Origin of the sequence: Streptomyces sp. NPDC002742 (genome assembly GCF_042888885.1) — a bacterium.
In the GTDB taxonomy this organism is placed as follows: Bacteria; Actinomycetota; Actinomycetes; order Streptomycetales; family Streptomycetaceae; genus Streptomyces.
Genome location: NZ_JBIAQF010000002.1, coordinates 399,575 through 574,969, shown reverse-complemented (window position 1 = coordinate 574,969; position 175,395 = coordinate 399,575). Strand labels below are relative to the sequence as shown.

The window sequence follows — 175,395 nt, the reverse complement described above, 5'->3', positions numbered from 1 at the left end:
TGCACTGGACCCGCCGCATGATCGAGATCCGCAAACAGAACAAGGCCTTCGGACTCGGCTCCTACACCGAACTCCAGTCCTCCAACCCCGCCGTCATCGCCTTCCTGCGGGAATACCGGGACGACCTCGTGCTGTGCGTGCACAACTTCTCCCGCTTCGCCCAGCCCACCGAACTCGACCTGCGCGAGTTCAACGGCAGACACCCGGTCGAACTCATCGGCGGCGTGCGATTCCCGGCCATCGGCGAACTGCCGTACCTGCTGACCCTCGCCGGTCACGGCTTCTACTGGTTCAGGTTGCGCCCCGCGGTCGGGCCCGGCACCACGAGGCGATCGTGACCTCGTGCCCCTCGACAGCCCGCCCGCCTCTGAAAGGACGTGTCGTCATGGCGAACACCGCTCTGCAGCGTCCGAGCGGCCTCGGCACCGCTCCGCTGCTGACCTCGCTGGCCGAGCTGCTGCGCGCCTGGCTGCCGCGGCAGCGCTGGTTCGCGGGCAAGGGCAGGCCGGTGACGGATCTGACGCTGCTCTCGACGACCGAGCTGTACCCGGGGTGTCTTCATCTACTGGTCCGCACCGAGCACCTCGGCCCGCCTGCCCACGGCAAGACCGGCACGCCCGTGGCCGAGGACTGCTACCAACTGCTCCTCGGTGTACGGGAAGTCCTGCCGCCGCGGCTCGCCCACGCCTTCATCGGCCGGGCGAGTGCCGGCCCGCTGGCCGAGCTGACCGTGTACGACGCCTTTCACGACCCGAAGGCGACGGGACTGCTCCTGGAACGGCTGCGCCGTTCGGGCAAGGCGGGACCGCTGCGTTTCGAGCGCGATCCGCGCTTCACCGTGCCGCCCGGTCTCACGCCGCGTCTCCTCGACGCCGAGCAGTCCAACTCCTCCCTGGTGTATGGCGACGCGTTCATACTGAAGGTCTTCCGGCGCGTCCAGCCCGGCATCAACCCGGACCTGGAGGTGCCGCGCGCGCTGGCCCGGCAGGGCTGCACCCGCGTCCCCGCGCCGGCCGCCTGGTTCCACACCTCGGAACCGCAGGAGGCGACCCTCGGCGTCCTTCAGCCGTATCTGCGGGACGCCGCCGACGGCTGGACCCTCGCACTCGAATCCCTCGGCTCGCGGAAGGACTTCACCGGCGAGGCGTACGAACTGGGCCGGGCCACCGCCGAGGTGCATCTGGCCCTGGCCACGGCCTTCCCCCTGGACGCGCCGAGTCCGTACCGGAACAAGCGGCTCGCGGACGCGATGCATGAGCGGCTCGACGCCGCGGTCCGGTCCGTTCCCGAACTGCACCCGCACGCGACCGGGTTGCGGTCTGCGTTCGACGCGCTCGCCGCCCTGGACTCGGCCGTCCGCCCCGCCCAGCGCATCCACGGCGATCTCCACCTCGGCCAGGTCCTGCGGGCCGGGCAGCGGTGGTCGGTGATCGACTTCGAGGGTGAACCGGCCCGCCCGATCAGTGAACGTCGGCGTGTCCAGTCGCCCGTGCGTGATGTAGCGGGCATGCTGCGGTCCTTCGACTACGCGGCCCGCTCCCGGCAGCCCTGGCGTCCGGAGTGGGCGGAACGCTGCCGCGAGGCCTTCTGCGCGGGTTACGCCGTCGCGGCGGCCTGGGACCCGCGCGAGGAACCAGAACTGCTGCGCGCGTACGAGACGGACCGCGCCGTGTACGAGGTGCTCTACGAAGCACGGCACCGTCCGGACTGGCTGCCCGTGCCCATGGCGGCGGTCGGACGACTCGCCGACCACCCCTGACCTCCAACCACCAGCCCCCGACCATCAACCCCCAACCCGCTGTCAGCACCCCCACCGACCACCCTCAACACCCCCACTTCGAGAGGCCCAAGCCGTGACCCGCACCGCATCCACCCGCGTACGACGGGCCAAGCCCGCCGCCACGTCCGCGCAGCACGCCGCGCTGGACCCCACGGATCGGGGGCGTCTGCTGTCCGGCGCCCATCACGATCCGCACGCGCTGCTGGGTGCCCATCCGGTCCCGGGCGGGGTCGTGTTCCGGGCGCTGCGGCCGTACGCCCAGGGTGTCGCGGTGATGGTGGACGGGCGGCGTACCGAGCTGGACGATCTGGGCGACGGGCTCTTCGGGGCCGTGATGCCGCTCGACGCGATTCCCGCGTACACGCTGCTGGTGACGTACGACGGCACCGAGTCCGAGGCCCAGGACCCGTACCGCTTCCTGCCCGCGCTCGGCGAGCTGGACCTGCATCTGATCGGTGAGGGCCGGCACGAGGAGCTGTGGCGGGCGCTCGGCGCCGAGCCGATGACCCACGAGGGTGTCGAGGGAACGCGCTTCACCGTGTGGGCACCGAACGCTCAAGGGGTGCGGGTCTGCGGGGACTTCTGCCATTGGGACGGCGCCGCCGGATATCCGATGCGCTCACTCGGATCGTCCGGCGTGTGGGAGGTGTTCCTGCCCGGCATGGGTGAGGGGGCGCTCTACAAGTTCGACATCACGCGCCCCGACGGATCCCGCACCCTGCGCGCCGACCCGATGGCCCGCCGCACCGAGGTGCCCCCGGCGACCTCCTCGGTCGTGACACGGTCGTCGTACACGTGGCAGGACACGAAGTGGATGAAGGAGCGGGCGAAGCGCCGCCCGCTGCACGAGGCGCCGTTCTCGGTGTACGAGGTGCATCTGCCGTCGTGGCGACCGGGACTGACCTACCGTCAGCTGGCGGATCAGCTCCCGGCCTACGTCACCGGCCTCGGCTTCACCCACGTCCAGCTCATGCCTGTCGCCGAGCACCCCTTCGGCGGTTCCTGGGGCTACCAGATCACCGGGTTCTACGCCCCCACAGCACGTCTGGGCACCCCCGACGACTTCAAACACCTCGTCGACGCCCTCCACCGCGCCGGCGTCGGCGTCCTCATGGACTGGGTCCCCGCCCACTTCCCCCGCGACGACTGGGCCCTGGCCCAGTTCGACGGACGCCCCCTCTACGAACACGCCGACCCCCGGCGCGCCGACCACCCCGACTGGGGCACCCTGGAGTTCGACTACGGCCGCCGCGAGGTCCGCAACTTCCTCGTCGCCAACGCCACCTACTGGTGCGAGGAGTTCCACATCGACGGCCTGCGCGTCGACGCCGTCGCCTCCATGCTCTACCTCGACTACTCCCGCGAAGAGGGCCAGTGGGCCCCCAACGAACACGGCGGGCGGGACAATCCCGACGCGGTGGCGTTCCTCCAGGAGATGAACGCCACGGTCTACCGCCGCAACCCCGGTGTCGTCACGATCGCCGAGGAGTCCACGGCCTGGGACGGCGTGACCCGTCCGACCTCCGACGGGGGACTCGGCTTCGGGCTCAAGTGGAACATGGGCTGGATGCACGACTCGCTGGAGTACGTGCAGCACGAGCCGGTCCACCGCAAGTACCACCACGACGAGATGACCTTCTCGATGGTGTACGCCTACAGCGAGAACTACGTCCTGCCGATCTCCCACGACGAGGTCGTGCACGGCAAGCAGTCACTCGTCTCCAAGATGCCCGGCGACTGGTGGCAGCGGCGCGCCAACGCCCGCGCCTACCTCGGCTTCATGTGGGCCCACCCCGGCAAGCAACTCCTCTTCATGGGGCAGGAGTTCGCGCAGGGCGGGGAGTGGAAGGAGGCCGAGGGTCCCGAGTGGTGGCTCCTCGAACCCGGCTACTGCGCCGAGGCCGACCACCGCGGTGTCCAGGATCTCGTCCGCGACCTCAACACCCTCTACCGGGGCGAACCCGCGCTGTGGGAACGCGACACGGACCCGTCCGGCTTCACCTGGGTCGTCGGCGACGCCGCCGACGACAACGTGTTCGCCTTCCTGCGCCACGCCGCCGACGGCACCCCGCTGCTCGCCGTCTCGCACTTCTCCCCCGCCGTCCGCCACGGCTACCGCCTCGGTGTCCCCGAGGACATCCCCGCCTGGCGCGAAGTCCTGAACACCGACTCGCTTCGCTACGGCGGCAGCGATGTCATCAACCCCGAGCCGGTGAAGGCCGAGGCGATCGGCATGCACGGCCGTCCGACGAGCATCGAGCTGACGCTGCCGCCCCTCGCGACGGTGTGGCTGCGGCCGGCCTGAGCCGACCCGCAGCCACACCGGGGCAGGCCCGTCTCAGGGAGAGGCGGGCTTGCCCGACGTGAAGAGCCAGGTGTGGAAGAGGCCGGAGAGGTCCTTGCCGGACTCCCGCTCGGAGAGCTTGATGAACTGGGCCGTCGTGGCGTGCCCGTAGCGGGGGCCGGCGGCCCAGGCGCGCAGGATGCGGAAGAACGCGGTATCGCCGACGGCCGTGCGCAGCTTGTGCAGGACCATGGCCCCGCGGGCGTAGACCGGCGTCTCGAAGATGTGCTCGCCGCTGCCGGGATCGCCGGGCGGGAACGCCCAGAGGTCCTTGCCCGCGGGGGTGGCGTACAGCGCGTCGAAGGTCTTCTGCGCGCTCTTGCCGCCGTGCTGCTCGGTGTAGAGCCACTCGGCGTAGGTGGCGAAGCCCTCGTTGAGCCAGATGTCCTTCCATCCGGTCAGGGAGACGGAGTCGCCGAACCACTGGTGGGCGCTTTCGTGCACGAGGGTGCCCAGGTCGGGCGCGGAGTCGTACACGGGCCGGGTCTGGGTCTCCAGGGCGTAGCCGACCTGCGGCGCCCGGTCGACGATGGCTCCGGCCGCCCGGAAGGGGTAGGGGCCGAAGACCTTGCTCTCCCAGGCCAGTACGGACGGCAGCTTCTTCACGACCGGGGCGGCGGCGGCCGCCTCGCGGGGGTCGATCGCGTTGTAGACCTTGAGTCCGTCGCGGGTGGTGAACTGCTCGACCTTGAACGTGCCGACGGTGGCCGTGGCGAGGTAGGCCGCCATCGGTTCGGACTGCCGCCAGCGGAAGGTGGTCAGGCCGTGCGCGGTCCGCTGCCCGAGCAGGACTCCGTTCGCGACGGCGGTACGCCCCTTGGGGACGGTCAGCGTGAAGTCGTACGACGCCTTGTCCGCGGGGTGGCTGTTGGCGGGGAACCACGTCATCGCACCCTGGGGCTCACCGGCCACGAACGCGCCGTCGTCGGTGGGAATCCACCCGTCGAGGGAACCGTCGGGGTCGGTGACGGGCTTCGGGGTGCCCGAGTAGGTGACGGTGACGCGGAACTCCTGGCCCTTGCGCAGGGCGTCCCGTGGGGTGACGACGAGCTCCTGGCCGTCGCGCCGGAAGGCCGCCTTGGCGTGGTCGACGGTGACGCCGGTGACCTTCAGTCCGCTGAGGTCCAGGTCGAAGCGGGTCAGCCGCTGCGTGGCTCTGGCGGTGATGACCGCCTTGCCGTCGAGGTGACGGCCGTGCGGGTCGTAGCCGAGCGTCAGACCGTAGTGGTGGACGTCGTAGCCGCCGTTGCCCGAGAAAGGGAAGTACGGGTCTCCCGCACCCGCGGAGCCCACGCTCCCGGCCGCCGTGGCCGGTCCGGCCACGGTGAGCAGCGCGGCGAGCGCGACCGGGACGGCCGCGACAACGGCTTCGCGGCGAAGGACGGTTGTGCGTCGTGCGGCCTCTTGCGGGCGTGGTGTCACGTTCGCTCCTCCGGTTCGACGGTGATCACTCGCGCACAGCCTATGAGTCCGTCCCGGCGCCGACCCTCACGATCAGGTCAAGTCGCCGCCGGTGCGGTGTGCGCCCGAGTGAGGCTCCGTCCGTGGGTGGCCGCTTCGAGGACGGGCCCGGTTCGACCCGGCCGCCGTGCCGGCCCCGTCCTGCTCCGCGTGTCCGGGCCCGAGCCGATCCGCGCGTCCGGGCCCGTCCTGGGCCCTGCGTACCAGCCCGTACCGGCAGGGTGACCTGGTCGTGCTCACACCCAGGGCGGTGGGCCGTCGGGGATGAGCTGGTGGACGTCGAAGAGCACGGCGGACTCGACGCCGAGCGCCGGTCCGCCCATGCCGGCCGCCCAGGTGAGGAACGGCCGCGGTTCGAAGGCGCCGGCGCCCAGGGCCTTGGTGTACTCGGCGTGCGCCTCCAGCGAGGCGATGCCGCGTTCGAGGGGCTCGCCGGTGACGTCCACGCCGTGGGTGGGCTGTTCAGGTCCGGCGAAGCACACCATCCGGATGCCGTTCCAGGGCTCCAGTCCTTCGTCGGCGAGTTCGGGGAAGATCCAGCGGTTTCCCGCGTCGCGGGCCGCGTCGAGGACGGCCAGGCCAACCGCCCGGTGGTCCGCCTGGTTGGTGATACCGCCGATCATCCGCACCGTGAACGCGCCGGACACCACCACCTCGGGCCGGTGGCGGCGCATCGCGCGCACGATCTCCCGGCGCAGTCCGAGCCCGTACTCGACGACGCCGTCGCGGTGATCGAGGAACTCGACGCTCTCGACGCCGACCTGCCGGGCACCGGCCCGTTCCTCGGCCTCGCGCAGCGGTGCCGCCCGATCCGGGTGCAGGCCGTCGATGCCGGCCTCTCCCCTGGTCACCAGCAGATAGCTCACCTGCTTGCCCTGTGCCGTCCAGCGCGCGACCGCGCAGGCGGGGCCGTACTCGATGTCGTCCGGGTGAGCTGCCACGGCGAGACATCGCTCCCAGTCCTCCGGCAGCACGGGCAGGCCCGAACCGCCCGCGAAGCCTGCTTTGTCCTGTGTTGGGTTCATGTCCGCATGATGGCCCGTGGCAGGTCAGGACGGACAGAGGCGCGCTTCCCGGCGTCCGTGCGCCGGGTTCCGGCGCTCTCCGTGCGCCCGCCGGCCACGCCCCGGGTGCCGGGCGGGCCGGGAGGCACATCCACGGGATCCACTCCCTGGCCGAACACCGCCTCACCATGGTGAAGTCTGTCGACACGTCCGAAGATCCGACGCCCGCCCGCCGCCACCGCTCCCTCGTCGGCGCCGCCGCCGGTCCGACGGCACGTCAGGTCCCGTAGAGCGCAGAGGAGATGCCCGTGACCACCACCTCACCGACCTGGACTCATGCCCCCGTCAGGGTGGGGCTCGTCGGCGCGGGGCCCTGGGCGCGGGCCGTGCACGCGCGGGTGCTCGCCGCCGGACCCGAGACGCGGCTGACGTCGGTGTGGGCGCGCCGGCCGGAGGCCGCCCGCGAAACGGCGGCCCCGCACGGTGCCGCCGTCGCCGCGACGTTCGAGGAACTGCTCGACGACTGCGAGGCGGTCGCCTTCTCGGTGCCGCCATCGGTGCAGGCGACACTCGCCGTACGGGCCGCCGAGGCGGGCAAGGCCCTGCTTCTGGAGAAACCGCTCGCGCTCGGTCTGCCCTCGGCGCGGCGGCTCGTGGACGCGATCGACACGTCCGGCGTGGTCTCCCAGCTCGTGCTGACGAACCGCTATCACCCGGTCACCCGGCAGTTCCTCGCCGAGGCACGGGAACTGGACGTCTCGGGCGCGCGCGCCTGCTGTCTCAGCGGAGCCTTCCTGGGCGGTGACTTCGCGACCCCGTGGCGTCTTGAGCACGGGGCACTGCTGGACCTCGGACCGCACCTCCTCGATCTGCTGGACGCGGCCCTCGGGCCGATCGTCCGGGTGCGCGGCGCCGGGGACCCGCGCCGCTGGCTCGAACTCACCTGCGAGCACGACAGCGGCGCGGTGAGCCAGGCCTCCCTGTCGGGCTCGGTCGACGTCGAGCGCGGGATCACCCGCATCGAGCTCTTCGGCCGTCACCCCGAGCTGGTCCTCGACGGCGGAGCCCTCGACCACGAGGAGTCCTGGCCCGTACTGCGCCGCGAGTTCGCCACGGCCGTCCGGTCGGGCCGACCCGGAGAACTCGACGCCCACCGCGGACTGCACCTGCAGACGCTCATGGCCCAGGCGCTGGGAGACTAGGAGCCGGGGCTGGGAGGCCGGGGCTGGAAAAGCTGCGGGTTGCGGCTGGACCGCCCCGCAGCCTCGGACGGCCCGGCGCGGCCGTTCAGGGGAAACGCGCGCCGGTGAAGCGTGTGCCGTCGGTGGCGTGTCGAGAGAACAGCCGTGAACCTGCCGAACCTTCCGCTGATCGCGCCCATGCTCGCCACCCCCGGAACCCTGCCGGCCACCGCGCAGGACCTGCGCTGGGCGTACGAGACGAAGCACGACGGTCAGCGTGCCGTGGTCTACCTGCCCGGGGACGGCAGCGTGCTGCTGCGGGCCCGCTCCGGCGAGGACATCACCGCCGCCTACCCGGAACTGCGCGCTCTCGGCGGCGTTCTCGGCACGACCGCCGCGGTCCTGGACGGCGAGGTGCTGGTTCTGGACGAGCGGGGCCGGGGCGACTTCCAGCTGCTGCAGTCCCGGATGGGGCTCGCCCGGTCGCCGGACAAGGCCGCTCGGCGCGCGCTTCAGGCACCCGCTCATCTCGTCCTGTTCGACGTGATGCGTCTGGGGGACGACCTCACGGGCCTGCGCTATGCGCGGCGGCGGCAGACACTGGACAGCCTCGCGCTCGACGGCCCGTTCTGGTCGACGCCGGCGGCGCGCGTGGGGCACGGAGAGGAGGCCCTCCGGGCGACGCGGGAGAACGGTCTTGAGGGGCTGGTCTGCGAACGTCTGGACTCCGTGTACGAGCCCGGCGTGCGCTCACGGTCCTGGGTCAAGATCCGCAACATGAGGACCGCCGACGTCCTCGTCGGCGGCTGGGTCCCCGGGAAGGGGCGCCTGTCGGGACTGCCCGGCGCCGTGCTCCTGGGACAGCGTGACGCCGGGAGGCTGCGCTATGCCGGAAGCGTGGGCACCGGCTGGGACGCGGCCGGCCGAACGCGCCGAACCCGCCCGGCTGCTGCGGGCCGCCGAGACCGGCCGCTGCCCCTTCGACACTCTCCCGCGCGGGAGAGGCGCACTGGGTGCTGCCCCGGCTGGTGGGCGAGGTCCGCCACAGCACCCGTACCCGGGCCGGACTGCTGCGCCAGCCGTCCTGGCTGCGACTGCGTCCCGAACTCGCTCCCGAGGACTCGGCGGCCGACCTCCCGGAGGCGTGACGCGTGGTGCGCACATGAAGGAGCCGGCCGCTCGCGGCGGTCGGCTCCTTCGCGTCCCGGTCAGGTTCTGCCGGGTCCGCCGCTGCCGAAGGACCCGCTGGATCCCGGTTGCCAGCGCTTGCGATGCTGGTCATCGGCGTGTTTGGTACTCGCGGAGTGCATGTTGTACGGCATCAGCCGCTCGCTCTCGTCCGCGGCGTGCGGGACCTCGTCGGGTTCTCGCATCTCACGCTCCTCGTGCACCGCCCCGCCGTCGGGCAACCTGGGCTGCTCCTCTGCGGTGGGTGGGCGCGATTCCAGGTTCCGCACCCTGATGCCCATCCGGACGGCCCAGACGAGCGCGCCGGCGATGATGAGGCCGCCGATGAAGGCGGCACCCGCGTTCAGCGTCGAACTTGCTGCGATCAGATCTTGGCTCGCGGTGTACATGGTGTTCGCGTACCCCCAATACCAGGGGAAATCTGCGTACTAGTCCGTCAGCGACGGCCATCCCATTGTATTCCGGATCATTCCGGACGGTGCGCCGCGAACCCGGAACTGATCATTTCGGACGGTACGCCACGGCCCGGGACCTGATCACTCGGGTCGGTGTGCCACGGCCCCGAACATCGTCACGGACATGTGCAGGCCGCCCTGTCGCGCGGCCTCCGTGAGGTCCTCGTACAGGCGGTCGCGCTGCGTCTCGCCGATGAGTCCGCGGCGCAGCGCCGAATCGCCGAGCATGCGGATGAGGGGCCAGGCGACCGACGTGTGGTCCTGGAGCAGGGCCTGCGACCCGCGGTCGTCGACCACCAGCCCGGCGGCCGAGAGCCGTCCCACCAGTTTGCGTCCGGAGTACGGGTCGGCGGCCGCGGACAGCGCGCCGGTGGTGACCGCGGCGATCGTCTCGGGGTCTCCGGGGTGCAGGATCGTGGTCGCCCAGTCGGTGTCCAGCAGGGCGACCCGCCCGCCGGGGCGCAGCACGCGCGCTATCTCGAAGACGGCCTTCTCCGGCTCGACCAGGTGCTGGAGCACGCGCTCGCACCACACCACGTCGACCGTCGCGTCGGGCAGCGGCAGGGCGAGGGCGTCACCGTCGGCGAAGCGGGCGGCGCTGCGCTCCTCGGTCCCCCGCTGTTCGGCCACGGCGCGCAGTCCGGGGTTCGGTTCGATGCCGAGCACCCTGCCCCGGGGACCCACGGCGGCGGCGAGACGCCGGGTCTGCGAGCCGGTGCCCGCGCCGATGTCGAGCGCCCGCTCTCCGGGCCGCACCGCCAGTGCCGCGTGCGCCCAGGAACGCAGGCGTTGTACGCCGTCGTTGACGTCCTGAGCATCCAGGGCGCCCACGAGACGGGCGGTGCTGTCCGCGCTGATGTTCTGCGCGTGGAATTCCGACGTAGGTCGCGTGTCCCCCATGGCGTCACTCTAGAACCACCAAGGTCCATTCCCTATTCGGATCACTATTCAGATTGTGTAACGCCTCAGAGCCGGTGTGACAAATGCGAGCGCAAGCACCGCAATGATCACCAGAAGGCCGCCACCGGTGACCGCGGCGGGTGCCCCGAACGCCGAACCGGCCGTGCCGTGCAGGACGTCGGCGACGCGTGGGCCGCCCACGACGACGACCGTGAACACGCCCTGGAGCCGTCCGCGCATCTCGTCGGTGGCCGCGGACAGCAGGATCGCGCCGCGGAAGACCATGGAGACCATGTCGGCCACCCCGGCCACGGCCAGGAAGGCGACGGCGACCCACAGGCTGTCGCTGAGCCCGAATCCGGAGATGGCCGCACCCCAGGCCGCGACGGCGACGATGACCATCAGTCCGTGTCGGCGGGCGCGGGAGAAGGTGCCCGACATCAGGCCCCCGACGACCGCGCCGACGGGGATCGCCGCGAACAGCAGTCCGAGCGCGAGTCCCTCGCCGTAAGGGGCGTACGTCTCGGCGGCGAGCTGCGGGAACAGGGCGCGCGGCATGCCGAAGACCATGGCGATGATGTCGGCGAGGAAGGACAGCAGCAGCACCTTGTGCAGGGCGATGTAGCGGAAGCCGGCCACCACTTCGCGCAGGCCCGCCCGCTGTGCGGCCGCGCTCGTGAGCGGTGGCAGCGCAGGCAGCCGCAGGACGGCCCACACGGTGACGCACAGGGCGACGGCGTCGATCAGATAGAGCTCCGGCAGCCCGATGAGGGGAATGAGCGCACCGGCGAGCATCGGCCCGGCCACCGAGCCGGTCTGCATGACGGTCGCGCCGAGCGCGTTGGCGGCGGGCAGTTCGTCCGCCGGGACGAGCCGGGCGATGGACGCGCTGCGGGCCGGGGAGTTGAGGCCGAAGAACGCCTGCTGGACGGCGAGCAGGACCATCAGGACGAGCACCGACTCCAGCCCGGTGGCGGCCTGGACCCAGAAGAGCAGGGAGGTGACGGCAATGCCGGTGTTGGTGAGGAGGAGCAGCTTGCGGCGGTCCATGCTGTCGGCGATCGCGCCGCCCCACAGGGCGAAGACCACCAGGGGCAACAGGCCGGCGAGGCTCGCGTAGCCGACCCAGGCCGAGGAGCCGGTGATGTCGTAGATCTGCTTGGGCACGGCGACCGCGGTGAGCTGGCTGCCCACGGAGGTGACGGCGGTCGAGGTCCACAGCCGGCGGTAGGCGGGGCGGCGCAGCGGCCGGGTGTCCATGGCCCAGCGGCGCCACCCGGAACGGCTGGGCCGCTCGGCCTCCGCACTCCCCTCGGGCGAAGCGGTGCCGTTGTCCGTACTGCTCTGGCTCGTGTCCACGCTCATCCTGATTGCTCGATACATCTTTCGATTCGGGGATCACTATGTCCGAGCGTGAGCGGCTGGTGTCCCCCGGGGGACGGGATCGGTACGCCGGGGCGCCCCGCGCTGAGCCCGCTCGGCCCGGACGTACGACCGATGCACGGCGGAGCAGGAGGGTGTTCGGGGATGCGAGGCTGTGTTGCGGTGTGCTGCGACTCGGGGCGGTGTACGGCGGCTCAGGCGCCCGCGATCAGCGTGGCGCCCATCGCGAGCATCGTCGCGGCGACGAGGCCGTCCAGCACGCGCCAGGACGCGGGCCGGGCCAGGAGGCGGCCGAGCAGCCGGGCGCCGAACCCGAGGGCCGCGAACCAGCACAGACTGGCGAGCGCCGCGCCCAGCCCGAACGTCCAGCACAGCGATCCGCGGTCGGCCGCGAGCGAGCCGAGCAGGAACACGGTGTCGAGATAGACATGCGGATTGAGCCAGGTCAGGGCGAGGCAGGTGAGGACGGCGCGGCGCCAGGAGCCGGGGGCCACGGTCGCCGCCCGCAGGGCCGAGGGCTTCAGCACCCGCCGGGCGGCGAGGGCTCCGTAGACGATGAGGAAACAGCCTCCGATCAGCCCGACCGCGGTGAGCGCCGCGGGCCAGGCCACCACCGCCGCGCCGACCCCGCCGACCCCGAGCGCGATGAGCAGCGCGTCGGACAGGGCGCAGATCCCCACCACGGCGAGGACCGCGTCCCGGCGGACGCCCTGACGCAGCACGAAGGCGTTCTGGGCGCCGATGGCGACGATGAGGGAGAGTCCGGCGCCGAATCCGGCGACCGCGGCGGTGAGGGCGTCTGTCATGCCTTCGACGCTAGAAAGCGGATCGTCAGAAGTACAGCTAAAGATTCTTACGTATCATTAGCGCTCGTGATGGCGGAACTTCCCCTCGACCAGGTGCGCACCCTGCTCGCCGTGGTGGACGAGGGCACCTTCGACGCTGCGGCCACGGCGCTCCATGTGACGCCGTCGGCGGTGAGCCAGCGGGTCAAATCACTCGAACAGCGCACCGGCCGGGTCCTGCTGACGCGGACGAAGCCGGTGCGGCCGACCGAGTCCGGCGAGATCGTGGTGCGTTTCGCGCGCAGGCTCGCCCGCCTGGAGCGCGACGCTCACGCCGAACTCGGCATGTCCGGATCCGGTGAGCCCACCCGGCTGTCCGTCGCGGTGAACGCCGACTCGCTGGCGACCTGGTTCCTGCCGGCACTCGCCCGCGTGCCGCCCGAGCTCCGGCTCTGTTTCGAACTGCGCCGCGAGGACGAGGACCACACCGCCGCGCTGCTGCGCGAGGGAACGGTGATGGCGGCGGTGACGTCGTCGCCCGACCCGGTGGCCGGCTGCTCCGTCCGGGCTCTGGGACGGATGCGCTATCTGCCGGTGGCGAGTCCCGGCTGCGCCGAACAGTGGCTCGGAGCCTCGACCGGCACACCCCTGCGCGAGGTGATCGGCTCGGCCCCGGTGGTGGCCTTCGACCGCGATGACGACTTCCAGGACGATTTCGTCCGCGCCCTCGGCGTCGGGCCGGGAGCGAGCGCCCTGCGCCACTTCGTCCCCACCTCGGAAGGGTTCGTCGATGCCGTCGTGGCGGGAATGGGCTGGGGCATGGTGCCCGAGGTCCAGGCCGAACCGCTGCTGCGCGCCGGGACGCTGGTCCATCTCGTACCCGGCCGGGGCGTCGACGTTCCGCTGTTCTGGCAGCAGTGGAAGCTCGACTTCCCCGCGCTCGGCGCGATGGCGAAGGCCGTGGCGGCCGTCGCCGCCGAGACCCTCCTGCGTGGCCCGGCTTCCTGAATCGCTTGCTTCCGGACAGCTCCTGAACCACGCCCCGCCCGGTATGTTCACGCTGGGCGCATCCGGGCACGGCCGGGAAGAATGGCCTCGTGTCGTGGTGCCGCGGAGGACTTCGAGGTGCGGTCAGTGACCTGAGAGGCGCATTCTTGCTGTGTTACCCCCCTGGTGGCGGGCGGACGAGGGCAGATCGATGACAGGGAGCGCCGAGGGTGAGGGCCAGGCGCTGGACAGCCTGGTCGCTCTGCTCAGTGACGCGGTCACGGACGCGATCCGGGCCGCCCGCGGCTTCGCGGGAGGCGTCTACCTGCGCTCCGGCACTCCTGGCCTGCTGCGTCTCGCGGTGCTCGCGGGACTGCCGGGCCCCCTCTTCCGCCCCTGGTGGCGTATGCACGTGGACCGGCCGTTTCCGGTCGCGGACGCCCATCGGCTCGGTGTGGAGGTGCTGCTCGCCGATCCGGCGGAGACGATGCGCCGCTATCCGCAGCTCGCGGCGGGGCTGCCGTTCCAGTTCGGTTCGCTCTACGTGCCGGTCGTGGGCGGCTCCACCCGGTACGGCGTCCTCACGGTGCTGCGCCCGCCGGCCTCGGACGCCACCGAGGTCCTGCCCGACCGCGACCGGATGACAGCGGTGGCGCAGGAGCTCGGAGCCCGCCTGGCGCTGCTGAACAAGAACGGGGCCTCGGTCCTGTGGGACGCGGAACCTCTCGGAACGCGGCCACCGGCCGACGGACCCTCCACGCGCTGCGTCGGGGGCTTCACCTGGGATCCGGGCGACGGCACGCTGATCGCGGACGACGCCCTGTGGGCCCTGCTCGGGATCCCGCAGGAGGACTTCGCGGGGACGCCCGAGGCCTTCGCGGACGCACTGGCCCACGACGAGCCCCGGCTGCTGCTGGCCGCCCTGCGCGAGACCGCCGCCGGCCGGCCGCCGCCCCATCCCATGCCGGTACGCACCGGCGGTGGCGGACTGCGGCTCCTCGAACTGTGGACGTCGGGAGGGGCGGGCGTCCCGCCGTACCGTGTCAGCGGCGCGCTCGTCGACCCGGGACCGGGCCCGGCGGCGGACGGAGCGGCGGACCAGCTCCCGGAGGGCGTCTTCGCGATCGACCGGCTCGGGCTGATCACCTACGCCAATCCCCGCGCCGCCGCACTGCTCGGCCGCCCGCGCGGCGAACTGCTGGGGCGCTTGCTGTGGGACGTGGTGCCCTGGATGGACCACCCCGCGTACGAGGACCATCTGCGCAGTGCGCTGCTCTCGCCGGACCCGGTGCACTTCCGGGCCCGGAGCCCGCTGGGGAGCGGCACCGAAACGTCTCCGGGGCACCTCACGGGAACCTGGCTCAGTTTTTCCGTGTATCCCGGCCCCCGCGGTGTCACCTGCAAGATCACGCCGCTGGGACGGGCCGCGGAGGCGACCGGGAACGCTCCCTTCGAAGCGGAGGCGACGCAGGCCGTGAGGGCTGACCTCGAGGAGCCCGACACCGGTGTCTCGGGCGCGGCACCGCAGTACCGGCCCATCGTCCTCGCGATAGCGCTGACCGAGGCCGTGACGGCGCGGCAGGTGTCCGAGGTGGTGATGCGCGAGCTGCTGCCCGCGTTCGGCAGCCGCCGCCTCGCCATCTACCTGCTCCAGGACCGCCGGCTCTACCTGGCCTGGGAGACCGGCTTCCCGCAGGGGTTCCTCGCCCCCTTCGACGGGGTGGGCCTGGACGCCAAACTGCCCGGGGTCGAAACCCTCACCAGCGGCCGGCCGCTCTTCTTCGAGTCGATGCAGCAGCTCGCCGCCGCCTATCCGGGCATCGACCTGGACGCCACGGTCGGGGCCCGTGCCTTCCTCCCGCTGATCGCCTCCGGACGCCCGGTGGGCTCCTGCATCCTCGGGTTCGACCGGCCCCGTACCTTCAGCACCGAGGAGCGAACGGTCCTCACCGCGCTCGCCGGGCTGATCGCGCAGTCCCTGGAACGGGCGCGGCGCTACGACAACGAGTCCGCGCTCGCCCGCGGGCTCCAGGAGGCCCTGCTTCCGCACCGACTGTCCGCGCACCCGCTGGTGCAGACGGCGGGCCGCTATCTGCCCGGCACCGTCGGCATGGACGTGGGCGGCGACTGGTACGACGTCGTCGAGGCCGGCGACGGCCTCGCCCTGGTCATCGGAGACGTACAGGGACACGGCGTCCAGGCCGCCGCCACGATGGGGCAACTGCGCAGCGCTGTCCGGGCGTTCGCGCTCGGGGACCATCCTCCGGACGAGGTGATGAGCGGCACCAACCGGCTGCTCATCGACCTCGACCCGGGCCAGTTCGCGAGTTGCTGCTATGTCCGGGTGAACCCGCTGACCGGTGTCGCGCAGGCCGCACGGGCCGGGCATCCGCAGCCGCTGCTGCGCCATCCCGACGGCCGCACCGAGGTCCTGAACCTGCCCGGCGGTGTGGTGCTCGGCGTCGACCCGCGGGCCGACTACCCCGTGACGGATCTGATGCTGGAGCCGGAGGCAGTGCTGGCCCTCTACACGGACGGACTGGTCGAGCGGCCCGGCACGGACATCGACGAAGGCGTCGAGGCCCTTCGCGCGACCCTGGCCCGGGCGGAACCCCCGCAGCACCTCGGATCCGGCGGCCCCTCCTTGTCCAGCGCCGCCGATCTGCTCACCGCCGAGGCCCGGCGGGCCAACGAGCGCCCCGACGACATCGCCCTGCTGCTCACCACCCGCCGGACGCCCTGACCCACCCCGAACAGCCCGCGTGACGAACGCCTGCGGCGGGTTCCAGTCGGATCGCCGGCGGTGCCCGGTCGGATCGGCGACCACGCTCACCGCACGGCGGGTCCTCGGGTCCGTGCCGATCGTGCGGTAACGCATGGTGTCCCTCCCGTTCCGGCCCGAAGTGTCCGGGCCCGAACGGGAGTCCGGAACCTGAAGTGCTCTCCAGGTCAAGCCTTCTTGAACGGGCCCTCCAGAGCGGCCCACTGCAACAGCATGATGGTCTTGGCGTCGGCGATCTCCCCGGTGCGGACCATCGCCAGGGCGTCGCGGAAGGGAAGTTCGACCATTTCGATGTCCTCGCCCTCCTCGTCGAGCCCGCCGCCCTCATGGGTGCGGGTGGACGGGCCGTAGGAGGCGGCGTAGAAGCTCACCCGCTCGGTGACCGAACCCGGACTCATGTACACGTCGAAGACGTGCTCGACCTCGCCGACGGTGTGCCCGGTCTCCTCGATCACCTCGCGCCGTACGGCGACCTCGGGGTGCTCGTCCGCCTCGTCCAGGAGCCCGCCCGGCGTCTCGATCAGCATGCCGTCCGGATGCCCGTTGACATACACGGGATAGCGGAACTGCCTGGTCAGCAGCACGGTTTCACGGTCGGCGTCGTACAGCAGGAGGGTCGCTCCGTTGCCGCGGTCGTGGGTCTCGCGCTCCTGGGTGCTCCAGGTTCCGTCGGCGAGCTGGAGGTCGAAGGTGGTGGTGCGCTCCACGTACCAGTGGCAGGACAGGAGTCGTACGTCGCGGATCTTGACCCGTGGGTTGCCGGTGAGGTCACGGCCCGCCCGATCGAGTCCGGTGCGGCCCCGGCGGTCGGGGGTGTCGATGCCCGCGGTCATCGCGCGGCGGCCCGGCGGGCGCGGGAGATGTCGTTCATGGGCCCTGTCTACCATCCCGAGACCAACATCCTGGTCACAGCGGGGCTTCGCCCGTTTAGGCTCACGGCATGGAACAGACGGAGATCATCCTGCGCGCCATCGGCGTGCTCACCGAGACCAACGCCATGGTGCGCAGGATCGCCCAGGACGAGGAGGCCGGGGTCGAGTCGGCCGAGAACAACCTGGGCGCGCTCGTCACCGAGGTGTTCCCGCGCGTCGAGGTGCCCGGCGACGCGGGCCCCGCGGAGGCCGGACAGGCGGTCGCCGACGCCTATCTGCCCGCCGCCATCTCGTTGGTGGGCGCCTTCGCGTTCCTCTTCTCCGAACTCGCCGACCTGCACGACTCCGGTCGGACCGACGTCACGACGGCCGATCTGCTCCAGGATCTCGCCTTGCGGATGTCCCGGGCCGACAACGCGTAGGCGCCGCGGCGGGCCCTGGCGAGGGAGTACCAGATTGCTCGCGCCCGACCTCGACGCCGGGCCTGCCTTCGGGAATCGAGCACGGCCGGCGGCGAACCGGCCGCGTTCCGACGGGCCTTCAGGAGTGCGGAACCACCGCGACCGGGCAGGGCGCGTGGTGCATCACGGCGTGGGCCACCGAACCGATCCGCGTGCCCACCGCGGAGCGGTCGGCACGGCGCCCGACGACCATCAACTGGGCCCGCTCCGAGAGGGACAGCAGGACCTGGCCGGCGCTGCCCATCTCGATGTGCTGGGTGAGGGGCACCTCGGGAAAGCGTTCGCGCCACGGCTGGAGAGCCTCGGCCAGCGCCTTCCTCTCGTACGGCTCCAGCCCGCCGGCCTCGTCCAGCATCTTGAGCGAGCCGGGGCTGTACGCGAACACCGGCGGCAGACTCCAGGCCCGTACCGCCCGCACCGCTGCTCCACGGGCCGCCGCGGTCTCGAACGCGAACCGGAGAGCGGACTCACCGTCCTGCGGACCGCCCTGGTGCCCCACGACGATCTCCCGGCCGCCCGCTTCCGCTTCGGGGCGGTCCTCCGAACGCACCAGCACGACCGGACAGGGCGCCTCGGAGATCACCCGCTGCCCCACGGAACCGAGCAGGAAGCCGACGAACGCGCCGTACCCCCGCGACCCGAGAACCAGTGTCCCCGTCTCGGCCGCGACACCCAACAGCGCTTCGACCACGTCGCCGCCGACGGAATCGATCACGTCCACCGTCAGCGGCAGGTCACGGTGCCGGTCGGTGACGGTGCGGGCCGCGTCCTCGATCATGCCGCGCGCCCAGCGTGCCTGGTCCTCCCGGTCACCACCGCCGACCATGTCGTGCGGCGGCCAGTGCCAGGCGTACGCCACCCGCAGGGGCACACCCCGGCGGACGGCCTCCCGGCCCGCCCAGGCCAGCGCCGCCCTGCTCTCGGGTGATCCGTCCACGCCCACGGTGATCGGGTGGGTCATGCGCCTGCCTTCCGTCGCCGGCCGGCCTGTCCGGCCGGATGCTCGTCCATCCTGACCCGTCCAGTGTCCGCCACCCGCACCGGCGAACCCGCGGACCGGACGGCGCGTGGTGCGCGGCCGCACGCGCCGCGCACCACGGCAGGGGCCGGGAGCCGAGTGACGCGGTCGGCCGGACGAGGTGCCATGCCCAACAGTCGGCGCTCCGCTATGCCGACGCTCGGACCACGAGTTCCGGGTCGAAGATCAACGACGTGGGTTCGGTGCGTACGCCCCGGATGTGCTCGTCGAGGAGAGCGGCCATCGCCGCGGCCATCTCCTCCACCGGCTGACGCACGGTGGTCAGGGGAGGCCGGCATGTCACCGCCACGCTTGAGTCGTCGAAGCCGACGACCGCGACATCGTCCGGCACCTGTCTGCCCCGCTCCCGCAGTACCTGGCACACGCCCTGGGCCATCAGGTCGTTGGCGGCGAACACCCCGTCCACGTCGGGGTGTTCGGACAGCAGGCCCGACATCGCCGCCATGCCGCTGTCCAGCGTGAACCCGCCCTCGGCGACAGGGACGTACGGATGTCCCCTGCGGGCCATCGTGTCGCGGAAGCCGGCGAGCCGGTCCTGGCTCGCGGCCACGCCGAGCGGCCCGGTGACGGTGACGATCCGCCGGCACCCGCGGTTCAACAGGTGCTCCGCCGCCAGCCGCGCCCCCTCACGGTGGGCGAGATCGACATAGCTGAGCCGCACGGGGCGGGAGGGCCGGGCGAAGAGGACGGCGGGCACACCCGCGTCGGCGAGCAGCGCGGGCAGTGGGTCGTCGGCATGGGTGGACACGACGAGAGCGCCGTCCGCGCTGCCCTGCCGGAGGTCGGCGAGCACCTGGCTCCGCGTCTCCGCGGACTCGGCGAACATCAGGAGCGGATGCATCGAGCGGGGCCGAAGGTAGCCCACCACGCCGCTGACGACCCGTCCGAAGAAGGGATCCGCGAACACCCGTGCGGTGAAGGCGTTCTGCTCCTCCCCCGGGGTGTCGCCCGCGCCGGAGACGATGAGCGCCACCGTCTGGGTGCGCCGGGTCACCAGCGATCTGGCGGCCCGGTTGGGGGCGTATCCGGTCCGCTCGATGGCCTGGCGCACCGATTCCTGAATCCCGGGGTCGACGTTGCGGACACCGTTGATGACCCGGGACACGGTCGCGCGGGAGACTCCGGCCACCCGCGCGACATCCTCCAGCGTGGGAGCCTGTCTGCTCATGGCGGCACCCTAACGGCACGGCACCGCCTCGGGATAGAGCGCTCTCCCGAGCCTCCGACGCTCATCCGGGGGCCCGGACCAGCACGGTGGCCGTCAGCGGCAGAGCGCCCGCGGAGCGACCGGCGAGCACGCGGTAGGGGCCGGGCGGTCGGTCGGTCTCCGAGTCGTCGGCCACGTAGTGCCTGGCGGTGGCGGCCACTCCCTGCGCCTGGACACCCCGGACGAGCGCGGCGCCGGTGCGGCCGGGGAGAGCGCTCTCGCCGGTTTCGCGATTCAGTTGTAGACCCCGAACTCGTACAGCGAGTAGCCCCATCCGGTTCCTCGGACCGTGCCGTTGACCCGCACGTAGCGGCCGGTGCCGGACACGTCGAGGTCGTCGACGCCGCCGTTGCCGTCGGTGACCGTGCGGACGGTGGTCCAGTTCTGCCCGTCGTCCGAGGTCTGCAAGGTGTAGCCCTTGGCGTACGAGGTCTCCCAGACCAGTTGCACATGGCGGAACGAGGTGCGGGTGCCGAGGTCGACCCGCAGCCACTGGGGGTCGCTCCAGTCGCTGGCCCAGCGGGTGGTGAGGTTGCCGTCGACGGCGCCCGCCGCGGTGCAGGGGCAGTCCCCGCCGCCCGTCTGGTACGAGGAGGCGGTGGCCGGCTTGCCGAGGGCGACGTTCGTGCCGCTCGGGGTGGGCGGCACCACTCGCACGGAGCGGGTCTCGACACCGACGTTGCCCTTGCCGTCCTTGGCCTTGACGTAGAACTTCCAGACACCGGGCCGGTCCGGCGCGGTCACCCGGAGCCGGCCGCCGCCGAGGTCGGTGAAGGGCAGCGAGTTCAGCTGTTTTCCCTGGTCGATGTACGTGCTGTTGTCCAGCACCTCGTACGTGATCGGATCGCCGTTGGGGTCCGTGGCCTTGACGGCGAGGGTGAGGTCGCGTCCGGCGGGCACCTTGCCCGCGTCCCCCTCGACCGCCAGGTCGGTGATGACCGGCGGGGTGTTGTCCCGGGAGGTGTCCGCGCCGTACGCCTTCTTCACCGCGTAGTACGACAGGCGCTTCTCGCCCGCGGGCAGCAGGTTGAACCAGATGCCGCCGAAGTCGTACTCGGTGCCGTAGTGGAACATCGTCGCGCCGAGGGCGACGCCCTTGTGCCCGGTGACGCAGTTCCACGCCCGGGTGTAGCCGTCGGCCTTCGCCCGGTCGGTGGGTTCCGCGGGGACGCCGTTGGCGTCGTCCGGGACCTCCCACTCGCCCGCCGGACCGGTCTCGGTGACGATGTAGGGCTTGGTGTAACCACCTTGCTCCCAGGCCGATTTGACGTCACAGATCGCGTTGTAGGCGTTCACCGCGTACAGGTCCAGGTCGGGCGCGTTCCGTTTGTAGTAGGGCCAGGCGCCGGTCCACGCGTCGGTGGAGGTGACCGGGTGGTTGGGGTCGACGGCGTGGATCTTCTTGGTGATGTCGTCGACGAGCGTGGTGTAGGCGTCGCGCTGGCGCTCCAACTCGTCGCCGCTGTAGCAGTTCTGGAGCCCGAGCACGGATTCGTTCCCCACATTCCACATCAGGACACCGGGGTTGTCCTTGTAGGTGGCGGCCCATTGGGGGAATTCGGTGAGCACCTGGTTCTTGTAGGCGGTGTCCGTCAGGTAGTTCACACAGCCGCCGCTGCCGGGACCGCCGCCGGGTTGCAGCCAGAAGCCGGCGATCACTCTGATGCCCTGGGCCGCCGCGGCGTCGAAGAGGGGCTTGCTGGAGGCGTCGGTGCCCCAGGTGCGGACGGTGTTGACGCCCATCGACTTCAGGTCGGGCATGTAACGCCCGGCGTCGGCGACGGCAGGCCCCCAGGTGAGGCCCTTGACCTGGTACGGGCTTCCGTCGACGGTCAGTTGCCAGTTGCCCTGCGAGCCGGTGACCTTGACGACGCCGCCGGCCGCCTGGGCGGGCTGGGACGGCAGGACGAGTGCTCCCGCGGCGAGCAGGCCCGCGGTGAGGGGCGCCGCGATACGGCACCGGGTGGTACGGGATCCGGTCATGGGTGTCCGTCCGGTGTACGGGTGAGGGGTGCGGGTGAGGGGTGCGGGTGAGGGGTGCGGGTGAGGGGTGCGGGTGAGGGGTGCGGGTGGAGGCGCGCATGTGAAGGCGCGCGAGTGTGGGGGTGCGCGCACGTGGCGGCGCGCGGATGTGGGGACGCGGGTGTGGGTGCGGTGGAGGGACGGGCGGTCCCGCCGGTCCGGGGTGCGCGCCGGGCCGGCGGGACGCGTCCGCGTCAGGGAAGCCGGTAGTTCTCGTCGAGTGCCGCGCCCGCTTCGGGGTGCGTCTGGTCGTAGCCGCGGGCGTCGCACTGGAGTCCGCCGACGACGCAGTGGTCGACGAGCGCCTTGAGTGTCGGCGGGTCCCACACGTTGAAGAAGTCGTAGTGGAAGGAGTAGCCCGCGCCGCTCGCGAGCCGGACCTGGGACATGTCACCGTTGACCGGGAAGGCCATCTTGAACTCGATCATCGGCAGGGCGACCGGGTGGTCGTCCGGGCAGATGTTGTTGTTGGTGCCGGGGTTGACGACCGGATACGCCATGTGGCTCTGGTGGTTGGGTGTGTCGAGGTACTTGCCGTCCCAGCAACTGGGCGCCTGGAAGCGGATGTTGAGCTGGACGTCGGCGGTGTTCGGGCACTGCTGCGGGAAGTCCACGTTGAAGTAGCTGTTGCCGCACTCCCATCCCTCGACGAACCCCCGGTGGTTGCGGAAGTCGGCGGCGGACTGCATCGGGCTGCCGACGACGAACCGCAGCCCCTTCGGGAAGGGCCGCACACTCGTGTAGTCGGTGACGCCGGCCTTGTAGTAGATGACCTGCGGCCCCACCGGCAGGACGGGCGTGTTGCCCTTGAGCAGGGTCGGCATCCAGTACGCCGACTTGTCGCCGGGGGCCTTGCAGCTGGTCGATCCGGCGTCGAGCGAGGCGGTGGTGCTGGCCGCCTCGGTGGTGGTGTTGCCCAGGAAGGTGTGGTCGTGGGACTTGCCCGGCTGACCGGGATAGACGATCGGGTCGTCCGGCCTGGTGCGGGTCACCGAACAGTTCGCCTGGAACTCGTGGAAGTAGCGGTGCGTCGGATCCGCCTTGGACGGGACGACCCCGGTCACCTGCGGATTCGCCGGGATGTAGCCGTCGCCGTCGGGGTCCTCGGGCGAGGCGAGCGTCGAGGCGGCCATCGCGTGAGCCGCGTGCACGGCCGCCGAACCGGATACGGACGACGCCGGACCGGACGCGGGGTCGGCGCTCATCGCCACTCCGGTCAGGCCGAGCGAGGTCAGCACCAGCGCGCTGGACATCAGTAATCCTGAGACGATCTTCGATCTCCGTGCCATGGAGACCTCCTGCCACGTCGATGGGGACGGTGGGGGTCGGGCGACCGGGGGCGGAGATGAGCACGGTGCCGCCGGGCCGCCCGCGTGACGGTCCATCACATGTGCCGAGGGAAACGGGAGAGCGCTCTCCCGTCGAGGAGTGTTGTGGCGGCTGCGCGAGGGTGTCAAGGGAGTTGACTAAGGATCACAGCGGCCGCGATGTGCGCACCTCTTGAACACAATCCCAGAGCCCTCGCCGATCTCCGTTTGAGCCCATAGAGACATGAACTGCCGCAAATCCGTGCCGAGTTGACACCCTCTCGGACAACAACATCCGGGACTCCGGTCACAACTCTTGACGTGTCGTTCACCTGGATGAAGCATGCAACGGCGAGAGAGCGCTCCCCCGTACCTCCCACCGTTCACTTCCTGAACCAGGAGAGTCGCCCCCCATGTCTCGAACCCCCACAGACGTCCCGGAGCCCGGCCGTTCCACCGTCGCGCGGCGCACCGTCCTCGGCGCGATGGCTGCCGGCGCGGCGGCGCCCGGACTGCTCGCGCTGTCCTCACCGGCGTCCGCCTCGCCCGCTGTCCCCGCCGCGTCCGCTGTCCCCGCCCGGCAGCCGTCGGCCCTTCCCGGCGGCGGCGATCTCGGCCCGAACGTCATCGTCTTCGACCCTTCGACGCCGGGCATCCAGGCCAGGCTCGACCAGGTCTTCCACCAGCAGGAGTCGGCGCAGTTCGGCACGGGCCGCTACGCGTTCCTGTTCAAGCCGGGTACGTACAGCGGCCTCAACGCCCAGCTCGGCTTCTACACCTCGATCGCGGGCCTCGGTCTGTCACCGGACGACACGGCGATCAACGGTGACGTGACCGTCGACGCCGGCTGGTTCAACGGCAACGCCACCCAGAACTTCTGGCGTTCGGCGGAGAACCTCGCCCTCACTCCGGTCAGCGGCACCAACCGGTGGGCCGTCGCCCAGGCCGCCCCGTTCCGTCGTATGCACATCAAGGGCGGCCTCAACCTCGCCCCCAACGGCTACGGCTGGGCCAGCGGCGGCTACATCGCCGACAGCCGGATCGACGGATCGGTCGGACCGTACTCTCAGCAGCAGTGGTACACCCGCGACAGTTCGGTGGGCGGCTGGGTCAACGCCGTCTGGAACATGGTGTTCTCGGGCGTCCAGGGCGCACCCGCGCAGTCGTTCCCGAACCCGCCGTACACCACGCTCGACACCACACCGGTCTCCCGCGAGAAGCCGTTCCTGTACCTCAACGGCAGCGAGTACCGGGTGTTCCTGCCCGAGAAGCGCACCAACGCGCGCGGCGTCACCTGGGGCAACGGAACCCCGCGCGGCTCGTCGCTGCCGCTCAGCCAGTTCTACGTGGCCAAGCCCGGTGTCACCGCCGCCACCCTGAACGCCGCGCTCACGCAAGGTCTCCACCTGCTGCTGACCCCGGGGATCTACCACCTCGACCAGCCGATCCAGGTGAACCGCGCGGGCACGGTGGTCCTCGGTCTCGGCTACGCCACGCTGGTCCCGGACAACGGCGTCAGCGTACTCAGGACGGCCGACGTCGACGGGGTCCGGCTCGCCGGCTTCCTGATCGACGCCGGGCCCGTCAACTCCGCGACCCTCCTGGAGGTCGGTCCGGCCGGGGCCTCGGCGGACCACTCGGCCAACCCGACGACCGTGCAGGACGTCTTCGTCCGCATCGGCGGGGCGGGCGCCGGCAAGGCGACGACCAGCATGGTCATCAACAGCCGTCACACGATCGTCGACCACACCTGGATCTGGCGGGCCGACCACGGCACGGGCGTCGGCTGGGAGACCAACCGGGCCGACTACGGCATCCGCGTCAACGGCGACGACGTGCTGGCCACCGGGCTGTTCGTCGAGCACTTCAACAAGTACGACGTGCAGTGGTACGGCCAGCGGGGCCGCACGATCTTCTTCCAGAACGAGAAGGCGTACGACGCGCCGAACCAGGCCGCGATCCAGAACGGCAGCGTCAAGGGGTACGCGGCCTACAAGGTCGCCGACTCCGTGACCACGCACGAGGGATGGGGCCTGGGCAGCTACTGCTACTACAACGTCGATCCGACGATCGTCCAGCACAACGGATTCGCGGCGCCGAACAAGCCGGGCGTGAAGTTCCACGATCTGCTGGTCGTCTCGCTGGGCGGCCAGGGTCAGTACGAGCACGTCGTCAACGAGACCGGCGCGCCCACGTCGGGCACCTCGACGGTGCCGTCCACCGTGGTCTCGTACCCGTGACCGCCCCGCGCGGAGCCTGAGTTCAGCAGGACGCCAGGCTCTTGAGGTCCACCGCGTCGGCCATCGCCTGCATCCCCTTGTCGTTGGGGTGCAGGTGATCGCCGCCGTCGAAGAACGGCAGGATCAGCCGCGGGTCGTACGGACTGCGCGTGATCCTGTCGAAATCCGTCACGGCGTCGAGCGCGCCGCTGTTCCTGATCCAGTCGTTGACGCCCTGGCGCACGGCCTCGGAGGCGGCGTCGTACTCCGACCAGCCCTTGAACGGCATGACGGTCGCGCCGACGACGCATTTGCCCGCCGCGTGGGCCCGGTCGATGACCTGCCGATAGCCGGCGATCATGTCGTCCACCGTGACACCGGAACGGGCCTTGATGTCGTTGATGCCTTCGAAGAGGAAGACCGTGCGGACGCCGGGCTGGGAGAGGACGTCACGCTGGAGTCTGTTCAGAGCGGCCTGCCCGGCGCCGTCCGCGAGCACCTTGTTGCCCGAGATCCCCTCGTTCGCCACTCCCTTCACGGTGAGCCCGGACGCGGCCTGGAGCCGCCGCGACAGATAGTCGGGCCAGCGGCGGTTCTGGTCGGTGGTCGAGGCCCATCCGTCGGTGATGGAGTCGCCGAGGGTCACCACCGAGCCGACCGCCGCGGACGTTTCGACGTCGACGGCGTCCAGCCAGTACCAGGAGCCCACCGGATCGGTCCAGTCGGCCGCGCCCTCTTCGGCCGCGTGGTCGCCCGCGGTCGCGTAGTTGGTCTGCATGGCCATGCCGTGGCCGGTCGTCGGTCCCTGGGCGCCGGTCACGTACAGGCTGATGACCAAGTCGCTCTGGGCAGCGAGATTTCCGGGCAGCGGGTCGCTGAGCACGGTCTCGCCGGCCGGGACGGTGACGGACGCGGCCCCGCCGAACGACAGCCGCCGGTTGGAGCCGTGGACCAGCTCCGCACCCTGCTTCCGCAGCCCGGCGTACGCGCTCGCGAAGGTCACCGGGTGCTCGCCGAAGGCGTTGGACAGCCGGATCCGCATGTTCGTGCCGCCGACGCTGGTGCGCACGATCAGCCGGTAGCTGCGGTCGGCGGGTCCCGCGCCCTGCCGGTCGGCACTGGCGCCCCAGGTGACCACGGAGTGCTGCGCCCGCGACACGGCGACGGGCGTCGACGGCATGCCCGACGAGGCCCCCGGCTGCGCCGCCGCCGCGGCGGTCAGGGGTCCGCAGACCGCCAGGAGAAGCACCGATAGGACGCCCACGGCGCGGCGGCGGAACCGGGCGCCGCTCATCCGAGGCCCCGCAGGGTGACGGACTCGCCGGGCTTGAGGCTGACCTTGCGCGAGGCACCGCCCGCGACGACGGTCGTCTCGCGGCCGCCGACGCTCTTCAGCGTGGCCGCGGTCACCTTGCCGTTCTTCCAGCCGATGTCGGCGACGAAGCCGCCGCGGACGCCCACGCCGGACACCGAGCCGGATGCGGCCCAGGCGGCGGGCAGGGCGGGCAGCAGCTCGATGTGTCCGGGCCGTGAGTAGACCAGCATCTCGACGATCGCCGCGGGGGTGCCGAAGTTCGCCTCGATCTGGAAGATGCCGCGGCCCGTCTCCACCTCGTAGATGTCGAAGAGGTTCATCGCACTGCCGTTGCTGCCGTTGACCGACGGCTTCAGGTTGTTGACGACCAGCTGGTAGGCGTTCTCGGCGTTCTTCAGTCGCGCCCAGCACAGGCTGCGCCAGGCGTTGGCCCAGCCGAAGCTGTTCATGCCGCGCGCGGTGAGCAGGGCGGTCGCGCCGTCGAGGATGTCCTTCGGCGTGGAGTCGTCCGGACGGATCCGGTCGCCGGGGAAGAGACCGATGAGCGGGGAGAGGTGCCGGTGGGTGGTCTCGCCGAGGTTGTCGGGAGACATCCACTCCTCCAGCCAGCCGGTCTTGGGGCTGACCACGGGCAGATAGAGGCGCGTCCGCAGACCGTCGATGGTCTTGCGGTAGGCGGCGTCCTTGGCGAGCACCTCGGTCGCGGTGCGGTAGTTGCCGAAGAGGTTCCACACCAGTTCCTGGGCGTACGTGATGCCCTTGGCGTCGAGCGGGCCCTGTTCGGGCGACCAGTCGCTGTCGGCGATCAGGACCTCGCGCTCGGTCCCGGACGCGTCGGTGACGGTCGTGGTGATGAGGCGGGCCTCCCAGAACTGCACGGCGCCCTTGAGGAGGGGGTAGATCTTCTTGAGGTAGGCGCGGTCCTGTGTGTACTCGTAGTGCTCGAACAGGCTCTGGCAGATCCAGGCGTTGCCGGCCGGATGCCACCACCAGCCGCCCCCGCCATAGGGGTTGGTGGAGATCGCCACGGTCCAGCCGGCGATCTTTCCGCTGGAGTTGCGGTACCGGTTGCTGGAGTCGTTGAACAGCCGCTGGGTGACCTCCGTCCAGTCGGGCAGCTGTACGAGGCAGTAGTCGGCGAAGGCGTCGAAGCAGTCGGACAGACCCGCCCGGTCGGCCATCCAGTAGTTCATCTGGAGGTTGACGTCGGTGTGGAAGTCGGCCATCCAGTCCGGGTCGTTGCCGTCCAGCCAGGGGCCCTGGAGGCCCATCGGCAGGCTCCCCCGGGATCCGGAGATCATGAGGTAGCGGCCGAACTGCAGGTAGGCGGCCTCCAGTTCCGGGTCGGGGATGTCGTCCCGGTGGCGCGCCCGCAGCCGCTCCAAGGTGTCCAGTTCGCGCTGCGCGGCGGAGGACCTGCCGAGGTCGATGTCCAGCTGTCCGAACACGGCCCGGAAGTCGGCGACATGCGTGTGCACCAGCGTGGTCGCCGAATGACCGGCCGCGTTCAGGACCTTGGTCCTGGCGAGGCGCTCCGGGGCCAGGGACGGGTCGCGGAACTTCGTCGCCGCGTCGGGCACGTAGTTGGTACCGCCGCTGACGACGACGGTGAGGTCCTTGCAGCCGCTGAACGCGATCGACGTGCCGTCGACGCGGACCCTGCCCGTGCCGCTGTACGCGGTGACGGCGGCGCCGTACTTCAGGCCGTTGGCCAAGGAGGCGCCGAACGACGCGTAGCGGCCCGCGCTGTCGGCGGTGGTGGACTCGCCGTGGGTGCCCGCGAGGGAGACGGTACCGGTGTAGGAACCGCCGCCCTGCTGGGAGAAGTACAGGACGATGGCGTCGTCGGGTCGGCTGGCGAGGATCTGCCGCCGGTAGGTGACGCCGGAGACGTCGTACGAGGTGCTGATCAGGCCCTGGGCCAGGTCGAGGGTGCGCCGGTAGTTGTCGACGTTGCCCAGGTCGTGGGCGGGGAGGGCGACGGTGAGTTCGGCCAGCATCGTCAGGGAGCCGAAGTCGTCGCGGCCGTACGGGAACTGACCGTCGCTCTGCAGCTTGTCGTTGAGACCTCCGGTCCACAGGGTGGCGTCGGTGATCATCAGGAGTTCGTCGGCGGGGTCGTTGCTCGCGAGCGCCGCGAGGCGCCCGTTCCCCACCGGCAGCCCCTGCTCGATCATCGACGTGGCGGAGCCGGGAGCCCCCCACCACAGCTGGTTCTTCGCGGCGTCGGCCGCGGACAGCATGGGCGATGCGGTGGGGCGCAGGGGGGCCGCCGAGGCGGTGAAGGCGGGCAGACCGCCCAGTGCGGTGGCCGCGCCGGCTGCGGCGGCGAGGGCGAGGAAGCCTCTGCGGCTGGGGGTCTTGTCGCATGCTGCGGTGTGCTGAACGTCCACGGTGTTGCACTCCATATCCGGGAGCTGCTCATGCTGGAACGACGGCTGCGGACCGTCGGCGTGCTGCGGGTCCCCGCGGGGCCCGGGTCGGGTCACCGGGCCCCGCGGGAAGCGGGTCGGACGGGCTGCTGAACTGGGAACCGACCCCTGAACCGAGAACCGGCTGCTGAGACTGAGAACCGGCTGCCCGACCAGGAATGCGACTACGTGACTCAGACCGACTGCGGAACGACGATCCTGTCGATGTCGGGGGCGTATCCGCTGCCGCTGTCGAAGGTGATCGTGTTGGAGCCCGCCTTCAGCGCCAGCTGGACGCTGACCGTCTCGGCCGTGTTCCAGTCGCCCGTGGAGGGGAACTTCTCGCTGGTGCCGTTGCCGCTGTCGGCGGAGACGGTCACCGAGCGGGGGTCGCCGCTGACGTAGGCGACCTGGACGGTGTAGATGCCGTCCTTCTTCACCGTGACGTCGTTGAACCGCAGCTTGCCGCCGGTGTAGAGGTTGCCGACCTTCTTGCCGCCGGAGCAGGCGTCGCAGCCGGCGACCGAGGCGTTGCCCGACAGGGTGTTGGCGGCGGACTCGGCCTCGTAGCCCGTGGTGGTCGGCGTGCCGACGCCGGGCTTGACGGTGAACAGCCGCGAGCCGTGGGCGGGCAGCGCCTCGGTGATCTTGTTCTTGTAGGTCCCGAGGTTCGCCTTGTTCCACAGGTCGCGCACGGAGGCGCTTCCGGTGAATCCGAGGGAGGCCCACTGGGCGGTGACGGAGGCCGGGGAGTCGGCGAGGTTGAACAGGGCGACGGTGTAGGTGCCGTCGGCGTTCTCGGCGCCCCAGACCTGCTGGTCGCCGACGGTGGTGACCGGACGCGCGACGGGCGAGTCGTTCTGGTCGACGGCGATGACTTCCTTGTCGGTCAGCAGGGAGACGCCGTAGCTGTCCAGCTTGGTGAGGTCGTCACCCGTGAACAGCGGCGACTTGTTGATGGCCCACAGGGTCATGTAGCTCTGCCGCTCGGCCTTGGTGAGGCCGTCCATCTCGCCGTTGCCGACGTCGAGGCTGTCCAGGTCGTTCCAGCCGCCCGGGCCCGCCTTGCGGCTCCACGCGGGGGCGTCGTCCCACCGGTCGTCGACCGAGTTCTCCCAGGTGACGAGGGTGTTGCAGTAGCACTCGACGTCGGTGTCGATGCGCCAGCCGTTGGAGTACTTCTTCCAGTCGGCGGCGTGGCCGATGTCGAGCGACCAGGAGAGTTCGAGGTGGATCGGGCGCCCGGTGGCGGAGATGGCCTGCTGCCAGGCGGCGACGTCGGGGACGTTGTCGTAGTTGTCACCGGACTTGAAGGAGCCAGGACCCACACCGTCCAGCTTGAGGAAGTCGTAGCCCCAGTCGGCGAACTGCCGCGCCTGTGAGTCTATGTACTTCTGCGCGCAGGGGTTGTCGAAGTTCAGCTTGTACGCGTTGTCCCAGCCGTTGGTGGTGCGCAGGTCCGGGTAGGCGACGTCGGCGGTGGTGCAGCCGGGGGCGTTCCAGATCGGCGTCCTGCCGTCGCCGTACGCGCCCTTCTCCAGGCCGACGGGCAGGTAGATGCCGGCCTTGAGGCCCTTGGAGTGGATGTGCTCGGCGACCGACTTCATGCCGTGCGGGAATCGGCCCGGGTCGGGCTTCTGGCGTCCGTACTGGTCGAAGCCCGTCTTCCAGGTCTTGTCCATCCACCAGCCGGCGTCGATGTTGACATGGTCGTAGCCGTAGTTCTTCAGCTTGGCGGCGAGGGCGTCCGTCTGCTTCAGGACGTTCGCCTCGGTGAGGTAGCTGTAGTCGCCGTCCGGGTTGAGGCCCGGGTACTTCGACGACTGCATGCTCCAACTCGACCAGCCCATGTACGGCTTGGCTGCGACAGAGGTGGTGACGGGGGCGGTGGCGGGGGTCTCGCGCGGCACCGGGGTCTTGGCCTGTGCCGCCGGGACGGTCGCCGCGAGGCCTGCCGTGAGGGCTAACACCACCACGGTTCTCAGGGTGCGTGCGGGCAGGACGGAATACGAGGATGACCGCATGGGTCGCGCCTCCTGTGGGGGGGTTCAGGGTTGGGGCGGCTCAGCCCTTGCCGGAGCCGATGGTGAGTCCGCTGATGAACTGGCGCTGGAGCGCGAAGTACACCAGGAGGGTGGGGATCGCGGTCATCAGGGCACCGGCCGCGATGAGGTTGGGATTGGTGAAGTACGCGCCCTGGAGGTTGGCCAGGGCGGAGGTGACCGGGCGTTTGTCGCCGCTCTCGATCAGCGCGAGCGGCCAGAAGAAGTCGTTGTAGATCCAGATCGATTCGAGGGTCGCGAGGGCCGCGAACGCGGGGCGGCACAGCGGCAGGATGATCTGGAAGAACTGGCGCCAGACGGGGGCGCCGTCCACGAGCGCCGCCTCGGAGATCTCTTTCGGGATCGTCTTCATGTAGTTGCTGAGGACGAAGGTGCAGAACCCGGACTGGTAGGCGATGTGGATCGCGATGATGCCCCAGGCCGAGTTGTAGAGGAGGAGGGAGTCGCTCATCCACTGCGGCAGCGGGATGAGGAGGTAGAGGCGGTACAGCGGGGTGATGAGGACCTGTGCCGGGAGCAGGTTGCCCGCGGTGAACAGCATCAGCAAGGCGATGTTCCAGCGGAAGTCGAAGCGGGACACGAAGAAGGCGACCGCGGCCGAGAACAGCAGGGTGCACAGGACGGACGGCACCGTGATGAGGACGGAGTTCCAGAAGAAGTGCGGCATCCCGGACTGGCTCCAGGCATCGCTGAAGTTGCCGAGGCCGATGCTGTGGGGCCAGGAGAGATAGCCGTGCTTCGCGGTGTCCGAGTAGGGCCGCAGCGAGGTGTACACGGCCCACAGCAGCGGTACGAGCCACAGCAGGGCGATGCCGCCCAGCATCAGATGGCGGCCGGTCTGGCGCCGCGGCCCGGACGGGGTCTTCGGCGGCGGCTGCGCGCGCCGGGTCCGCGGTCGGGAGGCCGGGCGCGGCACGGTCGTGGTCACTGGTCCTCCTTGCGGAAGTTCTGGACGAGGAAGGTCCCGATGGCCGCGAGGGAGACCACGAGCAGGACGACCGCGAGGGCGGACCCGTAACCGATGTGACTGGACTCGCCGATGATGTTGTCGGTGATGAGGAGGGACAGGAGCTCCATGCCCGGCTTGCTTCCGACGCCGCCGCCCAGGACGTAGACGACGTCGAAGGAACGCAGGGACTCCATGACCGTGATGACCAGGATGATGACGTTGACCGGTTTCAGGGCCGGGAAGACCACCCGCAGGAAGGTCTGGCGTCCGTTGGCGCCGTCGAGCGCGGCGGCCTCCTTGAGCGCCGGGTCGAAGCCCTTCAGGCCGGCCAGGTAGAGGATCATGATGTATCCGGTGTGCCGCCAGCTGGAGGCGACCAGGACGGCCCACAGGTTGAGGTCGGGGTTGCCGAGCCAGTCGATGTGGTGGCTGGATCCGGCGGCGCCCAGGATGCCGTCGAGGAGCCCGGTGTCGGGGTTGTAGATGATCTCCCAGATGAAGCCGACGACGGCCAGGGAGAGCACCATCGGCAGGAATATGGCTGTCTGGTAGATCCTCGTGAAGCGGATCTTCCGGTCGAGCTGGTAGGCGAGGAAGATGCCGAACGGTGTCGGCAGCAGGGCCGTGAACAGCAGCCAGATCACGTTGTGCCGCACCGCGGGCCAGAACGGCGGGTAGTTGGTGAAGATCTCCTTGTAGTTGTCCAGGCCGGTCCAGTGGATGTCGGCCAGGTCGATGCCGTCCCAGGTGGTGAAGGACAGCCCCAGGGAGGCCAGCGCGGGCAGCCAGACGAAGAGGAGCAGGGCCGCCAGCGGGATGCCGATGATGACGGTGAGGAAGATCCGGTCGCCGGTGCCGAGGCGGCGCGGGCGGGCGCCCCGCGGGGCGGGGGGTGTGGTGGGCGCGGAGGACACGGTGCGTGCGACCTTTCCGGTCCTGGTCAGGCGGTGAAGAAGCGCGAGCGCTGGGACTCGATCTTCGTCAGTGTTCCCGAGCCGTCGTCGGGGTGACTGAGCCACTGCGTCAGGCCGGGGAGTACGACGGTCGAGATGAAGCCGGGGTCGCTGTCGCGGTCCGCGAACTGGCTGATCTGCTTGGCGGAGGCGATGAGCTCGGCGGACTTCTTCTGGAGCGCGCTGTACGAGCCGGTGCTCACCTTCTCGTCGACGGCGAGGTTGCTCGGGTCGACGCCCATGTACAGCTCCTCGGCGTGGGCGCCGCCGAGGAACTCCAGGAACTTCTTGGCACCGGCCTCGTTCTTGGGCCGGCGGCTGAGCATGAAGCCGTCGGTGGGGGCCTCGACGGCTTCCTGACCGTGCGCGGCGTCGATCTCGGGGAAGGGGAAGAAGTCGATGTCGGCGCGTATCTTCTCGTCGGTGATCTGCTGTCCGAGGAAGAGGCCGATGACGGCCATCCCGGACTTCTTGTCGAGCAGCGACTGGGCGGCGTCCTGCCAGGAACGGCCGGCGGCGCCCTGCTGGTAGTAGGGGGCGAGTTCGCGCCAGTGGTCGAGGGTGGCGAGGGCGCGCTTGTCGGTCCAGGAGACCTTGCCGCGCATCAGCGACATGTGGAAGTCGTAGCCGTTGGTCCGCAGGTTCACGTAGTCGAAGGCGCCGAGGATGCTCCAGCTGTCGCCGCCGCCGTAGCCGGAGGCGATCGGGGAGAGCCCGTCCTTCTTCATCCGCTTGGCGAGCGCGATGAACTCGCTCCACTTCTGCGGGACTTGGTAACCGCGCTCCTTGAACAGGCTCTTGCGGTAGAAGACGGCCCACGGGTAGTTGTACAGCGGCACGAAGTAGTACTTGCCGTCCTCGCCGCGGGAGAGCTGCTTGGTGGCGTCGCTGAAGCCGGCGCCTATCTTGTCCCACACGTCGTCGAGGGGGCTGCAGAGCTCCTTCTTGGCGAAGTACTGCATGCGGTAGCCGGCGAACCAGGTGAAGACGTCGTCGGGGGTGCCCTGCAGATAGGTGGAGATGCTCTTCTGGAAGGTGTCGTGGTCGACGGTGTTCGTCCTCACCGTCAGACCGCTGTCCTTGGCGAACGCGTCGGTGACGGAGGCGTAGGCCTTCTTGGGGGTGGCGTCGGCGCCGTTGGATCCGAAGGTGACCGTCTTCGGGTCGGCCCCCGCTCCCCCGCCGCAGGCGGTCAGGACGGGCGCGGCCAGCGCGGCGGCGCCGAGTCCGAACAGTCCGCCGACCACTCGGCGACGGCCCGGGTCACGCGCAGCCAGGGGATTGCGGCTCTGCTGCGTCATTGTTGCTCCTCACGCGTGTCCGTACATGTCTGATCTTCAGTACGTGGCTGGTCTTCAGTACGTGCTGGTCCGTGCGTGTGCGCTGTTCGGCGCGCGCCCGCCCCTCAGGGCGTGGTGCTCCTCAGCGCGCGTCCGAGGTGATGAAGGACTGGATGGCGGTGGCCGCCGCCCCGCGCGCCCACTCCTCGAAGGGCAGCGGCCGGGTCTGTACGTCGCAGTCCGCGGCCGAGCCGAAGGCGGCCGCGGCGAACGCGTCACGGATCTGCTCGGCGAACAGGTCGTAGGCGGCCAGGCCCTCGCCGGAGATGATCACTCGCTCGGGGCCGAGGAGGTTGGCCACGGTCGCGATGCCCCGGCCGATCGCCGCTCCCGCCCGGGCGTACACCTCCCGGGCGCCGGGGTCGCCGTCGTGGGCGAGGGCCAGGGCCTCGGTGGCGTCGGCGACGTTCGCGCCGGTGACCTCCCGGATCCGGCCGACGATCGCGGGGTCCGAGGCGATCGCCTCGACGCAGCCCCGGTTGCCGCAGTGGCAGCGGGGACCGGCCGGGTCGATCGTCACGTGCCCGATCTCACCGGCCACGCCGTGCGCTCCCGCCACCACCTGTCCGTGCACCACCAGACCGCAGCCGATGCCCGCGCCGACGGTCACCAGCGCGAAGTCGGACAGCCCCACCCCGGCCCCGAACCACTGCTCGGCCACCGTCAGCGCCCGGACGTCGTTGTCGAGGGTGACCGGCAGTCCGGTCGTGGTCGCGGCCAGTTCGGCGAGGGGAACGTCGTGCCACTCCAGGAACGGCGAGTAGCGCACCACCCCGGCCGCCCGGTCCACGTCACCCGAGACGGCGATGCCGAGCCCTCGGACCTGCACCCCGAAGCCGTCCGCCTCCGTCAGCAGTTCCTGTACGAGCCCCGCGACCGAGGTCAGTACCGCCTTGGGTTCGCGGGAGGTGAGGGGAACGCGGCGGGCGACCCGGATGCGGCAGCACAGATCGGTGAGTACGGCGATGAGCTCGTCGCCCGTCACCTTGATCCCCAGGAACAGGGCCCTCCCGCCGTCGACCCGCACCGGGTTGGCGGGCCGCCCGAGGACGGGCTGCGGTGCGTCCTCGGCGGTGTCCTCCACGAGGTAGCCGGCTTCGATCAGCGGCCGGACCGCCTTGGTGACCGCCGCCGCCGACAGGTGGGTCCGCCCCGCTATCTCCGACCGTGTGAGCGGGCCGTGGGACAGCACGGTGGTGAAGATCTGGGAAGCGGCCGGCGTGTGGGCCGGGAACGCCTCGGTGAGAGAGGTCGAGCGCATGGCCGGAACCTATGGCCCTTATTTTCTGCTGTCAATGAAAGAAACAGGATTCCGTTGAGGATGCTCCATGAGGCATCTGTGACCTGTGAATTCAGGAGTGCGAGCACCCATTGACACACGATCCAAGGTCAGGGTTGGCTTTCCCCTGTCTCGTACGTGAGCACCACCCGAACGCGAGGACCCATGTCGCCGATCTCCTTCGCCCCGGACACCGGGGTCTGGCTGCTGTCCACACCGCGCACCTCGTACGCGCTGCGGATCGACGGGACCGGAGCGCCCTGCCATGTCGCGTGGGGCCCACGGCTGACGCCGGCGGAGGCCGGGGAGCTCGCCGTGCCACCCGCGCCCGAGGCCAGCAGCTTCGAGGGCAGACCGCCCGTCGGGGAGGAGTTGCCCGTCGACGGCGGCACGCGCTACGGGCCGCCGTCACTGCAGGTGCGGTTCGCGGACGGCTCCCGCGCCTTCGAGTGGCAGCCGACCGGCCACCATGCCGACGAGGGCGAGCTGGCCCTGTCGTTCCGCGACCGCCGCTACCCGTTGCGGGTGGCGCTCCACTACCGGGTGCGCGAGGACACGGACGTCATCGAGCGCTGGACCGTCGTCCGCAACGACGGCGACGAGCCCGTCACCCTGCTCCGTGCCGACTCCGCCGCCTGGACCCTGCCGCCGCTGCGGGACTACCGGCTCAGCCGTGCCACGGGCCAGTGGTCCGCCGAGAGCCAGTTGCGCCGCGACCGACTGCCGTACGGCGAGACCGTGTTGACCAGCCGTCGCGGGATCACCAGCCACCACGCGAACCCGTGGCTGATGCTCGACGCGGGTGAGGCGACGGAGGACCACGGGCGGGTGTGGAGCGCCGCCCTCGCGTGGAGCGGGAGTTGGCGCGTCACCGTGCAGCGCACCCCCGACGGGCGGGCCGGATTCACCGGCGGCCCCGGCCAGGACGGCACGACCGTGCCGCTCGCGCCGGGCGAGGAGTTCGCCACTCCCCCGTTCGCGGGACTGTGCACCGACGGCGGCTTCGGCGCGGCCAGTCGCGCCTGGCACGCGTACGTCCTGGCCCATGTCCTGCCCCATGCCGACGAGTTCGCCCCGGTGCTCTACAACTCCTGGGAGGCGACCGGCTTCGACGTCGACGAGGCCGGGCAGAAGGCGCTCGCCGAGCGGGCGGCGGCGCTCGGGGTGGAGCTCTACGTCGTCGACGACGGCTGGTTCGGGGCGCGCCGCAGCGACCGGGCGGGCCTCGGCGACTGGACACCGGCGTCCGACCGCTTCCCGGACGGGCTGGCCCCGCTGGTCCGCGCGGTGCACGGGCTCGGGATGCGCTTCGGCCTCTGGGTGGAGCCCGAGATGGTGAACCCGGACAGCGACCTGTACCGCGAACACCCCGACTGGGTACTGCACTTCCCCGGCCGCCCCCGCTCCGAGCTGCGCAGCCAGCTGGTCCTCAACTTCGCCCGTCGCGAGGTCGCCGACTGGGCCCACGGCTGGCTGACCCGGCTGGTCGGCGACCACGGCATCGACTTCCTCAAATGGGACATGAACCGCGCGTTCAGCGAGGCCGGCTGGCCCGGCCGGCAGGACGGCGCCGACCGTCTCGGCCCCGCGTACGTGCGCAATCTCTACGGCGTCCTCGACCGGCTGCGGGCGGACCATCCAGGGCTGCGGATCGAGACGTGCAGCGGTGGCGGCGGCCGGGTCGACCTGGGCATCCTGGCCCGCACGGACCAGGCGTGGGCGTCGGACAACACCGACGCCGCCGACCGGATGGGGATCCAGCACGGCTACGGCCAGATCTACCCCGCCCGCACGATGGGCGCCTGGGTGACCGACGTACCCAACCAGCTCACCGGCCGTACGGTCCCGCTGCGCTTCCGCTTCCATGTCGCGATGGCCGGGGCGCTCGGCATCGGGGGCGATCTCACCCGCTGGTCCGAGGAGGAACGACGCGAGGGGGCCGACCTCGTCGCCACGTACAAGAAGGTCCGCCATCTCGTCCAGCACGGCTGGCTGGACCGGCTGTCACCGCCCTCCGAGGACTCGGTCTGCGTGGTGCAGTACACCGCCGCGGACGCCTCGGAGACCCTGCTGCTCGCCTACCGGCGCGTCTCCCGCCACGGCGCGCCGAGGCTGCCGGTCCGGCCGCGCGGCCTGACCCCCGGGGGCCGCTACCGCGACGCCCGCACCGGCGCCGAGCACCACTCCACGGTGCTCGGCGAGTACGGGCTCGACCTCGACCTGCCGGCGGGCGACTGGTCCAGCACGGCGGTGCACCTTGTCCGGGAGGACTGACACCCCGTCAGCGCGCTGGCGGGCGCCCGATGTCGCTCTCGCCCGCCGGGGGCTCGTCAGTACCGCTGGGCCTTCGCCAGGACCGGGGTCAGCTGGGGCTCCGCGGGCTGCCTGCTGATCACGACCGGCTGCGCCTTCTTCCCCGGCTCGAGGTTCTCCTTCCCGACGAACGACGTCTGCACGACCTTGCCGTCGGGGTTCTTGAAGTCGACCTGCACGGCGTACGACGCGGTCTTGCCGGAGTTGTTGGTGATGGTGACGACCACGGCACGCAGTCCGCCCGTCTGCGACGTGGGCAGGCCCGTCATGCTCACGTCGGACGTGGCGTTGCCGCTGCCCTGGACGTTCTTCAGCTGCTTCTCGGCCGTGGCCGAGGCGCGGGCGGTGTCGGCGGAGACCGACGCCGCGAACTCGGACGCCCGGGCCGAGACGGAGGCGGCCGCCGACGACGCCCGCCCGGTCGCGGACTCGATGATCGAGGAGGCGGCCGAGGCGATGGCGGACGGCGGTGTCCCGGTGAAATTGGACGCGTTCGGCGGCGTGGGCCGGGGGGTGATGGAGGCCGTGCTGCCGTCGCCGCCGTTGTCCGAGCCGCACGAGACGAGAACGGAGCCGCACGCGATCGCGGACAGCAGGGCAGCGATACGCCGTGATCCGCTCCGGCCGTGGGGAACGCGTCTGCTCATGGGGGCTCGCCTCTTCCTGCCGTACGGGGCACGGGGGCTCGTCCTTTTCCTGCCGTACGGACTCCCTCATGCTCCGTGCCGCGCCGGGCGACGGCGAACTGCGGGGGCCCATTGGGGTGGCGCACGCGACGTCAGCGCCCGTGCCGTGCGCCGTCGAGCCACGCGTCCGAGATCGCCAGGGCCGCCGCCATGATGCTCAGCTGCGGATTGACCTCCGGGCAGCCCGGCAGGACCGAGCCGTCCACGACGAGGACTCCGCGCACTCCGCGCAGCCTGCCTTCGGGGTCGGCGGGTGCCCGCTGCGGATCGGCGCCGGCCGCCACCGTGCCGGTCGGGTGGAACGCCGACACGTGCAGGTCGCGGGCGCGCACGGAGGCGAGCAGTCCGTCGAGCGCGTCGAGCGACCTGGCCCGCGGCGCGCCCGGGACTCCCGTGAGGACCTCCTCCGCCCCGGCGGCGAAGAGGAGGCGGCCCATGGCGCGTACGGCGGTCATCAGGCGGTCGCCGTCACGGGGGTCGAGGTCGTAGCGGACGAGTGTCCTCTCCCGGCCCCGGACCTGTCCGGAGGGGCGGTCCGCGATCATGGCGCCGAGGGTCGCCAGATGGTCGGCGCCCTCCAGTTCGCGCCGCAGTTCCCGGCCGAGGCCGGGCAGGACGAAGCCGCTCATGCCGGGTGGACTCGCGGTCGCCTCGACGAGGATCCCGCGCGCGTGCAGTTCTTCGACGCCGACGCTCTGCAGCACGCCCCGCCAGGCCGTCACCGGCTCGGCGAAGCGTCCGGCGACGCTGGTGGCGGGGTGCACGCTGAGGTTGCGGCCCAGTCGGGGATGCCCGCCGAGACCCGAGCGGCGCAGCAGGGGCGGTGTCCGCAGTGTCCCCGCGGCGGTCACGACGAGGGGGCCGAGGATCTCCAGTTCGCTGCCGTCGAAGCGGCGGACCCGGACTCCGGCGGCGCGGGGCGGGCCCGGTACGTCGTGGTCCAGCAGGATGCGGCGGACCCGCGCGCCGGTGACGATCCGGGCGCCCGCGGCGCAGGCGGCGGGCAGGACGGACAGCTGCACGCTCTGTTTGGCGCCGGTGGGGCAGCCCACCACGCACTGGCACGAGCCCTTGCAGCCCGGGGCGTTGCGGCGCAGCGGGGCGGCCCGCCAGCCGAGCCGTTCGGCGCCGGTGAGGGTGAGCAGCCCGTTGTTTCCGAGGACGTCGAGGGGTTGCGTGGCCACGCGCAGGGTTCGCTCGACCTCGTCGAGGCAGGGTCCGAAAGCGTCGGCGAGCCCGAAGCCGAACGTGTCGCTCCAGCGCGTCAGGACATGGTCCGGAGTGCGGTAGCAGGTGCCGGAGTTGACCACGGTGGTGCCGCCTACCGCACGGCCGACCGGCAGCAGGATCGGTGGGTTGCCGACGGCCACGGTGGCGCCGCCGTCCCGGTACAGCTCGGTGAACCGGTCGAGGGGTGCCCGGCGGCCGAAGGACGCGGTCGAGTGGTGCCGGCCCTCCTCCAGGACGATCACGTTCAGTCCGGCGAGCGCGAAGGTCCGTGCGGCCATCGCGCCGCCCGCGCCGGAGCCGACGACGATGACGTCGGCGGTGCTGCGGGCCGGCCATTCCTCCGCCGGGGTGCAGTCGAGGGGCGGATCCACCGGCGCCGTGCCGGGTGCGGGCGCGACCGGCATCCGTTCGGTGCCCGCGGCCAGCAGCACGGGAACCTTGAGGAGGTCCAGCAGCGGGGCGAGCCGGGGTCGTGCCGCCAGCGAGCGGAGCACGTTCTCGCGTTCGTCGGGGCCGAGTGCCGCCAGGCGCCTGCCGGTGCGCGCCACGGTGTACGTCTCCAGGGCGGCTACGGCGGTGCGCACCCCGGCGCGGGCGGGCCGGGGCAGAGCGGCGAGCACCGCGTCGAGGCGGTGCGGCACGCGGGCGAGCCACTCGGCGTCGCCCGTGTCGGCGAGCAGCGCGGCGACGAGCCCGTCGGCGGTCATCGGTCGCCCGACTCTGCGTGCGCGGTGGCGTCCAGTACCCAGGAGGCTTCCGGGCGCCAGTGACCCCACCAGCGTTCCAGGACGATCCGGGCGTCGGCGGACTCGCTGTTGCGGCATACCGCGCGGGCGCCATCCGGGTCGCGGTATTCGAGGGTGAGGGTCCGCTCCGCGGGCTGGTTCACCGCTACGCGGATGCGGCGCAGCGCCGTCCGGCCGGTGACCGTCCATTCGGGCAGGCCGAAGGCGGCCCGGAAGCGTCCGAGTCCCAGCCGGCCGATCGCCGAGCGTTCCGGCCGCCGCGGCCAGGTTCGGCCGCCGCGGCGCAGGCGCAGGAAGACGAGCGGGGGCAGGCGTCGCAGCGCGGGCCGGGTGGAGACGGCGGCGACGATCTCCAGGACGTCGCCGTCGCCGAGGTCCGCGTGCAGCCAGGTCCACCGGTGCGCGTTGCCGTGTCCGTAGATCCGGGCCGAGGCGCCTGGTGCGCCGCGCAGGTTCAAGGTGGTTCCCCCGTACGAGATCTCGCCCTCGTACGTGGCTCGGTCGGCCGGGAGCATCTGGGCGGCGGGCAGCACGGGGCGGCGCCATGACCAGCGGGGGAAGGTGAACAGCGGTGGCCCCTGCGGCTGTTCGGTGAGTCTCCAGTGGAAGTCACCCGCCGCGCCGGTCAGTTGTCCGGCTCGATGTGTCACACCCTCGGCTGCGAATCCGTCCGTCGGCCGGGTCCAGGGGACGGGTCCGAAGCGGGCGTGCCGTACCTCGCCCTCGCGGGGGAACACCGCGGCCCAGCCATGGGCGAAGGGCTCGGATCCGTCTGCGGGTGCGGTGAGTTCGTGGTGCAGCCAGATTCCGGTGCCGCTCGCCGGGTCGGTGAGGGTGGTGTACCAGACCTCGGTGCGGCCCGGGGAGCCGTTCCATCGCGGGGTCAGGTGTTCCGCGGGGTTCTCCCGGCGCGGGAAGCGGAAGCTGAGCAGGAAGGGGGCGAGGCCGGTGGCCACGGGGAAGCGCAGGACTCCCTCGCCCACCCGTTCGTCGCCCTCGTACACGCTGAACGGCAGCACGGTCATCGACGCGACGGGACGGCGCGGGGTCACCGACTTCCAGCCGTCCAGGGTGAGGCGGCGTCCGTCGGCGGTGAACGTGAGCCGGTAGCGGATGCGCCGCCCGGCGATCGGCGACACCTCCAACTCGCCCTCGACGCGGCGGTCGTCGGCGCGTCCGGCGATCCGCACCCGGCCGGTCAGGCGGGCCCGCGTCGTGCGGTGCGGGAGCAGAACCCGGTCGGCGGCGGCGCACAGGTCGAGCCGGATGCGCCGCTCCCCGGCCTCGGCGTCGAGGCGGACCGTGCCGAGCATCGACTCGGTGAAGACCGTGCCCCTCACGCCAGGCCTTCCAGCATGATGCGCTCGGTGTCCCGCAGATAGGTGTCGGCCGCCGCGTGCGCTCGCCGGGCGTCCCCCGCGGTCACGGCCTCCACCACCGGCTCCAGCCTCTCGTGGGCGGACTCCGGGTCGGTGAAGGGTGCCTTCAGCAGCGAGCGGACGGGCAGGTAGGCGTTGAAGAGGGTGTTCGTCAGCAGCACGTAGACGCGGTTGCCGGTGGCGCGGGCCAGCGCGCGGTGGACCTCCACATCGGCCAGCTGCACCGCGTCCGCGCCGTCGGCGTGCCGTACGGCCGCGAGCAGCGCGCTCAACTCGGCCCGCTGCACGCGGGTGCCGCGCTCCGCGGCCCGCTCGGCGATCAACGCGCCCACCCCGCGCCGCACTTCGAACACCTCGCGCACCCAGCCGGCGTCGTGCCGCACGAGCATGGGCAGGAGATCCGCTCCACCGAGCCGGGCGTAGTCCCGCACCCGGGTTCCGACTCCGTGCCGCGTCTCCAGCAGCCCGGCCTGCACGAGCCGCCCGAAGGCGTGCTTGAGCGTGGTCCGCGTGACGCCGTACCCGTCGGCCAGCCGTCGCTCCGGGGGAAGGTAACTCCCCGCCGGATGACGGCCGTCGAGTATGTCCGTACGCAGCCGGTCCTCCAGGACGTCCACGATGGTCTCGCGGGGCAGAGCCTCCACGTTTCCCCCTCCGGGCAAGTAGTTGAGTGGCTGAGTGGATGAGCCACTGAACCAGTGGAGACTTTTCGCGGTCAACCCCTTTGACGGCAAAGGGTCATGGGCGATGGCCGTGACCGAACCGGCTGCGCCGCGTTCACGAAGCCGAGCCGAGCCGAGCCGAGCCGAGCCGAGCCGAGCCGAGCCGAGCCGAAACGAGCCGAAACAGGGGTCAGGCCGGACTGCCGGACACGACAAAGGGCCGCCCGGACCCGCTCCTCACCCGAACGCACTGTCCGCACAGGCAAGTTGGACCAGACCAACTTTGCGTGAATCGTTGACATGTACGCCACGCGGGCGTAATCCTGAGAGCGCTCTCAAGAGGAAGCGGACCATTCCCGTCCGCCGGATTCCACCTCACTGAACCCCACATCAAGGAGGCAGAGAGTGCGCGTACACACCAGATGGCCGGCTTGGGCGTTGGCCTCGGCCACGCTCTCGGCGGCGTTGCTCACCTTCGGCGCGCCCTCCCGCGCCGAAGCCGCGGTCCCGGCGACCATCCCCCTCACGTTCACGAACAACTCCGGCCGCGGCGAGCAGGTCTACGTATACGACCTCGGCACCCAGCTGTCGACGGGACAGCAGGGCTGGGCCGACGCGAACGGCACCTTCCACGCGTGGCCGGTGGGCGGCAACCCGCCGACGCCCGCGCCCGACGCGTCGATCACGGGGCCGGCCAACGGCCAGTCGAAGACGATCCGGCTCCCCAAGTTCTCCGGACGGCTCTACTTCTCGTTCGGGCAGAAGCTCGACTTCCGGGTGACGACCGGCGGTCTGGTGCAGCCCGCCGTGCAGAATCCGAGCGACCCGAACCACAACATCCTCTTCAACTGGTCCGAGTACACGCTCAACGACTCCGGTCTGTGGATCAACAGCACCCAGGTCGACATGTTCTCCGCCCCGTACGCCGTCGGTGTCAAGCTCGCCGACGGGACCACGAAGAGCACCGGCCATCTCAAGGCCGGTGGCTACAACGGCTTCCTCAACGCGCTGCGGAGCCAGCCGGGCGGCTGGGCGAACCTCATCCAGACCCGGTCCGACGGCACGGTCCTGCGTGCGCTCGCCCCGGGGCACGGTATCGAGGCGGGCGCGCTTCCGGCCACCGTCATGGACGACTACATCAACCGCGTCTGGACGAAGTACAGTTCGTCGACCCTGACGGTGACGCCGTTCGGCGACCAGCCGAACACCAAGTACTTCGGCCGGGTGTCCGGTGGCGTCATGAACTTCACGAACAGCTCGGGAGCGGTCGTCACCAGCTTCCAGAAGCCCGACTCGGACAGCGTCTTCGGCTGCTACAAGCGGCTCGACGCGCCCAACGACCTGGTGCGCGGCCCCATTTCACGCACCCTGTGCGCGGGCTTCAACCGCACCACGCTCCTGACCAACCCCAGTCAGCCGGACACCACCTCCGCGAACTTCTACGCGGACGCGGTGACCAACCAGTACGCCCGCAACCTCCACGCGCAGATGGCCGACGGCAGGGCCTACGCGTTCGCGTTCGACGATGTCGGCAACCACGAGTCCCTCGTCAACGACGGCAATCCGCAGCAGGCCTTCGTCACGCTGGATCCGTTCAACTGACGGGAATCGCGCCGAAGGCCGGACGGGGGCAGGTTCCGAGCGGGACCTGCCCCCGTTCCCGTGGCGTCACACATCGTGATCGGCGTGTTCGGCGTGGTCGCAGGTCCTTGTCCGCGTGACAGGCCGTCATCGGTGTCCCGTGCCGTCGTCGGACTCCAGGCAGAGCACGGGGACCCGTTGGACCAGGTTGTTCTCGAAGCCGCCCCGGTTCCAGGGCTGTTCGAGCGGCTGGGTGTGCCCTTCGGCGTCGGTGGCGCGGGCGCTGAGGACATGGCGGCCGGGGGTCGCCGTCCAGGTGAAGCGCCACGCGCGCCAGGCCCAGCGGTGATCGTTCGTCCGGTCCAGTTCGGCCGGGCACCAGGAGCGCCCCTCGTCCGTGCTGACCTCGACGCCGGTCACCGGCGCACGCCCCGACCAGGCCCGTCCTGTCACGGTGACCGTGCCCGGCCGGACCGCCCGCGCCCGCGACATGAAGTCGGGGAAGCCCGGCGGGACCAGCAGGGCGCGAGGGGCGATCCGGGTGACCGGTTCGCCCTCCTCACCGGCGTCCTGCCGCAGCCGGTACGCCTCGGTCTGCTGGAACCCCCGGAACGGCGTGTCCGTCACCATGATCTCCCGGAGCCACTTCACATGCGCCATGCCGTACCAGCCCGGCACCACGAGCCGCAGGGGATGCCCGTGCTGCGGCGGCAGCGGGGAGCCGTTCATCGCGTACGCCACCAGGACCTCGGGGTCGTCGCCCCGCGCCACGTCCAGCGGAAGGGCGCGCCGGTAGTCCTGCTCGACACCGCGCTCGACACCGTGATCCGCGCCGGTGAACACCACGTCCACCGCGCCCTGTTCGACGCCCGCCTCGGCGAGCAGCACCCGCAGCGGCACGCCCGTCCATTCCGCGGTCCCGACCGCCTCGACCAGCCACGGCTGACTCACCGGCCGAGGTGTCAGCAGGGCGCGCCCGTTGCCGGCGCACTCCATGGTCACCCGCTGTCTGACCGCGGGATACGCCTTCAGCTCGTCGAGTCCGAGCAGCAGCGGGCGCCGGACCCACCCGCCGAGAACGAGCTGCCAGGAAGCCTCTTCGGCGTACGGGATGTCGTAGTGCGTCAGGACATAGTGCAGCCCCGGCGGTGTGAGGTCGTACCGCAGTGCCTCCAGCGGCAGTCCGTGGTTCCGGGCGGCGAGAGCCAGTTCCTCGGCGCTGATGGCCTCGCCCGGGCCGGCCAGCCGGGCGGGTGCGCTCATGTCCTCAAGACGATGCCCCATGACCGCATTGTCCGCCCGCTCGGGGAGGCGGCGCCAGACGGGTGTCAGGCAGGGCGCGGGGCGACGCTCCGGTCCACCAGGTCGCGCCAGCCGGTTTCCAGGCGCTCCGGCGACATTCCGCGCTGGCGGGTCAGATGACCGATCAGGGCGGGGTCCAGGTATCCCATGAGCGTCTGGGCGACGAGCTCGGTGTCCGCGCCCGAACCGGAGCCCGTCTGCCGCAGCAGCATGCACACATGCATGAAGCGGACCCGGTACGGCGCCGAGGTGAAGCGGCGAGTGGCCTCGGGCTCGGCGGCGAGATACAGATCGAGCTGATCGGAGGTCTGGCGCAGGGCGTGGCATCCGAAGGCGTACAGGCGCTCCACCGGGGGCGCGCCGGGGCCGAGCGGGGCCGGACCGCCGATGAAGGCGGCCTGGAATCGCTGCTCGGTGTGGTCGAGCAACGCCATCAGCAGGCCGGTGCGATCGCCGAAGCGCCGGAAGACGGTCCCCTTGCCCACCGCCGCCGCGCAGGCGACGGCCTCCATCGTGAGCCTGGCCACTCCCTGCTCCTCGACCAGCCGGGCGGCCGCCTCCAGCAGCCGCGCGCGATTGCGGGCGGCGTCGGCGCGCAGCGGGGCGTCCTCAACGGCTGTGACCTGCATGAGGACGGGCTCGTCGGCGGATTCCGGTCGCTTCGGAAACGGCGGAAGTGGATGGGACATGAAGCCAGCGTAACGGCAACAGCCTCAACTGGACTGCGGTCCGCTTCGGTGGTACACCTTTAAGCGGACTTCGGTCCGTTTTGTTGCGGCAGTGTTTCATCGGTTCACTGTTTCCAGTTTCGGGAGATATCCATGTCCGTACGCATCCTCGCGCTCGTCGGCAGCCTGCGCGCCGGTTCCCACAACCGTCAGCTCGCCGAGGCGGCGGTCAAGCTCGCCCCGGAGGGTGCCGAGGTCGAGCTCTACGAGGGCCTCGCCGAGATCCCCTTCTACAACGAGGACATCGACGTCGAGGGCAGCGTGCCCGCCCCCGCCGCCAAGCTGCGCGCCGCGGCAGGCGCGGCCGACGCCTTCCTGCTCTTCTCGCCCGAGTACAACGGCACGATTCCGGCCGTCCTGAAGAACGCCATCGACTGGCTGTCCCGTCCGTTCGGCGCCGGCGCCTTCGGCGGCAAGCCGGTCGTCGTGGCCGGCACCGCGTACGGCCAGTTCGGCGGCGTCTGGGCGCAGGACGAGACCCGCAAGGCCGTGGGCATCGCCGGCGGCACCGTGCTGGAGGACGTCAAGCTCTCCGTCCCCGGCTCCGTGGTCCGCTTCGCGGAGACGCACCCGGTCGACGACGCCGAGGTCGCCGCTCAGCTCGCCGAGGTCCTGAACCGGCTGCACGGCCACGTCGGCGCGTCCGAAGTCGCCTGACAACTCCCTTGTGGGCCGGTCCGGTCGACCCGGGCCGGCCTTCGGCATGTCGCGACTCGGTCACCGCCTGTCGCAAGATCGCCACGCCTCTGGCGGAGCCTCACCCTCCGCGACAGGATGCCCACATGCAGAGCGATCTCTTCTCCAGTGACCACTTGGTGCAGCCCGCCGTGGCGGCGGGCATGACCGTCCAGAACGCCAAGTCCATCAAGTACGCCGTCCAGGGCGAGATGTTCGCGCGCCAGGGCGCGATGGTCGCCTACCGGGGCAGTCTCCAGTTCGAGCGCAAGGGCCAGGGCGTAGGCGGGATGCTCAAGCGGGCGGTCACCGGTGAGGGACTTCCGCTGATGAGCGTCCGGGGGCAGGGCGAGGCCTGGTTCGCGCACGAGGCGCAGAACTGTTTCATCGTGGGCATCGAGCCGGGCGATGTCTTCACCGTCAACGGCCGCAACGTCCTGTGCTTCGACGCCTCGTTGTCGTACGAGATAAAGACCGTGAAGGGCGCGGGCATCACCGGCGGTGGTCTGTTCAACAGCGTCTTCACCGGCCACGGCAGCCTGGGCCTGATATGCGAGGGCAACCCCCTGGTCATTCCCGTGTCGCAGCAGCAGCCGGTGTTCGTCGACACCGACGCGGTCGTCGGCTGGACAGCGCATCTGCGCACCTCGCTGCACCGCTCGCAGTCGATCGGCTCGATGATCCGAGGGGGTTCGGGCGAGGCCGTACAGCTGAAGCTGGAGGGTGAGGGCTACGTGGTCGTACGTCCCAGTGAGGCGACACCGCAGAAGACGCAGCAGCACTGATCCGGGGAACGGCGAAGGGTGCCCCGCCGCACGGCGGGGCACCCTCGTGTCATCCGTCAGGGTGTCCGTCAGCGGCCCGCGGCCGGGGTGTTGGCGACCGTGACGTCGACGGCGGCCCACGCCGCGTCCACCGCCTTGTACTCGGTGCCGTTCGCCCCGTACATGTCGGCGGCGGCCTTGAGCGTGGCCGTGCGCGCGTCATGGAAGTCGGTCGTGGAGACCATGTAACGGGTGAGTGCCCGGTAGAAGATGGCGGTGGCCTTGGTGCGGCCGATCCCGGTCACCCGCGAACCGTCGTACGTCGGCGAGTCGTACGTCACGCCGCCGACCGTCTTGCGGCCGCTGCCCTCGGCGAGCAGGTAGTACGCGTGCGAGGAGACGCCGGAGCCGGCGTGCACCTCGGTGTCGTACGCGGCGGGCGACCAGTAGTCGATCGTCTCCTCGAGCCGGTCGAGGGACGGGTGGTCGAGGCGGCGCAGGAACTTCTGGGCGAGGCCCAGCTTCTCCCCCACGAGGTAGTTCGGCGGGTTCTTCGGGTTGTTCGCCGAGAACTCGACGTTCGATCCGAAGATATCGGCGAGCGACTCGTTGAGGGCGCCCGGCTCGCCGTACTGGTTTCCGTCCTCGTCGACGCGGGTGGGTTCGAGGGCGGCCGTCGCGTCGACGACGCCATGGGTCAGCTCGTGACCGGTGACGTCGAGGACGACGAGCGGCTTCTTGAACAGGTCGCCGTCGCCGTCGCCGTACAGCATGCAGCCGCACGTCGAGTCCCAGAAGGCGTTGCCGACCTTGTTGCCGAAGTGGACCATTCCCCGGGCACCGGCGCTGTTGTTCTTGATGCCCTTGCGGCCGAAGGCCTTCTTGTAGAAGTCCAGGGTCTGGGTGATGCCGTACTGGGCGTCGACCGCGGCGGTGGTCCGGGCGGCCGTGGTGCCCGTGCCCCACTTGTTGTCGGCGTCGGTGAACGTCCTGCCGCGCGCGAAGGACTCCAGCTCCTGGCCCTTGGCGTCCCGGGTCTCGGTGTTCCACCGGGTCGGGTCCTTCAGGAGATAGCTGGTCCGTGCTGTCCGGGTGGTGGTCAGCGCCACCTTGCCGGCGAAGAGGGAGGCCCCGCTTCCGGTGGCCTTGACCGGGTAGTGACCCGCCGCGGCCGCGCTCGTGAGACCGGAGAGGACGGGGGCCGTACCGGTGCGCGGGGTCGCGCTCTCACCCCGCTTGCGCAGGGTGTCCGCCAAGGACGGCGATATGAACTCGTCGGCGTTCGGGGTGTTGCTGCGGATCCCGCCGGTGCGGGCGTCCACGACGACCGTGCTGGACCCGCCGGTCCGCGTGGTGTCGCTGTCCACGACGAGCACCTGGTAGGCGAGCGCGGCGGCGCCGTCCCGGGCGTCCACGACGAGCCGGGCGCTGCCCGCGTCGCCCTTCGCGACGGCCTCGGCCTTCCGCTCCGCCTGCTCGGGCGTCAGCTTCGCCTCGACGGTGGACGGCTTCACCACGTGGTCGGCGGCCCGGGTCACGCCCAGGTACTGCCCCCGCTCGCCGAGGTGGACGACCATGTCGCCGCCGAGGACAGGAAGGCCCCGGTGGGTGCGGAGGAAGCGGACGTGCTGCTTTCCGTCCGGGTCCGTCATCACGTCCTTGACCTGAAGGGTGTCACCCGGGGTGACGCCGGTGGCCGAGGCGTGCGCGAACGCCGCCGCCCTGGCGGCGGCCACCGGCGACGGGACCGAAGTCGCCACGCGGGCGGGCGCGTCGGGGGCCGACGCGAACGCGGGGCCGGGAAGCGTGGCGGCCGTCGTCACCGCAACGGCGATCGCCACGCGGCGTATGTGGGGTCTACGCACTGGGTTCCTTTGCACAGGGGCGGCTGGGATCACCAACCGCCTTACGGCGCGGCGCTGTTGGGCGCCGCGGGGGCTGTCGGGCCCCGATTCGCCACCCTCACCGATCCTTCATGCACATGTAAAGAAGAAAGATCCCTTTTCTTGCTTTTGAGGGCATCTCTTTACAAATGTTTGCTTCTCGGCGATCAATGAGTGACCAACAGTGCACCGACCGGACAGATGTGAGGGGGAATGAGGCGGTTGCCCCATGAGGCCGATCGGCCCGCGTATGTGACCCATGTCGCACGCGTGGCGGGCTTCAGACCGTGCGGTCGGCGAGGGCGGACAGCACCGTGCGCAGTTCCGCCGCGGGCCCCTGGGCGAGGGGAACGCCCGCCAGGAGCGTGTCCGCCGCGGCCAGATGACGGCGCGCCTCGCGCACGGCCGCCGCGCGACCGCCGGCCCGCTCGACGAGGGCCGCCGCGCGACGGGCGCCCGCGCCGTCGAGAGAGCGGGAGGCTCCGAGGAGTTCGGCCAGTTCCGCGCACCCGGGCGCGGCGAGCGCGGCGAGGACCGGCAGGGTCTTCTTCCCCTGCCGCAGGTCGCCGTGGACCGGCTTGCCGGTGACCGACGGATCGCCCCAGATGCCGAGCACGTCGTCGGCGACCTGGAAGGCGACGCCGAGATGGCGTCCGGCGCGGTCCAGCACGGTCACGGTCGGACCCGGCGCTCCCGCCAGCCGGGCGCCGAGCGCCAGCGCGCAGCCGAGCAGCGCACCGGTCTTGCCCTCGGCCATCGTCTCGTACTCCCCCGCGCCCACCGCCCCGGACCCGGTCCAAGGCCGGTCGGCGAACAGCAGGTCGTCAGCCTGGCCGCGGACCAGGTCACCGAGGGCCGTGGTCAACTGCCGTACGGCGAGACCGGCTTGGGAAGTCGTCGCCACGGTCTCGACGGCCAGCGCGAACAACGCGTCGCCCGCCAGGACGGCGGGACCGGTGCCGTACGCCTTCCACACGGCGGGGCGCCCCCGGCGCAGCGCGTCACCGTCCATGATGTCGTCGTGGAGGAGCGAGAAGACGTGGACGAGCTCCACCGCGACAGCCCCCGGCACACCCGCTTCGGACGGGCCCGAGACGACCTCCGCCCCGAGGACGGCCAGCGCCTGCCGTACGCCCTTGCCCTGGCCGTGATCGGCGGGGGCGCCGCCGACCTCGCAGCGGCCGAGCGCGTACCGGGCCATCTCGGCGACCCAGGGGTGCAGCGTGTCGATCGCCTCCGACAGGGCGGGGGCGGCGAGTTCGCGGCAGCGGCGCAGCACCTGCGGGGCGGTGGGCGGCAACTGGGCGGCCGCGGCCGTCAAACCGGCCGAACCTGAGGGGACTTTCGAGCGGTGCAGGGCGGTCGAGGCCATCACGCGGCCTCCGTCTCGCCGGTCCCGGACGTCAACCCGAGTTCCGTCCGCGCCTGTTCGACCATCCGGCGGGCGTGCCGCAGCCCGATGCCCTCCAGCGCCACCGCCAACTCGTCGAGTTCGGCGGCGGTTTCGGCGCGGTCGCGGCCGAGACGGGCCAGGGACTTGACCAGTCCCAGCCGGGACAGGGCCCGGCCGCGCGGCTCGCTCATCGCCTCGAACTCGGCGAGGGCGCCCGCGTAGACCTCGCGGGCCTGCTCGTAACGCCCGGCGCGGTAGAGGACGTTGCCGCGCATCTTGTGGTTGTAGGCGAGCGCGCCGGACAGTTTCATCGCGCGGCAGGACACCTCCGCCTCGCTCAGCAGCTCCAGCGCGCGGTCCACGTCCCCGTCCCGTACCGAGACGATGTCGGCGAGGCCCCGCAGCGCCCAGGCGTGGCCACGCCGGTCCTCGGCTCGGGCGGCTATCCCGGCCGCCTCCTCGAACATGGCGTAAGCACTCTCGTACGCACCGGTGTTGCGGTGGATCTGGGCGATACCCTCCAGGGCCCACACGGTGTGCCGGGCCTCGCCGCGCTTGCGGGCCTCTGCCAGCAGTTGCTCGTGCAGGGCGGTCACGGCCGCGTAGTCCCCCTGGATGCGGCCGGTCTCCGCCATTCCGGCCAGCGAGTAGCCGCGCACGACCACATCCCCCGACCGTCCGCCGAGTTCGGCGGCGAGCCGCAGCAGCCGCCACGCCAGCGGGAACGCTCCGCGCTGGCGGGCCAGTGTTCCGCCGCTCCACAGGGCCCACGCCATCGCGGCACCGTCACCGGCCTCCCGGGCGGTGCGGTAGCTCGCCTTCCAGGCCCGGTCTGCGTCCGCCACCTGCCCGAGCCGCCGGTGCGCCTCGGCGACGGCGAGGCCCGACCGGGCGGCCTCGGCGCGCGCGCCGGTGCGTTCGGCGGCGCGCAGTTGCTCGGTGCCCGCCGCGAGGACGTCGGTCAGCGAGGAGTTCACCGACAGGGTGGTCAAAGCGCCCTGGTACTCCGGGGCGAAGGCCTTGCCGTACATGAATGCCTTTCCGTCCGCCACCGTCCGTCCGTATACGGTCACGGACCGATGGTGATGCTGTAACTGACTCCTTCGAGGCGGTGACGTGCGACGACCTTGCTATGCACTTGATGTATACACAACATGTATACACAATGGGTATAATGCGCCCGAATTCCATCCGCGAATTGCTGCTTCATGGAGGTCGACGCGCCACCCGCCCGTTGCCGATCAAGACGACGATCGCGTCCGCGAGGTTGCCCGGCCGCCCGAAACACGTTGCGAGGCGGCCCGAACGGGACGCAGGATGACGGAATCCGACCCCCTCCCCGCGGAAAGCAGGCCGCCGTGTCAGCAGCCCCGATGCACGTCGGCGAGGCGCGGATCGATGGTTCACTCGTACGACGCCTGCTGGCCGAGCAGTTCCCGGAGTGGGCCGAACTGCCCCTGAAGCGCGTGGAGTCGGCCGGAACCGTCAACGCCCTCTATCGTCTCGGCGACCATCTGGCCGTCCGGCTCCCGCGGATCGCGGCCGCAGCCGACGACGTGACCAAGGAGCACGCGTGGCTGCCGCGCCTCGCCCCCGCGCTCCCGTTCCCGGTTCCCGAGATCCTCGGCCTCGGCATCCCCACGGCCGACTATTCGTGGCACTGGGCGGTACTGCGCTGGCTCGACGGCGACCTTCCGGTGCCCGGCACCCTCACCGACCCGTACGCGCTGGCCGCCGACCTCGGCGCGTTCGTCGCCGCTCTGCGCGGCGTCGACCTGCCCGGCGGGCCGACCGCCTACCGCGGCACCCCGCTCGCCACGGTGGACTGCGAGACGAGAGCGGCGATCGCCGACCTGCGCGGCGTGATCGATACGCGGGCCGCGACGGCGGCCTGGGAGGAGGCGCTCGCGGCGCCGTCGTGGACGGGCTCGCCGCGGTGGCTCCACTCGGACCTGATGCCGATGAACCTCCTGATCAGCGGAGGGCGCCTCGCGGCCGTCCTCGACTTCGGCACCCTCGGCACCGGTGATCCGGCCTGCGACTTCATCCCGGCCTGGAATCTCCTGCCGGCCGCGGCGAGGTCCGTCTTCCGGGACACGGCGGGCGCCGACGACGCCGGCTGGGCGCGCGGCCGCGGCTGGGCCCTGTCCATGGCCCTGGTCCAACTCCCGTACTACCGCACCACGAACCCGCTGATCGCGACCAACGCCGAGCTGGTGATCCGCGAGGTGCTGGCCGACCGGCGTGCCGCGTAGCCGGACGTCACTCCACCAGGGCCTGTGTGCCGAGAACACCGAGGAGGGCGACGCGTTCGGCGTCCTGCGTGCCCGGCTCGGCCGTGTACACCATGATCCGCAGATCGCTGCCCGCGACGCTGAGCACGTCGCAGTCCAGCGTCACGGTGCCGACCTGGGGGTGGTCGATGGTCTTGCGGGACGCGTCGTGGCGGGCGACGGCTCCGGACTCCCAAAGTTCCGCGAACCGGATGCTGTTCGCGCACAGGTCGTCGATCAGCTGGGTCAGGTGCCGGTCCGTCGGGTACCTGCTCGCGGTCGCGCGCAGGTCGGCGGCGAGCGTCGCCTCGAAGGCGCGCCGCTCCCGGGGCGTGTGCCGCACCCGGCCGGCGGGGCCGACGAAGTTGCGCCAGACGCCGTTGCGCTCGTTGCCGCGCCACCCGGAGGGATCCCCCAGCAGGGCCGCGTACAGCGGGTTGGCCAGCAGCAGGGTCCATGCCGCGTCGTAGACCGCCACGGGCGTCCCGTTCAGCCGGTCGAGCAGCCGGTGGACGCCGGGAGTGATGTGGGCGGGCACCATGCCCCGGCCCGGCGGCACCAGCCCGGCCACCTGGAAGAGGTGCTCGCGCTCGGCCCCGGACAGCCGCAGCGCCCGGCCCAGGGCCTCGACGACCTGCTCCGAGGGATGGGCCGCCCGGCCCTGTTCGAGGCGGGTGACGTAGTCGACCGAGATGCCGGCGAGCAGGGCCAGCTCCTCGCGGCGCAGTCCGGCCGCGCGCCGGTTCCCGCCGCCGGGCAGCCCGGCCGCCTCCGGTGTGACCCGGTCGCGCCAGCGTCGCACCGTACGCCCGAACTCCGTGTTCGTCATGCCACCAACTGTGCACCTCCGCGCGCGGACCTGCCTGGTACCGGCAGTCCCAGGAAGACCGGACTCCTGGCTGTCCGCGCCGCACGGCCCGACTCTGGGCACATGACCACAACACTGATCACCGGAGCGAACAAGGGGCTCGGCTTCGAGACCGCCCGTCGGCTCGTCGCGGCCGGCCACACCGTCTACGTGGGCAGCAGGGACCCGGAGCGCGGCCGGCGCGCGGCCGAGGCGCTCGGGGCACGCGCGGTCGTCCTCGACGTCACCGACGAGGCGTCCGTCGCCGCAGCGGCGAAGACCATCGGGGCCGAGGGAGGTCTGGACGTCCTGGTCAACAACGCCGGCATCGAGGGGCGCGGCGAGGGAAACGGCGTGATCGGCGCGGCGGAGGTGACCGCAGGGATGATGCGCGAGCTCTTCGAGACGAACGTCTTCGGTCTCGTGCGGGTCACCCACGCCTTCCTGCCCCTGCTCCAGCGGTCCGCCGCCCCGGTCGTGGTGAACCTGAGCAGCGGTCTGGCCTCGCTGACCCGGGTCAGCGACCCCGCGAGCCCGGCCCACGCCTACCCGGGCATCGCCTATCCGGCGTCCAAGACCACCGTCAACATGATCACCGTGCAGTACGCGAAGGCGTTCCCCGGTATCCGCGTCAACGCGGTGGAGCCGGGCTACACCGCCACCGACCTGAACGGCAACACCGGAACGCAGACCGTGGAGGAGGGCGCCGAGATCATCGTGCGCATGGCGCGGATCGGCCCGGACGGACCGACCGGCGGCTACTTCGACGCGGCGGGCCCCATCCCCTGGTGACCGCGACACCCACCCACTCCCCAATGGAACACATTTTCGATTCCGGGAGTACGCTGACCAGATGGCCACGCACCTCCAGGGCTCCCTCTTCGACCAGACCGACGAACTCCGACTCGGTCCGCTGGACGGGCCGCACCGCACCACACTGGGGGACGGGGCCTGGATCGACCTGCTGCCCGGCTGGCTGAGCGGGGCCGACGAGCTCTTCACCCGGCTCGCCGCCGAGGTGCCGTGGCGGGCCGAGCGGCGGCAGATGTACGAGCAGGTGGTGGACGTACCCCGGCTGCTCGCCTATTTCCGCGCGGACGATCCGCTGCCGCATCCCATCCTGGACGAGGCCCGGGACGCGCTGTCCGCGCACTACGCCGAGGAACTGGGCGAGCCGTTCAGCACGGCCGGGCTCTGCTACTACCGGGACGGCCGGGACAGTGTGGCCTGGCACGGGGACAGGACCGGCCGCGGTGCCCGCGAGGACACGATGGTCGCCATCGTGTCCGTGGGCGCCCCGCGGGATCTGCTGCTGCGCCCCCGTGGCGGCGGGGACACCGTACGGCGCCCGCTGGGCCACGGCGACCTCATCGTGATGGGCGGATCCTGCCAGCGCACCTGGGAGCACGCGATCCCCAAGACGGCGCGGGCGGCGGGGCCCCGGATCAGTGTCCAGTTCCGCCCCGACGGGGTGAACTGACCCTCGCGGCCGTTCGCACGGGGGCCGACCGGCTCACGGCGCGAGCTGGGCCTGCACCGCCGGCGCGTACCGGTCGACGATGTCGTCGATCGTGGTGGCGCGCAGGTGCGGCCCCCGCGCGATGCCGTACATCACGCCGAGGCCGAGCAGCGTGCTCACGGCGAGTTCGGCGCGCAGGCCCGCGTCCTGTCCGCTCAGCCTCCGGGCGAGACGGTCGCTGACCTGGGCACGGAAGTTGGCGCGCAGTATGTCGCCCTGTTCCCCCTGCAGCGGCGCGAAGACGATCCGCAGCACGGGGTCGGCGCCGCGCTGGGTCTGGCCTTCGAGGAGGTGGCGGACCATGTGCCGGCCGAGCTCCTCCAGCGGGGCGTCCAGCAGGGCGTCGGCGTCGGACTCGAAGGACATGACACGGGCGAACAGCGCGTCCTTGTTGCCGAAGTACTTGAGGATCAGCGGCGCGCTCACCCCCGCCCGGTCGGCGACGGCCTTGAGAGTGATGTCGGCGTGGGCGTGCCGGGCCAGCAGGTACCGGGCCGCGCGCAGGATCGCCGCCTTGCTCGCCTCGGCGTCACGGCGGGGTACGGCGGGTGCGGCCTCCCGCTCCCGGTGCGGTGGAGCGGCGGCGGCCGGCCGCTCACCGGGCCCCGGGACGTTCGGGGACGCCGTGAGACCGGAGTGCGGGGTGGTCACGGTGTCAAGCTCCTTCGAGGGCCTCGTCGCGGGGTGCACCGGTACGGCGCCCGGTGCGCGGGGTCGCGCGGGAGGCGGGGTCGGTGGGTATCGACAGTGCGGCGGCACAGGCCACCAGTGCGACGGTACCCGCCATGACGAAGGCCAGCAGATAGCCGTGCAGGGTCGGCACCGGGGCGCCTGTCACGAGACTCGTGTGGTGCACCAGGACGGCGGCCACGGCGGCGCTGCACACGGCCTGCCCGATGGTGCGCATCAGGACGTTGACGCCGTTGGCGGACGCGGTCTGCCCGGCGGGCACCGCGCGCAGGATCAGGGTGGGCAGGGCGGAGTAGGCGAAGGTGGTGCCGATCGAGCAGACCGTGGCGCCAACGATGATCATCCACAGGTCGCGGCTGTCGGCGATCCGCAGGACATAGCCGGAGGCGATGATCGCCGTGCCGAGGGCCAGCGTCACCCGGGGACCACGGGCCGCCGATATACGCGCCGAGACCGGCGAGAGCAACAGCATGGTCACTCCGCCGGGCAGCAGGCACAGGCCGGTCGCCACGATGGACAGGCCGAGTCCGTAGCCGGTGGCCTTCGGCGCCTGCACGAGCTGCGCCGTGACCAGCGAGTTGCCGTAGAAGGCGAAGCCGGTCAGCAGCGCGGCGATGTGCGGCAGGGCGACCCCCGGACGGGCGGCCAGCTTCAGGTCGACGAGAGGACGTTCGGTGCGCAGCTGCTGTCGCCACCACAGCGTGAGGACAACGGCGCAGGCGGCGAACAGGCCGAGGATACGGGGACTGGTCCAGCCCCAGGTGCCGCCCTGGGACACGGCGAGCAGCAGACACGCCAGTCCGGCGGCCAGGCCCAGCGCGCCCAGCGTGTCGAAGCGGCCCGGCTCCCGGACGGGCGACTCGCGCACCGCCCACCAGGCCAGCGCCAGCCCGAAGGCGCCGAGCGCGGTCGTCGCCCAGAACATGACGTGCCAGTTGGCGTACTGCACCACGAGGGCGGCGAGCGGGAGGCCGAGGGCGGCGCCGATGCCCACGGTGGAGCTCATCAGCGCGACGGCGGAACCCGTGCGCTCGGGCGGGAGTTCGTCGCGCAGGATGCTGATCGACAGCGGCACCACGGCGGCCGCCGCGCCCTGCAGCGCACGCGCCACGATCAGGACGCCGATGTCGGAGGTGAGCGCGCACATCAGCGAGCCGACCGTCATCATCCCGAGTGCCATGAGCAGCACGCGCCGCTTGCCGTACATGTCTCCCGCGCGGCCCAGGACCGGGGTCAGCACCGCTCCGGCGAGGAGGGTCGCCGTGACCATCCAGGAGACCGCGCCCGCCGAGGCGCCGGTCAGCCGGGGCAGGTCGGGCAGCAACGGGACGACCACCGTCTGCATGACGGCCATGAGAATCCCGCCGAACGCCAGGACGGGGATCGTGAGCCGCTCGCGCAGAGCCGCCATCGGCACTCCAGAAGTAGACGCGACAAAGGGGTGAATGACAATTCACCTTACCGGTGAATTGTCATTCACCCCAAGCGGGGTCCGCTTCTCCCGAGGGCGCCCGGGGGCGCCTCGGAGCACCGCGACGGGAAACCTAGCGCCGGGCGCGGGCCTGTACGCCGCGGGCCACCTTCGGTCCGAGCCAGCGCTTGAAGCGGCGCAGCGCCTCCAGCCGCCCGGCCGCGCGGTCGATCCGGTAGTAGAGCTGCGGCGGGACGTACGGCAGCAGCGGCGAGTGCCGCTGCCCGAGGAGGGCGAACATCTGCGCCGGCGGAAGGCGGATGTAGCGCGGCAGGTTCTCGTACCACTGCGCGCTGTGGCGGGCGGCGCTCTGCACCGACAGGAGTTCCGCCTGGCGCTGCCGCTCGTAGCTGGTGAGCGCGGTTTCGAGGTCCGCGTGCTCCCGCAGCGCTCCCGACAGGGAGATGGCGTCCTCCAGGGCGAGCGTGGTGCCGGCGCCGATCGAGTAGTGGGTGGTGTGGGCGGCGTCGCCGAGCAGGACGAGGTTGCCGCGGTGCCACGTCCGGTTGGTCAGGGTGCGGAAGGTGAGCCACTGGGCGGTGCCGTCGGACTGCGCCCGGCCGATCAGTCCGTGCCCGTTCAGCAGGCCCGCGAAGAGCTTCTCCAGCAGTGCGAGACCGTCGGCCTCGCTTGCCTCGTCGAGCCCGAGGCCGGTCCAGGTCCGCGGGGAGCACTCGATGACGAGGGTGCTCCGGTCGTCGCTGAACCGGTAGGCGTAGCACCAGATCCAGCCGTGGTCCGTCTCCACGAAGGAGAAGGTGAAGGAGTCGAAGACCTTGGTGGTGCCGAGCCAGACGTAGTAGTTGCGCCCGACGCTGATCTCGCTGCCGAAGTGGGCGGCGTGACGCTCGCGCAACGCGCTGTTGACACCGTCCCCGGCGACGACGAGGTCGGCGTCGGGCAGCCGGTCGGCCGCGATCTCGCTCTCGTACTCGACGCGGACGCCGAGGGAGCGGGCCCGCTCGGCGAGCAGTTCGAGCATCCGGCGGCGGCCGATGCCGAATCCCTCGTCGCCCGGGTGCACTGTCGTACGGCCGCCGACATGGGCGACGCCGTCGCTCCAGCTCACCGAGTCCTCGCTGACGGCGAGCGCGGACGCCGGGTCGCCCTCACGCAGTTTGTCGAGCAGGCCCGCCCAGTAGGTCACTCCCCAGCCGTACGTCGATCCGGCCGGGTTCCGCTCATGGACGGTGATGTCATGGGACGGATCCTGGAGCTTCATCAGGATCGAGAAGTACAGGCTTGCGGGTCCGCCACCGACGCACGCGATCTTCACGCGCACTCCCCTATGTTGCACAATGCGGTCAATTGATCACGAAGGGTAGCAGGGGTGCCCCTCCCACAGTTCGCGCCAGATCGCGGGCGTGAGCCGCGCCACGAGTCCGGGGCCGCGACCGCAAGATCATCGACGCGAGACCTCCCCACCGGAGGATTTCCGCCCACCGGCGCACCGCGAGCACCCCGGACAGCAAGATCATCTTCGTTCAATCCTGCACGACATGTGCGCGATTGTCCGGATCGGAGCCAACCGACATTCGCCGATTTCTCCCGCTGTTTGACGAACCGATAGGCATATCAGGTCATCAACACAGCTGATCACAGGAGGTCTCCGCATGCCGGAGCTCACTCGTCGCCGCGCCCTCGGGACCGCCGCCGCGCTCGCCGCGGGCGCAGGTGCTGCCCAGATCCTCGCCGCGCCTTCCGCGTCCGCGTCACCCAACGGGCTTACCGATTCCGGCCGTTCGATGGCCGAGCACCACCACGGCGGCCCGGAAGCCTTCGACGAGGTCTTCCAGGGGCGCCGCATAGAAGGCCGCCCGGTCACCGGGGGCGGTCACCATCACGGCGCCGGATACGCCGTCTTCATCGACGGCGCGGAGCTGCACGTGATGAGCAACGCCGACGGCAGCTGGATCAGCGTCGTCAGCCACTACGCCCCCGTAGCCACCCCGCGCGCCGCCGCCCGCGCCGCCGTCGTGGAGCTCCAAGGGGCGCCGCTCGTGCCCCTCGCCGTCAACTGAACCACCCAGCAAGCAGATCGTGGAGTCCCGCACATGACCGTACGCAAGAACCAGGCGAGCCTGACCGCCGACGAGAAGCGGCGATTCGTCGCCGCGTTGCTGCAGCTCAAGCGCAGTGGAAAGTACGACGCCCTGGTCACGACGCACAACGCCTTCATCATGGGCGACACCGACAACGGCGAGCGCACGGGCCACCGTTCACCGTCGTTCCTGCCCTGGCACCGCAGGTTCCTTCTCGAGTTCGAGCGGGCCCTGCAGTCCGTGGACTCCTCGGTGGCGCTGCCCTATTGGGACTGGAGCAGCGACCGCACGGCGCGCTCGTCCCTGTGGGCGCCCGACTTCCTCGGCGGCACCGGACGCAGCCTGGACGGCCGGGTGATGGACGGGCCGTTCGCCGCCGCGTCGGGCAACTGGCCGATCAACGTCCGCGTCGACAGCCGGACTTATCTGCGCAGATCGCTCGGCGACGGGGTCCGGGAACTGCCGACCCGCGCCGAGGTGGAGTCCGTGCTCGCCATGGCGACGTACGACATGGCGCCCTGGAACAGCGCCTCGGACGGTTTCCGCAATCACCTCGAAGGCTGGCGGGGCGTCAATCTGCACAACCGGGTGCATGTCTGGGTGGGCGGCCAGATGGGCACCGGCGTATCCCCCAACGACCCGGTGTTCTGGCTCCACCACGCTTTCATAGACAAGCTGTGGGCCGAGTGGCAGCGCCGTCACCCCGGCTCCGGCTACCTGCCGCTCGCGGGCACCCCGGACGTCGTCGACCTCGACGAGACGATGAAGCCGTGGAACGACACCCGGCCGGCCGATCTGCTCGACCACACCGCGTTCTACACGTTCGACACTGCCTGATCCCGGCCGCGCCCGTGACCGGCGGGCCCTCTCGCGAGGGCCGACCGGTCATCGGCAGCCCGGCAGGTCGGGACCACCCGCGGCACAGGACCACCCGCGGCACGGGACCACCGTGTCAAGGGGACGCCCCCGGCACGGGAACGCCCCGGCACGGGGACGCCGGAGCGTCAGGCGCCGCCCGGTTCCTCGGTTCGGCACTCCGGGTGGCCCCAGCCCTGGGCGTTCTTGGCGATGAGCTCACCGGCGGCGTACGAACGGCCGCACACGCAACGGCCGTTGAACTTGGCCTTGATGGTGCGGCTCGACGTGCCCTGACGACTCGCCGTGCCCTGCCCGGCCTTGGCCGCGGGGCGGCGGCGGGCCGCTCCGGAGGAGGCCGGGGTATCGGGCGACGCCGGCGGCTCCGGGGACCCGAGGTCGCTGCCCGCGGGCTGCTGCACGATCGCGGCCTGGCTGGCGGCGCGGTCGGCGAAGTCGTTCAGCCGGTCGCCGTCGACCTGGTGGGCCGGGACGTAGCGGAACTCCACCGTGCGGCCGGTGAGGAGTTCGTCGATGCGGGCGACCAGTTCCTGGTTGGCGACGGGCTTGCCCGCGGCCGTCTTCCAGCCCTTGCGCTTCCAGCCCGGCAGCCAGGTCGTGACGGCCTTCATCGCGTACTGGGAGTCCATCCGGATCTCCAGCGGCACGTCCGGCGCGATCGCCGTCAACAGGCGTTCCAGCGCTGTCAGTTCGGCGACGTTGTTGGTCGCCGTGCCCAGCGGTCCCGCCTCCCAGCGGGTCGGGGTCTCGTCTCCGTCGGCAACGACCCAGGCCCATCCGGCGGGTCCCGGGTTTCCCTTCGAAGCCCCGTCACAGGCGGCCACAACGCGTTCAGGCATGACCCCGATCATGCCACGCCCCGGAGAGGGTGACGCGCACGGGGCGCGGGCCCGGCGCAGCCCGAAGCCCGCAGCGGCGGCCGGAAGGCGCAGGCCGTGGCGCGGGTGGAACCCGCTCTCCGTGCAGGCCGTGGCGAGGTGGCTACCTGGCGAGTGCCCGGCACGGACGCCAGCCGACCACCGGCGTGGACCCGGTCCGTGAGCGACCCGCGCGCACCCACCCCACCGCTGACCGGCGTGCAGCTACCCCGCCGGTGACCCCCGGCGGGGCGGAAGTCCGGGGCGGCGCGACCGCCCACCGGGGATCGGCGCCGGCTGCGGGTCCGGCGCGCATCCCGCGACCGTGTCCTCGGCGGGACCCCCGCGGCCGCGGACCTCCGGTGCCCGACGCCCGCCGGCATGTGTCGCCCGTGCCCGGGAAGGCGTCAGGAGACGTCCGTCATCTCGGGCATCTCGCCCTGGGTCGCCTTCATGTCGATCACGGAGAACGAAGCGCCCTGCGGGTCGCTCAGCGCGGCGAACCGGCCGAAGGGGCTGTCCATCGGCCCGAAGCGCAGGACCGCACCGCGCGCGGTCGCCTTGGACACCGCCTCGTCGCAGTTCTCGACGGCGAAGTAGACGTTGACGTACGACGGGACCTCGGGTGGGAAGTCGTCCGTCATCTTCATCCGGCCGAGCACCGGGTTCCCGCCGATGTTGAAGACGCGGAAGTCGACGGCGTCGTCGCGGACCTGCTGGGCGGTGAAGGGGAAGACGGCCGGGAAGAACGTGTCGGACTTCTCCGGTTCACGGGTGAAGACCTCGGCCCAGGCGTACGAGCCGGGCTCGCCGATCGACTCGAAGCCCTCGTGGACGCCCGCCTGCCAGACTCCGAAGACGGCCCCGCCGGGGTCCCTCGCCAGCGCCATCGTGCCGAACTCGCCGACCTGCATCGGCTCCATCAGCACCTCGCCGCCCTTGTCCTTGATCTTCGCGGCCGTCGCGGCGGCGTCGGGCGAGGCGAGGTACAGACACCAGGCGGACTGGCCCTCCTGCCCCGGCATCGGCGGTACGACGGCGGCCACCGCCTTGCCACCCGAGTAGGCCTGCGTGTAGTTCCCGTACTCCGAGGACGCCTCGCCGAACGTCCAGCCGAGGACGTCCCCGTAGAAACTCTTGGCCCCTTCGACATCGCTGAACATCGCGTCCGCCCAGCAGGGCGTTCCTTCAGGCTGTACGGCCATGACCCGACCTTCTCCTGTTCGGTGAACGATTGCGCTGTTCACGCTAGCCAGCCATCGCGCGGGCCGCTCGCCGAAGCGCGGGCGCTGCACGACATCGGAGAACGGGCCGCCCTGGCCGTCGAGGGGACGGGGGCACGGGATGACGGAGCCCCTGGCCTTCGCCCACCGCCCGGCCGACATGGACGGCATCGCCCGGGCGCCGCTGCCGTGCGTGGGCATCATCGGCTACCCGGCGCCGCGCAGGGCCTCGCCGCGCCGCTGCGGGACGCGAGGCGGCCGCTTCGGCGGAGCGGCGGTCCCGGTGGAGGACGGCCCGCCGACGAGCTGAGCATGCGGGCCCGCCGCCCCCGTGCGTGGATGGACCCAGACGGGTGCTGCGGTGGAGGTGCGATGGCGGGCCGGGGCGTTGACGACACGGGGGGTACAAGGGTTCCGTCCGACGCCTTGGAGGACGCCATCGAGTCGATCGGCACGACGCTCGACGAGCGCACCACCTGCGAGGAACTCGTGGCGTTCGTGTGCCGGCACTTCTGCGAGACCGCCGCTGTGGACCTGCTGCCCACGGACATGCCGGCCGACCGTCACTCCCCGGCCCCACGACTCAGCCGCGCGGCCACCGCCGGCCGCACCGGGCTGCTCACCCCGTCGGACGGTCCGCGCCCCCTGTCCGTCCGGGCGCTCGACGAGGGGCATCCGATCGCCGCCTCGATCGACCTGTCCGGCCGGACACCCCGGCAGGTCATGACCGTGCCGCTGCTCGCGCACGGACGCCTGTACGGGGTACTCCTCGCCGTCCGGCAGGGGGCGCCGTTCACCGACGCGGACACGTCGGGCACGCACTACGCGGCACGCCTCGCGGCCGTGCACCTCGGCCACTCCCGCCGGCACGACGTCGTCCGCAGCACGGTCCTGGACCTCCAGCGGGCGCTGCTGGCCGAACCGGGCCGGCCGCATCCGAACCTCGACCTCGCCACCCGCTATCTGCCGGCCGGGGGCGGCACCCTGGTGGGCGGGGACTGGTTCGAGACGGTACGGCTGCACTTCGGGCGGACCCTGCTGGTGGTGGGCGACGTGATGGGCCACGGCCTGGACGCGGCGGTGGACATGAACGCGTACCGCTCGATGCTGCGCTATGTCGCCTCCACGGATCTGCCGCCCCACCGCGTGCTGCGCCGTCTGGACGCGGCGGTCGCCGAGGACGGCACCCGGCGTCCGGCCACCTGCCTGCTCGTCCGCGTCGATCCGGCGCGCGGCATCGCGGTGATCGCGGGCGCCGGGCATCTGCCTCCGGTCGTGTTCGCCGGGGACGGATCGGGCGAGCTGCTGGCACTGCCGGTCGGTCCGCCGCTGGGCACGGGGGTGGGGGGCTACCAGCAGGTGATCCGCAGACTCTCCCCCGATGACACCCTGGTGATGTTCACCGACGGTCTCGTGGAGCGCCGCGACGAGGACATCGACGAGTCGCTGGCACGGCTGGCCGCGCTGCGCCTGCCGCCGGGTGCGGGGGTCGACGACCTGCTCGACGAGGTGCTCGTCAAGCTCGACGCCCGGCACGCGGAGGACGACGTGGCGGTACTGGCGGCCCGGATCCGCCCCCGGAACCAACCGGCCTGAGGCGAACTCGGCACCCGGTCTCCCGTCCAGGGCACCCGGCGTGCGTTACGCGCTGCCGCACGGTGCCGGCCGTTCGGCTACTCCCCCGCGAACACCTTCTCCAGGGCCGCGATGTCCAGCTTGGACATCTGGAGCATCGCCTGGAACGTGCGGGCCGCCTTCTCCTGGTCCGGGTCGCTGATCAGTTCGATGAGCCGAGTGGGGACGACCTGCCAGGAGAGTCCGTACTTGTCCTTGAGCCAGCCGCAGGGGGCCGCCGCGCCGCCGTCGTCGATGAACCTGTTCCAGTAGTGGTCCACCTCTTCCTGGTCGGCGCAGTCGATCTGGAAGGAGATCGCCTCGTCGAACGTGAACTGCGGGCCTCCGTTGAGCGCGACGAACTTCTGGCCGTTGGCCACGAACTCGGCGGCCAGCACGGAACCGGCGGGGCCGGGCCCGGCCTCGGTGTAGCGGCCGATCCTGCCGAGCCTGGAGTTCTTGAAGACCGAGACGTAGTAGTTGGCGGCCTCCTCGGCCTGACCGTCGAACCACAGACAGGTGGTGAAACCGTCGGCTGGCATGTGTACCTCCTCGGGCGCGGACATCGTCACTGCTATCGACTGATCCTCGTCCGAAAACTCATCTGCCGCGCGCGCACGAACTCACCTCACGACGGCCCGGTACAGCCCCCACTCCAGTCCCTGCGGAACAAGTCCAACGGGCCGGTAGCACCCGGTCGGCACGGCTGCCGGAGCCGCCGACCGCCGGGGAACTCGCCGCGCTGACCCCGGACGAACACGGGCGCACCCTCGACTCCTGGCGGCGGGGCCAGGAATGGAACCGCGAGGAAGCCGGCTGCGCCGCGATGCCGCGCTTCGACGGTGACACCCGCCGGTGTCCCGTCGGACATCGCACCGGCTTCTGCCCGCTCCGCCCACTCTGCCGGCAGCGAATCTGCCGCGGGCCGAGAAATCGCTTCCGGCACCGCCACCGGGCCGAGAGTGGAGTCGGCGGCGACGCCCGCCGGGTCACGACCAGCGAGTCACGACCAGCGAATTACGACCAGGAGGAACCATGACTCCCCTCATCACCGGCCGGGATGCCCGCGTACCGCGGGCCGAGGAGGGCGACACGCCCGCGACCCGCTTCGACGACCATCTGGCCGCGCAGTTGCTCGCCCAGCGGATCGTCCTCCTCGGCACCCAGGTCGACGAGGTCTCCGCGAACCGGGTGTGCGCCCAACTGCTCCTGCTGTCCGCCGAGGACGCGCGCACCGACATCAGCCTGTACATCAACAGTCCGGGCGGATCGGTGACCGCGGGCCTCGCCATCTACGACACCATGCGGCTGATCCCCAACGACGTCTCCACCCTCGCGATGGGATTCGCCGCGAGCATGGGGCAGTTCCTGCTCAGTGTGGGTTCGCGCGGCAAGCGCCTCGCGCTGCCGAACGCGCGGATCATGATGCACCAGCCCTCCGCGGGCATCGGCGGCAGCACCGCCGACATCGAGATCCAGGCGCAGAACCTCGAGTTCACCAAGCAGGCCATCGAACGGATCACCGCGGAACACACCGGCCAGAGCGAGGAGACGATCTCCAGGGACGGGGACCGCGACCGCTGGTTCACGGCCGAACAGGCCAAGGAATACGGCATGGTGGACCGGGTCGTGGAGTCGCTCGACGATGTCCGCCCGGCCGCGTCACGGCGACGGATGGGACTCTGACATGGGTACGTACACGATTCCGAACGTCGTCGAGCGGACTCCGCAGGGCGAGCGGTCGTACGACGTCTTCAGCCGGCTGCTCTCCGAGCGGATCATCTTTCTCGGGACGGAGATCGACGACGGCGTCGCCAACGTCGTCATCGCGCAGCTCCTCCACCTGGAGTCGTCGAGCCCGGAGAGCGAGATCGCGATCTACATCAACTCGCCCGGCGGCTCGTTCACTTCGCTGATGGCGATCTACGACACGATGACCTTCGTGCAGGCACCCATCTCGACGTTCTGCGTCGGGCAGGCCGCCTCCACGGCCGCGGTGCTGCTGGCCGGGGGCGATCCAGGACGGCGGTTCGTCCTGGAGCACGCGCGCGTGCTCCTCGGCCAGCCCGCGAGCGGCGGACGTCAGGGCACGGTGTCGGACCTCAGTCTCCAGGCCAAGGAGATGCTGCGGATCCGCTCGCAGGTCGAGGAGGTGCTGTCCCGGCACACCCACCACGACGTCACCACGCTGCGCGCGGACATGGACCGCGACAAGATCTTCACCGCGCGGGAGGCGGTGGAGTACGGGCTCGCGGACGAGATCCTGAGCCGACGGCTCGCCGTGCTCTGACCCCCGGGTCGCCCCGGGGGCCGGCCGGAGTCAGGCGGCGAGACACATGCCGTCGTACCGCGAGGCCGAGGTCGAGGCCGGGGTGGAGCGGCTCCGGTGCGACTCGGCCCGGGTGTGCCGGGTCAGCTCCCGCTGGGCCAGGAAGAGCAGTTCGGCGAGGCCGAGACCGAGGGCGCGCGCGGCGGCCGCGAGGACCTCGGAGGATGCCTCCTTGCGGCCGCGCTCCACCTCGGACAGGTAGGGCATGGAGATGCGGGCCGCGTCGGCCACGTCCTTGAGCGTGCGCTCCTGGGCCAGCCGCTCGCGCCGCAGGACGTCCCCGACCAGGTCGCGCCACAACGGCTCCTTGCCCGTGGGAGCGGGAGCCGCGGGGGCCGTCGGTCCCCGGTGCGGCGCGAGGACCGGTGGCCGCGGTGGCCGGGCCGGACCGTCGGCCACCGCCGGGGTCCGGGACGGCTCCCGTGCTGTCGCCGGGCGCAGGGGGATGACGCGGGCTTGGTTCGGCGCGTGGTTGCTCACCCCTTCAGCCTAGAAGCGCCGGGCCGTACGGGAAGGGAGCGGCGTTCCGCTCTCGGTGAATCGGCGGAACACCGTCAGCCTGTGCGGAGGAGGATTCGGCGGAGGAGGCCGCTGACTGCGTCGTCAGATCCGTGGACGCCGAACCGGACGCCGGAGCCGACTCCGTCGCCGGAGGCTCGCTCGACGGGGTCTCCGGTTGCGCCGAGGACGGCGAGGAGGACGACGGTGTGGAGGAGGACGAGGACGGTGACGAGCTCTCGGACGACGGCGTGGCCGAGGTCGAGGGGCACGGACTTCCGGATTCCGGCTTCTTGTCGCCGGGCGAGGAGCACGGCGAAGCGGAGCCCGAGACGCTGACCGACGGGGAGGGGTTCACCGGCGGGTGCGTCTTCTTGTCCTTGTGCACGTTGTCACCCCGGTGCCGGGCGATCCACTCGTTGTTGTCCGGGTCGAAGATGACGAACACGTTGATGATCGTCGTCGAGGGCGCGACGACCACGACGTTCTGCGAGCGGTACGACGGCCACGAGTCGCCCGTCGGCTTGGGCGTGCCGTTCTGCGGGACCGGCGTGAGCAGCGGGTTGCCGCACGCGCAGCGCACCCGGGGCACACCGCGGGCGTCCACCAGGACGGCGGTGCCGGCCTGGAGGACCGCCTGGTAGCTGGTGGGGGCGCCGTTGCGGTAGCCGTGGTTGGTGACGCGGGTGTCCATGCGCAGTTGTACGGGGGTCAGGGAGCGCAGATACGCGGGGACCGCGTCCGGCTGGATGCCCTCCACCGAGGCGAACGCCTTGTTCTTCGCCGGCTCCGCCTGGAGCGCGCTGATCTGCTGTCCCACATCGCAGCTGGCGACGTCGCGGGTGCCGCCGTAGAGGCCGGGCGCGTTGCCGCTCACGGCGCGGGTGGCGTTGGCCGGCGCCGACTGGGCCGGCGTCGCGGGGGTCTGCGGCACGGTGGAACTGTCGTTGGCGGTCGACTCGGTGAACGGGTCGGGCCCCGTCTTGTCCGCCGACTGCAGGAAGACCTCGCTGTTCGCGTTCTTGGTCCCACCTCCGCTGTTGGTGAAGACAAGACCCAGGATCACGGCCGCCGCCACGACGCCCGTGATCAGCGCGACCCGCGGCGCAGACCTCCACCAGGGCCGCTCGGGTCCGCCGCCCGGTCGGCCCGGCCCGGCGGCTCCACCGCCGGGCCCGGAGGGGCCACCCGCACCACCGCCCGCCGCACCACCGCCCGCCGCACCACCGCCGCCCGTACCGCCGCCTCCGGCGCCACCGGCTCCGCCTCCGGCGCCGGACGCGCCGCTGGGCGGTCCGGCGGGCGGGCGGCTGACGGGCTGGGTCGGGCTCGGCTGCGAGGGGCCCGACAGCGGGCCCGAAGGCGGTCCGGTGGGGCGGCCGGAGGACGGCGGTTCGACGCTCACGAGCTCTTCTTCCCGATGGAGGGATGCTGCGGCGCATGGGTGCTTTGATCCGCTTTATTCCGCAACGAAGCCATTGTGTGCCCCGGTCCGCCGGTGCCCGCAAGCCGACGCGGTCGGCCCTCCCGAGGGGCGGTCGGTGACGGCGCTGCTTAGCGTGGCAGCGTGAGTCCCCAGACACCGTCCGCCCAGCCGGCCGACATCAGCGGTGCGCGAACGTCCGCCCGCCACGGCTGGATCCAGGCCCTGGTGGCGGTACTGGCCGGGCTGGTGGTCATGGGGGTGGTCGCCGCGCTCGGTCTGTGGGCGTCCGGCGCCACAGACCTTCCCGACAACGCCTATCCGCGGGTGGTCGCGGCCACCGTCGTCACGGCGGTCGGCGGCACCATCGAGTTCACCGGCGACGCGGGGGCCATCGCCGAGACCAAGGCGGGCCTGACGGTGATTCCGCTGTCGGTGACCCTGGCCGGAGCGCTGATGCTCGGGGCGGGATTCCTGCGGCCTCTGCGGCACCGCGCCGTCGCCGGGGCGACGGAACTGGCCGGCTGGGCCGGACGGCTCGTCGTCCTGTGGCTGCTCGTCCTGATCGGGCTGGCGCTCGCGGCCCGCCAGAACTTCACCGTCGACCTCGGGAACGGCACCATCGGCGCCATCGGCGACCTGTTCGGCGCAACGCCCGAGGTGGGATTCAAGGCCGCCGTGGCACAGACACTCGTCTTCGGAGTGCTGTGGCTCGCGGGTGTGTTCGTGATCGCCCTGCTGGTCTCGCGGGGCGCGCCGCTTCCCGCACGCTTGCTGCGCTTCCAGGAATCGGTGCGCCCGGCCGCGTACGCCATGGTGGTCCTGCTGCTCACCTGCGTCGGCCTCGGCGTGATCATCGGACTGGTGGTGGCGGCGACCCGCGGGCATGCGGCCGAGACGTTCGCCGTGATGCTCCTCGGTCTCCCGAACGTCGTCTGGCTCGCTTTCACCATCGGGCTGGGCGCCACCTGGAACGGCCGGGTGGACGGGCCGTTCGGGCTGCCCATGCCGCATCTGCTCGACGAGGTGCTGCGCACTCCGGACATCTCCGCGGTCAATCTCGGCACGCTCGCCGACCACGACGGCAGGATCTGGTGGCTGGTGGTCGCCGACGCCGTTCTGCTGCTCGGGGCGGCGTTCCTGATGGCGGCCCGTTCACCGGCCCGGGTGCGCGCCTGGCAGCACGCCGTGCACATGGCGGTCGCGCTGGCGCTGACCGTGCTCATGATCTGTCTGCTCGGCCGGATCTCGGCGCACTACGGCCTGTCGATCCTCGGTCTCGGCGACATCGGCGGCGGTCTGAAGGGGGAGCTCTTCCTGAAGCCCCAGGTGTGGGGCGCCCTCGGCTTCGCCGTGCTGTGGGGGCTGGTCGCCGGTTTCCTGGGCGCGCTGCTCGCGAAGGGCGTCCGGCGCAGGGGTGAGGTCAAGTCCTCCGGCTGAGACCGGCCGCGTGCGGAGCGCCACGGTGGGAGACAGCCCGACGCACCGGGCCCGGCGGACACGGTGCGTGTCCGCCGGCGTCGACGGACATGGTGCGCTCGCGTCAGTGCCGGAACACCGGCCGGGCCCAGGCGGGCGGCTCCGGAGGCGGTCCGGGGGGACCCGGTCCGGGGGGACCCGGTGCGAGCTCGTCGTCCGTCCGCGACCCGCCGCCGCCCGTCACCGGACCGCGTGCGGCGATCCGCAGCGCGCCGACGAAGGCCAGGCACGAGTCGTAGCGGTCGTCGGGGCTCTTGGACAGCGCCTTCGCGAGGACGGCGTCGACCGCGTCCGGGATGTCGGGGCGCTTGGCCGTCAGGGCCGGTGGCTGGTCGTACTGGTGGGCCCACAGCAGCGCCATGTCGTCGTCGCGCTGGAAGGGCGGCTTGCCGGCCATCGTCTCGTAGACGACACAGGCCAGGCTGTAGACGTCGCAGCGGCCGTCGACCGGTTTGCCGGAGATCTGCTCCGGCGCCACGTAGTCCAGGGTGCCGACGAACTGTCCGACGCTGGTGAACCCGGTCAGCGACAGGGACTTCTTGGTCAGTCCGAAGTCCGTGAGATAGACGTGTTCGGGATGGTCGCTGTCGGTGCCCTGGGCGACCAGGATGTTGCCGGGTTTCACGTCCCGGTGCACCAGGCCGTGGTCATGTGCCGCGTCGAGCGCCGAGGCGACCTGGAGGGCGATCCGGGTGGCCGCCGTGACCTGCAACGGCCCCTCGCGGTCGAGGAGATGACGAAGGTCGCGCCCGGCGACATAGCGCATGGCGATGTACAGGACACCGTCCGTCTCGCCCGCCTCGAAGACGGGCACGATGTGCGGGTGGTCGATCGCGGCGGCCACCCGCGACTCGTGGGTGAAGCGGCCGCGGAAGGTGTCGTTGCGGGCGAGTTCCGGGGCGAGCAGCTTGAGGGCGACCGTGCGGTCCAGGCGCAGGTCCTTGGCCTGGTAGACGACGGCCATCCCGCCGCGCCCGATCTCCCGCTCGATCCGGTAGCCGGCGATCTGCCGTCCGATGAGATCGGAGGGTCGCCCCGAGAACACGCTCATGTCGTGCCGGGGGTCCTCGCCCATCAGCCGTCACCCCGGTCGCGCCCGGCGCGGCCCATCAGTCCTCGCCCCGGTCGTCACCGTCGAAGGTGACCAGGCGGGTGGGTTCGTGTCCGCCGGGAGGTCCGCCGGGAGGTGCGCCGGGAGCGGCTTCCCGCACGATCCGCGTCGGGTCCGCCGCGTGCTCGTGCGCCTTCCCCGGCCCCGGCGCCGGCTCCCTGTCCCGGTCACGATCCCTGTCCCGGTCACGCCGCGGGCCCCGGTCCCGCTCCGGTTCCTGTTCCTGGGGCTGCCCCGCCGTCCGGGGTCGCGCGGTCCCGGGGGTGCGCTCGGCGGCGAAGGTGCTCAGCCGCGTCCCGTCGCAGTACACCCAGCGCTCGTGCTCGCCGTCGTACAGCCACAGCGACTCGCCGTCGACGACCACCCCGATCCGGTTGCCCTGTGTCCGGACCCGGAAGGTCTCGGCCTCCAGCTGCCCGGACGCCAGTTCCTCGGTGGCCTTCCTGTACTCGGAGAGTGCCTCCTCGACACGGGCCAGCAGCGGGCGCGGATCGGCCGTGCGGGCGAGTGGTCGCGTCGCCGCGGGCGGTACCTGCGGTACGGCGATCAGCAGGCGCCCGTCGACCCAGGCCGACCAGCCGTTCACGCAGACGACCCGCCCCCAGTCCCCGAGCCGGTCGACGAGCTCGACCGGCAGCAGCGCGTCGAGGGGGGCGGTGGGCCGGGACGGGTCCGGCGACTCCCAGGCGGGCAGCCCGTCCTGGGGAACGACATGTGTCGGGCGGAAGTCGGGGCTCGTCATCGGCTCCTACTTCCGCATGACCGCGGGCTCGTGCCGCCGCAGCAGCCGGGCCACCAGCCAGCCGAAGACGACGGAGAGCACGATCAGCATCCCCATGTTGAGGAGCCAGACGCCGGTCGAGTGCCGGAACAGCGGGTCACCGGTCAGCTCGCCGGGGAGGATCCGGGCGAGGCCGATGGTCCCGGCCATCGCGCCCAGGGCCCACCGCGAGGGCACCAGCCAGGACAGCTGCTCGATGCCGGGCACGCCGTGCAGCTTCAGCAGGGCGCCGCAGAACACCACCTGAACGATCGCCAGCAGCACCAGCAGCGGCATCGTCACCTCCTCCTTGCGCACCAGGGCGGAGACGAGGAGGCCGAGCATCATCGCCGTGAAGGCGAGCAGGGCCACCGCGAGCGTGATCTCCAAGAGCGGTGGCATCAGGACGCCTTTGCCGCCGGGTGCGTTGAGATCGACGCCGAACAGGGCCACGAGGGTGAGCACGACGGCCTGGAGCACGGTGATGGCGCCGAGGACGACGACCTTGGACATCAGGTACGCCGATCTGGACAGACCCACGGCCCGTTCTCGCTGGTAGATCGTCCGTTCCTTGACGAGTTCCCGCACCGCGTTGGCCGCTCCGGTCAGCACACCGCCGACGCACAGGATGAGCAGCGCGTTCATCGCCGTGTCCCGGGTCAGCTTGCCTCCGGCCAGCGCCCGCGCCATCGCGCCCATCACGAACGGCAGGGCGATCATGATCGCGAGGAAGGTCCGGTCCGCGCCCAGCGCGGCGGCGTAGCGGCGGACCAGGGTGCGCAGCTGGGAGCCCCAGCTCTGGGCCTTGGGCGGCGGTCCGACGAGCGCCCCGGTGGCCGCGTCCGGCATCCTCGGCTGTGCGGTGGACTTGTCGATGTACTGGCGATGAAACGGCGAGTCCCGGTACTCCTCCGCCCACTCTCGGTCCGTGTCCCGCTCGAAGGCTTCGAACGCCTCGGGCCACTGCCGGTAGCCGAAGAAGGCCAGGGTGTCGTCCGGCGGCCCGTAGTAGGCGACCTTGCCGCCGGGCGCGAGGACCAGGAGCCGGTCGCAGACGTCCAGGCTGAGCACGCTGTGGGTGACCACGATGACGGTACGGCCGTCGTCGGCGAGGCCGCGCAGCATGTGCATCACCGAGCGGTCCATGCCGGGGTCGAGACCGGAGGTCGGTTCGTCGAGGAAGAGCAGCGACGGCTTGGTCAGCAGTTCCAGGGCCACGCTGACGCGCTTGCGCTGCCCGCCCGACAGGCTGTGGATGGGCTGGTCCGCGCGCTGTTCCAGGCCCAGCTCGCCGATCACCTCGTCGACCCGCGCCAGGCGCTCCTCCTTGGCCGTGTCCTGCGGAAAACGCAGTTCGGCGGCGTAGGTGAGCGCGCGGCGGACGGTCAACTGGGCGTGCAGGATGTCGTCCTGCGGGACGAGGCCGATGCGCTGGCGCAGCTCCGCGTAGTCGCGGTAGAGGTCACGGCCGTCGTAGAGCACCGTGCCGTGGTCGGCGGGCCGCTGTCCGGTGAGCGCGTTCAGGAGCGTGGACTTGCCGGCGCCGCTCGGGCCGACGACGGCGAGCAGACATTTCTCGCCGACGGGAAACGACACCCGGTCCAGAAGCGTCTTGCGGCCCTTGTCCACCTCGACGGTGAGGTCCTGCACGTCGAGGGAGACCTCGCCGCTGTCGACGTACTCCTGCAACTGGTCGCCGACGAGGCAGAACGCGGAGTGCCCGATGCCGACGATGTCACCGGGTGTGACCGGGGCGCTCTCGACCGGCTGGCCGTTGAGGAACGTGCCGTTGTGGCTGCCGAGGTCGACGATCTCGTACGTCCCGTCGGGCCGGGCCCGCAGTTCGGCGTGGTTCCGGGAGACGATCAGGTCGTCGATGACCAGGTCGTTGTCGGCGCCGCGGCCGATGCGGACGGTGCGGGAGGGCAGCGGCCGTACCGTGGTGGGCGCTCTGAAGGTGCCGGTGGCGGCCGGCACGGAGACGGCCGAGGGGCGCTCCGCGGCAGGTGGCGGACGGCGGACGAGGACGGCGCGCGGGCCGTCGGCGGGACTGCCGAAGCGGATGACGCTGCCGGGTCCGACGCCCCACTCGTGGACGCGCCGGCCGTCGGCGTACGTGCCGTTCGTACTGTTCTCGTCCTCCAGCGTCCAGTGATCGGCGTGGGGCCGCAGCACCGCGTGGTGCCACGAGACCCGGACGTCGTCGATCACGACCTCGCACAGGGGATCGCGCCCGACGTGGTAGTCGTGGTGCGGACTCATCACCGTCGAGCCCGTCTCGGTTTCGAGGACGAGCTCGGGTGCAGTCGCCGCGATCTGCCTCTCTGCCATGCCAGAATTCTAACGATTCGCCCACATATGCGCCTGGTCGGCGTTCGCCGGCCGGAGCGCGAGAACGGTCAGGCCGCGGAGATGCCGAGCACGGCGGCGGTGCGGTGCATGCGCAGCGCGTCCACCGATTCCGCGAGGAGTTCGTATTCGGTGGTGTCGTCGTTGGTGGACACGCGCACGAGTTTTCCCGCGGCCAACTCCTCGGCGACCAACTCCTGTTGCTCGGAGTCACCGCACCAGGCGCGCAACATCGTGGGTACGTCGGGGACGCTCTCCCCCACCGGCGCGATCGAGTTGGGCGGAAAGGTGGGGTCCTCCGGCTGCGGATCGAGCCGTTCGGCCATCCAGGCCGCTCGGTCCCGCATCCACCACAGGGCCAGGGCGAGGGTCGGCGCGCGATAGGTGCCCAAGGGAACGCCGACCCGCTGACCGCCGCAGATGCCGTACGCGGTGACATGGCACAGGAATTCGTCGTGCACGATCTTCCCCCATTGGCGTCGCTCGTCGCCGGTCCGGCCTCACTTTCCCTGCGGCTCATATGCAGTGCACCGTGCTGGTGCACGGGCTTGGCTGAATTGCCCTACTGATTGAGTATCGTCACTACTGACACACTGTCACCATGTGATTCCAGCCAGTCTCTTGGCATAGTCACCGCCGGGTTTGGCCGAAACGGCCCCGCCCGTGTCCCGGGCCTGCCGGGCCCGCGGCGTTACCCCGCAGGTAATCGACGCTTCGGGGAGCGCCCGCCAGGGTGGTCGTATCGCATCCCGGAGCGGCAGGACCGGCTCCGGACAAGGACCTTGACCGTGAATACGTTCCCTGATGGAGGCTGGTTCATCATGTCCGCGAACACCGACCGCTACGAGACCGCCGTCACCCGCTACTTCGAGGCCTGGAACGCGGGCGGGCTGGACACCCTGCCGAAAGCGGTGGCCGCCGCCTGGACCGCGGACGGCACCTACACCGACCCGCTCGCCGACGCCCGCGGGCACGAGCGGATCGCCGCCGTGATCACAGCCGCGCACGAGCGGTTCCCCGGCTTCGCCTTCCGCCTGCTGGGCGCGGTGGACGGGCACCACGACACGGCCCGCTTCGGCTGGGAGCTGGTCGACGGGACGGACGGCTCGGCGCCCGTCGCCGGATTCGACGTGATCGTCCTGGACGGCGCGGGCAGGATCCGGAGCGTGCAGGGATTCCTGGACCGCGTTCCGGCCTGAGCCGGGAGAACCCCGGGCGCTCGCGATGAGTTTTCCGCCTTCCGGTGGTCTCTTGAAGGGGACGACCACCGGACCGGGAGGACCACATGAGCACGATGGGCAAACTCGACGCGGAATTCACCGCGGTGCTGCGCAAGAGCCCCGAGACAGGCGGCTGGACGTACGTGGTCTGGCCCGAGTCCGCCGCCTTCTTCGGGACCCGGGGGCTGGTCAAGGTCAGCGGCACGATCGACGGCCGCCCCTTCCGCAGCTCGTTCATGGCCCTCGGCGACGGCACCCACAAACTGCCGGTCAAGGCCGACGTGCGCAAGGCGATAGGGAAGGAGGAGGGCGACACCGTGACCGTACGCCTGGAGGAACGGATCACCACGTAGGGGCCGCTTCCGGCAGCGACGCCCCCGACCACGACCGCGCACACGGCCGTGCGGTCGCCGCGCCACAGGTCCGCGCCGGTGACTGGCGGGGCCGGTGACCACCGGGGGCGCGCCGACGGCCGTCGCCCACGAGCGCCCTGACGCGGACGGGTACCGCGTCAGAGACCCCGCGACCCCGCGACCCCGTTGAACGTCCGACGGCCCCGCCGGCCGCCGGCCGCCGGGAACCCTACGCCTTGACGACCGCGTCGATCCGGGCGAGCTCGTCCTCGGTGAACTCCAGGTCGCCGATGGCCGCGACGCTGTCCTCCAACTGCCGCGGGCTGCTCGCGCCGATCAGCGCGGAGGTGACCCGGCCGCCGCGCAGCACCCAGGCCAGCGCCAGCTGGGCCAGCGACTGGCCACGGGACTCGGCGATCTCGTCGAGGGTCCGCAGTCGGCCCACGAGGTCCTCGGTGACCTTGTCCGCGCTCAGGAACGGGCTGTCGCTCGCGGCCCGCGAGTCCTCGGGGATGCCGTCGAGGTAGCGGCCGGTGAGCAGGCCCTGCTCCAGCGGCGAGTACGCGATGGAACCGACCTGGAGCTCGTCGAGCGTGTCCAGCAGGCCCTCGTCCTCGGGACGGCGGTCGAGCATCGAGTAGCGCGGCTGGTGGATGAGCAGCGGGGTGCCCAGCTCGGCCAGGATCCGCGCGGCTTCGCGGGTCTGCTCCGCCGAGTAGTTCGAGACGCCGACGTACAGCGCCTTGCCCTGCTGGACCGCCGAGTGCAGGGCGCCCATCGTCTCCTCCAGGGGAGTCTCCGGGTCGGGGCGGTGCGAGTAGAAGATGTCGACGTAGTCGAGGCCCATCCGGCCGAGGCTCTGGTCGAGCGAGGACAGCAGGTACTTGCGCGAGCCCCATTCGCCGTAGGGGCCCGGCCACATCAGGTATCCGGCCTTGGTGGAGACGATCAGCTCGTCGCGGTGGTGCGCGAAGTCGGCCTTCAGCGCGTCGCCGAGGGCGGACTCGGCGGCGCCGGGCGGCGGGCCGTAGTTGTTCGCCAGGTCGAAGTGCGTGACACCGAGGTCGAAGGCGCGGCGCAGAATCGCGCGCTGTATGTCCACGGGCCGGTCGGGGCCGAAGTTGTGCCACAGACCGAGCGACAGCGCGGGGAGCTTCAGGCCGCTGCGTCCGGTGCGCCGGTAGGGCATGTCCGCGTAACGGTCGGGGTGCGGGGTGTACAACGCGTACTCCTGGGAGGCCGGGGAATCAGGCTTCCACTCTCGCGCGCCCCGTGGGCGGCGGTCCAACGGAAGGATCGGATGGCATTGAGCGATCGGGCTTCTCAATGGGTGCGGGGTCCGCGTCCCGGCGTCTACGCTTCCCGTCATGGAACTGCGCCACCTTCAGCACTTCGTCGCCGTCGCCGAGGACCGGCATTTCACCCGGGCGGCGGAGCGGCTGATGGTGTCGCAGTCGGGCCTGTCGTCGTCGATCCGCGCGCTGGAGCGGGAGCTTCAGGCGCCGCTGTTCGTCCGGACGACCCGCCGGGTCACGCTCACGGAGGCCGGTCGCGCCCTGCTCGTCGAGGCGGAACGGATCCTCGCCCAGGTGCGTTCGGCGCACGACGCCGTGGCCGCGGTGCAGGGCGTGCTCCGCGGCACTCTGTCCCTCGGCACCGAACAGTGCATCGCGGGTGTGCACTGCGCGAAGCTGCTCGCCGCGTTCCGGCGGCGTCATCCGGACGTGGAGATCCGGCTGCGGCAGGCGGGATCCGAAGCCCTGGCGGAGGAGGTCGCGGCGGGCCGTCTCGACCTGGCCTTCGCCGTGCGGACCCGGGCCGACTCCGAGCACCTGAGGTCGGTCCCGCTGACCCGTGAGCCTATGACCGTGCTCTGCCACCCCGATCACCGTCTCGCGACCGCGGCCGTGGTGACGCCCGAGGAACTGGGCGAGGAGGCCTTCGTCGACTTCCACCCCGACTGGGGTCCGCGCCGCACCACCGACACGGCGTTCGCGGCGGCGGGCGTGCAGCGGACGGTGACCCTGGAGGTCAACGACGTGCACAGCCTTCTGGAGCTCGTCCACGAAGGCCTCGGAATCGCCGTCGTACCACGTCACTTCGGCCTCAAGCGCGAGGCCCGCGCCCTCACCTCGCTCCCCTTCAAGGGGCCCGTCGAAGGATCGTACGAGACGGTCGCCATGCTCCCGCCGACGGAGGCGACGAGCCCGGCCGCACGCGCCCTGATGCTGCTTCTCGACACCTCCGGGGAAGGCGACTGAGCCCACCGGGCCCACCGGACCCACCGGGCCGGCCGCCGCGGACGTCCGCCTGCGGGAGCGACAGGTGTCGTGGACGCGTCAGTGGGCCCAACACCCGGAGTTCCGGACGCAGCGACGGGCTCGATGCGCGATGGTGGATCCATGCTCGCAAAGGACATCCTCATCGACGGATTCGGCCGCATCCGGGAAGAAGTCCGTGCCGCCGTCGACGGCCTCCCGCCGGACGACCTCAACGCCCGCCCCAGCGAGACCGCCAACTCGATCTCCTGGCTGGTCTGGCATCTGACCCGCGTCCAGGACGACCATGTCGCCGACGCCGCCGGGACCGATCAGGTCTGGCTCAACGACGACTGGGCCAAGCGCTTCGGGCTGGACCTGCCGCTCCGCGACACCGGGTACGGCCACACGTCGGCGAAGGTCGCCCGGGTACGCGTGGAGTCGGGTGACCTGTTGCTCGGCTACTACGACGCCGTTCACGAGCGGACCCTCGCGTTCGTCCGCGGGCTGACCGCCCAGGACTTCGAGCGGATCGTGGACGAACGCTGGGACCCGCCGGTCACCCTGGGCGTACGCCTGGTCAGCGTCCTGTCCGACGATCTCCAGCACGTCGGACAGGCCGCCTACGTACGCGGACTCGTTCAACGGGCGTAGCCACGAAGCACGTGTCCTCGGACCGGTTCAGCAGGCGTAGCCGGGAAGCACGACGTCCTCGATGAGAGCCTTGCGCTCGTCGAAGGGGATGAACGCGCTCTTGACCGCGTTCACCGTGACGGTCCGCAGATCCTCGATGCCCCAGCCCGCCTCCTCGACGAGCAGCGACATCTCCCGGGTCATCGTCGTACCCGACACCAGACGGTTGTCGGTGTTGAGGGTGACCCGGAAGCCCAGGTCGCGCAGGGCGGTGATGGGGTGCTCGGCGATGGAGGTCGCCGCGCCGGTCTGGAGGTTGGAGGTCGGGCACATCTCCAGGGCGATACGGCGGTCGCGGACCCAGCCGGCGAGGCGGCCGAGCTTGCCGTCCACGATGTCCTCCGTGATGCGGACGCCGTGGCCGATGCGCTGGGCGCCGCAGACCTGGAGGGCCTGGTGGATGCTCGGCAGACCGTGCGCCTCACCGGCGTGGATGGTGAACGGGACGCTCTCGCCCCGCAGGTGCTCGAACGCGGCGAGGTGGTCGGCGGGCGGGAAGCCGTCCTCGGCGCCCGCGATGTCGAAGCCGACGACTCCGGCGTCCCGGAACGCCACCGCGAGGTCGGCGATCTCCCGGGTCCGGTCGAACATCCGCATGCCGCACAGCAGGGTGCCGACGCGCACCGGGGTGCCCGCGGCGGCCGCCTTGGCCATGCCGGCCGCGAGGCCCTCCTGCACGGCCTCGACGACCTCGGGCAGGGCCAGCCCGCCGTTCACCATCAGCTCGGGCGCGTACCGCACCTCGCCGTAGACGACACCGTCCTCGGCGAGGTCGAGGACGTACTCCTCGGCCGTGCGCAGCAGGCCCTCACGGGACTGCATCACGGCGAGGGTGTGCTCGAAGGTGGCTATGTAGCGCACCAGGTCACCGGAGTTGGCGGCCTCGTAGTACCAGTCGGCGAGCGCCTGCGGGTCGGTGGTGGGCAGGGTGTGGCCGACCGTCTCCGCGAGCTCGACCAGGGTGGCCGGGCGCAGACCGCCGTCGAGGTGGTCGTGCAGGACCGCCTTGGGCAGGCGGCGGATCGTGTCGATGTCGATGCGGGGCGCGGTCATGTGCGGTGTTCCTCGGCTGGTCGGTTTCGGGTCGGGAAAGTACTGAAGATGCGAAAGGAGCGGGGTACGGCGGGGCCCGGTCAGCCGGCGGGCTGGAGGAGGTCCCAGCGGTTGCCGTACAGATCCTGGAAGACGACGACCGAGCCGTACGGCTCGTGCCGCGGCTCCTCCAGGAAGGTCACGCCCGCGGCGCGCATCCGGGCGTGGTCGCGGGCGAAGTCGTCGGTGTGCAGGAAGAAGCCGACGCGTCCGCCGGTCTGGTCGCCGACCCGGCCGCGCTGTGCCTCGTCCTTGGCCCGGGCCAGCAGCAGTCCGCTCCCGCCGCCTTCGGCACCCGGCTCGACCACGACCCAGCGGGAGCCGTCGGGCCTCGGGGTGTCCTCGACGAGGCGGAAGCCGAGGGCTTCGGTGTAGTGGCGGACGGCCTCGTCGTAGTCGTCGACGACGAGGGTGACCAGGGCGATGCGTCTCATCGGACCTCTCCAGGGTTATACGTAACACGCAGGGTACGTCATCCCGTCGAGCGGCCCAGCGGCGATCTCCGCCCAGGAGTACGGCGGGGTCCCCCGCCGGGGAGTGCGGCGGCGTTCCCGCCCGGGAGTACCGCGGCGTTCCCCGGCAGCCGCCCACAGCGGTGATTCCCGTCGGGCGGCACGACAGCGATCTCCGTCGGACACCATGGCGGCGATCCTCGCCGCGGCACGACGGCGGGATCCGACGACACGACAGCGGGACCCGCCGGCCGCAGGACGGCGATCTTCTTCGGGCGATACGGGAACGATCCCGGCCCCCGATCGTCTACAGTTGTGTAGACGTTTACAGCAGCGCAGTCGGCGCGGGCGAGGTGTCCTGCCGCCTGCCCGCCTGCCACCGAAAGGGGCCACACCCATGTCCGCCGCCCCGGGCGCCGCGCGCGAGGCCGATGCCTCTCGGACTCGGCCGTGAAGCGCGACGACACCGGCGAGATCGCCGGTTCGACGGCGGTGGGAAGCCTGGTCGCGTTCGTACTGCTGACGCTGATCGTGACCGGCCACGACGGTGCCCCCTTGCTCGGCGACCAGGCGATCACCTCCTGGTCGCTCGCGCACCGCCCGGACGTGGCGCTCGCCCTGGCCCGCGGCGTGACGTACACAGGCACGGGAGTCGTCGCGTACGCGCTGGTCGTCGTGGCCGGCCTCCTCCTCGGACGGACCGCCCGGCAGCGCGTCGGCACCGTCGCCGCCTGCGTGGCCTGTCTGGCCGCCGCGCAGGCCGTGCGCTTCACCGTGATGTCGCTGGTCGCCCGCCCCCGGCCCCCCATGGCCGACTGGGCCACCCACGCCTCGGGCTGGTCCTTCCCCTCCGGTCACACCACCACGTCCGCCGTCACCGGCGGACTGCTCATCCTCGCGGTCCTCGCCCGCGCCCCGCTGTGCAAGAAGACCCTCGTCGCGCTCATCGGCAGCTGGGCCGTGCTGGTCGGCCTCTCCCGCGTCTACCTGGGCGTGCACTGGTTCTCCGACGTCGTCGGCGGCTGGCTGTTCGCCATCTGCTGGCTCAGCCTGCTCCTCTACGTCCTCACGCGGTTCCTCCCCCGTGCCCGCTCCGCGATATCGGCGCCCCGTCTCCGCCCAGGCCCCACGACGGAAGAGCGCCACGATGCACCCCACGACCAGCGCGACGTCCCCCCTCGATCTGCTCCGTAGTCATCTCGGCTGGGCGGTGGGCATCGTCTATCTGGCCGCCGCGACAGCGCCCGCCCCGGGTCTGTGGCTACGCCGCACTCACTGGCTCGCCCCGGCCGGAATGCTCCAGTTCCCTTTCAGAACCGCACCGTTCCTGTTGTCCCTCGTTCTGTTCACTGCCGGCCTGCAAGTGCCGCTGAGTGAACTGCGCGCGCTCATGGCCCGTCCCACCGCGCTGCTGACCGGCCTCGCTCTGCATCTCGTCGCCCCCCTCGTGATCATCCCGGGGGTCGCGTTCGCACTGCGGCAGTCCCCCGACAGCGACGGGGGCAGCGGGCTGATCACGGCGATGATCCTGATCGTGGCCATGCCGGTGGCGGCGGGGGCAACGGTGTGGACCGGCAAGGGGGAGGGCTGCCAGCCGACGGCGGTGGGCCTCGTCCTGGCGTCCACGATCGTCAGTCCGCTCACCGTCCCGGTGACTCTGGCGACCCTGTGCCCACTGCTGCAGGGCGAGTACGCGGGCTCGCTGGCGGACGCAGCCCGGACCGCGGGCAGCGGTTTCGCCCTCACGGGGGTACTGCTGCCGTGCGGCGCCGGAATCCTGTGCCGACTGGCACTGCCCGGCCGCCCGACGGCCCTCCTGCTCGGTGCGGCGGCTCCCGCGGCGATACTCGCCTCGCTGCTCCTGACCTACGTCAACGCGAGCGGAGCCCTCGGCCCCTTCCTCGCCCACCCCGAGCCGGTCCTGTTCACCGCCGCGGTGGCCGTCGCCGCCACCGTCTGCGGGCTGTCGTTCGCCCTGGGCCTGGTCACCACCCGCGCCCTGCGCCTCGACGCGCCCGCGGGCGCGTCGGTCACCCTGGCCTGCGGCATGAACAACAGCAGCGCGAGCGCCGTCCTGATCACGACGACGCTGCCCGACCGCCCGCACGTATTGCTGCCGGTATTGGCCTACAGCCTGCTGCAGAAGGTGGCCGCCGGGCGGGTCGTACGAGCCGGGACCCGACGTCGTGTCCGCGCCTGAGCGGCGCACCGGACCCCGGTCGTCGGGCGGAGCGGGTCCGGACTTCCCGCAGGTCGGCAGCAGATCTTAAACCCCCAGGGAAGCTGCTCGCCGTCCCCGGGCACTGGGACGCCGGGCCACCGTTCCGCAGTCCCCCAGCCGGGATCCAGCGGTGCAGTACCGCGACCGCGGCAAGCCGATCCGGCCGATACCGCCGCTCCCGAGCGGGGAAGGAATGCGGGTTCGTACCGCAACCCCAGCGACCGACCCCGCCCGGCACCGTCCCTTGAAGGCTTCGTGGCGGACGGTACGGCTGTCGCCGACCGATCCGGCCGGAGCTGCGGATCGGACCCTCGTCGCCCCGGCCTTCGACCGGAGGACGAGGGGGCTCTTGCCACCACGTCCAGGTCGGCTCGCGGTGGCTCGCGCCTCAACCGAGCCCGCAATGTGTTCACGGCGCACGGGTGCGGCGTGTCCGTCGTCGAGGCAGGCTCCGGCGCTGTTTGAATCGCCGTATGACTAAGCGCGACGACGCGGCTCTGTTCGGTAACCGGTTCCTGACCGCGCCCGCCCCCTCGACGACATTTCCCGAGGAGGGCATGGCCGCGACAGACGCAATGAGGCTGCTGGACGCGGACCTCGCCATGGAGGGTGACCCGCAGCGCAACCTCGCCACGTTCGTCACCACCTGGATGGAACCGGAAGCTCAGCGGATCATCGCCGAGAACCTCCACCGCAACTTCATCGACCACGCGGAATATCCCATCTCCGCCGAGATCGAGCAGCGTTGCGTGCGCATGCTCGCCGATCTCTTCCACGCACCGGGCGGCACGACCGGATGCCGGACCCAGGGCTCGTCCGAGGCGATCATGCTCGGCGCGCTGTCGCTGAAGTGGAAGTGGCGGGAGCGCCGTCAGGCGGCCAACCTGTCGGTCGACCGGCCCAACCTGGTCTTCGGCGGGGACGTCCACGTCGTGTGGGAGAAGTTCTGCCGCTACTTCGACGTCGAGCCGCGGATCGTGCCGCTCGCCGAGGACAAGTACACGATCGGCCCGGAGGACGTGGAGCCCCACCTCGACGAGAACACGATCGGCGTCGTCGCGGTCCTCGGCACCACGTTCACCGGCCACAAGGACGACGTCGTCGGGATCGACAAGCTCCTGCGCGACATCCGTGAGAAGCGGGACCTCGACATCCCTATTCACGTCGACGGCGCCAGCGGCGCGTTCGTGTGGCCCTTCCTCTACCCGGACTCGAAATGGGACTTCCGGCTGGAGCAGGTGCGTTCGATCAACGTATCGGGACACAAGTACGGCCTGGTGTACCCCGGCATCGGCTGGCTGGTCTTCCGCGAAGAGTCAGACCTGGCCAAACACCTCGTGTTCCACGAGAACTACCTGGGCAAGACCGACGCGACGTTCACGCTGAACTTCTCCACCGGCGCGTCGATGGTGCTCGCGCAGTACTACAACTTCGTCCGGCTCGGCCGCCAAGGCTACACCTACGTCATGAAGATGATGCAGGAGAACGCCCAGGCGCTCGCGGAGAACCTGCGCAGCGGCGGTCGTTTCGAGGTGATCGGCGGCAACCTCGAGCAACTGCCGCTGGTCGCTTTCCGCCTCGCCGGCCGGCACGCCTACGACGAGTCCGACGTCGCCTGGCAGCTCTCGGCCGAGCGCGGCTGGATGGTGCCGGCGTACACGCTCCCGCCCAACGCGGAACGGGTGAAGATTCTGCGCGCCCTGGTCAAGGAGACCCTGAGCCGCGAGCAGATCGACCGCCTGAGCCAGGACATCGCCGACGCGTGTCGCACTCTGGACAACAAGGGTGCGACCCATGGCATCGAGCGGGCCCAGGTCAAGCGCGGCACCGGCTACTGAGGCGACGCCGCCACCCGCGCGAGCATCACCGTCGACAGCCGTCACAGGCCGACCGGCCCGCCCACAAGGCCCCGCTCCAGGCCCTGGCACAGGCCGTGTGCCAGGCCGCGTGTCTGGCCGCGTGTCTGGCCGCGTGTCTGGCCGCGTGTCTGGGTACATCTCCACCTGAATGGGCCGAGATGCGTGCAGGCGGCAGGGAAGGCCCCATCCCCCGGCAGGCATGGGGGTGGAACCGGGCGTCGAGGCCGGGCAAGGCGCGGTCCGTGAGAGAGACCGGTCCGCGCGTGCGAAGCAGCCTACGGGGAAGTCACTGTTGACGTGACGACCGTCCCGACCCATCTGTCGCACTCGGTACCCACCACGACGCGCCATGGATCGGGGTCCGGCTCGTCGGTTCCGCGAGTCTCGCGTCGGCGGCTCCCCCCGGGTGGGGCGCCCTCCGAGACTCGCGGTCGCGGGCGGCCTACGGGTAGACGTACGTGTTCAGCGTGTTCACCGCTGAGGCTGGATCGCCCAGGTCGTAGCGGTCCACGGCGAGGTAGTTGGGCTTCTTGCGGGCGGCCGGCCGGCAGAAGCGGCGGGCCCGGTCGGCGAGCTTGGTGTTGTCCGTGCCCGCGGTTCCGGCGATGGTGGCGTCGCGGAAGTGGTTCATGACGAACAGCGGGCGGAAACCCGGCTCGGTGCGGGTGAGCGGTACGTTCGTGCCCGCGTCGTACCAGCGGCTGTAGCAGGACCAGTCGGAGGAGCCGAGGCCCGAGCCCATGGACCAGTAGTTCTCGACGGTCCACTCACGCTGGTACATGACGCCGAAGCTGTCGCGCGTGAGCCCCGCGGACTCGTCGGCGGAACGGCTGTGGTCGGTGAAGATGAGCAGGCGGTGGCCGGCGGCGGTCAGCTCGGCGAGCTTCGGCCAGCCCTTGTCACGCACGCCGGTCAGGTCCGGACGGTAGAGGACGTCGGACAGACCGTTCACCCGGGCGAGTTCGGCGCGCAGGACGCCCGGGTCGACGTAGTCCTCCATGAACACGGTGACGAACTGGTCGGGGTGCTGCTTGAGGAAGTCGACCATGCGCTGGAGGTCGACCCAGAGCGCGACCGGCTTGCTGACGAGGGTGCAGCTGTCGTGGCAGAGGATGGCGCCGTCGGGGGTCTGGTGCAGGTCGAGCATGAACCCGCGGACGCCGTCGGTAAGTTGCCGGCTGATACCGCGGGTCTGATTGGGCACCAGGTTGACGAAGGGCGGGGCGAATCCGCCGTCCACGCCGTTGGCGTAGGCATTGTGGGCGGTGAGGAACGTGACCTGGTCCAGGGTGCGTTGGTCCTGCGGCGGCATGGGGCGGGTCGCGGGCTCGACCGGGGTGAGATACCAGGACGCGAGTCCTCCCGGCGGGCCGATCACCAGCTGGGCCGGGTAGTTGGCGCCGTTGGACCTGTCGGCGAGTGTCAAGTACCGGTCCGTTCCCGGGGCCTTGAGCGTGTACTGGTCGGCGCCGTTCGGGGCGACCTCCCACGAGGCGTCGGCGCTCGTACAGGCGACCGTCCGGGCCTGGTCGCCCGAGCGGCCCAGACAACTGCCCGCGGTGTCGGCGCTTTCGAGCACCGAAGAGGAGCCGTTCCGGCGCAGAGTCCACTGCTGGTGGTCCTCGTTGCCCCTGGGATTGTGCTGGACGACCGCGCCCGCGCTGTCGGCGGCGTTCAGTCCCGTGGTGGCGCTCTGGACGTAGTAGGCGCCCCCGACGGGGATCTCGGCGGCGCCGGCCGGAGCGGGAACGGCGAAAACGGTGCTCAGTACGGCGGTGGCGGCGAGCAGGGAGCGTCGGCTCGGTCTCATGGCACGTGATCCCTTCCTATGGGGACCATGAGCATGCCATGTTGCGGGGAGTCATCAGAGGCTCAGGCCAACGCGGTTTCGGCGCGCGGCCGTTCATCCTCGGGGCGAGGTCAGGCGGTGCCGTACGCGGTACCGGGGTGCTCGATCCGCGTGGCGAACGCGGCGATGTCGGCGACCACGCGTTCGGGCTGTTCCCAGTGGACGACATGGCCGGCGCCCTCGTAGGCGACGAAGGCCGCGCCGTGGACGGCGTCCAGGATGGTCTGCTGGTCCTCACGGGGCAGGAACTCGTCCTGTTCGCCCCAGATGACGAGGGTGGGCACCAGGATGCCCGCGAGGGTGCCACCGAGGTCGGCGTCGAGGAGACCGCGCGCGGTCTCCTTCCAGACGTACGCGGGGAGTTTGAGGTTCTCCTCCACCATCGTCTCGATGAAGCCCCGGGCGATCGGGCGGGTCGCCGTGCCCGCCAGGAAGTCCTCGACGAACGCGCGGGGCACGGGGTCGGAGAGATCTTCCAGGGACTTCCCCAGCGCGGCCGCCGCCGGCTTGTCCGCGAGGGTGCCGGGGACGCCGAGCAGAACCAGACCCGCGATGCGGTCGGGGTGACTGCCCGCGACGATCCGGGCCGGTACGCCGCCGCTGGACGCCCCGACCAGGATGGCGCGGGGGATGTCGACCGCGTCCAGGAAGGACACCAGGTCGGCGGCGAAGTCGTCGGGATCGTAGCCCTCCGCGGGCCGGTCGGCATCGCCGTGTCCGCGCTGCGTGGGCGCATAGCCGTGCAGGGACGCCGGCAGGCGCCTGAGAAGGGGCTCGAAGGACCACCAGGAGTCGGCCAGACCGTGCACGAGGACGACCGGTGTACCACTGGGGTAGCCGGCTTCGGCGTACGGGAGGGTGGGCCCTTCCCGCAGTTGCGCGGACTTCAGGGAGATCACGGTCACGGCACTCTGCCTCCTTCCGCCCGGCCACCGGGGTCCGGGAACCCTGGAACGGAGAGCGAGCGGCGATCACTTCCGACAGTACCGAGGGGCGACGCGCGGCGCCCCGCGAAAGGCCCGGTCGGGGCGCTCGGACGAAGCCGACTGTGCCGGCGGGCACTGGCCCGGGTGGGTGACTCCAGCACCGCGGACGGCCATCTCGGCCGTGCGCAGGGGCCGCCCTGCACAGGAGCCGCCCTACGCAGGGACCGCCGAGCACGACAGCCGTCGTGCTCGGGAGCCGTCCTGCTCGGGAGCCGTCGCGCACGGGAGCCGTCGTACCCACGACCTGGGGGATGGGGTTAATGTGTCCGTCGTAGTACCGGACACGGGGTGCCCCGTCCGAGGGCTGAGATCACACCCGTCGAACCTGAACCAGTTCGTACTGGCGGAGGGATGTCTTCCATGCCATTGGCGCATGTTTCCGACGGGCTGCCCGTCGACGGCCGGCCCGCCGTCTTCGACGGACGGATGCCCGCCGCTCCCGGCGACCTGCGGGTGGAGGGACACGGCATCGAGCCGGTCCCCGAGAACAACCGGTACGGCGGGGCCGGGCGCCTGTTCACGGTGTGGTTCGCTCCGAACCTGACGATGACGGGCGTGTTCACCGGCACCATCGGTATCGCGCTCGGTCTGGACTTCGCCACCGCGCTGGCGGCTGTCGTCCTCGGGACCGTGCTCGGCGCGCTGCCCACCGCCTACCTCAGCACCTGGGGCGGCCTCACCGGCACTGGCCAACTACCGCTCGCACGGCTCGCGTTCGGCCGCGCCGTGGTGCTGCCGGGGATGCTCCAGTGGCTGTCCTCGGTCGCCTGGGACGCGCTGATCGGCCTGTTCGGCGGGGACGCGCTGGCGCGGCTGTGCGGCTGGCCGTTCTGGCTCGGCGTGCTCGTGATGATGCTTGCCCAGGGGGCGCTCGGCGTCCTCGGCTACGAGGCCATCCACCGCCTGCAGATCGTGATGACGTTCGCGCTAGCCATCGCCTTCGCGGTGATCGCCTGGCGCATGCTCGACGGCGTCCACCCGGCCGCGACAGGGACGGCGACCGGCGCCGATCGCGCGGGCGCGTTCGTGCTCACCAGCACCATCGCGCTCAGCCTCTCGCTGTCCTGGGCGCCGTACGCCGGTGACTTCAGCCGCTATCTGCCGCGTACGACGTCCCGACCGCGGATGTTCTGGTGCACCCTGCTCGGCCTCGTCGCGTCCTTCGTCGCCGTGCAGGTCCTCGGGCTGTGGGGCGCGTCGGTGCTGACCGACCAGACGGCGGCGGGCGTGGACGCGCTGCTGGGCGGCGGGGCCGCGGGCGCGTTCGGGTTGCTGGCCGTGGCACTGGCGGCGGTGTGCAGCAACGCGATGAACGACTACAGCGGTTCACTCGCCCTGCAGACCCTGGGCGTGCGGATACCGCGCCCGGTGGCCGCCGCCCTGGCCGCCGGGCTCGGTTTCCCGCTGGTGCTGTGGATGCACGCCGCCGACACCACGGCCCGCTTCCAGAACGTGCTGCTGTTCGTGGGGTATTGGATCCCCGGGTTCGTCGCGATCGTCGTCGTCGACTGGATCGCCCGCGGGCGGGAGCGTGGGGGCGTCCCGTTCGACGTCGCCGCCGAGATCTCCCTTCCGCGCCCGGTATGGCCGTCACTGGTTGCCTTCGTCGCGGCGTTCGGCGCGGCCGTGCCGTTCATGGACACCGGCCTGTACGTCGGTCCGGTGGCCGAGGCGCTGCACGGCGCGGACCTCTCCTACTACGTGGCGTTCCTCGTCGCCCTCGCCCTCTACGCCCCGCTCCGGCTGCGCCGCCGCGCCTGAGGGCCCTTCGTCGCTCCGCCGGTCGAGGGCCCCACGCCCGAAGCCGTATCCGAGAGGAACAACTCCTGTGACCACGCCGCCCCGCGTCCTGACGATCGCCGGATCCGACTCCGGCGGTGGCGCCGGGATCCAGGCCGACCTGAAGACGATGCTCGCGCTGGGCGCCCACGGCATGAGCGTGCTCACCGCGGTGACCGCGCAGAACTCCGTCGGTGTGCAGGGTGCTTGGGAGCTGTCCGAGGAGGCTGTGCGCGCCCAGTACCGCAGCGTGGTCGACGACATCGGCGTACAGGCCGTGAAGACCGGGATGCTCTCGTCGCCCGGCCTGGTCACGACTGTCGCCGAGTTGCTGTCCGACGTGGGCGCCCCCGTCGTCGTGGACCCGGTGAGCGTCTCGAAGCACGGGGACCGGCTGTTGGCCGACGACGCGCTGGACGCCGTACGGACCCGGTTGCTGCCGCGGGCGACGGTGGCCACCCCGAACCTCGACGAGGTCGCGCAGCTCACCGGGGTGAAGGTGAAGGACGAGGAGGGCATGCGCGGGGCCGCCGACCGGCTGCTCGCGTTCGGTCCCCGTTGGGTGCTGGTGAAGGGGGGCCATCTGCCGGGTCAGGCCGTCGATCTGCTCACCGACGGAACGGCGGAGCACTGGTTGCGCGCGCCGCGGCACGACAACCGGCACACGCACGGCACCGGTTGCACGCTCGCCTCGGCGATCGCGGTGGGCCTGGCCGAGGGCCTTTCGGTACCGGAGGGGGTACGGCGGGCCAAGGCGTACGTGACCGCCGCGATAGAGGCCGGTTTCGCGCTCGGCGCCGGCATCGGGCCGGTGGACCACGGGTGGCGACAGCGCCGGAACGGCTGACCGCCGGACCGCCGGCCGGGGTTCCGGGGTTCCGGGGTTCCGGAATGCCGAAGTCCCGGAACCGCCGGGTCCGTCCGGGCCTTCCGGAGTACCCGCCTCCGCACGTCGTCCGGAGACCCTGGCACGCGATCCGGCGCACCACCTGCCCCGGAAGGTGAACACCTCACCCCCTGTCGTGCGTACTGATCGACACAGCGACAGTCGTCTGTTCGCCCGTCAGGTACGCGGGCAGGCAGATCCGGATCCAAGGAGCACACCATGAAGGCGACCGCGCAGATCGGCGTCACAGGGCTCGCGGTGATGGGCCGCAACCTGGCCCGCAACTTCGCCCGGAACGGCTACACCGTCGCCGTCCACAACCGCACCCCCGCACGCACCAAGGCACTGGTCGAGGAGTTCGGGCACGAGGGCGCCTTCGTGGCGGCCGAGTCGGCCGAGGAGTTCGTGGCCGCGCTGGAGCGCCCCCGCCGCCTGATGATCATGGTGCAGGCAGGTGCGGCCACCGACGCCGTCATAGAGGAGTTCGCCCCGCTCCTCGAAACCGGCGACATGATCATCGACGGCGGCAACGCCCACTTCACCGACACCCGGCGTCGTGAACAGTCGCTGCGCGAACGGGGCATCCACTTCGTCGGCGCGGGTGTGTCCGGCGGCGAGGAGGGCGCCCTGCACGGGCCGAGCATCATGCCCGGCGGCTCCCCGGAGTCGTACGCCTCTCTCGGCCCGATGTTCGAGTCGATCAGCGCCAAGGTGGACGGCGAGCCCTGTGCCACGCACATCGGCACGGACGGCGCCGGACACTTCGTCAAGATGGTGCACAACGGCATCGAGTACGCCGACATGCAGCTCATCGGCGAGGCCTACGACCTGCTCCGCCGCGTCGGCGGCTACACGCCGCCGCAGATCGCGGAGATCTTCCGGCGCTGGAACAAGGGCCGCCTCGACTCCTACCTGATCGAGATCACCGCCGAGGTCCTCGCGCACACCGACGCCTCCACCGGGGAACCGTTCGTGGACGTCGTGGTCGACGCCGCGGGGCAGAAGGGCACCGGGCGCTGGACCGTGCAGACCGCCCTCGACCTCGGCTCGCCGGTCACCGCCATCGCGCAGGCGACCTTCGCCCGCGCCGCCTCCAGTCAGGGCGAACTGCGCGCCGCGTACCGCGGCCTGCCCGGCGGCACCCACTGGGACCTGTCGGGAACGGAGGCCGAGCGGTTCACCAGCCAGGTCGAACACGCCCTGTACGCATCGAAGTTGATCGCCTACGACCAGGGCTGGAAGATGATCCTGGACGCCGCCGCGGAGTACGGCTGGGACATCGACCTCGGCGAGGTGGCGAAGATCTGGCGCGGCGGCTGCATCGTCCGCGCGGCGTTCCTGGACCGTATCCGCGCCGCGTACGCCGTCGATCCGGGCCTGGTCAGCCTGCTCTCGGACGCGGGGTTCGCCACCGAGATCAAGGACGCCCAGGTCCCCTGGCGCGAGGTCATCTCCACGGCCACCCGCAGAGGCGTCCCGGTGCCCGCGTTCTCGGCCGCCCTGTCCTACTACGACACCCTGCGCGCCGACCGGCTGCCCGCCGCCCTCACCCAGGGCCAGCGCGACTTCTTCGGCGCCCACACCTACCGGCGCACCGACCGCGAGGGCAGCTTCCACACGCTGTGGGGCGAGACCACCCGCGATGAGACCGAGGTCCTGTGACCCCCTCCCGGTCCTGAGCCGGAGCGGAGCAGGCCGCGCGTCCGTGGCGACGGATGCGCGGCCTGCCGCGCGAAGACGCGGCAGGGCGCGTCGAGGGGCTCGGAGGCCTTCGTGACCGCCGAGCCGGGCGCCCCGGCCGCGGGCGTGACCATGGTGTCGAACGGGTTCGCGGGCAACCTGTCCGGCGGCCGGCGCCGCCGGTCCGCCGACCGGGTGATCACGTCACGGGTCGGCCCGCCAGGAGATCTCCGGGTCAGGAAGGCAGGTCCACCCCGTACAGAGTGCGGCCGCCGACGAGCTCCCGTCCGGTGACCAGTTCGGACGCGATGCGGATGAAGACGTCGTGGGGCGAGGCCACCCAGGAACGGGGTCCTGTCCGGGTGAGGCGATCATGCTCGGCGGGATCGCTCACCACCATCGCGCGCCCCGTCACGACGACGCTCCAGCCGGAGTGCGCGGCCGCGTCCACCGCGTCGGCCTCGAACGCCACCACCACTCCGTCGATGGAGCGGGCCAGTTCGGAGTCCGCCGCCGTCCGCAGCACGACGGCGGACTCGGCGTCGAGACAGAAATTGACCGGCAGGACCGCGGGCAGGGCGTCCCGTGTGTGGACGACCCTGCCTATGGACACGTCACCGAGCCGGTCCAGACATTCCTGCCGGCCGAGTTCTCGAAAGCCGTCGTTGGGATTCATCACCGGAGCCAACTCCCACGTGTCGAGGCGACACAGCGATACAGCGACATACGGTCAGACTGCGGCGGCACCTGCGGGGAGGCCAGGGCCCATTGGTCCCAGGCGAACGGAGAGTGGCCGCTTCCTGTCGCCCCTGCGTCGCCGGGCCCGGAGTCCGGATCAGCGCACGGCGATCCGGCACACGGCGATCCGGCACACGGCGATCCTTTCCTCGTCGACGCGTACCCGGTCGCCGCGTACCCACAGGTCTCGCGTTCGGCCGCCGGCCCAGGGACGGCTGCGGGCGAGGACGTCGAGCCGCCGTACGGCGTCGGGATCGGTCCCGGCCCGTGTACGCCCCTGACCGTGGTCCCCCGCCACTGCATCTCCTCGGCCGTCTCCCCGGCTCCTGGGTCCCCGCCCCACGTCCCACGGGGCGGGTGCTCGTCCCGCGGTGTCCGGCCGTTCACGGCCTCTCGCGCTCCTTCGGACATGACACTTCGTGTCTGCTCGGACATGACCCGTCAATGCCTTCCGTACGGGCGTCCCGGCCGCCGGAGGGTCCCGCCGATCAAGCCGGCCAGTGTCTTCATGACGGGCCCTTCAGCTCGCGACATGACCCCGCATATCCGCCCTGACCGGGGCGGATGCCTCGCGCACGGGCCGGTCGGTCCCCACCGGCGGACCCGGCGGCCCCCGCCACCGCTCGCGCGCGCCGCGATCCCCTTGCACTGTTGGGGTGTAACGAGGAGGTGCGGTGCCATGCGCGGAGCACAGGGTGCGAGGCAGTGGTGCTGGCGCTGGCGGAGGAATCCGCTGCGTCGCCGTGACGACGTCTTCGAGGCGTGGATCGTGCTGACCGTCTGGACGGTGATGGTGCTGGGCGGCATCCTCGCCGGCCTGGTGACGGCCCATGCCGCCGACACGTCCTTCACGCGGCTGCGCCACGACCGGAACGCCGTCCCGGCCGTGCTGGTCGTCAGTACGGGGGCGGCGGCACCGGCAGGAGACGGCGGTGTCTACGACCATGTCCGGGCGACGGTCCGGTGGACCGCGCCGGACGGGTCCCCCCGGGTCGGCAGCGCCCTGGTGGAATCCGGGCAGAAGGCCGGATCGCACGTGGTGATCTGGATGGACGCGCGGGGCCGGCCCACCACGGCGCCGCCGTCGCCGAGCGCGGCGGCCACCGAGTCGAGCCTGCTGGGCGTCGGCGCCGCCGTGGCCCTCGGCGGGCTGGTCTTCGGCGTCGGCGGCCTGGCGCGGTGGAGGCTCGACCAACGGCGCTACGACCGCTGGGAACGCGAGTGGGAGCGCCTCGGACCGCAGTGGGGACACAAGACGCCCTGACCTCTGGGAAACGACCCGGCGCCCGGCCGCGAAGGGCCCCGGAGGAGATCCCCTGAGACCCTTCGTCGCGTATCGGCGACCCGAGCGGTCAGTCGTGCGGGATGACCGCGACCGGTGCGGTGGAATGGTGGAGGACCGCTTGTGTCACCGGTCCGATGTGGGCGCCGACCGGGGACTGCCGGTTGCGGCGGCCGACCACGACCAGCGCGGCATTCCGCGAGGCCTCGACGAGGTGGGGGCCCGCGCCGCCGATCACGGCCTGCTCGCGCACCTCGACGCCGGGGAATTTCTCCCGCCAGGGGCTCAGGACCTCGGTCAACCGCTGCTGCGCCTCGGCGAGCATCTCCGCGTCGACCCCCGCGTCGGTGGCTCCGCTGTAGCCGTAGTAGGGCGGCAGACTCCAGCCGTGGACAACGCGCAGGTCCGTCGCCCTGCGGGCCGCCGCACGGAAGGCGAAGGCGATCACGGAGGCGTCCGGGTGCTCCGGGACGAGACCGAGGACGACCTCCTCGTGCCCGTGCGCTTCCGCAGGCCTCGCGTCGGCTCGTACGAGGACGACCGGCATCCGGCTCCGGGACACTACGGCCTGCGCGACGGACCCCGTCAGGAAACCGGCGACTCCACTCAGCCCCCGGGACCCGAGCACCAGCAGCTCCGCGTTCTCCGCGGCGGCCAGCAGGGCGGTGACGGGCTGCTCCGCGACGCGTTCGGCGGCGATGGACAGACCGGGGTGGTCCGCGGCGAGCTTGGCCGCGGTCTCGCGCGGCAGTCGTTCGGCCCATTCACGCTCCGGGTCCTCCGAGGACGGTGGGACCAAGACGCCGGTCAGCGGGCCGTACACATAGGGATGCCACAACCAGGCGTGCACGAGACGCAGTTGTGCATCCGTGCGCCGGGCTTCGCAGGCTGCCCACTCGGCTGCGGCGAGGCTCTCGGGCGAGCCGTCCAGACCGACGACGATTGTGCGGGACATCTGGGGACCTCCTTGGGGGATGCGTGATCAGTCTTGCCTTCGCACGGACTCCGGAGGAGGGGCCGCTGGTCCTCGGCGAGGGCCGACCGGCCCATACGGCAGGGGACTTCACGCACCCTCAGACCCGGCTGCTGTCCCCGTACGCCCCCTACGGCAGTGGCGGCGCACGCTGACCGCTGGAGCCGCGTGGCCCGAACGTCCTTCACCGGCTCGGCACTCATGTCCGGAGCCGGGCCGGTGACAGGGCCGGGGCCGCGATGGGGGATGATCCCGCCCATGCGCTTACGACGAGAGGCCCGGTGGGTTCTGTGGGGACTTTGGCTTGCGTGTCTGGTGTTCTGCGTCTGGTTCTTCGCGGAGGTGATCACGCTGTTCCTGCGAGCCGAGTCCTGGTGACAGGGGTGGGGTGAGGTGTGAGCACGCGACGATGGAAGGGCATTGCCCAGCAGAGCCGTTGGCCGAGGAAGGCCGTTGGCCGGGGAAGGCCGTTGGCCGGGGAAGGCCGTTGGCCGGGGAACGCTCTGGATCATCGGCGGTGCCGGCGATACCTTTCCACCGTCATCGTCGAGTTGATCCGTCATCGACCTCGCCGCCACAGAGGCTGTGTTCTGTCATCAGCCCGAGAAGGGAAGATCCACCATTCCTACCGAGTCACTGCAGATTCCCACCGCGGACGGCCGGGCCGACGCACTGGCCGCCTTCCCCGACGATGGTGAACGGCACCCGGGGGTCCTGCTGTACATGGACGCCTTCGGCCTGCGGCCCGCGCTGGAGGAGATGGCCCTCGAACTGGCCGGGCACGGGTACTACGTGCTCGTCCCCAACGTCTTCTACCGGCACGGCCCGGCACCGGTGATCGAGCTTCCCGAGCACATCGGAAAGGAGATCCGGCCCGCGATCATCGCCCAGCTGATGCCCTTGATCCAGGCGCACACCGCCGAACGTGTCCTGGGCGACGCCGACGCCTACCTCAGGTTCCTCACCACCCGGCCCGGGGTCAGCCCCGGGCCTGTCGCCGTGATCGGCTACTGCATGGGCGTCAACGTGGCGCTGCGCACCGCCGCGGCCCACCCCGACCAGGTGGCCGCCCTCGCCGGATTCCATCCCAGTCCCCTCGTGAGCGACGCGCCCGACAGCCCGCACCGCCTCGTTTCCAAACTGACCGCCCGGGTCCACCTCGGCCTCGCCGAGAACGACATGACGTCCGAGGCCATCGACGAACTCGGTCAGGCGCTGGATACCGCGGGGGTCGATCACACCTGCGAGATCTACCCCGGCACCGTCCACGGCTTCACCATGCCCGACACCGACGCCTTCGACGCCTCCGCGCAGCGGCGCCACTGGGACCGCCTGCTCAGCCTCCTCGGCCGCACCCTGTCCGGAAGCCCGTAAACCGGTCGCTCGGGGTCCGTCCGGCCCCTGTGCACGGCGGCCGGTTCGGGTGGACGGTGAAGGTGTCGCCTCCCGGACGGACATGGAAGGGTGAACTGCCATGGCGCAGCGGAACGTTGCCGGTCACGTCCCGGGGCCCGAACGACTCCGGGCGGTGGTGCTGGGCATCGACGCCCGGAGTCCGTGCGACGTCGTCACCGGCTTCGCGTTCGAGGCAGCGCTGCGGCGCGGCGCGCTGCTGCACGCCGTCCACGCCTGGGGGCTGCCCACCCCTGACAGACCGTCGCCGCCGTTCGCGCCCCCCGAGGAGGACCGGGGAGCCCGGGAGGACGAGGAGGTGCAGTTGCTGGCGGACGCCCTGCGCCCTTGGCGGGAGAAGTACCCGCAGGTGCGCGTCTACGAGGACGTCCGGCTCCAGAGTCCGCGGACGGCTCTCGTCCACGCCTCGGACTCGGCCGGGCTCCTGGTCCTCGGCCGTGGCGGCACGGCTCTGGGGCCCACGCTCCAGGCCGTACTGAGCCGCACCATGTGCCCGGTGACGGTGGTCCCGCACTGACCCCGCGGGCTGCGGCCGCAGCTGCGGCCGCGGCCCGGTCACCACTCATTCCTCACCGCTCACCGCTCACCGCTCACCGCTCACCGCTCACCGCTCCGGCAGCGTCAGCGCGCAGGTCTCACCAGGAGCCACCGAGACGGTGCGGTCGGCCAGGGTGATGTCGATCGGAGGTTCGTCCGAGGCCGGCACGCTGACGGTCAGCCTTCCGGCGCTCAGGCGCAGTTGTACGCCCCGATGGCCCCGGTAGCGGATCGCGAAGCCGTACTCGGACAGCTCCCGCAGCGGGACCGGGTCGAGCCGCAGTGCTCCGCCGCGGGTCTCGAGACCGGTCAGCCCGCGCTGGACGAGATCGAGGGTGCCTGCCATGGCGCCCAGATGGACGCCCTCCCCCGTGGTGCCGCCCTGCAGATCGGCGATGTCGCTCCGCAGGGCTTCGTGAATGTACGTCCAGGCCTCGGCGCGCCGTGCCCGGCCCAGCACCCAGCCGTGCACGAGGCTGCTCAGTGTCGAACCGTGGCTCGTACGGCTCAGGTAGTGGTCGACGGTGTGCCGCCAGAGGGTGTCGTCGAGCTCGTGTCCGAGCCGGCGGAAGAGGCCGCCGAGTTCCGCGGGCGAGAAGAGGTAGCCCAGCATCAGTACGTCCGCCTGCTTCGACGCCTGGTAGCGGTTGACGCTGTCGCCCTCGGCCTCCAGGATCCGGTCGAGCCGCCGGATGTCGCCGTACCGCTCGCGGTAGCCCGCCCAGTCGAGTTCCGCGAGCTCGCCGTAGCCCTCGAACTGGCTGATGACACCGGCATGGAAGGGGATGTGCAGGCCGCTCGACACGTCGTGCCAGAGGTCGAGTTCGGCGGAGTCCAGGCCGGTGCGTTCCACCAGATCCCGGCGGACGAGTTCGGGCAGTTCGTTCAGCACGTCGAGGGTGCGGGCCAGCACCCAGGCGGCCGTGACATTGGTGTACGCGTTGTCGTCGAGCCCGGGGCGGTCGGCGTTGGGGTAGGCGTCGTGGTACTCGTCGGGTCCGACTACACCGCGGATCCGGTAGCGCCCGAGCGTGCCGTCGTGCTCGGCGGAGGCGGCCCAGAAACGGGCGATCTGCACGAGCATCTCTACGCCCTTGGTGTGCAGGAACTCGGTGTCGCCGCTGGCCTCGCAGTACTGCCACACGTTGTACGCGATGGCCGATCCGACGTGGTGCTGGAGCCGTGAGTGGTCGGGGAGCCAGCGCCCGGAGCGCGGGTTGAGGTGCAGCTCCTGGGTCTCCTCGCGTCCGTCGCTGCCGCTCTGCCACGGGTACATCGCGCCGGTGCGGCCGGCGTCCTGGGCCGCCCGGCGGGCCCGCTCCAGACGACGGTGGCGGTAGGTGAGCAGGGCGCGGGAGACCTCGGGGAAATGGAGGTTCAGATACGGCAGCACGAAAAGCTCGTCCCAGAACACGTGCCCCCGGTAGGCCTCGCCGTGCAGCCCGCGGGCCGGGACCCCGACGTCCAGCTCCGCGGTGTGCGGGGAGAGTGTCTGGAGCACATGGAACAGGTGCAGACGCAGGATCGGTCCCGCGCTGTTCGGCACCTCCAGGTCGGTGTTGCGCCACAGCTGCTGCCAGGCCGTGCGGTGGATGTCCAGCAGCGTCTCGAAGTCCGCGGCCCGGCCGACCCGGTCGACGGCCGCGTCCAGCGGGTCCTTGATCGCCGGATCCTGGGAGGTGTGCAGGGCGACCGTCTTGTCCACGGTCACCGTCCGGCCGTCGGTCAGCGCGATCCGGAGCAACTGGGCGGCGCGTCCGGGGGTGTGCGCGTCCGTGGTCACGGCGGGCGCGTCGGTGACGGTCCGGGCGGCCAGCGCGATGCGGATCTCCGAGGTGGTGGTGCGACAGCGCAGCCAGACCGTGTCCGGTCCGCGGGTACCGGTCCGGGCGTCCGTGAGGTGGCTGGAGGCGAGGGAGCGGTAGCGCTCGACTCCGCCGTTGGTGACCGTCCCGTCGAGCGCCGACTCGATCTCGACCGGGCCGGACCAGCCCTCGGCCGTCACCTCCGTGCGCAGCAGGGCGAGATGCGGATCGGCCATGTGGACCAGGCGCAGCTGCCGCACGGCGAGACACCGGCCCTCCTCGTCCTCGTAGCGCGCGGCGCGTTCCAGGGTGCCCGCGTCCAGGTCGAGGCTCAGCCGGTGGTCGAGCAGCCGGTGCGAGTCGGGGGTGAGCCAGGTCCCGGTGGCGGTCCGCACCCGGAACGGCAGCCAGTTGGGGAGGTTGACCATGTCCTCGTTCTCGACCCGGTGCCCGGCCACCTCCGAGGTGAGACGGTTGTAGCAGCCCGCCGCGTACGTGCCCGGGTAGTGGACCGAGTCCGCGGCGCACTCGGGGGCGGCGCCACGGGTCGCGAAGTACCCGTTGCCGAGGGTGCACAGCGACTCGCGCAGGCGTTCCTGCGCCGGGTCGTAGCCCTCGTACTCCCAGGTGCCGTCGCGCATGCCTCCATCCTGGGGTAAAGGCGGCCCGCCGTCCTCCTCAGCGCGGAGGACGGCGGGCCTCTCCCGTGTGCGTCAGTCGTCGGCGCGCACGGTAATGAGGCTGTGCTTGTTTGCGGTGCGGGGTCCTCAGCCGGTCCACGTCCAGTCCTCGACCTCGGGGAGGTCGGTGCCGTGCTCGCGGATCCAGTCGTGGTGGCGGGAGCGGGCGTCGGCCATCTCCTGGCGTACGGCGGCGGCGCGGACGCCGAGGCCGGGGACGCGGTCGATGACGTCCATGACCAGGCGGTAGCGGTCCATGTCGTTGCGGACCACCATGTCGAAGGGGGTCGTGGTGGTGCCCATCTCCTTGTAGCCGCGCACATGGAGGTTCCGGTGGCCGGTGCGGCGGTAGGCGAGGCGGTGGATGAGCCAGGGGTAACCGTGGTAGGCGAAGATCACCGGCTTGTCGGTGGTGAAGAGCCCGTCGTACTCGAAGTCGTTCATCCCGTGCGGGTGTTCCGCGCGCGGCAGCAGCCGGGTCATGTCGACCACGTTGACGACCCGGACGGCGAGCTCGGGCAGGTGGCGGCGCAGCAGGTCGGAGGCCGCAAGGATCTCCAGGGTGGGGACGTCACCGGCACAGGCGAGGACGACATCGGGCTCCCGGTCCCCGCCGGCCGATCCCGCCCAGTCCCAGATGCCGGCTCCGCGGGCGCAGTGGGCGCGGGCCTGGTCCATGGACAGCCAGTCGAAGCAGGGCTGTTTGCCGGCGACGACGACGTTGACGTAGTCACGGCTGCGCAGGACGTGATCCGCCACGGACAGCAGGGTGTTGGCGTCCGGCGGGAGGTAGACGCGCACGACCTCGGGGCTCTTGTTGAGGACGTGGTCGACGAAGCCGGGGTCCTGGTGGGAGAAGCCGTTGTGGTCCTGGCGCCACACATGCGAGGTGAGCAGGTAGTTGAGGGAGGCGACCGGGGCGCGCCAGGCCAGTTCGCGTGAGGTCCGCAGCCATTTGATGTGCTGGTTGACCATGGAGTCGACGATGTGCACGAACGCCTCGTAGCAGGAGAACAGTCCGTGCCGGCCGGTGAGGGTGTAGCCCTCCAGCCAGCCCTGGCAGGTGTGTTCGGAGAGGATCTCCATGACGCGGCCGTGCCGGTCCAGGTGTTCGTCGACCGGCAGGGTCCCTGCCTGCCAGGCCTTGCCGCTGGCGGCGAAGACGGCGTCCAGGCGGTTGGAGGCCGTCTCGTCGGGGCCGACGAGACGGAAGTCGCGGCGCTCCGAGGTCTCCCGCATGACGTGTTCGAGGAGGTCGCCGAGGACCCGGGTCGGCTCGTGCAGGGTGGCGCCCGGCTTGTCGACGGGGACGGCGAAGCGGTCCAGGGGCGGGAGCGGCAGATCGCGGACGAGGAGACCGCCGTTGGCGTGCGGGGTGGCGCCGAGGCGCCGGGAGCCCTCGGGTACGCAGGCGAGCACGTCGGCCACCGGCCGTCCCTCGGCGTCGAAGAGCTCCTCGGGGCGGTACGAGCGCAGCCATGCCTCCAGCTGCCGCAGGTGTTCCGGGTTTTCGCGGACTGCGGCGAGCGGCACCTGGTGGGCGCGCCAAGTGCCTTCGACGGGCTCGCCGTCGACTTCCGCGGGGCCCGTCCAGCCCTTCGGGGTGCGCAGCACGATCATCGGCCAGCGGGCCCGTTCGGCCACGCCCTCCTCTCGGGCCGTGCGCTGGATCAGCGCGATCCGGTCCAGTGCCTCGTCGAACGCGGCGGCCATGGCACGGTGTACCCGCAGCGGGTCGTCGCCGGTCACGTGGATCGGCTCATGGCCGTATCCCCGCAGCAGTTCGTCGAGTTCGGGCTCGGGGATCCGGGAGAGCACGGTCGGGTTGGCGATCTTGTAGCCGTTGAGGTGCAGGATCGGCAGGACGGCGCCGTCGTGGACCGGGTCGAGGAACTTGTTGGAGTGCCAGGACGCGGCGAGCGGTCCCGTCTCCGCCTCGCCGTCGCCGATCACACAGGCGACGAGCAGGTCCGGGTTGTCGAAGGCGGCGCCGTAGGCGTGGGCGAGGGAGTAGCCGAGTTCGCCGCCCTCGTGGATGGAGCCGGGCGTCTCGGGGGCGACATGGCTGGGCACCCCGCCGGGGAAGGAGAACTGCCGGAACAGCTTCCCCATGCCCTCCGCGTCGCGGGACACGGTGGGATACGTCTGGCTGTACGTGCCCTCCAGCCAGGAGTTCGCCAGCACGGCCGGGCCGCCGTGTCCGGGACCCCACACGCACAGCGCGTCCTGGCCGCGCGCCTTCACGACGCGGTTGAGGTGGGTGTGGACCAGGTTGAGGCCGGGCGAGGTACCCCAGTGGCCGAGCAGCCGGGGCTTGATGTGCGCGGGGGTCAGTGGCTCGGTGAGCAGGGGGTTGGCCAGCAGATAGATCTGGCCCACGGCAAGGTAGTTGGCGGCCCGCCAGTGGGCGTCCAGGGTGCGCAGTTCGTCGTCGGTCAGTACGGTGCTGTCCTGGTGTTCGACCTTGGGCATGGTGACTCCGTAAGTCATCGGGGTACGTCGGCGAGGCGGGTCATCGGAACGCTTCGCGGGAGGCGTCATCGAGCGGAGGAGGCGGCATGGCCGACAAGAAGCCGGCGAGGGTGCCGCCTGCGGCGTACGAGCGGGAGCTGCTGCGTCTGCAGACGGAGCTGGTGAAGCTTCAGGAGTGGGTGCGGACCGAGGGCGCCCGCGTGGTGGTGGTCTTCGAGGGCCGGGACGCCGCGGGCAAGGGCGGCACGATCAAGCGGGTGGCGGAGCATCTGAACCCGCGTGTCGCGCGGATCGTGGCGCTGCCCAAGCCGACCGAGCGCGAGCGCACCCAGTGGTACTTCCAGCGGTACGTGGAGCATCTGCCGGCCGCAGGCGAGATCGTGCTGTTCGACCGGAGCTGGTACAACCGCGCCGGGGTCGAGCAGGTCATGGGCTTCTGCACGAAGGAGGAGCACCAGCGCTTCCTGCGGCAGTGCCCGATCTTCGAGCGGATGCTGGTGGAGGAGGGTGTGCTGCTGCGCAAGTACTGGTTCTCGGTGAGCGACGCGGAGCAGCAGAAGCGGTTCCGGCGCCGTCTGAAGGACCCGACGCGGCGCTGGAAGCTGTCCCCCATGGACCTGGAGTCGATCACCCGCTGGGAGGCGTACTCCCGGGCGAAGGACGAGATGCTGGTGCACACGGACATCTCGGAGGCGCCGTGGTTCGTGGTCGAGAGCGATGACAAGCGGCGCGCCCGGCTGAACATGATCGCCCATCTGCTCGCCTCCGTTCCGTACCGCGAGGTGCCTCCGCCGGTGCTGGAGCTGCCCGATCGGCCGCCGTCGACCGGCTACGTCCGCCCGCCGCGCGATCTGCAGACGTACGTCCCCGATCACGCCGCGAGCCTCTGAGCCGTTCATACGCGTTCGGGTACGACGGCGACGGGGCAGGCCGCGTGGTGCAGGGCGGCGTGGGCGACCCGGCCGAGCTGCATCCCGGTGTGCCCGTGGCTGTCGTGCCGCCGGACCCCGACGACGAGCAGGCCGGCCTCGGTGGAGGCGTCCAGCAGCACGGTGCGGGCGGTCCCCTCGACGGTGCGCCGGCGCACGTCCACGGCCGGACACTCGGCCGCCGCGCCGCTCAGCGCCTTGTCCAGGAGCTCCACCGCCCCCTGTTCGTGCCGCCGGGCGGGCTCGCCCGGCTCCACGGGGTGACCGGCCGGCTCGTGAGCGGACCACCTCCAGGCTCGTACGGCCTCCAGCGCGACCCCGCGTTCGGCTGCCTCCTGGAAGGCGAAGCGGGCGGCGGCCGAGCCGTGCGAGGGGTCCCCGACCCCGAGGACGACCCGCCGGTGGCGGCCCGCCCCGGCCCGGTTGTCGTGGCTGCCGCGCAGCACGATCACCGGGCAGTGGGCACGGGCGGCGACCGTGAGGCTCACAGACCCGAGGAGCATCCCGGCGATACCGCTGCGTCCCCGTGACCCGAGCACCAGGGCGGTGGCGTTCAAGCCCTCTCGGAGCAGCGCGCCCACCGCGTCGTCCGGCACCACTTCGGTGGTGACCTTCACCCCGGCGTCGCGACGGCGGGCCCGCCGGGCGGCGGCCTCCACGACGGTGTCGGCCATGATCTGCTCGGCGGACCTGTCAAGACCCTCGGCGAGGGCGGCGCCTTCGTAGCGTTCCCAGAGCGAGGCGTAGACCAGGCGCAGCGGCAGACCGCGCGGGGCGGCCTCGTCCGTGGCCCAGTCCACGGCCCGCATGGCGGGCTCGGACCCGTCGACGCCCACGACGAGGGGGAGGTCCACGGCGGTCAGCTCCCGTCGCCGAAGTCGAAGACGATCCGGGCCTGGATCCGGCCGTGCAGCACGTCGTCGATGGACTCGTTGACGGAGGCGAGCGGCCGGGATTCGCGGATGACCCTCGTCCGGCCCGCGGCGTGCAGTGCGAAGACCTCGGCGAGGTCCTGCCGGGTGCCGACGATGGAGCCGATCACGGAGGTGCCGTTCAGCACGGTCTCGAAGATCGGGACCTGGATGGTGCCGTGCGCCGGCATGGCGACCAGGACGAGCTTTCCGCCTCGCCGCAGTCCCTTGTACACCGCGGCGAAGGCGTCCTCGTTCACCGCGAGCGCGAGCGCGGCGTGCGCGCCGCCGTGGCTCTTCAGGACCTCGCCCGGGTCCTCCTTGCGGGCGTCGATGACGATGTCGGCGCCGAGTTCCGCGGCGAGTTCGAGCTTGTCGTCCGTGACGTCGATCGCCGCGACGGTCGCCCCGGCGATCTTCGCGTACTGCAGGGCCAGGTGGCCGAGTCCGCCCACCCCGGAGATGGCGACGAGCTGACTGGGCCGCACGTCGGCGACCTTCAGGGCCTTGTACGTGGTCACGCCGGCGCAGGTGAGCGGGGCCGCGTCGAGCGGGGAGATCCCCTCGGGCACCGGCTGGGCGAAGTCGGCCCAGGCCAGCATCTTCTCGGCGTAGCCGCCGTCGCACCCGTAGCCGGTGTTGATCTGCTGCTCGCAGAGCGTCTCCCAGCCGGACAGACAGTGCTCGCAGCGTCCGCACGCCTTGCCCAGCCACGGCACCGCCACCCGCCGGCCCACCGCGAGATGGGTGACGCCGTCGCCCAGCGCCTCGACCAGGCCGACGCCCTCGTGCCCGGGGACGAACGGCGGGTTCGGCCTGACCGGCCAGTCGCCGTTGGCGGCGTGGATGTCGGTGTGGCAGAGCCCGGAGGCCTCCACCCGGACGCGGACCTGGCCGGGGCCGGGCTCGGGGTCCGGGCGCTCCTCGATGACCAGCGGCTCACCGAACGCTCGTACGACTGCTGCTTTCATGGGATGTCTCTCCTTGCGCGATCGAGCCGCGATGAGCACGCGGCCGAGGGCGGCCCGTGGTGATCAGGGGTGCGGAACGACGGCGACGGGGGCGGTGGCGTGGTGGAGCACGGCGTGCGTGACGGGCCCGAGGTGGGCGCCGAGCGCGGCACGGCGGATCCGGCGGCCCACGACGACGAGCGAGGCCTCACGGGAGGCGTCGACGAGATGGTTGGCCGGCTTTCCGGACAGGGAGTCCTCGATGATCTCCACGACCGGGAACTTCTCGCGCCAGGGCCGCAGCGCGTCCGTCATGGCGGCGGCGTCCTGGGCGGCGAGACGGGCGTTCATCTTGATGTCGGGGGGCAGCCCGTACGCGATGTAGGGCGGCTCGTTCCAGGAGTGCACGACCCGCAGCGCCGTGGCGCGCAGGAGGGCCGCCTCGAAGGCGAAGCCGATCAGCGTGTCGTCCGGGGCTCCGGTGTCCAGCCCGAGCACGACGGGGTGGAAGGGCGCGGCGGCGGACGGGATGCCCGTCGGATCCATCAGGTGCTCGTCGGCGGCCTGCTCACCGGCGCGTACGAACACGACGGGACGCCCGGCGTGCGCCGCGACGGCCAGGCCGATCGAGCCGACCATGAAGCCGCCCGCGCCGCTGAGCCCGCGGGTGCCGAGGACGAGGAGTTCGGCGTCGTCCGCGGCCTTGACCAGCACCTCGGCGGGCCGGCCGGTGAGCTGCTCCGTGGTGACGTCGATCCCGGGGTGGCGCGCCCGTATCCCTTCGGCCGCCTCGCGCGGGATCCTCTCGGTCCAGTGCTGATGGGTCTCGGCGCCGAGCAGCGGCGCCTGGGCGATGGGGTCCGGGGCCGGTTCCCATACGTTGACCAGTCTGACCGGCAGGGCGCGCAGCCGCGCCTCGCGGGTGGCCCATTCGGCGGCGGCGAGGCTCTCGGGAGAACCGTCGAGGCCTACGGTGACAGTGCGGGGCATGGTGTCCACCTCCTGAATCGGAGATCCGATGGGGGTCCGATTCCAGCGTCGTGCCGAAACGGTCGGGTGGGGCAGGGGCCGCAGGTCCCCGGTGGGGGCCGTTCGGCCCAACGCGGGCCGCGCGGGCGGGAGGCGGAACCCCGGACAGGTCCCGCCTCCCGCCCGCGGCCGGCGCAGCCGGCGGCTGGTGCGCACGACCGACAGCTTGGCCCGGAGCCCACCGGCACAGGGGTTGTCGCCCGCAAAGGCGGCGCGAGGACGATGACCATAAGGACGGCGGTGTGGACGAGGTGGTGGTTGGCGAAGGCAATGACCGACGCGCTCGGTGAGCCGTCGGACGGTACTGGGCGGGCGGCCACTCGGCCACCCGCATCAGCCCCACCATCACCGTGCCCGCAACCGCGGAGATCCGCAGCGCGAATCCGCCGATCAGGGTGAGCCCCATGCCGAGCAGCCCGGTCATGAAGAGCCGGCGGTCCCAGGTGCCAACGTCAGACCCAGACCCGCCATGGCAAGGCAAGGCAGGCAGCCACCGTCAGCGCTGCCTCTCCGGCGAGCTCCCCCAGAAGTTCCTTCAAGAACGAGCCCCCGTCGCACAACTGTCGGCGCGTTCAAAGAGTCGTACCCGCCGTGACCGGAACACCTACACAGCACAGCATGAGGTTGTCGCCCGCCGTCTCCACGGCAGCAGACATCGGGGGTCTGGCCCTCGCCGCCGTGGCGAGCTGGAGCAGCCTCCTGCTGGTCGTGCGGGGGCGGGTGGTCCCCGGCTGGGGGGTGAGCGCGGTTCTCCTCGCCATGGCGCTCGTTCTCCGATGGGCTCTCAACCGAGCGGGCCGCGCTGCGGGTGCTTCGAGGCTCCCGCGGGAGCGAGCCAGGTGGGCACGGCTGGGAAGCACCCTGCTGATCGTCACGGCGGTGCTCGGCACCGCGGGGGGAGCGGTGGACGACCTGATCTCGGACGCGAGGTACTACGTGCTGCGTCCTGCGGGGCCGGGCGGCTGCACGGCCGTGGTGCGGGAGACGTCCTTCCTCGTGATCGGCAACGGCGAGGCGTACGCGGTGGGGCGCACCGGCCTGGCCCTGGGCGAGTCGGGATCCTGGACAGCCGACGACGGTTACCGGCCCGTCGACGCAGGCACGTACGAGTTGGACTGGGGGCGCAACGGCGGTCATCTGCGGATCAGCGGCACGAGCACCAATCCCGTCTTCGCCGGAGAAGGATCGAACGACATCGACTGCGGGTGGTGAGGCCGGTCATGCTCACCGGCATGCCCGGCGCAAGGCCCTCGGGGATGCCGCACAAGGCCGCTCACGGCCGGGCGTGGATCGCACCGGGTGCGCTGCTCGAACACTGCGTCGCCGTCCCAGGCAGTCACCGGTGGTTCGCCGGCGATCGAAGCTCGCGCCACGGACGTGCGGCCGAGCGCGCGCGTTCGACTATTCGGTGCCGGTTCCGGCCTTGTACAGCGTCTGGGCCAACACCAGGGCGCCTCCGGTCGCTGCCCCTACCGCTCCCGCGGCCAGGAAACCGCGGGAGGAACGCCAGGACAGCACCGACCACCGCGACTGCGCGGAGAACAACGATCCGGTACTCAGCCACGAACCGGTCGAGATCAGCGACAGGGCGGAACCGATCGAGCCGACCGACAGGGCACTTCCGATCGAGCCGACCGACAGGGCCGAACCGACGGACCCCACGGACAGCACCGACCCCACCGAGCCGATCGACAGCACGGAGTCCTGCGACCACAACGACAGCACCGAACCAGAGGAGGTAAGAGCGACCGACCGTACGGACAGCTTTGTCATGAGGCCATCCTGCCCGCTGGTCGCTCTGCCTCGGGCGGTTGTGGACGGATGACGCGGGTCTCGGGTGAGGACCGTCCGGCAACTGGCTCACCGCGTGGTTCCGGAGTGACGAAACCGGGGGCTCGTTCGCCCCCTTTCCGGCCCGGATCAGCTCAGCCGGTCGCCGGCCGAGGACCGACGGCGGGACTTCAGGACACGCTCTCCCCTGTCGCCGGGGCGCTGGGCCTGTTCCGTCGGGCCGCCGCGCGGGTCTGCTCTCGGACGGTCAGTTCGCGGCGAGGGCCGCTCTGGCCCGTTCGAGGTGGGCGCGTTCCGGCGCGCTCCCGGTCAGCGTGATGGCCGCGTCGTACGCCCGTAGCGCCTCGGTGTGCCGTCCGAGCCGGCGCAGCAGATCCGCCCGTACGGCGTGGAAGGCGTGGTAACCGTCCAGGTCGAGCTTCTCGACGAGGGCGAGAGCGGTCTCCGGCCCCTGAACCTCGGCCACGGCGACGGCGCGGTTGAGGGCCACGACCGGGCTGGGGGCGAGCTCCATGAGCTGGTCGTAGAGCTGGAGGATCTGTCCCCAGTCCGTGGCGTCCGCGGTCGGCGCGTCGCTGTGGACGGCGTTGACCGCGGCCTGGATCTGGTAGGGCCCCGGCCGGTTGCGGCGCAGACAGCGGCGTACGAGGGCCTGGCCCTCGGTGATCAGGTCTTGGTCCCACCGCGTACGGTCCTGGTCGGCGAGGAGGACCAGGTCGCCGTCCGCCGTCGCGCGGGCCGCGCGGCGGGCCTCGATGAGCAGCATCAGCGCGAGCAGGCCGAGCGCCTCGGGTTCGTCCGGCATGAGCTCGACGAGGAGTCGTCCGAGGCGCAGGGCCTCGGCACAGAGGTCGTCACGGCCGCCGTAGCCCTCGTTGAAGACGAGGTAGACGACGGCCAGCACGCCCTTGACGCGCTCCGGCAGGTCCGCGTCGCGCGGCACGCGGTAGGGAATGCCCGCGTCGCGGATCTTGGCCTTCGCGCGGACGATCCGCTGGGCCATGGTGGCTTCGGGGACGAGGAAGGCACGCGCGATCTGCGGGGTGGTCAGCCCGCCGAGGAGCCGCAGGGTGAGGGCGACCTGAGCCTGGGGGGCGAGAGCGGGGTGACAGCAGGTGAAGATCAGACGGAGCCGGTCGTCGCGCACGGGGCCCTCCTCCACGGGTTCGTCCGGGGCGTGCAGCCGAGCCGCTTCGGCTTGCCGGGCCGCCCGGGTGGACTCGCGGCGCAGCCGGTCGACGGCACGGTTGCGGGCGGTGGTGATGATCCAGCCGGCCGGGCTCGGCGGTACGCCGGCCTCCGGCCACTTCGCCACGGCCGTGGCGAACGCGTCCTGGACCGCTTCCTCGGCGAGGTCGATGTCGCCCAGGAAGCGGATCAGGACGGCGACCGCCCGGCCGTACTCCGCGCGGAAGACGGCCTCGATCTCGGCGGCGCCGACGGCCATCAGTCCTCGGTCTCGTGCATGAACGGGCGTACCTCGATGGGAAGCGTGGTCGCCAGCGCCGCCTTGCGCCCCCACATCAGCGCCGCGTCGAGGTCGGGCGCCTTGAGCAGACAGATCCCGCCCAGATACTCCTTGCTCTCCGTGTACGGCCCGTCGGTGACCAGGACGTCGCCGTCGCGGGCCCGCAGCACGGTGGCCGTGTCCAGCCCGTGCAGGCCACCGGCGAAGACCCAGGCACCGGCCTCGCGCAGCTCCGCGTGGAACACCTCCACGTTGTGCATGATCTCTTCCAGGACCTCGGGCGCGGGCCGCTCGCCCTGCGGCTGCATCACGCTCAACAGGTAGTACTTCATGATGTGTCCTCCTCGGCTGTCTCTCACTCGGCGTCTCGCTGACTACACGAACGAGAACGCGCCGGATCGACACACGCCACGACGACGGCTGGAGATTCCTTCGATGACCATCCCACCGCATCCGCTCGTCACCGCGGCCCGCGGTCTGGCGGCGGAGGTGCTGGCGCCGTCGGCGGAGCGCGTGGACCAGGAAGGCATCCCGGCGAGCAGCGTCGAGGCGGTCAAGCGTTCGGGGCTGCTCGGGGCGGTCGCCCCGGTGGCGTACGGCGGGTCGGCGGCGCCCGCCGCGGTGGTCCGGGAGACGGCGGAGATCCTGGCCGGGGCGTGCTGCTCGACGTGGTTCGTGCAGACCCAGCACCACACACCGGTGACGACACTGGCGAAGAGTGATCTTCCGGTGCGGGAGCGCCTGCTGGGTCCGCTCGCGCGCGGGGAGCTGCTTTCCGGGGTCGCGTACGCCCAGTTGCGCGCCTACCCGAGGATCCCGGTGCGGGTGACGCCAGAGCGCGGCGGCTGGCGCTTCGACGGGACGGTCCCCTGGTACACGGGCTGGGGGCTGAACGACGTCATGCTGCTGGCGGGAGTGACGGACGCGGACGAGGCGCTGTTCGCGTTCACCGAGGCGCGCGGGCAGCCGGGGCTGCGCCCGTCCCCGCCGATGCGGCTCGCCGCGCTCACCGCGTCCCGGACGGTCTCGCTGGAGCTGGACGGGCTGTGGCTGCCCGACGACGCGGTGGCACTGCGCACGCCGTACGAGTCCTGGGCGGTCACCGACCGGCCCAAGAACACCAATGCCTCACCGGCCGTGTTCGGGGTGACGGCGACGGCGATCGGTCTGCTGGAGGACGATCCCGCCGACTCCGCGAAGGAGACCGCGGGCGCTCTGCGGGCGCGTCTCGACGAGGTCAGGCGGCAGGCGTACGAGCTCGCCGACCACCCGGTGCCGACCGAACGGATCGACGAGCGGCTGGCCTGCAAGACACGGGCGTACGACGTGATGCGGGCGGCCACCACGGCCGCGGTCGTGGCCGGCGGCGGGCGGGCGATGGATCTGCGCAGCCCGGCGCAGCGGCTGGCGCGCGAGGGGATGTTCCTGCTGGTGCAGGGGCAGACGGCCCAGGTGCGCGCGGCGCACCTGGGGTCGCTGGGTTCGCCCGGGTAGGCGCGATCAGCCTGGCCGCCGGGTCGGCCCGGGCCGAGCGGTCCACCCCGGTCGCCGAGTTCGCCCGCGTCGACGGGTACGCCTGGAGCGCGGCTCACCCTGGCGCGGGGGCAGCCCGCGTCGACGGGGCCACCTGGAGCGCGCTCGGGTCACCGGGGCGACCGGTCCGCTCAGCCGGTGAAGGGCACCTGGGCGACGGGGGCGGGCGGGGCCGCGAACGGGTGCTGCCACAGGCCCTGCGCGGCGAGACGGGGCAGGACGCCCTCGCCGAACCAGTAGGCCTCCTCCAGGTGCGGGTAGCCGGAGAGCACGAACTCGTCGATTCCCAGGGCTTGGTACTCCCTGATCCGCTCGACGACCTCCTCGTGGCTGCCGACCAGGGCGGTGCCCGCTCCGCCGCGCACCAGACCGATGCCGGCCCAGAGGTTGGGGTGGATCTCCAGGCCGTCCCGGCCGCCACCGTGCAGCGCGAGCATCCGTTGCTGGCCCTGCGACTCGCTGCGGGCGAGCCCCGCCTGCACGGACCGTACGGTCGCCGGGTCGAAGCCGTCGAGGAGCCGGTGGGCCTCGGCCCAGGCCTGCTCGGAGGTGTCGCGGGTGATGACGTGCAGCCGGATGCCGAACCGGAGGGTGCGTCCCTCCCGCGCCGCCAGCCCGCGGATCCAGGCGATCTTCTCGGCGACCTGGGCGGGTGGTTCGCCCCAGGTGAGGTAGACGTCGGCATGGCGGGCGGCGACCTCACCGGCGGCCGGGGAGGAACCGCCGAAGTAGACCTCCGGGACCGGGTCGGGGACCCGGGCGAGCCGGGCGTCCTCGACCCGGAGGTGCTCGCCTGACACGTCGACGGTCTTGCCGTCCCACAAGTCCCGGACGATCCGCAGGAATTCGCCGGTACGGCGGTACCGGGCGTCCTTGTCGAGGAAGTCGCCGTAGGCGCGCTGCTCGTGGCTCTCGCCGCCGGTCACCACATTGAGCAGCAGCCGTCCGCCGGTCCGGCGCTGGAAGGTGGAGGCCATCTGCGCGGCGAGTGTGGGCGACACGAAACCGGGCCGGAAGGCGACGAGGAACTTCAGGCGCTCGGTGTGCTGGCTGACCATCGCGGTCGTCAGCCACGCGTCCTCGCACCAGGCACCCGTCGGGGTGAGGGCGCCGACGAACCCCAGATCCTCCGCGGCGCGGGCGATCTGGCTCAGATAGGCGACCGTCGGCGGCCGGTCCCCTCCGGAAGCGGTGGCGGGCGTGCCGTGGCCGCCGCCGACGACATGACGGCTGTCTCCGTTGGTGGGCAGGAACCAGTGGAAGGTGAGGGACACGGCGGCGTTCTCCGATCGGGAGGCCGGACAAGCGACGGCTACGGCTACGGCTACGGCTACGGCTGGTGCCAGGCAACTCGGTTACTGGCGAGGTCACTTGGGCGTCGATGACGTCAACCGGCCACCGCCAGCAGGGGGGTGCGGCCCAGAGCGGCCGAGAACTGGTCCACCACCTGGGCCAGGGCCTCGGCGGTGCCCGGCGCCACGGTGACGCTCCCGTCCTGTCCCGTGATGATGTCCTTGTCGAGCGTGAACCACCCCTGGACTATGTGAGCCGCCCCCATGGAGTTGAGGACCGGTCGGAGGGCGTAGTCCAGGGCGAGCACATGGGCGGTACTGCCCCCCGTCACCAGCGGCAGCACGGTCTTCCCGGTCAGGGCGTACTGCGGGAGCAGATCCAGCAGGGCCTTGAGGACGCCGGAGTAGGCGGCCTTGTAGACAGGGGTGCCGATGACCACCCCGTCGGCGCGGGCGAACAGCTCGGTCGCCTCGACGATGGCGGGGTGCTGGAAGTCGGCGCCGAGCAAGGCATCGGCCGGGATCGTGCGGACGTCGAGCGGAATCACCTCGTGCCCCTGCGCGGCGAGCCGGGCGTCGAGGTGGCGCAGGAGTTTGGCAGTACGGGAGGAGACCGAGGGGCTGCCGGAGACGGACAGGACGGTGGCCATGAGTCCTCTTTCGGAAAGGGGTGCGGAGAAGCGGACGGGGCGGAGAAGGGCGCGTCGGCCCCGCGCATACGCCGCACAGGCGGCTACGGACTCCGGTCCCCCGCGCGGGAGTCGGCCCCCACGCACGCGCTCGGGCAGCGGTGCGCCGCCCGACGGGGCGGGGTGCTGGAGGACGCGTCCAGGTCCGGGAACCCAGCCGGAGTTCGCGGGACGAAGCACGGGCGACGGGCGGGGAAACACGCCGGATCGCGGCGGGAAGGAGTTCACCGTGGACGTACGGCCCCTGGCTGAGGGGACCCCACCGCCGGGATCGTCAGGCGGCGCGGCAACAGAAGGAACTGGAGACACGCGCGAGGTCGACGTGGCGTCGCCGCGTGAGGTCCAGTCGCATCTTCATGGCGCGATCGTCGCAGCCCCCGGTCCGGGCAGTCAAGGAATGCCGGACCGGTCTCGCATCCCGGACCGCCCCATCACGCGAGGGCTCGGCAGGAAGGCCGTAGGCAACGCGGTCGGGCCGTGGAGCACCTGCGCCTGGGCGCTCCTTCCCGGGCTCCGGCGGAACCGCCGGGAACCATCTCGGCCCAACCGCTTCCGGGCGCGCACCGCGGGAATGGTGCGGGGGCGCCGCCTCAGTCCTCGTCGCCGAGCGGGACGACCACGAGGAAGGCGTCCGACTTCAGGTCCATCACTACCGTCGCCGCCAGGCCCTCGGTGCGGCGTCGTGCCGCGTACTCCTCCGCGGTCCAGGATCCGCGCGGAGCGCCGGCGGGGAATCGTTCCAGCACCTTTGTGCCCATGGCGGCACACCTCCAGCTCTGACGTCGGACCCGGAGCGACGAGTCCCGTGGAATGCGCTTGCCCGGGTTTCACCGAGACATGTCAGGTCCGTTCGCCGTCCGTCGACGGCGAACGCCCGGTCCTCTCGTACCTCCGCGCGCTCGTCATACCTCCACGCGCTCGCCCCCTCGGGCCTCGGGCTCCGCCGCGGGCTCGGGCTCCGGTGCGGACTCGCGGCTCAGCACCCCCGGCCACCACGCGCGGCGGCCGATGTCACGGACCAGGGCCGGCACCAGCAAGGAGCGCACGACGAGGGTGTCGAGCAGGACACCGAAGGCGACGATGAAGGCGATCTGCACCAGGAAGGCCAGCGGGATCACGCCGAGGGCGGCGAAGGTCGCGGCGAGTACCACCCCCGCCGAAGTGATCACCCCGCCGGTGGCGACGAGTCCGCGCAGCACACCCTGGCGCACCCCGTGGCGCAGCGACTCCTCGCGGACCCGGGACATCAGGAAGATGTTGTAGTCGACGCCGAGGGCCACCAGGAACACGAACCCGTACAGCGGCACGGACGCGTCGGTGCCGCTGAAACCGAACCCGTGCCGGAACACGAGCGACGAAACGCCCAGGGTGGCGAGGAAGTTGAGCGCCACGGTGGCCACCAGGAGCACCGGCATGAGCAGCGAGCGGAGCAGCCCGGTCAGTATGACCAGGATGATGCCGAGGACCACCGGCACGATGAGCGTGCGGTCGCGTTCGGCGGTCCGCAGGGTGTCGTACTGCTGGGCCGTGTAGCCCCCGACGAGCGCGTCGGCGCCCGGTACGGCGTGCACCTCCTCGCGCAGTCGCGCGACGGTGTCCTTGGCGGTGTCGCTGTCCGCCGCGGCCCGCAGCGTGACGTCGACGCGCACCCGGCCGTCGACGACCCGGGCCGTTCCCCCGCCGGGCCGCCCGGACCCGGTCACCGCGGCGGCCGACGCGACTCCGCCGGTCGCGCGCGCGGCGGCCGTGACCTGTGTGACGCGGTCCGCGTTCGCGATGATCACGGCGGGGTTCCCGGAGCCTCCGGGGAAGTGCCGTCCGAGGGTCTCCTGCGCGGCGACGGAAGGCGCGTCGTTGACGAAGAGCTCGTCGAGCGGGACGCCCTTCGCGGTGAGGGTGGGCGCGAAGGCGGCACAGGCGAGGAGCCCGGCCAGGGCGATCGCCCAGACCTTGCGCGGCGCATGGTCCACCAGGTCCGCGACCCGGTTCCAGATACCGCGGCCCGACCATGCGCTGCCCGACCGTGCGTCGCCGGTCCGTGCGCGGCCAGCCTCTACGTCGCCGGTCCGGGCGTCGCCCGCCGGGCGGGGCCTGGCCGGCCAGTAGGCGGCGCGGCCGAGCAGCACCAGGACGGCGGGCAGGAAGGTGAGCGAACTCAGCACGGCGCAGACCACGCCGATGGCGCCCACGGGGCCGAGTGACCGGTTGTTCGTCAGATCGCTGAGCAGCAAGGCCAGCAGTCCGAGAGCGACCGTTCCGGCGCTCGCGACGATCGCGCCCCAGGACTGCCGCAGCGCCGCCCGGACAGCCGTGAACCGGTCGGCGCCCAGGGCGAGTTCCTCGCGGTAGCGGGCGGTCAGCAGGAGCGCGTAGTCGGTCGCGGCGCCGATCACGAGGATCGAGAGGATGCCCTGCACCTGGCCGTCCACGCGTACGACGTCGTGGTCGGCGAGGACGTAGACGACGGCGCACGCGAGACCGAGTGCGAACACCGCGCCGAGGATGATGAGGAAGGGCAGCAGCACGCTGCGGTAGACGAGCAGCAGGATCACCAGGACGGTCGCCAGGGCCACCCCGAGGAGCAGTCCGTCGATTCCGGCGAAGGCGTCGGCGAGGTCGGCCTGACTGGCCGCCGGTCCGGCGATCCGTACGGTCGTTCCCGGGACGCGTTCGGCGGCGCCACGAAGGCCTTCGACGGCGTCGGGGAGCTGTTTGCCGAGGTCGGACCGGAGCTGGACGACGCCCTCCAGGGCCTTGCCGTCCCGCGACGGCAGTGCGGGTGACGCCTGGCCGACCACGCCGGGGGCACCGGCGAGCGAGGCGAGCGCGCCGGTCGCGGCGGACTGCCGGGCCGCTGCCGTGGAACCGTCGCCGTCCATGGTCCAGACGATGATCGCGGGCAGCGTCCCCGTCTGCTGGAAGGCACGCTGCTGGGCCACCACCTTCGTGGATTCGGCGCTGCGCGGCAGGAAGGCGGCCCGGTCGTTGGTGGAGACCTCGCCGAGTCTGCCGGCATAGGGGCCGAGGGTGCCCCCGATGCCGAGCCAGGCGACGAGCAGGACGACGGGGATCAGCCACAGGGCTCGTCGCGGGGTGAGGGACATCGCTCTCCAGATCTCACGGGCAGGTGCCTCAATGAATGACAATCTCAACCATTGAGATATCTCGCGCCCAGATCGTAGTCCACGGCCGGACTTCGGCCCCCGGCACCCACCCGGACGCACCCGGACGCACACAGAAGCGCGGGGCACACCTGCCCTCGGCCGGGTTCAGCGTCCGGGAGACCGCACCTCCGAGAGCGGTTCGTTCAGCGTCCGGGAGACCGCACACCCGAGAGCCGGTCGTTCAGCGTCCTGGAGAGCGCACACCCGAGAGCCGGTCGTTCAGCGTCGTCAGGAAGCGGAGGACCACCGACAGCTCGTCCTCGCTGAAGCCGGACCGCACGTTCGCGGTGACCTCGGCGAGGGGCCGGAAGTGGGCGCGCGCGGCCGACCTGGCATCGGGAACGTAGTGGAGGTGGACCACCCGGCGGTCGGGGCTCTCCCGGACGCGCCGTATGTGGCCGGCGCGTTCGAGCCGGTCCAGACAGGCCGTGACGGCGCCCGAGGTGAGTCCGAGGTGCTCGCGCAGCCGGCCGGGTGTGAGCGGCTCGGGTGCGTCGAGGATCGCGGCGAGCGCCTGCACGTCCGTGGCGTGCAGACCGTGTTCCCCCGCGAAGCCGTGGACCAGCCGGTTGATCTCGCCGTTCATGCGCCGCAGCTGGACCGCGAAGGCCTGGAGATCCGTGACGGCTGCCTGCTCCCGCTCCGGACCCGCGTCGGGGTCCGCCTCACCCGTCCGGTCGTCACGGTCATCTCGTCTGGCCACGTGATCAGCCTATAGAAGTCCGGGCGCATCCCCCGTTCGGGCGTCTCGCACGAAGGCCGTCGATTCCGGCGCATCCGTGAGCGGCGCCTGCGTCGAAGCAACCAGGAGGAATCAGAGGAACCAGGAGAGATCGGGCCGGGGAGCCGACCCTGGAGGGGCGAAGACGACGACCTACGGAGGACCCCATGAGCGACGACGACGCCCGTACCGGCCCGAGGTGTCTGGTGACCGGTGCCACCGGCTACATCGGCGGACGACTGGTCCCCGAGCTGCTGGCCGAGGGGTACCGGGTGCGCTGCCTGGCCCGCTCCCCCGCCAAGCTGCGCGACTACCCCTGGGTGGGCGAGGCGGAGGTGGTGCGCGGGGACGTCATGGACGCCCCCTCCGTCGCCGACGCGATGCGCGACTGCGAGGTCGCGTACTACCTCGTGCACGCCCTCGGCACCGGCCACGACTTCGAGGAGACCGACCGCAGGGCCGCCCGGATCTTCGGCGAGCAGGCCCGCGCGGCGGGCGTGCGGCGCATCGTCTATCTGGGCGGCCTCACCCCCGCGGGCGTGGCGGAGAGCGAGCTGTCACCGCATCTCAGGTCCCGGGCCGAGGTGGGGCGCATCCTGCTGGAGTCGGGCGTACCGACCACCGTGCTGCGCGCCGCGGTGATCATCGGCTCCGGCTCGGCCTCCTTCGAGATGCTGCGCTATCTGACCGAGCGGCTGCCGGTGATGGTGACGCCGAGCTGGGTGCGCACCCGGATCCAGCCGATGGGCGTACGCGATGTGCTGCGCACCCTGGTCGGCAGCGCCGGGATGCCCGCGGAGGTCAACCGTGCCTTCGACATCGGAGGCCCCGAAGTCCTCACCTACCTGGAGATGATGCGGCGGTACGCGGTGATCGCCGGGCTGCCCCGCAGGCTCATCTTCCCGGTGCCGGTGCTCACTCCCCGGCTGTCCAGTCACTGGGTCGGACTGGTCACCCCCGTGCCCGCGTCCATCGCCCGCCCGCTCACCGAGTCGCTGCGCCACGAGGTCGTGTGCCGCGAACACGACATCGTCCGGTACGTTCCCGATCCCCCGGGACGGCCGATCGGGTTCGACGCGGCGGTGACGCTGGCGCTCCAGCGGGTGCGCGACGCCCAGGTGACCACCCGTTGGTCTTCGGCCTCGTATCCGGGCACGCCCAGCGATCCGCTGCCCACCGACCCCGACTGGGCCGGCGGCAGTCTCTTCACCGACCACCGCGAGCTGACCGTGGAGGCGTCGCCCGAGGCGCTGTGGCGGGTGATCGAGGGCATCGGCGGCGAGAACGGCTGGTACTCCCTGCCGCTGGCCTGGGCGGTCCGCGGATGGCTGGACCGTGCGGTGGGCGGGGTGGGGCTGCGGCGCGGGCGCCGGGACGCGGCCAGGCTGCGCGTCGGCGACTCGCTCGACTTCTGGCGCGTCGAGGAGATCGAGCCGGGTCACCTGCTGCGGCTGCGCGCCGAGATGAGACTGCCGGGCCTGGCCTGGCTGGAGATGTACGCCGAGGTGACGGACGACGGGCAGACGCGCTATCGCCAGCGTGCCCTGTTCCATCCGCACGGGCTGCTCGGCCAGCTGTACTGGTGGAGCGTCTCGCCGTTCCACTCCGTCGTGTTCGGCGGCATGGCCCGCAACATCGCGCGGGCCGCCGAGAACGCTCCCGCCGGCCGAGGAGAACCCGCGCTCACGCCCTGACCGGCATTCGCGCGAGCCGGCCTGATCAGGCCCACGTACGAGCCCACCGGCTCACTCGTCCGCAGGATCCACCCTGATCACCGCTCCACCCGAGCCGACCCGACCGCAACCCGCGCACCGGCTCAACCCCTTACCCGCACACGCGCGGACACGCGCCGACACCCGCACACCCGCTCACCCGCACCGGCCGCCCACATCACGCATCCACACCGGCCGGCCGAGCCGAAGCAGTCCGACGCCGTACCCCTCGCAGTCCTGCCCCGGAGCCACCCCATGACCGTCTCGATCGTCCTGTTCACCTCGGACCTGCGCCTGCACGACCACCCCCCGCTACGGGCCGCCCTCGACGGTTCGGATTCGGTGGTGCCGCTCTTCGTCCGCGACAAGGCGGTCGCCGAGGCCGGATTCACCGCTCCCAACCGGATGGCGTTCCTCGCCGACTGTCTGGCGGATCTGGACGCCGGGCTCCGGGAACGCGGCGGTCGTCTGGTGGTGCGCTCCGGCGACGCCGTGGCAGAGGTGGCCAGGGCGGTCGCCGAGGCCGACGCCGACGAGGTGCACATGGCGGCGGGCGTCAGCGCCTACGCGCACCGCCGGGAGGAGCGGCTGCGCGCCGCGCTGGAGGCGGAGGGATGCCGGCTGCATGTCCATGAGACCGTCGTCACCGCACTGGCTCCCGGCGCGGTCACTCCGGCGTCCTCCGACCATTTCGCCGTCTTCACGCCGTACTACCGCCAGTGGGCGCGGCAGCCGTTGCGGGACGCGCTCGCCGCTCCCCGGATCGTCCGGGTGCCGGACGGCCTCGGCTCGGAGGAGATCCCGTCCCGCCCGGATGTGTCCCAGGTGTCCGAGGGGCTTGCGCGGGGCGGCGAGCGGGAGGCCAGGAAACGGCTCGCCGCCTGGCTGCGCTCGGGGATCGGGGCGTACGAGGACCGCCATGACGACCTGCCCGGCGACGCGACCTCCCGGCTCTCCCCTCATCTGCATTTCGGCACACTGTCGCCGGTCGAGCTGGTCCACCGGGCGCGCGGCGCGGACGGTGTGGGCTCCGAGGCGTTCGTACGGCAGCTGGCGTGGCGGGACTTCCACCACCAGGTGCTGGCCGCCCGGCCGGACGCCTCGGCGGCCGACTACCGGACCAAGCACGACCATTGGCGCTCGCCCGCCGAGGCGCGGGACGACATCGAGGCATGGCGACAGGGGCGCACCGGCTATCCGGTGGTGGACGCCGCGATGCGGCAGCTGCGCCACGAGGGCTGGATGCACAACCGGGGGCGCCTGCTCACCGCGAGCTTCCTGACCAAGACGCTGTATGTGGACTGGCGGGTCGGAGCACGGCACTTCCTGGACCTGCTGGTCGACGGCGATGTCGCCAACAACCAGCTCAACTGGCAGTGGATGGCCGGAACGGGCACGGACAGCCGGCCCAACCGCGTACTGAATCCGGTGATCCAGGCCAGACGTTTCGACCCGGACGGGGCATATGTCCGGCGCTGGGTGCCCGAGTTGGCGGGAGTCGCGGGGCGTGCGGTGCACGAGCCGTGGAAGCTCCGGGGCCCGGACCGCGCGGCCTGCGACTACCCGGACCCGATCGTCGATCTGTCCGAGGGGCTGGCCCGGTTCAGGAAGGCCCGGGGCCGTGACCGACCCGGGACCATGGCCGGGTGATCGGGAGGCCCGTGCCGAAGATAAACTGCCAAGGATTTTACCCGTTGTAGAGATTTCTCGCCGGAGGGCCGCCGTATAGGTGGTCGTCCGAACCACTCGTACCGGATCCGTCCGTACCGGATCCACCGCTCGGCCGACCGGAGCCAACAGCTCCGGGACCGCCGACCCGCCCCAGGAGGCTGCTCGATGCGCATTGCACGGAACGCGGGAACACTCTTCGTGTGCGGCGCGCTGACGTTGACTCTGGCCGCCCTCGCTTATCCGGCCATGCTGGGCGTTCAGACCACGTCCGCCGCCCCGGTCCGCATCATCGCCAATCCGTCGTCGGGGCCGCTGACCGAGGCCGACCGCGACTTCCTCGTCAAGGTGCGCGCGGCGGGACTGTGGGAGTACCCGGTCGGTCAACTGGCCCTGCAGAAGGGGACCATACCGGCGGTCCGCACGGCGGGGCAGCACCTGATCTCGGGCCATGCCGGGCTCGACGACGCGGACCGCAAGATAGCCAAGCAGCTCGGCGTCACGCTGCCGAACAAGCCGTCTCCGCAGCAGCAGGGCTTCGTGGCGACGTTGAGCGCGGACACCGGCAAGAAGTTCGACACCGACTTCGCCAACATCCTGCGTATAACGCACGGCCAGATCTTCTCGACCGTCGCGAAGATCCGCGCCACGACCGAGAACACCCTGGTACGTCAGCTGGCCGACCAGGCCAACGACACCGTGCTGGACCACATCACCGTGATGGAGAAGACCGGACTGGTCAACTTCAACCAGGTGATAATCCAGGAGACGACCCTCCCGAAGGTGCCCGCGATCAATCTGACGCCTCCCCCGCCGCAGCCCGGCGAGCCGGAGGTCGTCCTGACGCCGCCCGCGAGCGGGGCCGCACTCCCCGTGAATCCCTCCCCGACGCCGACGGTGGGCTGATCCGCGCACCCGACAGGAACGGCGGTCGCGTACGGGGGGGGAACGGCGGCCTCGCACGAGGCTACGGGACTGCGTACGCGGGGGGGGGACTGGTAGGACTGCGTACGCGGGGAGTTGGTACGACTGCGTACGCGGAGTAGTGGGGATGCGGCCCCGTGCGCGGGGCCGCTCGGTGAGCATCGGCCGGTTCAGCCGCCGGCCAGACCCGCCAACGCGGTGAGCGCGTCCCGCAGTCCCGGCGGTCTGAGCATGCCCGGTTCGGGGCGTCCGGCCCAGCCCGGGCCACCGAGGAGGACGACGGGACGGCTGCGGGCGCCCTTGACTCCCCAGGCGGTGGCGGCGATGTGCCGGGCCAGCGGGCGGTCGGCGGTGGAACGGGTCTGGGACCACAGCACGACGGCGACCGGCCCCAGGCGGCGTACCGCCGCGGTCAGCGCTTCCGGCGGCACGGCGGGGCCGAACATCCTGGTGGGCAGACCCTGTTCGACGAGTCCCGCGTGCAACGCCTCCAGCGGCAGGCAGTGTTGTTCGCCCGGCACGCAGGCCAGCACGACAGGTCCGGCGCCCGCGGCCGGCACTCCGGGCCCCGCCGGTCCGCAGGCGCGGTGCAGCACCCGGGAGATGTGCCACGACAGCAGGTGCTCCACCTCCACGTAACGGTCCCCGGCGGACTCCCACTTGCGGCCCACCGCGTGCAGGGTCGGCACCATCACCTCCTCCCAGCCGACGACCACACCATGGCGCGTGACGAGTGAGGTCAACTGGTCTTCCACGGACGGCGCGTCGAGGCGTACGGCGGCGCGCGCGAGGCCCTTGCACTCCTGTCGGGGATCCCCGAGGGGTTCCGCTCGGGGCGCCGACGAAGGGGGTCCGAGCTCGTCGGCCGGGGCTCCGACCTCGGGTGGGGCCTCTTCGGACCCGCCCTTCGCCGCCCTCGCGGCCTCGGCGGGCGGGACTCCGGCCGAGGTCAGCCGGCACATCTCCTCCAGCATCGCCACGTCCGGGGGCGTCCAGCGGCGGTGCCGCCCGTCGGAACGGACCGCGGGCCCCACGCCGTACCTGCGGTCCCAGGAACGCAGCGTGGTCGGTGACACTCCGAGGCGACGGGCCAGCGCACCCGTGGTGACACCGGCTTCGGCGGATCCCGCGCCCGGTCCCCGCCCCTGATCCGACCGGCTCTCACCCATACGGCGACTATACGACGCAGAAACGATGCGAGTTGTCGCCTCTGTCCCATCGTTCACACGATGGGTTCACGGGGCCCGCCGCCGAAGGCGCCCGGAGCAAGGAGCCGTGGCCATGAACGCAGATCCGACCGCCGGACAGCGGCCCGCCGAGCCCGCGGACACGGTCACGAAGTCGATCACGGACACGGACACGGTCACGGACACGCTCGCGGACGCGGACCTGGCGCGGGGCATCATCGACGGGGACGAGGCCTCACTGGCCACCGCGTACCGGCGCTGGGCGCCCCTCGTCCACGCGCTCGCCCGGCGTTCGCTGGGGGACCCGCGCGAGGCCGAGGACGTCACCCAGCAGGTGTTCCTCGCCGTGTGGCGGGGCGGGCGGGGATATCGCCCGGAGCGCGGCCCCGTCGCCGGCTGGCTCGTCGGCATCACCCGTCGCAAGATCGCCGACGCGCTGTCCGCACGGACCCGGCGCACCGAACTGGTCGGCGCGGCCGGCGCACTGCTGGTCCTCGCCGACGACACGCGGACCCGCCCCGAGGCGGCGCTCGACCGTGTCCTCGTCCGGCACGAGCTGGCCAAACTCCCCACACCGCAGCGCCGGGTACTGCATCTCGCGTTCTACGAGGACCTCACACAGACACAGATCGCCCAGCGCACCGGCTGGCCTCTCGGCACCGTCAAGAGCCACTCCCGACGCGGTCTGCACCGGTTGCGCGACGGTCTGCGGCCGGCGGCGGAGGTCTGAGCGCCGTCGGCTCGCCGTGGGCCACGGGCCGTCCCGGCCGCATCACGCCGATGCGTTCCGGCAGGTCCGGACTTTTCCGGGCCGTGGGCCAATCCGCGGCCCGACCGGCTTCGGATCACATCCGAACCGTCGAAGCGTCCTGGAGGACCACACTGTGAAGGAAGCCGTGGAGATCGGGAGAAACCCGTCTGCGGAGCCGGACCTGCCGGACCTCATGGCCCGGGTGGCCCGGGGTGACCAGGAGGCGTTCGCCTCGCTCTACGACGTCGTCGCGGGCCCCGTCCTCGGCATCGTGCGCAGGGTGCTGCGCGACCGGGCGCAGTCGGAGGAGGTCGCCCAGGAGGTGCTGGTCGAGGTGTGGCGCACCGCCGCCCGCTACCGGCCCGAGCGCGGGTCGGTCATGAACTGGGTCCTCACCCTCACCCATCAGCGGGCCGTGGACCGGGTTCGCTCGGTCGAGGCCTCGACGGCGCGCGAGCACAAGGCCGCCCTCCTCGACCGGACGCCCGAGTTCGACGAGGTGACCGAACAGGTCGAGGCGCGCCTCGAACGTGAGCAGGTACGTCGCTGTCTGCGCACGCTGACGGAGCTCCAGCGCCAGTCCGTGACGCTGGCCTACTACCGCGGGCTGACCTACCGGGAGGTGGCGGAACTGCTGGCGCTTCCCCTCGGCACGGTCAAGACCCGCCTGCGTGACGGCCTGATCCGGCTTCGTGACTGCCTGGGGGTGACGGCGTGACCACGGTGGACCTGCATACGCTGACCGGCGCGTACGCGCTGCACGCGCTGGCCGACGACGAACGTGAGCGCTTCGAGCGGCACGCGGCGGACTGCGCGGACTGCGCCCAGGAGGTCCGCGAGCTGACCGCCACGGCCGCGCGGCTGGGCCTGGCCGTCACCGCCGTGCCGGGTCCGGGACTCAAGGACCAGGTCATGCGGCGGATCACCACGGTCCGGCAGGAGTCGCCGCGCACGATTCCCCTCACGACGCCGCGGGCCCCCGGCCTCCGCCGGCGCCGGCCCGCGCGGTGGGCGCTCGCCGCCGCTCTGGCCGCCGCGGCCTCGCTGGGCGGTACGGCGGTGTGGCAGCACGAGCGCGCCCAGGACGCCCAGGAGCAGGCCAGGCAGACCGAACGGCGTGCGGACCAGGTGGCCGCGGTGCTCGCCGCTCCCGACGCCACGTCGCGTACGGCGCCACTGGCCGGCGGGGCGAACGGCACGGTCGTGGTGTCCGAGAGCCGGGACCAGGCGGTGTTCATCGCCTCGCGGATGGCGAAGCCGCCGAGCGGCAAGGTCTACCAGCTCTGGTTCGACGACGCGGGCACCATGCGGTCCGCCGGGCTCATGGACCCGGGCCGCACCACCGAGGCGGTGCTGATGGACGGTTCCGTCGACGGCGCGTCCGGCATGGGGATCACCGTGGAGCCGGCCGGCGGTTCGGCCGAACCCACCTCCGATCCGCTGGCTCTGCTGAGTTTCCCCACCTGAGCGTTCGTGCCCTCACCCACTGCACCGGTGAGGGCACGAGGTGCTCGCCGTACCGCCTGTGGGTCCCCTCCGGCGGGAGGGGACCCACAGGCGACGACGCGCTGCCGAAGAAGGAACTCCGGCCGGTCAGCCGCGACGCTTCGGTGGCCGCGGAAAGAAGCCGCTGGTGCGCGCCGCGTACTCGGCGAAACCCGGGCGCTGGGCCATGTGGCGCTCCAGCATGGGCTTTCCGCTGCCCTTGATCAGGAGGTAGCTCATCACCAGCGGTGACACCAACGCCACCGCCGCCGACCCGGGGCTGTCGCAGGCGAGCAGGAACAGGCCCCACCACACGCAGAAGTCGCCGAAGTAGTTGGGGTGGCGCGTCCAGCTCCACAGGCCGCGGTCCATGACGCGTCCCCGGTGGGCCGGATCAGCCTTGAACCGGGCCAGTTGGGCATCGCCCACCGCCTCGAAGAACAGACCGAGCGCCCACAGCGCGGTGCCCGCCCACGCGAAGGCCGTCAGGGGCCCCGGAACGTACTGCGCGGCCTGGACGGGCAGCGACACCAGCCACACCAGCGCCCCTTGCAGGAGGTACACCATGCGCAGTGCGTAGAGGTCACGGCTGCCGGGGGCCTTGGCCAGCAGGGCGTCGTAGCGCGGGTCCTCGCCGTGTCCCCGGCCGCGCCGCGCGATGTGCGCCGCCAGCCGCAGTCCCCACACCGAGGTGAGGACGGTGACCAGTACGCGGCGGGCCTCGTCGCCCTCCCCGGCGGACGCCAGGAAGCTGACGAGGGCCACCGCGGTGAAGCCGATCCCCCAGGCGACGTCCACGATCCGGTGCAGGCCCTTGCGTACGGCGACGGCGAAGGTGACGAGCATGACGGCGAGCGCCGCGACGGCCGCGAGCGCGAGGTTCTGCGCGAACGCTCCCCAGGGGAAACCGCTCATCGGGCGGGGTCCTCCTTCGTGAACAGGTACTGCTGGACGTCCAGGTAGCCGGAGCGGAATCCGGCTTCGGAGTACGCGAGATAGAAGGTCCACATCCGGCGGAAGGTCTCGTCGAAGCCGAGCGCCGCGACCTCGTCGGCCCGCTCGGTGAACCGTTCGCGCCACAGGCGCAGGGTCTCCGCGTAGTGCGCCCCGAAGCCGTCCTTGCGGGTGGTGCGCAGGCCGGTGTGAGCGCGGGTCACGTCCTCCACCGCCTCCACGGAAGGCAGCAGTCCGCCCGGGAAGACGTACTTCTGGATCCAGGTGAAGGTGTCGCGGGAGGCGAGCAGGCGGTCGTGCGGCATGGTGATCGCCTGGAGCGCGACGCGGCCGCCGGGGGCGAGCCGTGCGTCGAGGGTGGCGAAGTAGACGGGCCAGAACTCCTCGCCGACCGCCTCGATCATCTCGACGCTGACCACGGCGTCGTACGTCCCGGCGGCTTCGCGGTAGTCGCACAGCTCGATGCTCACCCGGTCGTCGAGTCCCGCTTCGCGAACCCGTTCACGGGCCAGGGCCTGTTGTTCCCGGGAGAGGGTGAGCGAGGTGACGTGGGCACCGCGCGCGGCGGCGCGGATCGCCAACTCGCCCCACCCGGTGCCGATTTCGAGGAGCCGGGTGCCGGGTCCGACCTCGGCGAGGTCGAGCAGCCGGTCGATCTTGCGGTGTTGGGCGGTGGCCAGCAGCGGCCAGGAGGCGGGGAAGCCCCGGAAGAGGGCCGACGAGTAGCTGAGGGTGTCGTCGAGGAAGAGCGCGAACAGGTCGTTGGACAGGTCGTAGTGGCGGCTGATGTTGTCGCGGGCGCCGGTGGGGGTGTTGCGCTGGACGTCCGGCCTGCGCATCGCCCAGAGTCCCCGCAGCTTCTGGAGCGGGGCCGGGATCAGCTCGGCCGCGTTCCGGGCGAGGACGGTGAGCGCGGCGACCAGGTCCGGCGCGTCCCACTCCCCCGCCATGTAGGACTCGCCGAAGCCGACGAGGCCGTGGGCGCCGATGCGGCGGTGGAAGGCGGACGGGTCGTGGATCTCGATGACCGGGCCGCCGAGGCCGAGGCGGGTTCCGTCGGCGAACCGCGCTTGCAGGGGCAGGCGTCCCAGTGTGCGGCGCAGCAGCGCCCTGGTGACGGCGGTGCGGACTCGCGAGGAATCCGGCCGCGTCACCACGTCCGGCCAGCGGAGCGGGTCGGTGTCCTGTCGGGGTGCCGCCTCGACGGGGCAGGACTCGGCTGTCCTCATTTCACGTTCTCCTGGGCTCGTTGCGGGGTGCGGGGCTGGACGGGCAGTCCGCGCAGGTACAGACGGATGCCGTGCAGCCGGATGGCGGCGGACACGGCGGCGGTGGACCACGGGTGGCGCAGCGCCTGACGCAGCAGCGCGCCGACGGTGGCGGCCCGGCGCGTTCCGCGTACGGTGGCGGTGAAGGGCCGGGCGCCCGCGCGTTCCAGATGCACCGTCAGGTCGAGTCGGCTGCCGGGCACGGGCAGCCGCATCCGGTAGGCGCCGTCGACGGGGAAGAACGGCGAGACGTAGAACTCCTTGGGGGTCCGCGCGGTCCCGCTGTCGTCGGGGTGCAGCAGATAGGAGTGCCGTTCGCCGTAGGTGTTGTGCACCTCGGCGACGACGCAGCGCGCGGTGCCGTCGGGGTCGTGACACCAGTACAGGGTCAGCGGGTTGAAGACGTGGCCGAGGACCCGCGCGTGGGCGAGCATGAGTACCGGTCCGCCGTGCAGGTCGACGCCGTGCGAGGCGAGGAAGCGGTCCAGGCCCGCCCGGATGCTCGGCTGGTCGCCGTCGAAGTGGTCGCGGGGATCGAAGCGGGCCAACGGACGGAGCGGGTAGGGAAGTTCGGGCGGGTGGTCGGGGTCGGTCAGCCACATGTACGTCCGGTGACGGAGCGCGTACCGGGTGGGCTTCGTCCGTATGTGCGCGACCGTGCAGGGATAGAGGGCCGGGGTGCCGGTCACCAGGTCACCCCCAGCGCCTCGGCCGCCTCGACGCCGGACCGGCAGCCGTCCTCATGGAACCCCCAGCCGTGGTAGGCGCCGGCGTAGGCCGTCACCGGGCTGTTCAGGGCGGGGAGTCGGCGTTGGGCGGCGACGGACTCGGGGGTGTAGACGGGGTGTTCGTACTCCATGCGGGCCAGTACCCGGGCCGGGTCGACGCGGTCCTCGCCGCCGAGCGTGACGACATAGGTCTCGGGCGCGTCCAGTCGCTGCAGGCGGTTCATGTCGTAGCTCACCCGGCCCCGGTCCGCGTCGGTCTCGCAGTTCGGCATCAGGTAGTTCCAGGAGGCCCGTGCCCCGCGGGTGTGCGGCAGCAGCGCCGTGTCGGTGTGCAGCAGGGTGCTGTTGCGGGAGTAGCGGAAGGCGCCGAGCACCTCGCGCTCCAGGTGGGTGGGGTCCGCCAGCAGTCGCAGGGCCTGGTCGGGATGGACCGCGACGACCACGGAGCCGTACGAGGCGGTGGTGCCGTCCTCGGTGGTGACGTCCACACCGTCCGTGCGGCGGCGTACGGCCCGGACGGGGGTGGAGGTGTGCACAGCGTCGAGCTCTTTGGCCAGCCGGTCGACGTAGGAGCGGGAGCCGCCGGTCACCGTCCGCCAGAGCGGCGAGTCACCGACCGACAGCATGCCGTGGTGGTCCATGAAGCGGAACAGATAGGCGGCCGGGTAGCGGCGGGCGGTGGCCGCGTCGCACGACCACACCGCGGAGACGAGCGGGGTCATGAAGTGCCGGGTGAAATAGGGCGAGAACCGCTGCCGGGCCAGGAACTCGCCCAGGGTGAGGGTGTCTTCGCCGCCCTGAGCCAGCAGCCGGCGGGCGGCGCGATGGAAGACCGGCACCTCGGTGAGCATCCGCAGATAGGGGCCGCGCAGCGCGTTGAGCGGCCGGGCGAACAGACCGGCGGGGCCCCGCGCGCCCGCGTACTCCAGTCCGCATCCCTCGCACCGCACGGACATGCTCATCTCGGACGCCTGGGTGGCGACGCCGAGTTCGGCGAACAGCCTCAACAGGTTCGGGTAGGTGCGGTGGTTGTGCACGATGAAGCCCGAGTCGACGCGGTGCAGGCGCCCGTCGGACGAGGTCAGGTCGTGGGTGTGCGCGTGACCGCCGAGCCGGTCGTCCGCCTCGTAGAGGACGACGGGCCGCTCACGGCTCAGCACGTAGGCGGCGGTGAGCCCGGCCACTCCCCCGCCGATCACGGCCGTACGTCGGCGCGCCTCCTGCTTCTCCCCTTCGGCGCGCCCCGCGCCGCCGTCCGGAGCGTCTGCGGACCTGTGCCTCATCGGTTTCCTCCCGGCCGGCTCCCGATCGGAGCTCTCGGAGGTATTCCGAAGCAGAGGCCCTTACGGATTGGCCGGGCGCGATCTCTCTCGGATCAGGCGGGAGGACCGTCGGACAACACCGCGGGCGAACGGCGAAGCGCCGGGCCGCCCTGCCGGACCAGTGGGCTACCGGAAGCCCCCGTCCACGGCTCCGCCCGTGTACCGGGCCAGTTCCCAGGGGTCGTGGGCGCTGAAGACGTCGACCTCGTCGCCGTGCAGGCGGACGAGTTCCCGCAGCCGGGCGTGGTTGCCGAGGCGCAGGGGCCGGTCCACCTCGGTGATCTGCTGGAGTAGGTCCATGCCGGGGTGGCCGGCGGGACGGTCGGGGTCGATCTCGCGGTGGAAGTAGTAGGCGTCACCGCAGTGCAGGAGCCATCGTCCGGAGTCCTCGACGGCTATCGCGCTGTGGCCCCTGGTGTGCCCGCCGAGCGGGACGAGCAGGATCTCCGCGTCCATGGCTTCCAGCGGGCGGACCGCGTCGAAGCCGAACCAGGGGTCCCCCGCGGGCTCCGCGTACGTCACCCAGTGCGGGCGGTGTGCCCACTGGGCCGGGCGGTAGCGGACGCGGTCCTCGGGGTGGGCCCCCGGTGCCGCCATGGCCGCGCGGTGCTCGGCCTCGGTCAGATGGACCTTCGCCCAGGGGAAGTCGGGAAGACCGCCGGCGTGGTCGAGGTCGAGATGGCTGAGCACGATGTGCCGGACGTCCTCGGGCCGGAAGCCGAGGGCGGTGACCTGGTGCAGGGCGGTTTCGGCGAGGTCCAGGACCGGCTGAGCGCGGCCGAGGAAGTCCGCGCCGAGGCGCTCCTCGGGGCGCGCCAGATCGGTGGTACCGATGCCGCTCTCGATCAGGACGAGGCCGTCGCGGTCGGTTTCGACGAGCAGGCAGTGGCACACGGCGGGCAGGCTTCCCAGCTCGCTGTCGATCGTCCGCATGGAGCCGCAGTTCAGATGGTGGATCTTCACGATGAGTCCCTTCAGGCGCCGCCCTCGGATGCCCACGGGTAGCGGCACGGAGCCGTGGCGCAGCATAGATAACGAACGTTCGTAAGCTAATGGCGAACGATCGTTAGGTTAAACTCGCCGCATGAGCCCGCGCAAGTCCGTAGCCGAAACAGCCGCCACGCGCGGCCGGATCCTCGGGAGCGCCCTCGCGCTGGCCTCCGCCGAGGGTCTCGAAGGCCTCACCATCGGACGCCTCGCCACCGGCCTGTCGATGAGCAAGGCCGGCGTGATCGGCCACTTCGGCAGCAAGGAAGCGCTCCAGCTCGCCGTTCTGGACGCGGCGGTCGAGCGGTTCACCCTGCGCGTGCCGGCGCGGGCCGTCGGGGCCCGGCCCGGCACGGAACGGCTGGCACGCGCCTACGACGAATGGATCACCTACATGTCCGAGGACGAGGGGCACGGGGGCTGCCTCCTCACCTCGGTGGCGAGCGAGTTCGACGGCCGCCCCGGCCCGGTCCGCGACGCGGTCCTGGCCGCGCTGGGCGCGTGGACGGCGTACGTCATGACGGAACTGAACACGGCGGTCGAGACCCGCCAGCTCCCGGAGCGCACCGATGTGGACCAGCTCGCCTTCGAGCTGGGCGGTGTGGTTCTCGCGGCCGGCCAGTCGATCAAGCTGCACCACGACCCACAGGCACCGACCCGGGCACGCCGGGCCATCGCCCGTCTGCTCGTCGCCCCCTGACGCGACCTCGCGAGACCGGAGCAACCCGCGGGCTCGCCGCGCCGGTCACCCATACCGGCACCTATGCGGCCCCTCTACACATAAGGAAGAAATAAGCGCAGAATGGGGTACGCGGCGTCGACCGCGCACCGCTTCGGGCGCGGTCCGGCCGTGGAGATCGGAACAGACCGAAGGAGACGAGTCATGGCCGACGTCTCACATCACCGTGGCGACATCACCAGCCACCCGGACGCATCCGAAATGCGCGCCCGGTACGAGCGCGTGATCGGCGGTCGCGACGTACCCCTCGTGGACGGGCCGGTGTTCCTGCTCGGCCTGTACTGCGCCGCGTCGCCGTGGATACTCCACTACACGACGAACCAGCCCGACCTGGCGACACACAACCTGATCATGGGGATCGCGATCGGTGTCCTGGCTCTGGGGTTCACCGCCAGGCCGGGAAGGATGTACGGCCTCAGCTGGGCGATCTGCGCGATGGGGACCTGGATGATCATCTCGCCGTGGATCGTCGGCAGCAGCCCGGACACCGGAGTCGCGCTCAACAGCATCGTCATCGGCGCCCTGGCCGTACTGCTCGGCGCGGTGTGCGCGCTCACGGCGGACCGAAGCGGCAGACGACTGTAGGCCCGGGGAGGTACGGGCACCCGGCATCAGGGCGGCCGGGTGCCCTCGTCCTGCGCCCTGCGGCCTCGCCCCGTGTCCGCGTCCGCCCCGGCCTCAGCGGCTCGGCATGAGCCACGGTTCCTGGGGCAGCGGACTGCCGGTCTCCAGCAGGGACTTCAGGTTGGACAGGACCGCGGCCCAGCCGGAGGTGGCGTCGCGCAGCGCGTCCTCGCCGGGCAGGTCCTCGTGCGTCACCGTCAGCCGCACGATGTCGGCGTGCCGCTGGATGTCGAAGGTCACGCGGGAGTACGCGTCCACCCCGCCCTCGTCCCCGGGGGCGGCCCAAGTGGTCACGAGTCGGTTCGGGCGCCCGCTCTCCACCACGGTCCCGACCACGTCGGCGACACCGGAGCCGTCCGTGCGCCGGTGCTCCCAGCGGGATCCGGTCCGCCAGTCCGACGCATTGCTGTGGCCCCAGTAGGCGGCGGGGAGACCCGGTCGCCTGCCGCCGAGGTGGCGGACGACCGAGGGAAACGGTCAGTTGACGTCCCGGTCGCGGCCCTCCCAGTACGGCTTGCGCAGCTTGTACTTCTGGAGCTTGCCCGTGGCCGTCCGGGCCAGCCCGCTCCGGAACTCGACCGAGGTCGGCGCCTTGTAGCCGGCGAGGCGCTCCTTGCAGTACTGGATCAGCTCACCCTCTGTCGCCTCCGCGCCCGGCGCGAGGACCACCAGGGCTTTGACCGTCTCGCCCCACTTCTCGTGCGGCACGCCGATCACCGCGACCTCGGCGACCGCGGGATGGCTGAAGAGCGCGTCCTCCACCTCGATCGAGGACACGTTCTCACCGCCCGTGATGATCACGTCCTTCTTGCGGTCGCTGATCGTCAGATAGCCGTCCTCGCCGATGGACCCGCCGTCACCGGTGTGGAACCAGCCGTCGGCCAGTGCCCGTTCGGTCTCCGCGGGCTGCTCCCAGTACCCCTCCAGTACGACGTTGGAGCGCGCGAGGATCTCGCCGTCGCCTGCGGTGCGCAGGGTCACGCCCAGCGCGGGGACACCGGCGCGCACCAGTCTCTCGGCGCGGGCCTGCGGGTCGAGGTCGTCCCATTCGGAGCGGGTGCGGTTGACGGTGAGCAGGGGTGAGGTCTCCGTGAGGCCGTAGATCTGGATGAACTCCCAGCCCAGCAGGGACTCGACGCGGGCGACGGTCCTGGTCGGCGGCGGCGCTCCTGCGACGATGATGCGGACCCGGTCGCGGCCGGGGATCTCGCCGTCCCAGGACTCGGCGGCGGCCAGCACCGCGTTGACGACGGCCGGCGCCGCGCACATCACCGTCACCCCGTGCTCGGTCACCCGGCGCAGGATCTCCGCCCCGTCGACCTTGCGCAAGGCGATCTGCCGGACGCCGAGGCCCGCCATCGCGAAGGGCATCCCCCACCCGTTCGCATGGAACATGGGCAGGGTGTGCAGGTACACATCGCGGTCGGTGACACCGGCGTGCAGGGCGAAGGTCGTGGCGTTGACCCAGATGTTGCGGTGGGTGATCTGTACGCCCTTGGGCCGGGCCGTCGTTCCGCTGGTGTAGTTGATCGTCGCGGTGGAGTTCTCGTCCTCCTCCCACAGGCGGGGTTCGGTGCCGAAGCGGTACAGCTCGGCGTCCGTGGCGGCGCCGAGGGTGAAGCGGTGTTTGCAGTGGACCCCGGCGAAGCGGTCGGTCAGTTCGGGGTCGACGAGCAGGACGCTCGCACCGGAGTGCTCGACGATGTAACTCACCTCGTCGGCCGTCAGCCGGAAGTTGACCGGCACGAGGACCCGGCCGTGGCCGCTGACCCCGAAGAACGAGGTGAGCAGCCTGGCACTGTTGGGCGAGACGACGGCCACGCGCGCGCCGTGCGGCACGTCCAGCGCGTCGAGCCCGGCGGCCTGGGCCCTGGCCAGTTCTCCGACGCGCCGGTAGGTCAGCCCCTCCCAGGCCTCGGCCGGCTGGTCGGGTTCGTCGACGACACCCACGCGGTCGCCGTACACGGTCACGGCGCGGTCCAGGAAATCACGGGCCCCGAAGGGGACGAGCATCACGGCCTCCCGACGATCGGACGATGTCCAAGTTCTATCCCGGCCGGGCCCCGGCGCACCCCGACAACCCCCAAGTGGTCCTCGGCCAAGGTGTCCGTGCCCGCGCCCGCGTTCGTGCCCACGCCCGCGTCCATGCCCACGCCCGCGTCCGTGTCCACGCCCGCGTCCGTATCCATGTGCGTGCCCCGGCCTCCTTGGCCGTCGGCCGCCCGAGGCGTCACGATCGTCCGATGGACAGCCGACCGACGTTCGACTTCCCCGGGCCGCTGCGTATCGCCGGGCTGGGGCTGCATCTGCGCGAGTGGTCCGACGACGATGCCGCGGATCTCGTCGCGCTCTACGACGATCCCGAGATCGACCGGTGGACGCCGGTCGCCTCACCGTTCGACGCCCAGGCGGCGCTCGCCTACCTCGCGGCGGCCGAGCAGAAGAGCGCCGAGGGGCGGGGCGTACAGCTGGCGATCACCACGGACGGTGAGCGGCCCCGGGGCGAGATCCTGCTGTTCCGCGGCACGGGTGACGAGCGGGACGTCGAGCTCGCCTACGGCGTGGGGGCCGCCTACCGGGGCCAGGGGCTCGCGACCCGCGCGGTCCGGCTCGTGGTGGACTTCGCGCACCGTCACGTCGGCGGGCGGCGCATCGTGCTGTGCATCGAGGACGGGAACACCGCGAGCGAAGGGGTTGCCAAGGCGGCGGGCTTCGTTCTCGCCGGTGACGAGCCCGTCCTGCGCACGGCGAAGGGCCGGGACGTGGTCCTTCGGACCTGGAGCCATCTGGAAGGCGAGGGCCGTGGCCGGCCGTCACACTCACCCGCGATGAGCTGACTGTCTGCTCCGTGGCCGGGGGCAACCGGCTGCCCGGCGGGTCCAGCGGGTCCAGCGGGTCCAGCGGGTCCAGCGGGTCCAGCGGGTCCAGCGGGTCCAGCGGGTCCAGCGGGTCCAGCGGCCGAAGTCTGCCAGTCCGTCGGATTCCGGTGGGCGCCCCCGGACATCACGCGTCCGGGGGCGCCCGGACCCTCACGCCCCGGCCGGCTCCGCCTCCGGAACCGGTGCCGTCAGGTACTCCTCGGTGATCTCCTTCGGGCCGAAGGGCCACACCTTCTCCAGGCGCGCCCAGACGGCGAAGGCGACGAGGCCGAGGGCGAGCCAGGCCAGCGACCACTCGATGGGGTGGCGGCCCGGGGAGTTCCTGTCCGCGTAGCCGTAGATGGTGAGCCAGCCGGCGAGGGCGAGGAAGCTCGGCACCGGGTAGAGCCACATCCGGTACGGGCGGCGCAGGCCCGGCTGCCGTTTGCGCAGCACCGACAGGGCGACGACCTGGGCCAGCGCCTGGACGATGACCATGACGGTGGTCAGCAGCTGGATGAGGGTGGCGAGGTCGGTGTGGCGGCCGATCAGGAACCCGATCGCCGTGATGACGCCCATGGTGGCCAGGCCCAGCATCGGGAAGCGGTGCCTGGGGTGGAGTTTGGCGTAGGGGCGGAAGAAGACACGCTCGCGGGCGGCGTCGTAGGGCACTCGCGAACCGCCGAGCAGCCCGGTGAAGACCGAGGCGAACGCGGTGATCAGGATGAGGACGGTGACGGTGTCGGCGGCGCCCTTGCCCCAGGTCTCCTCCATGACCGCGGAGGCCACCGAGGTGGAGGCGATGTCACCGGGGTTCTTCATCCGGTGCCAGTCGATGACACCGAGCGTGCCGATCTGGAGCAGCAGGTAGATCGCCATGATGCCGAGGATCGAGTAGATGATGGAGCGGGGCAGGGTGCGGCCGGGGTCTTTGATCTCCGCGCCCATGTACGCGGTGGTGTTGTAGCCGAGGTAGTCGTAGATGCCGATGGTCAGACCCGCGGCGAAGCCGACCCAGAAGGTACCGCTGGACAGCTCGAAGGCGTGTGCCGGGTAGGTGAAGGCGAGGTCGGCGCTGAAGTCGGTGGCCGCGGCGACGATCACGAGGAGGACCGAGGTGATCATCACGGCCCACATGACGGCGGTGATCCGCGCGATGTGCTCGATCCCCCGCCACAGCAGGAGGACGACGACGGCGATCATGCCGAGTCCGACGAGGTCGCCGGTGGTTTTGCCCATGTCGGGGGCCAGATAGCCCAGGTACTGGACGAAGCCGACCACCCCGGTGGACATGATCAGCGGGATGAAGAGCATCGCCGTCCACACGAAGAGGAACGGCATCAGGCGCCCGGTGCGGTATTGGAAGGCCTGGCGCAGATAGACGTAACTGCCGCCGGAACCGGGCATGGCGGCGCCGAGCTCGGCCCAGATGAGCCCGTCGGCGAGCGCCAGCAGAGCGCCCGCGACGAAGCCGATGACAGCCTGCGGGCCGCCGAACGCGGCGACCATCAGCGGGATCGTCACGAACGGCCCGATGCCGCACATCTGGCTCATGTTGATGGCGATGGCCTGGAACATGCCGACGCGGCGGACGAAACCGCCGGCGGGTGGCGGGGTACCGGACACGGGTCCTCCTCAGGACAGGACGCGGGGAGAGGTACGAGGTGACGGCCGGCCTCGATGGCGGCCGGCGGATCAAGGGCGGCGGGTGACCGTCCGGCGCCGGTCTCCCCTCGGCTCGCCCGGCGAGGCTGACTGGGCGATAAAGTTAAGGAGCCTTACTAGATGCGTCAAGGGGGCGTCACGAATGAGCAAGAATGGTCCGATGCCCGCCGGCGACGCCGCAGAGCAGCCCGAACAGCCCTGGAACCGCCGACGGCTGCGCAGCACCAACGAGCGACTGCTCCTCGACCGGCTGCGCACCGATGGTGCCGCCTCGCGCGCGCAACTCGCCCGCGAGACGGGGCTGTCCAAGCCGACGGTCTCCAGCGCGCTCGCCGCGCTGGAGGAGGCGGGACTGGTCCACGAGGTCGGCACGCGCGCGCCCGAGCGCGGCCGGGTCGCCGTCCTGTACGCCCCCGACCCCGCGGCCGGGTACGCGCTCGGCATCGACATCGGCCGTAGCTGGCTGCGCGTGGCGGTCGCCGATCTCGACGGCGCGGTGGTCGCGCGCGCCGACGTGCGCAACCGCGCCCGTACCTCCGGCGCCATGGCCGACCTCGTGGTCTCCACCGCCCACCAGGTCGTCGCCAACTCCGGTGTCGGCGCGCACGAGGTGGCTCACGCGGTGGTGGGAACGCCGGGTGTGTACGACGAGCGGCAGCGCCGGGTGCGGTACGCGATGCATCTGCCGGGGTGGGGCCGGGCGGGCCTGTTCGACCGGATGCGGGAGGAACTGGGCATCCCGCTGGAGGTGCACAACGACGCGAACCTCGCGGCGCTCGGCGAGTACACGTACGGAGTGGGCGCCGGCAGCCGACTGTTCGCGTACATCATGATCGGCACCGGACTCGGCATGGGTGTCGTCAGCGAGGGACGGCTGTTCACGGGGGCGCACGGCGGGGCCGGCGAGATCGGTTTCCTGCCGTGGCCGGGCCGGCACAAGCCCGGGACCCTGGAGGACGCGGTGTCCGGCGAGGCGGTCGTGGAAGCCGCCCGGCACTTCGGCATGACGGGGCAACTGACCGCGAAGGCCGTCTTCGACGCGGCGCGGGAAGGGCACGGGCCCGCGGTCGAGGCGGTCCGGCTGGAGGGCGAGCGGATCGCGCACACGGTGGCGGCCGCGGCGGCGGTGCTCGATCCCGATCTGGTCGTTCTGGGCGGCGGGGTCGGCCACAGCGTCGATCTGCTGCTGCGGCCCGTCCGCGAGACCCTGCGCGCTCTCACACCGCTGCGCCCGCGGATCGCACCCGGCCGTCTGGGCGAGGACGCGGTGCTGCTCGGCGCGGTCGCCACGGCGCTTGGCACGGCACGCGATGTGGTGTTCGAGCGCAGGTCGGCCACCTGAACCGAACGGCATCCGCCGGGTACGACACAACTGACCCGGCCTGCACGCCGGGCAGGCCCGGCGCGGCCGACATGGCCGGCACTTGGGCACCGCGGGCACGGTCGGCACCGCGGGCGCGGACCGTGACGCGGGCGCGGACCGTGACGCGGGCGCGGCGATGTGGGCGGCGGGTGGTGCGGCCGGCGTGAGGTAGGTACCGGGGGGGCGAGCGGGGCGGCCCGCGGCGCTGTGCCGGGCGGGGGTCGGTGATTGACATGGCTTACTCACCGGCCTAGCTTGTGGGTCAGTTAGTAAAGTTTCCTAACTTGCAGTGCCGAAGCGCGGATGCTCCCCCACCTCCCAAGGAGATCACCGTGTTCCACCGCCCTGCCTCCCGGCGGCGCCTCGCCACGGCCGCCGTCGCCCTGGGCCTGCTGTGCACCCTCTCCGCGAGCGCCTGGGCCGACGGGCCCGACCCCGAAACGGCCGCCACACCACACGTCCGCGTCACACCGGTGCCCTCCGCGCCGGGCAGCGCCACGGCCCTCTCGGGGTACGCGATCCAGTCCACCGCCAAGGTGGCCGACCCGGCGTCCGCCGTCTCCAGCCCCGGCTACCGGGTGAACGGCTGGTACCCGGCCGGCTCCCGCTCCACGGTCCTCGCGGCGCTGCTCGCGAACGGGACCTACGCGGATCCCTTCTACTCGACGAACCTGCGGAAGATCCCGAAGGCCGCCTTCACCGTGCCCTGGTGGTACCGCTCGGACTTCACGGTCACCGACACCTCCGAGCGCAGTCACCTGGACTTCAGCGGGGTGATCTCGGCTGCGGACGTCTACGTCAACGGCCGTCGGGTCGCCGACGCCGCCGAGGTGGCCGGCGCCTACACGCGTCACGAGCTGGACATCACCTCCCTGGTGCGCACGGGCACCAACACGGTCGCCTTCCGTATCCGGCCCAACGACCCGAACAAGAACCTGACCATGGGCTGGATCGACTGGCTCCAGCCGCCGCCCGACCAGAACATGGGCATCGTCCGTGACGTCCTCGTCCGGCGCGGCGGCCCGGTCGCGCTGCGCGACGCACATGTACTGACCCGTCTCGACGTCCCCTCTCTCCGGTCCGCGGACCTCACGGTCAAGGCGCGGGCCCACAACGAGACCGGCTCGGCCGTCACCGCCACGGTGTCCGGCCGCATCGGCCCGGTGTCCTTCTCGAAGAGCGTTCCGCTCGCGGCCCACCAGACGAAGTCGGTCACCTTCTCGCCCTCCGAGGTCCCCGGGCTGCATCTGCCGAAGCCGAAGGTGTGGTGGCCCGCGGGCATGGGCGGGCAGCCGCTCTACGCCCTCGATCTGACCGCGTCCCTCGCCGGTACCGTCTCCGACACCGCGCACGAGGACTTCGGTGTCCGCGAGGTGAAGGCGCCCCTGAACTCCGACGGCGCCCGGCAGTACAGCGTCAACGGCCGCAGGCTGCTCATCAAGGGCGGCGGCTGGTCCCCCGACGAGTTCCTGCGCTGGGACCGGGGGTATGTCGAGGACCGGTTGAAGTACGTCCTCGATCTGGGCCTCAACACCGTCCGTCTCGAAGGCCACATCGAGCCGGACGAGTTCTTCGACCTCGCCGACCGCTACGGCGTTCTCACCCTGCCCGGCTGGGAGTGCTGCGACAAGTGGGAGGGACAGGTCAACGGCACGGAGACCGGCGACAAGTGGACCGCCGCCGACTACCCGGTCGCCCAGGCGTCGATGGCCGCCGAGGCCGCCCGGCTGCGCGACCACCCGAGCGTCATCTCCTTCCTGATCGGCAGCGACTTCGCGCCGGACGCCAGGATCGAGAAGACCTACCTCGACGCACTGAGGGCGGCCGACTGGCCGACACCGGTGGTCGCCGCGGCGTCCGACAAGTCCTCCCCCGTGTCGGGCAGTTCGGGCATGAAGATGACCGGGCCCTACGACTGGATCCCGCCCGACTACTGGTACGCCAAGCGCGAGGGCGGAGCCACCGGCTTCAACTCCGAGACCGGCGCGGGCCCCGACATCCCCACGCTCGACACCCTGCGCCGCATGATGTCGCCCGCCGAACTGGACACCCTCTGGAAGAACCCGGACGTCAGGCAGTACCACCGCTCACCGTCCCCGGTCTTCGGCACCCTCAAGATCTACGACGCCGCCCTCGCCGGCCGCTACGGCGCGCCGACCGGTCTCACCGACTACGTACGCAAGGCGCAGCTCGCCCAGTACGAGAACGTGCGGGCGCAGTTCGAGGCCTACGGGCGCAACGCCACCGACCCCTCGAAGCCCTCGACCGGGGTCGTCCACTGGATGCTCAACAGTGGATGGACCTCGCTGCACTGGCAGTTGATGGACCGTTACCTCGACCAGGGCGGGGCCTACTTCGGAGCGAAGAAGGCCAACGAGCCGCTGCACATCCAGTACTCGTACGACGACCGGTCCGTCGTCGTCGTGAACAACCGGCACACGTCCGTGTCCGGCCTCACGGCGCGCGTCACGCTCTTCGACACCGACGGGACACAGAGGTACGACAGGACGGCGACCGGTGTCACCGTGCGCGGTGACGGGGCGCGCGGCACCGCGCTCACGGTGCCGTCCTCGGTGAGCGGTCTCTCGACGACGTATCTGGCTCGGCTGGTGCTGCGCGACACCGGAGGCAGGGAGGTCAGCCGCAACGTGTACTGGCTGTCGACCCGGCCGGACACCATCGACTGGGCCGACACCGACTGGTACTACACGCCGACGACGAGCTACGCGGACCTCAAGGGGCTCAACTCCATGGCCCGGGTGCCGGTTTCGGCCTCGGTGTCGACCTCGTCCGGACCCGGCGGGACCTCCACGACGAAGGTCACCCTGCGCAACGACGGGGCCGGGAAGACGCCCTCGCTCCTCACCGACGCGCATCTCGTGGACGCCAAGGGCAGGCCGGTGCTGCCGGTGCGGTGGTCCGACAACCAGGTGAGCCTGTGGCCGGGCGAGTCGGTGACGCTGACGGCGACCTGCCGGACGGCCGATCTGCACGGGGCCGGGCCCGCGGTCCGGGTCTCCGGGTGGAACACGCCGGAGCGGACGATCCGGTCCCGGTAGGGCGGCGGGCCGAGCGGAACGGCGCGGGCCCGGAGGAACGGTGCGAGGGGCGGGCCCGCTTCCGGGCCCGCCCCTCGTCCGGCTCGTGCTCAGCTCACGTTGAGCGCGGTGTCGTCGACGACGAACGACGTCTGGAGCGTGGAGCCCTCGACGCCGGTGAACTTGATCGTGACCGTCTGTCCGGCGTAGGTGGTGCCGAGGCTGAACGTGCGCTGCGCGTACCCGGACGCGGCGTTCAGGTTCGAGTACGTGGCCAGGGTCGACAGCACGGTGCCACTGCTGTTGACGACCTGGGCCTTGAGCGTGTCGTAGGCCGTGGTCGTGGTCGTCTCGGCCGTGTCCACGTGCAGATAGAAGCTCAGGGTGGCCGAGCAGCCCGAGGGGATGGTCACGGCCTGGGAGAGCGTGTCGGTGTTGGCCGACCCGTAGCCGTTGAGCCACGCCTTGTACGAGCCGGTGCGTGCCGCCTCGCTGGAGCTGTTGGTGATCACACCACTGGTGCCGGTCCACGATGTGCTGCCGGACTCGAAACCGGGGTTGGCGAGCAGTTGCGCGGCCGTGCAGGTGCCGCCGCCACCGCCGCCTCCACCGCTGCTGCTGGTGCCGGCGAGCCAGTCGGTGGCGTTGAGGGCGAGTGCGGCGTTGGTGGCGCCGGTGTCGTTCCAGCCGTCGTACAGCGTGTTGCCGGACTGGCCGGTGCCGTCGTCGACCGGTGAACTGTCGCCCCAGAAGGCGACCTTGCCGCTGCCGAAGGTGCTGGTCGCGAAGAACGCTCCGGTGTTGCCGGAGTAACCGGTCCGGTAGACCAGGCCCTTGACGGCCGAGTTGTCCGCCGGCCTGAGCGTGGCCGTGGTCCCGTCCGCGATCAGGCTCTTGGTGACGGTGCCGAACGATCCGTGCAGGACCGCGTTGGTGCTGTCACTGATGGCGGTCGGGTAGTCGGAGTTGACATCCAGCGTGTCGATGGAGAAGCCGAACGGGTCGGTGCTGTCGACGCTGTTGTTGGTCATCAGGTCGTTGAAGATCTCGACCGCGTCGTAACCGTCGCTGTTGCGGTCCGAGCCGGTGTGGTCGGAGATCATGAAGAGGCCGCCGCCGTTCTTGACGAACGTCATGATGGCGGTCTTCTCGGCTGTGGTGAACAGCGTGTTGGGCTCGGGCAGCACCAGCTCGTCGAAGTTCGACAGGTCGGTCGCGGCACTGCCGCCGTAGCTGAGGCTGGAGCCCGAAGGCAGCGTCTTCAGGCTGTAGTTGCCGGTCTTCTGCAGGGCCACGCCCCACGAGGACAGGGCGCCCGTCCAGGAAGTCTCCGACGTCGGGCTGGAGTTCTGGCCGAGCGGGTCGGGCTGGCTGGTGGAGATGATCCAGTCGGCGTTGCCCGCGGTCTCGGCGTGGCCGTTGTCGAACAACACGCGGTGGGGGGTGGCCGCGTGGGCGGGGACGGCGGTGGCCGCCTGAACGGCGGCTCCCGTGAGGAGCAGTCCGAACACGGCCAGTGCCGTGGTGAGTCTGTGGCGGGACTTCCTGAATCCGAGCATCCGGCGAACCTCCGTCAGGAGTGGGGGAGAGGCGGTGCGGGCGCTGAGTCTGCGCGCGTAGAACGGATGCCGGCCGTCCTCCGCTCAACAGATTATTGAACGGTACATGACCAAACGGTAGCTGCCCAGAGTCCGGACGGGACCGTCACGGGGTACGCGCGCCGGAGCGGACTGGCACCGCCCGTTGTGGGCAGATACATAACTGCGGGGGACCGACCAAGAGGGGCGGAGATGGAGATCTCGGGCATCATCAGTGCCATCCTCATCGGCATCATCATCGGTGTACTGGGCCGGCTCGTCGTGCCGGGACGCCAGCGCATCGGCATCCTGTGGACGATCGTGGTCGGCATCGTGGCCGCCTTCATCGGGTCGGGGGTCGCGGCCGCGTTCGGCGTCGCCGACACCAAGGGCGTCGACTGGATCGAGTGGCTCATCCAGATCGGCCTGGCCGCGCTGGGCGTCGCGGCACTGGACCGGACGAGGGGGCGGCACTGAACGGCCGACCCGAGAGGCAGGCCGACCGGCCGTCTCTGACCGGCCGTCGCTGATCAGCCGGGCCGTGCCCATCGGCGGCCATGGGCTCGAGCTGTGGATGAGGGCGGAGTCGATCCACCGGGCCCGGCCGCGGTACCCGGAGCCGGCGGGTCTGCTGACCGGCACGGCCGACAACGGCGCGCTGATGACGGGCATCAACGACACACTCGGCCACCTGCCCACCCACCGTGAGCTGGAGTACCCGCGTGTACTTCCGAGGGTCCGGGGTGCGGAGTCCGAGGTCCGAGGTCACGCGTCCGACCGGGCGAGGAGTCCGGGCGACCCTGCGTACCCGGGGCGCCGAGTCGGAACCCGGACGCGGCAGGGTGCCGGACGTCCGGGTCTCGACATCGCCGGCGCGGGGCCTCCTCCCTCCGACTGCCGCGCCCGAGAGTCCGCTCGGGGTCAGGCGGCCGCCTTGAGCGCGGCGAGACCGTCGTAGGCGGACGGGTACACGGGCGTCCAGCCCAGTTCCCGCTCCGCCTTCACCGACGACACCCGCAGGCTCGTCCGCATCACGGCATGCGCGTACGCCATGGGCTTCGTCATCCACAGGGGTACGGTCATCGGCTTCGGCAGGCCGAACTCCTCGGCCACGGCGCGGACATGGGCCGCGAAGCCCAGCGGTGCGCGGTCTGCGACGTTGTACGCCTGCCCCGGGCGGCCGTGGTCCACGGCGGCGGCCACCGCGCGTGCGGCGTCCGCGAGGTCGACCCACGGCAGGACCCGGCCGCGGTCGTCGGCCACGGGGAGCCGCCTTCCGCGCAGCATGGGCAGCAGGGCGTCGGTGCCACCCGCGCCGTAGAAGAGGCCGAAGCGCAGCGCGATCCCCTCCAGACCGGCGGCCCCGAAGACGAGCCGTTCCTTGACGCGCATGGCCGCGAGGTGGCGTTCCAGTTCGAGCGTGGTTCCCTGCGGGCCGAACGTGTCGGACTCGGTGACGACATGCTCCCCGTGGTCTCCGAACCCGTATCCGAAGACCATCGACTCGGCGACGAGCCGACGCGCGCCGGTGGCCCGCGCGGCCTCGATCAGATGGGCGGTGCCGTCGACGCGCAGGGCGTCGGTCGCACGCATGTCGCGGTGGCGCAGGGGCGCCTTGCGCAGGGCGGTCGCGGCCAGCACGACCGTGTCGTAGTGCTGGCCGTCGACGGCCCGCAGCAGTGCGTCGCGGTCCGTCAGGTCGGCCCGGACGTCGTTGGCCTGGCCTCGGCCTAGGCCCGTCACCTCATGGCCCGCTTCCGTCAGGGCCCTGGTGATGTGCCGGCCGAGGACACCGCTCGCGCCGGCCAGGAGAATCCTCTGGTTCGTCGTCATACCGTTGCGACGGATCACGGACGCGCGGATGTGACATCGGCCCGGGCCGCTCCCCGCGGACGGCGGCCGGCGTCACCCCTCGTAGACGTACGGGGTGGTCGTGGTGAGCGGCTGGAAGCCCAGCCGGGCGAGGATCGGGCGGCTCTGGCTGGAGGCGTCGACCTGGACATAGCGGTAGCCGCGCTCCGCGGCGACCCGGGCGCGGTGGGCGACGAGGGCGCGGTAGATGCCGCGGCCCCGCCATCCCTCGACGGTGCCGCCGCCCCACAGTCCGGCGAACCTGGCTCCTGGCGGGAGTTCCATACGGGCCGCGCTGACGGGAACGTCACCGGCGAGGGCCACGACGGCGACGACCGTGTCCGCGTCGCCGGTGAGCTGGGCGAGCAGTTGGTGGCGCAGGAGGGTGCTGTCGCGGCCGAAGGCCTGCTCATGGACGTCGGCCACGAGGTCGACGCCCGCGCGGTCGGTGACCGGCAGCAGCCGTACGCCCTCGGGCGGTTCGACGTCGAGGGCCAGATCGCCCAGCTCGGCGATCATCAGCGTCTCCTCGGGCTCGGCGACGAAGCCCGCCGCCCGCAGCCGCTGCCCCAGGTCCTCCGGCCGGTCGTGACCGTAGAGCTTCCACTCGAAGCCGCCCCCCAGCCCGGAGAAGAACCGCACCTGCGCGGCGATGGCCGCGTCGGCGCTCGTCTCGTCCAGGTCGGACCAGAGCACCCCGTTCCAGCCCTTGTCGGCGCCGACAAGGCGCACCACCTCGCCGACGCGCTCGACCCGGGCGCCCGGCGCGTCGGGCCGCGCGCCTTCCCGCATGTCCCGGTCGAACAGGGCCAGTACCGCAACGTGATCCATGGGGTCACTCCAGCACCCCGGGACGAACGGGGCAACGGGAATACGCGGCCCACGGGCGGTCGGGAAGGACGGTGTGGCCCGGCGGTCGGGACGGACACCGCGGCCTGGTGGTCGGGAGCGGCGCCGGGGCCCGGCGGCAGGGAGGGCTCCGTGGTGGGGGCGACTCCTCCCCTCCGGCGCGCCCCCGGACACGAGGGCGTCCGGGCGGCCCCCTTCTCAGGCCCCGCCCGGACGCCGGTTCCACGCCGCTCCGGTCAGCCGGTGGCGGCCAGTTCCTGGTGCTGCACGGGGCTCGGGGGCGTCACCTGGACGCGGCGCAGGCCGGTCAGGCTGACGAACACCAGGGAGAAGACGCCCGCGAGGGCGAAGGCGGTGAAGCCCGCGGTGGTCGAGCCGGTGGCGAGCAGCTGACCGCCGAGCCAGGGGCCGAAGACGGCGCCGAAGCGTCCCATGCCGGAGGTCCAGCCGACCGCGGTGGCGCGGTTGTCGTCCTCGGAGCGGTGCGCCACCGTCGCGTAGATCATGGCTTGCGCCGAGAACAGGAAGAGTCCGGTCAGGAAGACGACGGTGTAGGTGAGGGGCAGCGCCATCTTGAAGCTGAGGGAGTAGATCCCGACGGCGGTGGCGCCGAACCAGATCGCGGAGATCAGCGAGCCGCCGAACCTGTCGGTGAGGCGGCCGCCGATCAGCATGCCGACGATGCCGCCGAGGTTGATGACGATCACGAAGCCGATCGAGGACCCGAGGTTGTAGCCGTTGGCCTTCATCAGCGAGGGGAGCCACTGCGAGACGCCGTAGACGAGGAGGAGACCGCCGAAGGACGCGACCCAGAAGAGCAGCGTCTGGACCCACCGGCCGCCGCGGAACAGGGCGGTGACGGCGCTGAAGCGGTCGGCCGCGGCCTGGCGCTCCCCGGCGCGGGCGGCCAGGTCGACGCCGTAGCGGTCGGCGAGCGCGCGGGCCTCGTCGGTGCGGCCCTTGGCCTGGAGGAAGGCCATCGACTCGGGCATGTACACGGCCGCCAGCGGCACGCCGATGAACAGCGGTATCACGCAGATCCAGAAGGAGACACGCCAGTCGCCCGTCCCGAGCGCCACGAATCCGGCGACGATGCCGCCGGCCTGGTGCGCGGTCATCAGGGAGCCCACGATCAGGGCGCGGCGGCCCCTCGGCGCGTACTCGGTGACCATGGTGATCGCGCTCGGCAGCAGGCCGCCGAGGCCGAGACCTGCCAGGAAGCGGCCGAGGCTGAAGACGCCCAGGCTCGAGGCCGACGCGCAGACCGCGGAGGCCAGGGAGAACACGGCGGTCGACCAGACGATCGTCTTCTTGCGGCCGGCCCAGTCGCTGACGGTGCCGGAGGACAGGGCGCCGATCAGCATGCCGAAGGTGGCGTAGGAGCCGACGTCGCCGGCCTTGCCGGGGTCGATGCCGAGCGCCTTCGTCTCCAGCATGTGCGGCAGTACGGAGCCGTAGATGAACATGTCGAGGCCGTCGAAGAGGACGACCAGCCAGCAGAGGCCGACGACCAGTGCGGCGAGTCTGCTGCCGCCGCGAGCGGGCAGGGCGAGGGAGGAGGACATCGTTGTTTCCTCTCGTCCAGGAGGCGTGGGCCCTGGAAGGGGATCGGTGGTGCGGGTCGACGCGGCTCGTGCGGCTGACCCGGGTGTGCGACAGACGCTAGGGAATGGACTCCTGGAGTGTCAACGTTTTTGTCAACAATCCAGGGAACAATCAGGCCGCCCTCCGCGACCGTCGCACGGGCGGCTGAGAGCCAGGTGAAAGCACGCGCGGGCGGCACATGTGCGATGCCGCCCGCGCGTAGGCACTGGCTGGATCCGGTCGCTGAGTCGAGCGTGGGACAGGAGGCCGCCGGCGGCCGGTCAGCCGATGGGCGGTGTGCCGTGGGTGTGGAAGGACTCGATGGTCTTCAGGCCCCAGGCCTGGCCCTTCTTCCGCTCGTCCTCGGTCCACGTGATGAGCGGCCAGTCGGGGGCCAGGACGAGACGGGTGAGCGGGTTGCACAACTCGACGCGGTTGCCACCGGGTTCGTAGACGTAGAGGAAGAACGTCTGCTGGATGGCGTGCTTGTGCGGGCCCGTCTCGATGAACACACCGGTGTCGATGGCGAGATCGGCGGCGCGCAGGATGTCCTCACGGGTGTCCGTGGCGAACGCGATGTGGTGCAGACGTCCGCTCGAACCCGTCCAGTCCTCCGTGTAGACGACGTCGTACGACTTGTTGCTGAAGGTCAGCCACTGGGCGGCGATCCGGCCGCTGTCGAGCTGGATCTGCTCGGTCGGACGGGCCCCGAGAGCGTCGCGGACGAAGTCTCCGTTGGCGGCGACGTCGGAGGCCAGGTAGTTCACGTGGTCCAGGCGCCGTACGCCGACCCCGTGGCCGGGCTTGGCCTGCGGCTGGTTCTTCAGACCGGGCTTCAGATGGTCGGGCGCCTGATACCACTCGCTCTCCCAGTACAGGGCGAGTTCGTGACCGTCGGGGTCGGTGGTGACGTAGAGCGGGCCTAGGCCGGGCTCGTCGTTCACCCAGCGGCCCTCGCGGCCGGCGCTCTCGATCTCCTTGACGCGGCGCCGGAGGGCCTCCTCGCTGGAGGCGCGCAGGGCGGTGCGGCGGATGCCCGAGGTGGAGTGGGCGGTGAGGGTCAGGCTGTGGTGTTCGTAGTCGTCCCAGGTCCGCAGATAAACGGAGTCTCCGGAGCGGCCGTTCTCGGTCAGGCCGAGGTAGTCCGTGAAGAAGCGGACGCTGGCGTCCAGGTCGGGGGTGAGCAGTTCGACGTGCCCGAGGTGGGCGATGTCGCCGAGCGGCGGGGCCATGGGGCCTCCTCAGTGTTGTGCGGCTCCGGCCGGCCGGGGGAAGACCGTGCCGTCGAAGATCTTGCGTGCGGTGCGGACCACGGCGGTGCGCCGGGCCACGGGTGCGGCGCCCCCGGGGCCGTACTCGACACCGGCTTCGATGTCGAGGAATCCGGTGGGGTGTTCGATACGCAGCCGGTCGCCCCGTTCGGGCGGGCGCGCCACGGCGTGCCCGACGCCGCCCTCCACGCGCAGCCCCGCGGCGACGCTCGCGGCGCCGAGGACTCCGATGGAGGTGTGGCAGCGCACCGGGATGAAGGTGCGGGTCATGACGGCTCCGCCGGCGCGGGGCGGGGCGAGCAGGGTCAGCTTGGGCACGGTGGCGTTCTCGACGTCCCCGAGTCCCATCAACTTGCCCGCCTCCAGGCGGATTCCACGGAGCCGGTCGGCCAGGGCCCGATCCGCCTCCAGGTCCACCGGACTCTCGTACCCGGTGACGCCCAGCGCGGACGCGGCGATCAGCACGGTCGGCATGCCGTTGTCCACGCACGTCACCGGGGTGTCGGCGACGAGGTCCCGGGCGTGGCCGGTGGGCAGCAACGGAGCGCTCCCCTGCGGGAATTCGATCATCACGGGCGCCGCGGTCCCCGGCACCCCGGAGATCTCGGCGGAGCCGTCGTAGACCACGCGCCCGCCCTCGGTGGGGAAGCTCGCGTTCGCGAGGTCGCCCGAGTTGACCATGCGGATACGTACCGAGGTACGGCCCTCCCCCGGTTCGACCAGTCCGCGTTCGACGGCGAACGGGCCGACGCCGGCGAGGATGTTGCCGCAGTTCTGACGGTCCGACACCTCCGCCTTCTCGACGGCGACTTGGAGGAACAGATAGTCGACATCCGCGGCGGGGTCGGCGGAGACCGAGACCACCGCCACCTTGCTCGTCAGCGGGTGCGCGCCGCCCAGCCCGTCGATCTGGCGCGGGTCGGGGCTGCCCATCACGCGCAGCAGCAGGTCGTCGCGTTCGGCGGCGTCGGCGGGCAGGTCCCCGGCCAGGAAGTAGGCGCCCTTGGAGGTGCCTCCGCGCAGGAGCATGCAGCGCACTTCCTCGGCCTCGCTCACGGCGCGGCTCCGTCCCGTACGTACTCGTCGTACGGCGTGTACGTCACGCCCAGGCGTACGAGGGTCTCGCGCAACCCGTAGCGGTCCAGGCCGAGTTCGCCGTCGAGAAACGCGGCGCGGGCCAGGGCTTCCTTCCGTTCACGGGCCGCGGACTCCTCGGCCACACGGCGGGAGTCCTCGCGGGGCACGCACACCACGCCGTCGTCGTCGGCGAGGATCACGTCGCCGGGCCGGACGATCTGGCCGCCGACGACCACCGGGACATTGACTGAACCGCCGGTCGCCTTCACGGTGCCCTGGGGACTGACCGCGGCGGACCAGGCGGGAAAGCCCATTTCGCGTAGTTCGGCGGTGTCCCGGATGCCCGCGTTGATGACCAGGCCGCGCACGCCGCGACGGTGCAGTGCGGTGGCGAACAGCTCGCCGAACATGCCGTCGGTGGAGGGCGAGGTGGTGGTGACGACCAGGATGTCGCCCTCGCCACACTGCTCGACCGCGGCGTGGATCATGAGGTTGTCCCCCGGCCAGGACAGCACGGTGACCGCGGTGCCCGCGACGCGGACGCCCTGCTGGATGGGGCGCAGACGGGTGCCGAGCAGGCCCGTGCGGCCCATCGCCTCGTGCACGGTCGCGGTGCCGTATCCGGCGATCGCCTCGACGTCCTTCACGTCCGCCTTGGGCGGGCCGGTGACGATCACGCCGCTCATGCCAGCTCCTTGGCGATCTGCGGGTAGGGACGCATGTAGGCCTCGGCCATGGTCTTGTGGGCCAGGCCCAGGTTGGGGCCGGCGTTGCGCTTGAGCTGGACTCCGCGGCGTACGGCGAGGTCGGTGTAGTAGTCCCACAGGTGCTGCTGGGCGCCGAGGCATTCCATCGCCTTGCGCTTGGTCTCCCACACCTCGGTGATGTCGAGGAGCACTTCGGGCCTGAAGCCGCTCATCTCGGGCTGGTGCGGCTCGAAGTAGAAGACCGGCGGGGCGCCGATGATCTCGCCCTCACCTGGGTAGCCGATGGCCTGGGCGAGGACACGGGCCTCCAGCGCCATGCGGTTGGCGGCCGGGTGGTCGCCGTTGTAGGGGTCCTCGGCCGGATGGGTGAGGACGACGTCCGGCTGGGTCTCGCGGTAGACCGTCACCAGCCGGTCGGTGAGCTCGGCGGTGGCGGTCAGCGGATAGTCGCCCGCGTCGAAGAAGCGGACCTCGGCGCCGAGCGTGACTGCGGCCTTCTCGGCCTCCTCGCGGCGTATCGCCTTGATCTCGTCGAGCTTCTTGCCCTCCCGCCAGGCCTTGGCGGACTCGCCGCGCTCGCCGAAGGTCAGGCACGCGATGGTGACCTTCTCCCCACGGGAAGCGGCCAGGGCGATGGCTCCCCCGGCCCGCCACACGAAGTCCCCGGCGTGCGCGGTGACGACCAGGGTCGATCGTGAGGGGTGTCCCCCCTGCCCGGGCGGGGCCGAGGGCTCGGGGGCGGCGGGCGCGTTGCCGTGCGTCATTGCAGCAATCTCCTTGGTGGACAGGTGAGCGCCCACCTCGGCTGTCCGCAGTGCCGCGCGTCGCCGCGCGGCACGTCAGTCGCGCAGCGCTTCGATCACACTGCCGAGGTGAGCGCGGACGGCCGCTTCGGCCGCCTGCGGGTCCCTGGCCCCGATCGCCTCGATCATGGCCAGGTGTTCACTCAGGGACTGCTGCGCACGACCGGGGCGCAGCGCCAACTGGAACCGGTGGCGCACCAGTTGGGCGTTGAGCCGCTCCAGGAGTCCGACGGCCGTCCGCTGGCCGGAGAACTCCCTGATCCGGGCGTGTACTTCGTGGTTGAGCTCGGAGTAGGTGACCGGTTCGCCGTCGGCGACCGCCTTGGTCATGGCGGCGCCCAGGTCCGCCAGTTCGGCGAGCTGGTCGTCGGTGGCCAGGACGGCCGCCTTGGCCGCGCAGAGGCCTTCGAGCGCCATGCGGCACTCGGTGATGGCGACCGCTTCGTCCACCGTCACCACCCGGACGCGTGATCCGCGGTTACGGATCCGCTCGACCAGTCCCTCCGATTCCAGCTCGATCAGCGCCGCGCGGGCGCTGGCCCGGGTGACACCGAACTGCTCGGCGAGCTCGTTCTCCACCAGCCGCTGGGCCGGTGCCATCTCTCCGCGCAGAATCGCCTGCCGCAGCTGCACCAACGCGTGCTGCTTGGCCTGCTCGCCGGTGCCTGGACGGGCTTCCGTCTGCATTGCTGCCCTCCCTGAGTGAGTGCCTGTCGAACGTAAATCTAGACCAACAAGATTGTCAACAATTTTGTTCGGTATGTTGCCGACATGCCTTGACGCCGCCCGCGGGGCCTGCGCCGTTCACGCGGCCCGCAGTCGACGGACGGGACCGCCGACCGAACCGGCCCCGTGTCGACCACGTGGTCCCCAAGGTCGGCCGGGCCGGCGTTCCGGTCGTCCGGCCCTACCGCTTGTGGTGCGTGAGAGACAGCCTCACCATGAACCTCGGCTGTCCCGGTCCGCAGGGCCCACGGCGGCCCGCCTCGCTCCGCGCGCGCCGGCCACCCGACTCCGGGATCCCGGGCCCGGATGCGGAACGCAGCACAGTGTGAAGGCCAACTCACCTTCGGCCGAAGGGACTTACCGGATGCGCGTCTCGCTCCGCACCGGGTCGGCAGCAACCGCCGCCCTGTGCCTGGCCCTCGTCGCCGCCCCCGCTCACGCGACTCCTCCCGGCCCCGGTGTCAGCGGCAAGGTCATCGCGCAGACCACCGTCGGCGGCACGGACTACATCCTCCGGGAGATCACCATCCCGCCCGGCCAGGCGACGGGCTGGCACTACCACGACGGCCCGCTCCACGGATACGTCGAGCAGGGCACTCTCAGTCACTTCGACTCGACGTGCGCGAACGACGGCGTCTACCACGCCGGCGACTCCCTCACCGAGCCGCCCGGCCCCACGAACGTCCACATCGGGCGCAACCTCGGCAGGAAGCCGCTGGTCCTGGACGTGCTCTATGTACTGCCGCACGGCGCGCCCTTCTCGGAGGACGCCCCGAACCCCGGCTGCGACTTCGAATAGCGCCCGAGCGCGCCCGACGAACGGACCCGTATGTCAATCCTCTCCCGTCCGGCGGTGGCCTCGCTCGCCGCCAGGTCCCTGCAACGTCTCGCCGTACGCGCCGACCGGCGGCCGGCCGGACGCGGCTCCGCCGCCGCCTCGCACGCCCGTCTGCCGGAATTCCCGCGCCGGACGAGAGAGTTGACGATCCCGACTTCGGTCGCAACGGCCCGTGCCACGGTGTATCTGCCGACGTCCGAGGGGCCGCCACCGCCGGTGCACGTCAATTTCCACGGGGGTGGCTACGTGCTGCCGCTGACGGAACTGGACGACCCCCTGTGCCGCTGCCTCGCCGCCACGGCAGGTGTCGTCGTGGTCAACGTGGACTACGTGGTCGCACCGCAGCACCCGTTCCCCGCGCCGCCCCGGCAGGCCTTCGAGGCCGTGCGGTGGATCGCCGAGCACGGCGCCGAGCAGGGCTGGGACGGCGGCCGCCTCACGATCGGCGGGCAGAGCGCGGGCGGCGGGCTCGCCGCCGCCGTGGCCCGCCAGGCGCTGGAGGAGGGCGGACCCGCGATCGCCCTGCAGGTCCTGCACTATCCGCCACTCGATCTGGTGACGAGCGCCAAGGACAAACCGGCGCCCATCCCCCGGCCGGTACTGCGTCCCTGGATGCGCGAGGTCTTCCGCTCCTCCTACGTGCCGAACCCGCGCGAGCGCTCCGACCGGCTGGTGTCGCCCGCCCACGCGTCGGACACCGGTGATCTGAAAGGCATCGCGCCCGCCCTCGTCGTCACCGCGGAGTTCGACCTCCTCAGACCGGAGGGCGAACGCTACGCGGAACGGCTGCGGAGGGCGGGCGCGCTGGCCGGCCACATGGACGTGCCGAAGGCGGACCACGGCTACGACGGCACGGACGACACCCGGGCCCGGGAGATCTACGCCGTCATCGCAGGGCAGGTACGGCGGGCCGTCGGGACCGGGGCGAGCGGGGCCGGGGCGAGCGGGGCCGGCTGAGCGTCCTGAGCCGCTCCCGGTCACGGAGAAGTCCGAGCGGTCTCCGGTGCGTGGGGCGTGTCCCCTACAGTGATCATCGGCGTCCGGGACATCGTGTCCGCGCACGCCGGACCCCCGCTCGTGAGGGATCGCCTGTGGGGTCGCCCGATCCCCGGAGGAAAGGCCCCACCTCGTGCCCGCGGCCCCGCCTGAACGTGTCCGTACGGCGGCGATCGGCGCAGCCCGTTCGCGGCCGTGCACCCTCGTCGTCTGCCGGGGCTGCTGCTGCGGCGACCCGCGCAAGTTCCCGGACAGTGATCACGTCTGGCAACTGGAGCGGCTGCGGGCCGGTGCCGCGGCGTCCGGGGGACGGTTCGTGGTCCGGACGACGGATTGTCTCGGGCCCTGCGACCAGGCGAACGTGATCGTCGTGCAGCCGTCGGGTGACGGGCGGCGCGCGGGCGGCCGGCCGGCCTGGATCGGCTTCGCCATGGACGACGACTGCACGGACGAACTGCTGTCCTGGGCCGCCGCCGGAGGGCCGGGCGCGGTCGCGCCACCGGCCGCGCTGGAGCTCCAGTTCGTCCGCCCGCCGCGCAAGACCCGGGCCCGCACGCGCCGTTGAGGACACGGCCGGCGGCCGGCAGCCCTCAGCCCTTTCGCCGGCGACGGGGGTCGCCACCGTCGTGGTCGAGGACGACCCCCGCCGGCCGAGAGGGAGGACGGCCCCGCCGTTGTCCGTCGGGGCGGGGCCGTCGTCAGGAGTGGGACCGCTCTCGGCTACCGGGCCGGTGCCCCTTGCGCGGGCGCCGGTGCGAGGCCGGTGGGGCGGCTCGTGAAGACGCCCCGGCCCTGGGTCCGGCTGCGCAACCGGGTCGCGTAGCCGAAGAGTTCGGCCAGCGGAACGGTGGCCGTGATCACCGAAGTACCCACACGGGTGAGCGTGCCGGAGACCCGGCCGCGCCGCGCCGCGAGATCGCCGAGCACCCCGCCCACGGCGTCCTCGGGCACGGTGACGGTGACCTCGGCCACCGGTTCCAGCAGGACCATGGCACTGGCGCGCAGTGCCTCGCGCAGCCCGAACCGGCCGGCCGTGCGGAACGCCATCTCCGAGGAGTCCTTCGCGTGGGTCGCCCCGTCCGTGAGGGTGACGCGCAGTCCGGTCACCGGGTGGCCGCCGAGGGGACCCTCGGCGAGCGCGTCCCGGCAGCCGGCCTCCACGGCACGGACGTACTCCTGCGGTACGCGTCCGCCGACGACCGTCGAACGGAACACGAAACCCGCCGGACTTCCGTCGGCGCCGACGGGGTCGGTCCCCAGCGGTTCGACGTCGAGGACGACATGGGCGAACTGCCCCGCGCCGCCGTCCTGTTTGACATGCCGGTACACCAGACCCGACACCCCGCGGGCCACCGTCTCCCGATAGGACACCCTCGGCCGCCCCACGGCGGCATCGAGCCCGTGGGCCCGCCGGATCTTCTCGACCGCCACCTCCAGATGCAGTTCTCCCATGCCCGAAAGCACCGTCTGCCCGGTCTCGGGATCGGTGCGGACGACCAGCGAGGGGTCCTCCTCGACGAGGCGCGCCAGCGCCGACACCAGACGGTCGGTCCCGGTGCTCCGGCGCGCCTCGACCGCCACGGACACCACCGGATCGGCGACGACCGGCGGTTCGAGGAGGAGCGGCGCCGTGGGGGCACACAGTGTCGCCCCGGCCCGTGCGGACTTCGGCCCGATCACGGCGACGATGTCACCGGCCACCGCGCGCTCCAGCTCCGCGTGGCGGTCGGCCCGGACGCGGAGGATCCGTCCGATCCGCTCGGTGCGTCCCGTGCCCACGTCCAGCACCGTCTGTCCCTTCTCCACCGTGCCCGCGTAGACACGCAGATACGTCATCCGTCCGGTCGCGGTGGCGTTCACCTTGAACACCAGCCCCGCGAACGGCGCTCGGGGGTCCGCCGCCCGTTCCTGTTCCGCGCCGCCGTGCGTGCCGCGGACCGCCGGCACGTCGAGCGGCGAGGGCAGATATGCCACCACGGCTTCCAGCAGCGGTTCGATCCCCCGGTTGCGGTAGGCCGAGCCGCACAGCACCACCAGGCCCTCGCCGGTACGGGTCAGGTCGCGGAGCGCCGTCGAAAGGGTCCGCGCCGAGAGGGTGGAGCGGGCGCAGAACTCCTCCAGTGCCACCGGGTGGAGTTCCGCCACCGCCTCCTCCAGCACCCGGCGTCGCCGTCGGGCCTCCTCCAGCAGGTCCTGCGGCACCGCGGTCTCCTCGGCCGACTCGGCGCCGTCGGCCCACACCAGCGCGCGCATCCGGAGCAGATCGACCACGCCCGTGAAGGCGTCCTCCGTTCCGATCGGCAACTGGACGACCAGCGGCGCCGGATGCAGCCGGTCCCGGATCGACGCGACCGCGGTGTCGAGGTCGGCGCCGGCCCGGTCCAGCTTGTTGACGAAGGCGATCCGCGGGACGCCGTGCCGGTCGGCCCGTCGCCACACCGACTCGCTCTGCGGCTCCACGCCCGCCACGGCGTCGAACACGGCGACTGCGCCGTCGAGGACGCGGAGCGAGCGCTCCACCTCGTCGGAGAAGTCGACGTGGCCCGGGGTGTCGATCAGGTTGATCCGGTGGCCGTCCCAGGCGCAGCTGACGGCCGCGGCGAAGATGGTGATGCCACGGTCGCGCTCCTGGGAGTCGAAGTCGGTGACGGTGGTGCCGTCATGGACCTCGCCCCGTTTGTGGGTGGCCCCGGTGAGGTAGAGGATCCGTTCGGTGACTGTGGTCTTCCCGGCGTCGACATGGGCGAGGATGCCCAGGTTGCGGACGGCGGCGAGCGGGTCGGTGACGGGGTCGGTGAGATGACGGTGCAGGTCGGTACGCACGGCCCAGGGCCTTTCGGACGATCCGGAATCGGTCGGCGCGATTCCCGGACGACACACCTGAGTTGAGGCGGTGGTGGACCTCCGGCGGGCAGCGGGCACGGCGACCGGGCATGCGGTCGCCACCGTGCGGGCGGAGGTCAGAAGGTCGTCGCGGGCATCCGGTTCCGGCCGCGCAGCCGGTACCGGGCCCGCCAGGACACGAGGATCACCTCGTGCTGTGACCGGGGAACGACGACAGCGGTGCGGTAACGCACGGCCCGGCTCCCCTCGTTCGTCACGACACGCACGGCGCCGGAAGGGGCGGTGCGTGATTCCGTGGCGAGTGTAGGGAACCGGGCGCGAGCCGCGCACCGGGTTTTCCCCGGCCCGCCCACTCACCCATCGGCGTCGATCGGCCTCCGCCGCGGCCAGGTTCGGTCAGTTGCGGCTCCACTGCTGGTTCGTTCCCCCGTTGCACGACCACAGGACGATCGACGTGCCGTTCGCCGTGCCGTTGCCCGACGCGTCGAGACACAGGCCGGAGACCTTGTTGGTGATGGTGCCGCTGGAGTTGACGGTCCACTTCTGGTTGGTGCCGCCGTTGCAGTCCCACAGGACGACCCGAGTACCGTTCGCGGTACCGCTGTTGTAGGCGTCCAGGCACTTGTTGCCGTAGACCACGAGTTCGCCGCGCGAGGTGGCGGTGAACGTCTGGTTCTGGCCTCCTCCGCAGTCCCAGAGTTCGGCCTGGGTGTTGTTGGCGATGGCGCTCTTGAAGAAGTCGAGGCATCGCCCGGAGCCGGTGCCGACGATCGCGGTGCCGTTGGTTCCGGGGAGGGCGCGGAGGGTGACGGCGTCCACGTCGGGCGCGGTGCCCGAGGCCGCGAAAGCCAGCGTGTTGGAGCCCTTGGCCAGTGCGGCGAGGACGGACACCGTGCGGTACGTGGTCGACGACCCGGTGGGCGGGAAGGCGAGGGTCTGCGCGTACTGGCCGTTGACCTGGAGGGTCGCCCTGCGGGCCGTCGAGCCGCCGTTGGCGTAGCTGATGTCGACGAGCTCCGTGCCGGCGGCGGCCGCGCTCACACCGGTGAAGGCCGGTGTCGTGGCCGAGGTGGTGTCCTCGTACGTCGTCCCCGAACCCTCGGTGCCGCCGACGGTGAGCAGGACCGCTTCGCCGGCGGGCACGCTGGTGGTGTAACTCGTCGTGTAGGAACCGGCGTTGGCGGCCGACCATATATTGCGGACCGATGCGGAGGCCGTGGTCAGGCCCATGTCCGCCCAGCGGGCGGTGATATTGGCGGCGGTGGTCGTGCGGTTCAGCAGCAGGACCGCCCGTTTGCCGCTGCCCGCGAGGACCTTGCTGTAGACCTGAAGGCCCGTCGTGTCCTCGGCGACCTTGACGCCCTGGAGACCGCGCGGATCCTGGTCGATCGCGATGACCTCGGAGTTGGTGAGGATCGACGCGGTCGACGAGCTCATGCCGGCGAGATCGTCGCCCGCGAGCAGCGGTGCGCCGGAGATGGCCCACAGTCCCATGTGGGTGCGGTTCTGGGCGGCGCTCAGGCCCGTCATGCCGACGGTCATCATGTCGGGGTCGTTGTAGAAGCCGGTGTGCTGGGCGGCGGGGTGCAGCGACTTGTCGAAGTTCGCGAGGACGCTCGTCATCGAGGGGTTGTCGGGCCAGTAGACGATGTCGGTGCTGGTGCGCCACAGGTCACCGGTGCCGGCTGCCCAGTTCCACGGGTTGCCCGTACCCCATTCGCACAGCGACAGGACGAGCGGGTGTCCGGTGACCGCGGTGGCGGCCGTGTTCGCGTCGCGGATCGCCTTGTACGTCGTCTCCTGGTCGAGGCCCTCGGCGTCCCCGCCGCACCAGTCGACCTTGACGAAGTCGAAGCCCCAGTTCTGGAAGGTCTGGAGGTCCTGCTGGTTGTGGCCCTCGAGACCGGTGCCGGGGGTGGCCGGGGTCGTGGAGGGGGTCGGGTAGTAGTAGCCGCAGCCGTTCTTCCCGGCGTCGGTGTATATACCGGCCTTGAGTCCCTTGCCGTGGATGTAGTCGGCGATGGCCTTCATGCCGCCGGGCCACTGGGCGGTGTCGACGCTGATGTTGCCGCTGCTGTCGCGGGCGCCCTGCCACCAGCCCTCGTCGATGTTGACGTACTTGTATCCGGCGGCGGCCATGCCGGAGGAGACGAGGGCGTCCGCCTGGGCCTTGATGGTGGTGTAGTCGATGGCGCTGGCGAAGCTGTTCCAGGACGCCCAGCCCATCGGGGCCGGGGCGACCGGGGACTGGCTGGTGGCGACCGCGGCCGGTGCGGCCCGGAACGGCGCGGCCGGGCGGCCGAGTCCGGTCAGCGCGGCGGCGGCGAGGAGCAGGACGGCGCCATGGACACCCGCCCGTCTGAGGAGGCGCACCAGACACAGCATGTTCGAAAGAGGGGACATACGGCTCTCCCTTGAGGGGTTTGTTCGCAGAGTCGAACAAAAGTCAACGCGGCTCGCCATATGGCAGCGCCTCGGCCGGGCCGAGTCAAGTCCCTTGCCACAAAGGGTCATTCACCTCCGGGCTGCCCTTCACCGACCGCGCGCACGTCCGGGGCGAACGTGCGGCCCGTTCACGACGTCGCTGGAGCAACCGTGCCGGAACCCGGCGCCGACGGCACCGAAGCGGACGAACGGGGCGGGGAGGACGAACAGGGCGAGGAGCGGCGGCCGTACGCCGCCCGACATCGGCTCGCGGTACCTTTCGCCCTGTCAGGGCCCACGTGGTCACCAGCAGTTATCCAACGTCGGGATGGTCATGCGCGAGGAAGCGATCGTCGAGGCAGCCGCCGGAGTTCATCTGGTGCACGGCAGCAACACGAACTGGGTGGTGCTGTCCGAGGGCGACGCCGTCACGCTCATCGACACGGGGTATCCCGGTGACCGGGCGGAACTCCTGGCGTCGCTGAAGACCCTCGGCCACGAACCCGAGGCCGTGACCGCCGTGCTCATCACCCACGCGCACAGCGACCACCTCGGCTCCGCCGAGTTCCTGAACAGCACCTACGGGACCCCCGTCCAGCTGCACACGGCCGAAGTTCCGCACGCGCGCCGCGAGTTCCTCCACCAGGTGAGCATCGGACAGGTCATGCGGCAGGCGTGGCGCCCCGGGGTGCTGCCCTGGGCGGTGCACGCCATCCGCTCCGGCGGTACGGCGGACGTGACGATGACGAAGCCCGAGGCCTTCCCGCACGAGGGCCCGCTCGACCTGCCCGGCCGCCCGGTCCCGGTGCACACCCCCGGCCACACGCCGGGCCACTGCGTCTACCACCTGCCGGACGCCGGAGTACTGATCTCCGGTGACGCCCTGGTGAGCGGCCATCCCACCTCGCGGGTACAGGGTCCGCAGCTCCTGCCCGAGATGTTCGACACCGAGCGCGCCGGGGCGCTCGCCTCGCTCGAACGCATCGAGGCCCTCGCCGCCGATGTGCTGCTGCCCGGACACGGACCCGTGCACCGCGCTTCGGTGCGCGCGGCCGCTCAGCGGGCCCGGGAACTGGCCGCCGGCTGACGGGGTCCGGCCGCCGGGACCGTCGGCCGAACCACCCGAACCAGCCGAACCAGCCGAGCTACCCGAGTTCGAGCGTGGTGACCCCGTGGACCCGCGCCCCCGCGAACGTTCTGACCGGCCCGGTGTACATGCGGGCCGTCTCGAAGGAGGGCGTAAGACCGAGCTTCTCGACGAGGGCGACGGCCGCCGCGTTCGTCTCGGGCACGTCGATGGCGAGCGCCCTGCCGCCGGCCTCGGCTGCCAGCGCGGCGAACAGGGCGCGGGTGTCGTCGGCGGTGTCGGCGAACAGGGGACCGACCCGCAGGGAGTCACGAGCCGGACGGAGCACGGCGTACCCGCTCAAGTGCCCGTCGTCGGCGTACCGGACGAAGGTGCGGTGCCCCGGCGCGGTCAGCCACGACTCCAGGAACGCCGGCCGGTCGGCGGGGTAGCACGCGCTGTCGTACGCCGCGATGGCCGCGCGATCCGCCGCCTCGGCCGCCCGCGCTCCCGACGGCTCCTCCCCCACCGGGGCCACGCCGGTGAACCGGACGGTCCTGTAGGCGAGTTCGAAGCCCGACTTCCGGTAGTTGCCCTGCTGGGCGACGACCCCGTCGAGGCCGACGGTCCGGTCACCCGCGTGGGCGAGGGCCGTCTGCCAGGTGGCGAGGCCGTAGCCCCTCCCGCGCACATCCGGGCGCACGAGGTAGAAGCCGAGGAAGGCGTATTCGGCGCCGTAGTTGACCACCGAGATGGCCGAGACCGGCTCCCCGTCGACGCGTCCGAGGAAGAAGCCCCCGGGGTCCTGGGTGAAGAAGCTCGCGGTGTCGGAGAGCCCGGGATTCCAGCCCTCGTCCGCCGCCCAGCCGCCGACCACCGTCCACTCGTCGAGCGTGGCCTGACTGACGACGAGGCCGTCGGGTCCCGGAGAGGTCATGGGGGCGCTCCAATGCATACGGGTCGGGGGCCGCGCCGGTCGCGGACCGGTCGCGGGGTGCGCCGGCCGCTCACGGGTCGCGGGGTGCGGCGGCCGGTCGCACGCGCAGCATCCTTCCCGATCTCGGTGCCGATCGCAGCGACAGGCCCCGCGCGGGAAGGGATTCGGCCACTTCGGCACGGGCGGCCGACACGGCCCACGCCGACCCGCCGCCGCGCCACGCGGGCGGGCCGACGCGGGCCGACGCGGGCCGACGCCGCCCTGTGCGGGCCGGCCGACGCCATGCCTCGGCCGTGCCGCGCGAGCCCGGAAGGGGTGCACGCGGCACCCACACCTTCATTGACGCGAACGCGTCACGCGACTAACTTCCGGGAGCGCTCTCAGTCCCCACCGAGCCCCTCCGGTCTCCCGCCGGTCCCCTCCGGCCCCCACCACCGCACCACCTCCGGTCCCCCACCGACCCTCTCCCGAACAGAGGTCGACCATGAAGACAACGTTGTCCCACGGTCTGCGCAGAACCGTTCCGGTTCTCCTGGCACTCTCCGCCGCGCTGGCACTCCCAGCGCCCGCCGCCGAAGCCGGACCCGGTCTCGGACGCGGTCCCATCACCCCGGCCGCCATCACCCCGGCCGCAGTCGCCCCGGCCGCCGCGTCCATCTGCAACAAGTACTGCGACGCCCGCGACCCCGCCCTCGCGCCGCAGGACCGCACCCCGGTGTCCACCACCCTCTTCTCCCGCGCCATCACCCTGCACTTCGACGACACGGACGCGATGGGCTGGGCCTCCCTCGACAACGGCAGCCCCGGCGACGAGGTGTGGCTCGACCGGTCCTTCGACGGTGGCCGCACCTGGAGTTCGGGCAGCCGGCTCGGGAACAGCTCCGTGCCCACGGGTCAGCGCGGGTGGCGCACCCTCATGTACAACGTTGACGATTGGGGCAACCTCGGTGTCGGGGCGCTGCGGGCCTGCGGCAAGGCCGGGGACCGCACCGACATCGCGTGCACCGCCTGGGCGCGTACGACCTGGAACGCGGGCGAGCGCCGTACGGCCGCCGCGACGGCCCAGATGATGTTCTACGACAACTCCACCGGGCTCTTCGCCACGACCGGTTGGTGGAACTCCGCGAACGCGCTCACGGCCCTGATCGACAACATCCGGGTGACCGGCATGGGCAGCTACAAGTACGCGATCGCCCGCACCTACGACCGTCAACTCGGCTCACAGGGAGGGCAGTTCCGCAACGACTACCTGGACGACACCGGCTGGTGGGGACTCGCCTGGGTGGCCGCGTACGACCTGACCGGCGACAGCCGCTATCTGAGCACCGCACGCGCGGACGCCGATCACATGGCGGCGTACTGGGACACGACGTGCGGCGGCGGGGTGTGGTGGAGCACCGCGAAGACGTACAAGAACGCGATCTCCAACTCGCTGTACATCCAGCTCAACGCGGCCCTGCACAACCGGGTGCCCGGTGACAGCGCCTACCTCTCGCGGGCAGTGGCCGACTGGTCCTGGTTCCGGTCGACGGGCATGGTGAACGCCTCGCACCTGGTGAACGACGGTGTCGATCTGTCGACCTGCCGGAACAACGGCGGCACCGTGTGGTCGTACAACCAGGGTGTGCTCCTCGGGGCGCTCACCGAGCTGAACCGCGCGACCGGCGACAGCGGGGCGCTCGGCACCGCACGCCAGATCGCCGACGCGGCCACCACGTCCACGGTGCTCAACACCACGGGCGGGATTCTGCGGGACCCGTGCGAGAGCGGCGACTGCGGGGCCGACGGGCCGTCCTTCAAGGGGGCCCATGTCCGCGGTCTCGGCCGGCTGAACGCCGCGCTGCCCGACCATCCGTACTCGGCCTATCTGGGCCGGCAGGCCGACGCCGCGCACGCCGGGGACCGCAACGCGCTCGACCAGTACGGTCTGCGCTGGTCCGGCCCCCTGGACCTCGCCGACGCGGCCCGGCAGCAGAGCGCACTCGACCTGCTGGACGCGGCGCCCTGAGCCTCCCCCCGACGCAGCCGAAGACCACTCGCAGCGGGCCCGGGACGGAGGACACGGGCGAAAGTACCCGGGGGCGAACACATATGGGAGGAGGCTCCACCGGTCACCCGTCCGATGGAGCCTCCGTCCTGTGATGGCCGCGCGTCAGCGGACCGCGGCGGGCCGGAACCGGCGGTACAGGACGGCACCGCCCAACAGCAGCGCGGCGCTCGCCGCGAGTGCGGGCATCGCCTGGTCCGCGCCGGTATGGGCGAGGGAGGCCACGGCCCCGCTCTGCGGCCGGACCTGTCCCCGTGTCCCGGGCTCCGGGGCCACCGCGGGCGGGGTGGACGGCCTCGGCTTCGCGGGGTGGTGCGGCTGCCGGGGCTTGCCGCCCGAGGTGTTGACGGACTCGTTCCCGGCGGACGCGTTGCCGAGGCCGACCACCGTCACGGAGTTGCCGCTGACGTTGACCGGGAGATCCACCGGGAGCTGAAGGCCGTTGCCCGAGAGCACACCCGGTGAATCCTTTCCGCCACCGTGCGCGACCGCGCCACCGCCCGTGTCACCACGACCGTGCCCGCCGCCGTACGCGCCGCCGCCACCGCCCGTGCCACGACCACCGTGCGTGCCGGCTCCCCCGTGCCTCCCGCCGCCGGACGCGGCGGTCCCGCCCCCGGTACTCACGTCGGCACAGCGGTTGCCCGCGGCGGGATTGAGCAGTCCGACCACGTTGAGCGTGTTCCCGCACAGGTTCACGGGAACGTGCACGGGGAGCTGGACGGTGTTGCCGGAGATCACGCCGGGCGAGCCTGCCGCCGTGCCGTTGGCCGCGGAGTCGGCGTGGGCCGGCATGGTCGCGGCCAGCGCGCCCGAGGCGGCGGCCGCGGCGATCAAGCTGTTTCGGGTCACCCGTTTCATAAGGTTCACTGCCTTCCTGACAACGTCGCGGGCACTCGCCCACACTGCCAAGAACGTCTGCGACCCATCCGAGTTATGGCTGATCAGCCTTTCACCCCATCGAGCGTCATGCCCGTCGAACGGCGCACCGCCCCTGTTCGAAGGACGTCGGCGGGCACGATAAGGCACTGCGGCCCGTCGCGCCCGCCCAGAGGCGTGCCCCCGGGGCCGCGCCTATCGTGATCCGGGGGATACCGCCGGTCCACCGCAGGGCGACCCTGGAGGCAGGCATGCAGTCCACGCACCATCGCTTCGCGGTCGTGGGAGCCGCCACCGCGACGCTGACCCTGCTGGCGACGGGTCTGCCGATGGCGGCGGTCGCCGCCGACGGGCCCGACCTGTCCCGCTTCTACGGCCAGAAGGTCGCGTGGGCGGCCTGCAAGGGCGACGCCATGCCCGAGGACCTGCAGTGCGGCAAGGTCACCGTCCCGCTGGACTACGCGAAGCCGGACCGCGGCACGCTCGACCTGGCACTGGCGCGCTACCGGGCGACGGGCCACTCACGGGGTTCGGTCCTGCTGAACTTCGGCGGTCCGGGGGGTGCGGGTATTCCCGAGCTCGCCGCGGGCGGCAAGGACTTCATGGGCCTGACGAACGGCTACGACGTGGTGACCTTCGACCCCCGCGGCGTAGGCCGGTCCTCGCCCGTCAGCTGCGGCGACGGTGTCGACGCGATCCTCGGGGCGACGGCCGGCGGCACCGACGTGCAGGCGGCGCTCAAGGCGGTCAAGAAGGCCGCCGACACCTGCGCCGAGCACTCCGGCGCCGTCCTCCCCCACATCGGCACGGTCAACGCCTCCCGCGACCTGGACGTGATGCGTCAGGCGCTCGGCGACAAGAAGCTGAACTATCTCGGCTTCTCGTACGGGACGCGGCTCGGCGCAGTGTACGCGGCCCAGTTCCCCAAGAAGACGGGGCGGATGGTGCTCGACGGTGTCGACACCCTCACCGAGCCGGTGGCCGAGCAGGGCCTCATAGGCGCCGCGGGACAGCAGACCGCGCTCGACGACTTCATCACCTGGTGCGCGAAGAACATGGCCTGCCCGTTCGGACAGGATGAACGCAGTGCCGGCGAGCAGGTGGTCCAGCTCGTCAAGTCGCTCGACGAGGAACCGGTGCCGTCGGAATTCGGCCAGGCGTTCACCGGACAGGACCTGGTGGGGGCGATCAGCCAGGCGCTCTACAGCAAGGCGATGTGGCCCGTCCTCGAACAGGCCCTCAACCTGCTGGTCCAGGACGGCGACACACACGGACTGACACAGCTGTACGGCGGCGCCTCCCTGCCCGACCCCGCCGCGCCCGCCCGGCAGCGGCCGAAGCGGAGCGGCGGGCTCGTCGACGAGCAGGACATCCCCCTGGACAATCTCCCCGCCGCCCTGATGGCCATCAACTGCGCCGACGACCCCGACCGGCCCAGCGCCGACCAGGTCACCCGGCAGATCGCCGGACTGCGCGCCGAGTACGAACAGGCCTCGCCCGTCTTCGGCCAGTACCGGCTCGCCCAGGTGCTGATGTGCTACGGCCGCCCGAAGGGCACCGACTACATACGCGACAAGGTCCGCGACGTACCCACGTCGAAGATGCTCCTCGTCGGCACCCGCGGTGACCCGGCGACCCCGTACCGCTGGACCCTGGAGACCGCAAAGCGCCTCGGCTCCTCCGCCGTGGTGCTCGACAACAAGGGCGAGGGGCACACCGGGTACGCGTCCTCGAAGTGCGTGCACCGAAAGGTCGACGACTTCCTGCTGTACGGGTCCCTGCCGGCCAGCGGAAGCTCCTGCGGCCCGGAGGACACGGACACGTACTGACCCGCGGTCACCGGGTGACGCGTGACCGCCGGCCCAGCGGGGCGACGGGGTGGCGCCGGTCTGCTGACCCACAGGGTCCGGAGGACCCGAACGGCCGAGGCGGTCCCCCGCCCTCGACCGCATACCGACGTCCTCCTCGGCGACCGCGACAGCGCGGGCCTGCCGGAGCCGACCGGGCGGACCGCTCCGTGGCCCGCACGATCCGACGGCATCCCGATCGGCGGCTTTCGTCCCCATGGGATTCACTCATCGTGTGCGCCGGATGCTCCCACTGCTGCTCGTCGCCCTCGGTGCGGCCGGGGCGCTGTTCCTGGTCCGTGGCGTCTCGGCGTGGTGGTGGTGCGCGGCGGCCCCGCTGCTGGCGCTGACCGCGCTGGGCGGATGGGACCTGGGGCAACGACGGCAGTCCGTGCTGCGGAACCATCCCGTTTCCGGGCACCTCCGCTTCCTCCTGGAGGCGCTGCGCCCGAAGCTCCAGCAGTACGTCGTCGAGCGGAACCACGACGGACGGCCCTACGACCGCCGGGTGCGGGCCCTCGTGTACGACCGTGCGAAGGGCGTCGAGGTCGAGGAGCCGTTCGGCACCGAGGACGACGTGTACGCGGAGGGCCACGAGTTCGTTGAACCGTCGATGCGTCCCGTGGAGGTGCCGGACGAGCCGCCCGTCGTCCGCGTCGGTGGTCCCGACTGCACCCAGCCGTACGACATGGCCCTGCTCAATGTCTCCGCGATGAGTTTCGGCGCCCTCTCGGGGAACGCGATCACGGCGCTCAACAGGGGTGCCGCGCTGGGGGGTTTCGCGCACGACACCGGGGAGGGCGGCCTGTCGGACCACCATCTGCGGGGCGGCGGCGACCTCGTCTGGGAGATCGGCACGGGGTACTTCGGCTGCCGCACCTCCGAAGGGGACTTCGAGGCGCGGGAGTTCGCGGACAAGGCCGCGCTGCCCGAGGTGAAGTGCCTGTCGCTGAAGCTCTCCCAGGGGGCGGACCCGGGGATCGGCGGGGTCCTGCCGGGGGCGAAGGTGAGCGCCGAGATCGCGCGGGCGCGCGATGTCCCCGAGGGCCGGACCGTGGTGTCGCCGCCGTACCACCGGGTCTTCTCGACCCCGCGGGAGCTGGTGCGGTTCATCGCCCGGATGCGGGAGCTGGCGGGCGGCAAGCCGACCGGCTTCAAGCTCTGCGTGGGCTCGCGCCGCCAGTTCCTGGCCGTCTGCAAGGCGATGCTCGCCGAAGGCGTCACGCCCGACTTCATCGTGGTCGACGGTTCGGAGGGCGGCACCGGGGCGGCGCCCGCGGAGTTCGACGGCGGCATCGGCACCCCACTGACCGAGGGCCTGATCACGGTCCACAACGCGCTGGTCGGCACCGGGCTGCGCGACCACGTCCGGATCGGGGCGAGCGGCAAGGTCGCCACCGGCTCGGACATCGTCAAACGCCTCCTCCAGGGCGCCGACTACACCAACGCGGCCCGCGCGATGATGTTCGCCCTCGGCTGCCTCCAAGCCCAGCGCTGCCACACCAACACCTGTCCGGTGGGCGTGGCGACCCAGGATCCGCGCCGGGTCCGCGCGCTGGACGTGGCCGACAAGTCCCAGCGCGTACACCGCTACCAGCGGGCCACCGTGCGCAGCGCGAGCCGGATCATGGCCGCGATGGGCGTACGGGATCCGGGCGACCTCACACCCGACCGCCTGCTGCGCCGCGTCGATCCCACGGCCGTACGGTCGTACGCGGAGCTCTACGAGTGGCTGGCGCCCGGGGTGCTGCTCGCCGAGCCGCCCGCGTCCTGGGCAAAGGACTGGGCGGCCGCCGATCCGGACTCCTTCTAGACGTCGCAGACGCCTGTCGTGACGACTCAAGCGACATTGGCGATCAATTGCCCTGGATGCCCGGTATCGGATCGCGTCAGGGTGCTGCGTCATCGATCTCCGCGGCCGACAATCGGGGCACGGGGGCGGAAGAGCGTCCCGACAGTCGTGGGAGAGGTGCGCACCGCGTGAGTGAGCTGTTGGGTGTGGCGGTACTGGGTGCCGGACACATGGGAGCCGACCATGTACGCCGCATAGACCGGGTGGTGAGCGGCGCCAGGGTCGCCGCCGTGGCGGATCCCGACACCGCTCGCGCCGAGGCGGCGGTGGCGGGCATCGACGGCGTGTCGGTCCACGCCGAGCCGGAGGCCGCGCTCGACGCGCCCGGCGTGGGAGCCGTACTGATCGCGTCCCCGGGTCCCGCACACGAGGAGGCCCTGCTCGCGGCGTTCGCGCGCGGCCTGCCGGTGCTGTGCGAGAAGCCGCTGGTGCCGGAGTCGGACGGAGCGCTGCGGGTGGTGGAGGCGGAGGTACGGCTCGGGCGGCGGCTGGCGCAGGTCGGGTTCATGCGCCGGTACGACGCCGAGTACCAGCGCCTCAAGTCCCTGCTGGACAGCGGACGGCTGGGCCGCCCGCTGATGCTGCACTGCACGCACCGCAACGTCGCCTCGCCGCCCGGCTTCACCTCGGCGATGCTGGTCAACAGCTCCGTCTCGCACGAGATCGACGCGGCGCGCTGGCTGCTGGGCCAGGAACTCACGGCGGTGACCGTGCTGCGGCCCCGGCCGTCCGCGAACGCCCCCGAGGGTCTGATGGATCCCCAGTTCGTCCTGTTCGAGTCGGCCGGCGGCGCGGTGGTCGACGTCGAGGTCTTCGTGAACTCCGGGTTCGGGTACCAGGTGGGGTGCGAGGCGGTGTGCGAGGCGGGGAGCGCGCGGATCGGGGACGAGCACACGATGGTCGTGACGACGGCGGGCGGCACGCACGAGGAGGTGGCGCAGGACTATCTCGTACGCTTCGCCGACGCGTACGACCGTGAGGTGCAGGCCTGGGTGGACGCGACCCGGGCGGGCCGGGTCACGGGGCCCGGCGTCTGGGACGGGTACGCGGCGTCCGCCGTCGCCGAGGCGGGAGTCCGGGCGCTGGAGAACGGTGGCCGGGTGGCCGTCGATCTCGCTCCGCGCCCGGACCTCTACGCCTGACCGGGCCACCGGCGTGCGGTGGCCGCGCGCTTCCCGGCGGGCCGCCCCACGGAGCCGGCCCGCCTCGCCGCAGCCGGGGACCGGGCATGCGCATACGCCGAGCGGCGGCGATCGCGGGCGACCCTCGGTATTTCGATCCGGGCTGGGTGGTCGTTCTCCTCCGTGCCGGGAACACGTCCTGGTTCACGGTCTCCCGTTGGACATGCCGCTCTCGCAGGAGCGGCTTCCGGCGGGGGTGGGGGTGGGGGTGGACGAGGTGATCGGTCTCGGCCCATGACGAAGGCCGTGATCGTCCCGTGGTACCTGGGGCACCGGCCGAGCCCGGGATTCACGTGATCACCGTCGCATGCGGTGATCATGGCTGGATCCCGGCTGAGCCGTCTGCGGGGAGACCCGCGCGCGCCCGGCCGGAACCCTCGGCACGGAGTCATTTCGTTACTGCTTATTGCGTACGTGATAATCTCTAACCATCACACCCTCCCGCACCCCGAGACGAAGAGGCGATGACATGGCCGCTGAGACCCGAACCGGGACGGGCCCGCGCGACCGGTTCCGCGCGCAGGTACGCCAGGAAGTGAAGACTGCGGCGCTGCGCCAGCTGGCCGAGGGCGGCCCGGAAGCGCTGTCGCTCAACGCGATCGCCAAGCAGCTGGGCATGACGGGACCCGCGCTCTACCGCTACTTCGCCAACCGCGACAGCCTGCTGACCGACCTCGTCGTCGACGCCTACGGAGACCTGGCGTCGGCCCTCTCCCGCGCCGCCGAGGCCTGCACGGACGACGCCGTCACCCGGCTGACCGAGCTGGGGCGGGCCTACCGGGCCTGGGCACTGGCCGAACCGCATCGCTACCGCCTGCTCTTCCGGGCCCCGCTCCAGGGCTACGACGCCCAGTCCGCGAGCCTGGTCGAGGCCTCGCAGCCCGCCATGAACGTGCTCCTGGAAGCGGTGACCGCCCTGGCCGAGCCGGACGCGCGGGTCCCGGAAGGCGCGGCGGCGCAGTTCCGGGAGTGGCAGCAGCGGCACGGCTTCGAGGGCGTCCCGGAAGCGGTCGCCGCGCGCTCGACGATGCTGTGGGCCCATCTGCACGGCATCGTCGCCCTGGAGATCGAGGGCAACTTCGCCTCGATGGGCATCGATCCGTCCTTTCTGTACGAGGCCGAGGTGACGGACTTCGTGCGCTCACTCTGAGACGCGGGCGAGTTCCCTCACAGGGGCTCGCACACACGCCCCTCGAACAGCAGAATGAAAGCTGACACGGGTCCATCGGCGACCCTCAAGTCGCGTACGGTGACTACGACTTGCCCCCGGGCGCCGGCTACCGCATCGGGACCAGTCGCCCACTCCGGGAGGACTGCGGCATATACCGGAAGCACGACCGTATCGGGTGTTGCCAAATCCCTTACAGCGCGTCGCGGGCTGTGCGACAGTCGTAAACGGTCCTTCCGTCAGCCCAGGTCGTACCGTCCCCGCATCGGAGTACGTCATGCCACCCCATCTCTCCGCGGACCGCCCCGCCGCTCAGCCGCCCCCGCGCGGCACGGTCGACGCGCTCATCTCGCAGACCCGGCGCCTGCGCGGCGAGGTGGACGCCGTACGGCGTGAGGCACCCGCCGACGGCGAGGACGCGCAGGGACGCTGGCAGCGCGCACTGTGCAATCTGGCACTGCACCAACTGAACGACCTCGACGAACACTTGGCCCAGCTGCGGGACGGACCGCCGGCCGTGCCCGTCCAGCCCGCGACCACCCCCGCCGCTCCCACCACGCTGCCCGGGTCGGCCGCGCCTCGGCAGGGCTCCCTGCTGAGCCGGGTCGGCAGCGCGGAGTGGAACCTGCTCACGGACGAGGCCAGTTGGTCCGGTGAGCTGTACCAGATCCTGGGCCGCGACGCCGCCGCTCCCCCGCTCACCCTCGACGAGCTGCCCTCCCTGGTCCTCGACGAGGACCGGGCGATGCTGACGACGATGGTCACCGACTGCCTCATCGACGCCAAGCCCATCGACGGGGAGTTCCGCATCGTGCGCCCCGACGGCGGCGTACGGACCGTACACATGATGGGCGAGCCCGTGCTCGACACGGACGGCAGCACCGCCTCGATGTGGGCCGTGCTGCGCGATGTCAGCGAACTGCGGCGCAGTCAGCGGACGGTGGGCGAGACCCGTGAATCGCTCCGGCGTCAGCAGCACGTCGCGCAGACCGAGCGCCGGCTCGCGGTCGAACTCCAGGAGGCCGTGCTGCCACCCTGGCGCGGTTCCCTGCGGTTCCCGCGCCAGGGCCCCCGGGCACTGGACGTGGCAGCCCACTATCTGCCGTCCTCGACCAGCGCGCTGATCGGCGGCAACTGGTACGACGCGCTCGAACTCCCCGACGGGGAAACCCTGTTGAGCGTCGGCGACCTGACCGGACACGGGGTCACCGTGACCTCGGGAATGGCGATGCTGCTCGGCGCCCTGCGCGGCATGGCGGTGGCGGGCACCCAGCCGGGTCAACTCCTTTCCTGGCTCAATCAGTTGCTCGACGCCACCGTCCAACCCGCGCTGGGCAGTGCCGTCTGCTGCCGCTACCTGCCCGCGACCCGCACCCTCAGCTGGGCGCAGGCAGGACACCCCGCCCCGCTGCTGTTCCGCGACGGGACGGGGCGCGCGCTGGCCGCACCGGACGGCGTACTGCTCGGAGCCACCTCCGGTGCCGACTACGGGCAGGCCGAAGCAGGCCTCCGCGTGGGCGACCTGCTGCTCCTGCACACCGAGGGGCTTGTGCCCCGGCGATCGGACTCTCCGGACCCGGGCGAAACCGGGATCCTGGAAGGTACAGCGGCCGTCCAGAGGCTGCTCGACCTGGCCCCGCGCTTCGGCGAGGCCCGTACGGCCCAGGACTGTGTACGGATGATTGTCGAGGAATTCGGCGAGACAGAGCGCGAGGACGACGCCTGCGTGCTCATCGCCCGGATCGGATCCTGACACCGATGACGCCTGACACCGATGACGCCGGCCATGCGGTCACCGGAGACCGAGGACAAGGACACCGGAGCCGGACGCGACGGTGAGTCGGTCAGGATCGGTATCGGCCCCTGACGGCTGACGTCGTTGTCAGCCGACGCGGCGCGTCGCAGCGCGACCCGCCCCGAACGCCGACGCGCGCAGGGGGCCGCGGGAGCACGGGGACGCAGGCACCCGGGGATGCGGCAGCAGGCCCCTACACCCGCGCGCTGTTGCCGCGCCTGGGCTTCAACGCGCCCTTCGGCAGCGCGAGTTTGATCTCCTCACGCAGATCGCTGATCTTCGGATAGCTGGAGTACTGCCCGGTGAGCCTGTACATCTCGCGCAACCGGTCCCAGGTGCGATGGGAGGAGTTGGAGCCCATCGACGTCAGGGCCAGTCGCGCGTAGCGGTCGGCCTGTTCGGGGTCGTCGGCGATGAAGCAGGCCGAAGCGAGGGAGATGTGGTCGAAGATCTTCGACCGGTCCCGGCCCGACTCCCGCAGCTTCAGCGCCTCCTTGGCGTGGCGCTGCGCGGTCGCCGCGGCGGCCGGCTCGTGCTCGGCGAGGGTGCGGTAGGCGAGAGCCTGCATACCGTGCATGTCGGCCTCGTCGAACAACTGCATCCAGCTGGGCGGCGGTACGTCACCGCGGTCGGACACGAACAGGTCCTCCGCGACACCGAGGGTGCGCCGCATGGCCTGGCCCTTGCCCATGGAGGCCTGAGCCCAGGCCTCGATGGTGTGGAGCATGGCCTGGGTGCGGGGCAGCACCTCGTCGCCCGAACCGGACTTGGCGAGCTTCATGAGGTCGAGCGCGTCGTCGGGCCGGCCCAGATGCACCATCTGGCGAGCCGCCCGGGAGAGCGCCTCCCCGGCACGGGGCCGGTCGCCGCCCTCCCTGGCCGCGTGGGCGGCGATGATGAAGTACTTCTGAGCCGTGGGTTCCAGGCCGACGTCGTGCGACATCCAGCCCGCGAGGACGGCGAGATTGGCGGCGACGCCCCAGAGGCGCCGCTGGAGATGGTCGGGGTGCCGGTAGGAGAGCATGCCTCCCACTTCGTTGAGCTGGCCCACCACGGCCTTGCGTTGCAGCCCGCCGCCGCGGGCCGCGTCCCAGGCCCGGAACACCTCGACGGAGCGCTCCAGTTCCTCGATCTCCTGCGACCCGATGGGGGCGGCCTCGTAGCGGTCGAACCCGGCGGGGTCGGCGTGCAGGGGGTCTTCGAACTTCGGAGCGTCGGCCGTCAGGGCCGGATCGGTGTGCAGCCAGTCGTGCATGGCAGTGCTGAGTGCGGATCCCGCGGCGAGCGCGGCACCCGCGCCCACCAAGCCGCGTCGGTTGAGCATGAGGTCCATTCCCGTGAATTCGGTGAGGACCAGGGCAGTCCGCTCGGGCGCCCACGGCACTCCGTCGGGATGTTCCACACTCCCGCCGCCCTGCCGTTTCCCCGCGCGCCCGTGCCGGACCAGACCGAGGTCCTCGATGGTCACGACACGGCCGAGACGCTCGGTGAACAGGGCCGCCAGCACCCGCGGCACCGGATCGCGCGGGATCTCTCCCATGTCGATCCACCGCCGCACCCGCGAGGTGTCGGTCGCCAGCTGGGGGTGGCCCATGGCCGCCGCCTGCCGGTTGACCATTCTCGCGAGTTCGCCCTTGGACCAGCCGGCCAGGCCGAACAGGTCCGACAGACGGGTGTTGGGTTGTCCGTTCACGTCAAGCCCCCAGGTTCTCGGCTGATTTCGACAGTAACCGCCTGTCAGTTGCTGAGCGACTATTCGCCAGGGTTCGCCAGGGTGCGCCAGATGGTGTGCCAGTGGACGTCGGGTGTCAGGTAGGAACGCGCCACCCCGACCCGGTTGCCAGGGACATTCCCCAGGATGAACCAGGCGGCCGGGGCGGGCAGCGCGGCAACTTGCAGGCACACGAAGGGATCTGTTTCGCCCATGTACACAGCATCGTCCTCCGTGTCCGCTCCGCCCCGGTCGTTGCACTCCCGCCCGGTGGGCAGCGGCCCTTACCTCGACCCCGCACGTCAGGCGGCCCCCGTGCTCGGTGCCGGCCGGACGCGCCGCGCGGCGGGGCTCGGCACCCAACCGCTCAGCGGGAGACTCGACTTGTCCGGCCCTCAGGGCGCCCAGCTGCGCACGGCGATCGCGTCGGTGCACCGGATCTGTCCGGAGTTCGCTCCGGTCCAGGTGCTGCGCCGCAGCGGACGCTCCGTGCTCCTCGTCGGCACGACGGGGCGCAGCACGGCCGTCGCCAAGTGCTTACTGGACCACTCCCCCGTCTGGGCCGAGCGGATCCGGCACGAAATAGCTGCATACCGCCTGTTCGTCCGGCACCGCCCGCCCGTGCGGGTGCCCCGGCTGATCGCGGCGGATCCGGACAACTGCACGCTGGTGATCGAGCGCATGCCGGGCCGGGTGGCCGCGCTCCAGCGCCACCCGCTCGAGGCCCCGCCCCGCGCGGACATCCGCGCCGCGCTCAGCGCCATCTGCCGGCTGAACACGTGGCGGCCGCCGACGGGGACCTTCAACGCCCCGCTGGACTACGCGGAGCGGATCTCCCGATTCCACGAGCTGGGGTTGCTCACGGACCGGGACATGGGCGATCTGCAGAAACTGGTGCACGGCATCGCGGCTTCCTCCGGCCGCCAGGGCATGGGTCAGTTCTGCCACGGCGACGCCCTCCTGTCGAACCTCCTTCTCTCACCGGCCGGTCCAGTGCTGGTGGACTGGGAGCACGCGGGCTGGTATCTGCCGGGCTACGACCTGGCGACGCTGTGGGCGGTCCTCGGTGACGCTCCCGTGGCACGCCGTCAGATCAGCCAGCTCGCGCAGTCGGCCGGCCCCGCGGCACGGGACGCCTTCCTGGTGAACCTGATGATCGTCCTCACCCGGGAGATCCGTACGTACGAGATGGCCGTGCAGCGTTCCCTGCACGACTCGGCCCCGGCGGCAGCGGGCCCGGCCCACCCGGCTGCTGCGCCGTCCGGCGAGGAACAGCGGCTGCTGCTGAGGCGGCTGCACGACGACTGCCAGATGGCCCGTCGGGCCGTCCGAGCGGCGGTCGGCACTCGCTGAAGGGGGGACGGAGGTCCGCGATGACGCCAGAACACCGGCGCACCGCGGACCTCCCTCATGTGCGGCCCGCCGTTCGGGGCATTGGTTCATTCCACTGACGCCCCGCAGGCCGGGAGGCCACCGCCACGAAACCCCGCACTCCCCGCGCTGACATGGGAAATCGCCTGCCTCCGGGCATGATTGACGGATCGTCGGAGAGCCGGTAGCACTGACGCGTCCGGCCCTCGCACGCCCCACCGCGCCCGATCGTCCCAGGAGGCTGCATTGCACTGGTCCGCCACCGAACCAAAGGGCACCACCGGGCACAGACGCGCGCGCAGGTCCGCGGGAGCCGTCGCCTCGGCGGCGCTGCTGCTGCCGCTGCTGGGCGCGGCCCCTTCGAGCTCCGCCGAGGAGGTGCCCGCGGCCGGGTTGCAGCGGGCCTTCGCCGCCGCGGCCGCCGAGTACCACGTTCCGCAGAGCGTGCTGCTCGCCGTCTCCTATCTGCAGTCCCGCTGGGACGCGCACGCCGGTGCCCCGAGCGTCACGGGCGGCTACGGTCCCATGCACCTGACCGACGCCCGGACGGCGATCGCCGGGACCCCGCATCACAGTGACGGCACGGAGGACGCCCGCGGCGACAGCTCGCGCCCCGCGCTCCTGCCCGCGGCGTCGGCACCCACGGACTCCCAACTCCCCGCTCGGCTCAAGACGTTGACGAAGGCCGCCGATCTCACCGGCCTGCCGGCGGAGCGGCTGCGCACCGACGCGGCGGCGAACGTCGCGGGCGGCGCCGCTCTCCTCGCCGCCGCGCAGCGGGACCTCGGCGAGCCCCTGAGCGACGACGCCGCCGACTGGTACGCAGCGGTGGCACGCTTCTCCGGAGCGGACGACAGCACCACCGCGGCGACCTACGCCGACGACGCGTACGAGGTGATGCGCGCCGGCGAGCGGCGCACCACGGACGCCGGCCAGCAGGTCACGCTCGCCGCCCAGCCCCGCCTGAACCCCGACACCGCCCAGCTCAGCGGCGCGGGACTGCGGACGGCCTCCGCCGACGGAACGGAATGCCCGAGGACGGTGTCCTGCGAGTGGATCCCGGCCCCGTACGAGGAGTTCGGCGAGGGCGACTACGGCAACCACGACCTGGGCGACCGGCCCGCGTCGCAGAGCATCAAGTACATCGTCATCCATGACACGGAAGGCACCTGGGACGGGGTGCTGAACCTCGTCCAGGATCCGACCTATGTGTCATGGAACTACACCCTGCGCTCGACCGACGGGCACATCGCCCAGCATGTGAAGGCCAAGGACGTGGCCTGGCACGCGGGCAACTGGTACATCAACGCCAAGTCCATCGGCCTGGAGCACGAGGGCTTCCTCACCGCGCCCGACGCCTGGTACACGGAGGAGATGTACCGCGCCTCCGCCCGGCTGGTGAGGTACCTCTCCCGGAAGTACGACATCCCGCTGGACCGGCAGCACGTCCTGGGGCACGACAACGTACCCGGGCCCACGACCTCCACCATTCCGGGCATGCACACGGACCCGGGCCCGTACTGGGACTGGCAGCACTACTTCACCCTGCTCGGGCACCCCTTCCACCGCTCGTTCCGCAAGGGCGACCTGGTCACCGTCCTGCCCGACTTCGACGCGAACCAGCCGGTGTACACGGGCTGCGTCACCAAGGGCGAGCCCTGTGCCGCGCACGGCTCCAGCGAGGTGCGGCTCTACTCCCAGCCGGACGAGAGCTCACCGCTGATCCAGGACATCGGCCTGTACCCGAAGGGCGACGCGTCGACGACCGGCGTGAACGACGTGGCCTCGCGCGTCTCCACCGGTCAGCGGTACGCGCTCGCCGGACGGGACGGCGACTGGACGGCGATCTGGTACCTCGGCCAGAAGGCCTGGTTCAAGAACCCGAGGAAGCAGCCGACGGCGGTGCGGGCGTCGGGGCCCGCCGTGACTCCCAAGGAGGGGCTGGCACAGATCCCCGTCTACGGAAGGGCGTACCCGGAGAAGGAGGCCTACCCGGCGGGAGTGCCCGTCCAGTCCGTCTCGCCGCTGCCGTACAAGATCCTCGCGGGCCAGCGGTACGCGGCCGGTGACAAGGTGCCCGGCGAGTACTTCTACGCGCCGACCTTCGACACGACGCCGCACAGGGTCGTGATCGGTACGGACATGTACTACGAGATCCAGTTCGGTCACCGGGTCGAGTTCGTGCGGGCCGCGGACGTGGACCTCGTTCCGTAGCGGATCCCGATGGGCCGGAGGCCGGGTCCGCGCGGAGCGGGCCCGGTTTCCGTCCGTCGTTGACGACAATGGCACGGGCAACCGACCAGGGAATGTGACGCCTAGGACAGGTTCGACCTCGGTAGGGCCAGTTAACGACATGTAACCGCGCCCCCGATCGATGTGCGCTGGGATGGGTCGCTCACGGTACGCGGCACATCTGGGGCGGGTATGGGCGATTTCGTCAAAGAGACTTCAACGCGGCCCGCCGATACGGTGGACCCCCGGCAATGCCGGTGCGGTGGCGCACCGCGCGAGGGCGTACCCGCGGGGGCCGAGGAAAGGTTTCGGGGGCTCCTGGAGGCGGCGCCGGACGCCATGGTGATCGTCGACGACACCGGAACCATCAGACTCGTCAACGCCCAGACCGAAG

The 175,395-nt window shown here is 71.5% G+C and carries 152 protein-coding genes, 2 pseudogenes and 1 riboswitch; of the genes and pseudogenes, 65 read left to right on the top strand and 89 right to left on the bottom strand.

Going from position 1 to position 175,395, the window contains the following annotated elements; genetic code table 11:
* From ACFYW8_RS05335 to glgB, 3 genes are all read left to right on the top strand, one after another.
* Positions 1-338, top strand: a 338-nt coding sequence (locus tag ACFYW8_RS05335; RefSeq protein ID WP_389068103.1) for an alpha-glucosidase C-terminal domain-containing protein, incomplete at its 5' end; no start/stop codon positions are given.
* Between the two features lie 47 nt (positions 339-385).
* Positions 386-1,759, top strand: coding sequence for a phosphotransferase (locus ACFYW8_RS05330; protein ID WP_389068100.1), 1,374 nt, complete (start codon positions 386-388; stop codon positions 1,757-1,759).
* A gap of 163 nt (positions 1,760-1,922) precedes the next feature.
* Positions 1,923-4,085, top strand: a complete 2,163-nt coding sequence (gene glgB / locus ACFYW8_RS05325) for a 1,4-alpha-glucan branching enzyme (RefSeq protein WP_389068159.1) — start codon at positions 1,923-1,925, stop codon at positions 4,083-4,085.
* A 33-nt stretch (positions 4,086-4,118) separates the two neighbouring features.
* Here glgB and ACFYW8_RS05320 read toward each other — a convergent pair whose 3' ends face one another.
* The gene (locus tag ACFYW8_RS05320; protein ID WP_389068098.1) at positions 4,119-5,546 is read right to left on the bottom strand and encodes a M1 family metallopeptidase; all 1,428 of its coding nucleotides are present in this window, start codon (positions 5,544-5,546) and stop codon (positions 4,119-4,121) included.
* Between the two features lie 275 nt (positions 5,547-5,821).
* Positions 5,822-6,610, bottom strand: a complete 789-nt coding sequence (locus ACFYW8_RS05315) for a PIG-L deacetylase family protein (RefSeq protein ID WP_389068095.1) — start codon at positions 6,608-6,610, stop codon at positions 5,822-5,824.
* Positions 6,611-6,891: 281 nt separating this feature from the next.
* Here ACFYW8_RS05315 and ACFYW8_RS05310 point away from each other — a divergent pair, with 281 nt between their 5' ends.
* Both ACFYW8_RS05310 and ACFYW8_RS05305 read left to right on the top strand, forming a co-directional pair.
* Positions 6,892-7,791: a Gfo/Idh/MocA family protein gene (locus ACFYW8_RS05310; RefSeq protein ID WP_389068091.1), complete on the top strand. Its 900-nt coding sequence runs from the start codon at positions 6,892-6,894 to the stop codon at positions 7,789-7,791.
* Between the two features lie 177 nt (positions 7,792-7,968).
* A pseudogene (locus ACFYW8_RS05305) lies at positions 7,969-8,918 on the top strand (ATP-dependent DNA ligase).
* Positions 8,919-8,978: 60 nt separating this feature from the next.
* Here ACFYW8_RS05305 and ACFYW8_RS05300 read toward each other — a convergent pair.
* The 4 genes from ACFYW8_RS05300 to ACFYW8_RS05285 form a co-directional block, all read right to left on the bottom strand.
* A complete protein-coding gene (locus ACFYW8_RS05300) occupies positions 8,979-9,347 on the bottom strand; it encodes a DUF6479 family protein (RefSeq protein WP_365876149.1) in 369 nt (122 codons plus the stop codon).
* A gap of 147 nt (positions 9,348-9,494) precedes the next feature.
* Positions 9,495-10,313, bottom strand: a complete 819-nt coding sequence (locus ACFYW8_RS05295) for a methyltransferase domain-containing protein (protein ID WP_389068087.1) — start codon at positions 10,311-10,313, stop codon at positions 9,495-9,497.
* A 48-nt stretch (positions 10,314-10,361) separates the two neighbouring features.
* A complete protein-coding gene (locus ACFYW8_RS05290) occupies positions 10,362-11,672 on the bottom strand; it encodes an MFS transporter (protein WP_365876145.1) in 1,311 nt (436 codons plus the stop codon).
* 218 nt (positions 11,673-11,890) lie between these two features.
* Positions 11,891-12,502: a LysE/ArgO family amino acid transporter gene (locus ACFYW8_RS05285; RefSeq protein WP_389068084.1), complete on the bottom strand. Its 612-nt coding sequence runs from the start codon at positions 12,500-12,502 to the stop codon at positions 11,891-11,893.
* Between the two features lie 66 nt (positions 12,503-12,568).
* Here ACFYW8_RS05285 and ACFYW8_RS05280 point away from each other — a divergent pair, with 66 nt between their 5' ends.
* Positions 12,569-13,489: a LysR family transcriptional regulator ArgP gene (locus ACFYW8_RS05280; RefSeq protein WP_389068081.1), complete on the top strand. Its 921-nt coding sequence runs from the start codon at positions 12,569-12,571 to the stop codon at positions 13,487-13,489.
* Between the two features lie 190 nt (positions 13,490-13,679).
* On the top strand, positions 13,680-16,211 hold the full coding sequence (locus tag ACFYW8_RS05275) for a SpoIIE family protein phosphatase (RefSeq protein ID WP_389068078.1): 2,532 nt from the start codon (positions 13,680-13,682) through the stop codon (positions 16,209-16,211).
* Between the two features lie 206 nt (positions 16,212-16,417).
* On the opposite strand, the gene ACFYW8_RS05270 is transcribed toward ACFYW8_RS05275, so the two are convergent.
* Positions 16,418-17,083 (bottom strand): NUDIX domain-containing protein, encoded by a 666-nt coding sequence (locus ACFYW8_RS05270; RefSeq protein ID WP_365876137.1) that lies wholly within the window; start codon positions 17,081-17,083, stop codon positions 16,418-16,420.
* Between the two features lie 107 nt (positions 17,084-17,190).
* On the opposite strand from ACFYW8_RS05270, the gene ACFYW8_RS05265 reads away from it, so the two are divergent.
* Complete coding sequence (locus tag ACFYW8_RS05265) at positions 17,191-17,544, top strand: hypothetical protein (protein ID WP_355979973.1); 354 nt, start codon at positions 17,191-17,193, stop codon at positions 17,542-17,544.
* 118 nt (positions 17,545-17,662) lie between these two features.
* Here the strand turns inward: ACFYW8_RS05265 and ACFYW8_RS05260 are convergent, their stop codons facing one another.
* The 5 genes from ACFYW8_RS05260 to ACFYW8_RS05240 all read right to left on the bottom strand — a co-directional run bounded on the left by ACFYW8_RS05260 (position 17,663) and on the right by ACFYW8_RS05240 (position 23,140).
* Entirely contained in the window at positions 17,663-18,544 is an 882-nt protein-coding gene (locus tag ACFYW8_RS05260; RefSeq protein ID WP_389068073.1) for a universal stress protein, read from the bottom strand.
* A 205-nt stretch (positions 18,545-18,749) separates the two neighbouring features.
* A complete protein-coding gene (locus tag ACFYW8_RS05255) occupies positions 18,750-19,790 on the bottom strand; it encodes a LacI family DNA-binding transcriptional regulator (RefSeq protein ID WP_389068071.1) in 1,041 nt (346 codons plus the stop codon).
* Positions 19,791-19,851: 61 nt separating this feature from the next.
* Positions 19,852-19,989, bottom strand: a complete 138-nt coding sequence (locus ACFYW8_RS05250; protein ID WP_389068167.1) for a hypothetical protein — start codon at positions 19,987-19,989, stop codon at positions 19,852-19,854.
* A 74-nt stretch (positions 19,990-20,063) separates the two neighbouring features.
* Positions 20,064-21,812: a discoidin domain-containing protein gene (locus tag ACFYW8_RS05245; RefSeq protein WP_389068069.1), complete on the bottom strand. Its 1,749-nt coding sequence runs from the start codon at positions 21,810-21,812 to the stop codon at positions 20,064-20,066.
* A 233-nt stretch (positions 21,813-22,045) separates the two neighbouring features.
* The gene (locus ACFYW8_RS05240; RefSeq protein WP_389068067.1) at positions 22,046-23,140 is read right to left on the bottom strand and encodes a DUF1996 domain-containing protein; all 1,095 of its coding nucleotides are present in this window, start codon (positions 23,138-23,140) and stop codon (positions 22,046-22,048) included.
* A 431-nt stretch (positions 23,141-23,571) separates the two neighbouring features.
* Between ACFYW8_RS05240 and ACFYW8_RS05235 the strand changes: the two genes are divergently transcribed.
* Entirely contained in the window at positions 23,572-25,398 is a 1,827-nt protein-coding gene (locus ACFYW8_RS05235; RefSeq protein WP_389068065.1) for a coagulation factor 5/8 type domain-containing protein, read from the top strand.
* A gap of 22 nt (positions 25,399-25,420) precedes the next feature.
* Here the strand turns inward: ACFYW8_RS05235 and ACFYW8_RS05230 are convergent, their stop codons facing one another.
* The 7 genes from ACFYW8_RS05230 to ACFYW8_RS05200 form a co-directional block, all read right to left on the bottom strand.
* Entirely contained in the window at positions 25,421-26,671 is a 1,251-nt protein-coding gene (locus ACFYW8_RS05230; RefSeq protein ID WP_389068062.1) for an SGNH/GDSL hydrolase family protein, read from the bottom strand.
* Complete coding sequence (locus ACFYW8_RS05225) at positions 26,668-29,100, bottom strand: glycoside hydrolase N-terminal domain-containing protein (protein WP_389068059.1); 2,433 nt, start codon at positions 29,098-29,100, stop codon at positions 26,668-26,670. Before ACFYW8_RS05225 ends, ACFYW8_RS05230 begins: the two co-directional genes overlap by 4 nt.
* Before the next feature lie 197 nt (positions 29,101-29,297).
* The gene (locus ACFYW8_RS05220) at positions 29,298-31,127 is read right to left on the bottom strand and encodes an alpha-galactosidase D (protein ID WP_389068057.1); all 1,830 of its coding nucleotides are present in this window, start codon (positions 31,125-31,127) and stop codon (positions 29,298-29,300) included.
* Between the two features lie 40 nt (positions 31,128-31,167).
* Entirely contained in the window at positions 31,168-32,094 is a 927-nt protein-coding gene (locus ACFYW8_RS05215) for a carbohydrate ABC transporter permease (RefSeq protein WP_389068055.1), read from the bottom strand.
* Positions 32,091-33,029 carry a sugar ABC transporter permease gene (locus ACFYW8_RS05210; RefSeq protein ID WP_365876116.1) on the bottom strand — a complete coding sequence of 313 codons (939 nt, stop codon included), beginning with the start codon at positions 33,027-33,029 and terminating at the stop codon, positions 32,091-32,093. The genes ACFYW8_RS05215 and ACFYW8_RS05210 overlap by 4 nt, the downstream gene beginning before the upstream one ends.
* Positions 33,030-33,055: 26 nt before the next feature.
* Entirely contained in the window at positions 33,056-34,369 is a 1,314-nt protein-coding gene (locus tag ACFYW8_RS05205) for an ABC transporter substrate-binding protein (RefSeq protein ID WP_389068052.1), read from the bottom strand.
* Between the two features lie 121 nt (positions 34,370-34,490).
* A complete protein-coding gene (locus ACFYW8_RS05200) occupies positions 34,491-35,669 on the bottom strand; it encodes an ROK family protein (protein WP_389068050.1) in 1,179 nt (392 codons plus the stop codon).
* 183 nt (positions 35,670-35,852) lie between these two features.
* On the opposite strand from ACFYW8_RS05200, the gene ACFYW8_RS05195 reads away from it, so the two are divergent.
* Positions 35,853-37,961, top strand: coding sequence for an alpha-galactosidase (locus ACFYW8_RS05195; RefSeq protein WP_389068047.1), 2,109 nt, complete (start codon positions 35,853-35,855; stop codon positions 37,959-37,961).
* A 56-nt stretch (positions 37,962-38,017) separates the two neighbouring features.
* On the opposite strand, the gene ACFYW8_RS05190 is transcribed toward ACFYW8_RS05195, so the two are convergent.
* The 4 genes from ACFYW8_RS05190 to ACFYW8_RS05175 all read right to left on the bottom strand — a co-directional run bounded on the left by ACFYW8_RS05190 (position 38,018) and on the right by ACFYW8_RS05175 (position 42,685).
* Positions 38,018-38,647, bottom strand: coding sequence for a hypothetical protein (locus ACFYW8_RS05190; protein ID WP_365876107.1), 630 nt, complete (start codon positions 38,645-38,647; stop codon positions 38,018-38,020).
* A gap of 131 nt (positions 38,648-38,778) precedes the next feature.
* On the bottom strand, positions 38,779-40,623 hold the full coding sequence (locus ACFYW8_RS05185) for a GMC family oxidoreductase N-terminal domain-containing protein (RefSeq protein WP_389068044.1): 1,845 nt from the start codon (positions 40,621-40,623) through the stop codon (positions 38,779-38,781).
* Complete coding sequence (locus ACFYW8_RS05180) at positions 40,620-42,002, bottom strand: hypothetical protein (RefSeq protein ID WP_389068041.1); 1,383 nt, start codon at positions 42,000-42,002, stop codon at positions 40,620-40,622. The genes ACFYW8_RS05185 and ACFYW8_RS05180 overlap by 4 nt, the downstream gene beginning before the upstream one ends.
* A complete protein-coding gene (locus ACFYW8_RS05175) occupies positions 41,999-42,685 on the bottom strand; it encodes a FadR/GntR family transcriptional regulator (RefSeq protein WP_389068040.1) in 687 nt (228 codons plus the stop codon). Before ACFYW8_RS05175 ends, ACFYW8_RS05180 begins: the two co-directional genes overlap by 4 nt.
* 423 nt (positions 42,686-43,108) lie before the next feature.
* Here ACFYW8_RS05175 and ACFYW8_RS05170 point away from each other — a divergent pair, with 423 nt between their 5' ends.
* Entirely contained in the window at positions 43,109-44,305 is a 1,197-nt protein-coding gene (locus ACFYW8_RS05170) for a glycoside hydrolase family 64 protein (RefSeq protein ID WP_389068038.1), read from the top strand.
* A gap of 126 nt (positions 44,306-44,431) precedes the next feature.
* Here the strand turns inward: ACFYW8_RS05170 and ACFYW8_RS05165 are convergent, their stop codons facing one another.
* On the bottom strand, positions 44,432-45,568 hold the full coding sequence (locus tag ACFYW8_RS05165) for a sulfite oxidase (protein WP_389068036.1): 1,137 nt from the start codon (positions 45,566-45,568) through the stop codon (positions 44,432-44,434).
* 44 nt (positions 45,569-45,612) lie between these two features.
* Positions 45,613-46,275, bottom strand: coding sequence for a helix-turn-helix domain-containing protein (locus ACFYW8_RS05160; protein ID WP_365876096.1), 663 nt, complete (start codon positions 46,273-46,275; stop codon positions 45,613-45,615).
* 132 nt (positions 46,276-46,407) lie between these two features.
* Here ACFYW8_RS05160 and ACFYW8_RS05155 point away from each other — a divergent pair, with 132 nt between their 5' ends.
* Positions 46,408-46,971, top strand: a complete 564-nt coding sequence (locus ACFYW8_RS05155) for an NADPH-dependent FMN reductase (RefSeq protein WP_365876094.1) — start codon at positions 46,408-46,410, stop codon at positions 46,969-46,971.
* Positions 46,972-47,096: 125 nt separating this feature from the next.
* Positions 47,097-47,774, top strand: a complete 678-nt coding sequence (locus ACFYW8_RS05150; RefSeq protein ID WP_389068033.1) for an AIM24 family protein — start codon at positions 47,097-47,099, stop codon at positions 47,772-47,774.
* A 68-nt stretch (positions 47,775-47,842) separates the two neighbouring features.
* Here the strand turns inward: ACFYW8_RS05150 and ACFYW8_RS05145 are convergent, their stop codons facing one another.
* From ACFYW8_RS05145 to ACFYW8_RS05135, 3 genes are all read right to left on the bottom strand, one after another.
* The gene (locus tag ACFYW8_RS05145; protein WP_389068032.1) at positions 47,843-49,618 is read right to left on the bottom strand and encodes a M4 family metallopeptidase; all 1,776 of its coding nucleotides are present in this window, start codon (positions 49,616-49,618) and stop codon (positions 47,843-47,845) included.
* A gap of 298 nt (positions 49,619-49,916) precedes the next feature.
* Positions 49,917-51,008, bottom strand: coding sequence for a polyprenyl synthetase family protein (locus ACFYW8_RS05140; protein ID WP_389068031.1), 1,092 nt, complete (start codon positions 51,006-51,008; stop codon positions 49,917-49,919).
* Positions 51,008-52,060: a tetratricopeptide repeat protein gene (locus tag ACFYW8_RS05135; RefSeq protein ID WP_365876177.1), complete on the bottom strand. Its 1,053-nt coding sequence runs from the start codon at positions 52,058-52,060 to the stop codon at positions 51,008-51,010. The genes ACFYW8_RS05140 and ACFYW8_RS05135 overlap by 1 nt, the downstream gene beginning before the upstream one ends.
* A gap of 327 nt (positions 52,061-52,387) precedes the next feature.
* On the opposite strand from ACFYW8_RS05135, the gene ACFYW8_RS05130 reads away from it, so the two are divergent.
* Positions 52,388-53,284: an aminoglycoside phosphotransferase family protein gene (locus ACFYW8_RS05130; protein ID WP_389068029.1), complete on the top strand. Its 897-nt coding sequence runs from the start codon at positions 52,388-52,390 to the stop codon at positions 53,282-53,284.
* A gap of 7 nt (positions 53,285-53,291) precedes the next feature.
* Here ACFYW8_RS05130 and ACFYW8_RS05125 read toward each other — a convergent pair whose 3' ends face one another.
* Positions 53,292-54,131: a helix-turn-helix transcriptional regulator gene (locus tag ACFYW8_RS05125; RefSeq protein ID WP_365876087.1), complete on the bottom strand. Its 840-nt coding sequence runs from the start codon at positions 54,129-54,131 to the stop codon at positions 53,292-53,294.
* A 102-nt stretch (positions 54,132-54,233) separates the two neighbouring features.
* On the opposite strand from ACFYW8_RS05125, the gene ACFYW8_RS05120 reads away from it, so the two are divergent.
* Both ACFYW8_RS05120 and ACFYW8_RS05115 read left to right on the top strand, forming a co-directional pair.
* Positions 54,234-54,941 (top strand): SDR family NAD(P)-dependent oxidoreductase, encoded by a 708-nt coding sequence (locus ACFYW8_RS05120; RefSeq protein WP_389068027.1) that lies wholly within the window; start codon positions 54,234-54,236, stop codon positions 54,939-54,941.
* Between the two features lie 61 nt (positions 54,942-55,002).
* Positions 55,003-55,629, top strand: a complete 627-nt coding sequence (locus tag ACFYW8_RS05115) for an alpha-ketoglutarate-dependent dioxygenase AlkB (RefSeq protein ID WP_389068024.1) — start codon at positions 55,003-55,005, stop codon at positions 55,627-55,629.
* Between the two features lie 33 nt (positions 55,630-55,662).
* Here the strand turns inward: ACFYW8_RS05115 and ACFYW8_RS05110 are convergent, their stop codons facing one another.
* From ACFYW8_RS05110 to ACFYW8_RS05100, 3 genes are all read right to left on the bottom strand, one after another.
* Positions 55,663-56,175, bottom strand: coding sequence for a TetR family transcriptional regulator (locus ACFYW8_RS05110; RefSeq protein WP_365876173.1), 513 nt, complete (start codon positions 56,173-56,175; stop codon positions 55,663-55,665).
* A 148-nt stretch (positions 56,176-56,323) separates the two neighbouring features.
* Positions 56,324-57,769 carry an MFS transporter gene (locus ACFYW8_RS05105; RefSeq protein ID WP_389068021.1) on the bottom strand — a complete coding sequence of 482 codons (1,446 nt, stop codon included), beginning with the start codon at positions 57,767-57,769 and terminating at the stop codon, positions 56,324-56,326.
* Between the two features lie 133 nt (positions 57,770-57,902).
* Positions 57,903-59,105: an FAD-dependent monooxygenase gene (locus ACFYW8_RS05100; RefSeq protein WP_389068018.1), complete on the bottom strand. Its 1,203-nt coding sequence runs from the start codon at positions 59,103-59,105 to the stop codon at positions 57,903-57,905.
* Positions 59,106-59,442: 337 nt separating this feature from the next.
* On the opposite strand from ACFYW8_RS05100, the gene ACFYW8_RS05095 reads away from it, so the two are divergent.
* Both ACFYW8_RS05095 and ACFYW8_RS05090 read left to right on the top strand, forming a co-directional pair.
* Complete coding sequence (locus tag ACFYW8_RS05095) at positions 59,443-59,850, top strand: tyrosinase family oxidase copper chaperone (protein ID WP_389068015.1); 408 nt, start codon at positions 59,443-59,445, stop codon at positions 59,848-59,850.
* A 33-nt stretch (positions 59,851-59,883) separates the two neighbouring features.
* The gene (locus ACFYW8_RS05090; protein WP_389068013.1) at positions 59,884-60,708 is read left to right on the top strand and encodes a tyrosinase family protein; all 825 of its coding nucleotides are present in this window, start codon (positions 59,884-59,886) and stop codon (positions 60,706-60,708) included.
* A 167-nt stretch (positions 60,709-60,875) separates the two neighbouring features.
* Here ACFYW8_RS05090 and ACFYW8_RS05085 read toward each other — a convergent pair whose 3' ends face one another.
* Together ACFYW8_RS05085 and ACFYW8_RS05080 are read right to left on the bottom strand one after the other, a co-directional pair.
* Positions 60,876-61,598, bottom strand: a complete 723-nt coding sequence (locus ACFYW8_RS05085) for a ribonuclease H (RefSeq protein ID WP_389068011.1) — start codon at positions 61,596-61,598, stop codon at positions 60,876-60,878.
* A gap of 413 nt (positions 61,599-62,011) precedes the next feature.
* The gene (locus ACFYW8_RS05080; RefSeq protein ID WP_365876071.1) at positions 62,012-62,809 is read right to left on the bottom strand and encodes a VOC family protein; all 798 of its coding nucleotides are present in this window, start codon (positions 62,807-62,809) and stop codon (positions 62,012-62,014) included.
* 139 nt (positions 62,810-62,948) lie between these two features.
* Here ACFYW8_RS05080 and ACFYW8_RS05075 point away from each other — a divergent pair, with 139 nt between their 5' ends.
* Both ACFYW8_RS05075 and ACFYW8_RS05070 read left to right on the top strand, forming a co-directional pair.
* Complete coding sequence (locus tag ACFYW8_RS05075; RefSeq protein WP_389068006.1) at positions 62,949-63,137, top strand: hypothetical protein; 189 nt, start codon at positions 62,949-62,951, stop codon at positions 63,135-63,137.
* A gap of 116 nt (positions 63,138-63,253) precedes the next feature.
* On the top strand, positions 63,254-64,423 hold the full coding sequence (locus tag ACFYW8_RS05070) for a PP2C family protein-serine/threonine phosphatase (protein ID WP_389068004.1): 1,170 nt from the start codon (positions 63,254-63,256) through the stop codon (positions 64,421-64,423).
* Between the two features lie 77 nt (positions 64,424-64,500).
* Here the strand turns inward: ACFYW8_RS05070 and ACFYW8_RS05065 are convergent, their stop codons facing one another.
* Positions 64,501-64,983 (bottom strand): VOC family protein, encoded by a 483-nt coding sequence (locus ACFYW8_RS05065; protein WP_389068001.1) that lies wholly within the window; start codon positions 64,981-64,983, stop codon positions 64,501-64,503.
* A 493-nt stretch (positions 64,984-65,476) separates the two neighbouring features.
* On the opposite strand from ACFYW8_RS05065, the gene ACFYW8_RS05060 reads away from it, so the two are divergent.
* Together ACFYW8_RS05060 and ACFYW8_RS05055 are read left to right on the top strand one after the other, a co-directional pair.
* On the top strand, positions 65,477-66,127 hold the full coding sequence (locus ACFYW8_RS05060) for an ATP-dependent Clp protease proteolytic subunit (RefSeq protein ID WP_389067998.1): 651 nt from the start codon (positions 65,477-65,479) through the stop codon (positions 66,125-66,127).
* Between the two features lies 1 nt (position 66,128).
* Complete coding sequence (locus tag ACFYW8_RS05055; RefSeq protein WP_365876067.1) at positions 66,129-66,731, top strand: ATP-dependent Clp protease proteolytic subunit; 603 nt, start codon at positions 66,129-66,131, stop codon at positions 66,729-66,731.
* Between the two features lie 30 nt (positions 66,732-66,761).
* Here the strand turns inward: ACFYW8_RS05055 and ACFYW8_RS05050 are convergent, their stop codons facing one another.
* Positions 66,762-67,250 carry a helix-turn-helix domain-containing protein gene (locus tag ACFYW8_RS05050; protein WP_389067994.1) on the bottom strand — a complete coding sequence of 163 codons (489 nt, stop codon included), beginning with the start codon at positions 67,248-67,250 and terminating at the stop codon, positions 66,762-66,764.
* A gap of 4 nt (positions 67,251-67,254) precedes the next feature.
* Complete coding sequence (locus tag ACFYW8_RS05045; protein WP_389067993.1) at positions 67,255-68,673, bottom strand: DUF6777 domain-containing protein; 1,419 nt, start codon at positions 68,671-68,673, stop codon at positions 67,255-67,257.
* 162 nt (positions 68,674-68,835) lie between these two features.
* Here ACFYW8_RS05045 and ACFYW8_RS05040 point away from each other — a divergent pair, with 162 nt between their 5' ends.
* Positions 68,836-70,131, top strand: a complete 1,296-nt coding sequence (locus tag ACFYW8_RS05040; protein WP_389067990.1) for a streptophobe family protein — start codon at positions 68,836-68,838, stop codon at positions 70,129-70,131.
* 103 nt (positions 70,132-70,234) lie between these two features.
* Here the strand turns inward: ACFYW8_RS05040 and ACFYW8_RS05035 are convergent, their stop codons facing one another.
* From ACFYW8_RS05035 to ACFYW8_RS05020, 4 genes are all read right to left on the bottom strand, one after another.
* The gene (locus ACFYW8_RS05035) at positions 70,235-71,245 is read right to left on the bottom strand and encodes a serine/threonine-protein kinase (protein WP_389067987.1); all 1,011 of its coding nucleotides are present in this window, start codon (positions 71,243-71,245) and stop codon (positions 70,235-70,237) included.
* A gap of 34 nt (positions 71,246-71,279) precedes the next feature.
* Entirely contained in the window at positions 71,280-72,023 is a 744-nt protein-coding gene (locus ACFYW8_RS05030) for a hypothetical protein (protein ID WP_389067984.1), read from the bottom strand.
* A gap of 6 nt (positions 72,024-72,029) precedes the next feature.
* Positions 72,030-74,372, bottom strand: coding sequence for an FHA domain-containing protein (locus ACFYW8_RS05025; RefSeq protein ID WP_389067981.1), 2,343 nt, complete (start codon positions 74,370-74,372; stop codon positions 72,030-72,032).
* A gap of 68 nt (positions 74,373-74,440) precedes the next feature.
* Positions 74,441-74,851 (bottom strand): hypothetical protein, encoded by a 411-nt coding sequence (locus ACFYW8_RS05020; protein ID WP_328557338.1) that lies wholly within the window; start codon positions 74,849-74,851, stop codon positions 74,441-74,443.
* Between the two features lie 360 nt (positions 74,852-75,211).
* Between ACFYW8_RS05020 and ACFYW8_RS05015 the strand changes: the two genes are divergently transcribed.
* Complete coding sequence (locus ACFYW8_RS05015) at positions 75,212-75,589, top strand: nuclear transport factor 2 family protein (RefSeq protein WP_365876052.1); 378 nt, start codon at positions 75,212-75,214, stop codon at positions 75,587-75,589.
* 86 nt (positions 75,590-75,675) lie between these two features.
* A complete protein-coding gene (locus tag ACFYW8_RS05010; RefSeq protein ID WP_389067976.1) occupies positions 75,676-75,963 on the top strand; it encodes a DUF1905 domain-containing protein in 288 nt (95 codons plus the stop codon).
* Positions 75,964-76,192: 229 nt separating this feature from the next.
* Here ACFYW8_RS05010 and mgrA read toward each other — a convergent pair whose 3' ends face one another.
* The gene (mgrA, locus tag ACFYW8_RS05005) at positions 76,193-77,185 is read right to left on the bottom strand and encodes an L-glyceraldehyde 3-phosphate reductase (RefSeq protein ID WP_389067973.1); all 993 of its coding nucleotides are present in this window, start codon (positions 77,183-77,185) and stop codon (positions 76,193-76,195) included.
* A gap of 145 nt (positions 77,186-77,330) precedes the next feature.
* Between mgrA and ACFYW8_RS05000 the strand changes: the two genes are divergently transcribed.
* Positions 77,331-78,224: a LysR family transcriptional regulator gene (locus tag ACFYW8_RS05000; RefSeq protein ID WP_365876046.1), complete on the top strand. Its 894-nt coding sequence runs from the start codon at positions 77,331-77,333 to the stop codon at positions 78,222-78,224.
* A 141-nt stretch (positions 78,225-78,365) separates the two neighbouring features.
* Positions 78,366-78,875 carry a DinB family protein gene (locus ACFYW8_RS04995; RefSeq protein WP_389067970.1) on the top strand — a complete coding sequence of 170 codons (510 nt, stop codon included), beginning with the start codon at positions 78,366-78,368 and terminating at the stop codon, positions 78,873-78,875.
* A gap of 27 nt (positions 78,876-78,902) precedes the next feature.
* Here the strand turns inward: ACFYW8_RS04995 and ACFYW8_RS04990 are convergent, their stop codons facing one another.
* Both ACFYW8_RS04990 and ACFYW8_RS04985 read right to left on the bottom strand, forming a co-directional pair.
* Entirely contained in the window at positions 78,903-79,967 is a 1,065-nt protein-coding gene (locus ACFYW8_RS04990) for an adenosine deaminase (protein WP_365876042.1), read from the bottom strand.
* 80 nt (positions 79,968-80,047) lie between these two features.
* On the bottom strand, positions 80,048-80,440 hold the full coding sequence (locus ACFYW8_RS04985; RefSeq protein ID WP_389067966.1) for a VOC family protein: 393 nt from the start codon (positions 80,438-80,440) through the stop codon (positions 80,048-80,050).
* Positions 80,441-80,908: 468 nt separating this feature from the next.
* On the opposite strand from ACFYW8_RS04985, the gene ACFYW8_RS04980 reads away from it, so the two are divergent.
* From ACFYW8_RS04980 to ACFYW8_RS04970, 3 genes are all read left to right on the top strand, one after another.
* Complete coding sequence (locus ACFYW8_RS04980; protein ID WP_389067963.1) at positions 80,909-81,652, top strand: phosphatase PAP2 family protein; 744 nt, start codon at positions 80,909-80,911, stop codon at positions 81,650-81,652.
* Positions 81,606-82,658, top strand: coding sequence for a sodium-dependent transporter (locus ACFYW8_RS04975; RefSeq protein ID WP_389067961.1), 1,053 nt, complete (start codon positions 81,606-81,608; stop codon positions 82,656-82,658). Before ACFYW8_RS04980 ends, ACFYW8_RS04975 begins: the two co-directional genes overlap by 47 nt.
* A gap of 494 nt (positions 82,659-83,152) precedes the next feature.
* Complete coding sequence (locus tag ACFYW8_RS04970) at positions 83,153-84,517, top strand: glutamate decarboxylase (RefSeq protein WP_389067958.1); 1,365 nt, start codon at positions 83,153-83,155, stop codon at positions 84,515-84,517.
* 463 nt (positions 84,518-84,980) lie between these two features.
* Here the strand turns inward: ACFYW8_RS04970 and ACFYW8_RS04965 are convergent, their stop codons facing one another.
* Together ACFYW8_RS04965 and ACFYW8_RS04960 are read right to left on the bottom strand one after the other, a co-directional pair.
* Entirely contained in the window at positions 84,981-86,348 is a 1,368-nt protein-coding gene (locus tag ACFYW8_RS04965; RefSeq protein WP_389067955.1) for a phospholipase, read from the bottom strand.
* Positions 86,349-86,458: 110 nt separating this feature from the next.
* Positions 86,459-87,292 carry an alpha/beta fold hydrolase gene (locus tag ACFYW8_RS04960; protein ID WP_389067952.1) on the bottom strand — a complete coding sequence of 278 codons (834 nt, stop codon included), beginning with the start codon at positions 87,290-87,292 and terminating at the stop codon, positions 86,459-86,461.
* Positions 87,293-87,647: 355 nt separating this feature from the next.
* Positions 87,648-87,742, top strand: a riboswitch (TPP riboswitch).
* On the opposite strand from ACFYW8_RS04960, the gene ACFYW8_RS04955 reads away from it, so the two are divergent.
* The 3 genes from ACFYW8_RS04955 (at position 87,734) to gndA (ending at position 91,700) form a co-directional block, all read left to right on the top strand.
* Positions 87,734-89,134 carry a purine-cytosine permease family protein gene (locus ACFYW8_RS04955; protein WP_389067949.1) on the top strand — a complete coding sequence of 467 codons (1,401 nt, stop codon included), beginning with the start codon at positions 87,734-87,736 and terminating at the stop codon, positions 89,132-89,134. Its footprint overlaps the riboswitch before it by 9 nt.
* A gap of 67 nt (positions 89,135-89,201) precedes the next feature.
* Positions 89,202-89,999, top strand: coding sequence for a bifunctional hydroxymethylpyrimidine kinase/phosphomethylpyrimidine kinase (gene thiD / locus ACFYW8_RS04950; protein ID WP_365876026.1), 798 nt, complete (start codon positions 89,202-89,204; stop codon positions 89,997-89,999).
* A gap of 258 nt (positions 90,000-90,257) precedes the next feature.
* A complete protein-coding gene (gene gndA, locus ACFYW8_RS04945) occupies positions 90,258-91,700 on the top strand; it encodes an NADP-dependent phosphogluconate dehydrogenase (RefSeq protein ID WP_365876024.1) in 1,443 nt (480 codons plus the stop codon).
* Between the two features lie 253 nt (positions 91,701-91,953).
* Here the strand turns inward: gndA and ACFYW8_RS04940 are convergent, their stop codons facing one another.
* Both ACFYW8_RS04940 and ACFYW8_RS04935 read right to left on the bottom strand, forming a co-directional pair.
* Positions 91,954-92,394 carry a pyridoxamine 5'-phosphate oxidase family protein gene (locus ACFYW8_RS04940; RefSeq protein ID WP_389067944.1) on the bottom strand — a complete coding sequence of 147 codons (441 nt, stop codon included), beginning with the start codon at positions 92,392-92,394 and terminating at the stop codon, positions 91,954-91,956.
* A 159-nt stretch (positions 92,395-92,553) separates the two neighbouring features.
* Positions 92,554-92,754: a hypothetical protein gene (locus tag ACFYW8_RS04935; RefSeq protein ID WP_389067941.1), complete on the bottom strand. Its 201-nt coding sequence runs from the start codon at positions 92,752-92,754 to the stop codon at positions 92,554-92,556.
* Positions 92,755-93,135: 381 nt separating this feature from the next.
* On the opposite strand from ACFYW8_RS04935, the gene ACFYW8_RS04930 reads away from it, so the two are divergent.
* Positions 93,136-93,720 (top strand): hypothetical protein, encoded by a 585-nt coding sequence (locus ACFYW8_RS04930; RefSeq protein ID WP_389067939.1) that lies wholly within the window; start codon positions 93,136-93,138, stop codon positions 93,718-93,720.
* Between the two features lie 88 nt (positions 93,721-93,808).
* Here ACFYW8_RS04930 and ACFYW8_RS04925 read toward each other — a convergent pair whose 3' ends face one another.
* Positions 93,809-94,693, bottom strand: a complete 885-nt coding sequence (locus ACFYW8_RS04925) for a universal stress protein (protein ID WP_389067936.1) — start codon at positions 94,691-94,693, stop codon at positions 93,809-93,811.
* Between the two features lie 23 nt (positions 94,694-94,716).
* Between ACFYW8_RS04925 and ACFYW8_RS04920 the strand changes: the two genes are divergently transcribed.
* The 3 genes from ACFYW8_RS04920 to ACFYW8_RS04910 all read left to right on the top strand — a co-directional run bounded on the left by ACFYW8_RS04920 (position 94,717) and on the right by ACFYW8_RS04910 (position 96,641).
* Positions 94,717-94,866 carry a hypothetical protein gene (locus ACFYW8_RS04920; protein WP_389067934.1) on the top strand — a complete coding sequence of 50 codons (150 nt, stop codon included), beginning with the start codon at positions 94,717-94,719 and terminating at the stop codon, positions 94,864-94,866.
* A 466-nt stretch (positions 94,867-95,332) separates the two neighbouring features.
* Positions 95,333-96,085 carry a dienelactone hydrolase family protein gene (locus ACFYW8_RS04915; protein WP_389068157.1) on the top strand — a complete coding sequence of 251 codons (753 nt, stop codon included), beginning with the start codon at positions 95,333-95,335 and terminating at the stop codon, positions 96,083-96,085.
* Between the two features lie 100 nt (positions 96,086-96,185).
* On the top strand, positions 96,186-96,641 hold the full coding sequence (locus ACFYW8_RS04910; protein ID WP_365876014.1) for a universal stress protein: 456 nt from the start codon (positions 96,186-96,188) through the stop codon (positions 96,639-96,641).
* Positions 96,642-96,728: 87 nt separating this feature from the next.
* Here ACFYW8_RS04910 and ACFYW8_RS04905 read toward each other — a convergent pair whose 3' ends face one another.
* Both ACFYW8_RS04905 and ACFYW8_RS04900 read right to left on the bottom strand, forming a co-directional pair.
* On the bottom strand, positions 96,729-99,107 hold the full coding sequence (locus ACFYW8_RS04905; protein WP_389067930.1) for a glycoside hydrolase family 65 protein: 2,379 nt from the start codon (positions 99,105-99,107) through the stop codon (positions 96,729-96,731).
* Between the two features lie 126 nt (positions 99,108-99,233).
* Positions 99,234-101,618, bottom strand: coding sequence for a phosphoketolase (locus ACFYW8_RS04900; RefSeq protein ID WP_389067927.1), 2,385 nt, complete (start codon positions 101,616-101,618; stop codon positions 99,234-99,236).
* 86 nt (positions 101,619-101,704) lie between these two features.
* Between ACFYW8_RS04900 and ppk2 the strand changes: the two genes are divergently transcribed.
* A complete protein-coding gene (gene ppk2, locus ACFYW8_RS04895) occupies positions 101,705-102,508 on the top strand; it encodes a polyphosphate kinase 2 (protein WP_365876007.1) in 804 nt (267 codons plus the stop codon).
* Between the two features lie 5 nt (positions 102,509-102,513).
* Here the strand turns inward: ppk2 and ACFYW8_RS04890 are convergent, their stop codons facing one another.
* From ACFYW8_RS04890 to ACFYW8_RS04880, 3 genes are all read right to left on the bottom strand, one after another.
* Positions 102,514-103,401 carry a universal stress protein gene (locus ACFYW8_RS04890; RefSeq protein ID WP_389067922.1) on the bottom strand — a complete coding sequence of 296 codons (888 nt, stop codon included), beginning with the start codon at positions 103,399-103,401 and terminating at the stop codon, positions 102,514-102,516.
* Positions 103,402-103,406: 5 nt separating this feature from the next.
* Positions 103,407-104,429: a zinc-dependent alcohol dehydrogenase gene (locus ACFYW8_RS04885; RefSeq protein ID WP_389067919.1), complete on the bottom strand. Its 1,023-nt coding sequence runs from the start codon at positions 104,427-104,429 to the stop codon at positions 103,407-103,409.
* Between the two features lie 63 nt (positions 104,430-104,492).
* Positions 104,493-105,398, bottom strand: a complete 906-nt coding sequence (locus ACFYW8_RS04880; protein WP_389067916.1) for a universal stress protein — start codon at positions 105,396-105,398, stop codon at positions 104,493-104,495.
* Between the two features lie 657 nt (positions 105,399-106,055).
* On the opposite strand from ACFYW8_RS04880, the gene ACFYW8_RS04875 reads away from it, so the two are divergent.
* Positions 106,056-106,649 carry a hypothetical protein gene (locus tag ACFYW8_RS04875; protein ID WP_389067915.1) on the top strand — a complete coding sequence of 198 codons (594 nt, stop codon included), beginning with the start codon at positions 106,056-106,058 and terminating at the stop codon, positions 106,647-106,649.
* A 189-nt stretch (positions 106,650-106,838) separates the two neighbouring features.
* Here ACFYW8_RS04875 and ACFYW8_RS04870 read toward each other — a convergent pair whose 3' ends face one another.
* The 3 genes from ACFYW8_RS04870 to ACFYW8_RS04860 form a co-directional block, all read right to left on the bottom strand.
* A complete protein-coding gene (locus ACFYW8_RS04870) occupies positions 106,839-107,210 on the bottom strand; it encodes a hypothetical protein (RefSeq protein WP_389067912.1) in 372 nt (123 codons plus the stop codon).
* 265 nt (positions 107,211-107,475) lie between these two features.
* On the bottom strand, positions 107,476-108,675 hold the full coding sequence (locus ACFYW8_RS04865; protein WP_389067909.1) for an RNA polymerase sigma factor: 1,200 nt from the start codon (positions 108,673-108,675) through the stop codon (positions 107,476-107,478).
* Positions 108,675-109,028 carry a YciI family protein gene (locus ACFYW8_RS04860; protein ID WP_365875992.1) on the bottom strand — a complete coding sequence of 118 codons (354 nt, stop codon included), beginning with the start codon at positions 109,026-109,028 and terminating at the stop codon, positions 108,675-108,677. The genes ACFYW8_RS04865 and ACFYW8_RS04860 overlap by 1 nt, the downstream gene beginning before the upstream one ends.
* A 103-nt stretch (positions 109,029-109,131) precedes the next feature.
* Between ACFYW8_RS04860 and ACFYW8_RS04855 the strand changes: the two genes are divergently transcribed.
* On the top strand, positions 109,132-110,190 hold the full coding sequence (locus ACFYW8_RS04855) for an acyl-CoA dehydrogenase family protein (protein WP_389067905.1): 1,059 nt from the start codon (positions 109,132-109,134) through the stop codon (positions 110,188-110,190).
* Between the two features lie 170 nt (positions 110,191-110,360).
* Here ACFYW8_RS04855 and ACFYW8_RS04850 read toward each other — a convergent pair whose 3' ends face one another.
* From ACFYW8_RS04850 to ACFYW8_RS04825, 6 genes are all read right to left on the bottom strand, one after another.
* Positions 110,361-111,503 (bottom strand): LLM class flavin-dependent oxidoreductase, encoded by a 1,143-nt coding sequence (locus tag ACFYW8_RS04850; protein WP_389067902.1) that lies wholly within the window; start codon positions 111,501-111,503, stop codon positions 110,361-110,363.
* Between the two features lie 113 nt (positions 111,504-111,616).
* Positions 111,617-112,171, bottom strand: a complete 555-nt coding sequence (gene ssuE, locus ACFYW8_RS04845) for an NADPH-dependent FMN reductase (RefSeq protein ID WP_365875986.1) — start codon at positions 112,169-112,171, stop codon at positions 111,617-111,619.
* A 313-nt stretch (positions 112,172-112,484) separates the two neighbouring features.
* Positions 112,485-112,562: a putative leader peptide gene (locus ACFYW8_RS04840; RefSeq protein WP_365876167.1), complete on the bottom strand. Its 78-nt coding sequence runs from the start codon at positions 112,560-112,562 to the stop codon at positions 112,485-112,487.
* Between the two features lie 238 nt (positions 112,563-112,800).
* Positions 112,801-112,968, bottom strand: coding sequence for a hypothetical protein (locus tag ACFYW8_RS04835; RefSeq protein ID WP_261707043.1), 168 nt, complete (start codon positions 112,966-112,968; stop codon positions 112,801-112,803).
* Positions 112,969-113,112: 144 nt separating this feature from the next.
* On the bottom strand, positions 113,113-115,314 hold the full coding sequence (locus ACFYW8_RS04830) for an MMPL family transporter (protein ID WP_389067897.1): 2,202 nt from the start codon (positions 115,312-115,314) through the stop codon (positions 113,113-113,115).
* 241 nt (positions 115,315-115,555) lie between these two features.
* A complete protein-coding gene (locus ACFYW8_RS04825; RefSeq protein ID WP_389067895.1) occupies positions 115,556-116,077 on the bottom strand; it encodes a MarR family winged helix-turn-helix transcriptional regulator in 522 nt (173 codons plus the stop codon).
* Between the two features lie 185 nt (positions 116,078-116,262).
* Between ACFYW8_RS04825 and ACFYW8_RS04820 the strand changes: the two genes are divergently transcribed.
* From ACFYW8_RS04820 to ACFYW8_RS04810, 3 genes are all read left to right on the top strand, one after another.
* A complete protein-coding gene (locus tag ACFYW8_RS04820) occupies positions 116,263-117,789 on the top strand; it encodes an SDR family oxidoreductase (protein WP_389067892.1) in 1,527 nt (508 codons plus the stop codon).
* A 273-nt stretch (positions 117,790-118,062) separates the two neighbouring features.
* On the top strand, positions 118,063-119,457 hold the full coding sequence (locus tag ACFYW8_RS04815) for a cryptochrome/photolyase family protein (RefSeq protein ID WP_389067888.1): 1,395 nt from the start codon (positions 118,063-118,065) through the stop codon (positions 119,455-119,457).
* Between the two features lie 186 nt (positions 119,458-119,643).
* On the top strand, positions 119,644-120,381 hold the full coding sequence (locus ACFYW8_RS04810) for a DUF4142 domain-containing protein (RefSeq protein WP_365875976.1): 738 nt from the start codon (positions 119,644-119,646) through the stop codon (positions 120,379-120,381).
* A 188-nt stretch (positions 120,382-120,569) separates the two neighbouring features.
* Here ACFYW8_RS04810 and ACFYW8_RS04805 read toward each other — a convergent pair whose 3' ends face one another.
* Positions 120,570-121,568 carry a MerR family transcriptional regulator gene (locus ACFYW8_RS04805; RefSeq protein WP_389067885.1) on the bottom strand — a complete coding sequence of 333 codons (999 nt, stop codon included), beginning with the start codon at positions 121,566-121,568 and terminating at the stop codon, positions 120,570-120,572.
* Between the two features lie 112 nt (positions 121,569-121,680).
* On the opposite strand from ACFYW8_RS04805, the gene ACFYW8_RS04800 reads away from it, so the two are divergent.
* The 3 genes from ACFYW8_RS04800 to ACFYW8_RS04790 all read left to right on the top strand — a co-directional run bounded on the left by ACFYW8_RS04800 (position 121,681) and on the right by ACFYW8_RS04790 (position 123,804).
* Positions 121,681-122,316 carry a sigma-70 family RNA polymerase sigma factor gene (locus ACFYW8_RS04800; protein WP_389067883.1) on the top strand — a complete coding sequence of 212 codons (636 nt, stop codon included), beginning with the start codon at positions 121,681-121,683 and terminating at the stop codon, positions 122,314-122,316.
* Positions 122,317-122,470: 154 nt separating this feature from the next.
* A complete protein-coding gene (locus ACFYW8_RS04795) occupies positions 122,471-123,055 on the top strand; it encodes a sigma-70 family RNA polymerase sigma factor (RefSeq protein ID WP_389067880.1) in 585 nt (194 codons plus the stop codon).
* Positions 123,052-123,804: an anti-sigma factor domain-containing protein gene (locus ACFYW8_RS04790; RefSeq protein WP_389067877.1), complete on the top strand. Its 753-nt coding sequence runs from the start codon at positions 123,052-123,054 to the stop codon at positions 123,802-123,804. The genes ACFYW8_RS04795 and ACFYW8_RS04790 overlap by 4 nt, the downstream gene beginning before the upstream one ends.
* A 126-nt stretch (positions 123,805-123,930) precedes the next feature.
* Here the strand turns inward: ACFYW8_RS04790 and ACFYW8_RS04785 are convergent, their stop codons facing one another.
* The 5 genes from ACFYW8_RS04785 to ACFYW8_RS04765 form a co-directional block, all read right to left on the bottom strand.
* Complete coding sequence (locus ACFYW8_RS04785) at positions 123,931-124,737, bottom strand: DUF1295 domain-containing protein (RefSeq protein WP_389067874.1); 807 nt, start codon at positions 124,735-124,737, stop codon at positions 123,931-123,933.
* The gene (locus ACFYW8_RS04780; protein ID WP_389067872.1) at positions 124,734-126,005 is read right to left on the bottom strand and encodes a class I SAM-dependent methyltransferase; all 1,272 of its coding nucleotides are present in this window, start codon (positions 126,003-126,005) and stop codon (positions 124,734-124,736) included. The genes ACFYW8_RS04785 and ACFYW8_RS04780 overlap by 4 nt, the downstream gene beginning before the upstream one ends.
* Positions 126,002-126,733, bottom strand: a complete 732-nt coding sequence (locus ACFYW8_RS04775) for a DUF1365 domain-containing protein (RefSeq protein WP_389067869.1) — start codon at positions 126,731-126,733, stop codon at positions 126,002-126,004. Before ACFYW8_RS04775 ends, ACFYW8_RS04780 begins: the two co-directional genes overlap by 4 nt.
* Positions 126,730-128,055, bottom strand: a complete 1,326-nt coding sequence (locus tag ACFYW8_RS04770; RefSeq protein ID WP_389067867.1) for an NAD(P)/FAD-dependent oxidoreductase — start codon at positions 128,053-128,055, stop codon at positions 126,730-126,732. Before ACFYW8_RS04770 ends, ACFYW8_RS04775 begins: the two co-directional genes overlap by 4 nt.
* A gap of 165 nt (positions 128,056-128,220) precedes the next feature.
* Positions 128,221-129,057: an MBL fold metallo-hydrolase gene (locus ACFYW8_RS04765; RefSeq protein ID WP_389067864.1), complete on the bottom strand. Its 837-nt coding sequence runs from the start codon at positions 129,055-129,057 to the stop codon at positions 128,221-128,223.
* A 121-nt stretch (positions 129,058-129,178) separates the two neighbouring features.
* On the opposite strand from ACFYW8_RS04765, the gene ACFYW8_RS04760 reads away from it, so the two are divergent.
* Both ACFYW8_RS04760 and ACFYW8_RS04755 read left to right on the top strand, forming a co-directional pair.
* A complete protein-coding gene (locus tag ACFYW8_RS04760; RefSeq protein ID WP_389067860.1) occupies positions 129,179-129,781 on the top strand; it encodes a TetR/AcrR family transcriptional regulator in 603 nt (200 codons plus the stop codon).
* 183 nt (positions 129,782-129,964) lie between these two features.
* Positions 129,965-130,405, top strand: a complete 441-nt coding sequence (locus tag ACFYW8_RS04755; protein WP_389067858.1) for an SPW repeat protein — start codon at positions 129,965-129,967, stop codon at positions 130,403-130,405.
* Positions 130,406-130,498: 93 nt separating this feature from the next.
* On the opposite strand, the pseudogene ACFYW8_RS04750 reads toward ACFYW8_RS04755, so the two are convergent.
* From ACFYW8_RS04750 to ACFYW8_RS04740, 3 genes and pseudogenes are all read right to left on the bottom strand, one after another.
* A pseudogene (locus tag ACFYW8_RS04750) lies at positions 130,499-130,846 on the bottom strand (SRPBCC domain-containing protein); the annotation flags it as partial.
* Between the two features lie 75 nt (positions 130,847-130,921).
* Positions 130,922-132,457 (bottom strand): AMP-binding protein, encoded by a 1,536-nt coding sequence (locus ACFYW8_RS04745; RefSeq protein ID WP_389067855.1) that lies wholly within the window; start codon positions 132,455-132,457, stop codon positions 130,922-130,924.
* Complete coding sequence (locus ACFYW8_RS04740; RefSeq protein WP_389067852.1) at positions 132,457-132,633, bottom strand: hypothetical protein; 177 nt, start codon at positions 132,631-132,633, stop codon at positions 132,457-132,459. Before ACFYW8_RS04740 ends, ACFYW8_RS04745 begins: the two co-directional genes overlap by 1 nt.
* 54 nt (positions 132,634-132,687) lie before the next feature.
* Here ACFYW8_RS04740 and ACFYW8_RS04735 point away from each other — a divergent pair, with 54 nt between their 5' ends.
* Positions 132,688-133,281, top strand: coding sequence for a GNAT family N-acetyltransferase (locus tag ACFYW8_RS04735; protein ID WP_389067850.1), 594 nt, complete (start codon positions 132,688-132,690; stop codon positions 133,279-133,281).
* Between the two features lie 192 nt (positions 133,282-133,473).
* On the opposite strand, the gene ACFYW8_RS04730 is transcribed toward ACFYW8_RS04735, so the two are convergent.
* Entirely contained in the window at positions 133,474-134,928 is a 1,455-nt protein-coding gene (locus ACFYW8_RS04730) for an APC family permease (protein ID WP_389067847.1), read from the bottom strand.
* A gap of 199 nt (positions 134,929-135,127) precedes the next feature.
* On the opposite strand from ACFYW8_RS04730, the gene ACFYW8_RS04725 reads away from it, so the two are divergent.
* Both ACFYW8_RS04725 and ACFYW8_RS04720 read left to right on the top strand, forming a co-directional pair.
* Positions 135,128-136,309, top strand: coding sequence for an ROK family transcriptional regulator (locus ACFYW8_RS04725; protein WP_389068155.1), 1,182 nt, complete (start codon positions 135,128-135,130; stop codon positions 136,307-136,309).
* 353 nt (positions 136,310-136,662) lie between these two features.
* Positions 136,663-139,389 (top strand): sugar-binding domain-containing protein, encoded by a 2,727-nt coding sequence (locus ACFYW8_RS04720; protein WP_389067844.1) that lies wholly within the window; start codon positions 136,663-136,665, stop codon positions 139,387-139,389.
* Positions 139,390-139,478: 89 nt separating this feature from the next.
* On the opposite strand, the gene ACFYW8_RS04715 is transcribed toward ACFYW8_RS04720, so the two are convergent.
* Positions 139,479-140,927 (bottom strand): hydrolase, encoded by a 1,449-nt coding sequence (locus tag ACFYW8_RS04715; protein WP_389067841.1) that lies wholly within the window; start codon positions 140,925-140,927, stop codon positions 139,479-139,481.
* Positions 140,928-141,158: 231 nt separating this feature from the next.
* On the opposite strand from ACFYW8_RS04715, the gene ACFYW8_RS04710 reads away from it, so the two are divergent.
* Entirely contained in the window at positions 141,159-141,422 is a 264-nt protein-coding gene (locus ACFYW8_RS04710; protein WP_365875939.1) for a GlsB/YeaQ/YmgE family stress response membrane protein, read from the top strand.
* Positions 141,423-141,866: 444 nt separating this feature from the next.
* Here ACFYW8_RS04710 and ACFYW8_RS04705 read toward each other — a convergent pair whose 3' ends face one another.
* From ACFYW8_RS04705 to ACFYW8_RS04670, 8 genes are all read right to left on the bottom strand, one after another.
* On the bottom strand, positions 141,867-142,778 hold the full coding sequence (locus ACFYW8_RS04705) for an NAD-dependent epimerase/dehydratase family protein (RefSeq protein WP_389067837.1): 912 nt from the start codon (positions 142,776-142,778) through the stop codon (positions 141,867-141,869).
* A 72-nt stretch (positions 142,779-142,850) separates the two neighbouring features.
* Positions 142,851-143,627: a GNAT family N-acetyltransferase gene (locus ACFYW8_RS04700; RefSeq protein WP_389067834.1), complete on the bottom strand. Its 777-nt coding sequence runs from the start codon at positions 143,625-143,627 to the stop codon at positions 142,851-142,853.
* A 254-nt stretch (positions 143,628-143,881) separates the two neighbouring features.
* Positions 143,882-145,210: an MFS transporter gene (locus ACFYW8_RS04695; RefSeq protein ID WP_389067831.1), complete on the bottom strand. Its 1,329-nt coding sequence runs from the start codon at positions 145,208-145,210 to the stop codon at positions 143,882-143,884.
* Positions 145,211-145,510: 300 nt separating this feature from the next.
* On the bottom strand, positions 145,511-146,461 hold the full coding sequence (locus ACFYW8_RS04690) for a catechol 2,3-dioxygenase (RefSeq protein ID WP_365875931.1): 951 nt from the start codon (positions 146,459-146,461) through the stop codon (positions 145,511-145,513).
* A 9-nt stretch (positions 146,462-146,470) separates the two neighbouring features.
* Complete coding sequence (locus ACFYW8_RS04685; protein ID WP_389068153.1) at positions 146,471-147,529, bottom strand: 4-oxalomesaconate tautomerase; 1,059 nt, start codon at positions 147,527-147,529, stop codon at positions 146,471-146,473.
* Between the two features lie 23 nt (positions 147,530-147,552).
* Positions 147,553-148,263 (bottom strand): 4-carboxy-4-hydroxy-2-oxoadipate aldolase/oxaloacetate decarboxylase, encoded by a 711-nt coding sequence (locus ACFYW8_RS04680; protein WP_389067827.1) that lies wholly within the window; start codon positions 148,261-148,263, stop codon positions 147,553-147,555.
* Entirely contained in the window at positions 148,260-149,048 is a 789-nt protein-coding gene (locus ACFYW8_RS04675; RefSeq protein WP_389067824.1) for a PIG-L deacetylase family protein, read from the bottom strand. The genes ACFYW8_RS04680 and ACFYW8_RS04675 overlap by 4 nt, the downstream gene beginning before the upstream one ends.
* Positions 149,049-149,123: 75 nt before the next feature.
* Complete coding sequence (locus tag ACFYW8_RS04670) at positions 149,124-149,774, bottom strand: GntR family transcriptional regulator (protein ID WP_365875923.1); 651 nt, start codon at positions 149,772-149,774, stop codon at positions 149,124-149,126.
* A gap of 403 nt (positions 149,775-150,177) precedes the next feature.
* Between ACFYW8_RS04670 and ACFYW8_RS04665 the strand changes: the two genes are divergently transcribed.
* From ACFYW8_RS04665 to ACFYW8_RS04655, 3 genes are all read left to right on the top strand, one after another.
* Positions 150,178-150,612: a cupin domain-containing protein gene (locus ACFYW8_RS04665; RefSeq protein WP_389067821.1), complete on the top strand. Its 435-nt coding sequence runs from the start codon at positions 150,178-150,180 to the stop codon at positions 150,610-150,612.
* A 30-nt stretch (positions 150,613-150,642) separates the two neighbouring features.
* Positions 150,643-151,608, top strand: a complete 966-nt coding sequence (locus ACFYW8_RS04660) for an alpha/beta hydrolase fold domain-containing protein (RefSeq protein ID WP_389067817.1) — start codon at positions 150,643-150,645, stop codon at positions 151,606-151,608.
* Between the two features lie 172 nt (positions 151,609-151,780).
* Entirely contained in the window at positions 151,781-152,212 is a 432-nt protein-coding gene (locus ACFYW8_RS04655) for a (2Fe-2S) ferredoxin domain-containing protein (RefSeq protein WP_389067814.1), read from the top strand.
* A 155-nt stretch (positions 152,213-152,367) separates the two neighbouring features.
* On the opposite strand, the gene fusA is transcribed toward ACFYW8_RS04655, so the two are convergent.
* The 3 genes from fusA to ACFYW8_RS04640 all read right to left on the bottom strand — a co-directional run bounded on the left by fusA (position 152,368) and on the right by ACFYW8_RS04640 (position 156,876).
* Positions 152,368-154,470, bottom strand: a complete 2,103-nt coding sequence (fusA, locus tag ACFYW8_RS04650) for an elongation factor G (RefSeq protein WP_389067812.1) — start codon at positions 154,468-154,470, stop codon at positions 152,368-152,370.
* A gap of 137 nt (positions 154,471-154,607) precedes the next feature.
* Positions 154,608-154,748: a hypothetical protein gene (locus tag ACFYW8_RS04645; protein ID WP_389067810.1), complete on the bottom strand. Its 141-nt coding sequence runs from the start codon at positions 154,746-154,748 to the stop codon at positions 154,608-154,610.
* Positions 154,749-154,887: 139 nt separating this feature from the next.
* Positions 154,888-156,876, bottom strand: a complete 1,989-nt coding sequence (locus tag ACFYW8_RS04640; RefSeq protein ID WP_389068152.1) for an RICIN domain-containing protein — start codon at positions 156,874-156,876, stop codon at positions 154,888-154,890.
* Between the two features lie 373 nt (positions 156,877-157,249).
* Here ACFYW8_RS04640 and ACFYW8_RS04635 point away from each other — a divergent pair, with 373 nt between their 5' ends.
* Positions 157,250-158,002 carry an MBL fold metallo-hydrolase gene (locus ACFYW8_RS04635; RefSeq protein WP_389067807.1) on the top strand — a complete coding sequence of 251 codons (753 nt, stop codon included), beginning with the start codon at positions 157,250-157,252 and terminating at the stop codon, positions 158,000-158,002.
* A gap of 58 nt (positions 158,003-158,060) precedes the next feature.
* Here ACFYW8_RS04635 and ACFYW8_RS04630 read toward each other — a convergent pair whose 3' ends face one another.
* A complete protein-coding gene (locus ACFYW8_RS04630) occupies positions 158,061-158,918 on the bottom strand; it encodes a GNAT family N-acetyltransferase (RefSeq protein WP_389067805.1) in 858 nt (285 codons plus the stop codon).
* A gap of 484 nt (positions 158,919-159,402) precedes the next feature.
* Between ACFYW8_RS04630 and ACFYW8_RS04625 the strand changes: the two genes are divergently transcribed.
* Positions 159,403-160,926, top strand: a complete 1,524-nt coding sequence (locus tag ACFYW8_RS04625) for a glycoside hydrolase family 76 protein (RefSeq protein WP_389067804.1) — start codon at positions 159,403-159,405, stop codon at positions 160,924-160,926.
* Between the two features lie 144 nt (positions 160,927-161,070).
* On the opposite strand, the gene ACFYW8_RS04620 is transcribed toward ACFYW8_RS04625, so the two are convergent.
* Positions 161,071-161,826: a chaplin gene (locus tag ACFYW8_RS04620; protein ID WP_389068149.1), complete on the bottom strand. Its 756-nt coding sequence runs from the start codon at positions 161,824-161,826 to the stop codon at positions 161,071-161,073.
* Between the two features lie 269 nt (positions 161,827-162,095).
* Between ACFYW8_RS04620 and ACFYW8_RS04615 the strand changes: the two genes are divergently transcribed.
* The 5 genes from ACFYW8_RS04615 (at position 162,096) to ACFYW8_RS04595 (ending at position 169,645) form a co-directional block, all read left to right on the top strand.
* Positions 162,096-163,673: an alpha/beta hydrolase gene (locus ACFYW8_RS04615; protein ID WP_389067802.1), complete on the top strand. Its 1,578-nt coding sequence runs from the start codon at positions 162,096-162,098 to the stop codon at positions 163,671-163,673.
* 262 nt (positions 163,674-163,935) lie between these two features.
* Complete coding sequence (locus ACFYW8_RS04610) at positions 163,936-165,504, top strand: FMN-binding glutamate synthase family protein (RefSeq protein ID WP_389068146.1); 1,569 nt, start codon at positions 163,936-163,938, stop codon at positions 165,502-165,504.
* Between the two features lie 167 nt (positions 165,505-165,671).
* Positions 165,672-166,685 (top strand): Gfo/Idh/MocA family oxidoreductase, encoded by a 1,014-nt coding sequence (locus tag ACFYW8_RS04605; protein ID WP_365875614.1) that lies wholly within the window; start codon positions 165,672-165,674, stop codon positions 166,683-166,685.
* A 508-nt stretch (positions 166,686-167,193) separates the two neighbouring features.
* Positions 167,194-167,874: a TetR/AcrR family transcriptional regulator gene (locus ACFYW8_RS04600; RefSeq protein ID WP_389067798.1), complete on the top strand. Its 681-nt coding sequence runs from the start codon at positions 167,194-167,196 to the stop codon at positions 167,872-167,874.
* Between the two features lie 295 nt (positions 167,875-168,169).
* Positions 168,170-169,645, top strand: a complete 1,476-nt coding sequence (locus tag ACFYW8_RS04595; RefSeq protein ID WP_389067796.1) for a PP2C family protein-serine/threonine phosphatase — start codon at positions 168,170-168,172, stop codon at positions 169,643-169,645.
* A gap of 235 nt (positions 169,646-169,880) precedes the next feature.
* Here ACFYW8_RS04595 and ACFYW8_RS04590 read toward each other — a convergent pair whose 3' ends face one another.
* Both ACFYW8_RS04590 and ACFYW8_RS04585 read right to left on the bottom strand, forming a co-directional pair.
* On the bottom strand, positions 169,881-171,380 hold the full coding sequence (locus tag ACFYW8_RS04590) for a hypothetical protein (RefSeq protein WP_365875608.1): 1,500 nt from the start codon (positions 171,378-171,380) through the stop codon (positions 169,881-169,883).
* A gap of 59 nt (positions 171,381-171,439) precedes the next feature.
* The gene (locus tag ACFYW8_RS04585) at positions 171,440-171,613 is read right to left on the bottom strand and encodes a hypothetical protein (RefSeq protein WP_158997174.1); all 174 of its coding nucleotides are present in this window, start codon (positions 171,611-171,613) and stop codon (positions 171,440-171,442) included.
* On the opposite strand from ACFYW8_RS04585, the gene ACFYW8_RS04580 reads away from it, so the two are divergent.
* The 3 genes from ACFYW8_RS04580 to ACFYW8_RS04570 all read left to right on the top strand — a co-directional run.
* The gene (locus tag ACFYW8_RS04580; RefSeq protein WP_365875605.1) at positions 171,612-172,751 is read left to right on the top strand and encodes an aminoglycoside phosphotransferase family protein; all 1,140 of its coding nucleotides are present in this window, start codon (positions 171,612-171,614) and stop codon (positions 172,749-172,751) included. The two genes, ACFYW8_RS04585 and ACFYW8_RS04580, sit on opposite strands and share 2 nt — an antisense overlap.
* 264 nt (positions 172,752-173,015) lie before the next feature.
* A complete protein-coding gene (locus tag ACFYW8_RS04575; protein ID WP_389067790.1) occupies positions 173,016-174,983 on the top strand; it encodes an N-acetylmuramoyl-L-alanine amidase in 1,968 nt (655 codons plus the stop codon).
* A 210-nt stretch (positions 174,984-175,193) separates the two neighbouring features.
* A partial coding sequence (locus tag ACFYW8_RS04570; protein WP_389067787.1) for a PAS domain-containing protein occupies positions 175,194-175,395 on the top strand: 202 nt, incomplete at its 3' end.

Bases quoted from the DNA above. Each gene is read 5' to 3' on its own strand.
- ACFYW8_RS05330 (WP_389068100.1), top strand. From the start codon at position 386: ATGGCGAACACCGCTCTGCAGCGTCCGAGCGGCCTCGGCACCGCTCCG.
- ACFYW8_RS05315 (WP_389068095.1), bottom strand. From the start codon at position 6,610: ATGAACCCAACACAGGACAAAGCAGGCTTCGCGGGCGGTTCGGGCCTG.
- ACFYW8_RS05310 (WP_389068091.1), top strand. From the start codon at position 6,892: ATGCCCGTGACCACCACCTCACCGACCTGGACTCATGCCCCCGTCAGG.
- ACFYW8_RS05300 (WP_365876149.1), bottom strand. From the start codon at position 9,347: ATGTACACCGCGAGCCAAGATCTGATCGCAGCAAGTTCGACGCTGAAC.
- ACFYW8_RS05295 (WP_389068087.1), bottom strand. From the start codon at position 10,313: ATGGGGGACACGCGACCTACGTCGGAATTCCACGCGCAGAACATCAGC.
- ACFYW8_RS05285 (WP_389068084.1), bottom strand. From the start codon at position 12,502: ATGACAGACGCCCTCACCGCCGCGGTCGCCGGATTCGGCGCCGGACTC.
- ACFYW8_RS05275 (WP_389068078.1), top strand. From the start codon at position 13,680: ATGACAGGGAGCGCCGAGGGTGAGGGCCAGGCGCTGGACAGCCTGGTC.
- ACFYW8_RS05270 (WP_365876137.1), bottom strand. From the start codon at position 17,083: ATGACCGCGGGCATCGACACCCCCGACCGCCGGGGCCGCACCGGACTC.
- ACFYW8_RS05265 (WP_355979973.1), top strand. From the start codon at position 17,191: ATGGAACAGACGGAGATCATCCTGCGCGCCATCGGCGTGCTCACCGAG.
- ACFYW8_RS05260 (WP_389068073.1), bottom strand. From the start codon at position 18,544: ATGACCCACCCGATCACCGTGGGCGTGGACGGATCACCCGAGAGCAGG.
- ACFYW8_RS05255 (WP_389068071.1), bottom strand. From the start codon at position 19,790: ATGAGCAGACAGGCTCCCACGCTGGAGGATGTCGCGCGGGTGGCCGGA.
- ACFYW8_RS05245 (WP_389068069.1), bottom strand. From the start codon at position 21,812: ATGACCGGATCCCGTACCACCCGGTGCCGTATCGCGGCGCCCCTCACC.
- ACFYW8_RS05240 (WP_389068067.1), bottom strand. From the start codon at position 23,140: ATGGCACGGAGATCGAAGATCGTCTCAGGATTACTGATGTCCAGCGCG.
- ACFYW8_RS05235 (WP_389068065.1), top strand. From the start codon at position 23,572: ATGTCTCGAACCCCCACAGACGTCCCGGAGCCCGGCCGTTCCACCGTC.
- ACFYW8_RS05230 (WP_389068062.1), bottom strand. From the start codon at position 26,671: ATGAGCGGCGCCCGGTTCCGCCGCCGCGCCGTGGGCGTCCTATCGGTG.
- ACFYW8_RS05225 (WP_389068059.1), bottom strand. From the start codon at position 29,100: ATGGAGTGCAACACCGTGGACGTTCAGCACACCGCAGCATGCGACAAG.
- ACFYW8_RS05220 (WP_389068057.1), bottom strand. From the start codon at position 31,127: ATGCGGTCATCCTCGTATTCCGTCCTGCCCGCACGCACCCTGAGAACC.
- ACFYW8_RS05205 (WP_389068052.1), bottom strand. From the start codon at position 34,369: ATGACGCAGCAGAGCCGCAATCCCCTGGCTGCGCGTGACCCGGGCCGT.
- ACFYW8_RS05200 (WP_389068050.1), bottom strand. From the start codon at position 35,669: ATGCGCTCGACCTCTCTCACCGAGGCGTTCCCGGCCCACACGCCGGCC.
- ACFYW8_RS05195 (WP_389068047.1), top strand. From the start codon at position 35,853: ATGTCGCCGATCTCCTTCGCCCCGGACACCGGGGTCTGGCTGCTGTCC.
- ACFYW8_RS05190 (WP_365876107.1), bottom strand. From the start codon at position 38,647: ATGAGCAGACGCGTTCCCCACGGCCGGAGCGGATCACGGCGTATCGCT.
- ACFYW8_RS05185 (WP_389068044.1), bottom strand. From the start codon at position 40,623: ATGACCGCCGACGGGCTCGTCGCCGCGCTGCTCGCCGACACGGGCGAC.
- ACFYW8_RS05165 (WP_389068036.1), bottom strand. From the start codon at position 45,568: ATGGGGCATCGTCTTGAGGACATGAGCGCACCCGCCCGGCTGGCCGGC.
- ACFYW8_RS05160 (WP_365876096.1), bottom strand. From the start codon at position 46,275: ATGTCCCATCCACTTCCGCCGTTTCCGAAGCGACCGGAATCCGCCGAC.
- ACFYW8_RS05155 (WP_365876094.1), top strand. From the start codon at position 46,408: ATGTCCGTACGCATCCTCGCGCTCGTCGGCAGCCTGCGCGCCGGTTCC.
- ACFYW8_RS05150 (WP_389068033.1), top strand. From the start codon at position 47,097: ATGCAGAGCGATCTCTTCTCCAGTGACCACTTGGTGCAGCCCGCCGTG.
- ACFYW8_RS05140 (WP_389068031.1), bottom strand. From the start codon at position 51,008: ATGGCCTCGACCGCCCTGCACCGCTCGAAAGTCCCCTCAGGTTCGGCC.
- ACFYW8_RS05135 (WP_365876177.1), bottom strand. From the start codon at position 52,060: ATGTACGGCAAGGCCTTCGCCCCGGAGTACCAGGGCGCTTTGACCACC.
- ACFYW8_RS05125 (WP_365876087.1), bottom strand. From the start codon at position 54,131: ATGACGAACACGGAGTTCGGGCGTACGGTGCGACGCTGGCGCGACCGG.
- ACFYW8_RS05120 (WP_389068027.1), top strand. From the start codon at position 54,234: ATGACCACAACACTGATCACCGGAGCGAACAAGGGGCTCGGCTTCGAG.
- ACFYW8_RS05115 (WP_389068024.1), top strand. From the start codon at position 55,003: ATGGCCACGCACCTCCAGGGCTCCCTCTTCGACCAGACCGACGAACTC.
- ACFYW8_RS05105 (WP_389068021.1), bottom strand. From the start codon at position 57,769: ATGGCGGCTCTGCGCGAGCGGCTCACGATCCCCGTCCTGGCGTTCGGC.
- ACFYW8_RS05095 (WP_389068015.1), top strand. From the start codon at position 59,443: ATGCCGGAGCTCACTCGTCGCCGCGCCCTCGGGACCGCCGCCGCGCTC.
- ACFYW8_RS05090 (WP_389068013.1), top strand. From the start codon at position 59,884: ATGACCGTACGCAAGAACCAGGCGAGCCTGACCGCCGACGAGAAGCGG.
- ACFYW8_RS05085 (WP_389068011.1), bottom strand. From the start codon at position 61,598: ATGATCGGGGTCATGCCTGAACGCGTTGTGGCCGCCTGTGACGGGGCT.
- ACFYW8_RS05080 (WP_365876071.1), bottom strand. From the start codon at position 62,809: ATGGCCGTACAGCCTGAAGGAACGCCCTGCTGGGCGGACGCGATGTTC.
- ACFYW8_RS05075 (WP_389068006.1), top strand. From the start codon at position 62,949: ATGACGGAGCCCCTGGCCTTCGCCCACCGCCCGGCCGACATGGACGGC.
- ACFYW8_RS05065 (WP_389068001.1), bottom strand. From the start codon at position 64,983: ATGCCAGCCGACGGTTTCACCACCTGTCTGTGGTTCGACGGTCAGGCC.
- ACFYW8_RS05060 (WP_389067998.1), top strand. From the start codon at position 65,477: ATGACTCCCCTCATCACCGGCCGGGATGCCCGCGTACCGCGGGCCGAG.
- ACFYW8_RS05055 (WP_365876067.1), top strand. From the start codon at position 66,129: ATGGGTACGTACACGATTCCGAACGTCGTCGAGCGGACTCCGCAGGGC.
- ACFYW8_RS05035 (WP_389067987.1), bottom strand. From the start codon at position 71,245: ATGGGCGAGGACCCCCGGCACGACATGAGCGTGTTCTCGGGGCGACCC.
- ACFYW8_RS05030 (WP_389067984.1), bottom strand. From the start codon at position 72,023: ATGACGAGCCCCGACTTCCGCCCGACACATGTCGTTCCCCAGGACGGG.
- ACFYW8_RS05025 (WP_389067981.1), bottom strand. From the start codon at position 74,372: ATGGCAGAGAGGCAGATCGCGGCGACTGCACCCGAGCTCGTCCTCGAA.
- ACFYW8_RS05015 (WP_365876052.1), top strand. From the start codon at position 75,212: ATGTCCGCGAACACCGACCGCTACGAGACCGCCGTCACCCGCTACTTC.
- ACFYW8_RS05010 (WP_389067976.1), top strand. From the start codon at position 75,676: ATGAGCACGATGGGCAAACTCGACGCGGAATTCACCGCGGTGCTGCGC.
- ACFYW8_RS05000 (WP_365876046.1), top strand. From the start codon at position 77,331: ATGGAACTGCGCCACCTTCAGCACTTCGTCGCCGTCGCCGAGGACCGG.
- ACFYW8_RS04995 (WP_389067970.1), top strand. From the start codon at position 78,366: ATGCTCGCAAAGGACATCCTCATCGACGGATTCGGCCGCATCCGGGAA.
- ACFYW8_RS04990 (WP_365876042.1), bottom strand. From the start codon at position 79,967: ATGACCGCGCCCCGCATCGACATCGACACGATCCGCCGCCTGCCCAAG.
- ACFYW8_RS04985 (WP_389067966.1), bottom strand. From the start codon at position 80,440: ATGAGACGCATCGCCCTGGTCACCCTCGTCGTCGACGACTACGACGAG.
- ACFYW8_RS04975 (WP_389067961.1), top strand. From the start codon at position 81,606: ATGCACCCCACGACCAGCGCGACGTCCCCCCTCGATCTGCTCCGTAGT.
- ACFYW8_RS04970 (WP_389067958.1), top strand. From the start codon at position 83,153: ATGACTAAGCGCGACGACGCGGCTCTGTTCGGTAACCGGTTCCTGACC.
- ACFYW8_RS04965 (WP_389067955.1), bottom strand. From the start codon at position 86,348: ATGAGACCGAGCCGACGCTCCCTGCTCGCCGCCACCGCCGTACTGAGC.
- ACFYW8_RS04955 (WP_389067949.1), top strand. From the start codon at position 87,734: ATGCCATTGGCGCATGTTTCCGACGGGCTGCCCGTCGACGGCCGGCCC.
- gndA (WP_365876024.1), top strand. From the start codon at position 90,258: ATGAAGGCGACCGCGCAGATCGGCGTCACAGGGCTCGCGGTGATGGGC.
- ACFYW8_RS04940 (WP_389067944.1), bottom strand. From the start codon at position 92,394: ATGAATCCCAACGACGGCTTTCGAGAACTCGGCCGGCAGGAATGTCTG.
- ACFYW8_RS04930 (WP_389067939.1), top strand. From the start codon at position 93,136: ATGCGCGGAGCACAGGGTGCGAGGCAGTGGTGCTGGCGCTGGCGGAGG.
- ACFYW8_RS04925 (WP_389067936.1), bottom strand. From the start codon at position 94,693: ATGTCCCGCACAATCGTCGTCGGTCTGGACGGCTCGCCCGAGAGCCTC.
- ACFYW8_RS04910 (WP_365876014.1), top strand. From the start codon at position 96,186: ATGGCGCAGCGGAACGTTGCCGGTCACGTCCCGGGGCCCGAACGACTC.
- ACFYW8_RS04905 (WP_389067930.1), bottom strand. From the start codon at position 99,107: ATGCGCGACGGCACCTGGGAGTACGAGGGCTACGACCCGGCGCAGGAA.
- ACFYW8_RS04900 (WP_389067927.1), bottom strand. From the start codon at position 101,618: ATGCCCAAGGTCGAACACCAGGACAGCACCGTACTGACCGACGACGAA.
- ppk2 (WP_365876007.1), top strand. From the start codon at position 101,705: ATGGCCGACAAGAAGCCGGCGAGGGTGCCGCCTGCGGCGTACGAGCGG.
- ACFYW8_RS04885 (WP_389067919.1), bottom strand. From the start codon at position 104,429: ATGAAAGCAGCAGTCGTACGAGCGTTCGGTGAGCCGCTGGTCATCGAG.
- ACFYW8_RS04880 (WP_389067916.1), bottom strand. From the start codon at position 105,398: ATGCCCCGCACTGTCACCGTAGGCCTCGACGGTTCTCCCGAGAGCCTC.
- ACFYW8_RS04875 (WP_389067915.1), top strand. From the start codon at position 106,056: ATGAGGTTGTCGCCCGCCGTCTCCACGGCAGCAGACATCGGGGGTCTG.
- ACFYW8_RS04870 (WP_389067912.1), bottom strand. From the start codon at position 107,210: ATGACAAAGCTGTCCGTACGGTCGGTCGCTCTTACCTCCTCTGGTTCG.
- ACFYW8_RS04865 (WP_389067909.1), bottom strand. From the start codon at position 108,675: ATGGCCGTCGGCGCCGCCGAGATCGAGGCCGTCTTCCGCGCGGAGTAC.
- ACFYW8_RS04860 (WP_365875992.1), bottom strand. From the start codon at position 109,028: ATGAAGTACTACCTGTTGAGCGTGATGCAGCCGCAGGGCGAGCGGCCC.
- ACFYW8_RS04855 (WP_389067905.1), top strand. From the start codon at position 109,132: ATGACCATCCCACCGCATCCGCTCGTCACCGCGGCCCGCGGTCTGGCG.
- ssuE (WP_365875986.1), bottom strand. From the start codon at position 112,171: ATGGCCACCGTCCTGTCCGTCTCCGGCAGCCCCTCGGTCTCCTCCCGT.
- ACFYW8_RS04840 (WP_365876167.1), bottom strand. From the start codon at position 112,562: ATGCGACTGGACCTCACGCGGCGACGCCACGTCGACCTCGCGCGTGTC.
- ACFYW8_RS04835 (WP_261707043.1), bottom strand. From the start codon at position 112,968: ATGGGCACAAAGGTGCTGGAACGATTCCCCGCCGGCGCTCCGCGCGGA.
- ACFYW8_RS04830 (WP_389067897.1), bottom strand. From the start codon at position 115,314: ATGTCCCTCACCCCGCGACGAGCCCTGTGGCTGATCCCCGTCGTCCTG.
- ACFYW8_RS04820 (WP_389067892.1), top strand. From the start codon at position 116,263: ATGAGCGACGACGACGCCCGTACCGGCCCGAGGTGTCTGGTGACCGGT.
- ACFYW8_RS04815 (WP_389067888.1), top strand. From the start codon at position 118,063: ATGACCGTCTCGATCGTCCTGTTCACCTCGGACCTGCGCCTGCACGAC.
- ACFYW8_RS04810 (WP_365875976.1), top strand. From the start codon at position 119,644: ATGCGCATTGCACGGAACGCGGGAACACTCTTCGTGTGCGGCGCGCTG.
- ACFYW8_RS04805 (WP_389067885.1), bottom strand. From the start codon at position 121,568: ATGGGTGAGAGCCGGTCGGATCAGGGGCGGGGACCGGGCGCGGGATCC.
- ACFYW8_RS04800 (WP_389067883.1), top strand. From the start codon at position 121,681: ATGAACGCAGATCCGACCGCCGGACAGCGGCCCGCCGAGCCCGCGGAC.
- ACFYW8_RS04785 (WP_389067874.1), bottom strand. From the start codon at position 124,737: ATGAGCGGTTTCCCCTGGGGAGCGTTCGCGCAGAACCTCGCGCTCGCG.
- ACFYW8_RS04780 (WP_389067872.1), bottom strand. From the start codon at position 126,005: ATGAGGACAGCCGAGTCCTGCCCCGTCGAGGCGGCACCCCGACAGGAC.
- ACFYW8_RS04770 (WP_389067867.1), bottom strand. From the start codon at position 128,055: ATGAGGCACAGGTCCGCAGACGCTCCGGACGGCGGCGCGGGGCGCGCC.
- ACFYW8_RS04760 (WP_389067860.1), top strand. From the start codon at position 129,179: ATGAGCCCGCGCAAGTCCGTAGCCGAAACAGCCGCCACGCGCGGCCGG.
- ACFYW8_RS04755 (WP_389067858.1), top strand. From the start codon at position 129,965: ATGGCCGACGTCTCACATCACCGTGGCGACATCACCAGCCACCCGGAC.
- ACFYW8_RS04745 (WP_389067855.1), bottom strand. From the start codon at position 132,457: ATGCTCGTCCCCTTCGGGGCCCGTGATTTCCTGGACCGCGCCGTGACC.
- ACFYW8_RS04740 (WP_389067852.1), bottom strand. From the start codon at position 132,633: ATGGATACGGACGCGGGCGTGGACACGGACGCGGGCGTGGGCATGGAC.
- ACFYW8_RS04735 (WP_389067850.1), top strand. From the start codon at position 132,688: ATGGACAGCCGACCGACGTTCGACTTCCCCGGGCCGCTGCGTATCGCC.
- ACFYW8_RS04725 (WP_389068155.1), top strand. From the start codon at position 135,128: ATGCCCGCCGGCGACGCCGCAGAGCAGCCCGAACAGCCCTGGAACCGC.
- ACFYW8_RS04715 (WP_389067841.1), bottom strand. From the start codon at position 140,927: ATGCTCGGATTCAGGAAGTCCCGCCACAGACTCACCACGGCACTGGCC.
- ACFYW8_RS04710 (WP_365875939.1), top strand. From the start codon at position 141,159: ATGGAGATCTCGGGCATCATCAGTGCCATCCTCATCGGCATCATCATC.
- ACFYW8_RS04705 (WP_389067837.1), bottom strand. From the start codon at position 142,778: ATGACGACGAACCAGAGGATTCTCCTGGCCGGCGCGAGCGGTGTCCTC.
- ACFYW8_RS04700 (WP_389067834.1), bottom strand. From the start codon at position 143,627: ATGGATCACGTTGCGGTACTGGCCCTGTTCGACCGGGACATGCGGGAA.
- ACFYW8_RS04695 (WP_389067831.1), bottom strand. From the start codon at position 145,210: ATGTCCTCCTCCCTCGCCCTGCCCGCTCGCGGCGGCAGCAGACTCGCC.
- ACFYW8_RS04690 (WP_365875931.1), bottom strand. From the start codon at position 146,461: ATGGCCCCGCCGCTCGGCGACATCGCCCACCTCGGGCACGTCGAACTG.
- ACFYW8_RS04685 (WP_389068153.1), bottom strand. From the start codon at position 147,529: ATGCTCCTGCGCGGAGGCACCTCCAAGGGCGCCTACTTCCTGGCCGGG.
- ACFYW8_RS04680 (WP_389067827.1), bottom strand. From the start codon at position 148,263: ATGAGCGGCGTGATCGTCACCGGCCCGCCCAAGGCGGACGTGAAGGAC.
- ACFYW8_RS04675 (WP_389067824.1), bottom strand. From the start codon at position 149,048: ATGACGCACGGCAACGCGCCCGCCGCCCCCGAGCCCTCGGCCCCGCCC.
- ACFYW8_RS04670 (WP_365875923.1), bottom strand. From the start codon at position 149,774: ATGCAGACGGAAGCCCGTCCAGGCACCGGCGAGCAGGCCAAGCAGCAC.
- ACFYW8_RS04665 (WP_389067821.1), top strand. From the start codon at position 150,178: ATGCGCGTCTCGCTCCGCACCGGGTCGGCAGCAACCGCCGCCCTGTGC.
- ACFYW8_RS04660 (WP_389067817.1), top strand. From the start codon at position 150,643: ATGTCAATCCTCTCCCGTCCGGCGGTGGCCTCGCTCGCCGCCAGGTCC.
- ACFYW8_RS04640 (WP_389068152.1), bottom strand. From the start codon at position 156,876: ATGCTGTGTCTGGTGCGCCTCCTCAGACGGGCGGGTGTCCATGGCGCC.
- ACFYW8_RS04635 (WP_389067807.1), top strand. From the start codon at position 157,250: ATGCGCGAGGAAGCGATCGTCGAGGCAGCCGCCGGAGTTCATCTGGTG.
- ACFYW8_RS04630 (WP_389067805.1), bottom strand. From the start codon at position 158,918: ATGACCTCTCCGGGACCCGACGGCCTCGTCGTCAGTCAGGCCACGCTC.
- ACFYW8_RS04625 (WP_389067804.1), top strand. From the start codon at position 159,403: ATGAAGACAACGTTGTCCCACGGTCTGCGCAGAACCGTTCCGGTTCTC.
- ACFYW8_RS04620 (WP_389068149.1), bottom strand. From the start codon at position 161,826: ATGAAACGGGTGACCCGAAACAGCTTGATCGCCGCGGCCGCCGCCTCG.
- ACFYW8_RS04615 (WP_389067802.1), top strand. From the start codon at position 162,096: ATGCAGTCCACGCACCATCGCTTCGCGGTCGTGGGAGCCGCCACCGCG.
- ACFYW8_RS04610 (WP_389068146.1), top strand. From the start codon at position 163,936: ATGCTCCCACTGCTGCTCGTCGCCCTCGGTGCGGCCGGGGCGCTGTTC.
- ACFYW8_RS04600 (WP_389067798.1), top strand. From the start codon at position 167,194: ATGGCCGCTGAGACCCGAACCGGGACGGGCCCGCGCGACCGGTTCCGC.
- ACFYW8_RS04595 (WP_389067796.1), top strand. From the start codon at position 168,170: ATGCCACCCCATCTCTCCGCGGACCGCCCCGCCGCTCAGCCGCCCCCG.
- ACFYW8_RS04580 (WP_365875605.1), top strand. From the start codon at position 171,612: ATGTACACAGCATCGTCCTCCGTGTCCGCTCCGCCCCGGTCGTTGCAC.
- ACFYW8_RS04585 (WP_158997174.1), bottom strand. From the start codon at position 171,613: ATGGGCGAAACAGATCCCTTCGTGTGCCTGCAAGTTGCCGCGCTGCCC.